The organism is Rhizobium sp. WW_1 (assembly GCF_003610155.1).
Lineage (GTDB): Bacteria > Pseudomonadota > Alphaproteobacteria > Rhizobiales > Rhizobiaceae > Rhizobium > Rhizobium tropici_A.
In genome coordinates, this window is the sequence record NZ_RAIN01000003.1 from 392,766 (window position 1) to 565,329 (window position 172,564).

Genomic DNA, 172,564 nt, shown 5'->3' on the forward strand with positions numbered 1-172,564 from the left:
CACTGCCGGTTCTCTTCGTGCCCGTCATGGCGTGGCTGTTGCCGGAGTCGCTCGATTTCCTCGTCGCCAAGGGACGAAACGAAGCGGCGAGGCAGCTGGCCGCCCGGCTTGGAGTACCCATTCCCGCAGGCAGCGCGCCGAAGGAAACCGGCCTTGGCTGGCGGGCCGTTCTGGGCGAGATCTTTTCGCCGAGAAACGCCTTTGCCACCGCCTGCTTCTGGATCGCCCTGTTCATGGGTCTGCTCCTGGTCTACGGCCTGGCTCAATGGCTGCCGCAGATCATGCGCAAGAGCGGCTACGATCTCGGTGACAGCCTGCTGTTCCTTGCCGTCTTCAGCTTCACCTCGGCGATCGGCGGCATCGTGCTCGGTCAGTGGGCCGATCGTTTCGGCGTGAGGTTGACCGTGACGCTGTCCTATCTGCTCGGCGCCATCGGTATCGCGCTTCTCGCCTTCAAGGGCTCGATCTGGCTGAACTATACGGTCGTCGCCATTGCCGGTTTCGGCACTGTCTCGGCCTCGCTGATCCTCACCGGCTATCTTGCCGCCTACCTGCAACCTTTCGTGCGGGCGGCCGGCACCGGCTGGGCGCTGAGCTTTTCGCGCATCGGGGCGCTCTCAGGCCCGCTGATGGGCGGATACATCGCCAGCCTGAATGTCGGCCCGGAATGGAATTTCTATGTTTTCGCGATCATAGCCGCGATCGCGGCATTGGCGACGGCACTCATTCCCAACCGGCGATGACCCGATCTGTAGCGGCGTCTGTCGGGCCGCTCAGATCTCGTGTTTGCGGATATTGTGCAGGACCTTGTGCAGGGTCGAGATGAAGCCGCGATATTCGGCTTCGTCGACGCCGTCGAACATCTGCAGGAACAGGTCGTACATGGTCGGCCACACCTTTTCGAAGGCGGCGCGGCCTTCCTCGGTAATGGAGACGTCGCGGATGCGCATGTCCTCGGCGCGAGGCTGGCGACGGATGTAGCCCTGCTGTTCGAGGGAATCCAGGGTGCGGCTCATTGTCGATTGCTCGGTCACGGCAAAGACGGAGAGCTCGTTGATCGTGACGCTGGAGGAAACGCTGAGAACGGCGAGCGCCCGCATCTTCGCCGTAGTCATGTCATATTCGCGCAGTTCTTCCGATAGATTGGCGTTCCAGCGCGCCATCAACCGGTTCATCAGATAGGGCGCGAAGTGATTGAGGCCGATTTCGCCCATGGTCGGGCGCTTTGCGTTCTCATCCCGCTTGCGCCTCAAAACGGTGCCTGAAAACCGTTCCTCCATCGACGATACTCCCTAGGAAACATGTTGCTTCAGCGACGATGCAAGCAGGAGGCAGAACCTCCGCCGGAGCCTGGACCGGGATGCGCCGAAACGCCTGGGTACAGGCCCTTTATGTGGATGCGGTGGTTAACAGATGACTTGAACGGATGCCAGACGAAAAGCTGGCCGAGGCTGCAATAGCTGCCGGTGATGTCATCATGATCGCCATTGCCGCGCCGTTCACTGGCAAGTGGATGAGGAGCCCGGCTTGACCGGACTCCAACCTTTTCAACCTGTCACGCAATCAATGCCAAGGCGCGCACCGGCGAGCCCGTGCCCTTGACGAACTTCAGCGGAGCGGCGATCAGCACGGCACCCTTGGCCGGAAGCTGATCGAGGTTCGAGAGGCTGGCGAGGCCGTAGCGATTGGCCTTGTGCATGAGGTTATGCGCCGGGAAGGGCGGGTTCATGCCGCCGGCGGAGCCGGCATCGGTGCCGATGGTTTCCTGACCCCAGCCGATAATGCCCTTGGTCAGCAGATATTCGATCGCTTCAGCCGTTGGGCCGGGAGAATGCGGGCCGTTTTCGTCGGCGTTCAGGAAAGTCTCGGTCGAGCCGTTGCGCTTGTACCAGTCGGTGCGCAGCAGCACCCAGCTGCCGGCCTCGATCGCGCCGTTCTGGGCTTCCCATTCCTTGATGCTGTCGACCGTCAGCAGATAGTCGGGATTGGCTGCGGATTCTTTCGAGCGGTCGATGACGTTGACCGGGGCGACGAAATTCTGCGGCGGGATGGTGTCGGTCGTGTTGTTCGGATGGTCCTTGCCGGTGATCCAGTGACAGGGCGCGTCGAAATGCGTGCCGGTATGTTCGCCGAGCTCCAGCCAGTTCCAGGCCCAGAATGGACCATCCTGATTGTATTCGGAGATCGTATGGACCTTGACGTTGGGCGTGTTCTTGCCGAACTGTGGCGGCAGATAGAGCACGGGAGTATCCGGGCCGAGCGGCGCGGTGAGATCGACGACCTTGACGGAGCCCGAAAGCAGGGCCGAGGCGAGGCTGGCAAGCGTGGTAGCGGTCATATTTTTGAGTTCCCCTTGTTGTCGCACGACCCCACGCGAAAAGCCGCGAGGCGGACCTTCCGTTCGGGATCAGGATTGAAGTCGGTATCGCCAGGCGCGGGGTGCCTTTCCTCCTGGCACCGTGTCCGCGCGGCGGCGGAATGAAGGGAGCCTATGTCACAATATATGATATTGCAAGCATTCCGAGACGCTTCCGCAGGTCAAAATTGATAGCCCTCTCAGGGGAGAAGGGTGTCTGTAACGTGATGAAGAAAAACAATAAATCTCGGCAATATGCGAGGATGCGCTACTTATGATTGCGCTATTTGCGAATAATTCGCGGCAATAAGTGCTTGAAGCTTAAAGCTCAAGATGTATGCATGTGACAACAATAATAGTCGGCGAAAGAGGGGCAAGCGATGAGCTATGATGCGATCATAGTGGGAGCCGGCCATAATGGCTTGGCGGCGGCGGTGCATCTGGCTTTCAAGGGCTGGAAGGTTGTCGTCATCGAGGGCAATGCCGAGCCAGGCGGCGCGGTCAAGACCCGCGAGGTGACGCTGTCCGGATTCCGGCACGATCTCTGCGCCATGAACCTCTCCATGTTCGCGGGTTCGGCCTTCTTTGCCCAATACAAGAACGAGCTGCAGGCCGAGGGGCTGGGCTTCGTTCCTGCCGCCGATTGCTTTGCCAGCGTCTTTCGCGACAACACCTATCTCGGCGTCAGCACCGATCTGGAAAAGACCGCGGGTGCCATCGCCGATATCTCGCCGCAGGATGCTGCCGCCTGGCGTCATATGCTCTCTGAGTTCGGTGCCGACGCCCCGCACATTTTCGGCCTGCTCGGCTCGCCGATGCCGTCCGTGGCGGCCGCCAAGGTGGTCTGGAAGGCCTGGCGGCAGAAAGGCACCGGCTGGCTTTACGATACGACACGCATGCTGCTTGCTTCGCCGCGCGACTTTCTCGATGCGCGTTTCCAGAATGCCAAGCTGAAGACGATGATGGCCGCCTGGGGGCTGCATCTCGATTTTGCCCCTGACGTCGCCGGTGGAGCGTTGTTCCCCTATCTCGAATCCATGGCCAATCAGGCCTTCGGCATGGTGATCGGCAAGGGCGGAGCCGACACGATCATCAAGGCCATGGCGGCCGTGCTGAAGAGCAAGGGCGGCGAGCTGATGCTGGGAACGCGCGTCGACAAGATCGTGACGTCAGACGGCAGGGCGACGGGTGTCGTTCTCGCCGATGGCCGCCGCTATGAAGCCGAGCGCGCCGTCATTGCCAATGTCCATCCGCAGATCCTGTTCGACAAGCTGCTGGATCAGGACCCGGCGCGCCAGGAGTTCGACAGCAAGGTCAAGCGCTTCCGCGCAGGACCGGGCACGATGATGATCCATCTGGCGCTGTCTGGCCTTCCGGACTGGACGGCGGGCAAGGCACTTCAGAATTTCGCTTATGTGCATATCGCGCCCGATCTCGAGATGATGTCGCGTGTCTATGCCGAGGCGATGGGCGGCGTGTTGCCGGCCGAGCCCGCCTTGGTGGTTGGGCAGCCTACTGCCATCGATCCGACGCGCGCGCCCTCCGGCCAGCATGTGCTCTGGATACAGGTGCGCGTCTTGCCGGCAGAATTCCATGGCGATGCCGTAGGCCAGATCACGGGTACGAGCTGGGACGAGATCAAAGACGTCTATGCGGAGCGTGTCCTCGATATCGTCGAGCGTTATGCGCCGGGCTTGCGTGGCAGGATACTGGGTCGTTCGGTCTTTTCACCCGTCGATCTCGAAAGGGAAAATCCGAATCTTGTCGGTGGCGACAATCTCTCCGGCAGCCATCACCTCGACCAGAATTTCCTGTTTCGCCCCGTGGCCGGCTATTCGCGATACAAAACGCCCGTGGCATCGCTCTACATGTGCGGGGCTTCGACGTGGCCGGGCGCGGGAACGGGTGCGGGCTCTGGCTTCATGCTGGGGAAAATGCTGGCCAGGTGACAGGCGCATGACTTGACGCTCAAACCTTTGACATTTCAAATATCGTTCCCTAGATCGCTTAGATTAGTGATGCGGAACGACAGGCCGAGGCGACGTCATGACAGAGTCCGAAAGTGCAAGCGTTGATCTGGAGATCATCGTCCAGGGAGCGCAGGAAGGCAAAAAGCTGGAATTACGGCTCTGGCTGCGGATGCTGTCGACCACGAAGCTGGTCTCGCAGGAGATCCGCCGCCGGCTTCGCAACGAGTTCGGCGCAACCCTGCCGCAATTCGACCTGATGGCGCAGCTCTATCGCGAACGCGAGGGCTTGCGGCTCGGTGAGCTGTCGAAGCGTACCATGGTCACCAACGGCAATGTGACCGGGCTTGTCGAGCGGCTGGAAGCGGATGGCCTCGTGCTGCGCGTCACGCCCGACGGCGACCGGCGCGTGACGGTCGCCAAGCTGACGACGAAGGGGGAGACCCAATTCAGCGCCATGGCTGCCGCTCATGAAGGCTGGCTGCGGGACATGATGGCCGATGTCGAGCCAGCCATCGTCAGCGAGCTGTGGCGGGATATCGGCGCGGTGAAGACGTCCGTAAGCAATCACCTTTCCGGCAGCGACTTCGACTGACGGGGTTTACCGGCCCCGCTCGCTCTTGAACTTCTTTTCGAGCACGCTTACCAGGCGCACCATCGGCCAAAGCAGGATGATATAGATCACCGCGGCCATGATGAGCGGCGAGGGGTTGGCGTAGAAGCCCTGGGCGTTCTGGCCCTCCTTCAGTAGTTCCGGCAGCGCCACCGTCGAGGCTAGCGACGTATCCTTGAACATCGACACGCAATTGCTCGTCGTCGGCGGGATGACAATGCGGACCGCCTGCGGCAGCACGACTTTGTAGAGCGTGATCAGGAACGGAATGCCGAGAGCGGCGGCAGCCTCGAACTGGCCGCGCGGCACGCTTTCGATGCCCGAGCGGAAGACTTCGGCCGAATAGGCGGCAAGCACGATCGAAAAGCCGAGAATCGCCGACCACCAGGCCGAAAAGCTGATCCCGACGAAAGGCAGCGCGTAATAGATCAGGATCAGCACGACCAGCATCGGCATGGCGCGCATGATGTCGATATACGCGATCATTAGCAGTTGCAGCGGCTTAGGGGCATAAAGGCGGATCAGGCTGACGATGAGACCGCCGGTCACGCCGATCAGGATGCTGACCACGCCGAGCGCGATGGTCATCCAAAGCCCGCGCAGCAGCTGCGGGAAAGCCGAGATCATGACGTCGGAATTGAGGAAGGTATCGACGAAAGACATTGGCGCTCCCGAGTGCAGGACGAAGATAGGGTTTGCTTACGTTTACGCCGGCCATGGTGGCCGGCGTAAAGTCAGATCGAAGATGATCTTTTGATCACGCCTTGGGGATAGGCAATTCGGTGACGGTGGAGGAACCGGCCGGCGCCTTACCGCCGAACCACTTCTCGTGGATCTTTTCGAGCGTGCCGTCCTTCTTCATCGCGGTGATCGCGTCGTTGATCTTGGCGACGAGCGGCGAATCCTTGGTCATCATCAGGCCGTATTGTTCGCCGGTCTTGATGCGGTCCTTGATGGCGAAGCCCTTGGTCTTGATGAAGAGGTATTGCATGCCCGGGATGTCGCTGACGACGGCATCGATGCGGCCAGCGCCGAGATCGAGGAACATGTCCTGCTGCGAGTTGTAGCCCTTGACATCGGCAAAGCCCTGAGCGGCCTTGTTGTCGTTGACCCACTTTTCGCCGGTCGAGCCGGAAAGTACGCCGACTACCGTGCCCTTGAGGTCGGCGAGCGTCTTGATCGAGCTGCCTTCCTTGGTGGCGACGCCCATGTCAGAGTCATAGTAAGGCTGTGTGAAGGACTGCGACTTCAGGCGCTCCGGCGTGATGGTGATGGACGAGATCGCCACGTCGATGCGCTTGGAGCTGGTGGCTGCAAACAGGGCCTGGAAGCCGTAGTCGGCGATGTTGGTCGTCATGCCGGCGCGCTTGGCCGCTTCATTGACGACATCGACCTCGAAGCCTTCGAAGCCGCCATTGGCGGTCTTGTATTCGAAGGGCGGGTTGTTCGGATAGGAGCCGACGTTCAGGACATCGGCCGCGTAGGCGAAGTGGCTTCCGCCGGCCAGGCCGACGGCGGTCGCTACGACCAGTAGACTGCGACGAGTTATATGCATTTTCTTGGTCTCCCTCTGGTTATGGCTGCGGGCTTTTCCTCTCACCCGCGGTATTCCCCGTCCGCCCAGGCGGGCAGCCGTTTCATGTCATCGCATCGACCATGCGATCGAGCGCGACGCGCATCTGTTCGGTTTCGCGGAAGGTGCACATGCGCAGGAAGGCACGCGATGACTCGCCGAAATGATATCCGGGCGCCAGACCGACGCGGGCCGTTTCGAGGATGCGCTCGCAGAGCGCGGTCGCATCGGGTTCGCCCTGCAGCGCGAAGAAGGCATACATGCCACCGCGCGGCTTTGCCGGCAGGATCATGCCCGGTATTTTCGGCAGCCTCTCATAGGCCAGATCGAGGCCGGCCTTGATGCGGCCGCGGATTTCGGCGACGAGCGGCTCGCCTTCGCGCAGAGCAGCGGCCGCGCCAGCCTGAACCATGGCCGAGGTGCCGCTGTTGATATATTGCGTCATGGCGCCGAGCTGGTCGGCGACCGCAGACGGATGCGTCAGCCAGCCGACGCGCCAACCGGTCATTGCCCAGGCCTTGGAGAAGCTGTTGATCGCGATCACGCGATCGCCATCCTCGGCAACCTGCAGGATCGAAGGGGCGATGTCGCCATCGAAATAGAGGCGGGCATACACTTCGTCGGAGATGATCCAGATGCCGGTACGGCGGCTGAAATCCAGCAGCGCCTGCATTTCCTCACGCGAGGCTGTCCAGCCTGTCGGGTTGGAGGGCGTCGACAGGAAGATGGCGCGGGTGCGGGCATCGCAGCGGGCAAAGAGCTTGTCGAGATCGAGGCGCCAGTCGGTATCGAAATCGAGCGATACGGCGCAGGGCTCGCCGCCAATGAGATGGATGGCGTTGTGGATGTTCGGCCATTGCGGCGCGACGTAGACGACGTTGGTGCCGACGTCGACGAGCAGTTCGAGCGCCATGTAGAGCGCCTGCATGCCGCCGGGCGCGACCGTCGTGCGCTCGATTGGGATCGGGCGCTGATGCCAATGCGTCTGATAGTCCGACAGGGCTTCGTTCAGGGTCGCGAGACCCCGCATATTCGGAACGTAGAAGGTTGCGCCGTCGTCGAGCGTCTTCTTGGCAGCCTCGCGGATGAACTCCGGCGTCACGATATCGCCTTCGCCGAACCAGAGCGGAATGACGCCGCCAAGTTCGCGGGCGCGCTTGGCCAGCACGGCGATATTGTCGGTGCGCATGTCGCGGATCTGGGCGCGGATGCCTTCGAGGGCATCGCGACCTGATATCGCGTTCGGCAGGTTATGCTGCGGTAGAAGAGACAAGGAATTTCCCCTGGGAATTCGGCGTTGGAGGGTTCAAACAGCTCCGGTAGCTTTCGCTTGAACAACCCCTCAAATTCGAATGGTTATCCAAAAACAACTGTATTTCAAGGACAAATTTTAAGCTTAAAAAGTCTACCTTCCTGCTCGATTTCATGTTGCCCTGCCATGTGGTAACTATCTGATAAAAATCAGTTTTATGTCTTCTCTCCGCCATGCAGGCCGGCTCTTGCGGCATTGACGCCGGCAGCCAGGCTTGCGCCCAGGAACATCGTGTCGCTTGCCAGCATGAAGAAACTGATACCGTCTTCAGACCATGCGCCCACGTCATCGGCCGAGGGGCGGAAGATGCCGACTGCGCGACCGGCGGACAAAGCCGCTCTTGTGATTGATTTGATCGCTGTATCGAGCCTGTCCTTGCCGGTCGGTCCCATCGCGTCGATCGAGACCGAGAGATCGCCGGGGCCGATGAAGATCAGATCGACGCCATCGACGGCCGCGATCTCGGCGATATTGGTAAGCCCTTCGGCGGTTTCGACCTGGATCGCCAGCACGAGTTCCGCATTGGCCTTGGCGAGATAATCCGGAATGCGATAGCCATAGGCGGCGGCGCGGCCCGGGCCGACGCCGCGCGCGCCGAGCGGGGGATAGCGAGTGGCCTTGACGGCAGCACGCGCTTGCTCCGCCGTCGAAACCCGCGGGACAAGCACGCCTGCCGCACCGGCATCAAGAACGGCCGCGATATCCTCAGCCGCATGGCCGGGGACGCGGACCATGGCGGGAACGCGATGGACATCGGCGGCGCGGATCAGATCCTCGATGCGCTCGCGGCTGATCTGTGAATGCTCCCAGTCGATGCACAGGAAATCGACGCCGGCGGCGGCCGTGACCTCGATGGCGACCGGATGCGGGATAGCCGCAAACGTGCCGACGAGCAGCTTCTGCTCGATACAGTTCCGGCGGAAATCGCTCATCGTCATCCTCCCATTTCAGCGGCCCTCCGACGAGGGATGGACCGAAAAGATACAGGACACCTTCCGTGCCGATCACGCGCCGGCACGGAGGCATTGCGGTGGCGGAGTTGTTCGGGCGCCGCCACCGCTCACAGGCACGACTTACTTGCGCCGCGCCATGATCTCAGTCAGGACCGCGTCAAACCGGGCGATCTCTTCGACCTTGTTATAATGCACCAGCGACACGCGGATGGCACCTGTTTCCATGGAAAGGCCAAGCCGCTTCATCAGGCGCGGGGCGAACATGTGGCCATCGCGCAGGCCGATGCGCTGCTTGCCCATCTCGTCGGCAAATTCCTGCGGCGTGATGCCGGGCATGTTGAAGCAGATTGTGGGAACACGCTGCTCCAGGCGGTTCTCGTCGGAGATGCCGTAGATGACCGCGCCATGGCGCTTGAGCACCGCGATCATCTCGCGCGACAGCATCAGCTCGTACTGGCGGATCGCGCCCATGGCGGCGGCAAGCGCCTCGCGACGGCTATGATTGCCATCAGGCAGGAAGCGGCGGCCGAGGCCTTCGAGGTATTTGACTGCGGCATTCATGCCGGCAACGTTCTCGTAGGTGAAGGTGCCGACTTCGATCTTGTAGGGCGGCACGTCGGGAATGAAGTCTTCCTTGAAGGTTGGCAGCTTGACCAGCGCGTCGTAGCGGCCCCAGAGGAAGCCCATGTGCGGCGAGAAATTCTTGTAGCCGGAGCAGACAAGGTAGTCGCAACCCCAGGCCTGAACGTCGATCAGGCCGTGCGGGCCGTAGTGGACGCAATCCAAGAAGGTTTCAGCGCCGGCGGCGGCCGCGAGTTTGCAGACGGCCGCGACATCGACGATCGTACCGATGGAATGTGCCGTAACCGTGCAGGCGACGAGCCGGGTCTTGTTGTTGAGCAGCGGCTTCAGATCTTCCACATGCAGCGTACCGTCCTCGCGCATGCGCCACCAGACGATCTTGGCGCCGTCGCCCTCCAGCGCCATCCAGGTCGCGATGTTGGCGTCGTGATCCATATCGGTGACGACGATTTCGTTGCGCTCGCCGAGCAGCTTGGCAATGCCGAGGCTGACAAGCCGAATGAACGAGGTGGCGTTCTGTCCGAAGGAGATTTCTTCCGGGCGATAGGCGTTGACGAGCATGGCAACGCTTTCGCGTGCTTCGTCCAGATTGCGGTCGACGCCCTGGCTGTGCTGGTATTTCGCCATGCGCTGAACGTTGAAATCGATCAGGTGGTTGGCAACCGCGTCGACGACCGTCTGCGGCACCTGCGCTCCGCCCGCGTTGTCGAGAAAGACGAAATCGCCGGCCTTCTGGATGGCCGGGAACATGGCGCGGACCTCGTCGACCGGGAAGCTGTTGTGACCGGCGAATTGCGATGCGGAAGCGGCGGAGCTCATGGGGATCTCGCTCTGGATGTTGGGATTGAAACCTCAATTTTGATCATTTGATCACAAAATACTTTAAGGTTCAACCAAATTCCTTTGCTGCTTTCGAGAGAGCCTAGCGGCGGGCGGAGCTCGAACCCTTGCGCGGCTCGTCCTGCGTGGCCGGGCAATAATCCTGAAGGATTTCATGGGTGCGTCTGATATCGGCGACGACGCCGTCGCGGGCGGCTGTGAAATCGCCGGCCTTCAGGGCCCTGACGATGGATACATGCTCGCCGGCCGGATCGAGCTGGCCGCTGCGCATCAAGGGCTCGACCGAGGCGGAGAGCATGCGCATGTAGGGGCCGAAGCGCAGCCACAACGTCTCGATGAGCTGTAGCAGCACCTCGGAGCCGGAGGCGCGGTAGATGGTGAAATGGAACTGTTGATTCTTGGCCATCAGGTCGTAGACATTGGCGCCGAGGCCGATCGCATGCTGTTCCCCGGCAATGCGTTCGAGCGTCTCAATGTCTGTCGGGGTCAAGTTCGGTATGCCGAGCTCAGCGGCCAGACCCTCGACGGCGATGCGGGCACGGCAGAGATCGTCGAGGCGGGCAAGCGTGACGATCGGAATGCGGGCCGAGCCGTTGGCTGCGACCTCGAGGGCATTTTCAGCGGCCAGCCGGCGCAGGGCCTCGCGCACCGGCATGTTGCTGGTTCCGAAGGTTTCGGCAAGCGAGGCGATGGTCAGCGTCTGGCCGGGATCGAAATTGCCGGCCATGAGCGCGTTTCTGAGCTGCTGATAGACGCTCTCCTGGATCGTCGTTCTGGAGGACACCGGTTCCAGGGCTATGCGCACGCTCTCTTCCTTTTCGCTTCGCAGGACTCGTTCATGGTAGAACGAAGGGCAGGCGAAAGGAAAGGGGCCTCGCGGAGCGGCGAGTCAGGCCTCCTCGACCTCCCAGCCTGCCTCGTCTATCACGGGAGCCGCCTGTTCACTCGTTACGGGAGCCTTTCGCAGGCCGAGGCCGACACCGATCAGGGTGAGGGCGCCGCCGATCGCGTGATAGGCATGCAGCTGCTCTCCGAGAAGCCCCCAGGCCAGCGCCGCAACGATGATCGGCAGAAGGTTGATGAGCAGCGAGGTGCGGCTCGCGCCGAGCTTATGGATGCCGATCATCCAGCAGAACGGCGCGATGAGCGACGTCGGGATCGCGGCATAGAGGATCAGCGGCAGGTTCACTGTTGTGACCGGCGAGATCTCGCCCATCAGGAAAACCGGGATCAACAGGAGCGTCGAAAAGCCGATCTGCCAGAACAATTGCTGCCACATCGGAAGCGGCATTGCCCAGCGCCTCAGCATCACACCATAGAGCGCATTCGAAACCACGGCGATGATCATCAGGCCGTCGCCAACGTGGACGCCGCCGTTGACGAGCCGCGTCGGGTCGCCTTGGAATGTCAGATAGATCAGGCCAAGCAGGGAGATTGCGCCGCCGGCAATGCTCGCCGTGCTCAGCTTCTCGCCGGCAAGCAGGCTGGCAAAGAAGGTCGACAGGAGAGGCATCAAGGCCAGCATCACCCCCATGTTGACGGCCGAGGTGGTCTTCGCCGCTTCATAGGCGAGGTTCTGATAGATCACCATGCCCAGGGCGCCGAGGATCGCGAGCTTCAGCCAATGCTCGCGCATTTGTGCCCGGTTGCGCCATGCGGCACGGCCGACGAAGGGCAGCAGCACGACGAAGGCGAGCAGCCAGCGATAGAAGGAAATCGAGCCCGGTGAAATCACGCCGGCGGATGCCTTGGTGACGATGGCATTGCCGGACCAGATCAATACGGTCAGCAGGGGCGCAAGGCCGGCCGCACTGACAATGGATGCGGAAGCGTTCGGCTGGGTGCTCATGGGCATGATCTCTCATCGATTTCTGGCTTGAGGCTGATGAAAAGGTGCAGACAGGGCCGCCCTTTCGAAACCCTTCTACCGTTTGTCCGAATTCTGGTATATAACGAGATTAAGACAATTGTAGCGAGATGAGGACATGACCACTAGGCTCCCGCGCATTCAGGGCGATCCGCCGAACCCGGTTTCCTTCCGCACCGAGAATTACGGGGCGGGAACGGTGTTTCCGGAAAGGAGCCAACCTTGGGGCGAGCTCAATTACGCGCTTATCGGCGTGTGCGAGTTCGATGTCCAAGGCGTGCGGTATCTGTCGCCGCCGCACTATGCCATCTGGCTGCCGCCGGATACGGTGCACAGTGCACACAACAAGCATGACCTGCGCTATGTCACTGTTTATGTGGAGCGCGCGCTCTGCGCAGACCTGCCCGACGCACTTTCGACGCTCAGCATCACTCCGCTTTTGAAAGCGATCCTGGCGGATTTCGCGGCGCGTGACGTGACGGTGCCGGAGACCACAGAGGATTTGCGGTTGGCGCAGGTTCTCGTTGATCAGATCCGCCTGGCACCGCGCTGCGAAAACTACCTGCCGCTGTCCGACGATCCGCTGCTCGGCCCTGTGCTGAGCGCTCTGCAAGTCGATCCCGGTAATCGGCATTCCCTCGCGGAATGGGCACGTCGGATGGGAACGACCGAGCGCACATTGTCGCGCCGCTGCCAGACCGATCTCGGCCTTTCCTTCAACGAATGGCGGCAGCGGTTGAAGCTCGTTGCCGCGTTGTCGATGGTCGAGGCCGGCGAGCCGGTGCAGCGGATCGCATCGGAACTGGGCTATAGCAATGCATCGGCATTCATAGCCATGTTCCGCCGGATGACCGGCACGAGCCCGACGCAGATGCGATAGGTCTTAGAGCGTTTTCGCGCTTCGGAGAAAAGCGGAAATGCTCTATGGCTCGATCAGCACAATCTCCAGCTTGCGCAGTTCCTCCGGATCAGCCATCGCATTGATGACTGTAATCATGCCGTCTGCATTGAGCGTGCAACGAAGGGCGATGCGCAGCTGTCCGCCGATGACAACGATGGCGCCGACCGCGCCGTTGATGACCGCGAGCCGGGCTCCCCGTGCGCGGCCTTGGAAGGTCTTGGCAACGTCGGCGCGTCCGCGGATTTCGCCGGCCGATCCCATGCGGGCCGCAACAGCATCCGGCCGGAAGACGGCTTCGGGATCGAGGACAGCGAGCAGCGCCTGCAGGTCGCCGTCACGCGAGGCGGTGAAGAAAGCGTCGATGACGTGACGCTGGCGAGTGAGGTCGGCCTCGGTCGTCGATGGCGTGTCCTGCACGCGGCGGCGGGCGCGGCTGGCGAGCTGACGGGTCGCGACCGTCGTACGTCCTAGAATCGGGGCAATATCGTCGAAGGACACGTCGAACATATCATGCAGAACAAAAGCAAGCCGTTCGGCCGGATTGAGCTTTTCCAGAACCACCAGTAGGGCGAGGCCGACGGAGTCTGCGAGCAGCGCATCCTGTTCCGGGTCGGTACCGTTACCGGCCTCATGCACCACCATCGGTTCGGGAACATGGATCGTCAGCGGTTCCTCGCGGCGGGATTTGCGCGAGCGCAGCAGGTCGAGACAAATGCGCGCCGTGACCGTCGTCAGCCAGCCGCTGAGGTTTTCGACGTCGGAGGTGTCGCTCCTCATCAGGCGCAGCCATGTCTCCTGCACGGCATCCTCGGCCTCCGTGCGCGAGCCGAGCATGCGATAGGCGACGGCGCGCAGATGCGGCCGGTTCGCCTCGAATTTCTCTGCCTGCCACTTTTTTTCGTTCATCGGTCACATCTCCTCATTCTGCTCCGTCAGACCCATGACGAGCTAAATCCGGCCGGTGTGACATCGGATCGGCAGGAAAGTGCATCGTCGGAAGGTGAGCCGCAACAGGCTCTCGCAACAAGAGGAAAGAAACATGCAAGCTCGTATGAAGAACCCCGTCCTCGTCCTGCCCGAAACCCTGCAGGCGCTCCTGGCTGTCAGCAATTCGCTCAGGGATCGCGGCCTCTCGGAAAATACCATGGATCTCGTGCATCTGCGCGTCAGCCAGATCAATGGCTGCAGCGTCTGCACCGACATGGGCTTTCGCAAGCTGCAGAAAGATGGGGAGACGATGGAGCGCATCGTCGCTGTCTCCGCCTGGCGGGAGACGCCCTATTTTTCCGATGCCGAGCGCGCCGCTCTGGCGCTCGGCGAAGCCGTCACACGGCTTGCCGACCGGCCGGATGCCGTCACCGACGAGATCTGGAACGAGGCCGCCAGGCATTATGACGAAAAGGCATTGTCCGCGCTGATTGTCGCGATCGCGCTCGACAATGTCTGGAACCGGGTGAATTCGACGGTTCGCCAGCAGGCCGGCGCCTCCTGGAACTGAACGTGGCCTGCCGGGGCAGATCCTTCTCCCTTCTGAAGGGAGAAGGCAGTCCCTCGATCTCAGGCTTCGCCGACCCGCGCTGTCGCCAGCAGTTTCGCCAGCCAGTCCACGAAAACGCGTACCTTGTTGCTGAGGTGCCGGTTGGGTGGGTAGACGATATGCATCGGCAGGGCGGGGCGCGTCCAACCGTCGAGGACGGGAACGAGATCGCCGTTTGCGAGCGAATCCCGGACCATGAAGCTTGGAACCTGTGCGACGCCAAGCCCCTGCAGCGTCGCCTGGACGTAGCTGCGGCTGTCGTTGACCGAAAGGATGTAGCGCGGCGTGATTTCCAGCGATTCATTCCCTCGCTCGAAAGTGAAAGGGATCGTGCGGCCGGTTTGCGCCCGGAAGTAGCTGACCGCATGGTGGTTGGTCTCGAGATCCTCCGGCCGTTCCGGGACGCCGTTCTTCTCGATGTAAAGTGGAGCGGCGCAAGTGACGAGATGGATCTCGCCGACGCGGCGGGCGATCAGCGACTGATCACTCGGCATGCCGGCGCGCAAGGCGCAGTCGACATTCTCGGCGAGATAGTCGACCAGCCGATCGCCGACGCCCAGGTCGATATGGATATCGGGATAGCGCTGATGGAAATCGCACAGCGCCGGCATGACGATCTTTTCGGCGAAGGCGCCGGCCATTTCGACGCGCAGGCGGCCGCTCGGCAGGCTCTGCGAATTGCTGATGCTGCCGTCCAGTTCCTCGATTTCCGAGAGGATCTGGATGGCGCGCTCGTAGTAAAGCGCACCATCGGTCGTCACCATGACGCGACGTGTCGTGCGGTTGAGGAGCTTGGCGTGCAGATGGGCCTCGAGCGACTGGATGAGCGTCGTCACCGTCGCTTTCGGCATGGAAAGGGCAGCTGCGGCGCGAGTAAAGTTACCCGTCTCCACCACACGCGCGAATGCCCGCATTGCTGATAATTGGTCCATTCCATGATGTCCCTCGACCGCAAAGGAAGGGGTCGATTGTTTGTTATTCTGAATAGTCTGATCGAATATAGGCTACTTATTCTCGAAGCGGAATAACAATATGTTTTTATCGTGATTGTTGCAATGCGGCACGGGGCACTCAAGCCCGCATTGTCGAGAATATGATTGAAAAGCGTGTTAGAGGGCTGCTTGATTGGATCATATTCACTCGAACGGATAGGAATTTGGGTCGATGAGTGCGCCGTGGAAAGATGTTGTGCTGGAAAACGTGCCTACGGGGCCGGTCGAAGCTCGGATCTACAATGGCGAAGGTTTGAAGAAGGCGGCACCCCTGGTGCTTTATCTGCATGGCGGCGCCTTTCTCGATACCTGTCACGCGACTGAGAGACCGGTAGCGGCAAGCCTCGCAGAGGCCGGCGCCATCGTGGTTGCGGCTGACTATACCAGCTGCAACAAGAATGCTTTTCCGAAGGTGCTGGAATGCGCCTATGGGATTTTTGCCTATCTCAGCAACAAGCGGAACATGCTTGCGCTGGGCGGGGCAAAGAAATCGCTGCTGTTCGTCGCCGGAGAGGAATCGGGTGGCAATGTTGCAGCGGGTGTCGCTTTAAAGGCGCGCGATCAGATACCCGGTTCGCTGGACGGACAGGTGTTGATTTCGCCTTTGCTTGATCCCTTCATGGGATCGAAATCTTTCCTCCAGGCGGAGGAAAGCGGCATGCGCGAGCGCTGGACGGAGGGTTGGAACCGATACCTGGGTTTCCTGGGCGGTGTCTGTCACCCCTATGCAGCGCCTCGATACTGTTCGCGGCTTTCGGGCCTCGCGCCGGCATTGGTGCTCACGGCCGAGGACGACCCGCTCCGCGACGAGAGCATGGAATACGGCAGTCGGCTGAAAGCGGCCGGCGTCCGTGTTCGCCAGCAAGTTCTCCCCGCCGGGACAGGCTGGCCCACTCTCTACGGCGGGCAGTCGAAGGACAGGCCTTCGTGGCAGCAGGATATCTGCTGTTGTTTCAAGGGCTTTGTCGAAGACGTGCAGGCTTGATCGACTAGGGTATCCCGTCCGTAAGGAACCGAGGCGGGCCGGACGACACGTCGAAGGCACAAGACCGGAGCGGTGGTCACGCGGATGCGCGGCGCTTCGGCCCCCGATTTATAGAGACGATAGGAATTTTGGGTCCCGTATCCCAAGACGGAGCCAAAGGAGAGACCAACATGAAGTCCAACGATAAGCGCTGGGCCCTATGGGGCGCCGGCATGGGTGTTGCTGCGGCTGTTGCAGGCGCGGCCTTCTATCTGGAGCTGCCGCGCGGCGCTCAGGCAAACGAGACGGCCAGCCAGGCGGCACCGCCGGCGATTCCGGTCACCGTGGCAGCCGTCGAACCGCGTGACGTCACATCATGGCAGGAATTTTCGGGGCGGCTCGAAGCTATCGATCGTGTCGAGATCCGACCGCGCGTCGCTGGAGCGATTCAATCAGTGCATTTCCGCGAGGGTGCTTTGATCAAGCAGGGCGACCTGCTCGTCACGATCGATCCAGCACCCTATGAGGCAGCTGTTGCCCAGGCTCAGGCCCAGGTCGGAGCAGCCAAGGCCAAGCTGGATCTTGCCAAGGTCGAGGTCGATCGCGGCCAGAAGCTTTCCGACAGCAGGACCATCTCGCAAAGCGACATGGATACGCGCGCCAGCAACTATGCCGAGGCAGGTGCCAATCTGAAGGCGGCGCAGGCCGCCCTCCAGACCGCGCAACTGAACCTCGACTATACACAGGTCCGCGCCCCGATCGCCGGCCGTGTCGGCAAGATCGCCGTTACCGTCGGCAACCTCGTGGCGGCCGGCTCTTCTTCGCCGGCGCTGACGACGCTCGTTTCGGTCGATCCGATCTATGCGAGCTTCAGCGCCAACGAGCAGACGGTCACGCAAGCTCTGGCGGAGTTGCCGGCCACCGGCGGCGCCATTCCGCCGGTCGAGCAGATTCCCGTCCAGATCGGCACGTCCAGCGATAACGGCACCCCGATCAAGGGCAAGCTGCAGCTGATCGACAACGAGGTCGATGCGGCGAGCGGCACCGTCAGCGTCCGCGCCGTATTCGACAATCCCGGCGGTCGTCTCATCCCCGGCCAGTTCGTGCGAGTTCGCATGGGTCAGCCGAAGGCCGAGACCAAGCTGCTGATCAGCGAGCGCGCGATCGGCACGGATCAGGACAAGAAGTTCGTCTTCGTGGTTGGTGCCGACAACAAGGTCGAGTATCGACCGATCAATCTCGGCGATACCTCCGACGGCCTTCGTATCGTTACGTCCGGCCTGAGTGCCGGCGACCGGGTCGTCGTCAACGGCCTGCAGCGGATTCGTCCGGGCGCCGTGGTCGATCCGAAGCCGGAAGAGAAGGTCGCTTCCAAATAATTCATCCGGCCGGAAGACCTAGCTTCCGGCCGTTCGTTCCAATGCTTCGATTTTGCAATGCTCGTGGCGCCTTCTGGGCCGCGGGCCCGGACTTCGTGTCCTTTGATTCACCCATGGAGAGGGTTCTGCCATGAACATCTCAAGATTTTTCGTCGACCGACCGGTGTTTGCCGGCGTGCTGTCGATCCTTATCGTGGTCGCCGGCCTGATCGGCCTGAAACTGCTGCCGATTTCCGAGTATCCGGAAGTCGTGCCGCCGTCGATCGTCGTGACAGCGCAATATCCGGGCGCCAACCCGAAGGTCATCGCCGAAACGGTGGCAACGCCGATCGAAGAGCAGATCAACGGCGTCGAAGGCATGCTCTACATGAGCAGCCAGGCGACATCGGACGGTCTGCTGACACTGACCGTCACCTTCAAGCTCGGCACCGATCCGGACAAGGCGCAGCAGCTCGTGCAGAACCGCGTCTCGCAGGCGGAACCCCGCTTGCCGCAGAACGTGCGCGATCTCGGTATCACCACGGTCAAAAGCTCGCCCGACCTGATGATGGTGGTCAACCTCATCTCACCGGACAATCGCTACGACATCACCTATCTGCGCAACTACGCCACCCTGAACGTCAAGGACCGGCTCGCCCGCATCGATGGCGTCGGCCAGGTCCGCGTGTTCGGCTCGGGCGATTATTCGATGCGCGTCTGGGTCGATCCGCAGAAAGCAGCCGAGCGCGGTCTCGCCGCGAGCGATATCGCCAACGCCATTCGTGCGCAGAACATCCAGGCAGCCGCCGGCATCATCGGCCAGTCGCCGAGCGTTCCCGGCATCGACGTGCAGCTGAACGTCAACGCCCAGGGCCGTCTGACGACGCCGGAGGAATTTGGCAACATCATCGTCAAGAGCGGCAGCAACGGCGAAATCACGCGCCTGCGCGACGTCGCCCGCATCGAGCTCGGCGCTGCCGACTATTCGCTGCGCTCGCTGCTCGACGGCAAGCCTGCGGTCGCCATTCCGGTCTTCCAGTCGCCGGGTTCCAACGCGATCACCATCTCGGACAATGTCGTGAAGACGATGAACGAGCTGCAGACCGCGATGCCTGACGGCGTGAAGTACGAGATCGTCTACGACACCACGCAGTTCGTGCGCGCATCAATCGACAAGGTCGTGCATACGCTGCTCGAAGCCATCGTGCTCGTCGTCATCGTCGTCATCCTGTTCCTGCAGACATGGCGTGCCTCGATCATCCCGCTGATCGCCGTTCCCGTCTCGATCATCGGTACGTTCGCGGTGATGTATATCTGCGGGTTCTCGATCAACGCGCTCAGCCTCTTCGGTCTGGTGCTGGCGATCGGTATCGTCGTGGACGACGCGATCGTTGTCGTCGAAAACGTCGAACGCAACATCGAGAACGGGCTCAGCCCGCGTGAAGCGACTTATCGCGCCATGAAGGAAGTGTCCGGCCCGATCATCGCGATCGCGCTGGTTCTGGTCGCCGTCTTCGTGCCGCTGGCCTTCATCTCGGGTCTGTCGGGCCAGTTCTATCGCCAGTTCGCCCTGACGATCGCGATCTCGACTGTCATCTCCGCCTTCAACTCGCTGACCCTGTCTCCGGCTCTGGCGGCAATGCTCCTGAAGGATCACCATGCGCCGAAGGATATGCTGACGCGCGCGATGGATTTTGTCTTCGGCTGGTTCTTCCGCGGTTTCAACAAGGTCTTCCATCGCGGCTCTTCCGCCTATGGCAAGGGCGTCGGCGGCATCCTGTCGGTGAAGAGCCTCGTCATGGTCGTCTATCTCGCCCTCATCGGCGCGACCTACTACCTGTTCCAGGCCGTCCCCGGCGGTTTCGTGCCGCAGCAGGACAAGCAGTACCTGATCGGCTTTGCACAGCTGCCAGACGGTGCGACCCTCGACCGCACGGATGACGTCATCCAGCGGATGAGCAAGATCGCTCTGGAACAGCCTGGCGTCGAGCACGCGATTGCCTTCCCGGGCCTGTCGATCAACGGCTTCACCAACTCCTCCAACGCCGGTATCGTCTTCGTGACGCTGAAGGCATTCGAGGAGCGCACGACGCCGAACCTGTCGGGCGGCGCCATCGCCATGCAGCTGAATCAGAAGTTCGCCGGCATTCAGGACGCCTTTATCGCCATGTTCCCGCCGCCGCCCGTTCAGGGTCTCGGCACGACCGGCGGCTTCAAGCTGCAGATCGAGGATCGTGCCGGTCTGGGTTATCTGGCGCTCGACGAGGCCAACAAGGCGTTCCTCGCCAAGGCCTACCAGACGCCGGAGCTTGCGGGCATCTTCTCGAGCTACCAGATCAACGTGCCGCAGCTCTATGCGGACCTCGATCGCGCCAAGGCCGAGCAGCTCGGCGTCTCGGTGACCGATGTCTTCGATACGCTTCAGATCTACCTCGGTTCGCTCTACGTCAACGACTTCAACGCATTCGGCCGCACCTACAGCGTGCGTGTGCAGGCGGACGCCCAGTTCCGTTCGCATGCAAGCGATATCGGCCAGCTGAAGGTTCGCTCGGCATCGGGCCAGATGATCCCGCTTTCGGCTCTGCTGAAGGTCGAGGCCAGCACCGGTCCGGAACGGACGACGCGTTACAACGGCTTCCTTGCCGCCGATATCAATGGCGGCCCGGCACAGGGGTACTCGTCCGGTCAGGCGCAGGCTGCCGTCGAACGGATCGCCAACGAAACGCTGCCTCCGGGCATCGGCTTCGAATGGACCGATCTGACCTATCAGCAGATCCTCGCCGGCAGCTCGGGCATCATCATCTTCCCGCTTGCCCTGCTGCTCGTCTATCTCGTGCTGGCTGCCCAGTATGAGAGTATCAGCCTGCCGCTCGCGATCGTCATGATCGTGCCTATGGGTGTGTTGGCCGCCTTGACCGGCGTCTGGCTGACGGGTGGCGACAACAACATCTTCACGCAGATCGGCTTGATGGTGTTGGTGGGCCTATCGGCGAAGAACGCGATCCTGATCGTGGAATTCGCCCGCGAGCTGGAATTCGACGGTCGCAAGCCGGTTCAAGCCGCGATCGAAGCCAGCCGCCTGCGTCTACGCCCGATCCTGATGACCTCCATGGCCTTCATCATGGGTGTCGTGCCGCTGGTCACGTCGACGGGTGCCGGTGCCGAAATGCGTGCCGCCATGGGTGTCGCGGTGTTTGCCGGCATGATCGGCGTCACCTTCTTCGGCATCTTCATGACGCCGGTGTTCTACGTGCTGATCCGTAGCGTCACGGGCAACCGTCCGCTGAAGCAGCACCCGCACAACGACAACGAACATTCGGCGGAGGTACTCCCGATCGCCGCCGAATAGAGGCCGTGCCGAACAGTACTCCAGTGCTCGACAGGCCATGGGCGGGACCGAAAGGTCCCGCCCTTTTTCTTATGTGGATTCAGTACGCTCCGGATTCGGCCGTCGAAGAATTTCTCCCAAGGCTGCCGATTTCCTTTGCATGCTGGCAGCATAGGTTTATCAACCTCTCGGACGAATTGATTGACGTACATCGGGCTTGAGGAGCGGCCCGTTGGCGCAAGGACCGAAAGAGCGCTAGCATGCGGTTGCTGGGTCCGTGCGTTCCATTCGGAGGATAGGCTATGAGCGGCAAGAAGATCGCTTTTCTCGGTACGGGATTGATGGGTGCGCCGATGGCGCGGCGGCTGCTGGCCGCCGGCCATGTCGTAGCCGTCTGGAATCGCGACCGGAGCAAGGCGGAGCCCTTGGCCGCCGATGGCGCGATCGTCGCGGATACGGCGGTGGAGGCGGCGCGGGGAGCATCGGTACTTTTCACCATGCTGACCAATGGCGGCGCCGTCGGCGAGGTCCTGTTCGGCAGCGGCGTGGCCGATGTGCTGGAGTCAGGGACAGTTGTCATCGACAACAGTTCGATACCGCCCGCGATTGCCCGCGAACATGCATTCAAGCTGGCGGAGCGGGGCATCAGGCATATCGACGCGCCGGTTTCCGGTGGCGTCGTCGGCGCTTCCGCCGGGACGCTTGCGATCATGGCTGGCGGCGATGCCGACGTCATAGACAGCGTGCGCGATATCATGGCGCCCTTGGGACGCGTCACCCGCGTCGGTCCGAGCGGTACAGGCCAGCTCGCAAAACTCGGCAATCAACAGATCGTTGCTGTAACGATCGGCGCTGTTGCGGAAGCCATGCTGCTTGTGGAAGCCGGCGGCGGTTCGCGCGAGGCATTCCGCGCCGCCATTCGCGGCGGTTTTGCCGAAAGCAGGATCTTGGAGCTGCACGGCCAACGCATGATCGAGCGCAACTTCGAGCCGGGGGGAACGGCACGCAACCAGTTGAAGGACCTCGATACGGTGCTGGCGGCAGCGCAGGGCTTGTCGCTTCAGCTCCCGCTGACCGAAGCCGTGAGGGCCGAGTTTGCCGAATTCGTGGAAAATGGCGGCGGCGAGCAGGATCACAGCGGCCTGCTGCAATATCTGGAAGACAAGAATGCCGAAGGAAAGGCTTGAGAAGAGATGAGCGATAAGGGTGCATCCAAGCGTCGTCTGCGTTCGCAGGACTGGTTCGACAATCCAGATCATATCGACATGACGGCGCTCTATCTCGAGCGCTTCATGAACTACGGCATCACGCCGGAGGAATTGCGCTCCGGCAAGCCCATCATCGGTATCGCCCAGAGCGGCAGCGATTTGACACCCTGCAACCGTCATCACCTCGATCTTGCCAAGCGCGTGCGCGATGGCATTCGCGATGCCGGTGGCATCCCGATCGAATTTCCGACCCACCCGATCTTCGAGAACTGCAAGCGCCCGACGGCGGCACTCGACCGCAACCTTGCCTATCTCGGCCTGGTGGAGGTGCTCTACGGTTATCCGATCGACGGGGTCGTTCTGACAACTGGCTGCGACAAGACCACACCATCGGCGCTGATGGCGGCCTCGACCGTCAATATCCCGGCGATCGTTCTCTCAGGCGGGCCGATGCTCGACGGCTGGCATGATGGCGAGCTTGCCGGCTCCGGCATGGCGATCTGGCGCTCGCGCCGCAAGCTGGCGGCCGGCGAGATCGACGAAGAGGGCTTTCTGGAGGCGGCGCTCGCCTCGGCGCCGTCGATCGGCCACTGCAACACAATGGGAACGGCATCGACCATGAATGCCATGGCCGAGGCGCTCGGCATGTCGCTGACCGGTTGTGCCGCCATTCCCGGCGCCTATCGCGAGCGCGGCCAGATGGCCTATCGCACCGGCCGGCGCGCGGTCGAGCTGGTGCTGGAGGATATCAAGCCTTCGGACGTGCTAACGCGTGCGGCCTTCCTCAATGCGATCAGGGTCAATTCCGCAATCGGCGGTTCGACCAACGCGCAACCGCATCTGGCCGCCATGGCCAAGCACGCCGGCGTCGAGCTTCATCCCGACGACTGGCAGGTACATGGCTTCGATATTCCGCTGCTCGCCAATGTGCAGCCGGCGGGTGCGTATCTCGGCGAACGCTTCCACCGCGCCGGCGGCGTTCCGGCCATCATGTGGGAGCTGCTGCAGGCCGGCAAGCTCGACGGAGACTGTCCGACGATCACGGGCCGGACGATGGCGGAGAATCTGAAGGGCCGCGAGGCGAGTGATCGCGAGGTCATCCGCCCCTTTGCGGAACCGCTGAAGGAGCGTGCCGGCTTCCTGGTGCTGAAGGGCAATCTGTTCGATTTCGCCATCATGAAGATGAGCGTCGTCTCGGAGGAGTTCCGCAGCCGCTACCTGCAGGAGCCCGGCCACGAAGGGGTGTTCGAGGGCAGGGCTGTCGTCTTCGACGGCTCCGAGGATTACCACAGGCGCATCAACGACCCGGAGCTCGGCATCGACGAGAGAACCATTCTTGCCATCCGCGGCGCGGGGCCGCTCGGCTGGCCTGGTTCCGCCGAAGTCGTCAACATGCAGCCGCCGGACGCGCTTCTGAAGCGCGGCATTCGCAGCCTGCCGACGATCGGCGACGGCCGCCAGTCGGGTACGGCCGACAGTCCATCGATCCTCAATGCCTCCCCGGAGAGTGCGGCGGGCGGCGGTCTTGCCTGGCTCAGGACGGGAGATATCATCCGCATCGATTTCAATCATGGCCGCTGCGACATGTTGGTGGACGCGGCGGAGATCGAGCGTCGAAAGGGCGATGGCATCCCGCCGATTCCGCCCGATGCGACGCCGTGGCAGCGCATCTACCGTCGTTCGGTCACGCAGCTTTCGGATGGCGCCGTGCTCGATGGCGCTGCCGATTTCCGTAACATTGCCGCCACGCCTCCGCGGCATAATCATTAGGACGATTCCGGGAATGGCGCGTGGCGGCTTTTCGTCTGGAATCGCGTGACAGCAGGAGAATAGAGCCCTTTAGTAATTCGAAGGAAGGTGGACGGCTCTATCCGATGTTTCCGAATATTGCTGACTGAAGGCAGATGCGCTGCCATTAAAGTTCGCGAAAGGGTGTAGTGCCTATATACTTCGCTGCGATTATGCAGTCTCTTCAGTTTCCGAAGGGGGGTGGAGCTCTTTGGCCGAGGCGACATCAGGGCGAAGCGAAGAAGAGTTCCAGGACCTTTTGAGAAGGCTGGAGCTGGCGCTGGAGGCGTCTCAAATCGGCGTCTGGCAGCATAATATCACCGAGCAGGAACTGCTTTGGGACCCGCAGATGCACAAGCTCTACGGGACTGGGCTTCAAGAGCGTAAGGTTCCCTCCGACGTCTGGGTGAACGCGCTGCATCCCGACGATATCGAAAGCGCGGTCCGCGACTTCGACATGGCCCTCGAACGAAAGGGCTTCTACAACTCGCAATTTCGCATCATTTTGCCGGGAGGCGAGGTGCGCCATCTGCGCTCACGCGGGCATTACTATGAGGATGCGGAGGGCGCGCCTTCCTTCATCGGCGCAGAATGGGATGTCACGGCAGATGTCTTGCTCAATCGCGAACTGACCAGTCAGAAGGCCATCGCCGAAGCGCGCGCCGTTGCGCTGGAGCAAAGCCGTGCGCGAATAGAGCATGCCGCCGATCACGACTATCTCACGGGCCTTCCCAACCGCCGCTATTTCGACCGGCGGCTGGCCGAACTGCGCAAGGATGCATCTGTCGAGACCCTGGCCGTGGTCCATATCGATCTCAACGGGTTCAAGGAGATCAACGACAAATGGGGTCATGCGGCGGGTGATGCTACGTTGCAAAGCGCTGCGGCGCGCATCTCCGGAGCAATTACCGCCAACGACCTCGTTGCCCGTATCGGGGGCGATGAATTCGTGGCGGTGCTGGTCAATGTCGGTGATATCGAAAGGCTTGAGGCGATCGCCTCCGATATTTTTTCACGATTGCGCCGAGACGTGCGTTTCGGCAACGAGATGTTGAAGATCGGTGCCTCCATCGGCGTGGCCACAGGCCAGACGAGCAGCGCCGGCAATCTGTTGGCAGAATCCGATGTTGCTCTGTTCCAGGCCAAGAAACTCGGCCGCAACCGCGTGGAATTCTTTACCACCCAGCTTCAGTCCGATCTGCAGGCGGAACGCCGCCTGGCCGATGAGTTACGGCTGGCGCCGGTGCTGCGGCAGATCGAGCCCTTCTATCAAATTCAGGTGGATGCGCGCAGCCGCCGCATCGTCGGACTGGAAGCGCTGGCACGCTGGCGGCATCCTGAAAGAGGATTGCTGAGCCCTGTCGCCTTCCTCAAGGTGGCTGACGAATACGGCTTTACCGCGGAGATCGATGCGGCGGTGTTGAAGCGCGCTCTCGCCGATCGGGCGGCCTGGGTGTCGCAGGGGCTTTCGCCGCCGCGCATCGCCGTCAATATTTCCGGGCGCCGGCTTGCTGATCCCGATCTGATCGTGGGATTACGGGCACTTCGAATCCCGCGCGACGCCATTGCCTTCGAACTGGTCGAGACTATTTTTCTGGATGAGCCCGATGAGGTCGTTCTCGCCAATATTGCCGGTATCAAGGAGATGGTAATCGAGATCGAGATCGACGATTTCGGTTCTGGTCACGCATCGCTGATCGGTCTCGTTAAGCTGAAGCCGAAACGGCTGAAGATAGACCGGCAACTGGTGACCGCGGTGACCGTGTCGGAAGAGCAGCGGCGCCTTGTCGGCTCGATCATTGAGATTGCGCGGACATTGAATGTCGAGGTGGTCGCCGAAGGGGTCGAGAGCGAAGATCATGCGCGCATTCTGGCCGAGATAGGCTGCGACGAGCTTCAGGGCTATGCCATCGGCAATCCTTCCTCCGAAAAAGAGACCGCCGCCTTGCTGAAATCAGCCCAGGCGGCGAGTCATAGCCGGTTTTCAGCCCATGTTGCTGCGCATGCTACTGGATCTGCAGGGCGAGGATCAGACCATAGCTGATGACGCCCAGCGTCAGCAGCGATAGCGTCGCTGCCGCGATCACCCGACCGCCGGCATGGGCGACCGAGCGGATGTTGACCGACAGGCCGAGGGCGGCCATGGCGATGACGGTCAAGATGCCGGACACCGTTTCCATCGGTGTCACCAGCGCATCCGGGATGAGCCCGAACGAGCGCAGCGCCATCAGCCCCAGGAAGCCGCAGATGAACCAGGGAACCAGCGAATGGTGGTGGCCGCTGCGTCCATCCGCACCTGCTGCCTCGGTCTTGGTGATGATGCCGAGCAGGAAGATGACCGGACCCAGCATCAGGACGCGGACGAGCTTGACGAGCGTGCCGGTCTGCACCGCCAGCAGGCCGGCGGGTGCGGTTGCGGCCAGCACTTGCGGCACGGCATAAACGGTCAATCCCGCCAGGGTGCCATATTGCGGCACACTCATGCCGAAGTGGAAATAGAAGAGCGGCAGCAGGAACACGGCGGCGATGCCGAGGACGGCGGTAAAGGCCAGCGCGGCGGCAATCTCCTGCGAGTCGGCCTCGATTACCGGTGCAACGGCGACGATCGCCGAATTGCCGCAGATCGAATTGCCGCAGGCGATCAGCGTTGCGAGCTTCGGCGGCAGGCCGAGCGCGCGTCCGATCATGTAGGTGGCGGCAATCGACAGCACGACGATGATGGCGATGCCGGCGATCAGCCAGACGCCGGCGCCGCGGATGGCCGAAAGACTGATGGAGGCTCCGAGCAGGACGATAGCGATTTCGAGCAGGAATTTGGCGCTGAAATCGATGCCCGGCTTCATGACCGGCTTCAGTGGCCTGATCGTGCAGACGGCAATGCCGAGCGCGATGGCGAGCACCAGGCTTTCGATCCACCGACCGCCGAGAAGGCTGGTTTCAACATGCTCCGCCGCATAGGCCAAGAGAGCGACGGCCGAGGTGAGTGCGAGGCCGGGAAGGATGGTGTTTGCGCGTTGAGCAAGGGACATGGCGTGCCGTCATTCGTTTGTTATGGTTTGGTGACGGTAGGAAAGTCTCACCTGTCGATGTCGACATCCATCGAATATTATCCTATGTTTCGTTCGATAAATTAGAATGATTTCCCATGACCTTCGAACAACTCGCCATTTTCGTCGCCGTTGCGGAGCGAGAGCATCTGACTCATGCCGCCGAGGCGATCCATCTGACGCCTTCCGCTGTCAGCTCGGCGATCAAGAACCTTGAAGCCTATTATGGCGTAGAGCTTTTTCATCGCGTCGGGCGACGGATCGAGCTAACGGAGACGGGTCGCTCCTTTCTGAGTGAAGCCAAGGCGACGCTTGCGCGCGTGCGTTCCGCCGAACTTATGCTCTCGGAGTTGGGGGGGCTGCAGCGCGGCCGTCTCAGCCTTTATGCCAGCCAGACCATCGCCAGCTACTGGCTGCCGCCCCTGCTGATGCGGTTCCGGCGCGACTATCCCGGCATCGAGCTGGATCTGACGATCGGCAATACCCGTACCGTCACCGAGGCCGTCATAGACGGCGCGGCAGAGCTGGGTTTCATCGAGGGTGAGGTGGATGCGCCGGCGCTGTCGATGCGGATCGTTGCGCAGGATGCGCTCGTCATCGTTGTGCCGCCGCACCACCCTTGGGCTGATGGTCGCCAGCTGACGGCGTCCGACCTTGCTGCCGGCACGTCCTGGGTAATGCGAGAGGAGGGGTCGGGCACGCGCTCGGAATTCGAGAATGCGGTCGCCAGGCTCGGCGCTTCGCCGCGCGACCTCGACGTAGCGCTCGTTTTGCCTTCGAACGAAGCTATTCTTTCCGCTGTCGGCGTCGGGCAAAGTGCCGCCGCCATATCGAGTGCTGCTGCAAGGGCCTATCTAGGGCAGGGATTGCTGGTTCAGGCGACATTCGACCTGCCCGCCCGCAGCTTTCGGCTGTTGCGGCACAAGGAGCGTCACGCAAGCAAGGCCGCCCAGACGCTCGAGGCGATGTGTAAGGGTTGATGACCAGGCTTGCGGATGACCCGCTTCAAGCTAGCAGATCATTCAGCTTCATCTGCTTGGACCCTGGCTCTGCTCAACGCCGCTCGCCCCGCTGCCGGTTGGCGATCACGAGCTCGATCTCGTTGCGTTCCAGCATGGCCCGGATGTCGGCCGGTGGGGTGTCGTCCGTAACTAGCACGTTGACACTTGCCGGTTCGCTGAGGACGATCGGCGCGCTGCGGCCGAACTTGGCGCTGTCGGCAACGACGATGCGGTTTTCGGCGCGGCCTGCGGCTTCCCGCGAGTATTCCGCTTCTTCCAGATCGTGGAGCATGAAGCCCGAAGCTGCGTTGATGGCGCCGACAGAGAGAATGGCGTGGCGCACGTTGAAACGGCGCAGGAAGTTGGCTGCCTCCATGCCGAAGGCGCCGCCGTCATGGCCCCGCAGCTCGCCGCCGGCAAAGAAGACGCGATTGCCGTTGCGGGTTGCGAGCGCATGGGCGACCGCGACGGCATTGGTGACGACGAAAAGGTTCTGATGCTTCTGTAGCGCGACGGCAATGAAGGCGGTGGTCGAACCGACGTCGAGGAAGAGCGCATCGCCATCCTCGATCATCGCGGCGACGGCGGCGGCGATCATCCGCTTGGCCTCGGCATTCTCGTTCATACGCAGATGCAGCGGCGGCTCGTTCATCGAGTCCTTGATATGGACCCCGCCATGCACCTTGGTCACGAGCCCGTTGGCTTCCAGGCTGCGGATGTTGCGGCGAATGGTCTCCTCGGAAACGCCCAGGCGTTCCGCCAGGAACTGGATGCGGCTGGCGCCGCCGGCCAGGCGCAGTTCCTCCAGAATCTCCCGCTCGCGATGATTGGAGTGCAGCGGCGGCTGGGATATGCCCGACATGTTTCCTGATCCTATTGAGGGTATTGATCCCGAATTTGTGTAGCTTCCAAAATGGCCGGCCCTGTTGCGGCCAGAGGCGTCAACGCACTCAAACCTGATCCGGTTGCGTCGCGCCTGAGTTTTTAAGACAAATCTCAGCTAGGGTGAAGCGCAGTCTTTAGGATATGCATAGCCGATCTCATGGGAGTTTTCCGCGAAAATCCAACAAAAAGCCAATAATTTGTTTCTTTTTGTGGGCGCCTCTTGACAGTCCTGCTTTTGTGGAGAACCTTCGCGTCCATAGGATGCTCAGCAGTAGGACCGGAGGGGGAATGACTGCGACGGCGGAAGACAGGATACATTCTCTCAGCATCTGGCGCGGGCCGATCGATATCGAACCGCTCGTAGGCGGCATCACCAATCGCAACTATCTGGTCGGCAATGACGGTCGGCGCTTCGTCGTGCGGCTGGGGTCCGACATTCCCGTCCACCACATCAGCCGCACCAACGAGGTGGCGGCCAGCCGGGCGGCCCATGCAGCCGGTCTTTCTCCTGCCGTGATCCATCATGAGCCCGGCATATTGGTGCTCGACTACATCGATGCTAGGCCGCTGTCGGCCGACGAGATCCGGGACCCGGCAATGATGAGCCGCGTCGTGCCGCTCGTCAGGGCCTGCCACCGCGATGTCGCGAGGCATTTTCGTGGACCAGCCGCAATCTTCTGGGTTTTCCACGTCGTCAGGGACTATGCGGCTCTCCTGGCGGCAGGCGATAGTCGGCACAAGTCGCTGCTGCCTGCCTTTCTGGACACTGCCGAGCGGCTGGAGCGCGCAGCCGGACCTTTCGAGGTCGCCTTCGGTCACAATGATCTGCTGGCGGCGAACTTCCTCGACGATGGCGAGCGGCTGTGGCTGATCGACTGGGATTATGCCGGCTTCAACACGCCACTCTTCGATCTTGGCGGCCTTGCCTCCAACAATGAATTCTCCGAGACGCAGGAAGAGGCGATGCTGGAAGCCTATTTCGAGGCTCCCGTCAGTGACGATCTGCGCCGGCGCTATCAGGCGATGAAATGCGCTTCGCTTCTGCGCGAGACGATGTGGAGCATGGTGTCCGAAATCCATTCCGACATCGATTTCGATTATTCTTCCTATACAGCTGAAAACCTGCGGCGCTTCGAGAGCGCCTGGCAGGATTTTCGCAATTCTTGAGGTGACGTGATGAAGGAACTGCCCGCTACCGCAAAGACCGTCGTCATCGGCGGCGGCATCATCGGCTGCTCGACCGCTTACCATCTCGGCAAGCTCGGCTTTACCGATACCGTGCTGCTGGAGCGCAAGAAGCTGACTTCGGGCACGACGTTCCATGCAGCCGGCCTTGTCGGTCAGCTGCGCACCAGCGCCAACATCACGCAGATGCTCGGCTATTCCGTCGACCTCTACAAGAAGCTCGAGGCGGAGACGGGCCTTGCCACCGGCTGGAAGATGAATGGCGGTCTGCGGCTTGCCTGCAACGAGGAGCGCTGGACGGAGGTGAAGCGGCAGGCGACGACGGCACAATCCTTCGGCCTGCAGATGCATCTGCTGACGCCCAAGGAGGCTTTTGATCTTTGGCCGCTGATGGATGTGGACGATCTCGTCGGCGCTGCCTTCCTGCCGACCGACGGGCAGGCCAACCCGTCCGATATCACCCAGGCGCTGGCCAAGGGCGCCCGCATGAGCGGTGTGTCGATTTTCGAGGATACGGAAGTTCTTGATCTGGAGATCGACAAGGGCCGCATCCGCGCCGTCATCACCGAGAAAGGCCGCATCGAATGCGAGCGCGTCGTCGTCTGCGCCGGGCAGTGGACGCGGACCTTTGCCGGCCGTTTCGGTGTCAATGTGCCGCTCGTTTCGGTCGAGCATCAATATCTCATCACCGAATCCTTCGGCGTGCCTTCCAACCTGCCGACGCTGCGCGATCCCGACCGGCTGACCTATTACAAGGAAGAGGTCGGCGGGCTGGTCATGGGCGGCTATGAGCCTAATCCGATTCCCTGGGCACTCGATGGAATCCCCAGGGATTTCCACTACACGCTGCTCGACAGCAATTTCGATCATTTCGAGCAGATCATGGAGCAGGCGCTGGTGCGCGTGCCGGCGCTGCAGACAGCCGGGGTCAAGCAGTTGCTGTGCGGCCCGGAGAGCTTTACGCCCGACGGCAACTTCATTCTCGGCGAGGCGCCGGAGCTGAAGAATTTCTTCGTCGGCGCCGGCTTCAATGCTTTCGGTATCGCTTCGGCCGGCGGCGCCGGCATGGCACTTGCCGAATGGGTCGCCAAGGGCGAGCCGCCCTATGATCTCTGGCCTGTTGATATCAGGCGTTTCGGCCGTCCGCATTTCGACACGGATTGGGTGCGCACCCGCACGCTGGAAGCCTATGGCAAGCATTACACCATGGCGTGGCCTTTCGAAGAGCATTCCAGTGGTCGGCCCTGCCGCAAGTCGCCGCTTTACGATCGCCTGAAGGCGCAGGGCGCCTGCTTCGGCGAAAAGCTCGGCTGGGAGCGGCCGAACTGGTTTGCCGATCTTTTTGCCGGCGAGGAACCGAAGGATATCTATACCTATGGCCGCCAGAACTGGTTCGATGCCGTCGGGCGGGAGCATAAAGCCGTTCGTGAGGCGGCCGTCATCTTCGACCAGACCTCCTTTGCCAAATTCGTGCTGAAAGGCAGGGATGCAGAGGCGGCGATCTCGTGGATTGCCGCCAATGACGTCGCCAAGCCCGTCGGTTCTTTGACCTATACGCAGATGCTGAACGATCGGGGCGGCATCGAATGCGACGTCACCGTTGCCCGCACCGCCGAGAATGAGTTCTACATCACCACTGGCACCGGCTTTGCCACTCACGACTTCGACTGGATTGCCCGCAATATTCCAGCGGAGATGCATGCGGAGCTGGTGGATGTGACATCGGCCTATTCGGTGCTGTCGCTGATGGGGCCGAAGTCGCGTGCGATCTTGCAGGCCGTGACCTCGGACGACGTTTCGAATGCCTCATTCCCGTTCGGCAAGGTTCGGACCGTTGGCATTGCCGGCTGCCCCGTCAGGGCGCTGCGCATCACCTATGTCGGCGAACTCGGCTACGAGCTGCATGTGCCCGTCGAATATGCCGCTACCGTCTACGATGTGCTGATGGCGGCGGGGCGCGAGCATGGTCTTATCAACGCTGGCTATCGTGCCATCGAGAGCTGCCGGCTGGAGAAGGGTTATCGCGCCTGGGGTTCCGATATCGGGCCGGATCACACGCCGGTCGAAGCCGGGCTTGCCTGGGCGGTGAAGATGAAGAAGGGCACGCCGTTTCGTGGCCGCGAGGCGATCGAGCGGCAACTGGCCTCGGGCGTGAAAAAGATGCTCGCCTGCTTCGTGCCCGATGATCCCGAGGTCGTGCTTCTCGGCCGCGAGACGATCTATCGCAACGGGCAGCGCGTCGGCTGGCTGTCGAGCGGCGGCTACGGCTACACGATCGGCAAGGCGATCGGCTACGGCTATGTCCGCGATCCCGGCGGCGTGACGGAGGATTTCGTGCTGTCCGGCCGCTACGAGCTCGATGTCGCACAGAGCCGCGCACCGTGCCAGGTGTCGCTGAAGCCGCTCTATGATCCGCAGATGGTGCGCATCAAGGGGTGATTGCCGAGAGGCGAACGAGTTGTTGCTTCACTGCTTTTCAGACGTGTTCCCGCCGTGGAACTTGCCGAAGTGACGTGCGGCAAACAAGGCGAGTGCAAATGCGCCGAGGCCAATGGCGAGCGCATCCAATCCATCATCCCAATGCAGTGAGCCGGGCGTGACAAGAAGCAGGTACGCAACCACGAGATTGGCGAAGCCCCAGACGACATTGACTGTCGACGACGAGAGCCCGACGCCGTGGGGCTTGGCGAAAGGGGATTGAAAGGATCTGCCGAGGACGCCGCTGACCAGGTGCGGGACCGCATTCATAAGAAAGACGCCGCCGAAGAACAGCAGCAGGTAATGGAGCAAATTCATCTTGACGGTTCCGCTTGGCCGATTTGTGGATGATATTCCGGTCCCTGTATGTTTCGAACAGATAGTCAGCGGAGCTTACGGTTTTTCCCGGTGCTCGCAATGACTTCAATTGGTAAATCTGTGCGGTCGGCAGGCGCGGGAGGCGTTTATCAGGGAACTGAAATCTTCGCGGGTGTCTTCATGAAGCGTTGGCGGACTATGCCTTCGTTTTCCCAAACTTCCGACGGCGCGAAACCGCAGCTTTGGTAAGCCCGCCGTGCTGCCAAACCGCCGGCGGTTTCCTCGGTGAAGGTATCCACGTAGATGACGCAATTCGGGCAAGCACATGCGATGGCTGCCTCGATCAACCTTCGACCAATGCCGCAACGACGATATGCCGGCGTAACCGCAAGCCAGCGTATCCAGAACGCGTCGGCTGATCCCCCGAGCAGGATGCCTCCGGCAAACGGCGGGCCATCGACAATTCTGGCGCAAAGAGCCTGCTTCCGATCGATCTTCGGAGCCAGGGTCGCCGAAAAATCGGGCATTGGGCCAAAGAGCCCAGCGACCGCTTCCGACAGTTCGATCCACGGCACGATGTCAGCATGTGTGGCCGGATGGATCTGGATCTGCATGTCGACCTCAAGCAAGATTTCCGATGTCGCCTACTGTCTCTTCGGCAGATCCCAGGCCCGGTAGAGGCTATTGAGTGCCTCCGCCGTGTGGCACTCCACCGTCGGTAACTCGGATTCCTCAAGGATTTTCGTGTATTTGACGCTGCTGTTGCGGGTCTTCACGAGTATCCAGTGGATCATCTCCCACTTGATGCTGTCCTTGGCGCCTTCGAGATGCCCGGCTCGGTCCGAGCGGTTGGAGAGCGTGCGCTTCAGATAACGGGTAAAACGCAGCCAGTGATTGGAGGTTATGAGGATAGCGCCGGTTGCGCGCACCAAACGCTGGGGCATCAGGCGCGTATAGTTACCCTCCATGATCCATTGTTCGCCAAGAATCGCCGCATCATGAAGCGCCGCGAACTCTGCTTCCGGACGCTGCTGCCAATCCGTATGGGGCAGATGGTGAAGCTGATCGAGATGAACCGTTGGAAAGCCAAGTTTTTTGGAAAGTGCAACCGCCAGGGTCGACTTGCCGGCATTGGAAGGGCCGAGCACGACAATGCGCTCGCCAAGGGAATGCAAGGGAAGCATGAGGAGGCACCGGTCGAAAAGATGGGATGGCTTCCATTGGCTGAAGCGAAGGGAGTTGTCAACGCTTGCTTGCCTGGCTGCTGCCGTCGAAAGCTCCTCAGAGAGGGGCAGAGCCAAGCGGCGGCGCTGGTCAAAAACTGTGATCTCCTCTTCATGGCCTCAGCCATTTCTTGACATGCCGTCGCTTTCATCCTCAATCGGACTGCTGACAACAGACGGAGACGAAGGACGATGGTGGAAGCGAACATCAAGCTTGAGGAAAGCTGGAAAGAGGCGCTGTCTCCGGAATTCGAGAGCGACTACATGCAGCAGCTCAAGGCTTTCCTCGTCGAGGAGAAGCAGCGCGGCAAGGTGATCTTCCCGCGCGGCAGCGAATATTTCCGCGCGCTCGATCTGACGCCGATCGACGAGGTGCAGGTGGTCATCCTCGGGCAGGACCCCTATCACGGCTTCGGTCAGGCGCATGGGCTTTGCTTCAGCGTGCGCCCCGGCGTTCGCATTCCGCCGTCGCTGGTCAATATCTACAAGGAACTGGAAACCGATCTCGGCATTCCGCCGGCTCGTCACGGCTTTCTGGAAAGCTGGGCGAAGCAGGGCGTGCTGCTGCTCAACAGCGTGCTGACGGTCGAGGAATCGCAGGCTGCGTCGCATCAGGGCAAGGGCTGGGAGCGCTTTACGGACGCCGTGATCCGCAGGGTGAACGACGAGTGTGATGGCGTCGTATTCATGCTCTGGGGTTCCTATGCGCAGAAGAAGGCCGCCTTCGTCGATACCGATCGCCATCTCGTGCTGAAATCCGTCCATCCTTCGCCGCTGTCGGCCCATAATGGTTTCTTCGGCTGCCGGCATTTCTCCAAGGCCAACGCCTATCTGGCCGAGCATGGCAGAGATCCCATCGACTGGTCCCTGCCGAGCAATCCGGAACAGCAGTGAGGTCACGCTTCTTCTCTGTCATAGTGAACGATCAGAATTTATTGTTCACTCACTGAAGACAATCCGTTTGGCTATTGGGGGCTATCGAAACAGGCCCGGGAAGACCATCTTCTGCCCATGAGAAACGCCTGCCGGTGCAGGCGAGCAAAGGGGTTTAAGATGCTTAACCAGATCAAAGGTCTTCACCACGTTACCTCGATGGCGGAAGACGCCCGCACCAACAACAAATTCTTCACGGACACGCTCGGCCTGCGCCGCGTCAAGAAGACGGTGAATTTCGACGCTCCCGATGTCTATCACCTTTACTATGGTGACGAGATCGGCACGCCCGGCACAATCATGACCTACTTCCCGTTCCCGAAGATGGCGCGCGGTCGCCCGGGTACCGGCGAAGTCGGCAATACCGTCTATTCCGTTCCGGAAGGTGCCATCGGCTACTGGACAGAACGCCTCGGCCAACATGGCGTCGAGGGCCTGAAGGCCGACGAATCCTTCGGCCAGAAGCGGCTGCATTTCGCCGGTCCGGATGGTGACGGCTTTGCGCTGGTCGAGGTCAAGGACGATGCTCGTCTGCCCTGGACGCATAACGGCGTCGATGCCGAACATGCCATCCGCGGCTTCCATTCCGTCGCCATGCGGTTGAGGGATGAGGGCGCAACCGCCGAACTGCTGAAATACATGGGCTACGAAGTCGTCGACACCCATGAAGGCGTCAAGCGGCTTGCCATTCCCGGCGGCAACGGTGCCGACTATGTCGACCTCGAAACCATGCCGAACATCAACCGGGCTCTTCCGGGCGCAGGCTCCGTCCACCATGTCGCCTTTGCCGTCGAGAACCGCGCAAAGCAGCTTGAAGTGCGCAAGGCGCTGATGGACACGGGCTATCAGGTTACGCCGGTCATCGACCGCGACTACTTCTGGGCGATCTACTTCCGTACGCCGGGCGGCGTGCTGTTCGAAGTCGCCACCAATGAACCCGGCTTCAACCGCGACGAGGATACCGCTCATCTCGGCGAAGCGCTGAAACTGCCCGAGCAGCATGCGCATCTGCGTGGGCTGATCGAGCAACATCTGGAGCCGCTGGAAGGCTAATCGGAGGAAGGACTATGACTGATACGAGTTATGTGCACCGGCTGAAGGCCGGTGCATCCGGAAAGCCGATTTTCTTCACTTTCCACGGCACCGGCGGCGACGAGAACCAGTTCTTCGATTTCGCCGCCCGGCTGCTGCCGGACGCGACCATCGTATCGCCTCGCGGCGATGTCTCGGAACATGGGGCAGCGCGCTTCTTCCGCCGGACGGGCGAGGGCGTCTACGACATGGCCGATCTCGCCCGGGCGACGGAAAAGATGGCGAACTATGTCTCGGGTCTGGCGGCGGAGTATGGCGCGTCGCAGGTGCTCGGACTCGGGTTTTCCAACGGCGCGAATATTCTTGCCAACGTGCTGATCGAGCATGGTAATCTCTTCGACGCGGCCGTGCTGATGCATCCGCTCATCCCGTTCCAGCCGAAGGATAATGCCCGGTTGCAGGGCCGGCGCGTGCTGATCACGGCAGGCGAACGTGATCCGATAGCGCCCGCGCCGGTGACCAAGGCGCTCGCCGACTACTTTGCGCGGCAGGATGCCGAGGTCACGCTCGACTGGCATGCTGGCGGCCACGATATCAGGCCCAACGAGATCGAAGCCATCCGCACTTTCCTTGCGCCTTATGCATGAAGCCGGCGACGCGTCAGAGCACTTCTGGCGCGTCGCCTCTATTTGCCGATCTGGCGCAACATCACCTTCGCTTCCGAGGCCGCGGCAAGCTTTCCCTTCTCGTCGACATAATCCGTTCCGCAGAAACGGGTGAGATTGGCAAAATCCATGCTGTCCGGTTGAGCGTGCTTCCTGTCGGCAATGACGATACGCCAGGCGCAGCCGAGCATTTTATCCGGTTGGATCGCCTCGTCGCAGCCGGTGCTCAGGCAGAGGGCGACATGTTTCTGCGCACGGTACCCGCCTGCGATGGCTTCATCATAATCGGCCTTCCAGCTTTTACGTGTATGTTCGCAGCGGGCGGGGTTGGTGCTTTGACTGCATTGCACTGTCACGTCGACATAGGTTTGCGCCGGCGGCCATAACGGACCGTCGACCAAGCTGACGCAGCCGCATGCAAACAAAGTGGCTGACAGCAAGCGCAACTGATTCTCCTTCGACGAAGTCGTCAGAACCCTAGAGCGATCGCCGATATGTTCAAGATCAATACGATCCTACCAATACCAATGGGTAGGGAAGTGTTTTCGATCGCCGACCGGAAAGAGGCGTGACCTTCCTGCAACCCCTGCCATCTTCCGGCATCAGCGACACCCAACGGCGCAAGCTTTGCTTGTAGGCGTCAAGACTGCCCGCTAATGCTCTGCCGCTACAGGGCGGGGGATTTTGTCGTGACGCTGGCGGAACAGCAGCAATACAGGTTGGGCGTGGCCTATGTCGCGGCTTCGGCGCTGGCATGGTCGACTTCCGGTCTCTTCGTGCGGGCGATCCATGCCGACCTGATGACCATTCTGTTCTGCCGCGGAATCGTGTCCGGCCTTGGCGTCTTCGCGCTGTTTTTCTATATCGAGCGGCGTAACGCCTTTCGTGTGTTGCGCTCCATGCGCGGCCCCTCGCTGGCGGCGACTATCTTTTCCACCGCCTCCATGATCAGCGGTATCGGCTCGATCTACTATACGTCGGTTGCCGATGCGATGGTCATCTACGCGACGGTGCCTTTCGTCACGGCGGGCGTCGCCTTCCTCTTCATCGGCGAGCGTCCCAACAGGAGGACGCTGATCGCCAGCGGTATCGCCTTCATCGGCGTGCTCGTCATGCTTTCCGGTCACGGAAGCGATGGCGGGAGCTGGCTCGGCAAGGGGCTTGCCGCCATCATGACGCTGACGGTCGCAGCCCTTGCCGTCGTCATGCGCCAGCATCGCAATGTGCCGATGCTGCCGGCCATGGCCTTGTCCGCCTGGCTTTGCTCCTTCGTGACCTTCTGGTTTGCCTCGCCGCTATCGATCTCCGGTCAGGATCTCGGCCTTATCATCGCCTTCGGCATCGTCCAGAATGCTATGGGCCTCAGTCTCTATACGTTCGGCTCGCGGCTGGTGCCGGCCTCGGATGCCGCCCTGCTGACCGCGCTCGAAGTGCCGCTGACGCCGCTCTGGGTCTGGATGCTTTTCGCCGAACGTCCCTCGACGGCGACGCTCATCGGCGGCCCGATCGTGCTTGCCGCGCTTTTCGGACATATCCTGTTGGAAATACGACGGAATCGGGCGGTAACATCGGTGCGGGCGCATTGAGCGTCTTGCTCCTTTCATCACAAAATGCTGATATCGCGCCGGTCATCAGGAGTCGGTATCGATGAAAAGAACGTTCAATCCCTCATCCGTCCGCCGCCCTTTCGGCAATTACAATCATGGTCTGCTGGTGCCGCCGGGCGCCAGCCTGCTGGTCACATCCGGCCAGCTCGGCGTCGGTCTCGACGATCGTATTCCGTCTGACGTTACCGCCCAGGCCGAGATGTGTTTCAAGGCAATCGGCGCCATTCTGGAAGAGGCGGGCATGAGCTTTGCCGATGTCATCCGCATCGGCGGCTTCGTCACCACGCGCGAGGATTTTCCCGCCTATATGGCCGTGCGCGATCGTTACGTCCAAGATCCCGCGCCGGTCTCCACACTGCTGATCGTTGGCGGATTTACCCGCGCCGAATTTCTGGTTGAAGTCGAAGTCACGGCGGCAAAGGTGCTGTGATGACCAATGGCCATCCGGAGCATGCGGCCGATCCGTCCATGCCCCGCATCCTGGGGCTTTACGAAACGCATCTGACGGTTGCCGATCTGCAGCGTTCGATAGGATTCTATCGCGACATCCTGAAATTGGAACTTGCGACCGTCATCGAAGACAGACGCGTCGCGTTCTTTTGGATCGACGACAAGCGGATGGGTATGCTCGGGCTATGGGAGACAGGCAGCGCGCCCTTGCGCATGCGGCTACACATTGCGTTCAGAACCTCTCTCGACGATCTCCTTCGTTCCGCCGCCGCTTTGAAGGCTCATGGCGTTCAACCGAAGGGCTTCAATGGCGAGCCGCTTGATGAGCCCGTCGTTCTCGGCTGGGTGCCGGCTGTTTCGCAGTACTTTTCCGATCCCGACGGGCATTCGATCGAATTCATCCATGTGCTTGAGGATGCGGCCGATCCCGGTTTCGGCGTAAAACCCTATTCGCAATGGCTGTCGCGGCCGAAACCGTCGGTTTGAGCGGCGCCGGCCGAAGCTACCGCGCAATTGGCTTTTCGTCGGGCTCCTTATGGTCTATGCCGAGGGGATGCCGCCAATTGCAGGCTGCAGAGACGCACGGAAGACGAGCATGACCCAGAATATCTACGACGATCCCGGTTTTTTCGATGGCTATAGCCGCCTGCAGCGTTCCATCGACGGGCTGGCGGGTGCGGCCGAATGGCCGGCTATCCAGGCCCTGATGCCTGACCTGAAGGGTCTCGACGTCGTCGATCTCGGTTGCGGTTTCGGCTGGTTCTGCCGCTGGGCGGCCGAGCAGGGGGCGGCCAGCGTGCTGGGGCTGGATGTCTCCGAGAAAATGCTGGAACGTGCCCGCGCGGAGACGGCGGATGCGCGTGTTCGTTACGATCTGGCCGATCTGGAAAGGCTCCAGCTTCCAAAGGCTGGCTTCGATCTCGTCTACAGTTCACTGGCCTTCCACTATGTCGAGGGCTTTGCCGGATTGCTGGCGACGATCCGTCAGGTACTGAAGCCCGGCGGCCGGCTGATCTTTTCGATCGAGCATCCGATATACATGGCGCCCCGGCAGCCCGATTGGGTTGATGATGCAGAAGGTGGCAAGATCTGGCCGCTTAGCGCCTACCAGATCGAGGGGCCGCGAGTGACGAACTGGCTCGCCGATGGCGTCGTCAAGCAGCACCGTACGATGGGTACGACGCTCAACCTCCTGATCAAGTCCGGCTTCACCATCGCCCATGTCGAGGAATGGTCGCCGAGCGATGACGACCTTGCCGCGCATCCGGATTGGGCGATCGAGCGCGAGCGGCCGATGTTCCTGCTGATTTCCACGCGGACCTGAGACCGGCTTCGGAGCATTCTTGCGTCTTCGGCTCGGCGCAGATGATTTTCCCTTTATTGATAGATTTTATAGGGAACTAATTGCTCGCGAAGGGCCGCTTCCGGAAAATGTCGTTTCTTGAGGCGCATTCATCCTATCTATAGTGTGGCCTGACTAGCGCGAGTTAGGGGATAGTGGGATGAACATGAAAACCTCCGTGGCAATCGAGAAGGCGATACCCGTCGCCGACCCCGACATTGCGCGCACCGAGTTTCGCAATGCCATGGCGCGGATGGCGGCTGCGGTGAACATTGTCACGACCAATGGTCCGGCAGGACTTGCGGGCTTTGCCGCGACCGCCGTCTGCAGCGTCACGGACAGCCCGCCGACCTTGCTCGTCTGTCTCAATCGTGGTGCTTCCGTTCACCCCGCCGTTACGCAGAATGGCGTGCTCTGTGTCAATGTCCTTTCGGAAGCTCATCAGGATCTGTCACGGCTTTTCGGCGGCAAGACCCCGGTTGCGGAGCGCTTTGGTGCTGCCGCATGGTCGGAATTGTCGACCGGTGCACCCGTGCTCGAAAATGCCCTCGTCTCGTTTGATTGCCGTATCGTCCGTCAGGTCGATGGCGGGACGCACGATATTCTTTTGTGCGAAGTCGCGGCCATTCGTCAACGTGACAACGGTCAGGGACTTATCTACTTCGATCGAGCCTATCACCCGGCAGGTCAGCCCGAATAGGCCGCTCGCGCATTCACGCCAGAAAGTCTTCGATCGTCTTTATGACGAGGGCTGGGTGCTCGCGATGCGGGACGTGCCCGGTGTCCGGCATGATATGGACCGGGCCGCGCCCAGCCGCGATGTGGCGCGGATGCGCTTCGGAGCCATATTCGTCGCGGTCTCCGTGGATGGCGAGTACCGGACAGCGCAGGTTCTCCAGCGCTGCATCGAGGGTCCATCCGGCCCTTGCCGGATCGAGCCAGGTGTCGATCCAGGCGTGCAACACCCATTCGGCCTTGCCGCCATGATATTTGGCAAGTCGTGCGAATGTGTCGGCCGACTTGAATTCCTGCTGCGCGACCCGGATGCCCTGCAGGGTCCTGTCCTCCACGAAGGCCTGGGCGGCGATGGTGATCACGGCGCGGCAGCGTTCGCCAAACCTTGCTCCCGTCTCCACCGCCATACCGCCACCGACGCTGTGCCCGCAGGCGACAAATTCCCGAATGGACAGCTGCTCGCAAAGCAGCGGTACGAAATGCTCGGCCTCCGACGCAATGAAATCCTGCGCTAGAAGATCGTTGCGGGCATCGGACCGACCAAAGCCCAGCCGATCATAGGCGATGACCCGACGACCGAGGGAATCGGCAAGTCGCTCCGGAAAATCGCGCCAGAGCGCGATGCACCCGAGCGAATCGTGAAACAGGATTATCGGTGGTTGGGATGTCTCGACATCCGGCATCCATGATTTGGCATAGAGCCGCCCGGCGGCGCTCTCGATCCAATGTTCCGTTTCGATGATGCCAGTCATTTCTTCAATAGTTTTCCTGATACCACTCGACGAAGCGCTTTACGCCTTCGTCGACTTCGATCTGCGGCTTGAAGCCGGTCAGCGCCACAAGCAAGTCCGGAACGGCATAGGTGTTGTGGACGTCGCCAGGCTGCATTGGCAGCATCTTGCGGATCGCCTTCTTGCCGAGCATCGTCTCGATGGTCTCGACGAAGGTCATCAGCCCCACAGGCTGGCCGCCGCCGATATTGACAACACGGAAGGGCGCATTCTTCGACAGGGTGTCGAGGACCGTCTCCGATACGATCCTGTTTTCCTCCGACGGCACGACGCCGATCAAGCGCACGATGCCTTCGACGAGATCGTCGATATAGGTGAAATCGCGGCTCATCTTGCCTTCGCCGTAGATTTCGATCGGCCGGTCATTGCGGATGGCGTCGACGAACTTGAAGAGCGCCATGTCTGGGCGGCCCCAGGGACCATAGACAGTGAAGAAGCGGAAGGCCGTCGTCGGCACGTTGAAGAGATGGGCGTAGCTATGCGCCATCAGCTCCATGCTCTTCTTTGTCGCCGCATAGATCGTCATCTGCTCGTCGGCCTTGTCGCTTTCGGCAAAGGGGATCTTTTCGTTGGCGCCGTAGACGGAAGAGGTCGATGCCAGCAGCAGGTGTTTCGGCTGCAGGTTTCTCGCCAGTTCCAGAATGTTGAACGAGCCGACGAGGTTGGAATCGACGTACGAACGCGGATTTTCGAGGCTGTAGCGCACGCCGGCCTGGGCGGCGAGATGGACGATCACGTCGGGCTCGGCGAGTTCGGCTGCATGATCGAGCGCCGTCTTGTCCTCCAGCATGCCCGTGACGAACTTGAAGCCGTTGGAGCGGGCGAGGATGGCGGTGCGCTTCTCCTTGAGCTTCACGTCGTAATAAGGCGTCATGCCGTCGAAGCCGACCACGAAATGACCTTCGTCAAGCAGGCGCTTGGCAAGGTGGAATCCGATGAAACCGGCAGTGCCGGTGATGAGATAACGCATTGATCGGCCTTTGCTTGAAGCATTTCCGGGAAAAGCGCGTAACGGTTTTCCGTTCGGAATGCGTAAACGCTCTAAAGTGTGTCGTCGCTGGAGGGTCTGCCGATGCTTGTATAGGCAAAGCCGTGCTTTGTGACCTCGTCGTGGCGATAGATGTTTCTGAGGTCGACCAGAACCGGCGCCTTCATCACGGATTTGAGCCGGGCAAAGTCCAGCGCGCGGAACTGGTTCCACTCCGTCACGATGACGAGCGCATCGGCATCACGCGCGGCGCCATAGGCATCCTCGGCATAGGCGATATTGTCGATCACCTGCCGGGCATTCCCCATGCCTTCAGGATCGTAGCCGGTCACGGTCGCGCCGGCATCCTGCAGCGTCTGGATGATCGAGATCGCCGGGCTGTCGCGCATGTCGTCGGTGTTCGGCTTGAAGGTGAGGCCGAGGACGGCGATCGTCTTGCCTCTGATATCGCCGCCCATGGCGGTGATCACCTTGCGGCCCATGGCGCGCTTGCGGTTGTCGTTGATCGAGACGGTGGTTTCGATCAGGCGCACGGGGCTGTCGTAATCCTGTGCGGTCTTGGCGAGCGCCAGCGTATCCTTCGGGAAGCAGGAGCCGCCGTAGCCGGGGCCGGCATGCAGGAATTTCGAGCCGATACGGCCGTCAAGGCCGATGCCGCGCGAGACTTCCTGCACGTTGGCGCCGACCTTTTCACACAGGTCGGCCATCTCGTTGATGAAGGTGATCTTCATGGCAAGGAAGGCGTTGGCGGCGTATTTAATCAGCTCGGACGTGCGGCGGGAGGTGAAGAGCAGCGGCGCCTGATTGAGATAGAGCGGCCGGTAGACTTCCGTCATGACGCCACGGGCACGCTCGTCGTTGAGGCCGATGACGATGCGGTCTGGCCGCTTGAAGTCTTCTATGGCGGCACCTTCGCGCAGGAATTCCGGATTGGAGACGACGGCGACATCGGCGTCGGGATTGGTTTCGCGTACGATGCGCTCGACCTCGTCGCCAGTGCCGACGGGCACGGTCGACTTGGTGACGATGACGGTGAAGCCTTTGACGTGCTCCGCAATTTCGCGCGTGGCGGCATAGACATAGGAGAGATCGGCATGGCCGTCGCCGCGCCGCGAAGGCGTGCCGACCGCGATGAAGACGACGTCGCTTGCGGCAACGCTTGTCTCCACATCCGTGGTGAAGGAGAGACGGCCGGCACGGACATTGTCCGCGACGAGCTGCTCGAGACCCGGTTCGAAGATCGGTATTTCGCCGCGCCGCAACGCATCGATCTTGCTCGCGTCCTTATCGACGCAGATGACGTCGTGGCCGAAATCGGCAAAGCAAACGCCCGAGACGAGGCCCACATAACCGGAGCCGATCATCGTGATGCGCATGTAATTTCAATCCTCTTGCTGGTGCCGGGCTTCGCGTCGTGGCGCAAAACCGGCATTGGCGATCGCCTGCGCTTATACACAGGATCGCCGATGACGCCTATATGCAATGCCGGGTTTAGGAGAATTGCGACGGAAGTGTCACAAACACTTGCCGGTTTTCTGTCGCTGCGTATGCGGGATCGCCTTGCTTTCCGAATGAAACGAAGCCTTTGTACTTTAAGCTTATCATCCCATTGCTTGTGATCGGCGGCATGTTGCCACATGATGGGTTGGGCGCGGTCGTCCCTGAGGGACGGCGGTGTGATGGGCGGTTCGGGACTTTTGCATGAAATCGACTTTTGCCGTGCGGACGATGCGGGCTGGCGAGCTGGAACTCGCTCTGGAATGGGCCCGGCAAGAGGGATGGAATCCCGGTGTTGACGACGCGCTCGCCTTCTGGGAGGCAGATCCGTCCGGCTTTCTGATCGGCGCCATAGGCGAGGTGCCCATCGGCTGCATTTCCGTCGTGCGTTATGGCGAGGCTTTCGCTTTCCTCGGTCTTTACATGCTTCATCCGGAGTTTCGTGGCCGCGGATACGGCAAGCAGCTTTGGAACAAGGGCATGATGCTTGCCGGCAATCGCATCGTCGGGTTGGACGGGGTTGTCGCGCAGCAGGAGCACTACCGGCGGCACGGTTTCGAAACGGCGTATCGGACGCTCCGTTATGGCGGCATCCCCAAAATGCCTGAGGTAGAGGAGCAGCAGGCGAGGCAGGTGGTGCCAGTCGTGGACGGCAAGCTCGATGGGCTGCTGCAATATGACGCGGAAATTTTCCCCGGCTTGCGACATTCCTTCATCCGGGCCTGGTGCGGTACTCCAGAGAGGCGCGCATCCTTCATCGTTGGTGGCGGCAGCCGGGTTCGCGGTTACGGCACGATCCGCCGCTGCTTCGAGGGCTACAAGATCGGCCCTTTGTTTGCCAACAAGCCGGAAGTCGCGCTTGCCTTGCTGAGCAAACTCGTTGCGAAGACCAAGGGCGCGCCGGTCTATCTGGATGTGCCTGTTGACAATGTTCAGGCGATCCGGCTCGCGGAAGATTGTGGTCTGTCGCCGGTCTTCGAGACCGCGCGCATGTATCGCGGCGCGGCGCCGGCGATTCCGCTCGATCGCGTATTCGGTGTAACCACGCTCGAACTCGGCTAGAGCAATTCCAGGAAAAGTGCGCAGCGGCTTTCCTGGAATTGCGTGAAAGCCAGAACCGCCCCAGCCCCACAGGCATTTGCGTCGGCACAGCTACTGCCTTTCGCAGATCTTAACGTTAACAGACGATTAAGAGCCGGATTGAAGGTTAATGCAACCTTAACGGCTGCATGTTCAGTATAACTGTTGTATAGATGATCCGGGGCGCCAAGGGGGAATTGAACATTTAGTGTTCATTTTCTGTATTGGAGTCCGAAAATGCATATCATGGAAAGTATTAACCGGCGGACCTGGAGTAATTCCTGGGCCTTGCGCGATTATCGCCGCAGCAGCGGCTATCTCAACGAAGGCGAGCGTGCCGCCTTTGCTATTGCCGCCCCACAAGTGGGTAAGGGGCGTATTCTCGATATCGGTGTCGGCGGGGGCCGCACCGCGCAGCTCTTGCGTGACTTCGCAAGCGATTATATCGGTGTCGATTACACGCCGGAGATGGTCGAGCTTTGCCGTAAGAACCATCCCGATCTTCGTTTCGAGCATATGGATGCGCGCGATCTCTCGCCATTCCGAGATGCCAGCTTCGACATGGTCGTCTTCAGCTACAACGGCATCGATTCCGTCGATGCATCGGGAAGACTCGCCATTCTACGCGAGGCCGCGCGCGTCCTTTCTTCCGGCGGCGCCTTCGTCTTTTCGACCTTCCACCGCGGGTGGCGCGGCTTCGATCATCACGTTGACTATCGCCGCCTGGAATGGACGTCGAATCCGGTGCGGCTCGGGCTGCGGACACTGCGCTATGTCGAGGGACGCATTTCCGGCACGCTGCGCCAGCGTCGGCTGAGGCCGCTCGAGGAGCGGGACGGCGAACATGCGATCCTGCTGCATGGCGCCCATGATTTCGGCGTCATGGTCTATGCGACAACGCCGCCACAGGTGCAGTCTCAATTGGCCGATGCCGGCTTTGCGACGCCGGCGCTGCTGCTTGATCTCGAGGGAAAGCCGATCGGTGCGACGGCATCGGCCGAACATGAATATTTCCATGTCGTCGCCCACAAGCCCGGCGTCTGACAAGCAGGGCTATCGGCCGGATCAGGGTAGTCCAAAGACCCTGTCCGGCCCGTAGCCGGGAAAATTCCTGTTGGAGGCGCTGATTCGTCATGCAAAAAGCCGAATCTCCTGAGACAACAGGGTCGCTTTCCCAAAAACAAAGCTTTATAGATGCGCGGGTTTGAGCAAGGCGCGCTGCTGCGCGCAGGAAGCGGGAATGGATAAATGACGAACGTTGTAGTGATCGGCTCGCAATGGGGTGACGAAGGCAAGGGCAAAATTGTCGACTGGCTTTCGGAACGCGCCGATGTGATTGTACGCTTTCAGGGCGGTCATAATGCCGGTCATACGCTCGTCGTCGATGGTGTGAGCTATAAGCTCGCGCTGCTGCCCTCTGGCCTCGTGCGCGGCAAGCTCAGCGTCATCGGCAACGGCGTCGTCGTCGATCCCCATCATTTCGTCGCCGAAGTCGACAAGCTGCGTGCCCAGGGCATTGCCGTTACGCCCGATGTGCTGCGTATCGCCGAGAACGCGCCGCTGATCCTGTCGCTGCACCGCGATCTTGACGCCATGCGCGAGGACGCCGCTTCCAACAGCGGCACGAAGATCGGCACGACGCGCCGCGGCATCGGCCCGGCCTACGAAGACAAGGTCGGCCGCCGCGCCATTCGCGTCATCGACCTGACCGAACCGGAAACGCTGCCGGCCAAGATCGACCGGCTTCTGACCCATCACAATGCACTGCGCCGCGGCATGGGCGTCGCCGAAATCTCCTTCGATTCCCTGCATCAGGAACTCACTTCGGTTGCCGAACACATCCTGCCCTATATCGACCAAGTCTGGCGGTTGCTCGAAGAGCAGCGCAAGGCGGGCGCCCGCATCCTCTTCGAAGGAGCGCAGGGCGCGCTGCTGGACAACGACCACGGCACCTATCCTTTCGTGACGTCCTCCAACACGGTCGCCGGTCAGGCAGCTGCCGGCTCAGGCCTCGGTCCGACGGCGCTCGGCTATGTGCTCGGGATCACCAAGGCCTATACGACCCGCGTCGGCGAGGGACCGTTCCCCTGCGAACTGCATGACGAGATCGGTAAGCATCTGTCGACCGTCGGCCGCGAGGTCGGCGTCAATACCGGCCGTCCGCGTCGCTGCGGCTGGTTCGATGCCGTGCTGGTTCGCCAGACCGTGAAGACCTCGGGCATCACGGGCATTGCGCTCACCAAGCTCGACGTGCTCGATGGCCTCGACGAGCTGAAGATCTGCGTCGGCTACACGCTCGACGGCAAGGAAATCGATTACCTGCCCGCAAGCCAGGCGGCACAGGCCCGCGTCGAGCCGATCTACATCACGCTCGAGGGCTGGAAGGAATCGACCGTCGGTGCCCGCAAATGGGCGGATTTGCCTGCCCAGGCGATCAAGTATGTGCGTCAGGTGGAAGAACTGATCGGTGCGCCGGTGGCGATGCTTTCGACCAGTCCGGAGCGCGAGGACACCATACTTGTGACTGACCCCTTTGAGGGCTAAAGTCGCGAACCTATGACGAATCCCGGCCTGGCTGCATGCCGGGCATCATGAGAAAGTGCTGATGGCGGATTTTGTAGCAGTTATTCGACGGGCCGTTGACGGCCTGACGGAAAATACTCCCGAGATGCGGGTTAAGGTTTACGATCGAGCTCGTGGTGCCGTGCAACGGCAGCTCGAGAGCATGAAGCCGCGCCCGCCCGAGGAAATGCTCCGCCGTCAGCTCGACAAGCTTGAAGCCGCGATCGTCGAGGTCGAGGCCGAACATGCAGAGGCACTGCCCGGAGGCGAGGAGGCCGCGGTTGCCGAAGAGCCCGTGGTGCATGAGGAGACGGCTCCCGAGCCTGTCGAGAGCCATCATGTGGACGAGCACGCTTATGCCGAGCCGCATGTGGAGGAGCCGGCACCAGCGCCTGCCGAGGTTCATGCCCACCATGAACAGAGTGCCGCGCAGGCTGACCACGAGCAATATGCCTATGAAGAGCCGGCTGGGCACGTAGAGCCGGATCATGCGCATGAGCACCAGCACCAGGCGGTAGACGAGTGGCGCGAGCCGCAGCACGAAGAGGAGCCTTATGCTCCTGCAGCGGCACACGTGGGCGCGGAGCACCATGCTGAGCTTCACGAAGAACCGACCGTAGAGCCGGTTTATCACGAAGAACCGCAGAGCCATTACGAAGAACCGCAGCACTATGCCGAAGAGCTGCCGGCGGCTGCTGCCGAGCCTGAGCCCGCACCGCGTGTGCCGCCGAAGCCGGCCGACGACGTCATAAGCCAGGTCGAACAGATTTGGGCTGAGGTCGATGCACCGGCGTCTCATGCTGCGCCGGCCGCGCCCGTTTCCTATCTCAACGAGCCGGTCATGCCGGCTGCCGCGTTTGCGGAAGCGCCGTTCGGGCGGCCCGTCGAAGGGCTTGTGAACACGAAGGCAGCCGCCAGCAACACGGGCTTTGCCTGGGATGCTGACGTTTTCGAGGAGATGCAGCCTGCGCCGGCCACTTCCAAGCCGGTCCAGCAGCCTGCGCGGCAGATGCCGGAAAATGCCTTCGACGACGTCGATCTCTTTGCGGATGTGCATCCGTCGCGCAAGCCGGCGGCCGAGGCGGATAGCGCCAATGACGGCTGGCGCGAGCTCAAGGAACTTGCCGGTTTCGACAAGCGCGCCGAAGACGACCGTGGCGGCGGCCCTGCCGTCCCGCCCGATCTCGATCAGGCGATGGCCGCGAAGCTGCAGGGCCGCAGCTTCCGCATGGAACCGAAACGCCGCCGCATCAATGTGACCGGCATCATCGTCACGCTTGTCGGTCTTGGCGTCGTCGGTGGCGGCGGCTATGCAGCCTGGGTAAACCGCGGCGAGCTCAACAACATGGTGACGAAGCTCGTCAGCTCCGCGCCGAAAAACGCGGCGGCTCCGGCAACGTCGAATACCGCAAGCAATAATGCCGCGACCAACGGCAATGCTGCTGCTCCCGCCCAGCAAGCGGCCGCGCCGCAGCAGAGCAGCACGGCGGCTCAGCAGCCGGCCGGCGCCGGCAACACGGATGTCGCGGCTTTGACGAGCGACCCGAATACGGTCAATACGAAGTTCACGCAGCGCCTTCTCGCCAACGGTACCGAAGAGGACGAGGGGCCGGCTCCGAACGGTCAGCCTGGAGTCGTCGAAGGCAAGTCCGTGGCGGAGCAGAACGTTGCCTCTGCTGCGCCGGCCGCCGCTACGACAACGCCGCCGGCCGCCAACAATGCCGGCGCTCCTGCTTCGCAGACCCCGACCCAGACACCGGCGACTGCAGCGCCGAACACGCCACCTGCTTCTGCAAGCCAGCAGCAGACGCCCGCCGCCAACCCGCCACAGCAGCAACAGGCCGCCGCCAATCAGCCGCCGCCGGTGACGCAGCAGACGGCGCCAGTAACCGACGGGCAGAAGGTTTTCCTCTATGAGGAGCGTCTCGGTCAGACGTCGCCGACGGCTTTTCAAGGCACGGTCACCTGGTCGCTGCAGGAAGGCAAGGGGGCTGACGGTCGGCCGGAGCCTTCGGTTCAGGGTCTCATTACCGTTCCGGATCGTGGTCTGACGGCGACGATCACCGTTTCGCGGAATTCGGACTCCTCGCTGCCCGCCAGCCATCTGATCGAGCTCGCCTTCCAGGTGCCGCCGAACTTCGAAGGCGGGGCGATCGACAATGTGCAGCGCGTTGCCTTGAAGGCGACCGAGCAGGATCGAGGCGATGCGTTGATCGCGGTGCCGGCCAAGGTCACCGATGATGTCTACATGGTCGCGCTCAATGATTTCCCGGATGCGCGCAAGACCAATCTCGATCTTCTGAAGAACCGCAACTGGATCGATATCCCGGTCGTCTATCGCAATGGCCGCCGCGCCTTGCTGACGATGGAGAAGGGCCCGACCGGCACGGATGCCTTCAACAAGGCGATTGCGGAGTGGCAGGCGCTTGGCGGCGTCGCTTCGAGCGGCCAGTAAGCGTTTCTAAAATCGATGGATGTGGAAAAGGCGGGCTTTTGGCCCGCCTTTCTTTTTATCGCCTCAACCTGCCGGGCAGGAAACGTTACGCCGTCGCTTCGACGACGCGGAGCGCCTTGGCGCGTTCCAGCGCATCCTTCTGCACGGCTTCCTGAACCTTCTCGAAGGCGCGAACCTCGATCTGGCGCACACGCTCACGGCTGATGTCGAATTCGGCCGAGAGATCTTCCAGTGTCACCGGCTCGTCGGAGAGGCGGCGTGCCTCGAAGATACGACGCTCGCGATCGTTCAGAACGCCCATGGCGCGGGCCAGCATGCGGCGGCGGGTGTCGAGCTCGTCCTGCTCGATCAGCACGTCTTCCTGGCTGTCGTGATCATCGACAAGCCAATCCTGCCACTGGCCGGAATCGCCTTCGGAAGCCTTGATCGGCGCATTCAGCGAAGCGTCGCCGGAAAGGCGGCGGTTCATCGAAATGACCTCCTCTTCCGAGACGTTCAGCTTGGTGGCGATCTCGGTGACATGCTCCGGCTTCAGATCGCCGTCATCGATGGCCTGGATACGGCCCTTCAGGCGGCGCAGGTTAAAGAACAGGCGCTTCTGGTTGGCAGTCGTACCCATCTTTACCAGCGACCACGAACGCAGGATGTATTCCTGGATCGAGGCCTTGATCCACCACATGGCGTATGTTGCTAAACGGAAACCGCGTTCCGGATCGAACTTCTTCACGGCCTGCATCAGGCCGACATTGCCTTCCGATACGACTTCGCCGATCGGCAGACCGTAGCCGCGATAGCCCATGGCGATCTTCGCCACGAGGCGCAGATGGCTGGTGACGAGCTTGTGCGCGGCCTGACGGTCGGCATGTTCCGCATAGCGCTTGGCGAGCATGTACTCTTCCTGCGGTTCCAACATCGGGAACTTGCGGATCTCGTCCAGATAACGATTGAGGCCGGCTTCTCCGGCTGCGATGGACGGTAAGGTATTACGGGCCATGATTGTGCACCCTCCTATTCGAGATTTGGTTCCTTCTGGGGGCGTATTCTGCGCGCCTTCTGCGAAGCGGACCAAGGCGTACGGGTCCTAGGACCCCGCACTTAACCAATGTAAAGATAAGTACGGCGAAATGGTGATTCAAGGAGGTGGTCACGCAAGTGTTATGGCAGCGTGACCGCAAGTCTCGCCGGGATCGCGCCCCTGGGATTACCCTCCCGAAAGGTCCAGCACCATATGATAAAATCATATCGGCCTCCCAAACGCGGTTGCGTTTTCGGTCAGCACTGGCGCTCGGACTTCGGTCCTTCATGGCTGGTATTATAGAGCGGTAGGCGACGGGCGTCCAGCGGTGGCACTGCGAGCCTTATCTGCGGTCTACCCGCGCAGCGCGTCCACCAGTTCTTCCATATCGTCGGGCAGCGGCGCCTCGAAGTGCATGACCTCGCCGGTGCGGGGATGCTCGAATTGCAGCATGTAGGCATGCAGGGCCTGGCGCGTAAAGCGGCCGACAGCCGCCTTGGCGGCATCGGGCAGGAGATTGGCCTTGGTTTTGAAGCCGCCGCCATAGACGGCGTCGCCCAGCAGCGGGTGGCCGATATGGGCCATATGCACGCGGATCTGATGGGTGCGGCCGGTTTCCAGGTGGCATTCGATCAGTGAGGCAAGCGCTATCGCGTCCTGTCCCTCGTGGAAGCGCTCCAGCACCTCGTAATGCGTGATCGCCTCATCGGCATCGTTTGAATCCGGGCGCTTGACGGCGCGGCGCGTGCGGTCGCTGCTCGAACGGCCGAGGGGTGCGTCGATCGTGCCGATAAGCTGGCGCGGGCGACCCCAGACGATCGCCTGGTAGGCGCGCTCGAGTGAGGTGGTGCGGCCGTGGTCGGCGAACTGCTGCGAGAGATGTCGATGAGCAATGTCGTTCTTGGCGACGACCATCACGCCGGTCGTATCCTTGTCCAGCCGGTGAACGATGCCGGGGCGGCGGACGCCGCCAATGCCGGAAAGGCTGTCGCCGCAATGATGGATCAGCGCATTGACCAAGGTCCCGGTCCAGTTGCCGGCGGCGGGGTGGACGACCAGCCCGGCGGGCTTGGATATGACGATGACGTCATCGTCCTCATAAAGCACGTCGAGCGGGATATCCTCGCCCTGCGGCGTCGGGTCTTCCGGCTCGGGTAGCGTGATCTCGTAGACGTCACCGGGGCGCACCTTCCGCTTGGCGTCCGTCACCGGTGCATTGTTGAGCAGAACCGCGCCTTCCTTGATGAGGCCTTGCACGCGGCTGCGGGAAAATTCCTCGCCAATCTCGGCCGTCAGCCATGAATCGAGCCGTCCTTCGGCATTTTCATCGGCGGTTAGGACTTTTCTATTGCTCGCGGCTTCTTTAAAGGGGTCGCTCAAACGTATTTTCTCCAGCGCGTGAAGCGCTCTTCAGGAAACAAGGACGCATCGATGACGAATCTCGAGCCAGACGATCAAGAGGAAAAGCCCCTCGATCCGGCCCTGGAGAAAGTCCGACGCAAGATGATCCGCCTACAGATCGTCTCTGCGGCCGTCATGGTGGTGAGCCTTATGGCCGTCTTCGGCGCCGTTGTCTATAAGACGATGAAACAACCGGCAAAGCCGGCGGGGCAGGCGGCATCAGGCATTCCGTCCGATGCTCCCGTTGCTGTGACAGCTTTGCTGCCGGCGGGCTTCACGGTTCAGTCCACGGCGCTGTCGGGCAATCAGGTGCTGTTTTACGGCACGCTTGCCAGCGGTCAGCGTCAGGCGATCGTTTTCGACTACAGCGTCGGCCGCATCGTGTCGACCATATCGCTGTCGAACTGACGGCGTGACGATGACGGGCGGGCGGCTGATCGAGATCACGCATCCCGACGATCCGCGCATCGCTGAGTTCCGCAATATCCGCGAGCGCGATCTTACCGGCCGTGACAGCCGTTTCATAGCGGAAGGGACGGTCGTGCTGCGGCTGCTGACGGGCGCGCACGCATCGGGCGGCGATTTTGCCGCCGAAAAGGTGCTGCTGCTCAAGAACCGCGTCGCGGGACTGGGCGATATCATCGAGAGCTTTCCCGCCGATATCCCGATCTATGTCGCCGATGCCGAGGTGCTTGATGGCATCGTCGGCTTCCATCTGCATCGGGGCGTCCTAGCGCTGGGGCGCAGAATGGCGGAAGACGGCGTCGGCGCCTTTCTGGATCGCCTCCCGAAGCAGGCGCTGGTGCTTGCCGGCTGCGGCATTTCCAATCACGACAATATGGGCTCGATGTTTCGCAATGCTGCGGCCTTCGGCGCGGCTGCGGTACTGCTGGACGAAAGCTGCTGCGATCCGCTCTATCGCAAGGCCTTGCGGGTTTCGGTCGGTTCCATCCTGACCGTGCCCTATCGTCGGCAATTGAGCGATGTCGAACTGCTTGCGGCGCTTGCCGAACGTGGCTTTGCGATCTGGAGCCTGTCGCCGCGCGGCAACGTCGACATTCGCGAGGTGCCGGCTTCGGAGCGCATGGCGCTTGTCGTCGGCACGGAAGGGGACGGCTTGCCGGCAAATATTCTTTCCGCCTTCGGTAGCGTGCGGATTCCGCAGGCGCCCGGATTGGACAGCCTCAATGTGGCGACCGCGAGCGGCATTGCCCTTTTCGAGATGGCTGCAAAGAATGGGCGCATCTAGGACATGCCGGCCCCGGTGTTCAGAGATGCTTCGGCAATATGGCGGCGACGCGGTCGGCGAGGCTGATGCGGGCGCCGGGTGTGGCGGGATCTCGATCCTTCGGCAGCAGATCGAAGATCGGCGAGCCGTCGCCTTCCTTGAGTGCCGTCAGGGCAACCATGTTGGCGGCGATCTTGGCGATTTCCTCGCGCACGGCGTCGTCATGCGCAGGCGTGCGAGCTTTCAGCAGGCGGTCCGATAGGGCGGCCGCCCGGTTGCGAACTTCTTCCGTCATCTGGGCGATTTCGTCTTCCACTGTTCGTTGCGGTTCCGTCACCTGCGGCGGCTCGGTGATGGTCCCTTGCTCGCCGCTGCCGCCGGCAATGATCGATGCGGCAGCGAGCTTTGGCGATCTTGCCGTCTTTTTCGGCGGTGTGATCCCGGCGGCTCGAAGCGCCTTACCGGCTTCCTTCGACTCCTTGACGGCGGCCTCCAGCCGCTCCCGCAGGCGAATGACGTCCTGAGTGTGACGCTCGATCGCCGTTTCCTTGTCGGCGCTGCCGGCGATTTCGCGATCGAGCCGCTCCTCGAGCCGCTTGTTCTTGTCGCTTTCCTGGCGCAGCGATTGTTCGGCATCCGCGGCGCGCAGGCCTGCCGCGTTTAGATCCTTGCGCAGCGTGTCGCGTTCGTCCCGCAATGTGCTGATGCGCAGCTTCAGGCTTTCGATTTCGGTTTCGCGCGTGGCGAGGTCGATCCGGAGATTGTCCGCGTCCGCGCCCATCTTCGTCATGCGCTTGCGCAGCCCGTCGATATCGGCTTCCTTTTCGGCGCTTGCCTGCTCGGCTGTATGGATGCTCGATTTGAGCTGGCTGATATAGCTTTCCTCGTGGCGCAGGCGCGATCGCAGTTCGCCTGCTTCCACCTCCAGATCGTCGATGCGCGTCTGCAGTTCCGCGCCTCCGGCCGATAGGCGGCTCGCCTCCTGCTGAAGCTTGCCGTTATGGATCTGCAGTGCGACGGTCTTGTCGCGTTCCTGCGTCAGGGCGTGCTCTGTCCGGGCGTTTTCGGCCGCGAAGAGGGCACGGGCCATGTCCTTTTGCGCGCGCACTTCCTGCGGGCTCAGCGGCATGGTCGCCTTCAGGCGCTTCTCGGTGAACCAGACGATGCGACGATGGATTGCCGGCGCGATGAGAAAGACCAGTAGAGCGGCCGTCAGAAAGCCCAATCCGAACAAGAGAGCAAATTGAATCACGACGCGGCCAGTATCCTGGAGTTATCTTCGATGTCGATAAAATGATTAATCATGGGTTAGCCATACGGGCAAGCGTTTAACGCGGATATGGTTTATCGGCGCGAACCGGACCTGCGGAAAGAAAAGGCCCGCAGTCGAGGCGGGCCGAAAGCTGCGCTGCTTGGGAGTTTGTATCGGAATAAGAGCTCAGAAGGGGTTCCAGGTCGGGTTCGGCGTAACCTTCAGATAACCCATGTTGACGCCGAGGCGCGCACCGAGGCCGGTGCGGATCGGAACGAGCACGATGTTATTGTTCTTGAGGACCGTCATGCCGAAGCCGGCAACGACGAAGGCCTGGCCGCTGACGCCGCCGAAGCGGGTGTAGACGCTGTTGATGCTCGGCAGGTCGTAGACCAGCATCATGACGCGGGTGCCCTGGCCGCCGTAGTCGAAGCCGAGCGACGGGCCCTGCCAATAGAGCGGATGCTCGCCGGCGTTCTTGGTGTTCAATTGACCTTCGCCGTAGGTCAGGCCAGCCAGGAACGCACCGGAGCCTTCCTGGCCGAGAATGTAGCCGTTCGGCAGGCCATATTGCTGGAAGGCCCGCTCGATCACCTTGGCAAGGCCGCCACTGGCGGAGCCGAAGAACGAGTGGCCGGCATCGACGATTTCCTGTGCCGAATACTGATTGCTGGGCGCGGCGGCGGCTTGACGGACCGGCAACGCGAAACTCACGAATGCGACGATCGCCAGGATCAGGCCGAGGCCGAGCGTTCTGGTGCCGGGGCTTGGCATTCTCTTCAGGAATTCATAGCGCATGGAAGTCTTCCGTTCATCATGGTCGGTGCGCGGGACGCAGGCGCTACGCATTCGGAAGAATGCGCCAGCACGGCACGTCCCTTATCTCAGACTTTCCGCCCCTCCATCGCAGGACGATTCGCGCGCGAACGAGTCTGATGGTGATGAATGCATTTTGCGTCGATGGTCTTAACAATCGGTTTACCAAATATGGTGTCATTATGGCGCGCGGTACACTGGCTGCGACAACCCTCGGGCAACCTTACCGTGGCAAGGTGGAACTCATCGCTTTGCCCTGTCAGCATTCAGGAGACAATGAATGTCGAAAAATCCCAATCTCACTCTGACCGGACCGGATCTGGCCGCGCTGCTGTGCAGCCGCGTTTGCCATGATGTGATCTCGCCGGTCGGGGCGATCAACAATGGCCTGGAGCTGCTCGACGAGGGTGGTGCCGACGCCGACGCGATGGATCTGATCCGCACGAGCGCGCTCAACGCTTCCGTCCGCCTGAAATTTGCTCGCCTTGCCTTCGGCGCCTCCGGCTCGGTCGGCGCTTCGATCGACACCGGCGAGGCTGAACGGGCCGCCAAGGATTTCGCTGCTGCCGAGAAGAAGACCGAGGTCAGCTGGGTCGGACCACGCGCCATTATCGCCAAGAACCGCGTCAAGCTGCTTCTTAACCTCTTCCTCGTTGCCTATGGCGCCATTCCGCGCGGGGGCAATATCGAAGTGACGCTCGAAAATCCGGAATTCGACGCGAAGTTCACCATCACCGCCAAGGGGCGGCTGATGCGCATACCGCCAAGATTTGCCGAGATCTGCTCGGGCACTCTGGAAGAGGCGGTCGACGCTCACTCGATCCAGCCCTACTACACGGTTCTTCTCGCCGACGAGAGCGGCATGGAGCTTTCCTATAATGCGTCACCGGAGGAACTGACCTTCGTAGCGACGATGGCTGCCCAATAACCGGGCTGCGATCCGCTCCGCATTTTCACCCGCAGCCGAGCCCCGGCTGCGGGTTTATTTTTTCGTACATCGAAATTTCTGTGCAATCTTGGGGTTGTCCGCGCATTTGATAATGTAGCGGTAACGAATCCTTAGCTTGCTGCTCCTATCGTTTCAATTTGACGTCGCCATTCTGACAATGGCGGCTGATGCTAGGGAGCTCACACATGCAGCGGTTCATGATTACGGATACATCGGATGTCGTACGCAAGGTCGGCAAACGAATCCTGTCCGAACTGGATTTTCTCGTGAGCGAAGCCGGGGATGCCAGCGAAGCGCTGATGCGCTGCCAGGCGGAAATCCCGGACTATCTGATCGTCGATGCCGGTATGGAAGGAGCGCTGGAACTTATCGCCAGCATTCGCGCCATGCCCAATGGCAAGGATGTGAAGATCTACTATTGCGTCGTTGAGGCCGATCTTCGCAAGCTGATGGCCGGAAAGCGCGCGGGTGCCACGGATTTCCTGCTGAAACCGTTCGACCGCAAGATCCTCACAGCCATATTCGGCAATCGCGCCGCTGCCGCCTGATTACAACGAGACAGATCGAAGCAGAAATAGCCGCCCTTGAGGCGGCTATTATTTTGGGCGTTCCGCAGCCGCAAACTCAAATAAAAATCCCGCCTTTTAGGCGGGATTTGAGCGTATTCGGCGGTGAAGGGGGAGGCGGCTGGCTCAGGCGCTTTCGGCAAAATCGTTGCTGTCGGGTTCGCGCAGCACATAGCCGCGGCCCCAGACGGTTTCGATGTAGTTGGCGCCGCCCGCGGCGTTGGCGAGCTTCTTGCGGAGCTTGCAGATGAAGACGTCGATGATCTTCAGTTCCGGCTCGTCCATGCCACCGTAGAGATGGTTAAGGAACATTTCCTTGGTGAGCGTCGTGCCCTTGCGCAGCGAGAGCAGCTCCAGCATCTGATATTCCTTGCCGGTCAGATGCACGCGCTGGCCGCCGACTTCGACGGTCTTGGCGTCGAGGTTGACGATCAGTTCGCCGGTCATGATGACGGACTGGGCATGGCCCTTGGAACGGCGGACGATGGCGTGAATGCGGGCGACCAGCTCGTCCTTGTGGAAAGGCTTGGTCATGTAGTCGTCAGCGCCGAAGCCGAGGCCGCGAACCTTGTCCTCGATGCCAGCCATGCCGGAGAGGATGAGGATCGGCGTCTTGACCTTCGAGAGGCGCAGCGTGCGCAGCACTTCGTAGCCGGACATATCGGGAAGGTTGAGATCGAGAAGGATGATGTCGTAGTCGTAGAGCTTTCCGAGATCGACGCCTTCTTCACCGAGGTCGGTGGTATAGACGTTGAAGCTTTCGGATTTGAGCATCAGCTCGATGCTCTGCGCTGTCGCGCTATCGTCTTCAATGAGTAGAACCCGCATAATTGTCCCCTTTACCGCCGCCGAAAGGTCGTCAGCCCCCTGAACGCGATACCGATCAAATCACTGCTTGATTTGGAAGCTGCCATGCAATGGTTAACAAATTCTGATTCACTCTGGCAAGTCGTATCGAATTTATTAAATAATTTTTCCATTACACTGTTTTCCAACGACAATCAGCGAAATCGACTCCTAAAGTATCGCATTAAGAACCAACGCCAAGTGATTCATCCGACTCATCAATGCCGACATGTCTAATTCCGACCACAACATTTACTGAGCCTTAAATCATTGCCCCTATCATTAACGATGCCCGTAAACGAAAGGTTACCAGCGGTAGGCTTTTATTAAGATCGCTGGAAATTTTTTTAACCAAGCCGTCTCAAAGCGGTTCGGCGGGCGGGAATATCGAGAGCCGGGGTCTCGCATCACGGGAGTAATGCGTATGAAGTCACGTGAGAGCCTTGTTCGCCTGAAAGAGTTTCAGGTGAACGAAAAACGTCGTCAGCTGCAGCAGTTGCAGATGATGATGGCGGAGTTTGACCGCATGACGAAGGAACTGGAAAGCCAGATCGTCGTCGAAGAGAAGAAGTCTGGTATCGCTGATCCAAACCACTTTGCCTATCCGACGTTTGCCAAGGCGGCCCGCCAGCGCGCGGACAACCTGCAGGTGTCGATCCGCGAACTGCAGGTTCAGGAAGAGGCACTGGAAAATTCGCTTGAGGAAATGCAAGCCGAATATGCCAAGGCTGCGGCGCTCGAAGAGCGCGATGGTTCGGGTCCGGCGCGGGCACGCGCCTGATTTCGCAATTCCGTCTTCTCCCTCGGACGCGTCATCGCATTCCGATACGGGGTCCATCTTCGGAATGCGAGGGTTACGAGTGAGGGCGCATGAAAGCTGCGCATGACTGGCCGTGACGGGGCCGGCCATGCGCAGCTTTTGCCTTTTTAAGATCAATCCGGCCATGCAGACGGATTTGCGTTTACGAAGCTGGTTAACGCCTCGATTAATTTAGAATGTGCTAAAGATTGACGACGTCGCGCCAGTCCTCGTGACGCAGCGCCTGCGCCTTGAAGAAGGGGCAGAGCGGAATGATCTTCCAGCCGCCGCGACGTGCATCCTCGACGGCATGAAGCGCCAGCGCTTGACCGACGCCCTTGCCGCGCAGCGCATCCGGCACCCCGGTATGATCGATGATGATCAGCTTCGCAGAGGTGCGGGAGAACGTCATTTCCGCCTCATGGCCTTCGACACTTGCGACGTAGCGTCCGCCGGATGCGTTGTTTTCGTTGCGGATATCCATGATTTTCTCCCTTGTGGCGTCTCGTTAGGCAAGGATTGCATGTGCTCCGTCATCTGCCAACCGTCGAGTTTGTTAACGGATTGTCTCTCTATCTAGCGATTTTGATATGCGATGGCTTTATGAGAAGCTTCGGGTTGGCGGTGTGGTCATCGATGTCTCAAGGCGAAAAATGGTCTTTTGTGTTCAACGGGAGAGTCCGCGGCAGGCGGAAATAGAAGCGCTTCTTCGGCAATCCGATCAGGTTGCCGCGCGGCTCTATCCGGGTGAATTCCGCCGGTCGCTTGATGCGGAAGCCTTGGATGCACCCCATATTTCCGTCCTCGTCGCGCGTCGCGATGATCTGGTAGCGGTTGGATGCTGCGCTCTTTTCGATAGCGGCGATGGCGCCGCCGAATTGAAACGCATGATCGTGGGTGAAAGGTTCAGAGGGCTCGGAGCGGGCGTGGCCCTCCTGGAAGCTGCCGAAACGAATGCCCGCTCCAACGGCATTCATTTGATCAGAATGGAGGTCGGGATCAGAAATACCGAAGGCCAGGCCCTTTACCGGAAAGCGGGTTACGGGGAGAGGGCGCCTTTCGGTTCCTATCGACCCTCGCCGATAAGCCTGTTCTTTGAAAAGATCATCGGGATAGACGCGTGAGCTTCTATGCGTGTGGCATCAAATAATTCGGGCCTCTTTTACAGGAAAAGAGGCCCGAACACACAATCAGATTAAGGTGGTACTGTCGCTGCTGTCAGTGGCGATACTGCTGTATGCGGGTCGTCCGGAGGCCAGCAAGGCCATGGGTATTAATGGACGACTGCCAGGAGAGGAACTCTTCGACGGTCAACGTATAACGTTCGCAGGCTTCTTCCAAGCTGAGCAGACCACCACGCACGGCGGCGACAACCTCTGCCTTACGACGAATGACCCAGCGGCGCGTATTCGGCGGCGGAAGATCTGCTATCGTCAGCGGGCTGCCATCGGGGCCGATGACATACTTCACTCGGGGACGTATCATTTCGGTCATTGGACTCTCTACACACACTCAAGACCACGTGTGGCACTGTAGCTTGCCACATTTAAAAATTGCCTAAGCTCATGGTAAGACTTTGCTAATAATTTTAATGAATGTGGCGCGCCGCTGATTTGCGGATGTCCTGCCTGAATAAAATGGCCGAAAGTCCCTGTTATTTCAGGGGAAATTGCACTTGCTCTATGATTTTTCGTCAGTAAGAACTTACGCTTTTAGCGCGAAATGCCATAGCTGCACCGGCTGTCTACGGGTGCAAGACCCGGCATCGGAATTGCTTTTTACTTAGGAAAATAGACTTACGCGGAAACGCTGTGCTTCTGTCCGCCCCAGCAGATGAAGTGGGGATTGGCAAAATCAGCATCGTCGTTCTGGTCCGTCTTGCCATAGGTCAGAAGGTCGCCTTCGACCGTGACCGTCTTGCCGCCCGCTGCCCGCAACACGGCGTCACCCGCGGCCGTGTCCCATTCCATCGTGCGGCCAAAGCGCGGATAGACATCGGCCTTGCCCTCGGCGAGCAGACAGAATTTCAGCGAGGAGCCGATCGATGTGCAGCCGGAAACCGCATTCTCGTGGAGAAAGCCTTCCGTTTTCGCATTGCTGTTGCAGCGGCTGGCAAGCGCCGTCAACTTTGCCGGAGGCTCACGCACGGCGATGTTCCGCCGTTCGGCGACGGAAAAGTGTTCGTCGACGATCAACTTGCGGGCCCTTCCGGGTTCGCCGGTAAACGCGACGCCGAGCGCCGGTGCATAGACGATGCCGATGAGGGGAACGCCGTCCTCGACATAGGCGATATTGACGGTGAATTCGTCGCGATGCTCGATGAACTCGCGCGTGCCGTCAAGCGGATCGACAAGAAAGAAGGCGTCGCCGTGGATATGCGGAACTTTGCCGGCGGACACCTGTTCCTCGGCAATCGCCGGGATATGAGGGAAATCGCGCTCGAGATGTCGGAGAATGATGTGCTCGGCGCGCTCATCGGCGAGCGTGACGGGGCTCATGTCTTGTTTCAAGGCAACAGCGTAGCCGGCACGATAGACCTCCAATATGGCCTTTCCTGCTTCGAGCGCCGCCTTTTCGAATGTTGCAAGCATTTGCGTCTTCGTCTTCCGCGCCCTACCGCGCCTCAACTTTCCGGACATTATATATAAGAAGCCGCGATTGCGAAGTTTAGACTTCTGATATCCGGATTTCCTTCGCCTTAACGCTTGAACGAGGCTTTAGCAACAGAAGCCGGCACGGCTTTTGTCGCAGCCGACGTTCTCAGAGGGCCGACTGCCCTTTCTCCTGAAGGCACGTAGAGCATTTCGCTGCGCATTTGGAAAAGATCATGTCCTGTTTGCGAAGCTTTTTCGCTCTTTCGGGACTTGTCGTTTTTATTGCATGTGCGAATGTGCGGCCGGGTAGCATCGGGATGAATGCATGCGTTATTCGGCATATCAGCTTTTAAAACAGGCGTTTTCGGGCAATCGTCATTGGCAGCCGGTATGGCGGACGCCGGAGCCAAAGCCACATTACGACGTGATTATCGTCGGCGGTGGCGGGCACGGGCTGGCGACGGCCTATTATCTCGCCAAGGAATTCGGCATCACCAACGTCGCAGTGCTCGAAAAGAGCTACATCGGCTCCGGCAATGTCGGGCGCAACACCACGATCATCCGCTCCAACTATCTGCTGCCCGGCAACGAGCCTTTCTACGAATTCTCGATGAAGCTCTGGGAAGGGCTGGAGCAGGATTTCAATTATAACGCCATGGTGTCCCAGCGCGGCATCGTCAACCTGTTCCATTCCGACGGCCAGCGCGATGCCTATGCCCGGCGCGGCAATGCCATGCGCATGCACGGCGTCGATGCGGAACTGCTCAACCGTGAGCAGGTTCGTCGGATGATGCCTTATCTGAATTTCGACCATGCGCGCTTTCCGATCCTCGGCGGCCTCTTGCAGCGGCGCGGCGGTACGGCGCGACACGATGCGGTCGCCTGGGGTTATGCCCGCGGCGCCGACAGCCGTGGCGTCGATCTCATCCAGCAATGCGAGGTGATCGGCATCCGCCGCGAGAACGGTGTCGTCACCGGCGTCGAGACCAATCGCGGCTTCATCGGCTGCAACAAGCTGGCGCTCGCGGCCGCCGGCCACACATCGATCCTTGGCAACATGGCTGATCTCGAGCTGCCGATCGAAACGCACGTCCTGCAGGCATTCGTTTCCGAAGGTCTGAAGCCTGTCATCGACAATGTCATCACCTACGGCGCGGGACACTTCTATATCTCGCAGTCGGACAAGGGCGGTTTGGTCTTCGGCGCGGATATCGACTATTACAGCTCCTATGCGCAGCGCGGCAATCTCGCCACCGTGGAACATACGATAGAGGAGGGGGTGGCGCTCATCCCCGGCCTATCGCGTGTGCGTGTGCTGCGCGCCTGGGGCGGCGTCATGGATATGAGCATGGACGGCTCGCCGATCATCGATCGCACCCCGATCGAGAACCTTTATCTGAACTGCGGCTGGAACTATGGCGGCTTCAAAGCGACGCCGGCCTCGGGCTTCTGCTTCGCGCATCTGATCGCCAAGGGCGAAAGCCACGACGTCAGCCGCCTCCTGCGTCTTGACCGTTTCGAGCGCGGCTTCGCGATTGACGAAGGCGGCAAGGGTCCGCAGCCGAACCTGCATTGAGGGCACAATACCAATGGCAAGCTTGATCAACTGCTCGCATTGCGGCGTGCGACCCAAGGAAGAATTCTCCATTCGCGGCGCATCCGTCGTTCGCCCCGCGCCATCCGCGCCGGATGAGGACTGGAACCGTTACGTCTTCATTCGCGACAACGAGCGCGGCCGCATCCAGGAATATTGGCATCATGGTGCGGGGTGTCGCCGCTGGCTGGTCGTCGAGCGCAGCAATGTCACGCATGAAGTCTTTTCCGTTGTCGATGCCGAGGACAAGGCGAAGGAGGCGGCACGATGACTGCTTATCGTCTGTCGACCGGCGGTCTCGTCAATCGCAGCCGCCCGCTTTCCTTCCAGTTTGACGGCAAGGAGATGAAGGGTCTGGAGGGTGATACGCTTGCCGCCGCTCTTCTCGCTAACGACCAGCTGCTGGTCGGGCGCAGCTTCAAATACCATCGGCCGCGCGGCATCCTGACCGCGGGTTCGGCCGAGCCCAACGCGCTCGTCACCATCGGCAAGGATGGCCGCACCGAGCCGAATACGCGTGCCACCGTCGCTGAGCTCTATCAGGGCATGGCGGCTGTGAGCCAGAACCGCTGGCCGTCGCTGAAGCACGATTTTGGCTCGGTCAACAGCTTGCTCTCGCCCTTCCTCGGCGCAGGCTTCTACTACAAGACCTTCATGTGGCCGGCTGCCTTCTGGGAGAAGGTCTACGAGCCGATCATCCGGCGCGCCGCAGGTCTCGGCAGGGCGGTCATGCAGGCCGATCCGGACCGCTATGAAAAGGCCTGGGCGCATTGCGATCTGCTCGTCATCGGCTCCGGTCCGACGGGCCTGATGGCGGCTCTGACGGCTGCTCGTGCGGGCTTGCGCGTCGTGCTGGCCGACGAAGGTTTTCGGTTCGGCGGCTCCCTGCTTTCTGAAAAGCTGACGATCGGCGGTGCTTCCTCCGATGTCTTCGTCCAGGCGACGCTTGAGGAGCTGCAGAGCTTCGAGAATGTGACCTTGATGCCGCGCACGACCGTGTTCGGCTGGTATGACGGCAATGTCTTCGGCGCGGTGGAGAAGGTGCAGAAGCACGTGGCGATGCCATCGCCCGATCTTCCAATCGAGCGCCTTTGGCGCATTGCCGCCAAGCGGGCCATTCTCGCTTCGGGAGCAGAAGAGCGGCCGCTGGTGTTCGGCGGCAACGATCGTCCAGGCGTGATGATTGCCGGCGCCATGCGCAGCTATCTCAACCGTTACGGCGTCGTTGCCGGGCAGAAAGTCGCGGTCTTCACCAATGGCGGCTCGGGCTATCGCACTGCGGCCGACCTCGCCGCCGCAGGCGTCGAAATTTCAGCGATCCTCGATGCGCGAGCCGCATCGGCGGATGCTGCTCCTCAAGGCGTCCGCGTGGTGCATGGAGCAAGCGTGCATGCGACCAAGGGCAAACATCGCATCAGCGGCGTCATCGCGGATCGCGGCGGGCTGGATGAGCTGATTGCCTGCGATGCGCTTGCCATGTCGGGCGGCTGGTCGCCGATCATCCACCTTGCCTGCCAGCGCGGCGCCAAGCCGGTGTGGTCGGACGAAAAGCAGGCCTTCATGGCGCCGATTGTCGGCGGCGAGCTGGAGATTGCTGGCTCTGCAGCGGGCATTGAGAGCGTTTCGGGCTGCCTCGCCGATGGCGCGGAAAAGGCACGGCTGGTTGTCGAGAGCCTGGGCCGTGTGGCTCATGCCAGCGATCTGCCTGAAGTCGAAGGCGAATACGACCCGTCCTTTGCGGCAATTTGGCATGTGCCTGGTGCCAAAGACAAGGCGTTCGTCGATTTCCAGAACGACGTCCACGCCAAGGATCTGGGCCTCGCGCTGCGCGAAGGCTTCGGCCATGTGGAACATGCCAAGCGCTACACGACGAGCGGCATGGCGACGGACCAGGGCAAGCTCGGCAATGTCAACGCTGCCGGCATCATCGCAGGCATGCGCGGCGTCAGCCCGGCTGCCGTCGGCACCACGACCTTCCGCCCATTCTATACGCCGGTTTCCTTCGGCGCGCTGGCGGGCACGGCGCGCGACAAGCACGCGCAGCCGGTCCGGGAATCGCCGCTGCATGGCTGGGCGAAGAAGAACGGCGCAAGCTTCGTCGAGGCCGGCCTCTGGTATCGTTCGTCGTGGTTCGCACGGCCGGGCGAAAAAGGCTGGCGCGACAGCGTCGACCGCGAAGTGCTGAACGTCCGCAACAATGTCGGCATTTGCGACGTGTCGACGCTCGGCAAGATCGAGATCTTCGGCAAGGATGCGGCGGAGTTTCTAAACCGTCTCTATTCCAACGCCTTCCTGAAACTGCCGATCGGCAAGGCGCGCTACGGCTTGATGCTGCGTGAGGACGGCATGGTCTTCGATGACGGCACGACGAGCCGGCTGACGCCGGATCATTTCTTCATGACGACCACGACGGCTATGGCCGGCGAGGTGATGACGCACATGGAATTCTCAGCCCAGACGCTATGGCCGCATCTCGACGTTCGTTTCGTCTCCTCGTCCGACCAATGGGCGCAGATGGCGATTGCCGGTCCGAAGGCGCGGCTGGTGCTGGAGCAGATCGTCGAGGATGATATTTCCGACGCGTTCTTCCCCTTCCTTGGTGCGGCCGAAGTAATGCTGAAGGGGGGCCTGAGGGCCCGTCTGTTCCGCATCTCCTTCTCGGGCGAGCTGGCCTACGAGTTGGCAGTTCCGGCCGGATATGGCGAGGCGGTGGCCGACGCGATCATGGACGCCGGCAAGGCGCATGGCATCTGCCCCTACGGCGTCGAAGCCCTCAACGTGCTGCGTATCGAGAAAGGGCATGTCACCCATAGCGAGCTGGATGGCCGCACGACGCCCGACGATGTCGGGCTCGGCCGCATGATGTCGACGCAGAAGCCGGATTTCATTGGCAAGAGGCTTTCGACCCGCTTTGGCCTGACGGCCGCGGACCGCGGCCAGCTCGTCGGCCTGAAGCCCATCGATACAGCCAAGGAAATTCATGCGGGTGCGCATATCTTGAAGGAAGGTGCCCGGCCTTCGACCGTGAACGATCAAGGGCATGTTTCCTCGGTCTGCTTCTCACCCACTCTCGGTCATTCCATCGCGCTGGCTTTCCTGAAGTCGGGTCGGGAGCGGATCGGCGAGCGGGTGACGGTCTGGGACGGATTGCGCGGCGAGGAAGTGGCGGCGGAAGTCTGCAGCCCGGTCTTCGTCGATCCGGACAACAAGAAGCTTCAAGGGTGAGGGCTCGATGAGCGTTGCGTTTCAGAACAGGCATGTGCTGGAAGATCATATTTCCGGCTTCGAGGCTGCCGCCAATCCGAATCATCTCGCCGTCGTGCGTCGTCCTGCAATCTTCTCCGTGCTTGGCAGGGCAGGGGATCAAGCCGGTGTTCTCAATAGCCTGAAGGCGATCAGCGACGTGTCGATTCGTGACGTCGGGCCGCGGGAATGGTTCGTTGTCTCGGACATTCTTGGTGCAGAGAGCGTGGCGCGGGATCTCTTCGCGCTCGATCCGGCTGTCGTTTCCTTCCTGGAACAGAGCGACGGGCGCGTGGTGCTTCGCATTTCCGGTCCCAGCGTGCGGCGCATCCTCGCCAAGTGCGTAGCCGTCGATCTGCATCCGGAGGTTTTTGCCGAGGGACAATCGGCCAATATGCTCTGCTGTCATGTCAGCGCCAATGTCGCCCGTACCGGTGCCGATCACTTCGAAATCATCGTGCCGCGCTCCTATGCCGGCCACGTGTTCGAGGAGATCATGGAGATGGGGCGGGAATTCGCCCTAACGGCCGGCTTCGCCGATTGAAAACCCCTATCATGGTTGAGTTCGGATGCCTTGCCGGCCGGCTTGCGCTGCGAATAGCCGATGGCGCGATCCGAACAATTGCGATGGCGCAAACAGACATATCGGTTTCGCAGTTCGGGCTATTTGGGCTCTCGGATAGTCTCTAGTTTTCCTCTCAAATACGGTCGGTCGCGCGGGAAGACACCCGGCGGCTTCGTGCCGAAAACAGGGGATTCCCAGATGAAAAGCCATGCCAAGGTCGTCGTCATCGGTGGCGGTGTCGTCGGATGTTCGGTGCTCTACCACCTCACCAAATTCGGCTGGACCGATGTGGTGCTGCTTGAGCGTTCCGAGCTGACATCCGGATCGACCTGGCATGCCGCCGGCGGCATGCATACGATCAACGGCGATCCGAACGTTGCCAAGCTGCAGAAATACACGGTCGAGCTCTACAAGGAGATCGAGGAATATTCCGGCCAGGACATCGGCCTGCACCTGACCTCCGGGCTGATGCTGGCGGCAACGCCGCAGCGCTTCGACTGGCTCAAGTCCATTCTCGCCAAGGGCCGCTATAATGGTCTCGAGGCGACGCTGCTGACGCCGAAGGAAGCGCATGACATGATGCCGCTCCTCGATCCGGACCAGTTTGTCGGCGCTCTCTACGATCCCGTCGAAGGCCATCTCGACCCCTACGGCACCACCCATGCCTATGCCCGCTCTGCCAAGAAGAACGGCGCCGACATTTATCTCCACACCAAGGTGGAAGAGCTGGTGCAGCGCGAGGACGGCTCCTGGCGCGTCATCACCAACCAGGGCGAAATCATCGCCGAGCATGTCGTCAATGCCGCCGGCCTCTGGGCGCGCGAAGTCGGCCGCATGGTGGGTCTGGAACTGCCGGTGCTCGCCATGGAGCATATGTACCTCATCACCGAGGACATGCCCGAGGTCATCGACTTCAATAAGACGACGGGCAAAGAGCTGATGCACTGCGTCGACTTCGACGGCGAGATCTATCTGCGCCAGGAGCGGCAGGGTATGCTGATGGGCACCTATGAAAAGGCATGTCGCCCATGGTCGCCGGTGACGACGCCGTGGGATTTCGGTCACGAGCTGCTGGCCGAGGACATCGAGCGCATTACCCCGGAGCTGGAAGTCGGCTTCCGCCATTTCCCGGCCTTCAACAATGCCGGCATCAAGCGGATCATCAACGGCCCCTTCACCTTCTCGCCTGATGGCAACCCACTCGTCGGCCCGGTGCGCGGCCTTCGCAATTACTGGTCCGCCTGCGCCGTCATGGCCGGCTTCAGCCAGGGCGGCGGCGTCGGGTTGGCGCTTGCCAACTGGATGATCTATGGCGATCCGGGCTTTGACGTCTTTGCCATGGACGTCTCCCGTTATGGCGACTATGCGACGCTCGCCTATACGAATGCCAAGGTGCGCGAGAATTATGCTCGTCGCTTCTCGATCCGTTATCCGAATGAAGAGCTGCCGGCCGCACGTCCGCTGCTGACGACGCCGATCTACGACAAGCTGAAGGATGCCGGTGGCGTCTTCGGGGCCTATTACGGCCTCGAGCAGGCACTCTGGTTCGCGCCAAAGGGCGAGGTCGATCAATTCTCCTGGCGGCGTTCCAACGATTTCGATGTCGTCGCCGCCGAAGCCAAGGCGGTGCGCGAGAGCGTCGGCCTGATGGAGACCTCCGGCTTCGCCAAATATTCGGTCAAAGGACCGGGCGCGGAAGCCTTCCTCGACACGCTTCTGACCTGCCGCATTCCGGCGATCGGTCGCATGACGCTGGCGCCGATGCTGAAGCATGACGGCAAGCTCATCGGCGACTTCACGCTGGCTAAGCTTGGACACGAAGATTTCCTTCTCATCGGCTCTGGTATCGCCGAAGCCTATCATATGCGCTGGTTCGAAGGCTTGTTGCCCAAGGACGGTTCGGTCGAACTACAGGCGCTCGGCCTTTCGCTTCTCGGCCTTTCGATCGCGGGCCCGAATTCACGCAAGCTGTTGCAGAAACTGACGCATCAGGATCTCTCCACCGCCGCTTTCCCCTTCATGTCGATTCGCCGCATGGATATCGGCATGGCACCCGCGATCGTCGGTCGTGTCTCCTATACGGGCGATCTCGGCTACGAGATCTGGATGAAGCCGGAGCATCAGCGCTACATCTTTGATCTGCTGATGCAGGAGGGTGCCGAATTCGACATCCGGCTCTTCGGTCTCAGGGCGCTGAACGCGCTGCGACTCGACAAATCCTATGGTAGCTGGTCGCGCGAATACCGGCCGCTCTACGGACCGTTGGAGGCTGGCCTCAACCGATTCGTGGCACTGTCCAAGCAGGCCGATTTCATCGGCAAGGCGGCTGCGGCGAAGGAGAAGGCGGAAGGCGGTACGCTGCGCCTGTGCACCTTCATACTTGCAGCCAAGGATGCCGATGTCATCGGCGACGAGCCGATCTATCACAACGGCGCCGTTTGCGGCTGGGTGACGTCAGGCGGCTATGCTCATGCCTCGGGCCTTTCCGTTGCGGTCGGTTACGTGCCGAAGGAAATTGCCGCCGAAACGCAGGGCTGGTCGATCGAGTTGCTCGGCGAGCTTCTGCCTGCAAGGTTGCAGGTCGAGCCGCTGTTCGATGCCGACGGCGCCCGCATGCGCGCCTGAGGGCGTCTCTCACACGCTGGCGGCGGACCCTGACTGGCCCGCCGCTGACGAAAGCTTTTCAGCGCGGGCGCGGTGGGCGGCGATTTTGGCTGTTTTTGAGCCAAAGGCTGCCGCTTTTCTGTCATTTTTGGTCGGATTCGCATCAGCGCACGGCGATTTGAAAAGAATTTGTCAATTTCTTGCCTTTTTGGCTTCACATTTGCTTCGAAACCAGTATGGAATCGCGGCCATAGGCCTCTCGAAGGAACCTAAAAAAGTAATAAGAGATGTGTCGTATGACGGCGCATCCAGGGGAAATGACATATGGATTATTTTATCCAGCAGCTCTTAAACGGGCTGACTCTCGGGTCGATCTACGGCCTGATCGCCATTGGCTACACCATGGTTTACGGCATCATCGGCATGATCAATTTTGCCCACGGTGATGTTTTCATGCTCGGCGGCTTTGCCGCTCTCATCACCTATCTGGTTCTCGTTTCGCTCTTCGCCGGCCTGCCGGTCGCGATCATGCTTTTGGTGATGCTGATCGTCGCCATGCTGATGACAAGCCTCTGGAACTGGGTGATCGAGCGCATCGCCTATCGTCCTCTGCGCGGCTCGTTCCGGTTGGCGCCGTTGATTACGGCCATCGGCATGTCGATCGTGCTGTCGAACTTCATCCAGGTTGCCCAGGGCCCGCGCAACAAGCCGATCCCGACGCTGGTGGGTGACGTCTACAATTTCGGCGGCGTCTCGCTGTCGCTGAAGCAGATCATCATCTTCATCGTGACCGTCGTGTTGCTGGCCGCCTTCTGGTACATCGTCAACAAGACGGCGCTGGGGCGTGCTCAGCGAGCAACCGAGCAGGATCGCAAGATGGCGGCGTTGCTCGGCATCAATGTCGATCGTACCATCTCCATCACCTTCATCATGGGTGCAGCCCTCGCGGCCGTCGCCGGCACGATGTATCTGATGTATTATGGCGTCGCCAACTTCACGGACGGTTTCGTGCCTGGCGTCAAGGCCTTCACGGCTGCGGTCCTCGGCGGCATCGGTTCGCTGCCGGGCGCCGTTCTCGGCGGCCTGATGATCGGCTTCATCGAGTCCTTCTGGTCTGGCAATTTCCCCATCGCGTATAAGGATGTCGCTACATACGGTATCCTGGCCTACGTGCTGATCTTCAAGCCGACGGGTATTCTCGGCCGGCCGGAAGTCGAAAAGGTATAACGCCATGGCAAATTCAAACTTCGTTGCAGGCAAGACCGCGCCCGGCCTTGTCCAGAAGGGGCTTATCGATGCCTTCTGGACCGCCATCATCGCCTTCGGCATGTTCGTTCTCTATATCGGCCTCAAAACCGATCAGAACATGGACAACAAGCTGATCATCGTGCAGCGCTGGGGTCTTCTGGCCACCATCGTCGCCATTGCCGCTGTCGGCCGTTTCATCATGACGGTATTAGTCCAGCCCTATCTGGCGGCCCGTAAGGCGGCCAAGGCCAAGGTGGTGCAGGTCGAGGGCGAACCCAGCTTCGCCGCCAGGCATTTTAACAAGATCGCGCTTGTACTCCTGCTGATCTACCCGCTGGCGGCAGTGGCGATTTTGGGGCCGCAGGGATCGCTGACCTATGTCGACAATTTCGGCATTCAGATCCTCATCTATGTGATGCTTGCCTGGGGCCTGAATATCGTCGTCGGCCTCGCCGGCCTGCTCGACCTCGGTTATGTCGCCTTCTATGCGGTCGGCGCCTATTCCTACGCGCTGCTGTCGATGCATTTCGGTCTGTCCTTCTGGGTACTGCTGCCGCTGTCGGGCATTTTTGCCGCGCTTTGGGGCATGATCCTCGGCTTCCCGGTGCTGCGCCTGCGCGGTGACTATCTGGCGATCGTCACGCTCGCCTTCGGAGAAATCATCCGCATCGTGCTGACCAACTGGACCGATGTGACGCAGGGAAGCTTCGGCATTTCCAACATCACCAAGGCGTCGCTCTTCGGCATCTATACCTTCGACATGAAAGATCCGCACAACTTCGTGCGTTCCTTCGGCCTGCCGATCTCGTCGGCCTGGTACAAGATTTTCTTGTTTTACGTCATCCTGGCGCTCTGCATGCTGACGGCCTATGTCACGATCCGCCTGCGCCGCATGCCGATCGGACGTGCGTGGGAAGCATTGCGCGAGGACGAAATCGCCTGCCGCTCGCTCGGCATCAATACTGTCACGACGAAGCTGACCGCTTTCGCAACCGGCGCGATGTTCGGCGGCTTTGCCGGCTCTTTCTTTGCGGCGCGTCAGGGCTTCGTTTCACCGGAATCCTTCGTCTTCCTCGAATCCGCCGTGATCCTGGCGATCGTCGTTCTCGGCGGCATGGGATCGCTGAAGGGTATCGCGATTGCCGCGATCGCCATGATCGGCGGCACCGAACTGCTTCGCGACATGGATTTCCTCAAGCTGTTCTTCGGTCAGGATTTTACGCCGGAGCTCTATCGCATGCTGATCTTCGGCCTCGCCATGGTGGTCGTGATGATCATCAAGCCGCGCGGTTTCGTCGGCACGCGTGAGCCGACCGCCTTCCTCAAGGAGCGAAAAGCGGTCTCCGGCAGCTTTACCAAGGAGGGCCACGGCTGATGAACGCTGTGACCGCAACCCCCGGCGACGTCCTGCTGAAGGTCGATCACCTCTCGATGAAGTTCGGCGGCCTGATGGCGATCAACGACTTCTCCTTCGAGGCGAAGCGCGGCGACATCACCGCCCTGATCGGCCCGAACGGTGCCGGCAAGACCACGGTGTTCAACTGCATCACCGGCTTCTACAAGCCGACGATGGGCATGATCACCCTCAGCCAGAAGGCCGGCAAGGAGTATCTCCTCGAGCGGCTCCCGGATTTCCGGATCACGCGCGAAGCCAAGGTGGCGCGCACCTTCCAGAATATCCGCCTGTTTTCGGGCCTCACCGTGCTCGAAAACCTGCTGGTGGCGCAACACAACAAGCTGATGCGCGCCTCCGGCTACACGATCCTCGGCCTGCTCGGCATCGGCCGTTACCGCAGCGAAGCGAAGAATGCGATCGAGCTGGCGCGCTTCTGGCTGGAAAAGGCCGATCTCGTCGATCGTGCCGATGATCCCGCCGGCGATCTTCCCTACGGCGCGCAGCGCCGCCTGGAAATCGCCCGCGCCATGTGCACCGGACCGGAACTGCTTTGCCTGGACGAGCCGGCTGCCGGTCTCAATCCTCGCGAATCTCTTGTTCTCAACGAGTTTCTGCGCAGCATCCGCAAGGATACCGGCACGTCGATCCTGCTGATCGAACACGACATGTCGGTGGTCATGGAAATTTCCGACCATGTCATCGTGCTCGAATACGGGCAGAAGATCGCCGACGGCACGCCGGATGAGGTCAAGAACGACCCTCGAGTGATCGCCGCCTATCTGGGCGTCGAGGATGAGGAAGTGGAAGAGGTGATTGCCGAAGTCGAACACCTCCAAGAGGGTGAACATTGATGGCGGGGCAACCACTTCTCAAAGTCGCGGGTGTCGAAACCTATTACGGCAATATCCGCGCGCTCGCCGGCGTCGACATCGAAGTCAACAGCGGCGAGATCGTCAGCTTGATCGGTGCCAACGGCGCCGGCAAGTCGACGTTGATGATGACGATCTGCGGCAGCCCGCAGGCCCGCACCGGTTCCGTCACCTTCGATGGCCGCGATATCACGCGCATGCCGACGCACGAGATTGCCCGGCTTCGCATCGCCCAGTCGCCCGAAGGCCGGCGCATCTTCCCGCGCATGACCGTCTATGAAAACCTGCAGATGGGCGCGAGCCTCGACAAGCTCAAATATTTCAACGAGGACGTCGAGAAGATCTTCGCGCTCTTCCCGCGCCTGAAGGAGCGCCAGTCGCAGCGCGGCGGCACGCTTTCGGGCGGCGAACAGCAGATGCTGTCGATCGGCCGCGCGCTGATGGCGCGTCCGAAGCTGCTGCTTCTGGACGAGCCATCGCTTGGTCTAGCGCCGCTGATCGTCAAGGGCATCTTCGAGGCGATCAAGGTCCTGAACCAGACCCAGGGGCTGACGGTGTTCCTCGTCGAGCAGAATGCCTTTGCGGCGCTGAAGCTTTCCGACCGCGCCTATGTGATGGTCAACGGCCGGGTAACGATGAGCGGTTCGGGCAAGGAGCTGCTTGCCAATCCGGAAGTGCGCGCCGCCTATCTCGAAGGTGGACACCATTGAGTTTCGTTTCGCGGAGAATTTGAGATGCAGGGACTTCTCTTCGACACCGATACCGGCGGCCGCATGGTCATCCGCGTTGTTATCGTCATCCTCGGCTTCTGGACCGCGTGGCGTGCCGGCCGCGCCGTTGCGTCCAACTGGGAAACCTACCCGCTTGTCGTCATCTACAGCTTTCTGATCGGCCTTGGCCTGCAGTTCCTGCACCATGCGCTGTTCAATGGCCCCGTATTTGACGTCACCATCTACATCATCGATGTCGTGCTGCTGCTGATCTTTTCGACGGCGGGATACCGGTATCGACGTACCGATCAGATGGTCAACAATTATTACTGGCTCTATGAAAAGACCTCGGCCTTTTCATGGAAGAAGAAGAATTGACAGTGCGCCTAAACTAGGCACAGTCTGCGAATAATAAGAGCGTCGTCCTGCCCATAAAAATAAACGGGAACGGGCAGGGTTATGCTTCCAGAGTTCGAAATGCAAGCGTTACCGGCGTGATGATTGGTGGGTATCGCGCAGGGCAGATCAAACGGAACCCGCTCAAAAATTGGGAGTAATAATATGAAGAAGTATCTTCTGTCGGCGGTGGCTTTGTCGGCGATGATCGCTTTCGGCGGCGTTGCGAAGGCCGACATCATTGTTGGCGTTGGCGGTCCCTTGACGGGTGCGAATGCTGCGTTTGGCGCGCAGCTCCAGAAGGGCGCCGAGCAGGCCGCAGCCGACATCAATGCGGCAGGCGGCATCAACGGCGAAAAGATCAAGATCGAACTCGGTGACGACGTTTCCGACGCCAAGCAGGGCGTTTCGGTCGCCAACAAGTTCGTTGCTGACGGCGTCAAGTTCGTCGTCGGTCACTTCAACTCGGGCGTTTCCATTCCGGCTTCGGAAGTCTACGCCGAAAACGGCATTCTCGAAGTCACCCCGGCTTCCACCAACCCGCAATATACCGAGCGCGGCCTCTGGAACACCTTCCGTACCTGCGGCCGTGACGACCAGCAGGGCGCAGTCGCCGGCAAGTATATCGCCGACAACTTCAAGGGTGCCAAGGTTGCCGTGGTGCATGACAAGACCCCCTATGGTCAGGGCCTTGCCGATGAAACCAAGAAGAACCTCAATGCTGCCGGCGTGACGGAAGTCCTCTACGAAGGCATCACCCCCGGCGACAAGGACTACTCGGCCCTGATCGCCAAGATGAAGCAGGCTGGCGTCGACTTCGTCTATTACGGCGGTCTGCACACCGAAGCCGGCCTGATCATGCGTCAGATGGCCGACCAGGGCGTGAAGGCTCACTTCATGTCGGGCGATGGTATCGTCTCGAATGAACTGGCCTCGATCGCCGGCGACGCCGTCGACGGCACGCTGATGACCTTCTCGCCGGACCCGCGCAAGAACCCGGCTGCTGCCGATCTCGTCGCCAAGTTCCGCGCTGCCGGCTATGAGCCGGAAGGCTATACGCTGTACTCCTACTCAGCCCTGCAGGTTATCGCTGAGGCTGCCAAGGCTGCCGGCTCCAACGACCCGATGGCCGTTGCCGACGCAATCAAGGCAAAGGGACCGTTCAAGACCGCCATCGGCGATCTCGGCTTCAACTCCAAGGGCGACATCACCCGTCCGGACTATGTCATGTACAAGTGGTCCAAGGGTTCCGACGGCAAGTACAACTACGCCGAAATCGAGAAGTAAGTTCTGCTCTGCCGGCTTTCGGCATTGTCATCATCCGAGGAGCCCGGCCATTGGCCGGGCTTTTTCATCACGGCAATATAGGTTCGCCATTTCCTTCATGCCGAAGCTGCTTTAAGTCTGCCCCTCTATCGGCAGGAGGATGGCAGCATGAGCAAACCCCGTATTCTCGTGACCCGGCGCTGGCCGGTGGCGGTCGAAACCGTGCTTTCCGAGCGTTTCGATACGACGCTGAACAAGGATGATGTTGCGCTCGAGGCGGGACAGCTGCGCGAGGCGCTGCTCACATACGACGCGGTTCTGCCTACTGTCTCCGACAAGCTTCCGTCCCAGCTTTTCGAGGGAGAGGCAATCCGAACCAAGATCCTCGGCAATTTCGGCGTCGGCTTCAATCACATCGATGTCGCGGCCGCCAAGGAAAGGGGCGTTGTCGTTACCAATACGCCCGGCGTGCTGACCGACTGCACGGCCGATATCGCCATGCTGCTGCTTCTGTCCGTTGCGCGCCGCGGCGGCGAGGGTGAGCGAGAAGTGCGGGCCGGCGCCTGGACCGGTTGGCGGCCGACGCATCTGGTTGGTACCAAAGTGACCGGCAAGACTGTCGGCATCATCGGCTTCGGCCGTATCGGCCGCGCCTTTGCTCAACGCTGCCATTTCGGCTTCGGCATGGATGTCGTTTTCTACAATCGCTCGGCCATTGATCCGATGGAGGCTTCGCGCTACGGCGCCATGCAATTGCAGACTGTCGAGGATGTTCTCGAAGTTTCCGATTTCGTCTCCCTGCATTGCCCCGGCGGCGCGGAAAACCGCCATCTGATGAATGCGGATCGCTTCACTGCCATGAAGCCGGGCGCATTCCTGATCAATACTGCAAGGGGCGATGTGGTCGACGAAGCCGCGCTTGTTACGGCGCTGGAACGGGGCACGATCCGCGGCGCCGGCCTCGATGTCTATGAGGCGGAGCCGCATGTTCCCGAACGGTTGCGGGAAATGGACAATGTCGTGCTGCTGCCGCATCTTGGAAGTGCCACAGAGGAGACGCGCACGGCCATGGGCATGAAGGTGGTCGACAATATCACCGCCTTCTTTGCCGGACATCAGCCGCCGGATCGGGTGGTCTAATCGCACGGCGGGCTGCTCGCGGCCGGAAATCACTGCCGTGTCGCGGAAATTGCGGATCAATGGATTAGTTTCGTCAACCAGACGAGATTGTCGACCATGCCGTTCATCGGCGAGGGGGTGACGTTGTCCGAGAATGACTATGATGCGTTTGCCGCCGCCTATCAGGCCGACAACGAGAACAATGCCTGGAATGCCTATTACGAGCGGCCCGCCATTCTCTCTCTGGCGGGAAACGTGGCCGGACTTCGCTTGCTCGATGCGGGTTGCGGCGGCGGGGCTCATGCCGCCGCTCTCGTTGATCGAGGCGCTATCCTGACCGGTATCGATGCAAGCGCTGGCTTGCTGGATATCGCTCGACGTCGCCTGGAGGGGCGGGCGAAGCTGTTACTGGCGGATCTGAACGAACCGCTGCCTTTCGAGGACGGCGCCTTCGATTTGGTCATGGCCTCACTGGTCATGCATTATCTGCACGATTGGACGCGGCCTCTTTCGGAGTTCAGGCGGGTATTATCCGATAACGGCCGGCTGATTTTTTCGACGCATCACCCGTTCATGGATCATGATCCGGCTGGCGGAGAAAGCTATTTCGCGACCTATAATTTCAGCGAGACATGGCACCGCGGCGGCAAGGACATCACCATGCGGTTCTGGCACCGGCCGCTCCACGCCATGTTCGATGCGCTGAAATCGGCGGGATTTAGGATCGACGTCGTCAGCGAACCGCCGCCGGACCCGAGGGTCAGCACGCTTTTTCCGGATGCCTATAAGAGCCTGACGACCAAGGCGCGCTTCCTCTTCTTCTCGGTGGTGAAGGTGTAGATGCGGTTCTCAGGCAGAGTTACCGGTGTCCCTTCGGCCCGCGGTGATCATTGCCTTTCTTTTCGGCGTTTGGCGAAAAATGCGGCTGATGTCATCGGCATCGGGACGATGTTGCGGAGGATCGCATAAGGCACAGGAATTGCTTGCATTTATTCCTTGCCGGGCTTCAATGGCCGGGCTTCGGCGTGAAGTGATGTGTGGAGAGGGCTGATGGCATTGATGGCGGCAGGCACGAGACCGCAGAGGGCGCGAGGACGCGGTCATCTTGCGGCCAAGTCGCTCGGCGGCCGGACCCGCCTGGCCGAACTTTTCCAGGAGGGAGCGGCCAAGATCAGGCTGCCGGAAACTTTCGATCATTCCATGGAGGCCGTTATCATCAACACCGCCGGCGGCCTCACGGGCGGCGACCGGATGGATTGGAGCTTCGTTGCCGCGCCGGGTACGCGGATCGATGTGACGACGCAGGCCTGCGAAAAAATCTACAAAGCTTCGGTGGGTACGGCAGAAGTGGAAACCTCGATCAAGGTCGGTAGCGGCGCGCGGGTCGATTGGCTGCCGCAGGAGACCATCCTGTTCGACCGCGCCTCGCTCTCGCGTGCGTTGAATGTCGAGCTTGAAGACACAGCCGAATTCCTCTCCGTCGAGGCGATCCTTCTCGGGCGGAAGGCCATGGGGGAGGCGATGGAGCGAGGCCTGTTCCGGGACCGCTGGCGTATTCGTCGTGGCGGAAGGCTCGTCCACGTCGAGGATCTGCGGTTTGATGGCGATGTCGCCGCATTGACGGCAAAGATGGCCGTCCTCGACGGTCAGGTTGCTTTTGCGACCGTGCTCTATGTCGGGCCGCTTGCCGAAACCTACCTCGGCCGGGTCAGGCCGCTGCTCGAAAGCCATATGGGCGGGGCCAGCCATTGGGGCGGGAAGCTTGTCGTGCGGCTTGCGGCCGCGGATGGTTTCGCCCTCAGAAAAATCCTCATTCCGATCATTTCTGCCTTGCGCAATGGAGCGCCCGTGCCGAAAGTCTGGAACCTGTAGTGCCCGGAGCCGGATGATTTCAGGCCTGCTTGACCTAAAATCATCCGGCGCCAAAACCAAAGAAGCAGAGCATGATGCCGTCCGAAAGCAGCTCATATTTTTCGGCATCATGCTCTGAAAACCAGCGATCACATAGGTAGGCGATGAACCTCACTCCAAGAGAAAAAGACAAGCTGCTGATCTCGATGGCAGCGATGGTGGCACGGCGGCGGCTGGAGCGCGGCGTCAGGCTCAATCATCCCGAAGCCATTGCGCTGATCACGGATTTCGTGGTCGAAGGGGCGCGGGACGGCCGCCCGGTTGCCGAACTCATGGAGGCTGGCGCCCATGTCATCACCCGCGATCAGGTGATGGAAGGCATTGCCGAGATGATCCATGATATCCAGGTTGAAGCGACATTCCCCGACGGCACCAAGCTGGTCACCGTCCACGAGCCGATCAGGTAAGCTTATCATGCTGGAACTGAGACCCAACTGCGAATGCTGCGACAGGAATTTGCCGCCGGAGAGCGAGCAGGCGATGATCTGTACTTTCGAGTGTACCTTCTGCACGGATTGCGTCGACAACATCCTGCGCGGTGTCTGCCCGAACTGCGGTGGCGATTTCGCCCGGCGTCCTATCCGTCCGGCGCGGTTGCTTGTCAAATATCCTGCTTCGACCAAGCGTGTTCTGAAAGCAGAGGGATGTGCGCCCGTTCGGGCCGCATGAGGAGAGAACCATGATTCCAGGTGAAATCATCGCTGCGGGCGGCGATATCGAACTCAATGCCGGAGCGCCGACAGTGACGCTCGAAGTTTCCAATACCGGCGACAGGCCGGTGCAGGTCGGCAGTCACTATCATTTTGCCGAGACCAATGCCGGGCTTTCCTTCGACCGCGACCAGGCAAGGGGCATGCGGCTCGACATTCCCGCCGGAACCGCCGTGCGCTTCGAGCCGGGGCAGACGCGTTTGGTAACGCTGATCCCGCTATCGGGAAAACGCGAGGTCTATGGCTTCCGTCAGCAGGTCATGGGCAAGCTATAGATTTTTTAGGAGATTTTGATGTCGATGAAATTGCCTGCCGCCGCCGCGGCCCTTGCCGCGATCCTGATCTGCGCCCCTGCCTATGCACAGAACAATCCGGATGAACCGAAGATCGATTGTGCCAAGGCGGAGGCGCAGACGGACCTGAACATTTGCGCCGCACTCGATTTCGATACGGCCGACAAAGCGCTGAATGCCCAATACAAGAAGACACGGGCTGCGATGGTCGCTATCGACTCGGATCTGGATGATGACCTGAAGGGTGCCGAAAAGGCGCTTATCAAGGCGCAGCGCGCCTGGGTGGACTATCGCGACGGGGAATGCGAAGCACAGGGCTTTCAGGCGCGCGGTGGCTCGATGGAGCCGATGCTCGTTTCCGGCTGCAAGGCGGACCTGACCAAGAAGCGGACCAAGGAGCTGAAAGATCTTGCCGATGGACCGGAGGGCGATCAGTGAGCTCTCGACGCAGCGTGATCATCGTCGGCAATGGTGAGATTGCGGCGGGTGCCGCAACCGTCATCGATGCCGCCGATCTCGTAATCCGCTTCAACGATTGCCGCTCGATGGGGGCCGGCGGCAGTCGCACCGATGTCGTTGCGGTCTGCAACACAGGGCGGCCGGCGCGCGCCATGCTTGGCTCCGCCGAGTGGCGCAAGAGCCCCGCTGTCGCCGCGGCATCAGAAATCTGGAGCGTGCGCGATCCGGGCAAATTTGCCGCATTGCGTGCGCCGCTGGCGATTTCGCATCCGGAACTCGACGACTTCTGCGACGATTACACCGACCAGTTCACCGCCTTCTGCCAGGCGACCGGCAAGCGTCATGTTGTCATCGGCCAGTCCATTCACGAAGGCGTCGATGCGGCGCTGGCGGACCATGATCCCGGCTCCTACGTGGTGCCGAGCAGCGGCCTGATCGTAATTGCCGAGGTGATGGCGCGCCATCCCGACGACGATATCGCCATTACCGGCTTCAGCCACACGGGCTGGGAAGAGCATCCCTTTGCCGCCGAGAAGCGGCTGGTGGACGCCTATGTTTCCCGCGGCCGTCTGCGTCGTCTTGCCGACACGAACCTCCTCTCTGCCTCCCAAGGAGATTGATCGATGCCCTACAGGATTTCCCGCGCCGCCTATGCCAGCATGTTCGGACCGACGGTCGGCGACAAGGTTCGTCTGGCCGATACCGAATTGTTCATCGAGGTGGAGAAGGATTTCACCACCTATGGCGAAGAGGTGAAGTTCGGCGGTGGCAAGGTCATCCGCGACGGCATGGGGCAGAGCCAGGTGACGCGGGCGAACGGTGCCGTCGATACCGTCATCACCAATGTTTTGATCCTCGACCATTGGGGGATCGTCAAGGCGGATATCGGCCTGAAGGACGGTCGCATCGTCGCGATCGGCAAGGCTGGAAATCCGGATACGCAACCGGGTATAAATATAATCGTCGGGCCGGGCACGGAAGTGATCGCGGGCGAAGGCAAGATCGTCACTGCCGGCGGCATGGATAGCCATATTCATTTCATCTGCCCGCAGCAGATCGAGGAAGCGCTCGTGTCGGGTATCACCACGATGCTCGGCGGCGGCACCGGGCCGGCGCACGGCACGCTGGCAACGACCTGCACGCCGGGGCCTTGGCATCTGGCGCGCATGATCGAATCCTTCGATGCGTTTCCGATGAATATCGGCCTATCGGCCAAGGGCAATGCGTCCATGCCCGCCGCGCTGGAGGAAATGGTCCTCGGTGGCGCCTGCGCGCTGAAACTGCATGAGGATTGGGGCACCACGCCGGCAGCGATCGATTGCTGCCTCAGCGTGGCCGACGAATACGATGTCCAGGTGATGATCCACACGGATACGTTGAATGAAAGCGGTTTCGTGGAGGATACGATCGGTGCCATCAAGGGGCGCACGATCCATGCCTTCCACACGGAGGGTGCAGGCGGCGGCCATGCGCCCGATATCATCAAGATCTGCGGCCAGTCGAACGTCATTCCCTCATCGACCAATCCGACGCGACCCTACACGGTCAATACGATCGCCGAGCATTTGGACATGCTGATGGTCTGCCATCACCTGTCGCCGTCTATTCCTGAAGATATCGCCTTTGCCGAAAGCCGCATCCGCAAGGAAACGATCGCGGCGGAAGATATTCTGCACGATATCGGCGCCTTCTCGATCATCTCGTCCGACAGCCAGGCCATGGGCCGCGTCGGCGAAGTGGCGATCCGCACCTGGCAGACCGCCGACAAGATGAAGCGCCAGCGCGGCCGTCTGGCGCAGGAAACCGGCGACAACGATAATTATCGCGCCAAGCGCTATATTGCCAAATATACGATCAACCCGGCGATTGCGCACGGCGTCAGCCATGAGGTCGGTTCGATCGAAGTCGGCAAGCGCGCCGATCTGGTCCTCTGGAATCCGGCCTTCTTCGGCGTGAAGCCGGAGATGGTTCTGATTGGCGGTTCCATTGCCGCAGCGCCGATGGGCGATCCGAATGCCTCCATTCCAACGCCGCAGCCGATGCACTACCGCCCAATGTTCGGCGCATACGGCAAGAACCGGACGAATTCCTCCGTGACCTTCGTTTCGCAGGCGGCGTTCGATGCCGGGCTTGCCGGCAAACTCGGTATCGCCAAGGCGCTGCTGCCTGTCAAAAACACGCGCGGCGGCATCTCCAAGGCATCGATGATCCATAACAGCCTGACACCGCATATCGAAGTCGATCCTGAAACCTATGAAGTGCGCGCCGACGGCGAGCTTCTGACCTGCGAGCCGGCGACCGTGCTGCCGATGGCGCAGCGCTATTTCCTTTTCTGAGGGCATTTCCAGGCCTGATATCGGTCCAATGATCGCTATGCGCGAACCCCCGGTCTTGCGAGGGTTTCATGCTGCTGTGTGCTGAATACAGAATTATTGCAGTCCTATGCGGCGGGGCTGATGCCTCCGATTTCTATCGACGAACCAGCTTTTTGAGATGGGCGTCGCTGGCTGTTCACAAGTTGGGAAATGCCTCGCATTTTAACTGTTGCATTAAAGACCTGGAAGCGCCTTGACCCCTATCTCACATGATCGAAATGGTGGCTGAGGAAGGTGAATCGCATGAAGCAATGGATTTCGCTGCAGGCCGAGCTCGGTAATTTTCAGCAGCGACGTGCGATTTTTATTTTCGCGCTTAAGATGAGTTTTGTTGCCGTTATCATGTCGTTGGCAATCATTGTCGCGATGGTGTTCGGGCTCTCGTGGTTCGATCTTTTGCCGTTGCCGGTCCTGGAAGCGATGCGCTTCGGCGTTCTGCTGGCCTGGATTATCGGGGGCACCGTTTCCGGCGCTTTGGCTGTTTGGGCCGGCTTTTCAATTCACAAGCTTGCCGTCTCCCGCGCCGAGTTCGAGCTTCTGAGCCGCACCGACATGCTGTCCGGCCTGCTGAACCGGCGCGCTTTCACCGAAGCGCTCAATCAGGCGGGCGAGGGAGCATCGCTGGTGATCTTCGACGTCGATCGGTTCAAGACGATCAACGACCGCTTTGGGCACGCGTCGGGCGATGCCGTGATCGTTACGGTATCGCGGATTTTTTCCGATGCCTTTATCGGAGAGGATGTCATTGCGCGGCTCGGCGGCGAAGAATTCGGCGCCATCGTCCATGGCGGCGATACGGCCGAACGCATCGCGCGGGTCGAGGAGATCAAGGAGCGGATCGCCGAATATCCGATCGCCATCGATGGCGGTTCGGTGAAAATCACCATTTCCGCCGGGATTGCCGACATCGGTAGGGATCGCAAGACGGAAGCCGTCTATGCCGCTGCCGACAAGGCGCTTTATCTTGCCAAGACGCTCGGCCGTAACCGCGTCATGCACGAGCGCGAGCGATTGTCGCAGGTCTGGCATCGTTGCGCGACGGAGCAGGAGCAGGAGGCGACAACGGATGTTCGCGAACTGCAACGCTATGTGCAGCGGATGTAGTATGTTCCCGCGTCATTGATGCTTGCGCGCGAGGCGACTATTTTGCATGGTCTGACAAAGTCTTAATCTGGAACAGCCATGCTACGCGTCACCTCCTATCTGCCGGCCGGCACGCCTTCCTCCAATCCGATCGATCGTGTCGTCCTGCCGCATGATCTCCGGCATCTGCGCCGCAAGCTGCTGCATCTCGAAAATGGCGAGATGGTCATGCTCGACCTCAAGGAGCCGGTCTTGTTTGCGAGCGGCGATCTGCTGGTGCGCGAGGATGGCGAGCTGATCGAGGTCGTTGCGGCGGATGAAAAGCTTTTCGAAATCCGCCCGCGCGACCGCCGGCATCTCATCGAACTCGCCTGGCATCTGGGCAACCGGCATCTCTCCGCGCAGATCGAGGAGGAGCGCATCCTGATCCTGCGCGACCACGTGATCCGCGCCATGCTCGAAGGGCTGGGCGCTGTTGTCACCGAGGTCAGCGAGCCTTTCCAGCCGGCGCGGGGCGCCTATAACTCCCATGGCGGCCATTCGCATGGGCACGACCATCATCATGGTCACGATCATCACAACCACTCGCATGATTGAACCGTGATGACCGGCACAGCGGTTTCGGATGATGGCGATCTGCAGGCCATCCTGCGACTGATGGCCTGGCTGTCGCCGGCATTTCCGGTGGGATCGTTTGCCTATTCCGGCGGTCTCGAGCGGGCCGTGCATGATGGTTTGGTGCGTGACAGCGGCGGTCTTGGAGATTGGACCGCAACACTTATCCGGAACGGTGCGGTGTGGAACGATGCGGTGCTGCTGGTCGAGGCGCATCGGGCGGATGCAGATATGCGGCGGCTCGCAGCCGTTGCGGAACTCGCCGAGGCGCTGGCTGGCTCGAAGGAGCGGCACAATGAGACGATGCTGCTCGGAGATGCCTTTCTCTCAGCTGCGGCTGCCTGGCCGCACGAGATCTTTTCGATGCTTCCGGCAAGAACGGCCTATCCGGTTGCGGTCGGTGCCGTCGCAGGCGCTCATGGTATCGTTGCCGAAAGGGCGGCTGCCGCTTTCCTGCATGCGCTCGCCTCGCAGATGGTATCGGCCGGTATTCGTCTTGGCGTCAGCGGACAGAAAGATGGCGTTGCCATCCTCGCGCGGCTGGAGGAGTTCCTTGCTGCTACCGCGCGCCGGGCGGCGCAATCGAGCCTCGACGATCTCGGTTCGGCAAGCGTGCAGGCGGATATCGCAAGCTTGCGCCATGAAACTCAGGGCACACGGCTCTTCCGCTCATGATGCGCGCCATCGGAAAAATACTGAAATCGAAGCATTGCCTACGTCATTCGCCGCTGTGCGGCCACGCGGCGCTTCGCTATGCTGACGCTTTATCGGAGTTGCAAGCATGAAATCGAGACATGGACCCTTGCGCGTCGGCATCGGTGGCCCGGTCGGTTCCGGCAAGACGGCGTTGACGGAGAAGCTGTGCAAGGCGATGCGTGACGACTATTCCGTCGCCGTCGTCACCAATGACATCTACACGACCGAGGATGCGGAAGCGCTGGTGCGGATGCAGGCCCTGACCTCCGACCGCATCGTCGGCGTCGAGACCGGCGGCTGCCCGCACACCGCCATCCGTGAGGATGCGACGATCAACCTGCAGGCCATTGCTGGTCTCAACGAGCGGCTGCCCGACCTCGACGTCGTCTTCATCGAATCCGGCGGCGACAATCTGGCGGCGACTTTCTCGCCCGATCTCGCCGATATCACCATCTACGTGATCTCGGTGTGCCAGGGCGAGGAAATCCCGCGCAAGGGCGGCCCCGGTATCACCAAATCCGACCTTCTCGTCATCAACAAGAAGGATCTGGCGCCCTTCGTTGAAGTCGATCTCGAGGTGATGGACCGCGATGCCACCCGGATGCGTCAAGCTCGCCCCTTCGTCTTTTCCGACATGAAGCGGGGCGAGGGCGTCAGCAGGATCGTCGATTTCCTGAAGGAACAGGGCGGCCTCTGAGCCGCCCCGTCACTCTCTGCATATCCATCGAGATTGTTCTATTCCGCCGCGAGGGGCGGCAGCCTTAGCACGTTCGTAGCTGTCGGCTTGGAGCCGCGCGCATCCCCGTTTTCCATGGCCTCCAGCCGCTCTTCCAGCGTGGCGAGCGACTGGCGGTTCTCATTGACGGCAACGGCCAGGCCTTCCTTGGTTACAACGACATCATCCGCATCCTTCTTGCCGACGAGCCTGCCGAAGAGATAGCCGAGCAGGCGGGACAGGTCGTCCATGATCAGGAAGAAGGACGGCACGACCACCAGGCTGAGCACCGTCGAGACGATGATGCCGCCGATCACGGCAATGGCCATAGGCGCGCGGAACGAGCCGCCTTCGCCGACGCCGAGAGCGGATGGCAACATGCCCGCCGACATGGCGATCGAGGTCATGATGATCGGGCGGGCACGCTTGCGACCGGCTTCGACGACCGCTTCTAGCCGTGGCATGCCCTGATGCATCATCTCGATGGCGAAATCGACGAGCAGGATGGCGTTTTTCGTCACGATGCCCATCAGCATCAGAATGCCGATCATGACGGGCATGGAGAGCGCGTTGCCGGTCACGATCAGGGCCAGCGCCACGCCGCCGATCGCCAGGGGCAGCGACAGCAGAATGGTGAAGGGCTGGATCACGTCCTTGAACAGCAGGATGAGCACGGTCAGGACGAGCAGCAGGCCGAGCAGCATGGCATTGCCGAAGCTCTGCTCCATTTCCTTCTGGACCTTGGTATCGCCGCTTTCGGCCAGATGCACGGTTGCCGGGATCTTGGCGTTGTTGACGATATCGAGGAAGTGTTCCGATGCTGTATCCAGCGCCACGCCCTGCGGCAGGTCGGCGCCGATGGCGACGACTCGGAAGCGGTTGTTGCGCTTGATGGAGGACAGGCCCTCCGAATAGTCGATGTCGGCCACGCTCGACAACGGCACGGTGGCGTTTGTAGACGCCTGTCCGGTGGTGCCCATGGACGTCTTGATGCGCAACGCACGGATCGCCGCCAGATCTTGGCGCATGCCAAGCGAGGCCTGGACGCGGATCGGGATCTGGCGATCGTCAAGCGAGATCTTCGCAAGCGAAGCGTCGATGTCGCCGATGGTCGCCACGCGGATCGTGTCGGAAATCATCTGCGGCGTGATGCCGAGGCGGGCCGCCTCGTCCTTGCGCGGATAGATCTGCAGTTCGGGTCGCGGCAGGGCGCCGTCGGCGCTGACATTGGCGAGCGCCGGGTCGGTGCGCAGCTTGGCTTCGAGAATGCCGACCGCCTGGTTCAGATCCTTCTCGCTGCGCGAGAGGAAGTTATAGGTCAGGTCGCGGTCGCCGCGGTCGTTCAGCTTGGTGATGCGGACGTCGGGGATCGAACGCAGCTTGGCAAAGACTTCCTTTTCGATTTCCCACTGCGGGCGCACGCGGCCATTCACGGCGACCTTCGGCAGGTAGGGCCCGATGACGGGCAGCGAGCCGAGGACGTCGTTCACCAGCTTTTTCGTCAGAGACTGGTCGAGCTTGCCGAGCGTCAGCGTCACCGTTGCGCGGCGCAGTTCCAGGTCGCCCTTCGGCGAAGCGCCGCCGAGCACGAAGACGCTGTCAACGCCGTCTATGCCCTTCACGCGGCGATAGATCTCGTTCGTCGCCTGCTCCGTGTCGTCGAGCCGGGCGTTCGGCGGCAGTTCGGCCGACAGCACGATGCGCGAGGAGTCTTCCGGCGGGATGAAGCTGCCGGGGACGAACATGATGAGGGCGAAGACGGAAGCAACCGAGAAAGCGAAGGCGGCAACCAGCGTCGGATAGCGCGTATACCACTTCTTCGTTGTCACCCGCACCAGCCAGCTATAGCCGCGCATGAAGCGGCCGTCATTGTCGTGATGGTCGTCTACGCCATCTTCGGCGCGCATCAGGTAAGCGGCCATCATCGGTGTGATCAGACGCGCCACCAGCAGCGAGAAGAACACCGAGAAGGCGACGGTCAGGCCGAACTGGATGAAATATTGGCCCGGAATGCCCGGCATGAAGGACACCGGCACGAAGACCGCGATGATGGTGAAGGTCGTCGCGATGACGGCCAGGCCGATTTCGTCTGCGGCATCGATGGCGGCGCGATAGGGCGTCTTGCCCATCTTGATGTGGCGGGCGATGTTCTCGATCTCGACGATGGCGTCGTCGACGAGAATGCCTGTTGCCAGCGTCAATGCCAGGAAGCTGACGAGGTTCAGCGAGAAGCCGATCTGGTTCATGACCCAGAACGTCGGGATCGCGGAGAGCGGCAGAGCGACCGCCGATATCAGCGTCGCACGCCAGTTCCGCAGGAACAGGAAAACGACGATGACGGCCAGTATGGCGCCTTCGATCAGCGTATGCATCGCGGATTCGTAGTTGCCATAGGTGTAGTAGACGGAGTCGTCGATCTTCTCGATCGAGACGTTCGGGTTCTCCGCGCGCACCTTGTCGAGCGTGTCGGCAACCGTCTGGGCGACCGTTACCTCGCTCGCGCCCTTGGCGCGGAATACGCCGAAGGTGACGACCGGTGCACTGTTGAACCGCGAGAAGGACTTCGGCTCCTGATAGGTGTCCTTGATCGCGCCGAGGGCGGAGAGCTTAACGAAGCGGCCGTTGGTGAGCGCGATCGTGGTGTCGGCAAGCTGGGCGACATTGCGGGCGTCGCCGAGCACGCGGATGGCCTGTTCGCTGCCGGCAACCTGGCCGCGGCCGGAGCCGAGGTCGATGTTGGTGCTGCGCAACTGCTGGCTCACCGAAAGCGCCGTGATGCCGTAGGCGTTCAGCTTGTTCGGGTCGAGCTCGATGCGCACCTCGCGGTCAGCGCCGCCGTAGCGGTCGACGCGGCCGATGCCTGCCTTGCCCTGCAGGGCGCGCTTGACCGTGTCGTCCACGAACCAGGACAGCTCCTCAAGCGTCATGTTCGGCGAGGAAACGGCGAAGCTTTGGATCGCCTGGCCGACGACATCGACCTTGGAAACGATCGGCGCATCAATCGTCGATGGCAGGTTGCCGCGGATGCGGTCAATGGCGTCCTTGGTGTCCTGAACCGCCTGCTGCGTCGGCACTTCCAGGCGGAAGATGACGACGGTCTGCGATTGGCCGTCGGTGACGGTCGACTGGATCTCGTCGATGCCGTTGATGCTGGCGACAGCGTCTTCGATCTCTTTCGTCACCTGCATTTCGAGTTCGGCCGGCGAGGCGCCGCTCTGCGTCACGGTGACGTTGACGACGGGCACGTCGATGTTGGGGAAGCGGGTGATCGGCAGGTTGAAGAAAGCGTGCGCGCCCACCACCATCAGCAGGAAGAAGCCGAGGAGCGGGGCGACGGGATTTCGGATGGACCAGGCGGAGAAATTCATCTTGCCGTTCTCGCTCAGTTGGAGGCTTGCGACGCGTCGCGTACCGGCGTGATGTGGTCGCCGTCACGCACATAGGCGCCGGCCTTGGCGACGACCTCGTCACCTGCCTGCAGCCCCTTGAGGATCTCGACATAGCCGCCGTCCTGAATGCCGGTCTCGACAGTCACGAACTTGACGACGCCGTTTTCGACCTTGCGGGCCGATGAGCCGTTTTCCTCACTGTTGACCGCCGTCAGGGGCAGCGCGATCCCATCTCCCTGGCGAATGATGATCTCGGCGCTGCCATACATACCGGCACGCGCCTTCTCGCCATCATCGATGGAAATATGCACAGCGCCGAGGCGGGTGACGGGATCGACGATCGGCGCGACGAGGCGGACGGTTCCAGCAAGCTTTTCGCGATTGCCGGAGAGGGCGATGAAAGCCTTCTGCCCGGTCGAGATCTTGGTGATGTCGCTCTCGGACACATCGACCACCAGCTCGAGCTGGCTATCCCGGATGATGGTGAAAAGCGGATCGCCATTGCCGTTGGCGATGGCGCCGATGCGGGCATCGCGCGAGGCGACGGTGCCTGCGACCGGGGTCTTGATGCCGGTACGGGCAAGTTTCAGGTCGGTGTCGGCGATCTGGCTGTCGGTGACCTTGAGATCGGCCTCGGCAACCGCGATCGCCTGCTCGGCGGAGACCACGCGCGCCTTGTTGGCGGCAGCGGCGGCATTCGCCTGCTCCACGGCGGAGGTTGACATCGTGCCCTTGGCGCCCATGGTCACGGCGCGCACGCGCTGCAATTCGGCCTCTTCCGCATTGGCGTGCGCTTCGGTGAGCTGCGCGCGCAACTGCGCCAGGCTTGCCTCGCCCTTCGCCCGTGTCGCCTGCATCTGGCTCTTTTGCAGGATCAGCGCATCGTCGTTCAGCGTGGCGAGCGTGCTGTTCGCCTCGACCTTGTCGCCGACATCGGCGTTGAGCGAACGGATCGACAGGCCATCCACCTGCGGCTGGATGTAGACCTCCTCGACGGCCTTCACCGTCCCGGTCGCGACGACCTTGTCGGTCAAATGACGCACCGCGGCTGTGGTGATGACGATTGCGGGCAGGTTCTGCTTCGGCGTGGTGACGGCGGGCTGCTCTGCCAGGGCGGCGGGCGCGGCCAGCAGGGAAAGCAGTATGGCAGTCGTGCTCAGAAGTCTAAACGGCGTGAGGGCCATGCGTCCGGTTCCAGTTCGGCGTTTGGTCAAAGGAATTTCGCTGTTTTCCGTCGCGAACACGGGGGATCACTGCATGCGGGCCGGATTCCCCGGCGGATCAATATCCGTCTGTCATGCCTTGCAGGTCCCTCATCCTAAAATCGCTGCTGTAGATGGGAGCGGTTTTCAATTCTCGCAAGATCACGAGAAAATGATTTCGCGGGCATTTCTACTGGTCACAACCGTGCGAAGCAATCACGGCATTGTGATGTCGGCATTCGAATAATTGATAGCCGAGGGCTTTTCAGCCAGATGCAGCAAGAAAGCCAGCCTTTTGTTGCTGCTGTTACAAAATGAAAAAAAACGCGCGGGACCGGAAGCCTCGCGCGTTTCCATGATTTGACGTGCCTTGAGACTACTTCAGAGCGGCGTCCGTGATCTCGTGCGTATAGGCGCCGGACGGCTTCTTGTTGATGATCTTCTGGTCGAGCAAGGCTTCGGCCGTACGGTCATAGGTCTTCATGTCGAGCTTGCCGTTGCCGATGAGCTTGGCGACTTCGGCCGCCATGCGCTTCTGGTGGTTTTCATCCTGACCGCCATTGTCCATGACGATTTCGGCGGCTTCATCCGGATGCTCGACGGCATATTTCCAGCCCTTCATGGAAGCGCGGACAAACTTCACCATGTCGGCCTTGAACTTCGCATCCTTCAGCTTGTCTTCCTTGACGTAGAGGCCGTCTTCCAGAAGGTCGTTGCCGAGCTTGGTGTAGTTGAAGACGGTCAGGTCTTCGGGCTTGAAGCCGGCATCGATCGCCTGCCAGTATTCGTTATAGGTCATGACGGAGATGCAGTCGGCCTGCTTCTGAACCAGCGGCTGCACGTCGAAGCTCTGCTTGAGAACGTTGACGCCATCCTTGCCGCCGTCGGTCTTCAGGCCAAGCTTGTGCATCCAGGCAAAGAACGGATATTCGTTGCCGTAGAACCAGACGCCGAGGGTGTGGCCCTTGAAATCCTTCTCCGTCTTGACCGGGCCGTCCTTCGGGCAGATCAGCTCCAGGCCGGATTTTTCGTAGGGCTGGGCGATGTTGATCAGCGGCACGCCCTTTTCGCGGGCAACGAGCGCACCACCCATCCAGTCGACGATGACGTCGGCGCCGCCGCCGGCGATCACCTGCTCCGGAGCGATATCGGGGCCGCCGGGCTTGATGTCGACGTCGAGGCCTTCCTCCTTGTAGAAGCCCTTGTCCTTGGCGACGAAGTAACCGCCGAACTGGGCCTGAGCCACCCATTTCAGCTGCAGCGTCACCTTGTCTGCCGCCATTGCAGCCTGGGTGGCGGCGAGCGTCATGGCGCTTGCCATCAATGCAAACATTATTTTTTTCATGTCTTCACCCTTTTCCCTCTGGAGTTATGCCTCGATCCCTTGGAAGAGATCCTGGATTACGTCTGCCCACCACGGATAGACGGATGCCAGAACGTCACCATTCGTTCGATGATGGCGACGATACCGTAGAAGACGGAGCCGGCGATCGCGGCAACCGCGATCTCGGCCCAGACCATGTCGAGGTTCAACCGGCCATTCTCGGTTGAAATGCGAAAGCCCATGCCCGACATGGGGGTGCCGAAGAACTCCGCCACGATGGCACCAATCATGGCCAGGGTCGAGTTGATCTTCAGCGCATTGAAAATAAACGGAGCGGCTGCGGGCAGGCGCAGCTTGAACAGCGTCTGCCAGTAGCTCGATGCATAGGTGCGCATCAGGTCGCGCTCCATGTTGCCGGCGGCGGCAAGGCCTGTCACCGTATTCACCAGCATCGGGAAGAAGGTCATGATGACGACGACGGCCGCTTTGGACTGCCAGTCGAAGCCGAACCACATGACCATGATCGGCGCGACGCCGATGATCGGCAGGGCCGAGACGAAATTGCTGATCGGCAGCAGGCCGCGGCGCAGGAAGGCGAAGCGGTCGGCAAGAATGGCGACGGCAAAGCCGCTGGCGCAGCCGATGATGTAGCCGATCAGGACAGAGGTCAGGATCGTCTGGCGCACATCGATCCAGAGCGTCGGCAGCGAGTTGGCGATGCGGGTGCCTATAGCGCTCGGCGGTGGCAGCAGTACAAGCGAAACGCCGGCGCCGCGGGTGATTGCTTCCCAGATGATCAATATCCACACGCCGAAGATTGCAGGGATCAGCAGCCGTAGCGAATAGCTGCCGGCGGTCGAATGCGCGCGCATCGACGACAGGACGGAAACGCAGCGCCAGGCCAACAGCCAGGCAGCGGCGATCAGGATGAAGAAGGATGCCTGCGCCTTGCCCTCGTTGCCGGAAACTCCCGCCAACAGCAGCCATGCGGCGGCATGCGCGCCGAAGAAGAGGATCGCTGCGTTCAGCTCCTCGGAGAGGCGCATGAAGGAGAGTGCTGCGGCTGCGGCGATGAGAATGAAGATGACGAAGGTCGTTCCGCTACTGATCGGTGCTGCGGCATCCGCCGCGAGCAGCGGCAATGCGGGAATCGCCAGAAGACAGAGAAGAATGGCAAGTACGCCCTGCCAAGGGAAATGAAAGGATCTCATGCCGTTCTGCCTCCCATCGAGCGCTCGACGATGCGGGCGGCGATGTTGACGATGCCGACGAGAATTGCCGCGAGGATGGAGCCCGCAACCAACGCGGCCCATATGTCGATCGTCTGGCTGTAATAGGAGCCCGCGAGCAGTTTTGCGCCGATGCCGGCGACCGCGCCTGTGGGAAGTTCGCCGACAATGGTGCCGACGAGGCTTGCGGCGATCGCCACCTTCATCGAGGTGAAGAGGAAGGGGATCGATGCCGGCACGCGCAGCTTCCAGAAGGTCTGCCAGCTGCTGGCATTATAGGTGCGCATCAGGTCGAGATGCATGATCTCAGGCGAGCGCAGGCCCTTCGTCATGCCGACCGTGACCGGGAAGAATGACAAATAGGTGGAAATCAGCGCCTTGGGGATCAGCCCGTCTATGCCGAGCGCGCTGAAGACGACGATGATCGTCGGTGCGATGGCAAGGATCGGGATCGTCTGCGACGCGATGATCCACGGCATGAGGCTGCGATCAAGCGCGACGAGGTGGACGATGCCGACGGCGAAGAGGACGCCGAGGATCGTGCCGAAGGCAAAGCCGACCGCCGTCGGAGCCAGCGTCACCCAGGCATTATAGACAAGGCTGCGGTTGTTCGTGGGCACCCGCAGGAAGGTGTTTTCGAAGACGTTTTGCGCGACCTGATGCGGTGCGGGCAGGGTTGGTTTCGGCTGCGACAGGGTCTTGCCAATGAATTCCACCGTCGTCGGCGTGACATTGCCGCGCCGGTCCATATCGCGCTGGAACGGCGCATTGAGGATAACGGCGCAGACGTACCAGAGCAGAACGATCGCCAGTACGATCGTCGTGACCGGCAGGAACTTGTGCTTGAAGAACTGTTCCTTCTCCATGCTCACGCCCTTCCTTCTTCACACCGGCAAATGAGATTGGCTGTTGTGCCGAGGTCGCTCCCTCTCCCCTTGCACGGGGAGAGAGCTAGGGTGAGGGGTCGCCATGCGACGGAACTATCCTTCATCCTATTCCTCATAGCTGTGCCCCGCTCTCAGTCCTTCCCGGACGCGGTGGGCGATTTCGAGGAATTCAGGCGTCTCGCGAATGCCGAGCGGCCGCTCGGCCGGAAGCGTCGATTCGATGACATCGGTGACGCGGCCCGGGCGCGGCGACATGACCACGATCTTCGTCGAGAGATAGACCGCTTCCGGGATGGAGTGCGTGACGAAGCAGATCGTCTTGTTCGTCTGTTTCCAGAGCTTCAGAAGCTGTTCGTTCAGATGGTCGCGGACGATTTCGTCAAGTGCGCCGAAAGGCTCGTCCATCAGCAGCAGATCGGCATCGAAGGCCAGGGCGCGGGCGATCGAGGCGCGCTGCTGCATGCCGCCCGAAAGCTGCCAGGGAAATTTATGCTCGAAGCCGTTGAGATTGACGAGCTCCAGCGTCCGGGCGATGCGCTTGGCTTGTTCTTCCCGGTCATAGCCCATGATCTCGAGCGGCAGGGCGATGTTCTTCTCGATCGTGCGCCAGGGATAGAGGGCGGCCGCCTGGAAGACATAGCCGTAGGCACGGGCCTTGCGGGCATCCTCCGGCGACATGCCGTTGACACTGATGTCGCCCGACGTCTTGCGCTCGAGATCGGCGATGACGCGCAGGAAGGTGGTCTTGCCGCAGCCGGAAGGGCCGATGAAGGAAACGAAATCGCCCTTGCGAACATCGAGATCGACATTGCTCAGCGCATGCACCGGCCCGTCATTCGTATTGTAGGTGAGACAGAGGTTCCGCGCGGAGACGACGGAGGAAGCGGATGACGTCATTAACACCTACCAGTCCTGTTTTCGCCGCATGGATGGGGCGGATTGCGTGTTATCCTGTCTGGCATTGCCGCAGTCCGGAGAGGCGAGAGTGCCTTGCGGCTGCCGGACCGGGGGGAGCAATGCCATGAGTGTCTCATCGAAGCCCACCTGCCGTATTGTGCGGCCCGGCAGCACCTATGCCGGAAAACAAGGCCTCAGCTATTTCGAAGGGATTGCCGCCGAGACCGTAGGCTCGACGGGGATCTGCATGCATCTCTTGACCATCCCGCCCGGCGCGCGCGCCAAGGCGCATCTTCACGCCTCGCATGAGACTGCGATCTATGCGATCTCCGGCGAGACGCATTGCTGGTTCGGAGACAGGCTGGAGGAGCACGTTATCGTGCGCGAAGGTGAGATGTTCTATATTCCGGCCGGCGTTCCGCATCTTCCCGCCAACCTCAGCGACCGGCCGGCGACAGCTGTCATCGCGCGCACCGACCCGAACGAGCAGGAAAGCGTGGTCCTGCTGCCGGATCTGGAGCGGTATGTGCCGCGCTAGGCGGCCGATGAGCCGAAGCGCTGGAGCCAAGCCCTATACCCCGCTGGCGGGGATGCCGCTGCGCTGAACCTTGCGCGGCGCGGTGACTTCTTTCCAGGTCGAAAGCGCCCGGTTGACGGCGGTGAACGGGTCGCGCTTGACGAACTCGCCGTGGCCTTCGCGGGTCTTGACCGTGCCTTCCTCGATGGCGACGCCGCCGCGCGTCAGCGTATAGCGCGGCAGGCCCGTCACTTCCTTGCCTTCGAAGACGTTGTAGTCGATCGCCGATTGCTGGGTCTTTGCGGCGATGGTCTTCGAGCGCTTCGGGTCCCAGATGACGATATCGGCGTCGGCGCCGACGAGGATCGCGCCCTTCTTCGGATAGATGTTGAGGATCTTGGCGATGTTGGTCGAGGTGGCGGCGACGAATTCGTTCATCGTCAGCCGGCCGGTGTTGACGCCATAGGTCCAGAGCATCGGCATGCGATCCTCGAGGCCGCCGGTGCCGTTCGGGATCTTGGTGAAGTCGTTGAGGCCGAAACGCTTCTGCTCGGTCGTAAAGGCGCAATGGTCGGTCGCGACCACCTGCAGCGAGCCGGAGGCAAGACCGGCCCAGAGACTGTCCTGATGCTGCTTGTTGCGGAAGGGCGGCGACATGACGCGGCGCGCGGCATGATCCCAATCCGGGTTGGCATATTCACTTTCGTCCAGCGTCAGATGCTGGATCAGCGGCTCACCATAGACCCGCATGCCCTTCTGACGGGCGCGGCGGATGGCTTCATGGGCCTGCTCGCAGGAGGTATGGACGATGTAGACCGGCGAGCCTGCCATGTCGGCAATCATGATGGCGCGGTTCGTTGCCTCGCCTTCGACCTCAGCAGGCCGTGAGTAAGCATGCGCTTCCGGGCCGTTATTGCCTTCTGCCAGCAGCTTTGCCTGCATCTGCGCGACTACATCGCCGTTTTCGGCGTGAACGAGCGGCAAGGCGCCGAGTTCTGCGCAGCGCTGGAAGGAGGAGAACATCTCGTCGTCATCCACCATCAGCGCGCCCTTGTAGGCCATGAAGTGCTTGAAGGTGTTGATGCCCTTGTCGCGGACGATGGCTTCCATCTCGTTGAAGACCTGTTCACCCCACCAGGTAATCGCCATGTGGAAGGAATAATCACAGGTCGCGCGGGTGGACTTGTTGTCCCACATGGTGAGTGCTTCAAGCAGCGACTGGCCGGGTGAGGGGAGGGCGAAATCCACCACCATCGTCGTGCCGCCGGCAAGGGCCGCGCGCGTGCCGCTTTCGAAATCGTCGGAGGAATAGGTTCCCATGAACGGCATTTCGAGATGCGTATGCGGATCGATGCCGCCGGGCATGACGTAGCAGCCGGAAGCGTCAAGCACCTCGTTGCCCGACAGGTTCTGCCCGATTTCGACGATCTTGCCGCCTTCGACCTTGACGTCTGCCTTATAGGTCAGGTCGGCCGTGACGATAGTTCCACCCTTGATGACTGTGCTCATGGCGCATGCTCCAGATGTGTGAAGTTCCGATGTTGGGAATCGTGGCCGTCAGGCCACGATCTCCGCCGTCTCGACGACTGCGTGGAACAGCACATCCGCACCGGCGGCTGCCCATTCCTTGGAGATTTCCTCGGCCTCGTTGTGCGAGAGGCCGCCGACGCAGGGGCACATGACCATCGTGGCGGGGGCGACCTTGGCTGCCCAGCAGGCATCGTGACCGGCACCGGAGATGATGTTCATGTGGCTGTAGCCGAGCCTCTCCGCGGCATTGCGCACCGACGTGACGAGCTTCGGGTCGAAGGTGACCGGTTCAAAATGGCCGATGGCTTCCACGGAGCAGCCCACACCGAGAGCTTCTGCGATCTTCTTGCCTTCGGCTTCGATCTTGGTACGCATCCGATCGAGCTTTTCCTTGTCGGACGTGCGCAGGTCGACGGTGAAGACCACCTTGCCGGGCAGGACGTTGCGCGAGTTCGGCGAGAAGAAGACCTGGCCGACGCCGGCAACGGCGCCCGGCTGGTTTTCCATCGCCACGCTCTGCACCATCTCGACGATCCTAGACATGGCGAGGCCGGCATTGACGCGGAGATTCATCGGTGTCGAGCCGGTATGCGCTTCCTTGCCAGTCAGGGTGAATTCCAGCCACCACAGGCCCTGACAGTGGGTGACGACGCCGATGGTCTTGTTTTCGGCCTCTAGGATCGGACCTTGTTCGATATGATATTCAAAATAGGCGTGCATCTTGCGCGCGCCGACTTCTTCGTCGCCGAGCCAGCCGATGCGCTTCAGCTCGTCGCCATAGGTCTTGCCTTCCGGGTCCTTGCGGCCATAGGCGAATTCCAGCGAATGCACACCGGCAAAGACGCCGGAGGCGAGCATGGCAGGTGCAAAGCGCGCGCCTTCCTCGTTGGCCCAGTTGGTGACGACGATCGGATGCTTCGTCTTGATGCCGAGGTCGTTCATCGTGCGGACGACTTCGAGCGCAGCGAGCACGCCGAGAACGCCGTCATACTTGCCGCCGGTCGGCTGGGTATCGAGATGCGAGCCGACATAGATCGGCAGCGCATCCGGATCGGTTCCGGCGCGGGTTGCGAACATCGTGCCCATCTTGTCGACGCCGACGGTCATGCCGGCCTTGTCGCACCAGGTCTTGAAAAGGCTGCGTCCCTCGGCGTCGGCATCGGTCAGCGTTTGACGATTGTTACCGCCGGCAATGCCGGGGCCGATTTTCGCCATGTCCATCAGCGTATCCCAAAGGCGATCGCCATTGATACGCATGTTTTCTCCTGGCGCTGCCACCATGATGCAATCCTCACCTGTTTGTCCTGGGGCATGCAAGGCGCATGCCCGAAATTGTTCCCGTTGGTCTTATTCCAAATTCCCGAGCGCCGTCTTGTTTTTCTTGCCCGGAAAATCGCCAGTTGCCTTTAAGAAACATCTGACGGATAATTTGACCGATTGGTAAACATTACAACTTCCGTGGCGCGGCTCAAGACGAAAAGCACGAAAATTTGCGATAAAATTTCAGGCGATTGCCTAAATTCGATGCATCGGCAAGGTGAATGAGGGACCGGCCGAAAGGCTTGGATTTCAAGGAGAAACAGAGCACACATGGCCATCCCCAGAGCCGCCAAGACGCAGCGCCGCACGCGAATCCAGGAAGAGAAAGAGGAAATCATACTGGAAGCTGCGCTGGACGTGTTTTCCGTCAGCGGCTTCCGCGGTTCTACCATCGACCAGATCGCCGAAGTGGCCGGCATGTCGAAGCCGAATCTGCTCTATTATTTCCGCACCAAGGAGGCGATGCATCGGGCTCTGATCGACCGGGTGTTGTTTACCTGGCTGGAGCCGCTGCGCGCGTTCGATGCCAACGGCAATCCCGAAAGCGAGATCCGCTCCTATATCCGGCGAAAGCTTGAAATGGCCCGCGATTTTCCCCGCGAGAGCCGGCTCTTCGCCAATGAAATGCTGCAGGGCGCGCCGCATGTGGAAGACGAGCTGCGCGGGCCGCTGAAGAGCCTCGTCGACGAGAAGGCCGAAGTCATCCGCGCCTGGGCGGCGGCCGGCAAGATCGCCAAATGCGACCCGTACCACCTGATCTTCTCGATCTGGTCCACGACGCAGCATTATGCCGATTTCGACGTGCAGGTGCGAGCCGTGCTGGGACAGGAGCATTCCGGCGATGGGCGCTTCGAGGATGCCGCGCGCTATCTGGAACAGCTCTTCGTCGACGGACTTCGCATTCGCCACAACTGAGTAGCGACGTGATCCTTGAGGATATGCTGCATATCGTGCTTGATCGAGTTCAGCTTCGCTTGTTTGTGGATCGTGCAGACATTGGTTACGAAAAAGGCGGTCGCTGCTTGCTGCGACCGCCTTTTGAATAGGATCTTGTCGGCTTATTCCGCCGCCTGGCGGGCCATCGGATTGTTCGGATGGGTCGTCCAGTTGGCGTAGTTCGGGTCGACGATCTTGCCGGTGCGCTTGTCGAGGTTGCCCGCCGGCAGCTCTTCCATGGTGATGCAGTTCTCGACCGGACAGACGCTGACGCAGAGGTTGCAGCCGACGCATTCCTCGTCCATCACCTCGAAATGCCTGGCGCCGTCGACCATGTTGGTGATTGCCTGATGCGAGGTGTCCTCGCAGGCAATGTAGCAACGGCCGCACTTGATGCAGGCGTCCTGATCGATCTTCGCCTTGGCGATGTAGTTGAGGTTGAGATACTGCCAGTCCGAGACGTTCGGCACGGCGCGGGCGATGATGTCGTCCAGGCTGCGGTGACCCTTCTCGTCCATCCAGTCGGAAAGGCCCGATATCATCTCTTCGACGATCTTGAAGCCGTAGGTCATCGCTGCCGTGCAGACCTGCACGTTGCCGGCGCCAAGCGCGAGGAATTCCGCCGCATCGCGCCAGGTTGTGATGCCGCCGATGCCAGAGATCGGCAGGCCGTAAGTGTCTGGATCGCGGGCGATCTCAGCCACCATGTTGAGCGCGATCGGCTTGACGGCTGGACCGCAATAGCCGCCATGGCTGCCCTTGCCGCCGACCGTCGGGTTCGGGGCGAAGCTGTCGAGGTCGACAGAGACGATCGAGTTGATGGTGTTGATCAGCGACACGGCGTCGGTACCGCCGGCCTTGGCGGCGCGAGCGGGCTTGCGGATATCGGTGATGTTGGGCGTCAGCTTGGTGATGACGGGCATACGGGTGTACTGCTTGCACCAGCGCACGACCATTTCGATATATTCCGGCACCTGTCCGACCGCGGCACCCATGCCGCGCTCAGACATGCCGTGGGGACAGCCGAAGTTGAGTTCGATACCGTCAGCTCCGGTCTCTTCGACCAGCGGCAGGATGGCTTTCCAGGACTCTTCCTCGCACGGCACCATGATCGAGGCGATGAGCGCGCGATCCGGCCAGTTCATCTTCACCTGCTTCATTTCGCGCAGGTTGGTGTAGAGGTCGCGGTCGGTGATCAACTCGATATTGTTCAAGCCGAGCAGGCGGCGGTCGGCACCCCAGATCGCGCCGTAGCGCGGGCCGTTGACGTTGACAACAGGCGGGCCTTCCTCGCCGAGCGTCTTCCAGACGACGCCGCCCCAGCCCGCCTTGAAGGCGCGCTCGACGTTGTAGGCCTTGTCGGTCGGCGGCGCTGACGCCAGCCAGAACGGGTTCGGGGATTTGATGCCGATGAAATTATTGCGGAGATCAGCCATGTCGATTCTCCTTTCAGGCGACTGCAGCGGCCGACTTGGCGGCAGCGAGCGCATTGTTGATGGATTCAGCCGCGTCGCGACCCTGTGCCACGGCCGAGACCGTCAGGTCATCGCCGCCGAGCACGCAGTCGCCGCCGGCCCAGACGCCGTCGATCGAAGTCCGGCCTTCGCCATCGATGGCGATACGGCCGGATTCCATGCGCAGGGCACCCAGGCCCGAGGCTTCGAATGTCTGGCCGATGGCCTTGAAGATCTGATCGGCGGCAATGACGCCGACATCGCCGGTGGCGGTGAGCTTGCCGTCGCGCAGTTCGGTATATTCGACCTCGATGCCGGCGACCTTGCCGTCCTTGTCGACGATGCGCTTCGGAGCCAGCCAATGGCGGATGATGACGCCCTTGGAGGCGGCGAGATCTTGCTCGAATTCCGAGGCGTTCATGTGCTCCTTGCCGCGGCGATAGCAGATCGTCACTTCTTCGGCGCCAAGCAGCTTGGCCTGCACGGCCGCGTCGATTGCGGTCATGCCGCCGCCGAGAACGACGACGCGACGGCCGATGGCGATGTCGCCCTTGCTGCTGGCCTGGCGAAGCTCGGCGATGTAGGCAACGGCGTCGGCGACGCCATCGAGATCCTCGCCTTCGGCGCGCAGCGCATTGACGCCGGCAAGGCCGAGGCCGAGGAAGACAGCGTCATATTGCTGGGAAAGATCGGAAAGGCTGAAGTCGCGGCCGAGCGCCTGACCGTTCTTTACCTCGATACCGCCGATGGCGAGGACGTAGTCGACTTCCTTTTGGGCGAAATCGTCGACTGCCTTGTAGGTGGCGATGCCGTATTCGTTCAGGCCGCCGGCCTTTTCGCGGGCGTCGAAGATGGTGACGTCATGGCCTTTGACAGCCAAGCGGTGAGCGCAGGCAAGACCGGCCGGGCCGGCGCCGATGACGGCGATCTTCTTGCCGGTGGATGCGGCGCGCGAATAGAACTGCTTGTTTTCCGCCATCGCCGCGTCGGTCGCATAGCGCTGCAGCCGGCCGATCTCGACCGGGCGCTCTTCGGCAGTGTTGCGCACGCAAGCCTGCTCGCAGAGCTGTTCGGTGGGACAGACGCGGGCGCACATGCCGCCAAGGATGTTCTGATCGAAGATCGTCTTGGCCGAGCCGATGGGATTACCCGTCGAGATCTGGCGGATAAACATCGGAATGTCGATGGAGGTGGGACAGGCCGTCATGCACGGCGCGTCGTAACAGAAATAACAGCGGTCGGATGCAACCAGCGCCTCGTGCTTGTTCAGGCGCGGGTGAAGATCGGAAAAGTTTGCATCATATTCAGCGGGCGTGAGCCTGCCTTTATGAATCCCAGTTTCCAGTCGTCCCATTGAAGTTCCCTCTTATAGTAAACGGCCAGTAGTGGAACGGTAACTCAGCTTAAAAAATTTATCAAACGGTAAAATTTTGGCCCTGAAATCCGCTGCGAAGCACTTTGCAGCGGCGGCAGCGATTGCTCTCAAACCGTTGGTCACCAAGGCCAAGCCTATGCTTCGGCTATATTTTTTCGCAACGACCTAGGGAGCGGATTGACAAGGCTCGAAGGTCCGTCATGGGCAGAGGCGAGCATCAAACGTCGCCGGCATCATGTCCGCCGCCGCAAGGGAATGTGAAAAATAGACGAATTTTTTTATGAGCGGATGGAACCAAGCTTCCGCAGCCTCGTTATCCGGATGTCCTGACGATGATCGCATCTCCTGATGCACGCCCAATACGTCTCAGGACTTCTACTCACGGTCCCCTCCCGATGAGTGCAAAGCAGCCAGTGCGCCGCCCTCGCACTGGCTGTTTTATTTTGTCTCCGCGACGCGCGTCTCAGCGGCGTCTCAGGATCTCATATTCAGTTTCGGGAATGGTGAGCCGATAGCCGATGCTGCCGTCCTCAATGGCGAAGTCGGCGCGGCCGTTCATGGAGGTCGGCACGACGCGTTCAAGCACCGTGCGGCTGAAGCTGTTGTCCTCGAATTCGTGATCGTTGGGCGCGTAGAAACGCTCCGACCAGGCGACCTCGATCGCCTTCTTGCCGTCGAGTTCGGCTTCCTTGCAATTCAGCGTGATGCTGGTGGCACCCGTCGAGATGGCCCCATGCGAGGCGGAGTTGACGATCAGCTCGTGCAAGGCAAGTCCCAGATGTACGGCGGCATTGGGCGTCAGATGCGCATTGATGCCGTAGATCGGCATCGGCACGCCGGCATCGGGCCAATAGGGGGCGAACTGCTTTTCCGCGAGTTCGAACAGATATGCGCCGCGCCAGCTGGAATCGGTGATGAGATCCTGCGAATTCGACAGGGATTGCAGGCGACCGCGGAACTTGATGAGGAAATTGTCGACGGAAAGCGTGTGGCGGGCGGTCTGCGTGGCGATGCCCTGGATGATCGCCAGAAGATTCTTCGAGCGATGCGACAGCTCGCGCAGCAGCGATTTCAGCACCTTTTCGCGGTGGCGGCTTTCGGTGATTTCGGAGATGACGGACAGCACACCCTGCGGCTTGCGCCCGCCGATGCGTTCCATCTTCAGCTCGTACACGCGTACACCGTCGCCGCTGGCGATCTCAACCTCGGCGGTGGCGGGCTTGCCGCTCTCGAGCACGCCGCGCTTCAATCGCGACAGATGCTCGCCATCCTTTTCACCGAAGAGATCGATATCGTTGCCGCCTATGACGACGGACGACCGCAGGTGCTCCGGCAGGTTGTCGGCATAACGGATCGAAAGATCTACATCCTGGAACAGGACGGACACACTGGCGCTCGCAAGCGCCCGCTCCATCAGAGCGGCTTTGCCTTCCAAACTCAAAGGCGCGCCGGCTAATGGTTCAGACGTATTCACCGGCTTGCCTTTCACACGCATTTCGAGAATCCCGCCGACTGGGCATTCTCACTCGTAACACCTTGAGCCGACCTATAGAATCACCCCGGATAACAGTCGGTAAACCGGGCGTTTCGAATGCAAACGCCCGGTTCTGGTCTTTGTTCCGCCATGAGATTGTCACTTGGATCAGGCGGCCACCTTTGTGCTTTCGTTAAAGAAGAGGGCCTGGCTGATGAGGGCCTTCACCATGTCAGGATTGAAGGGCTTGGTCACGAGGAAGGTCGGCTCCGGCCGTTCGCCTGTCAACAGCCGCTCTGGGAAGGCGGTGATGAAGATGACCGGGATGCTGGCAGTCTTGAGGATGTCGTTGACGGCGTCGATGCCCGAGCTGCCATCGGCGAGCTGAATGTCGGCAAGCACCATGCTCGGCTTCGTCGCATTGTAGAGCGCCACCGCTTCGGCATGGGTGCGTGCGATGCCGGTGACGCGATGGCCGAGGCTTTCCACCATCTGTTCGATGTCCATCGCGATCAGCGGCTCGTCTTCGATGATCATGATATCCGTTGCCACCTGCCGTGAGATTTCCTGGGATGCGGTATCGAGCAGGTGCATGGCTTCACTTTCCGAAACGTCGAGAATATCGGCGATCTCGCCGAGGCGGAAACTTTCGACCGATGCGAGCAGGAAGGCCTGGCGGGCAAGCGGCGAGACCTTGGAGAGGTTTACCGACGCGCGCTGTTCCCAGGCGTATGGAGAAGCCGGTTCAGGAATCTGAAGTGTCACGGAACCGAACAGCTTCGTGAACAGTTTATAGAGTGCGACACGGTCGCTGTCCGTGTCCGGAAAGATGGAGATGTCAGCGATGATGGCTTCCAAAACCGCTGCAACATAGGCGTCCCCCGACGTCTGCGTTCCGGTCAAAGCACGGGAATAGCGCCGCAAATACGGAAGATGCGGCGCAATGCGTGTGGAAAGTGTCATCAATGGCTCCCGCCTTTTATCAAATTCTAATTAAATACAGCCTAGAGGCCGCAATGACTAACAAACGTCAGTTGAGTAAAAAAGTTCCTCTTTGTCGGAACTTTTTTTAGGCAGTCGCATTACAATGCTTACAATCGATGGACCTCAACCTTTACGATTCGTTAGCTAACTGGTTTGAATGAGGTCAATCGGTCTCCCGGACGGGGAGGCAAGGGCGCGCCTTATCCATGAACGCGAGATAATTGAGAAGCGAGCAGGCTAAATGACGATCCAAAATCAAGAGGACGCAGATAACAAGAAGACATCGGATCTGCGCGCGATGGACATCCTCGATCCCAACAATCAGATCGGCAACCGATTGCGTTCGTTCTATGCCGCCATGCAGGACGAGACCATCCCCGATCGCTTTCTCGACCTTCTCGAGAAGCTCGATCAGGCTGAGCGGCTGGCTTCCGCAAAGGTCTCCGAATAGGGGGTGGGCGCGATGGAAACGCAAACGAGCTTCAAGCGCGAACTTCTCGCCGCCCTTCCGAGCCTCCGTGCTTTCGCCATTTCGCTGACCGGCCGTCACGACCGGGCAGACGACCTTGTCCAGGATACGATCATGAAAGCCTGGGCCAAGCAGGACCATTTCGAGATGGGCACCAACATGAAGGCCTGGCTCTTCACCATCCTGCGCAACGAACTCTATAGCCAGATGCGCAAGAGCGGCCGTGAAGTCCAGGACAGCGATGGCGTGTTCACCGAATCGATGGCGACGCATCCTTCGCAGTATGGCGCCGTCGACCTGCAGGATTTCCGCAAGGCGTTGGACCAGCTGCCGCCGGATCAGCGCGAAGCCATCATCCTGGTCGGGGCTTCCGGATTTTCCTATGAGGAGGCGGCCGAAATCTGCGGCTGCGCTGTCGGCACCATCAAGAGCCGCGTCAATCGCGCGCGCCAGCGACTGCAGGAGCTGCTGGATATTTCTGGCGAGGCCGATTTCGGCCCCGACGCGACCTCCGCGCCGCTGACATCAAAGGCATTCGCCTTCTGATAAAAGGGCCCGGTCTTTTGACCGGGCCTTTTCTCTTCCGACTTGTTCAAGAGGTTTTGCGGGCAGTCCGACAAAATGCCGGGACTGCGGATGGTTTGATATCCGCGGCGTCAGCCGTTTCGAGTTTTGGGAAGGCCGATCAATCGTCTTCTTCTCGGGTGCCGAACAGGTTTCCGAAGACGAGGGCGGCAGCGATGGCCGCAGTCATCAGCGGCTGCTTGCGTACGAGGCCGAGGACCGCCGCCGCCATCGATTCGATCGCCAACCGGCGTTCGCGAGCCCGGCGTTGCTCCTGCTTGTCGATGATGGCCATGATGACGAGGACGATCAGCCCGAGCAAAAGGGCGCCGGCCGCGATCAGCAGGGCGGAAACCGCGGCGCCATAAATCGTCGCGAGCCAGATGGCCGCGGCCACGAGCGCGAAGACATAGGCCGTAAACAGCAGAAGAGCCGCGATGGCAATGAAAATACCGTTGCGCTTGGTGCGCGCAACGGTACGATTGAATGTGCCCGACAAAAGCAGGCCGAGTATCGGAGCGATCATCCCGCCACCCTAGCGGCGAGATAGAAGCAGAGCAACGGCAAGGCCGAATGCAGCCGCCGCGCCGATGGTGGCGACGGGATGCTGGCGCACGGTCCTGCGCACTTCGCGCGAGCCTTTAGTGTAGCCGCGCTGCAACTCGCGCAGCAGTTCCTCGCCGCGCACGGTCAGATCGTCAAAGCCGGATTCGGCGCTCGCACGCAATTTCTTGCCCTTTTTGGCGCCGTTCTCGCCGATCAGCTTGGCGAAGGCTGCAACTTCCTCGCGCAGCGATTCGATCTGATCCTCGATGCTTGTCTCGACATCGTGCAGGCTGCTGCCGTTGCGCTTGCCGCGTGCAGAATGGAGAATCGATGTAGCCATGTTCAGCTCCCTTTCGCTTTGCTTGAGCGCCCGAAGGCGCCTGTTATTCGCGATGATCGGAGGTCATCAGACACACCGAACGACACTGCGTTCGGAACGTCTATTCCGCTCGCTGCATCTCAACGCGCGGATGCAACAAAAGGTTCCGGACGCTGCGGGATGAGGCTCGTCAGTCGATCAGCGCGCTATGGGCGAGGACGAACGGAGCGCCGTCGGCAGGAACGCGGTTGACACGCAGATTGCAGCCAAAAACATCCTGAAGATGTCGATCGGTCAGCACGTCCTTGACGGCTCCCTTGGCCTGCAATCGGCCGTTCTTGAGCAGCACCATCCGATCCGCAAATAGTGCGGTCAGGTTGAGATCGTGCATGACGGCGATGACGCCACCGCCGCGCCGGCAGAATTGCCGTGCAAGCGTCATGATGGTGAGCTGGTGGCTGATATCGAGGCTTGAGACCGGTTCGTCGAGAAGCAGCCAGCACGGCTTGCCGTCGATAACGGGCTCGGAAATTTGGCACAGCACGCGGGCGAGCTGTACGCGTTGCTGCTCGCCGCCGGACAATTCCTGATAGAAGCGGCCTTCGAAGCCGGAGAGATCGACAGCGGCGAGCGCCTCCGTCGCGATGCGATCCGCCTGCTCGGGATGGCGGTTGCGGCCGCTTGTCAGGCCCATGCGGACGATTTCGCGGACGGTAAAGGGGAAGGATATCGAGCTTGCCTGTGGCAGGACGCCACGCATTTCGGCAAGCTGCCAGGCTTGCAGGCCGCCGATCTCGGCGCCGTTCATGTGGACCGTGCCGTGATAGGCGAGTTCGCCCGAGACGGCTTTCATCGTGGTGGTCTTGCCGGAACCGTTCGGTCCGCAGATCGCCGTCAGCGTTCCGGCCTCGGCCGTAAAGGAGACATCCTGCACAACCGGCTTGCCGGCAAGCCGGACGCTCAGATTGGAAACATCGATCATTGCAGGCTCACAGGCTGAGGCGCGAGCGCTGCCGCAGCAGCATCCACAGGAAGAACGGACCGCCGACGCCGGCCGTCAAAATGCCGATCGGCAGTTCGGCTGGAGAAACGATAGTGCGGGCAACGACATCAGCGATAACAAGCAGGGAGCCGCCGAGCAACGCCGAAGCGGGCAGCAGGAAGCGGTGATCAGGCCCGATCACCATGCGCAGGATGTGCGGCACGACGATGCCGACGAAGCCGATGCCGCCGCTGACGGCTACGGAGGCACCGACTGCCGCGGCCACGCTGACGATGGCGATATTCTTCAGCCGCTGCACTGATATCCCCATGTGGAAGGCCGTCGCCTCACCGAGTGTCAGCGCATTCAGCCCGCGCGCCATGAAAGGCAGAGGCAGAAGGGAAAGGACGATGATCGGGCCGGCACCGGCAACCTTGCTCCAGGTCGAGCCGGCCAGCGAGCCCATGCTCCAGAAGGTGAGGTCGCGCAATTGCCGGTCGTCGGCCATGTAGATGAGGATGCCTGTTGCCGCCAGCGCGAGCGAGCCGAGCGCTATGCCGGCAAGCAGCATGGTGGCGATGGATGTCTGCCCGTAGCGGGTCGCGATCTTGTAGAGCAGGATTGTCGTTGCCAGACCGCCGATGAAAGCAGCAATCGGCAGGGCGAAGATGCCGAAGAGATGCGCGACCGGTGCAAGCACGCCACCGCCGAGGACGATCATGGCCACCGCGCCGAGGCTCGAGCCGGCGGAGACGCCGATCAGACCGGGATCGGCGAGCGGATTGCGGAAGAGTCCCTGCATGACCGCACCCGAAACCGCCAGCCCGCCGCCGATCAGGAAACCGAGGACGGCGCGGGGCAGGCGGATATCGAAAATGACGATGCGGTCGCGGATGCTGAGTGTGCTTTCTGCGCTGCCGCTCACCATGCCCGTTACGACGTCGACGACCGACGCATTCGAGGCGCCTGTCGTGATGGAGAACAGAAAGGCGGCCGCCGAGACCAGAACGAGACCGGCGATCACGAGGACCGCAAGTGCGGTGCGATCCCCCTCGCGTCGGCGTGCCGTGGTTTGCGACATCTGCTTCAGCCCTGCCATGGCATCGTTGAATGCCACGTCAGCCTCCGTAGATCGCCGCGTTCAGCTCGCGTATGGCGCTGGCCGTGCGCGGCCCGAAGCCGAGCAGATGCAGGCCGTCCATGCGCACGATCGCCTTGTGGCTGGCGGCCGGCGTCAGCGAGATGGCCGGCTGCTTCAGCAGGTCCTCGTTCGACATCGACAGCGGCCCCTCGCGATCCATGATCAGGATCACGTCCGGCTTGGCTTCGATGATTGCTTCGTCGGTCACCGATTTATAACCGGAGAAGCCGCTGATCGCATTGATCGCGCCTGTCAGCTTGATGATGCCATCGGCAGCCGTGTCGCTGCCGGAAGCCATGATCTTGCCGTTCTGATTGCTGAGGATGAACAGGACGCGCTTGCGCTCGGCCTCCGGGCGCTTGGCGGAATCGTTGATCGCCGCGTCAAGATCGGCAGCGACCTTGCCTTCCAGCGCCTTGGCCTTTTCCGGCACGCCGAGAAGGGTGCCGACGACTTCGATCTTCCTTAGAATCCCGTCGCGATCGTAGTGCTGCGGCACGGTTTCGAAAGGCAGGCTGGCATTGCGCAGCACGGCCAGCGCTTCCGGCGGGCCGGAGCCTTCGACGGCGATGATGGCCGTCGGATTGACGGCCAGGATGCCTTCCGGCGAGAGGGCGCGCATATAGCCGACATCGGGAAGCTTGGCCGCTTCCTTCGGGTAAAGGCTGGTGGAATCGCGCGCGATGAGCCGCTTTTCCTCACCGAGCGCATAGACGATCTCGGTGACGTCGCCGCCGATGGAGACGAGGCGCGAGGTATCGAGCTTCTTCGTTTCGGCGGCATGTGCGTGGCGCACGAGGCTGCCTAAACCGGCGATCGGATTGGCCGGTACGAGCGGCAGCGCCATTACCACCATGGTGAGCGCGATTTCCCATGGCCTGATGCGCTTGAGGTTCCTAAACATCGTCATCTAGCCCTCTTATGCGGCGACGCTGGCGCCGGCTCTCGTCAGGCTTTCCATGATGGCGCGCCAATCAGGGCGCTCATCGAAGCCTTCCTTCCGCTTGCCGAAGAACTGGATGATCATTTCGCCTTGCGCGTTATAGGCTTCGAGCGAAGTGACGTGGCCGTCCTTCGTCGGCTTGCGCACGACCCATGCCTCGGCGATGTGATCCTGCCGCAGGTGCAGGTGGAAGGTCGGGTCCATGACGTTGATCCAGGGACCCATGGTCTGCACGTTGAAGATCGGGCCGGAATGAATCTGCACGGTGCCCTCGTTGGCAACGAAGCACATGATCGGCAGGCCTTCGCGCACGCAGGCGTGCATCATGTCGGCCACGGCGCCGTCATCCAGCTTCCATGCGTAATCGTCGCCGACGGTGCGGATCGCGTCCTGGCGGCCGATCTTCAGCTTCTTCAGCATGCCGAAGAATTCGTGCGTGTCGGTCATGCGGCTCCAGTGGTCGCGCAGCTCGTCACGGCTGACGTCGCCATCGGTGGCGCCGTTGTCATAGCCGGAGCGGTCTTCGACGAATTCCTGCGACTGATCTTCGATGCGCAGTTCGGCGACCATGGCGTGATAGGCGTCGACATTCGAGGCGGGGCGCAGATGTACCTTGTGAACCGCGTCGCCAGCTTTGTCGAAGAACTGCAGGCTCAGCTTCGTCTGGTCACCATCTGTCTTGGTAACGGCAAAGCCATAGGCCCAGCGCTTCGGGAAGATGCGCAGATCGATATTGTCGCCAAGCACGATCGCGGCCTGAGCGCCGAATTTCATGTTTTCATAGACGCCGATCTTTTCGTGCACGGCGCTTTCGTTGCGCGACAGGGCCATGATTTCGCCGAGCGAGGCGATCCGGTCGAGAAAACGCTCGACGCTGGCATCGATGCGAATGGCCGAAATGCCGACTTCGGCGGCAACGAGGGCTGCCTCGGAAATGTTGAGGCGGGCAGCGATGTCGCGCTCGCGCATCTTTGGGTTCTCGGCGCGGAAGGCGCGGATTTCGGCGGGGGTCGGGCGGATAGTCTCAGTCATCTGTCATGCCTATTTGTTGAGTATCAGCTTGCCTTGGCGCGTAATCTTCATGCGGTAGATGACGCCTTCGTGCTTGATCATGATTTCGGTCTGGCCCCGGAAAATATCCGTGCTCTCGACAATTCTTACCTGCGGTGCGGCCGTGCATTGCACCGGCGGCGTTGGGGTCTTCTCAGCAATCATCCTGTTTAGTTTTGCCTGAAAATTCATCGGTGGCCGAACCCTCGTCCGGCCAAATTTATCTTGACTCTCATACTCATGGTTCCATAAAGACGCAATAGGAGACCGATAAAGTCAAGTTTAAAATTTCGACGGCACACGCCAGGGCAGCCAGCCGGGCAAATGGACGTCAAAACACATTCAGGAGACATGCCGATGTTGACGAAAACGATCTTGGCGCTCGCTGCCTCGGGGCTGTTTGCTGCGGCATCTTCTGTTCCTGCCTTCGCCCAGGATGCGAACGCGACAGCGGCGCCCGCGTCTGCCGTTCCCGCGGCTGTGCGCAAGCTCAATGTCGAACTGAACGCGCTCGTTCCTTCCCAGAAGGGATGCATGATGACCTTCGTTGCCGAAAACGACATGGCGACGCCGATCAACAAGATTTCCTTCGAACTCGCTTTCTTCAACGACAAGAACGCCGTTGACCGCGTCACCGTGCTCGATTTCCGCGACCTGCCGCTCGGCAAGAAACGCGTGCGGCAATTCGATATGCCCGGCGTGAAGTGCGAGACCGTCTCCCGCATCATCATCAACGATACGCCGGTTTGCGACGGTCCTGCGGCTGGCGAATGCAAGGCCGCCCTGACGACCCGCTCGCAGACATCTGTTCCTTTCGAAGGCTGAAGCCATGGCGATGCGCTCGGCGAAAGTTTCCATGGAGCGCCGTGCAGATGGCGGCATGAATGACAACTATCCGAGCGTGCTGCCCGGCCATGAGCTGACGGGCCTCGAGGGTGTGCCGCGACCGCCAGTGGGCGAGACGGTGGCGCATTACAGCCGCGTTACCGAGATAAGTTCTTTTCCAGACCATCCGAGCGAGCCTGCGCGGGATGCATCCGAGCCGCCCGCTGTGGACGTGTTGGCTGAAAAGTCGAGTGGTAATTTCTCTCTGAAAAGGAAAAATATTACCTTTGCTTGCCTCGGCTCCTGCTTTTTTCACATGGCTTTGGTTATTGCTGCACTAGCGTTGGCAATTCCGTCTTCCGACGATGCGCAGCAGGAAGAAGGAGACACACTTAGCGTCGTCATGCTCGGTAACAATTCCGATGTCGACGCAAGGGCGGCCGGAGAGGAGACCCAACAACCTCCCGAACCGGAACAGGTGACTGCCGAGGCCGTGCAGCCGCAGACCGTGCAACCGACCGAAGTGACGCCCGAGGAGGTACAGCCGCCTCAGCCCGATGTCGTCCAGCCGCAGGCGGTGGAAACACAGCAGGTGCAAACAGCGGAACCTGTCCAGCCTGTCGAGCAGACGCAGCCCACGGCTGTGGCTCCTGAGCAGCCGCAGATTTTGGCGACGCAAGCGCCAGCCGAGACGACCGTCATCCAGCCGACCGAACCGGTGCAGCCTGTCGACACTCAGGTCGCCGAAGCTCAACCGACAGAGCCTCCGGCGGAGGTGGTGACGCCGGTCGAGAAGCCGAAGCCGGTCGAGCGGCCGAAGGAAGTGAAGAAGCCAGTCGCAAAGGTCGCGAAGGTGAAGTCGGGTTCCGGCGGTGAGGCTCTCAAGGATTCAATCAGAGGTTCTTCAGAAGGCACAGAATCGGCGCAGTCCGATAAGACCGCGCAAGCCGACGCTCGTCGCACCGGCGCGGGAAGTGCCGCCAGATCTAACTATGTGGGCAGAATACAGACCTGCATCAGGCGTGCAGTCCGAGGGATCTCTGCCAGAGGGAACAACGCGACCGTGGTAATGCGCTTTAAGGTTGACGCATCCGGTCGCGTGTTGTCTCCTGCGATTGCGAGCGGTTCGGGTAGCCCGGACATTGATCAGGCAGTGCTCGCCGCGTTGCGGGGGGTGGGTTCGTGCGATCCCATTCCTAGCGAGCTGGGTCTTTCGAGCATGCCGTTTACCATTCCGTTTGTGATACGCCGCTAGTCAGCTTTAAAATATGATGAAAACTCTCAACTTTATACTTTACTCCAAAACTCATGTTTACTAAGGTCGCCTCGCGCTCGATGGAATCGAGCGCGCAAGAGCAACCAGCAAACGGGTGATGTATGGCGCGTAAGGGGAAGAAGGCTTCTGGTCGCGAGAGCCGCGAAACGCAGGCGGCGGCGCAGCCTTCCGGGAAAACCGGTCTCGACGGGCGCAGCTTCCTCTATGTCGGCGGCCGTGACTGCCAGGTGGCGCATCTGCGGCAGATCGCCAGCAATTTCGGCGCCGAACTGATCCATCATGACGGCGGCCTGCGCGAGGCGGTGTCCCGCATCGACACCGTGCTGCCGTCGGTCGACTGTGTCTTCTGCCCGATCGACTGCATCAGCCATGACGCCTGCCTGCGTGTGAAGACGGGCTGCAAGAAGTTTGGCAAGGCATTCATTCCCTTGCGCAATGGCAGCAAGTCCAGCCTTGAGCGGGCGCTGCAGACCATGAACGAACGAGACGCTTCCAGATGATCGATAATGGCCCCGAGGGGTTTATGCTGATCGGCCTGCACAAGCTGGCCGCACAGAATGGCGATGGGCTTGTGCCCGAACTCTATGAATTGTTGATGCGCCGCGCCGAGGAACAACGGCGGGCGGCGAATGTCGCGACATTTCCCGCCTGGAAGACGCGGCGACCGGGAGAGGCGCTGGATCAACCTCTGGATGAAGCGAGCCGCGAAGGCGCGAATGTCATTGCCTTTGCACCGGACGTGGATAAGACTGTCGCCCGTCGCAAGAAGGTCTGATCGTCGAACGAGGTTGCCATGTACATCGCCATGAACCGCTTCAAGGTCGTCATCGGTCTGGAGGGCGAATTCGAAGAGGTGTGGAGAGGGCGCGATTCGCGGCTATCGGAAGTGCCGGGCTTTCTCGAGTTTCGCCTGTTGCGTGGCAAGGCGAGCGTGGAGGAGGGCTATACGCTGTTTTCCTCGCACACGATTTGGCACAGCGAAGAAGCTTTCATCAACTGGACGAAATCCGAGCATTTTCGCGCGGCCCATCGCAATGCCGGCGATAACAAGCGGCTCTATTGGGGGCCGCCGCAGTTCGAGGGCTTTGCGGTCGTTCCCGGCATTTGAACCGGGATTACTGCCAATATAAGTGCTCCGAGCCTGGCGTCACGCCTTTGCCGGGCTCGTCCCGAAGAAAGCGCCGAGCGCTATCACGACCCAGCCGGCGATCATGCCCATTCCACCCGTCGGTGCGGCCATCGGAAAGAGCGAACCTCCGCCGAAATGGCGGTTGATCAGGTCGCCGGCGAAGATCAGCGTTCCCAATCCCAATAAGACAGCGGCGATCGGCGCCGTGCGGATGCGGTCGTAGCCGGCATAGAGGGCCAGAAGCGCAGGGGCGTGGGCGAGGCTCATGGTGGAGGCTGCGCCGAGGAAATGCGTGTCGCCGCCATGGGTTGCGGCTGCGGCAAGGGCCACACCGCCGCCGCCGAGAATGCCGGCGATGAACAGGGTGGCCGGACGGATTGCTGCGCCGATACTCATATTTTCCTCATTCCCTGTTCTGCATGTGGAAGGCCAGACGCTCGACCGGCTCCCAGATGATGGCTCGCAGTTTTTCATTCTCGATGGTTTCATCCATGGCGCGGCGGAAGCATAGCAGCCACTCGTCGCGCTCCTTCGGGCCTATGGCGGCGACGAAATGCCGGCTGCGCAGACGCGGGTGGCCGCGCTTCTCGATGTAGAGCTGCGGGCCGCCGAGATAGCCGGTCAGATATTCATAGAATTTCTCCTGGGAGCCTTCGAGGCTCGGCGGGTGCACAGCGCGGCAGTTCGCAGCTTCGGGCAGCGTGTCCATCAATTCATAGAAACGCGAAGTCAGCGCACGCACTGTGCGGTCGCCGCCGATCGCTTCGTAAAGAGTGATGGTTTCTTCGCTCAATCTCCGGGCCCCTGTTTGCGATGTCCTACATGGCAATTGACGGACGATGCCGCAACCGTCGGAATGGCCGGTGCGGCGTTTCGGCGCTGCCTATTTTGTCGTCGTCAGCTGGAAAGCGTCGCTTTCACCGGGAATGAGTTCGAGCGGCCACACGCTCTGGCGCGACGTCCTCGGGTATTCCTCGCTGTAGGCCGGCATGCTGGAGAGCAGAATTTCGGCCAGTTCGACGCCAAGGTCGTGGAGCGACGTGCGAAAGCAGGTCAGCGCCGGCTGCAGGAATTTGGCGCGTGGCGCCTCGCGGAAACTGACGACGGCAATGTCGCGTCCGGGAATGATCCCGGATTCCATGACGCGCCGATAAAAACCGATCGCCATCAATTCATAGATCAGGATCACGGCTGTCGGTTGATCTTCGAGGCGCAGCAGCTCATCGGCAACCTGATAGCCGCCCTGTTCGCTCGACTTGGCGCGGATGACCAGCGCGGGGTCATAGGCGATGCCGTGCCGCTCCAGCGCGCGGCGATAGCCCTCAACGAAGATGAAGCCGAGATTGATGTCGCTGGAAGGGGTGCTCACGGCAATGCGGCGATGCCCATGCGCCACGAGCCGGTCAACGGCGCAATTGACGACGCCATCGAAATCGAGGTCGGCCCAAGGATGCTGCGTGCCTGAAAGGCTGCGGCCGAGCGCCGCAAAGGGGATCTTGGCCTTGGCAAGCAGATCGAAACGCTTGTCGACGCGCTGCGTCTCGGAAATGATCATCGCATCGGCGATGCGCCTTGCCACCATGCGCTTCAGATACTCGTAGGGGTCTTCGTCATGCGGGCAGGGGAGCATGATGAGGTCGAGCTTGTGGCGCGAGAACACGCTCTGCAGCCCTCCTGTTACCGTCAGGAAGAAATTGTCGCTGTTTTCAACCGTTTCCCGGCTGGACTGGATCATCAGGCCGATGACGTTCGTCGTGCCCTGTCTGAGGCTGCGCCCGGATTGATTGGCGACGTAGCCCAATTGTTCGGCGGCGGCGAGAACGCGCTTGCGGGTCTCCTCGTTGACATCAGGCTTGCCGTTCAATGCGCGTGATACTGTGCCGATCGAGATATCGAGATGCTCGGCAAGCTGACGAATTCCCTTCATCGGCCGCGGTGTTCCTCCATGCGCCATTTTCCGTAGTCCTCCTCTATTGACACAGGAAAATCTTTTCGCATAGTATCGTAAACGTTTACGGAGCGCGTGTCATGAGGGGTTACGCACCGCCCGCTGGAGGACATCGTGAAATTTAATGCCATTTTGTGCGGGTGCGGAGCTATGTCCAAAGGCTGGCTCAGGGCCGTCGCCTCGACGCCGGCGCTTGCCGAATCCATTCAGATCGTCGGCCTGGTCGACCTCAATCGGGCGACCGCCGAAAATCTTGCGAAAGAGTTTTCTCTGGAAGGTGCCGTCATCGGCTCCGATCTCGCAGAGGTCATCGCCGCGACCAGGGCGGATCTGGTATTCGATATCGTCATTCCGGCCGCGCGCTTCGGCGTGGTGTCGACGGCGTTGAAGGCGGGCTGCCATGTGCTCAGCGAAAAGCCGATGGCAACTTCGCTTGCCGAGGGCGCGGCGCTCATCGACCTCTCGGCCAAGGCCAGGAAGGTCCATGCCATCATCCAGAACCGTCGCTACATCTCCGGCATCCGTCGCCTGCGGCGCTTGGTGGAGGAGGGCGCGATCGGTGAACTTACGGGCATCCATTGTGATTTCTTCCTCGGTCCGCATTTCGGCGGTTTCCGCGAGGAGATGGACAATGTGCTGCTGCTCGACATGGCCATCCATACCTTCGATGCCGCTCGCTTCGTGTCTGGCAAGGTGCCGCTTTCGGTCTATTGCGTCGAAAAGAACCCCGTCGGTTCCTGGTACAAGCATGGTGCATCGGCCCACGCGCTCTTCGATTTTTCCGACGATGTCGTCTTCAGCTATCGCGGTTCCTGGTGCGCCGAGGGCCGGCGCACCAGCTGGGAAAGTGAGTGGCGGCTCACCGGCAGCAAGGGCATGCTGACCTGGGATGGCGACGAGACTTTCGAAGCCAGTGTCGCCGGCAATGAGCCGGGCCTGCTGCACGGCTTCACCCCGATCGAAGTCCCCGGACCAAGGCATGAGGAAGAGACGCACGGCCACGCCAGCGTCATCGCTTCCTTCATCGAAGCGATCAGGACCGGCAAGCTGCCCGAGACCGCAAGTCAGGACAACATTCGCAGCCTTGCCATGGTTTTAGGCGCCATCGAAAGCGCCAAGACCGGCCGCCGCGTCGATATTTCAGCACAAGGACAGTGACATCATGACAAATCCGGCTAAGGCCATCCGTATCGGCACGATGATCAGGGCGACGAACGAGGATGCCGCCAAGAATATCGCCAAGATCGCCGATCTCGGCTTCGAAAGCTTCGAGCCCTTCTTCTGGCAGACCACCAACGGTCAGAACCTGGCTGATCTCGGCAAGCGCTGCCGCGACGCCATCGGCGATCGCGACATCACCATCTCGACCGTCGGCATGTTCGGCAATCCGCTGGAAGAACGCGAGCTAGACTTGCAGACGCTGCAGGGCTGGAAGGATTGCATCGACAACGCCCATCATTTCGGCGCGACCTGCGTTGCCGGCTTCACCGGCCGCATCCGTAACAAGCCGCTCACCGACAGCCTGCCGCGCTACAAGCAGGTCTGGAGCGAGCTTGCCAAGCGCGCCGCCGACAAGGGCATCAAGATCGCCTTTGAAAATTGCGCCATGGACGGCAACTGGGCGACCGGCGACTGGAACATCGCCCACAACCCGGATGCCTGGGAGCTGATGTTCAACGAGACTCCGGACGACAATCTTGGCCTGGAATGGGAGCCATGTCATCAGATGGTCTATCTGATCGAGCCGCTGCCGCAGATCCGCAAATGGGCGAAAAAGATTTTCCACGTCCATGGCAAGGACGCGACGATCCGCTGGGACGTCATCAAGGAACACGGCATCTTCGGCAAGGAGAAGTTCGTGTTCATGCGCACGCCGGGCTTCGGCGACAGCAACTGGACGGACATCATCTCCGAGCTGCGTCTCGCCGGCTGGTCCGGTTCTATAGATATCGAAGGCTGGCACGACCCGGTCTATCGCGATGCGCTCGAAATGACTGGCCAGGTCCATGGCCTGAACTATCTGAAGAGAAGCCGGGGTGGGGAGTTTGTCGAGTAATGCACGGATTTGCGAATCTGCATCGATTTAGGAGGCAAGTTGTGCGTTAATAAAGTGCCCGGAGCAGCGACGCTTCGGGCAAGACGGGTACCCAAACGGAGGAACCATCGAGCGCCCGCTCCTTGTCTCATGTGACAGGCGGGCGCTTGGTGCAAATGAGAGGAAAACGCCGATGGCAGCGCGGGCCATGTCGTCGGACAGATACCGTCACGGTTCGCAGGTGGAGGAGAATATATGAATATTTTTTCGAAGCTGGCGCTGACCGCCGGCATGTCGCTCCTGCTGGCTGCCGGCGTGGCGCAAGCCCAGAGCAAGACATTTAACGTCTGGTGGTACGAATTGCCTGACACGCCCCAGGCCGTGGCCTGGACGAAGGCGCTTGAGGTGTTCAAGACCAAGCATCCTGACGTAACCGTAAATTTTGAACAGAAGACCTTCGATCAATTGCAGAAGGCTGGCAGTCTCATTCTCAACTCCGATCAGGCGCCTGATGTGCTCGAGTACAACAAGGGTAACGCCACGGCCGGCCTCGTCGCTTCGCAGGGTCTGCTGACGCCGCTCGACGATGAATTTAAAAAACGCGGCTGGGACAAAGTCCTGAACGAAACTAACACGCAGCTGAGCAAGTATGATGCAAACGGCGTCTATGGCTCGGGTCCGATCATCGGCATCCCGGCGCTCGGCGAGTTCGTCTCGGTGTTCTACAACATCGACATGTTCCAGGCCGACGGCCTGAAGGTGCCGACGACGCTGGCTGAGTTTGAGGCGACCCTCGACCATTTCAAGCAGAAGGGCATCACGCCGCTTGCCTATGGCACGGTGGATTCGAATGCGCAGCATCTGCTCTATACGCTGGCACTGACGCAGGCTGACGATACCTGGGTCAAGAATTACCAGGGCCTCAAGGCGCCGCTCGACACCAAGCCTTTCCTGTTTGCCGCTCAGAAGATCGCCGATTGGGTAAGCAAGGGCTACATCTCCAAGGATTCGACCGGCCTGAAGGGCACCGACGCTGCCAACGTCTTCTCTTCGGGCAAGGCGCCGATGTTCGTCAGCGGCACCTGGAACAACGGCAACTTTGCCAACACCATCAAGACGTTCAAATGGAGCCAGTTCATTTTCCCGACGCCGAAGTACACTGTCGGCTCGACTGGCAGCATGTTCGTGGTGCCGAAGAGCGCCAAGAACAAGGATCTTGCCTATGATTTCATCGATCTCGTCCTGAGCAAGGACAACCAGAACGAACAGGCAAATCTCGGCGGCGTCGCAATCGGTGCTGATCCGGCAGCGATCACCGACGAAGTCGGCAAGCGTAACGTCGAGCTCTTCAAGCAGATCTCGGACAAGGGTGGTCTCGGTTTCTATCCGGACTGGCCGGTGCCCGGCTATTACGAACTGCTGATCCAGGCGACCACCGGCCTGGTCAATGGCTCGACCACGCCTGACCAATTCGTCGTGCGCCTGAAGAAGGCTTACGACGACGCACAGGCGGCCCAATAACACCATCGGCTACAATCACAACGGCGGGACGGCCTTAAAACCGCCTCGCCGTATCGGACTGGAGGAATTCGATGGAGAAGTCGAACAGCGCCGGCAAGGCGGGGTACTATCTCTACATGATCCCCGGCATGCTGGGATTTGTTCTCATCGTGCTTGTGCCGCTGCTCGCCAATTTCGCGATCAGCTTCACGACATGGAAGGGCGGCGTCATTCCGCCGCGCTATGTTGGATTTGAGAATTATCAGAGGCTGCTTCAGGATGCAGCCTTCTGGGGTTCTATCCAGCATACGCTTCTGTTCATCATTTCGATGACGATCGTGCCCATTATCTTGGGACTGGTGCTGGCGGCAGTGCTATTTGACTATATCAGCGCGCAATTCAGCGAGACATGGTCGAGCTTCTTTCGCGCCGGCTTCTATCTGCCGCAGATTCTGCCACTCACCGCTGCCGGTGTCCTCTGGGGCTGGATTCTCAACCCGATCGGCATCATCAACGCAGTGCTGAAGGCGATTGGCCTCGATTTCATGGCGAAGAACTGGCTGGGGGATGCAACCTATGCACTCTGGGCGGTTTCGGCTGTCATCGTCTGGGTACAGGTTGGCTACTGCCTCGTCGTCTTCATGTCCGGATTGGCGCGCGTCGACCCTTCGCTCTATGAGGCTGCCGAGCTCGACAACGCGAGCTGGTTCGGACGCTTCCGCTCCATCACCATCCCGATGCTCATGCCGGAAATCTTCGTCGTTGCGCTGACGACGCTGATTGCGGCCCTCAAGGTTTTCGCACCGATTTACGTCCTGACCTCGGGCGGGCCAGACAATGCGACGACCGTGCCGTCCTATCTCTCCTATTATCATTTCTTCACGACGAACCGCGTCGGCTATGCGGCTGCCATAGCGACCCTGCAGACGATCATGACCATTATTCTCGGCGTCGTGTTCCTGCGCATGCAATCGAAGCAAACCGAGGGAGGGCACTGACATGACGGCCACGTCTTCGATTTCCGTCCCGGTCGTATCGGCCGATCTTCGTCAGAAAAAGGGTTTTGGCCGCTGGATCGTTCTGGCCATCCTGCTCGTCTTTCTGGCCGGCACGCTGTTTCCGTTCTTTCTGGCCGCCTTCAACGCCATCAAGACGCCTTCCGATTATGCCGCCAACGGTCCGCTTGCCTTCCCGCAGACTTTTGACCTGACGGCGCTCAAGAATTTCTGGGTGACGGTCAATTTTCCGCTCAAGCTCTTCAACAGCATTCTCATCAGTGGATGCACGGCCATTCTTGCTGTCGTTCTCAGCCTGCTCAATGCCTATGCCATCGGCATCGGCCGGGTGCGCGGTGGCCAGGCATTGCTGGTCATCCTCTTGATTTCGATCATGGCGCCGCAGGAAGCACTGGTCTATCCGCTCTATTACATGGCCAAGCAGGTCGGCCTGTTCGACTCGATGTTTTCCGTGATCCTGATCATCGGCGTGCTGCACACCGCTTTCGGCACCTATCTGCTGTCCTCTGTCATGTCGACCTTCCCGCGCGAGATCATCGAAGCCGCGCAGATCGACAATGCCAGCCGCTGGCAGATCCTCTGGATGGTAATCGTCCCTGTGCTCAGGCCGACGCTTGCGGTGCTTGCGACCTTCTTTTTCATCTGGACGTGGAACGAGTTTCTGATTCCCCTGGTTTTTCTGGTCTCCAACAACAACCAGACGGTCTCCGTCGCCATGGGCGTTCTATCAGGCTCCAACACGCAGGAGCCGACGGCGATTGCGGCAGCCTCGTTGCTCGGTATCCTGCCGACGGTCATCTTCTTCCTTATCTTCCAAAGGACCCTGACGCGCGGTGTCGCGGTAGGTGCCGTCAAATAACCAATGCGGAAGCCCCGTTCCGGCGATGAGCCGAGCGGGGCGCGATGAATGGCAAGTCCAACGAAGTTCGATTTTTCCGCAGGAGGCGTAAAGTGGCAGGTATCAACATCAAGTCCCTCACCAAGCATTTCGGTGCCGTGCAGGTTCTGAACGACATCGATCTGACGATCGAGCGCGGCGAATTCGTCGTTTTTCTCGGTGGCTCGGGCTGCGGCAAGTCGACCTTGCTGCGCATGATCGCGGGTCTGGAATCGATCACCAGCGGCGAGATCTGGATCGGAGGGAAGCGGGTCGATCAGTTGCCGCCCGGCGCGCGTGGCGTATCGATGGTCTTCCAATCCTATGCGCTCTATCCGCACATGACCGTTCGCGACAACATGTCCTTCGGCCTGCGCAACATCAAGACACCCAAACATGAGATCGCAAGACGCATCGAGGAGGCTGCGAAGATTCTTGAAATGCCGCATCTTCTCGATCGCAAGCCGTCGGCATTGTCGGGCGGCCAGCGCCAGCGTGTCGCGATCGGCCGCGCCATCGTGCGCGAGCCCGATGTCTTCCTCTTCGATGAGCCGCTTTCCAACCTCGACGCCGGCCTGCGCACGCGCACGCGCGTCGAACTGGCGCAGCTGCATGAGCGGCTGGGTGCGACGATGGTGTTCGTCACCCACGACCAGGTGGAGGCGATGACGCTTGCCGATCGCATTGTGCTGCTCAACAACAAGAAGATCGAACAGGTGGCGTCGCCGGTCGAGATCTATACGCGACCGGCGACGCGTTATGTCGCCCAGTTCGTCGGATCGCCGGGCATGAATTTCATCAATATAGCCGGCCTCGGCGAGGCGGGGGGCCTGGCTACGGCGACGTTGCCGGATGGTTCCGTCATCAAGACGGCTGTCGCGCTCAACGGCCTTGCGAATTCCGGGCTGACGCTTGGAATTCGCCCGGAGCATCTGGTCGTTACGACGGCGGAGACGGGGGATATCGGCGGGCACGTCGAGACCGTGGAGCGGCTGGGAGATCGTTCGCTCGTTCACGTACGGCTCAAGGACGGCTCGAAGATCATCGGCACCGATCCAGGAATGACGACGATTACGACCGGCTCGCCGATCGCCTTCGTCGTCGATGCGACCAAGGTCAGCATCTTCGATGAGAACGATGCCGCCCATCACTCCGTAAACTGAGGAGGGAGCAATACGAGGTCATCCGTAATCAAATAGGCTTAAAGCCATCGATAAGAGCGTTGACGAAACCGTCCAACTGGTATGTTATATCGCCATGTCCACTGCGCACCATAGGAAGAAGCAGCCCTTGTTCGTCCGCCAGCAATTGCTGGAGGTGGCGGCACGGCTTGCTTCCGAAAAAGGGGTGACGGCGGTGACGCTGGACGCCGTTTCCGGCGCCTCCGGCGTCAGCAAGGGCGGCTTGCTGCATCATTTCCCGAGCAAGAACATGCTGCTGGAAGCCTTGTTCGATAGCCTGCTCGTGCTGTTGGATGCTGCGATCGAGGAGGCGATGCGCGCCGATCCGATGCCGCATGGCCGCTTTACCCGCGGTTATCTGCATGCCTGCCTGGCCTTGCGCGATCAGCCGCAGGGCAACAAGGACTGGGCACAGGTAACGATGGTGCTGCTCAGCGAGCCGCAATTGCGGCAGCGCTGGCGCGAATGGGTGCGCGAGCGCAGCGAGCAATATGTCGGCACGGACTCGTCGGTAGATGCGGCAATCGTCCGATTGGCGACCGACGGGATCTGGCTTGCGGACTTGCTCGGCAGCCACGACATGGACCAAGGCGCCCGTCAAAGGCTGATCGACCGGCTGATCGAGCTGACGCAGCTCTAACCCTATCGGAGACAATGGAATGGCGAATGCATCGGTCTATGCAATGCTGCTGGTCGCGATCGTGCTCGAAGTGATTGGCACGACGGCATTGCAGATGTCGCAGCAGTTCACTCGGCTCGGCCCGACGATCGTTGTGATGATCTGCTATGCAGCTGCTTTCTATTGCCTTTCGGTAACGTTGCGAGTCATTCCGGTGGGCATCGCCTATGCCATCTGGAGCGCACTCGGCATCGTGCTGATCTCGGTGGTGGGCGTGGTGCTTTTCCGCCAGAAGCTCGATCTCGCCGCCATCATCGGCCTTGCCTTGATCATTGCCGGCGTGCTCGTCGTCAACCTCTTTTCAAAATCCGTGACGCACTGAAAACAGAGGTGTTGTTCTCGGCTATTTTTGCCTTTGTCAAATCGCTTTGGAAGCATTATGTCATTCGAGAGCGGGCTGATAAAGGCTTGAAGTACGGCGCTTTCCCAAAGCGCTTTGGACTGCATAACCTATTCAATCCTAATGGTATTAGAGGAGTGCCGTAATGACTATTCGTGCCGTCGTTTGGGGCGAGAACATTCATGAGCAGACAAACAAGGTCGTCGCCGAGATCTATCCGGAAGGCATGCACAACACTATTGCCAAGGCGCTGAACGCCGATGCCGGTATTGAGGCAACCACTGCAACGTTGCAGGAACCGGAGCACGGTCTCAGCGAAGCCCGGCTGAAGGACACGGACGTCGTTCTGTGGTGGGGCCACAAGGACCACGGCGCCGTCAAGGACGAAATCGTCGAGCGCGTTGCCAAGCGCGTGTGGGAAGGCATGGGCCTCATCGTCCTGCACTCCGGCCATTTCTCCAAGGTCTTCAAGCGCCTGATGGGCACGCCTTGCGCGCTGAAGTGGCGCGAAGCCGGAGAGCGCGAGCGTCTCTGGGTCATCAACCCCCGTCATCCGATCGCAGCCGGCCTCGGCGAGCATTTCGAGCTTGAGAACGAGGAAATGTACGGTGAGCAGTTCTCCGTTCCGGAGCCGCTGGAGACCGTGTTCATCTCCTGGTTCCAGGGCGGTGAAGTCTTCCGCTCGGGCATGACCTGGCGCCGCGGTGCCGGCAACATCTTCTATTTCCGCCCCGGCCACGAGACCTATCCGACCTATCACAACGCCACCGTTCACAAGGTTCTGATCAATTCCGTGAAATGGGCTCATAACCCGCTCGGTACGCAGACCAGCATCCATGATGCGCCGAACGTGCCGGTCGAAAAGGCATTGGAGCCGATCGTCGAACGTGGTCCGAGACTGCACCAGGCCGGCGAAGCCGGTTATCGCTGAGGTCCATCATGCGTCTAATAGTAGTTGGCACGGGCGGCATGGCGAAGAACCATGTGGAGCATTTCGCTCGCATTCCTGGCGTCGAGATCGTCGGCGCCGTCGACACGGATGCGACGAGGCTCACGGCCTTTTGCGATACGTTCGATATCAAGAAGCGCTTCTCGTCGCTGGACGAGGCGCTGGCCTGGGGCGAGTTCGATTCGGTGACGAATGTCACGCCGGACAAGGCTCACAATCCGACGACCCTGCCGTTGCTTGCCGCCGGCAAGCACGTTCTTTGCGAGAAGCCGCTCGCGGAGAATTATGACAAGGCGCTCGAGATGACGGAAGCTGCCGAAAGGGCAGGGGTCGTCAACATGGTCAACCTGACCTATCGCAATGTCGCGCAATTGCAGAAGGCGCGCGAGATGGTGATCTCGGGCGAGATCGGCACGGTCAAGCACGTGGAGGCGTCCTACCTGCAGAGCTGGCTCGTCTCCAAGGCCTGGGGTGACTGGCGCAGCGAGTCCAAGTGGCTTTGGCGCCTGTCGACCGGGCACGGCTCGAACGGCGTGCTCGGCGACATCGGCATCCATATCCTCGACTTCGCCGCCTATGGCGCAGCGACGGATATCGATCACGTCTTCGCCCGGCTGAAGACTTTCGCCAAGGCGCCCGGCGAGCGCATCGGCGAGTACACACTCGATGCGAACGACAGCTTCTCCATGTCCGTCGATTTCGCCAACGGCGCGCTCGGCGTCGTGCATGCGAGCCGCTGGGCAACGGGGCATCTGAACGAGCTGAAGCTTCGCATCTACGGCGAGCGCGGCGGCCTGGAAGTGACCCATAGTCCGAACGGCTCGGAATTGCGGGGTTGCCTTGGCGATGATACCGAAACGGCAACGTGGAAGGTTATCGAGGTGCCGCCGGTGCTGACCAATTATCAGCGTTTCGCCGAGGCGGTCATGACCGGCAGCAGCCAGGACCCGAGCTTCCGCCACGCTGCGAACTTGCAGCGCGTGCTGGATCTTGCCATGGTGACGGAAGTCGAACGGCGCGAACTGAAGGTCTGACCCCGCAGACTATCTTCAGGCAAAGCCTTGGGAGTGCACGCATGTCTACCGAGGAAAAAGTTGCCAGCCACTACACGCACGGATCGCTGGAAACGGCGATCCTGCAAAACCTGTCGGCTGACGGCAAGGATATCGACAACCTGCGCATCCGCGACCTGGCGGGCGTGGATGAATTCCATCTGGGGCGACATGCGGCCACGGTGGATTTCGCGAGGGATCTCGATCTTGCCGCCGGCCTTCGGCTCGCCGATATCGGTTCGGGGCTCGGCGGGCCTGCCCGCCACTTTGCCGATTCCTACGGGTGTATCGTATCGGGCATCGATCTCACCGAGGAATTCGTTCAGGTCGCCAATTCGCTGACCGCTCGCTGCGGTCTCGCGGACCAGGTCTCCTTCCAGCAGGGAAGCGCCTTGGCCTTGCCCTTCGAAAACGCCGGCTTCGACCGCGTGACGCTCATTCATGTCGGCATGAACATCGAGGACAAGGCGCGGCTTTTTGCGGAGATCAGGCGCATTCTGAAGCCCGGTGGCCGTTTTGGTCTCTACGAAGTCATGCAGATGCGCGATGGCACATTGCCCTTTCCGATGCCCTGGGCGATGGAGCTGGAGACGAGCTTCGTCCGCAGCCCCGATGTCTATCGCGGTCTGCTTGAGGAAGCGGGCTTCGTGGTGGAGCTGGAACAGGACCGCAGCGCCCTGGCGATCCGGCTGGCGCATGAGGCGCGCGCCAAGGCTGCGGCTGGCGGAGCGCGAGATCAGAATTTGCGCACGCTGATGGGGCCGCGGGCAGGGGAGCGAAGCGGCAACGTCAACATGTCGGTCGAAGCCGGTCTGCTTGCGCCGATCGAGATGATCGCGCGGGCGGTGTGACAGAATGCGCCCGGCGTCTACCGCTGCGGCGCATTGACAGCCGCAGGGCTGTTTCTATATTGAAAATACAACGGTAATGGATTTCTGCCGGGCCATGGTGGCCGAACCGCTGCTCTGATTTTTCCAGGGAAGCTGATGACTCCTACTCAACGCGCCTGACAGGCGAAGGAGTAGAGTCGTGCCCGTTTTCTTGCCGTTATCCCACTTATGTTTCCCGTTCACTGTCCCCGGACGTCCGCTCATCGGCGTCGCGGGAGGGGCAAACTGATGTCCGCATCCGCCTATTTTCATCATCGCTTTCAGCAGTTCCGCAGCCTGTTCAAATGGATAGCTCTCGTCGTGCCCATGGCCGTCGTCGTCGGTTCACTCTGCGCATTGTTCCTGTGGAGCCTGGACAAGGCGACAGCGACGCGCTTCGACCATCCCTGGCTGATCTTCCTGATGCCGGCTGCCGGCTTCCTGATGGTGCTGGTCTATCAGCGCTTTGGTCGTGGCTCGGAGGGGGGCAACAATCTGATCGTCGACCAGATCCACGAACCCGGCGGCGGTGTACCGCTGCGCATGGCGCCGTTCATCCTGGTCTCGACGGTCCTGACGCATCTGGTCGGCGGTTCGGCGGGGCGCGAGGGGACGGCGGTGCAGCTCGGCGGCAGTATCGCCAGCGCCTTTGCAAAGGTGTTCCGGCTGAGCCATGCCGAGATCCGCATTCTCCTGATGGCGGGGATTGCCGCCGGTTTCGGCGCGGTCTTCGGCACGCCGATCGCGGGTGCGGTCTTTGCGCTCGAAGTCCTGACGATCGGGCGGATGCAATATGAAGCTCTGATCCCGAGCCTTGCGGCGGCGATCGCGGCCGACTGGACCTGCCATGCCTGGGGCATCGAGCATATCCAGTATCAGATCGGCTATCTCGCCGGCACGCCGGCCAGTACCTTCCATCTCGACGCGCTGCTGCTCGTAAAAGTCGGCATCGCTGGTGTCATCTTCGGCCTCATGGCGCGCTCTTTCAGCGAGGTCTCGCATCGGGCGTCTGCGGCGTTCAAGCGGGTCTGCGCCTATGCGCCGCTGAGGCCTGTCATCGCCAGCGCGATCCTGATCGGCCTCGTCTATCTGCTCGGCACGCGGCAATATCTCGGGCTTGGCGTCTGGTCGCCCAACCCCGGCGATGCGACGATCCTCGGTTTCTTCGATCCGGCCCATGTCGACTATTGGAGCTGGTTCTGGAAGGCGGTCTTTACGATCGTGACGCTGAGCGCCGGCTTCAAGGGCGGAGAAGTGACGCCGTTGTTCTTCATCGGCGCGGCGTTCGGCAATGCGCTTGCCGCCATTCTCGGTGCACCGGCCGATCTCTTCGCCGGACTAGGTTTCGTCGCCGTCTTTGCCGGCGCCACCAATACGCCGCTCGCCTGCATGATCATGGGTATCGAGCTCTTCGGCGCGACGCATACGGTCTATCTCGCCGTCGCCTGCTTCCTTGCCTATATCTGCAGCGGCCATACCAGCATCTATCTGTCGCAGCGGCTCGGTATCGCCAAGAGCGCGGCTTCAGGACAGATTCCTGCTGATCTACCGCTTCGCCATATTCGCGAACGCGGCGTGGAGACGCGGCGGAAAAATATCCATAAGATCGAAAAGGTTTGATGCAAGGACGGCTGGAGGTTGTCGTGCTCTATCTTGTCGTGTTTCTCGGAGCCGGGTTGGGCGGTGCATTCCGCCTTGGTGTCAACGAGCTCGCCGCTCGCCTGCTTGGGATAGAGTTTCCGTTCGGCACCCTCATCATCAATGTGCTCGGCGCCTTCATCATGGGGTTGCTGACGGAGTATTTCGCCTTTCGCGGCGGTATGTCGCAGGAGGTCAGATTGTTTCTGACGACCGGTGTTCTCGGTGGCTTCACGACATTCTCCACTTTCGCGCTGGAAAGCGTGATGCTCTGGGAGCGCGGTCAATGGGGGCCGTCCATCGCCTATGTCGCCCTCTCGGTTTTTCTGTCGATCGGCGCTTTGATAGCGGGGCTTGCAATTGTCCGGCTAATAATTCAGGCTCAAACCGTATAGTGATGGAGGCTCGGCAGATTTCGCCGCATTTTTGCCGATTCTGAGGTGAATCCCTCTCGATAAACGCCGGAGAATCCTTGCACGACAAACCACCGCTCGTTGCGAACGGACTCTCTTGCGAAATTCGACTAATCAACTCATATAATCGGCTATTGTGATCACCGCATAACAAAGGAGTCGGGTGTCAATCGGGAAGGGACAGGCTGATATCCCAAGCTTCGACCCTGTTGCCCGGCCGGGATTTCCATGCAGATTTCCTCGGCCAAGACTTCCTCCCTGGACAGCCCTTAAAAATAGACATGACGGAGAGTCCCTTGAGCGCACCTGCTCCCACTTCCAACCAATCTCCTGCTCCGGAACAGACTTTCGGCACGGCCGGCATTGCGCCTATGGAACGCGCGAGCGCCATGACGCGCTTCTTCATGGGCATTGTTGCCTGGGCGGAAGGTCTCAATCTGAAATATGCCAAGCTTGGCAATCCACCGGTTTACGATACCAAGACTTTCCCCTGGGCCGCCGAGATCGAGAAAGATTACCCGGCGATCCGCGCCGAGCTTGAGAAGGTGTTGCTGCGCCAGAGCGAGCTGCCGACCTTCCAGGACATTTCCACCGACGTTAAGACCATCTCGACCGACACCCGCTGGAAGACTTTCTTCCTTCTCGGCTTCGGCGTGAAATCGGAGCAGAACATCAAGGCTTGCCCGAATACCTGGGCAGCTGTGCAGAAGATCCCCGGCCTGACGACGGCGATGTTTTCGATCTTCGAGCCCGGCAAGCATCTCCCTGCCCATCGTGGCCCCTATAACGGCGTGCTTCGCTTGCATCTCGGCCTGATCGTGCCGGAGCCGAACGAAAAGCTTGCGATCCGTGTCGACAAGCAGGTTTGCCATTGGCAGGAAGGCAAGGCGCTGATCTTCGACGACGCCTATGAGCATGAGGCTTGGAACCATTCGGACAAGACCCGCGTCGTGCTCTTCGTCGATTTCGTCAAGCCGCTGAAATTCCCGGCCCGCATTGTCAACTGGGCTCTGATGAACCTGGCGATCTTCACGCCCTTCATCAAGGAAGGTCTCGACAATCACAAGGAATGGGAAAAGAAGTTCTACGCTGAAGCTGAAGCGTTCAGGAATCGTCCGAGGCCCTGACCCCATCGGTAGGCGGAGTTAACGAAAACCCCGGAATCCGCAAGGGTTCCGGGGTTTTATTTTGCCGATCAGAGGCTGCCGTCAGGCAGGCTTATTTGTATCGCCTGCATCTTCCTCTTCGTCGTAGTACTCTTCCTCCGGCTCGGTTGCCGCGGATTTGCCGTCGAGCTTGCCGAGCAGCGCCGAGATGGCATTGTCGCCATCGAAGCCGGCTTCCTTCAGCAGGCGGTCGAGGATCGGCTTGTTGGCCTGGTAGGAGAGAAGCTGGCCGGCCAGACCTTCGCCAAGGCCGACGCCGCTGCCGCCAGTCGCGCCGTTGCCGTTGCGCCCGAGCATACCACCGGTGTCGAAGATACGGATATCCGAGATCTTCTCGATCGGCTTGACCGCTTCGGCAAGAGCGGCGGGGACGATGCGGATGCGCTCGCGGGTGATCTCGAACTCAATGATGGCGGGGCTGAGCTTGTTGCGGGCTTCGTTGAGCAGCGCCTCGCTCTCAGCCGTTGCCTTACCCGTTTCGAGAATGCCCTTGGCCTTGATGATCGCAGCATCGGCTTCGGCAGTTGCCAGCGTCTTGATGGCATCTGCCTGGTCGATGGCGGCCTGCTTTTCGGCTTCTGCGGCAATCGTGACGGCGGTCGCCTGGGTCTGGGCGCGCTTCTGCGCGTCGATCACGGCGATCTGCTTTTCACGGTCGGCGATTTCGACGGCTCGGGCAGTGCCGACCTTTTCTTCCGCCGCAATGGCGAGTGCGCGGGCGGCTTCCGCCTTGGCTTTGGCTTCCGACTCCTCACGGCTCTTGTTAGAGACCGCGATAGCGCTTTCCTGGGCGACGATCTGAATGTCGCGGCGGGCTTCGGTGTCGCGCTGCTGCACGGCGCGGGTCGAGTCGATGTTGGCGGATTCGCGGGCCTGCTTTGCGGCAGCCTCGCGTTCGGCGATCGCCTGCTCGGCGGCGATGCGGGCTTCTTCTTCGGCGCGCTTGGCTGCCTGTTCCTGCTGTGCGGTTTCAGCGCGAGTTGCTGCCGACTTGTTGGCGATGTCGCGCTGCTGGTTCAGTTCGGCCTCGCGCTTTGTCCGCTCGATGGTGAGGGACTGCTGGCGAGCCTCGAGGTCTTTCTGGGCGATTGCGACTTCGGTATCGCGGACGACCTCGTTGCGCTCCTTCTTGCGGGCTTCCGTGACGCGGGTGAGCGCGGCAAGGCCGTGGGCGTCGAAGAAGTTATTGGCATTGAAGTGCTTGATATCGGTCTGGTCGAGGCGTGTCAGCGACACCGATTCCAGTTCGAGACCGTTCGATTGCAGGTCGGAACCGACTGCATCCTGCACCGCCTTGACGAAGTCCATGCGTTGTTCCTGCAGCGCATCGAGGTTCATCGTCGCCGCGACCGAGCGCAAGCTGTCGACGAACTTTGCTTCGATCAGCTGGCGCAGCTGCTCGCTGTCGTTGGTGCGGCTGCCGAGCGTCTGGGCGGCAAGGGCGATGGAAGAGCTGTCCGGCTTGACGCGGACGTAGAACTCGGCGCCGATGTCGACGCGCATGCGGTCCTTGGTGATCAGTGCATCGTTCTCGCCGCGCTGAACTTCCAGGCGCAGGGTCTTGAGATTGACGCGGGCGATCGAGTGGAAGATCGGCAGGACGACGGAACCGCCGTCGAGCACGACTTTCTGGCCGCCGAGACCGGTGCGGACATAGGCTTCATCCCGGCTTGAGCGGACATAGAGGGAGGCAAGGACGAAGCCGATCCCGAGGATCAGGACGAGACCTATGCCTGCTGGAAGAATGAGGTCGTAAAGGCCGTTCATGAAGGTTGCTCCGTAGAGGATTTGTCATCGGATCCCACAAGATCCGAAGGGGCGGAAACTGCGATGAAGATGTCGGCCTTGCGGTCGACAAGCAGAACTTGGGCGCCGATCGGCAAGGGGCTTTCACCCTTGGCGGCGCAGGCGCGCAGCTGATGCCAGTTGCCATGCGCATCCTTGACGCTGACACGGCCGGGCAATCCCTGATCCAGAGGGCCTATGGATACCGTGCCGGTGCGACCGACGAGATCGCTGGCGTCGACGGCATAGGTTTCGTCGCGCGGCACGATCCTGGCGATCGTCCGGGTAGAGGTCCGGACGAGAGGGATCGTGACGAGCAGGGCCGGGGGTGCGGCGACGATCGCAGGCAGCGGCGTCCAGATCATGTCGGCCACCGTCTGGATGGCGAAACCGGCCACCGCGAAGATACCGAGCACCAGCATGATCAGGATCAGCAGCGGCACGCCGCCGAGATTGATCCAGGACAGCAGGCCGGCCATCATGCCGTCATGACCCTCGAAATGCGGTTTGCCGATGAGTTCGCTCAGCGAGAAACCGAGCAGCATCGACAGGATTTCGATGACGGTCAGTCCGATCAGGATCATTGCCGCGATGGCAAAGGGCGCACATTCGGGTGCGAGAAACAGGTGCATCGTTTACTGGCCATTGGCCTTGAAGCGGGCAAGGCGTGCTTCGATGGCCTGCTCCCGGTGCAGGCGGTCGAGCTCATCGAGCTCGGCACTGGTGGCAGGCGCGCCCGAGGGCACGCCCGTCAGGCGCGAGACGGCCGCGGCCGCCCTTGCCGCGCCGGCTGCCGGCGCTGGCCGCGGATTACCACCCGCTGCTTCCTCGGGGGCGTGGCGGGCAACGCTACGCTTGAAATCGACGAGGCGTGCCTCCGCCTCGCGGCGGGTGGCAAGGACGGCCTGAAGCGCCTTCTGGCCCTCGTCGATCTGGGCGTTGACGTCCGCCAGCGCCTTGTCGAGCGCGGCGATCTGGGCTTCGAGGTCGATCTGGCGCGCGACGCCGGCCTTGGCGAGATCCTCGCGATCGGCGGTGATGGCAAGCCGGATCTTTGCCTCGAGCGCGTCGAGATCCTCGACGATCTCGCTGCGGCGGCTCTGGATGCGGTATTCCTCGGCGCGCGCCTTGCCGAGATCGGCGCGTGCTTCGTCGGCGGCTGCATCGATTTCGCGCAGCGCCTGTTCGATGACGGCAACCTTGTTGGCGCCTTCTACTGTGTCGACCGCGGCATTGGCGAGGCCTGCGATCAGTCGTCCCATGCGGGAAAGAATGCCTTCATGCATCGTCATGTCATCCTCCGTTCGGGGGGAGTTTGGTGTTACCCCGATGTGAATCGTGTAGTGGCCGCCATCGGCGATCAGATAGGCGGGGATATTGCTGTCCCAGCCTTTGAAATAGCCGGCCACGTCGAAGGGCACGGCAACGCGGCCGCGCACCGTCGAGATTGTCAGGTCTGACGGACCCTTGATGGCAAAGAGCTTCTCATCGAGCGGCAGCCGGTTCAAATCGGCCTGACCGCCTCGATTGGCCGCAAAATCACGCAGACCGAGCGTTACGAGGCGCGCGGGCAGAGCGGTGCGTTCGCGGATGGTCTCATAGGCAAGATCGTGAAGCGTGACGAGGTTCGCGCCGGCTCTATCCGGAACGATTTCCGCCAGCAGCTTCATCATCTGCCCGTATGCGGCAAAGGTCTCGTCCAGTGCCTGCCGTGCTGCGTCGTCGGGTGAAAGATCGTATCGAAGACGAGAGCGGTGCGTCGGTGCTTGTGCCTTAGCCATGCACTTCAAGTAAAGTACCGCTCAGGTGCTTTTCAAGGGAGTAGTGTGCCAAACATGAATGAATTGTAATGAATGATCGGCCGCATAGGTTGCAAAAACTTGATGCTTCACGCTTCCTATCGGCGATTGATGCTGCGAAAGTTTCGCGCATATGTGGTGATTATGGAAAAAAGCCAATAGACAAGCGAGCCGGGCGGCCGATCGGCCGCGCCAGCGTCTAATTCCAGATAGGGGCTAATAGGCCCGGCGGGCGGCTATTTCACCGTCCGCACGATCGCGGCGCCCGCCGTCATGCCGCCGCCAAAGGCCACGAGGCCGAGGTTGAGCGGTTCGGAGCGTTCGTTGGCGACATGCAGCATGGCAAGCGGAATGCTGGACGAGCTGGTGTTGCCATAGGTTTCGATGACGCTCAGCGCCGGGCGGCCACTGCGTTTGGCGATGGTGTCGATGATGCGCTGGTTGGCCTGATGCGGCACCAGCAGATCGAGATTGGCAAGCTCAATGCCTGCGTCGACACAAGCGTTTTCGATCGAGCGGGTCATCGAATGCACGGCTTCGGTGAACACCAGGCGGCCGTTCATCGCGATGACGCCATCATCAGGCAGCGGGACATAGAGCAGGTCGCCCGGTTCCGGCCGGCCGCTGACGATCGGGCGGCTCGCGGTAAAGAGCGGATTGCGCGCCATGTCGCGGCTGGTCACGAGGCTGGCGGTGGCAGCGTCTCCGAAGAGGATCGCCGTGGAGAAATCGGTCATGTCGAGCAGCGGCGACAAGACTTCCGAGGTGATGATGAGCACCTTGGCGTCGTTCTGCTGTGCAATGAAATCATAGGCTTGCTGGAGCGCATAGAGATAGCCGGAGCAGGCGGCGCCCATATCATAGGCGGCAAGAGACGGACGCACGCCGTCTTCGGCGACGGCAACCGCGACGCGGCTTGCGAGCGACGGCGTGGCGATATCAGGCGTTCCCGTAGCGGCGATCACCAGATCGATATCGTGGATTGAGATCTGGTTCTGCTTGAGGAGATCGCGTGTCGCCTTCGTGGCAAGGCTCAGCGTGCCTTCATCGGGGCCTACCCAGAAGCGGCTCTTGATCCCGGTCAGCGCCAGGATTTCGTCGGCGCGACGGTTCGGCCAGTGATGGATGATCTCTTCATTGGTGACGCGGCGGGCGCCGGTCGCGAAACCGATGCCGTTAATGGCGATTTCCGAGAAGTTGCCGGAATAACGACGCAGCGTCGGGATGACATGCGACTTCAGACGGCGCAACACGAACTTGTTCTGGATTTCGGAGGCGAGCGCGAAATTCTGCTCGCTCAGATCGCGATTGGCGTCGACGGTCAGAAGCGGGCTGTCGGTCGCGATCTGGTCGCCGATCTTGGCGAAGACCTCCTGCACGACGCCGCCGATATTGGCGCAGATTTCGACGGAGGCCTTCGTCGCCTCGACGACGGCAACGAGCTGGCCGACCTCGATCTTGTCGCCGGGCTTGACCAGCAGGTCCGTGACCAGGACATTTTCGTCGGCCGGACCGGAGCCGATCGCCTTGATGGCGGCAGTCGGACCGCTGTCATCCTCTTCGTGCCACGTCACCTCGCATTCGAGGATTTCGGCCATCAGATCGACGAGCTTGCGATAGGAGGGCAGGGTGTCGAGCTGATTGCGGAAATTGAAGGGGATATGGGCATCCGAGCGGGCAAGTCGGCGCACCACGACAGGCACATCGGTCTTTTCGGTGACGGTCGCGATGATTTCCGCGCCCATGCCGACGGTGCGATTATCCTCGTGGACGACGATCAGGCGGCGGGTGCGCCGTGCGCTCGCCAGCACTTCCTTCTCGTCCCAGGGCGAGATCGAGCGCAGATCGATAACCTCGACGGAGAAGCCCTGGGCCTCGAAGGCGCTTGCGGCATTGGCGCAGAGCGAAACGGTATTGCCGTAGCTTACCAGAGTGATGTCACGGCCGCGGGCGACATGGCGCGACAGGCCGGGACGGACGAAATGCTTGTCGAGATCCTCGGAGGTGCGGCCGTCGGAATTGTTGAGGACGGCCTTGGGATAGAGGAAAACCGTCGGGCGCCGCGATTCAAAGGCGGCGTTGAGCAAGCCGGCGGCATCGCCCGCGCTGGAGGGCATGACCACATCGATGCCAGGCGTATGCGCCAGCATGCCTTCGAAGCTCTGCGCGTGGAACGGGCCGAGGCCAGGCTTGTAGCCGCCGCAGCTGACCATCAGGATGACGGGCGCTTCCCAGGCGCCATTGGTGCGCCAGAACATGCTGCCCATTTCCGAGACGATCTGGTTATAGGCAAGCGGCAGGAAATCGGCGAACTGCAGGAAAGCGACGGGGCGCTGGCCGGCCAGCGCACGGCCAACCGCCGTGCCGACGATTGTCGACTCTGTGAGGGCGGCGTTGCGCACCCGATCGGGATATTTCGTGCTGAGGCCGCGGGTTACGCCGAACACGTCGCCCTTAGGATCTTCGATATCCTGCCCGAAGAGAACGACCTCGGGATTGGCGGCCAGCTGCTTGTCGAGAACGACATTCAGCGCCTCGCGCATCGTCAGCGTCGATGCGCTCTCGTTGCCGCGATATTCCGCTTTGCCGTCGAACGAGGCGGGGTAGGGAGCCTTTGCATCCGGCTCGACCTTGGGGGCGTCTTCCTTGCGCGCGAGGGCGGCTTCCGCCTGCACTTCCGCAATCAGTTCTTGCTCGATCTTCTGCAGCGCATCGGCATCGACGCCGGCCTTCTGCAGCATCGCCCTCAGGCTCGGCAGCGGGTCGCGCGAGGAGCCTGCCTCGATTTCGAGGAGGGTGCGGTAGGTCTTCTGATCGTCGGCATTGGTATGGTCGGAGAGCCGCTCGGTGTTCAGAAGCACGATGCTCGGCGTACGGTTGTTGCGGCTGTGGCGGACGGCCTTGCGGAAGGCCTCGCGCGATGCCGCCAGATCGTCCCCATCGGTGCGGATGATATCGATGCCGTAAAAGGAGGAGGCCGGGCCGCTCGGCAGGTCGAAGAAGGTCTGCTTGCTCGTGCGCGTCGAAATGGAGAAGCTGTTGTCCTCGATGATGAAGACGACGGGATACTGGCTGCGCACGGCTTCCGCGACAGCTTCGAGGAACTCGCCCTGCTGCGTGGTGCCGTCACCGACGCAACAGATGGCGATCGGCAGGCCCGACTTGTGTTTGAGGGACGCGCCGACGCCGACGGCATGGAGCGCGTTATTGCCGACGGGGCCGACGATGGATGTGATATTGAGAGCGCGGGAAGAGAGATGCGCGCTCATCTGCCGGCCGGCGGAATGGGAATTGGCTGTCGCAAGCAGGCTGGAGAAGAACTCTCGAATGGGCATGCCGCGCGCCAGCATCAGGGCCTTGTCGCGATAATGCAAATGCAGCCAGTCGTCGTCCTGCAGGAATTCGTTGAGAAGCGCCGTTGACTCATGGCCGGCGCCGGAAACATGAAAATGTGCTATGCCTTGCTTGATGAATTCTCGCTCAAGCCGATCTATTTCTCTGGAAATGAAAAATATTCTGTGAAGTTGCTTAAGGTATTCTGTGGCAAACCTCCCTTCCATCTCAATGATTTTCCTGATCTTTCGTCTGAATTAAATGCTGGGGAGTTAGGTAAACCCCCGGCTTGCCTTTTTCAATACACGTTAAATGACAAGTTCTTCTCAGATTGAAACGGAAATACGCATATTGCGGGGCCGCAATTTTTCGCGATGTTTCTATCCACAAGGCATACGCGACAAGCCGCCCCCGCAAACGCAAAACGGGTGCGTCTTCCGTGGGTCTCGTCAGCTCGACTTGCGCATCGAGGTGTCGTCGCGCTGCCTTTCGGCGGTGGCCTTCGCCGCCTGTTCTTCCTTGAGAATCAATTCCTTCGGCTTCTTGCCGATGATCTCCTTGCGGCCTTTCTTCGAGAAGGGCTGCGCGAGCTGCGCGAGGAAACCCTTGGCCACCTTGCCAGTGATGCCGATGTCTGTCGAAGAGGCGCGTGGCGGATTGTAGAAGGTGCCGAGAAGCTGATCCCAGATCACGAGGTTTTCCCCATAATTCGTATTTCCTTCGGCGAGAATCTTGGAATGATGCCAGCGATGCAGGCGCGGTGTCGAGAATATGAGGTCGAGCGGGCCGGTGCGCATGTCGACGTTACAATGCGTGAGCAGGCCGATGAAGGCCGTGACCGCGCCGATCCAGAGGAAGACCGGCAAGGGCGCACCGAGTAGATAGAGCGGAATCTGGCCGAGCGCGATCTTGAACAGTGTGTCGATGACGTGGAAACGGCCCGTGTTGATGACCCAGAGGCGCTCGACGCTGTGATGCAGCGCATGGAAGCGCCACAGCGACAGGTGCTCATGCGCCAGGCGATGCGCCATGTAGAGGCCGAACTCGGCGACGATGAGACCAAGCACCACCTGGAAGGCCATGGGCCATTGATCCGGCCAGAAATGCGAATGGTAGCTCAAGGCCGGCTGCGCCACGGTCGCCACGGCCATCGGGAAGGACGTGCCGATCGCGGCGGCGATCTGCACGCCACCCTTGTTCAGCAACGTGTGAGCGATATCGTTGAAGGTTTCGCCATCGCGCTTCTGCCAGGTCTTCTCATAGGGCATCAATCGCTCGAAAAGGGCGATCACCGCCACCGTCGACAGATAGACGACGTTGAACCAGAGCAGATGCATATCCGACTCGAAGGCGAAATATGCACCGGTCAATCCGGCGCAGAAGATGGCGGGCCACAACAGGGAGGAAACAGCAGCGTAAAGACGCGAACTGCTTTGAAATGTCATTCCATCATCCTCAGATTCTAATCAGCGAAAAATCAGCGCGTGAGTATGCGCGATATGTAGCGCGATGATTGTGGAGTCGAAAGCGAAATTTTTCCGGTCGGCGGCGGCAGGTAGTTGGATGGGAGATCAAGACATGCGGATAGAGCGGGCGGCGGACGACCATCTGGAGGCGTTGGTGCGATTGCGCGCCGAGCTTTGGCCAGATCATTCCTATGAACATCATCGGGCGGAACTGGCGCAATTTCGCGCGGATGACAATACTGTTGCTTTTCTTGCGATCGATTCTGCCGGTCATGTCGTCGGTTTTGCTGAAGCGACATTACGGCACGATTACGTCAATGGCTGCGAGACTTCGCCGGTCCTGTTCCTGGAAGGCATCTATGTGCGGGCGGAAAATCGACGGGCAGGGGTAGCGCAGGCGCTTTGCCAGGCTGTCGCCGCCTGGGGGCGGGAGGCCGGCTGCACGGAGTTCGCATCGGATGCGCTGATCGACAATCTTGCGAGCCACGCCTTCCATGCGGCGCTCGGCTTCGTCGAAACCGAGCGGGTGGTTTATTTCCGCAAGCTGTTATAGACCGCAGCCAAAAGGGCTGTGCCTAGGCCAATGCCAGTTTCGTCTTCTGGTGGCCGGCTTCGTGGAAGTTCTCTGGGTGCAGCCAGCGCTCGTAACGGGCCTTCAGTTGGGGCCAATCGGCATCGATCATGGCGAACCAGGCGGTGTCGCGGTTCTTGCCCTTGGCGACCATGTGTTGGCGGAAAATGCCCTCGTAAACGAAGCCGAAGCGTTCGGCCGCCTGCTTCGACGGTTCGTTGAGGTTGTTGCATTTCCATTCGAAGCGGCGATAGCCGAGCGTGTCGAAGACGTAGGATGCGAACAGAAAAAGCGTTTCGGTCGTTACGCGGCTGCGGGCGATTGCCGGTCCCCACAGGATGCTGCCGATCTCGATGACGCCATGCGTGTTGTCGATGCGCATCAGAGCCTGCCGGCCCTCGGCGCGTCCTGTCCGCTTGTCGATCGTTGCGAAGAAGAGCGGATCAGAGCTGGATGCGGCCTTCTCGAGCCAGGGCGAGAATGCGGCGTAATCGGCGGGTGCATCCTCGAAAAGGTAGCGGAAGCGATCTTCCGCGCCGGGTGCCTGAGCAGAGGCAAAAAGGTCGTCGCCATGGCGAGCCGCGTCAAGCGGTTCGATCCTCGTATAGTAACCTTCAAGGGTTATGCGCTCGGGGCGAGCCACGCCCTTCCAGTTCGTGAGATCCATGTCAAAATCCTTTGGTCATTAAATGCAGCTTAGAGCAATTTCAGCAAAAGTGCGAAGCGGTTTGTGTCCGGAATTGCGCGGAAACAATGCTTTAGCGGAGCCGGCCTGATTGTATCAGCTCTGCAAGGGATTGTGGCAGTTCTATTCCGTCCGGCAAGCCGGGCGCTGCCAGCGGCGATACCAGACGGCTTTCGACCGGCAGGACCCCGGCCCAGACCGGATGGCTGGCTTCGTCCAAATCGCCCGGCGGGCCGTTGCGGATCTTGGCTGAGGCTTCTTCGATTTTCATGTGCATCACCGAGGTCGCTTTGACCTCCTGTTTGGTCATCGGTCTCAGGCTATCCCAGCGTCCGGGAAACAGGTCTTCGATGAAGCGGCGGAGCGCATCGGCCTTTTCGTCGAGATCATCCACCAGGCGGGCCGTGCCGAAGACCATGGCCGAGCGATAGTTGACCGAATGATTGAAGGCGGAGCGAGCCATCACATAGCCGTCCATGATGCTGCAGGTCAGGCAAACAGGCATATCTTCGGCGGCACGCAGGAAGCGGCTGGCGGATGAGCCATGCCAATAGACATGATCGCCCTCTCGCCAATGCAGGGTCGGCGTCACATAGGGCGCGCCATTGATGACATAGCCGACGTGACAGAGCGGGGCTGCGTCCAGAATGGCGTGAACATCGGCATGGGCGTGGCTGCCACGCTTCGGGCTGCGTCTTACGCGGGTGCGCTCGGTGGTCGGGTAATTCTTGGTGTCGGGCGGATAGAGATCGGCCATGTCGTCCTCGTCGGTTGAGCGTTGATCTCTGCCAGCAAAGAGGTAGGCTATAAACGGCCAGTTTTTTAATTTCTAGCAGACCAGTTGAGGTTTCATGGTAGCGGTGGCGCAGTGGCAGGCACTCGATCGGACTTCGGGTGACCTGGAGGGGCAGGTCTATCGCCTGATGCGCGACCGCATCCTGCACGGACAGATGCCGGCAGGGCAGCGCGTGCCGTCGACAAGGATGATGGCGCTCTCGCTTGGCGTTGCACGATCGACCGTCGTCAATGCCTATGATCGTTTGAAGGCTGAAGGCTACCTGCAATCGACGACCGGCGCGGCGACGCGCGTCGCGGCTTTCCCGACGACGTCATTGTCCGGACAGGCCGCACCACCGCCGCCAAATCTGCCGCGCGTCACGGAATTCAAGACCGGGGGGCTGTACGAACCCGGAGTGCCTGACGTTTCGACCTTTCCCCATGCGGCCTGGGCACGCTGTCTCGGCGCCCGGGGCCGCTCTTTGCGGGTGCATGATCTCGGTTATCGCGACCACGGCGGTGTCCAGGAGTTGCGCGAAGCCATCCTCGATCACATCGCCGCGACGCGCGGTGTGATCGCTCGTCCCGAACAGATCCTGATCATGCCGTCGACGGGAGCAGCGATCGGGTTGCTTGCGAGCGCCCTGATCCGTGCCGGCGATCCGGGTGGCGATGTGGTCTGGATGGAGGAGCCGGGTTATGCCAGCGCGCAAGCGATCCTGCGCATGGCGGGGGCCAGCCTCGTGCCGGTGCCTTGCGATACCGAGGGCATCGATATCACGCGGGGTACCGGGCCATCGCCGCGGTTGATCTACGTCACCCCGTCGCATCAATATCCGACCGGCGTGACCATGAGCCTGTCCCGCCGTCTCGCCTTGCTCGAATTTGCCCGGGCGACCGGCGCGATCGTGCTGGAAGACGATTACGACAGCGAGTTCCAGTATGCGTCGCGCCCGATCGCGGCCCTGCAAGGCATCGACCGCGGCGAGGTGGTCGCTTATGTCGGGACGTTCTCGAAAACGCTCGCGCCCGGCCTGCGCGTCGCCTATGCCGTCGTGCCCTCCCGGCTCTTGGCAGCGACGGAGGCGGCACAACGGCTCAGGGGTGCAATCGTGCCCGTTCATATCCAGGCGGCTCTTGCCGATTTCATGCGCGAGGGTCGGTTTCGCGCGCATTTGAGACACATGAACGCGATTTATGCCGAACGCATGGCGGCGACCGTCGAGGCACTCAATCGACATTGCGGCTCCTGGCTGGATGTCGGAGCGGGCAGCGGCGGGCTGCAATTGGCAAACTGGTTCCGCGACGTAAAGACCGATGACGTTGCCACGGTGCGGACCATCAATTCCAATGGTTTCGCTGTGAGGCCGATATCGGCGCTGTATCTCGGTCCGGCGCGACCCGGGCTGTTGCTCGGCATCGCCAGCATGGAAGCCAAGGCCGCGGATGCGGCGGCTGCCAGAATTGCCAGGCTGCTTGCGATGGTGCCCGTCAACGCCTGAGAAACATGGCCCGGTAGTCGCGTGGGGTCATTCCTTTCAGCGCCTTGAACTGCCTGTTGAAATTGGCGAGCGAGCTATAGCCGACGGCATCGCTGATATGGTGGACTGCCTGATCGGTGGAGGAGAGGCGGGCGCAGGCGTCGCCGATGCGCATGCGCATGAGATAGTCCGAGATGGTCCCGCCGGTATGCCTGCGAAACATGCGGTGCAGGCCGGAGACGCTGAGCGCCGCAATATCGGAAAGTTCATCGAGGCTGATCGCACGGGCATAGTGAAGGTGCATGTGGGTCAGCACGCGGTCGATGCGCTCACGGCTTTCCTTGATATCCGGAGCTTGCGCCGGCGCGCTTGCGAGCGGCGTCGCCTGCCGATCTCTAGCGACCCTCACCAGAATGCCGAGCAAAGCCAGAAGTCGCTCCACGGGCGGCTTTTCGAAAATGGTCTCGAAGGCGGGGCGGACGGCGGCGGCGGTCGTCTCCGAAAAGCGCAGGCCGTTGTCCCCACGCTGCAGCATCGCCTCGATCGAGCGGAATTCTATCGCGCCGCCCGTCATCTGCAGCAACCATTCGCGATTGAACCAGAGCACCAGCGCGATATGCGGCTTGTCCTCGTCGATCTTGGCGCGCGAGACCCAGCTATGCGGCAGGTTGGGTCCGACAAGCACGAGATCGCCGTCGTCATAATCGCCGCTGTGATCGCCAATGAAGCGCTGCCCGATGGAGTTCAGGGTGAGCGTCAGCTCGAATTCCGGATGATGATGCCACTGGAAGGGGATGCAGTCGTCGAGCCTACGGTTCAGCATGCTCCAGGATGCTTCGGGCGAACGGGGCAGGACTTCGAGATAGGGCCTCATGGGGCGTCCATAGTATTAGCGAGGCCAGAATAGTATCAGAATTGGCCAGAGCCGGGCAACATCGACACGAACTTTGGCGCTACAAGTTTTTCGTCACCCGAAACCAAAGGGGTCAGCGAGATGGAGGAAACCGATGCAGCCTGCCTTGAAACGAGACGCTCACCCGACCGCAGCTTCGGTCACGACGCAACTGAAGGATATCCAGAAGACGTTGCCGCTCAGGGTGCTGTCGAAGGACGATTGGCAGCATTGGATCACGAAGGGTTATGTGATCGTGCGCCAGGCGGTGCCGGCAGCGAATGTCGAGCGGCTTGTCGACGTTTTGTGGCGTTTTGACGAGAAAGACCCGAGCGATCCCTCCACTTGGTATGCGCCGCAGCGGCGCGAGCACAAGATGAAGGAACTCAACAATACCGGCATGCTGGAGATCTACAATCACCAGTATCTCTGGGATAACCGCATGGAAAAGCGCATCTACGATGTCTTCGTCGACATCTGGGATCGGGAGGATCTCTGGGTCACGATCGATCGCGCCAACCTCAACCCGCCGAAGAAGGTGAAGGGCAATCCGAACGGCTTCATCCACTGGGATGTTGATACTTCGATCCGTCCTCTGCCGATCGGCGTTCAGGGTGTTCTGAGCCTGAAGAAGCAGGATGGCGACGTCGGCGGCTTCCAGTGCGTGCCTGAGCTCTTCGAGCATTTCTTCGAGTGGGAAAAGACCCAGCCGGCCGATCGCGATCCGATGCACCCGGACATGACGGGTCTTTCGGTCGTCAATATCGACATGGAGCCCGGCGATCTGATGATCTTCAACTCGCTGCTGGCGCATGGCGTCCGTCCGAACCATTCGGACAACCGCGTTCGCATGGCGCAATATATCTCCATGCACCCGGCGGAATACGACAATGTCGCCGAGCGCGAGGAACGCATCCGCCTGTGGCGGGAACTGGACTCGCCGAAGCGCGACGCCTTTCCGGGCGATCCCCGCGAATGGGAAAAGCACAATGCGACCACGGCCGAACTGACGCCGCTCGGCGAAAAGCTGCTGGGCCTCAAGGCCTGGTAGGCGCCGTAATCCTAGTTCTTGAAAGACATCGAGCGGCTCGTGGCCGCTCGAATTCGTTATGACTATGCCAGGATGGATGCGTGGCGTCAGATCTCGTTCCAGCGGCGGATGACCGGTTCGGTTAGGTCGTGCTCGTAGCCGAGAACGCTGATGCTCGTGGTGTCGAGGACCAGATGAGCGCCGCCTTCCGGCGGCAGGCCGACCCAGCGGGCGGCGAAGACGCGCAGGAAATGGGCACTGGAGAAGATCAGGACCGGGCCGTTAATGGCACGCAGTTCGCCGATGATCCGGTCGGCACGCGCGCCGACATCGGCAGCCATTTCGCCGTTCGGGCAGCCGTCGCGAAAGACCTGCCAGCCGGGGCGTTCGGCAAGGATCGCCTTGGTGGTGATGCCTTCATAGGCGCCATAGTCCCATTCCGCCAGATCGTCCTTGACCACGCGGCGATCGCCGAAGCCGGCCAACGCGCAGGTGTTTTGCGCGCGCTGCGACGGGCTCGACCAGACGGCGGCGAAGTCGATTGACGGCAGGCGGCTCGCGACCTTGCGGGCGGCTTCCTCGCCAGCTGATGTCAGGGGAATGTCGGTACGGCCGGTGTGCCTACCGGAAAGGCTCCATTCCGTCTGTCCGTGGCGTACGAGATAGACTTCGGGATAGGCGCTGCTCATGCCGTTTCTCCTTTTCGGAAAGCCTGATGCGTAGATTCAAACATTGAGAGCGTCCTTTTTGCGTCCGTAGGGACGCACGGCGCTCTAGCGTGCGAAATTCTTCGCATCTGCGAAGGGTTCTGTCGAGAGTTAAGGCTATTCTGTAAGTGGCGTGACAACCCTCTGCAAATCCAAGCTCTTGCAGAGGGTTGTGAATCTCATCGTTTCACGGCGCGCCGGACGCTGTAGAGGAGGATGGCGAGGCAGCCGACCAGCAGGAGAAGGCCGCCCGCGAGCGGCGGCATGGCGAGAAATTCCACTGCGCCGGCAATGATAAGAATGAGGATGAGGCAGAGCGTTGCGAGGCTGCCGTCGTCGATGAACATGCCGATGAGCTCGGACAGGGCGATACGCAGGACGTTCATTGGGCTGCCTTTGCTGTTGGGTTGCCGCGCAGGCCGCGGATGGTGGCGTAGGAGAAAAGCGAGACGACCGCGAAAATGCCGATCAATGCAAGATCCGCTCCCGGCCATTGCGCGCCGATGCCTTCGCCGGTCCAGAAGATGCCGAAGCTGGTCAGCATCAGGCCGACAACGAATTTGAGGGTATTTTCCGGCACGGTGGCGAGCGGGCGATGGACCAGCAGCCCGATCAGCATGACGATCACGAAGGCGGCAAGCGCGCCGAGGCTGGCATAAAGCGTCAGGCCATGTGCGCCACCGACGGCGATGACGATGAAGACCACTTCGACGCCCTCCAGCAGCACCGCCTTGAAGGCGGCGAGGCCCGCGAGGTAATCGGCGCGGCGATCGTTGGACTGCGCCTGCAGCGCGGCCGTCTCCTTCGAGAAGGCTGCTTCCTCGTCATGCAGGGCGATGACGCCGAGCGAGCGGAGGATCGCCTTGCGCAGCCAGCGCATGCCGAAGAGGATGAGGAGTACGCCGACGACGAATTGCAGCGTTTCGATCGGTATCAGTGCCAGAAGTGGCCCGAAGACAAGAACGAGTGCCGCCAGCACGGCAAGGGCGAGCGCGGCGCCGGTCAGCGCCGGACGCCAGCTTCTCGTGACGCCGACGGCAAGGACGATGGTGAAGGCTTCCACAACCTCGACGAAGGAGCCGAGGAAGGATGCCGTCACGGTGGATAGAATGGGTGTGAGGCTGTTCATGAAATGAATCCCGAATGACGGTTAGGGCTTTGAATTCGTGCGATGTTTCGCAAAGAGTTCCTGCTCATGCGCTGCATGAACTCGTGAGTTTGGCATTCCGGTCTGGTCGTCGCGATGCAGTTCATTTGCGTTTTCTCGTGCCGCGCTTGGTCCATGCCTTGTCTATGGCGCCGCGCAACTGGCTGAGCTGGTCCAGGCTGTCGATGGCGACGTCCTTGCCCTTTGCCGCAAGCGCTACGATCAGGGCCTCGATCAGCACCAGCGTGCCGGCATGCATGGCGAGGTGCCCCGCATTGCCGCGCGGGACGGGCAGGACTTCCGCCACCTTGTCGGCAACCAAGAGGCCGAGGTCGTCGCTGATCAATATGACCGGCACATCATGCCTGCCGGCCTGCTCGAGCAGTACCTCAACCTCGCGGTAAAGCGGCGCATAGGCGATCACCAGCACCACATCGCCCTTGCCGATCCAGAGCAGGCGATCGGCAAGCGCGATGCCGGAGGCCGAGAGCGCGTTGGTCGGCAGGCCGATGCGGTTGAACTGCAGGCTGGCATAGTCCGCCATGGCGCCGGAAGGGCCGATGCCGAAGACATGACGTCGAGCCGCGTTGGCGAGAATATCGACGCAGCGCTCGAAACTTGCGGCAAATTCCTCGCGCCGCAGGACATCCAGAGCCCTCTCATGCATGCCGATGACGTGGTGCAGCACGTCGCTGGCCTGGCCGCCGGTTTCGGCCAGCGTGCGCTCCATCCGGGCTCCGGGCGACGGGGTTCCGGTCAGCTCGGCAAGCAGGGCGGCGCGCAGCGTCGACAGGCTTTCAAAGCCAAGGGCGCGGGCAGTGCGTACGACCGTTGCATCGCTGGTGCCGGCAAGCTGCGCGATCTGGGCGGCCGAATTCAGCAAAGCGGCCTGCTTTTGGTCGACGAAGAAGCGGGCGATGCGTTGTTCCGCCGGCGCCAGCGTCTCGATCAGGCCGAGAATACGGTCGTCGAAAGCAGCGGGTTTTTGTGTCTTCTCTTTCATCGGATGTTTTCGATTTGTAGTGTATGCTACCAATTTAATTATCTGTAGCATTTGCTGCAGGAAGATGACAGCAAAAAAGGCAATGGGCGCTTCGCTGTGTTGCGAAGCGCCCATTGCTTTGATCGAAAGGCGAGTGTGGACAGCCGACCGCGGTTATGCCGCCAGCGCTGCGCGCACCGCGGGAATCACTTTCTGCCCATAGAGCTCGATGCAGCGCATCATCTTGTCATGCCCGAGAGCGCCGGCGCTGTACTTCAGCTGGAAGCGGCTTATGCCGAGCGTCTTGACGACCGGGGCAAGCTTGGCCGCGACCGTTTCCGGCGAGCCGACATAGAGCGAACCCTTTTCGATCTCGTTGTCGAATTCCGCGCGCGTCATCGGCGGCCAGCCGCGCTCGCGGCCGATGCGATCGCGCATCGCCTTGAAGCAGGGCCACAACTCCTCGCGCGCCTGCTCGTCTGTTTCGGCGATATAGCCCGGCGAATGGATGCCGATCGGCTTAACGGGCTTGCCCATCTGCTCGAAAGCGCGGTGATAGAGATCGACATAGGGCTGGAAGCGATAGGGGCTGCCGCCGATGATCGCCAGCATCAGTGGCAGGTCGTAATGCGCCGCGCGAACGACGGATTCCGGGCTGCCGCCGACACCGATCCAGGTCTTCAGCCGGTCGCTCTCGATGGTCGGGAAGACTTTCTGGTTGCGCAGCGGCGGCCGGATGCTGCCCTCCCAGTTCACAGGCTCGTTCTTGAGCAAGGCAGCGAACAGATCGAGCTTTTCTTCGAAAAGCTGCTCGTACTGCGACAGCTCGAAGCCGAACAGCGGAAAGGATTCCGTAAACGAGCCACGGCCGAGGATGACTTCGGCGCGGCCGTTCGAAACCGCGTTCAGGCTGGAGAAGCGCTGGAACACGCGGATCGGATCGTCCGAGCTCAGCACGGTGACAGCCGATCCCAGATGGATTTTCGATGTGCGGCTGGCGATGGCGGCGAGGATCGTTTCCGGGGAGGAGACGGCGAAGTCCTCGCGGTGGTGCTCGCCGATGCCGAAGAAATCTATTCCGAGCTGATCGGCAAGCACGCCTTCCTCGACGACATTGCGGAGGACTTGCGCATGTGGCAGCGGCGTACCCTTGTCGTCAAAGGTGACGTCGCCGAAAGTATCGAGTCCGAATTCGACATTGTTTGTGGTCATGATTGTTCCTGTCATGTGTCGGAATGATAATGTTGGCACAGCATGTAGTGTCGCGCTCGATCATCCACTACCCGGAAAGTTTCGGCGGAAATCTTCGAGGAATTCGATATGCAAGGGCGGGCGGCGGCGTTGCCTTCCGCCAGACGGCCGCCAATATTAGCCGCAGCGACATCTGGCCGTTTGGGCCCAAATGGAGGAAGCATATGGTCGTGTTGAAGAAGATCAATCTTACCAAAGCTTTTGCGGCATTCGATGAGACCTGGACCCCGCATATCGGCGGCGACATCAACGATTTCCAGGTGAAGCTCACCAAGCTGGAAGGCGCCTTCCATTGGCACCATCACGAGGAGGAGGACGAGCTGTTTCTCGTGGTCAAAGGCACGCTGCGCATGAAGCTGCGCGATGAGAATGGTGGCGATATCGTGCTTGGACCCGGCGAATACATCATCGTTCCGCATGGGGTGGAACATTGCCCGGTCGCCGAGCCGAGCTGCGAGGTCGTGCTTTTCGAGCGTAATACGACGCTCAATACCGGCAATGTGGAAAACGAGCGGACGATCCGCGAGCCCAAGCGGCTTTAAGCGATCCCGATATCCGGCGACCTCGTTACAGCGGGGGCGCCGGATATCGTACAGGGCCGATCAGTTCTGCGCCAGTGTGTTCGACGGCGTGCGGCAGGCGGCGAACACGTCCAGCGCGGGATCGTAGACTTTCGTTGCTACGTCCATCATGCCGAGAACGCTGTGGAAGATGTTGTCGTGGGAATAGGTGCCATCGGCGGCACGCTTGGCGAGGCACGCCATGTCGAAACCGGCAGCCTTGGCGAGATCATCGGCCATCCATACCAGCATCGGCACATGCGTCTGCTGCGACGGGGCGATGATATAGGGTGTGCCGTGCAGATAGATGCCGTTCTCGCCGAGCGACTCGCCGTGATCGGAGAAATAGAGTACGGCGCCGGACACTGTGTTCGAACGCTGCTTCAACTTGTCGATGACCATCGAGACAATGTGATCCGTATAAAGGATCGTATTGTCGTAGGCATTGACGATCTCCTCCTGCGAGCAGGAGCTGAAGTCGTTGGAGCGGCAATCCGGCCTGAACCGGCGGAACTCCTCCGGATAGCGCTGATAGTAGGCAGGCCCATGGCTGCCGAGCTGGTGCAGCACCAGCACGCTGTCGCCTTTCACCTTGTCGAGCCAGCCGTCGACCTTGTCGACGAGGATCTCGTCCTTGCATTCGCCATCCTTGCAGAAGCGCGGGTCGGCGGACGGTGGCAGATAGGTGTAGGAGACACGATCGGTGACGCCGTAGCTGCCGGTGTCGTTGTCGAGCCAGGTGACATCGACCTTCGCATGGGTCAGCACGTCGAGCAGGTTTTCCGTCTGAAGCCCTTTGCGGTGGGTGTACTGTCCGCGTGTGTAGACCGAAAACAGGCATGGGATGGAGGTCGCGGTCGCCGTTCCGCAGCTGCTCGTATTCGGGAAATAGACGACATTGCGCTTCGCCAGTTCCGGGTTGGTCATCTTGGCGTAGCCGCCGAGCGAGAAGTTCTGCGCGCGGGCCGTCTCTCCGGCAACGATGATCGTTACGCGCGGCTTGCCGTTGTCGACCGCGCCGACCCTGCGGGCATCCGTTCCCAAAGGCTGCGCGACGACGTTGGCGTCCCGTTGGGTGTCGATCGCATAGCGAACGGCGCTGGCGATCGGGATTACCGGATTAAGTGTGCTCACCAGGTCGCGATGCGCACGGCCGACACCGGCATAGGTCTTGTAAAAGCTGGTGCCGGCGGCAACGAAGATGGCGACACAGGCAAGGATAACGGCGGTATTGTAGGCGAGCTTCTTCAGGATCGGGCGGTGAACGATCCGGACCCATGCGAGGAGAAGCGACGGCAAGACGCCAGTCAGCAGGACATAGGTGACGAAGCGCGCCGTGATCAGATGGCCGCTTTCCGCACCGGTGGAAACCGCTGCATTGCGGATCATCTCCCTGTCGATGATGACGCCGAACTGGTCGTTGAACCAGGACGATACGGATGCCACCAGTATGAAGAAGATCAGTACCGGCTTCGTGACGTATTTCGCGGAGAAGAGAGTGAAAAGCGCCATCACACCGGCTGAAATGCCGGCCACGAAGGCGATGAAGGCGGCAGGCTCGGCGATGAGATAGCCGTAGGCCTTAGTCCAAAACATCCGATTTGTCACAAGAAGTACATAAAGGGCGGCTATGAAACAAAGCGTGACACTACCGATGGCTGGCCTGAAACTCTGTCGGCCAGATTCTTTTTTTTCATTGGTCAATAGTCATCTCCGAGGTGTGGGCTATAGGCGGCGTGTCCGCAACCCACTACTGCAGCGTGTGTTCCCGCTGCTAAAGCCGGCCACCATGGTTACCAATCCTGACATTTACCTGAACGACGAGTCCTTGCGCAGGGCTATTTCGGTCCGGATTCCGATTATCCTTCCTTTTTCCCAGCTTCACATCCAAGGTTCAGGTCGCCGTCAGAAATAGGCATCATAGCTGTGTGATTGCAACTGGGGATGCAATCGTGCGACTTCTACTGGTCGAAGATAATATACTTATAGGCAATGCCGTGCAGGACCACCTGAGCGCGGACGGCTGGTCGGTCGAGTGGTCCATGGACTTGGAATCCGCCAAGCGCGCGGTTGCAGCCGGAGCTCACGACGTGCTGCTTCTCGATCTTCGATTGCCCGACGGCAGCGGTCTCGACCTGCTCAAGCTCATGGAAGCGCGCGGGGATACTACGCCGGTCATCGTTATGTCGGCTTATGATCAGCTGTCGGACCAGATGAGGGCCATGAACATCGGCGCCATCGATTATCTGGTGAAGCCTTTTGCGTTGAGCGAGATGGCGGTTCGAGTACGCAAGGCTGCGAGGCGCAGCCGTTTGATCCGTATGCGCAATGCCGGCTGAGCTGGACAGGCTTCAGGATCGAGCTGGCGTTCCCGATCGCAGGAGATCGATCACCGCAATAGCCGCGGCAAAGACCACCAGAGATAATAGCCAGCCGAGGACCGCATCAGACAGATAATGGGCTCCGGTCATCACGCGCAAGACCGGCATCGTGATCGAGATGATCGCAAGGGGGATGCCGAGCGGGAAGCGCAGGCGCGGCGGCAGCAGCACGACGAGGCAAAGCAGCCAGCCGCCGGACGATGCTTCGCCGGAGACGAAGGAGCAGTTTCCAAGACACCGGCCGGCAAACGAGCCAGCCTGGACGAAATCCAGCGAACCGCCGAAGAGATCGGTGGCGCGCGGCCTCGGCCTGCCGCCATAGCTCTTCAGCAGCGTGTTCACGATGAGACCGCAGCCGATGGCGAGCGATATCAGTGCGGCGATGTAGCGATCGGTTTGCAGCGTCCGCCAGCGCGCGCCGTATTTACGCCAGGACGAAACCAAGGTCGCGATCAGGACGACGATGGCGATGTAGGGCAAGGCGAGCGTAACGTCCCGCACGATCTCAAAAGGACGATTCTTGGCGAGGGCAAAGGTGCCGCAGATGTCGCCAAGCGGAGCGGCCGACGTGCAGGGCGCTGTCGTGAAGACGCTCTTGGCGACGGCGAGATCGATGTCGGGGAAGCGATAGAAGACAAACAGCAGCACCCACCAAAGCGCAAACAACGCAAGAAACACAAAGAAGGATCTGCTGACAGGCGCGGTCCTTTTTGTGAAAGCAACGGAGTTGTCGTACATGCGAAGCGCTGGCCACCGTTTGAACAGGTTCAAAACGAGTGCCCGTCCGCGTTGTGCAGACGTCAGGACGGCCACCATCGGGCGTCCATTAGGACAGAAGCCTGACAATAGCCTTAAAGATCAGAGGATTGCTAAAATCGATCAGGGTCAGCCGTCCCGCCGAAACAATTTCTGCGGGTTCAGAGGACTCTTACTTTATCTCGAGCAGAGGTCTATTCGCCGGTCTTGAAATAGGCTTCCAGCCGGTAGCCGTCGGGATCGATGACGAAGGCGGCATAATAGAACTGGCTGTAGTCGGGTCGAATGCCCGGCTTGCCGTTATCTTCGCCGCCGTTGGCGATGCCTGCGGCGTAGAAGGCGTCAACGGCGGCCTGGCTCGGCGCCACGAAACAGAAATGCAGACCGGAGCCACGATCGGCGGGGACCGGGTGTTCCACCTCGCTGACCCAGAACTGGGCCCGCTCCGCGCCATATCCGACCGTGCCGTCGAAATTGGTCACCCGCTCGTAGCCGAGGGGCGAGAGGGCTGCATCATAGAACGTCTGCGCCCGCGTCAGGTCTTTGACGCCGATCGAAATATGGTCGAACATGAAAACAAGCTCCCGCCATGTTGCCGCCGGAGCTTGCTGGAGGCCGTACCCCTGGGGAGGCGGCGGCTTCCGGAAGTCCGATTTCGCCTCACCATCTTGCAATGGTTATACGAAGTCAACAAAGGGATAAAATGACTTGCGGGGTCGTGCGGTTTGGGCTTTTCGGCTGCGGCGCGGATTTTTTCGGGCGGGCTGTCGATTTCCCGAGGTCTGCTTCGTCGTCGATATGAGCGGGCTTGTTGAGCGGCAATGGTGCCGACGTCTCGCTTCCGGAGGATTTTTCCATGCGTTTCATGTCTATCGTCATGGCCAAGGATTTCATGCAGCCGTCGCCGGCGCTGATGGAGGCCATTCACAAGCTTGCCGATCGGGAAATCAAGGCCGGTCGCATGATCGATACGGCGGGGCTGATGCCGCTTGAGACCGGCGCCCGCGTTACGATCAAGGATCGCAAGCTGAGCGTTATCGACGGCCCCTTCGTGGAGGCCAAGGAGGTCGTCGGCGGCTATGCGATCTTCGAGCTGCAGAGCAAGGAAGAGGCCGTGGCGCTGGCGGTCGAATTCATGCAGCTACACAAGGATCTCATGCCAGGCTGGGAAGGAACGTGCGAGGTGCGTCCCTATTTCGATCCGAATGCCGAGGGCGTATGCGATCCGCTCGCCGAAGCCAGGGCATGATGCCTTCGATCCCTCATCGGGGCAGGCGACCTTGACGGTCGCCGGCACCCATCGGGCGATCCTTGCCGTCTGGCGGGTCGAGCAGCCGCGGCTGATCACCAGCCTGGCGCGATTGTTGCGCGATGTGCCGCTGGCCGAGGATCTCACTCAGGAAGCATTGATTGCGGCGTTGGAGCGATGGCCGGAAACGGGCATCCCCGAGCGCCCCGGCGCGTGGCTGATGACAACGGCTAAACGTCGGGCGCTCGATTACCTGCGCCGCCGCCGGATGCTTGACCACAAACACGAGATGATCGTTCGCGAGATGGAGGAGGACGAGCAGATCATGCCTGATCTCGACACCCCTCTCGATGACGATATCGGCGACGAAATGTTGCGCCTGGTCTTCACGGCCTGTCATCCGCTGATTTCGCGCGAGGCGCGCGTAGCGCTGGCCTTGCGGATGATCTGCGGCCTGACGACGGAAGAGATCGCCAGGGCGTTTCTGGTGTCGGAGGCGACGATCGCTCAGCGCATCGTCCGCGCCAAGAAGACATTGTCGGAATCGGGGCTCACCTATGAGACGCCGCACGGCGAGGAGCTGTCACAACGGCTGGCCTCGGTTCTGGAGGTGATCTACCTGATCTTCAACGAGGGTTATACGGCGGCGCGCGGCGAAAACTGGATGCGACTGCAATTGTGTCAAGAGGCGCTGCGGCTGGGCCGCGTGTTGATATCCGTGGCGCCGATGGAGCCGGAGGCGCATGCGCTGCTGGCCCTGATGGAACTGAATGCGTCGCGTGCTGCGGCACGGACAGACGCCGATGGCAATCCCGTCCTTCTGCTCGAACAGGATCGCGCGCGCTGGGACCGGCTGCAGATTCAGCGCGGGCTGCAGGCCCTGAAGCGCGTGCAAGAGCTTGACGGTGCTGGCGGGGTCTATGCCTTGCAGGCCGCGATCATTGCCTGTCATGCGAGGGCAGATACGGCAGCTGAAACCGATTGGCGAGGGATCGCGGATCTCTACGCCGAGCTTGCCGATCTCATTCCGTCTCCGGTCGTCGAACTCAATCGCGCGGTCGCGGTCGGCATGGCGGAGGGGCCCGAAGCGGCATTGGCAATCGTCGAGCGTCTGCATGATGAGCCTGCGCTGAAGTACTACCATCTTCTGCCGAGCGTCCGCGGCGATCTCCTCCACAAGCTCGGCCGGCATGCAGACGCGCGGCGCGCCTTTGAAGCGGCTGCCGCGCTCGCCGAGAATCAGAGGGAGCGTGATTTCCTATTGCGCCGCGCCGCCGAGGCGGCCGGTACGGAGAAGGAATGACCCGCCTTTCGCGGCGGGTCATCTTGCGTTGAGCTATTCCGCAGCCTGGTAGTTCGCGGCTCTCGCAGTGGATGAGCGCGGTCCGACAGCGGCAAGCAGCGTGATGGCGACGGCAAGGATCGTCACGAAGCCGATGCCTGCGATGTAAGGATTCCAGCCGAAGCTTGGAGCCGCGCTGAAGACCGCCGATGCTGCCGCCAGGATGATGCCGCCGCCGATTTGGAAGGAGGCAAATAGCATACCCGACGCCAGGCCGGATTCGTCATCGCTGACTTCCGAGAGCGCCGCGACCTGGATCGAGGGATAGGTCATGGCATAGCCGACGCCGAGCAGGATCTGCGAGATGGCGACCAGCACCATCGTATCGATGTGTCCGGCCGACAGTACCCAGAAGAGATAGCTAATGGCCTGCAATCCCACGCCGAAGGTCATGAGCAGGGTGGTGCCCCGGTTCTGGCCTATCGTGGCGAAGCGTGGGGCCAGGAACATGACGCAGGTGCCGCCGATGGCGAAGGCGAAGCCGGTCGCAAAGGCTGACCAGCCGACGACGGTCTGGTAATAAAGCGTCGCGATGAACTGGAAGCCGACATAGGCACCCTGGTATAGCGCGGCGATGGCATTGGCGTGGCTGAGCTTGGTGCGGCGGAACATGGCAAGCGGCACCATCGGATCACGATGGCGCGATTCCACAATCAGGAACAGCACGATCAGGATCAGCGCGGCAAGGAGCGAGCCCCAGGTCGCGAAGGCCTGCCAGCCGTCGGCGGCGGCATTGGTGACGCCGAAGACGAAGAGCAGCAGGCCGGGAGTGATGGTCAGGGCGCCGGCCCAGTCGAAACGGGCACGCGGGCCGCTTCTCTTGTGATCGGCCGGCAGGACGAGCGGGGCGACGATCAGCGCGAGGATGGCAACGGGAGCGCCCATGACAAGGGTCGCGCGCCAGCTGATGAGGGTCGCTGCTCCACCCAGCACCATGCCGAGCACGAAGCCCGCGGCGCCGGTGGAGGAGAAGACGCCGAGCGCCTTGGCGCGGGCGTTGCCTTCACCGAAGACGGAGAGCAGCAAGGCGAGGGCGGCCGGCGCGGTGAAGGCGGCGGCAATGCCCTTGATCAAGCGCGCGGCGATGAGCGTCGGGGCGCTGTCGACGAAACCGCCGGCAATGCTGGCGAGGGCAAAGACGGCGAGCGACCAGAGGAAGACGCGACGGTGGCCGAAGAGATCGGCGACGCGGCCGCCGAGCAGCAGGAAGCCGCCATAGCCGAGTACATAGGCACTGACTGCCCATTGCAGGGACGTCGCCTGCATGCCCAGCTCTTTCTGAATTGCGGGCAGGGCCACGCCGATGGTGGAGACATCCATGGCGTCGAGGAAATTGGCGGCGCAGAGCAGCAGCAACGCCAATCCCGCCCCGCTTCGGGTTTGGGAAGAAGTCATCGGGATCGTTCCTTTCTATGCTGCCGCGTCTTGGGAGGATGAAAACGGCAGGGAACGAGAAAATGTACATCTTCAAACCCTATTGCAAATTGATAGTAACCATGTCAGGTATTACTGGCGATGATGAATGATGCGACACTTCGAAAAATCGATCTCAATCTGCTGCTCGCCTTCTCCGTGCTGATGCAGGAGCGGAATGTGAGCCGCGCGGCCGAGCGTCTGCTGCTTGGCCAGCCGGGTCTTTCCGCTGCTCTTCGCCGGTTGCGCGAGACGCTGGATGACGAATTGTTCGTGCGCGTCGGCCGCGGCCTGCAGCCGACGCCGCGGGCGCTGTCGATCGCGCCGGCGATCGAGGATGCGCTATCCGGCATCGAACGCGCCATTCGCCCGCCCGCCGCTTTCGATCCGGGGAGTTGGCAGGGCGAGTTCCGCATCGGGCTTTGCGACAATCTCGAATCATCTTTCTTCGGGCTGTTGGCGGCGCGGTTGCGGCAGCAAGCACCTGGCGCCCGGCTGACCAGCGTGGCGTTCGATCGGCGCGACGCCGTGCGCTTGCTGGACGAGGGCGCCTTCGACTTCAGCATTTCGGTGCATGACGACCCAGCCTCTTGGCATGTTCGCGCGCCGCTTTTCGAGCAGGCCTCCTTGTGCATCTACGATGCGCGACATTTGAAATGTGCCGCGCCATTGAGCCTGAAGCAGTTCGCAAGTGCGCCGCATGTGACCGTCTCGCTCGAAGGCGCCACATCCAGTGGCGTCGACGTCGCTCTTGCACGCCTCGGTTACCGTCGTCAGGTGGTGGCGACGGTTCCTCGCTTTTCCGCCTTGCCGACGACGCTGCAGGCTATTCCGGCCATTGCGACGGTTCCGGAAGCCATCGCTCGCTGCATGGCGCAGCTGCACGAACTGACGGTGTCCGAGCCGCCGTTCGAACTGCCGGCCGATCCGGTGACGATGCTCTATCGACGCGTCGATCAGGCCGACAGCCGTTCGGTGTGGTTCCGTCGTGTGTTTGTCGAGGTGGTGAAGGAGGCGCTCGAGGCGAGCGGCTGCAACATGGGCGTATCGACCGATGCCTGCTGTTACGACCGGCTGCCTCTGGCTGAGGCCGTCTGATCTCTTGCGAAAGGGTGATCGCGATGATCCGGCAAACCCAGCGTCTGGTCCTGCGCATGCCGGAGGAGCGGGACCTGGATTTCGTGACGGCGCTCTTTGCGCTGCCGGAACTTGTCGCCCATCGGCCCGACCCGACGCCGGATTCTCCGGCTGAAAGTGTCCGACGGCTCGCGCGTGATCGGGCGCACTGGCGCTTGCACGGGTTCGGGCGTTGGGCGGTTGAAACCGAAGGCCGGCTGATCGGGTTTGGCGGCGTTACCGTCTCGACGGAATTCGAGGGGCTCAATCTTTCCTATCATCTGCACCCCGATCACTGGGGAAGCGGCTATGCGACCGAACTGGTGACGGAGGCTCTGGCCTTCGCCTGCCGCGATCTCCGCGCCGAACGTGTCGTCGGGCTTGTGCGTCCCGTTAATGCCGCCTCGCGGCGCGTGCTGGAAAAATGCGGCTTCCGTTTTGAGCGTGAAATCATGCTGCACGGAGCGCCGACGCATCTCCTATCCTTCCGGATGGTCGCGACGGGCGTCGACGAGCCGGCTTAGCCGTCGAGGTAGGGCATGCCGTCCTTGTGCACGAAGCGTCCGTCCGTGCTCGAACTCATCATGTCGATGTCAGAGCAGGTGATGAGGTCCGTCGGCGAACGGGTGCCTGCCTCGAGATAGATCGCGGTGGTATTGGACTTATTGATCATGTGATGGCCATTGCCTGAGCCCTTCGGAAAGGCGGCACAGTCGCCGGCGCGCAGCACCGTCTCGCCGTCATCCTCGATCAGCGTAAGCTCGCCCTCCAGCACATAGATGAATTCGTCCTCCTCCGAGTGCCAGTGCCGCTGGCTCGACCAGTTGCCCGGCGGCAGCCGCATGAGGTTGACGCCGAAATCGGTGAGGCCGCCTGCATTGCCCAGCCGCTGACGGATGCGCTCGGCACAGGGGTCGTTGAAGGGGCTTGGGTAACGCGTACCTTTGATTTCCGGCACGGCTGCAACATCGATCTTCGGCATGATGACCCTGCCTGCGAATTGCCATGGGTGGATATGATGTCTGCGTTTGCGCAAATCTATCAGGATTCATCTCAGCCAGTCCAGCAACGTATTCCATCGTGGAGCGCACGATAAACGATTGCTATTCCACATCTTTTGTCATGTAACTGTCATCATTCGTACACATATGCGTCGTTTGAGCAACACAGCATATGTACATGCTGTCACATATGTTTCCGTCGTGTTTCGGTCCTTGTAAAAGCGATGTCGCAAATGCAACTTGCGGCCGGAAGCGAAGCGTTGTGCTTCGGGCTAGCCACTGAAACTTGACGGCGAACGGCCCCCCAGGTTCGTCTGTCGCGCAAGTTCATTTGAAGAATGGAGTTACCATGAACATCAAGAGCTTGCTTATCGGCTCCGCGGCTGCACTCTGCGCCGTATCCGGCGCGCACGCAGCTGACGCGATCGTCGCTGCCGAGCCGGAGCCGCTGGAATATGTCCGCATCTGCGACGCATTCGGCGCTGGCTACTTCTTCATCCCCGGCACGGAGACCTGCTTGCGGGTTGGCGGCAAGGTCCGCACGGAAGGTCAGTGGGAAGACCCTTACAATCGTGAAAGCCAGATCGGCACCAAGTGGCACACCCGCGCTGAACTGAACCTCAACACCGCAACCGACACCGAATATGGTCCGCTGAAGACTGAAACCATCATTCGTTGGGACTGGAACGACGGCGGTTCGACGGGCACCAACCTGCTGTGGGCTTATATCAACCTCGCAGGCTTTACCGTCGGTAAGACGGACTCTCAGTATAACCAGTTTGTTGGCTACGCCGGCGACGTAATCCAGGACGACGTCATCTATGACGGTCCGTATGAATTGAACCAGCTGACCTACAACTACGACAGCGGCACTGGCTTCACGGGAGTCATCTCGCTCGAAGACAGCAACTCCGGCACGACGACCAGTGCCTACGGCGGCAGCTGGCAGCTTTCGAAGGCCGATCACTACGCTCCGAACGTTGTCGCTGGTCTCGGCTACAAGGCCGGTATGTTCGGCTTCAAGGTTGTTGGCGGCTACGACTCGATCGTCGAAGAAGGCGCCATCAAGGCTCGTATCGACGCTGACTTCGGCTTCCTCACGGCCTTCTTGATGGGCGGCTGGAACACCGATGGCGACAAACTGAACCAATATGCCGGCTCGAACCAGAACGTTTCCGCCTGCACGACCTCCGATGGTGTCGTTCACGGTGCGAAGTGCGGCTGGGGCGACTGGGCAGTATGGGGCGGCGTTGGCGTTCCGATCAACGAAAAGCTGAAGTGGAACCTGCAGCTCGCCTACACCGACTCGAAGATCTTCGAGGCGACCACGAACGTCAAGTTCAATCCGGTCAAGAACCTGCTGATCGAGCCGGAACTGACCTACGTTCATTACGATCTGCCGGGCGACGATACCTTCTCGGGTATCCTGCGCTTCGAACGGACTTTCTAAGGTCCGGTTGGTCTGATTTGACCTGCATCTGAAATGAGGCCCGGTATTCGCATCGGGCTTCGTTGTCTCACTCCGAGGCGATTGAGAACTCTACTCGGCTTGCATCCGTTGGCGGATATAATGCGGGCACGAGACGGCCTTAAGCCCGCTCCTATCCGGACCGCGCGCTTGCCGATCGATCGTTTACGGTCGTGATCCACGCAGCTGACAAAGGGAAGTCGGCTTACTTTCGAAAATGTGACGCTAGTGAAGGAATATTTCATCCTCTCCAGCGCCGCTTGCTGCCACCAAAGGAAGCTCCATGAAGACGATCATCATACTCGCGGCAATCGTACTGACATCCACGAACGCAATGGCTATTTCGGCCTACAATTCGCAATCGCTGACCTGCGCAACCGTGCATGAGAAGATGGCGCAGGAAGGTTCAATCGTGCTGCGGTACCCGTCGCATAGCGGGAACGTGACGCTGTTCAACCGGACGGTTTCGAACTCGATGTCCTGCCTTGGTCAAGGCACGATGACGAGCGCCACGGTTCCGACGAGCGACGACCCGAAGTGCAAGATCAAGACCTGCAGCTTCGGCACCGGCAAAGGTCCGAACAAGAACCACTAAGCCGACGCTGAACGGCTTATTTTTTGAAATGCATTACCGGCGCGGCGGGAGAATTCCCGTCATGCCGGTAATTTGATGGACCTCAGTGCGAGAGGCGTGCAACGAGTTCCTGCTGCTTCTTGAATGCTATCGTTCGCAAGCGAAGCATTGTATTAATCCAGCGCTGCCCAATCGGGGGTCGCGTGCCATGTCGAAGAATGCACGCGTCGCGCCTTGCAACAAGCTTACGTTGTTTCAAGGGGCCGATTGGTACAAGAGCGGCACATAGCTGCCGCCGCAACGGTTCCATTGCCGGCGAGCGGCAATCTCCGGCGCATCGCTAAAGTCCGCGTTTTCCGTTGCTGAATGCGAAGCGGGAAAAGGCGAGCCGGGGATCGGCCCGCCATGTTCCGCCGATGCATCCAATCGGCTTCAATCCGAAATCAGGCTGCCGCCGCGAGCCGGTCAGTCGCAGACGCGGGTGCGATACATATCGCCCCATGCGTTCTGGCGCCAGACCACATGGCAATGAGGATAATAGGGCGGAGGCGGCAGGTAGCCGGGTTCGTAGGCGGGGCCTGCATACATGGGGGCGGCATAGGCCGGGGGAGCGGTCGCGCCAGCGATCAAAGCGCCGCCGATCACGGCTCCTGCGATGCCGGCGGCAAGGCCGCGGCCAAAATTGTTGTGAGCTTCGGCCTGGGAAGCGGTGGCAATTGTCGTGCCTGCAATTGTCAAGGCGACCAGACCGGTGACGACAAGCTTGCGCATGGTGGTCCACATAGTCCTGATCCTTATTTCTATCGATCACAGCCTCTCGGCCGTTCAGTACGATCAGACAATAGCCCGCCCAGGATTACCGCAAGGCATCCATCCGGTTAAACCTTGGTAAGGTGAAGTGGCTCGCATTTACCGCCATTCGGCAATACCGGCAAATTCCTTGTCTTTCGGGCTCATCGTTCCGCTCCGGCATAGAAACACACTTGGAACCTGTAAATCGGCTTGCGACTGCACTCTACAGTCGACCTCCTTTCAGGAGCGGCGTCTATCCGAAGGGTGTCGTGCTAAGGCCCATTTTGGGCCTATGGAAATCCTGCGATGAAAGCCATCTGGTGTGATCGGTGCGGACCAGTTTCCCTCAACTGCGGATTTGATAAATGTAGATCGGGCAATCGTGCTATCTATCGCAAGGCGGCCGTCCATCGAGCCACGCTTTCGGCAACGGTCGCGACATGTGCGGCAAGCGTCAGGCCGGAGACGGCCTTTCGTGGGCGGAAGTCATGATCTCCGTCTTCCAGCCAGAGAATTTCAATCATTTCGGAGAGCTTGTAAGAGGAAACTTCCTCCCGCGATCCGAATAGATCGCGTGTCCCCTGACAGATCAGGGTGGGCGTCTTCATCTCCTCAAGATGCGCCGTCCGCAGGCTTTCCGGTCTTCCGATCGGATGGAACGGGTATCCGAGACATAGCAGCCCGGAGATCTTTCCCCTATCGCGGAGATTGTCCGCGATCATGCTCGCCACGCGGCCGCCCATGGATTTCCCCGCGATCACGACCGTTCCTTGCAGGCCGAGCTCATCGATCACGGCTTCGAACTCCTGATTGAGGAGCTCCGTGCGAGGCGGCGGCGCGCGTTTCCCGGAGACCCGCCGTGTCGACATATAATCGAACTCGAACCGGACGACCCGCAGGCCTTTCCCGGCAAGTGCCTCAGATATGGTTTCCATCCAGGTCGTGTCCATCGCGCCGCCGGCCCCATGAGCGAGGACGATGGTGATCCCGGCGTCTTCGCGGCCGGTGATGAGGAAATCGTGAGGCATTCCAAATTCTCCTGGTTCGCGGCACAGATAGCATGAAAGAGGAGGGAGGAGGCCACCAATAGTCTTGGCTGTCAGCAAGAGCGTCCGTTCCGGATAGCGAAGCCTGAGTGGCATCATCATTGAATCCGCCCGAGATCCGGGCCGATGCTCCCTTTTCCACCCGTCAGGTGCGCCAACGGGCCGGCATTGACAGTCATCCCTTCGAAGGGGATACAGCATCATGCCAAAACACATCCATTGCGAAACATTTCTGACGGCATGACTGATCTCTTTGCCTATTTCGGATTGTTCATGGCGGCCTTCGGTGCCGCAACGATCCTTCCGATGCAATCCGAGGCGGCTCTCGCGGGGCTCCTTCTGACCGGGAGATATTCCGTGCTTTGGCTTGTTGTCATCGCCAGCGCCGGCAATATCCTGGGGTCCGTTGTCAATTGGGTGCTGGGGAGGGGGATCGAACGGTTTCGCAAGCGAAGCTGGTTTCCTGTCGGCGATCATGCGCTCGAGCGGGCTCAGTCTTGGTATCGGAAGTATGGGAAATGGTCGCTGCTCGGAAGCTGGCTGCCAATTGTCGGCGACCCGATAACGGTCGTCGCCGGCATCCTGCGCGAGCCGTTGCCGACCTTCCTGCTGCTGGTGACGATTGCCAAGGTTGGGCGCTATGTCGCTTTGGCCGTGGTAACCGTGAACGTTGCCTGAGGCCTCAGCCCGCGCGGATTGGTCAACCGTTCCCTATGGATTTGGTATGGGTAATGAAAAGGTTGGCGCACCCGACAGGATTCGAACCTGTGACCTTTGGAATCGGAATTGGGAGACAAGCGTTATAGTGCCTTGTTTTAATTAAGTCGCACTGCTGACTGCGCTGCAACTGCGCTACATCCTATGCGTCATCCGAACCACCAGATTGGCTTAGCACCGAGAGCAAAACGGGCCGAAAATTGAACGCACAGCTACCATGTCCCTCTGCGCTAACGAAACTCATCACGCCGAGACAACGCGGTTTCCCTGAAAGTTGTGGATAGTTCGGGGCGTGTAGTGAGAATCATTTTCCCGCAAATATTGTGACTGTACTATTGTGCATTTGGAGGTGCCAATATGCTGAATCCAAAGCTTACAGATCTTCGCAATGCTCTTGAAGCTGTGATGACCTCCATTGGAAAGTCTCAAGAGGGGAGCGTCAGCAATATTGATGCAATTGCCTCCCTTCGCGCGACCAACAGCGAACTCATCGACGGATTGTCTTCCCAACTAATCGATATCGCCCTGATCAAGCTCGCCAACGAGGTTGGCAACCGCAAAGGACCACGCGTCGCAATTCAGCCGGGCAGAGATCTCTTTGGAAACTACCCCGGGGTACCAAAAATGCTAGCCATGGGCCGAGGCATAAAGAAAAGCACCTTAAAGGCAACGTTTAAGGAGGCCGAGCAATGGCTTGAGGAGCATCAGACAAAAACAGTAGTAAACACAGAAAAAAACGAAGGATTTCGCAATCTTGTTAATGAGTTTCGTGAGTACGCACTCACTTCCGACGACACTATTGAACAGGCCATGCGTAGAAAGTTTGATCAGGCTCACGACTAATCTTACGGAATCCAGGACGGGCTTGCTTCAGGCTCAAAAATCGGCATTTCAAAAAAGCTCTTCCTTCAAGATACTGGCGTTGGCCCTTTCAGAAGGCTCGTGGTGAATGACGTGTAACGGACATAACCATGCTCCCGGCTGTCAATGTAACTTCCGAGGTGGCAAGCGGCGTAACTCCAGTGTGTTCATGTGGAAACCATGGCGGAAATCGTCCTCCGTTAGGCTTAGTCAGGGACCAAATGCCAAATGTCCGCTCTGCCATAAGCCTGTTTATTTCGTGCCAGGCCCTCTTGGAGGAGGTGCATACTTTGAGTCTTTCGGCCCACCGTGGCCAAAACACCCATGTATGATTAGCAAAGCGCCTTACTCTCCTTATAGCGCGAGTGGCAGACCGAAACTAAGAAATCACCTAACCGTTTTCGAGAAAGGTTCATGGTTTCCCTTCTTTGCGCGACATGTTGAACAACTTGCAATGGGCACGATTGTTCATGGCGTGGCGTTGAACAATCCTACGGTACTTCACCTTGGTGTGTTAGCGGACATTCATGTTGATTGCGAACGTCCAATCTACGCCCGCATGGCGACTGCCCGAGCCGGCGAATTGAACTATTTTCCATTTGGCTTCGCTGAGCCCGTTTCAATTGACTTTTACTCAGACTGCTTGAACGAACTCGACTTACTGTTGCTGCGTCCTGGTTCTATTCCCGATCAAAATCCATAGTACTGATGGCTTGATCACCTCATCGAGACACTGTGCATGGGGTTCTTTGGGCGCTTGGCCTGTTGCGTGAAATGCAACTTTATGGAAGCTTTGATCTGAAGCTGCACAATCTTCGTGAGTCGAAATTTGATTCGGCCAGAAATTAGTTTCGTGCAGCAACTAAGCACCGGGGCAAAAATGGCATTTCTAGAAGAGCACGAACAAAGCACTCTCTCCATTAAGAGAATGATATTCCACGTCGTTGGCAAGTCTCTTGATGAACCAATCCTGCTTGAAGAAATATCGCCACCTCAACATACTGATTTTTTTCTGGAAAGAGTTAAGTCTTCACTTCGTGGCAATCTTTTTGAATTTCGGGACCTTTCTAGCACTGAGCGCGCCATCCGAAGCATTGTAGCTGATCCAGCAAATTTTGCGCAGATAACGCGAGAACTCGCGGCCGACTTTCAAAGTCGCCATTCAAATTCAACGAGTGTCGGCGTTTTTTTCGTCTTCGAGCTGTCGATCGGAGCTGATCAATCAATTTTTGCCCTTATTAAATACGATAACGAGGACGTTGTTCGATACATGTTGAACAACAACGAGGGTCTACAGGTTCCAAAACTTGAACGCTTTCAAGAGAGCTTTGTCCGGAAAGCTGAAGCGATGCAGAAGATAGCCCTTGTACGGCTGAATGGACAAAAAGGCGGGCTAATTGCCGTTCGAGATCGAAGTAATGCAGCCCACATTTCGGACTATTTCGAGGGCTTTCTACAGGCTCGGCGTGTGAATTCACCCGACGATCTTAGTGAGAAGCTTGTCAGTGCGTTAAAGGATACATTCAAGGAGCATAAAGACTTACTGCCGGAGGAAGTTGCCAAAAGCGGCGTAAATCGGATTTATGAGGTGCTGCGGCAAGGTGGGCACACATTTGATCCGGATGATTGCGAGCCTTTGCTAACCGCAGTATTCGGGAAAATGCCTGAGAATTCAAAATTGCGTCGAACTTTCAGTAGAAAATTGAAATCATACGGCGTTTCTGAGGAAACCTTTGAAATAAACCCTGAAAAGATTCAGACACCCAGACGACGGCTTATTGAAACTCAGGAAGGCGTTGAAATTCGTTATGATGATGGTAAACGACCGCAGATTAAAGAAAGGGAGGATGGCCGCAGAGAAATCGTAATTGTCACAGCGGGCATTAGGAGAGACGATGTCGCTATCGACAATGGTTCACGCAGCCGTTGAGGCAAGTCGTTCCGGCGACGGCGTATTGATAAGCGAAGATCCTGGCAATCTGCATGTCTCCGGAAAGCTGTCTCCGGCGGCGCTTGCGGCGTGGCAAGCAGTATGGGAGGCGCCTGCGCCATGGCTGAGCAAGACATGCATTGATTCATTTGGCGATCACGTCATCCCCAACTCGGTTCAAGACGATGAGGTGAGGATCAATCTAACTTTTGCCTCGTCGATCGGTGCTCCGCATCTTTTCACTGAAGAAGGCTGGCGGAGCCTCTTATACAATGATGGCTTTCTAGGCTCTGCCGTTTCGGTATTCCTCGCTTTCGACAATGTTTCGTTCGAAACGCTTGCTTTCACTATAACTCATTGGACTGATGATCCAATTGATCTTGAAAGCCGTTCGCGTACGGCGGATATCAATCCAAGGAGATATGTCCGTTGCCAATCTCCGGAGTTTATGGCGCCGCGTAGCATCGAGCCTTGGATTTGCAAGGCGCCAGAGGTTAATGCCGGAGTAGCATGGCATCGATGGCAATCCGTCATGGCGGTGATGATTGCGCGCTCATTGCCGAATGAGCTCTATAAAGATGGAGAGAACGCCCGTGTTACTTTGGCGGGTCAACCGCCAAGGAACTTGGAATTCGGCATATTTGAGGATGCCACCACAAATTATGATTCCCTTCAAGAGTTGGCAAGATGGGTATATTTGGAGGGGGCCGACATAGAAGTGCGCCACACCTTCCTTTCCACCGAGTTAGCTCGTGAATGGCCAGCTCAATTGGCGTTCTGTGAGGGGCTGACGAAGAAAGCGGCTCAAGCGTTGGAATCGGCGAAGCTTCTTTACAAGGCTCATCTTCGTACCGGTAGTAAAGACACTCTTAAGTCGCTTGCGGACCTGCGAAAAACCCTCGCGGACGAAGTGCAAAAACTAATGCAGCAGGCGAGGGATTTATCCAACAGCGTTTGGAAAGACGTATCGATTGCTATAGGCGTGGTGGCCGTTAGGCTCGCCCTCGATGCGACGAAAGTTGCCGCTTCGGCCACGGCGTTCTCGATGGTTTATATTATCGTCGCGCTGTACATTGGCGTATCATACTGGTTTTCGCTGGCCACGAATGCTCGATTTCTTGCCGTCATCAATACTGACCGGCCTGTCTGGCGCAATAAACTTTATGGTTTCTTGGATGAGGCGGACTATAAGGCTCTGGCTGAAGAACCGTTGGCTCGGGCAGTGGACGCATACAAGACCATCAGAAAGCTCACCACGGTTGTCGTTTTCTTAGTCGTATTCGCGCTGGTCCTCGCGTCGCTCGTGGAGCTTGACATAATTTCGGTTAGTGCTTTGCTGCCCGCAGTGAAGGCTCACGTACTGACGCTTTGCAACTGGTCATTGGGTTTTCTTACGTCGCTACTCCCCCGTGAGATGTTGAACGGCTAGGAGCGATCTCTTGAAACTGGCTTTACTGTGAGCAACTCGTCGGTAGCTCAGATCGTGCGTGACCAAACATTGATCACGACTGAGTTAATGGGAGGTCTACCTATCGAGACTATTCAGATTTGCAGGGTCTCATTTTGAGGGGGATCGGTAGATTTCATGCATAATTCCCCAAAGCTGTTTGGGATGTGATCGAAAAAGTCGGGGTTTTGAGTGACTGACAAGCTGATATCCATTGTCGAGAATTACTTTGCTGCGGTGCGGGATGTTCATCGCTTGGGTTCTGGCACGAAGGAACGTTCCTACTATCCGGCAGTGGCCGAGCTATTGAACGCCCTTGGGCAGGATTTGAAACCAAGAGTCATTTGCCTATCCGACCTCGGCAACACGGGCGCGGGACATCCCGATTTCGGTTTGTTCGCAGCCAATCAGATTCAGAAGGGCGAGCCACGCAAAGGCCAAATGCCAGAGCGTGGTGTGATCGAAATGAAGGGTGTGGCCGATGAAACTTGGCTTACCGCTGCAACCGATCAGATCAGCAAATATTTCGGTGCTTACCGCCTAGTCATCGTCTCGAACATCCGCGACTTCCTGATCATCGGAGAAGGACCGGACGGCAAAGCTACGAAGCTCGAAGGTTTTCGCCTTGCGCCAGATGCGGCAACATTCTGGAACATGGTCGCCACACCCCGAAAATCAGCCGAACATCTAGGCAGGGCGTTCGGCGAATACCTCAAGCGCGCTCTGACTCAATCGGTCGCGTTGCGCGAACCAAAGGATGTGGCGTGGTTCCTCGCCTCCTACGCCCGCGACGCCTTACAGCGCGTGCAAGAAACTGGAGATCTGCCCGCGCTCGCTAACGTTCGTGCGTCGCTGGAAGAAGCGTTGGGCGTTAGATTCGAAGCCGCCAAGGGCGATCATTTCTTCCGCTCCACACTTGTACAGACGCTCTTCTATGGTGTGTTCTCGGCATGGGTACTATGGGCACGGGAGACGCCGCGATCGTCTCCTAAGTTCGATTGGCGAACCGCTATCTGGCATCTCACTGTACCGTTCATCCGAGAACTTTTCCAGCAGCTTGCTAGCCCGCGTCACCTTCAACCACTCGGGCTTGTCCAGGTGTTGGATTGGACCGCCGACACGCTCAACCGGGTAGATACCATCGAGTTTTTCCGGCGCATCAACGATCAGCTCTCATCGAAAGGCTTAGGCGCGCTGCAGGGTCAGAAATTGAAGGAAGCTGCGTTAAGGCGCGTATTCGGCTTCGAGATCATGCCCGCTCCTTTTGTGATCGCCCATCTGCAATTGGGCTTGGCATTGAAGGACATGGGCGCAATGTTAGACACGACCACGGAGCGCGCGGGGATTTATCTCACCAATGCGCTGACGGGTTGGGAACCCCATGTCTCGAAGCCACTGCCCTTTCCGGAACTTGCGCAGGAACGTGAGGCCGCTGACAAGCTGAAACAGGAAGCGCCCATCCTTGTGGTCATCGGCAACCCTCCGTACAATGGCTTTGCGGGCGTCACACCTAGCTCAGAAGAACGTGCGCTAACCAACGCTTACAAGCAACCGAATAAGGTGCGCAAGCCTGAGGGACAAGGGCTCAATGACCTCTACATCCGGTTCTTCCGAATGGCCGAGCGGCGCATCGTGCAGAAGCGAACCGTGACGAAGAAGGACATGTTCTCTGAAGACGTGACTTGGGATGATGCCGGTGAGGGTGTCGTCTGCTTTATCACAAATTCGGAATGGTTAGATGGCCTGTCGCATTCTGCGATGCGCGAGCGCTATTTAGAAGCTTTCGATTGCATTCGTATCGACAACCTGAACGGTGACAGCCGCGAAACGGGCAAGCAAACGCCTGAGGGCTTGCCCGATCCGTCTATCTTTTCAACCGAGTACAATCGGGAGGGTATTCGCAAAGGAACGGCGGTTGCAACCCTCGTTCGTAGAATGGCTCATATTGCCAATGAAACCGTGGAATATCGTGATCTGTGGGGCGTGAATAAACGCCAACACCTCGCCGACACCGCGGATGTGGAGCCAGGAGCGATCTACGGAAAGGTCACTCCGGTTTTTGAGCTTGGACTGCCATTTGTTCACGTGGTGGTAGGTGAGGGTTATTTTGATTGGATAGCGTTGCCGGATCTATTCCCCGCATCGTTCCCTGGCGTGAAGACAAGCCGGGATGAATTCTTGGTTGATATCGACCGGGACGCACTCGCTGCACGCATTGTAGACTACTTCAATCCCGAAATCGCCAATGATGAGCTTCGCGCCCGATACCCCCATGTAATGACGAAATCTGATAGGTTCGATCCGATCATCACACGCTCGCAGTTGTTAAAGCGTGGCGCGATATTGGAGAACATTGTCCGCTACGCCTATCGCCCGTTCGATGTGCGTTGGCTGTATTGGGAGCCAGAAACTAAGCTGCTAGATGAGAAGCGATCCGACTATTGGTTGCACTCAGCGGGAGGGAACGTTGCGTTATCGGCTCAGCAAAAATCGCGTAGCGATTGGCAGTCGTCTCAGATCGTCCAGTCAATCGCGTGCCTTGATCTGCTTGATCGGGGCTCAACGAATTTTCCGCTGAATCTGAAGATATCCGGCTCAGAGGAAGTTCCGAACGCCTCTGCTCCAATATTGAAATTCATGGCGGATCGCGGTCAACCCCCACACAGTGTTTTCTATAATGTAGTCGCAAACCTACACTCCCCAGAATTTCGCGCCGAAAACGAAGGCGCCCTACGGATGGATTGGCCTCGCGTGCCAATTCCAGGCCAAGCCGATTTGCTCAAGGCGTCCGCTGAACTGGGAGAGCGCTTGAGCCTTTATCTCAATCCGGACATACCCGCACCGGGCATATCGAGCGGCTCCATGCGGCCCTGCCTGCTGACCTTAGGCACGCCAGCGAAGCATTGTGGTAAGCTAATCGAGGCCGCCGATCTTGCGCTGACCGTCGGTTGGGGCTCGGCGCAAAGCAGCGCGAGCGGCACCATCGTCATGCCTGGTCGCGGAATGACAAAAGTTCGTGACTACTCGCCAGAAGAACGCGCCGCGCTGGATAAGGAAGCCGCTGACCAAGGCATGACACTTAATGCGCTGCTTCAACTGGTCGGTGGGAAGACTTATGATGTGTATCTTAACAACGAAACCTACTGGGCGAACATTCCCGAGAAGGTATGGGACTATTCACTTGGTGGCTATAAAGTCATCAAGAAGTGGCTCAGCTATCGTGAACAATCCGTCCTTGGCCGACCTCTGAAGCTGGACGAAGCGCTCTACGTCTCCGAGATTGTTCGCCGCATCGCCGCAATCCTGATAATGGGGCCAACGCTTGACGCAAATTATCGTGCCTGCGTCGCCGATGCCCAGACATACGAACAGCTCGGTCTATCCCGGGATGCCGCCCGAGAGCGAAAGGCTGCGAAGGTGAAGAAGGTCGGCCGGGCGGACCCACGTCACAAGGCAGTGAAACAGTTTGATCGGAAGGCAAAAGGTGGACGTCAGTAGTAGTCCGAAACAGGTGTTACGGGTGAGCAAAGGCTTGCTTGGCAGACCTGCGGGCGTGAACAGATGCACTTAGTTCGACTGCACGAAGCAGGATCAGCTTATCAGACCGGATTGCAGGAGTAGGCGTTTCGAATTTCCGCATTGAAGAACTGTCCGATAGAGGCGGCTTCCAGCAGCCGATCGTACATGAACTGAGGGACATTGTAGTATTCATAGACCCTGCCGGTGGCGGCGAACTCCACCTCAAGGGTCTCTGAACCGGGGTCGTAGCCGATTGATGCCAAACTTGACGAGCTTACTAGGTGCCGTTCCATTCAATCCTCCGTCCATCGTGGGTTTTGGGATCGCCACGCGGCCGTGACATTTGCGTAATTTTCGTTGCCGCGTTCCTTACTCCACTGGTGAGCAACACGCGGATCCTCGCTGGCGGGCCTTTTGCCTTCTTCGGGAAGGGTAATCCTACATCGCACAGGCAGCTTTGCAGCCTCGCCTGTAATCACTGCCTCGCCTGTACGAAGCACAGGTAAACTGTCTACGATGCCGCTAAGACTATCAGGCAAAGCAGCCTGTACCTTGCTGCGGTCTGAGGAGTTGGAGAGACGAAGTGAGAAGAACGTGCCACACTGAGAGAGAATAGTCTCGTCGATCTCGGATGGGCGCTGACTCACAATCATAGCACCGAGGCCGAACTTACGGCCTTCCTTAACAATGCGCTGGACGGCATCGCGCGCGAGATTGGAGTCGTCCCGGCCCAGGTACCGATGTGCCTCTTCCATAACCACGAGCAAAGGCCGCGCCCGCCCGCCCTCAGGCATTTCGCGGCTCCAGAAGAGGGCCTCGTAAATAATGTTGAGGATGCCTCCAATTAGTCGCATTAGGATCGAGCTTGGCACGCCGGACAGATCCAGCACGGTGATCGGCCGATCGTGCCCAAGCCAGCTTTCGAGCAATTGTGGCAGGTCGTTCTGCGGAACGCCGATCAAGTTCGGTTCCCAAGGTCCAGGGTGAAGCATGAAGTCATACTGTCGATCCAGTAGCTTCGACCTAAGTTGTTCGAGCTGTCGCCGAATCGACAGGACGTTCGTTTTGTTAGCGAACGGTGAAGAGCTGCCTTGACCAGGCAGCGGATAGGAAGGTGCCGTAAGTGTTTCAGCATCGCCCGGAACAGTTTGAGCCGACGTTTGCTGAGTGTTCTCTATCCATGTCTTTATTTCGGGATCAATTAGATCGAACCAAAGCGATTTCAGGCTGAAGGGTAGAGGACTACTGGCGATCAGCGAGTTGGCATCGACACCAGGATAGTTCGCTTGGGCTAAGATTGCAGTTTTCGCTCTGAGAATACGGTCCTGTATCGCCGTTAACGCCTTCTCCTCGGTTTTACCGAGCAGGAAGGTCAGCAGGTCGTCCAGATCGAGTGCCCAATAAGGAACGTAGAGGCGTTCCTCATTCTCGAGAGGATTCACCCGGAAAACTTTGGCGACCTCTCCGAGCGCGCGACCGTACTCGCCGTGGATGTCCATCAGCAGCACCCTGGCGTTTGGAAAGCTGGAGTGGTCACCCTGCCCGACCGAAAGGGAGCGCAGCAGGCTCGTGACCGTCGTCGACTTGCCAGAACCTGTTGATCCCAACACGGCGGAGTGGCGTGTCACAAGCTTGTCCAGATCGACTCGGACTGGGATGCTCTCGGCTCCCGACAGTCTGCCAATAGTGACCTGACCCGTGTCAGCGGTCCCGTAGATGCGGGCAAGATCTTCCTCCACGACGAGATGCACTTGATCGTTGATCGCCGGATACTGACTGATCCCTCTCTCGAATGTCGCTTCTAAGACCTCGCCAACGAGTTGCACCTTGATCCAGCGGTCACCTCTGGCCCCGCTGTCAACCAGTGTCTCAGGCGTGGCCGTAGCACCCACGTCGGAGATGATCCCGTACAGGTCGTGATAGCCCTGTGGGATACGGACGAAGCTGCCGACTTGGCCGATGCGATAACTGCGGCCGCCTATAATAGCGATGCCCGACGCGGTTCCTTCGAACTGTCGAACGTTGATGGTTGCGCCAGCCACAGCTCCGACGTGACCAAGGAGGGTCGGTACGTTCATCACGCCACCGCAGAGGTGGGTGTGGTAGGTGCCGCCGCTGCAGGTGCGGCCGGTGTCACAAAAACCTGAGTGGAGCGTGAAGCAGAGAAGAAGCGAGCAAATGGCTCAATTGCCCCAAGCGTGAACTCGTGCTGGCCGCCCCCAGACGGTTCAGACCAATACGAGGACCGAATTGGTCCCCAGTCCTTTGAAGGAAGCTCTGTAGGCACACGCCACGGGCCTTCTGAACCATTCACCAGCGCCCCATCGCGCGCGTAGACGCTGAAGTTAGGCAGCCGACGACCGAGCTCGGTGGCACAAATTTCGTTAACAAGCTTCTGGAACTGGAATGCGAACACGCTAGCGGACGGGTTCGCGGCGAGTCCCTCGTCGATACGCGCCGAGATATGAGCGTCGGCGAACGAGAATCCGATCGAGATAAGCAGCGTGTCCGGAGTGGCGAGAAAGGCGCGCAACCGGTCAAGGAGCGCCGCGTAAGGTGCCTTTTGTGTCTGCTCGTATTTGAGGTGCTCAGGGAATACAAGGTGCCGTGCGTTGTCCTTGCCGGAGCGGATCACCTCGTCCTTGCTGTTAGAGCACCACCCCAGCGATCCGTGCAGTTTCCAGAGACGCGTCCATCTTGCAGGCAGGTCGTTGTTGGAGACCGTGACTGGGTCAAAGAAAGGCTCACGACCACCCGTGAAGCCATCAAAGTACGGCGCACGCACACGCTCCAGCGCTTCCTCGAGCAGCAGATCGTAGTTCGTGGTGAAGATCTCAATTGGATGATCACGACCGGCGCCCGTTATCCAGGTCACAATGTCGCCATAGGCCGATCCGGTCGCAGGCAGTGTCACCGTCACTACCTTCCCGATTTCCTCGCACACGCGCTCACCAAGCTGCGCATATCCCGGACCATCCAAGTCATGGATCTTAGCCGGTCCTATCACTTTCGCGAGCGACCTAATTCTGGACAAGAGCGTCTCAATGTCGTCTTTAGGCGCAAGCTCCTTCTTCAACTCTGCGATCTGTACCCCATATTCGGCATGGAGTTTATCGAGGACTATTTTCGTTAAACCGGCAACCGCTGGAATCAGAGGGTATGTTCCGTCTTCCTTCTTCATTCCTGCTGAAGCGCCAGCACCCAGAAGTAGTCCGATTCTTGTCCGACATCAGCGCCCTTGAGACAGAATTGGTTTAATTGAGAAGAGAGGATTTTCGGCTCATCGTAGCTCTATCAAAGGAAGCGAAGATGAGA

At 60.3% G+C, this 172,564-nt stretch carries 170 protein-coding genes and 1 riboswitch (1 of these 171 running past the window's edge); of the genes, 96 read left to right on the forward strand and 74 right to left on the reverse strand.

Annotation, left to right across the window (positions count from 1 at the left end; genetic code table 11):
- Nucleotides 1–743, forward strand: the 3' portion of a protein-coding gene (locus tag BJ928_RS12115; protein WP_082011780.1) for an MFS transporter. The gene continues 568 nt to the left of window position 1, outside the view; 743 of the gene's 1,311 nt are visible here — the last part of the coding sequence; the start codon falls outside the window, past its left edge; the stop codon is at nt 741–743.
- Nucleotides 744–773: 30 nt separating this feature from the next.
- Here BJ928_RS12115 and BJ928_RS12120 read toward each other — a convergent pair whose 3' ends face one another.
- Both BJ928_RS12120 and BJ928_RS12130 read right to left on the reverse strand, forming a co-directional pair.
- Nucleotides 774–1,280 carry a MarR family transcriptional regulator gene (locus BJ928_RS12120; protein WP_047629197.1) on the reverse strand — a complete coding sequence of 169 codons (507 nt, stop codon included), beginning with the start codon at nt 1,278–1,280 and terminating at the stop codon, nt 774–776.
- Between the two features lie 275 nt (nt 1,281–1,555).
- Nucleotides 1,556–2,338 (reverse strand): cyclase family protein, encoded by a 783-nt coding sequence (locus BJ928_RS12130; RefSeq protein ID WP_047629198.1) that lies wholly within the window; start codon nt 2,336–2,338, stop codon nt 1,556–1,558.
- 398 nt (nt 2,339–2,736) lie between these two features.
- Between BJ928_RS12130 and BJ928_RS12135 the strand changes: the two genes are divergently transcribed.
- Both BJ928_RS12135 and BJ928_RS12140 read left to right on the forward strand, forming a co-directional pair.
- On the forward strand, nt 2,737–4,305 hold the full coding sequence (locus BJ928_RS12135; protein ID WP_047629199.1) for an NAD(P)/FAD-dependent oxidoreductase: 1,569 nt from the start codon (nt 2,737–2,739) through the stop codon (nt 4,303–4,305).
- A 97-nt stretch (nt 4,306–4,402) separates the two neighbouring features.
- Nucleotides 4,403–4,918 carry a MarR family transcriptional regulator gene (locus BJ928_RS12140; RefSeq protein ID WP_047629200.1) on the forward strand — a complete coding sequence of 172 codons (516 nt, stop codon included), beginning with the start codon at nt 4,403–4,405 and terminating at the stop codon, nt 4,916–4,918.
- A gap of 6 nt (nt 4,919–4,924) precedes the next feature.
- On the opposite strand, the gene BJ928_RS12145 is transcribed toward BJ928_RS12140, so the two are convergent.
- From BJ928_RS12145 to BJ928_RS12175, 7 genes are all read right to left on the reverse strand, one after another.
- Complete coding sequence (locus BJ928_RS12145) at nt 4,925–5,599, reverse strand: amino acid ABC transporter permease (protein WP_047629201.1); 675 nt, start codon at nt 5,597–5,599, stop codon at nt 4,925–4,927.
- 94 nt (nt 5,600–5,693) lie between these two features.
- Entirely contained in the window at nt 5,694–6,491 is a 798-nt protein-coding gene (locus BJ928_RS12150) for an ABC transporter substrate-binding protein (RefSeq protein ID WP_047629202.1), read from the reverse strand.
- An 82-nt stretch (nt 6,492–6,573) separates the two neighbouring features.
- Nucleotides 6,574–7,782, reverse strand: a complete 1,209-nt coding sequence (locus tag BJ928_RS12155) for a pyridoxal phosphate-dependent aminotransferase (protein WP_052227512.1) — start codon at nt 7,780–7,782, stop codon at nt 6,574–6,576.
- Nucleotides 7,783–7,976: 194 nt separating this feature from the next.
- Nucleotides 7,977–8,753 carry an aldolase/citrate lyase family protein gene (locus BJ928_RS12160; RefSeq protein ID WP_047629203.1) on the reverse strand — a complete coding sequence of 259 codons (777 nt, stop codon included), beginning with the start codon at nt 8,751–8,753 and terminating at the stop codon, nt 7,977–7,979.
- 141 nt (nt 8,754–8,894) lie between these two features.
- Nucleotides 8,895–10,175 carry a cysteine desulfurase-like protein gene (locus BJ928_RS12165; RefSeq protein WP_047629204.1) on the reverse strand — a complete coding sequence of 427 codons (1,281 nt, stop codon included), beginning with the start codon at nt 10,173–10,175 and terminating at the stop codon, nt 8,895–8,897.
- Between the two features lie 103 nt (nt 10,176–10,278).
- Nucleotides 10,279–11,001, reverse strand: coding sequence for a GntR family transcriptional regulator (locus BJ928_RS12170; protein ID WP_047629206.1), 723 nt, complete (start codon nt 10,999–11,001; stop codon nt 10,279–10,281).
- An 84-nt stretch (nt 11,002–11,085) separates the two neighbouring features.
- Nucleotides 11,086–12,051: a DMT family transporter gene (locus tag BJ928_RS12175; protein ID WP_245432287.1), complete on the reverse strand. Its 966-nt coding sequence runs from the start codon at nt 12,049–12,051 to the stop codon at nt 11,086–11,088.
- Between the two features lie 130 nt (nt 12,052–12,181).
- On the opposite strand from BJ928_RS12175, the gene BJ928_RS12180 reads away from it, so the two are divergent.
- Nucleotides 12,182–12,943 (forward strand): helix-turn-helix transcriptional regulator, encoded by a 762-nt coding sequence (locus BJ928_RS12180; RefSeq protein ID WP_047629209.1) that lies wholly within the window; start codon nt 12,182–12,184, stop codon nt 12,941–12,943.
- 42 nt (nt 12,944–12,985) lie between these two features.
- On the opposite strand, the gene BJ928_RS12185 is transcribed toward BJ928_RS12180, so the two are convergent.
- Nucleotides 12,986–13,870, reverse strand: coding sequence for a sigma-70 family RNA polymerase sigma factor (locus BJ928_RS12185; RefSeq protein WP_047629210.1), 885 nt, complete (start codon nt 13,868–13,870; stop codon nt 12,986–12,988).
- Between the two features lie 133 nt (nt 13,871–14,003).
- Between BJ928_RS12185 and BJ928_RS12190 the strand changes: the two genes are divergently transcribed.
- A complete protein-coding gene (locus tag BJ928_RS12190) occupies nt 14,004–14,462 on the forward strand; it encodes a carboxymuconolactone decarboxylase family protein (RefSeq protein WP_047629212.1) in 459 nt (152 codons plus the stop codon).
- 59 nt (nt 14,463–14,521) lie between these two features.
- Here the strand turns inward: BJ928_RS12190 and BJ928_RS12195 are convergent, their stop codons facing one another.
- Nucleotides 14,522–15,433 (reverse strand): LysR family transcriptional regulator, encoded by a 912-nt coding sequence (locus tag BJ928_RS12195; RefSeq protein WP_047629214.1) that lies wholly within the window; start codon nt 15,431–15,433, stop codon nt 14,522–14,524.
- A gap of 232 nt (nt 15,434–15,665) precedes the next feature.
- Between BJ928_RS12195 and BJ928_RS12200 the strand changes: the two genes are divergently transcribed.
- From BJ928_RS12200 to BJ928_RS12225, 6 genes are all read left to right on the forward strand, one after another.
- Nucleotides 15,666–16,478, forward strand: a complete 813-nt coding sequence (locus BJ928_RS12200; protein WP_047629215.1) for an alpha/beta hydrolase — start codon at nt 15,666–15,668, stop codon at nt 16,476–16,478.
- A gap of 170 nt (nt 16,479–16,648) precedes the next feature.
- Entirely contained in the window at nt 16,649–17,836 is a 1,188-nt protein-coding gene (locus BJ928_RS12205; RefSeq protein ID WP_047629216.1) for an efflux RND transporter periplasmic adaptor subunit, read from the forward strand.
- A 130-nt stretch (nt 17,837–17,966) separates the two neighbouring features.
- On the forward strand, nt 17,967–21,164 hold the full coding sequence (locus tag BJ928_RS12210; protein WP_047629217.1) for an efflux RND transporter permease subunit: 3,198 nt from the start codon (nt 17,967–17,969) through the stop codon (nt 21,162–21,164).
- Nucleotides 21,165–21,445: 281 nt separating this feature from the next.
- Entirely contained in the window at nt 21,446–22,330 is an 885-nt protein-coding gene (locus tag BJ928_RS12215) for an NAD(P)-dependent oxidoreductase (RefSeq protein WP_047629219.1), read from the forward strand.
- A 6-nt stretch (nt 22,331–22,336) separates the two neighbouring features.
- Nucleotides 22,337–24,121: an IlvD/Edd family dehydratase gene (locus tag BJ928_RS12220; RefSeq protein WP_047629220.1), complete on the forward strand. Its 1,785-nt coding sequence runs from the start codon at nt 22,337–22,339 to the stop codon at nt 24,119–24,121.
- Nucleotides 24,122–24,350: 229 nt separating this feature from the next.
- Nucleotides 24,351–26,183 carry a GGDEF domain-containing phosphodiesterase gene (locus BJ928_RS12225; RefSeq protein ID WP_047629222.1) on the forward strand — a complete coding sequence of 611 codons (1,833 nt, stop codon included), beginning with the start codon at nt 24,351–24,353 and terminating at the stop codon, nt 26,181–26,183.
- Here BJ928_RS12225 and BJ928_RS12230 read toward each other — a convergent pair.
- Nucleotides 26,146–27,168, reverse strand: coding sequence for a YeiH family protein (locus BJ928_RS12230; protein WP_047629225.1), 1,023 nt, complete (start codon nt 27,166–27,168; stop codon nt 26,146–26,148). The two genes, BJ928_RS12225 and BJ928_RS12230, sit on opposite strands and share 38 nt — an antisense overlap.
- A 116-nt stretch (nt 27,169–27,284) precedes the next feature.
- Between BJ928_RS12230 and BJ928_RS12235 the strand changes: the two genes are divergently transcribed.
- Nucleotides 27,285–28,166: a LysR substrate-binding domain-containing protein gene (locus BJ928_RS12235; protein ID WP_047629228.1), complete on the forward strand. Its 882-nt coding sequence runs from the start codon at nt 27,285–27,287 to the stop codon at nt 28,164–28,166.
- Between the two features lie 73 nt (nt 28,167–28,239).
- Here BJ928_RS12235 and BJ928_RS12240 read toward each other — a convergent pair whose 3' ends face one another.
- The gene (locus BJ928_RS12240; RefSeq protein ID WP_047629230.1) at nt 28,240–29,049 is read right to left on the reverse strand and encodes a DeoR/GlpR family DNA-binding transcription regulator; all 810 of its coding nucleotides are present in this window, start codon (nt 29,047–29,049) and stop codon (nt 28,240–28,242) included.
- Between the two features lie 311 nt (nt 29,050–29,360).
- Here BJ928_RS12240 and BJ928_RS12245 point away from each other — a divergent pair, with 311 nt between their 5' ends.
- Both BJ928_RS12245 and BJ928_RS12250 read left to right on the forward strand, forming a co-directional pair.
- On the forward strand, nt 29,361–30,239 hold the full coding sequence (locus BJ928_RS12245; protein ID WP_047629233.1) for a choline/ethanolamine kinase family protein: 879 nt from the start codon (nt 29,361–29,363) through the stop codon (nt 30,237–30,239).
- A gap of 6 nt (nt 30,240–30,245) precedes the next feature.
- The gene (locus BJ928_RS12250) at nt 30,246–32,696 is read left to right on the forward strand and encodes an FAD-dependent oxidoreductase (RefSeq protein ID WP_183079398.1); all 2,451 of its coding nucleotides are present in this window, start codon (nt 30,246–30,248) and stop codon (nt 32,694–32,696) included.
- 27 nt (nt 32,697–32,723) lie between these two features.
- On the opposite strand, the gene BJ928_RS12255 is transcribed toward BJ928_RS12250, so the two are convergent.
- From BJ928_RS12255 to BJ928_RS12265, 3 genes are all read right to left on the reverse strand, one after another.
- Entirely contained in the window at nt 32,724–33,053 is a 330-nt protein-coding gene (locus BJ928_RS12255) for a hypothetical protein (RefSeq protein ID WP_047629239.1), read from the reverse strand.
- Between the two features lie 149 nt (nt 33,054–33,202).
- A complete protein-coding gene (locus tag BJ928_RS12260; protein ID WP_147413901.1) occupies nt 33,203–33,667 on the reverse strand; it encodes a GNAT family N-acetyltransferase in 465 nt (154 codons plus the stop codon).
- A gap of 30 nt (nt 33,668–33,697) precedes the next feature.
- Nucleotides 33,698–34,237, reverse strand: a complete 540-nt coding sequence (locus BJ928_RS12265; protein WP_047629242.1) for an ATPase AAA — start codon at nt 34,235–34,237, stop codon at nt 33,698–33,700.
- A 231-nt stretch (nt 34,238–34,468) separates the two neighbouring features.
- Here BJ928_RS12265 and ung point away from each other — a divergent pair, with 231 nt between their 5' ends.
- The 3 genes from ung (at nt 34,469) to BJ928_RS12280 (ending at nt 36,888) form a co-directional block, all read left to right on the forward strand.
- Nucleotides 34,469–35,170, forward strand: coding sequence for a uracil-DNA glycosylase (ung, locus tag BJ928_RS12270; RefSeq protein WP_047629246.1), 702 nt, complete (start codon nt 34,469–34,471; stop codon nt 35,168–35,170).
- Between the two features lie 159 nt (nt 35,171–35,329).
- Nucleotides 35,330–36,262: a VOC family protein gene (locus BJ928_RS12275; protein WP_047629249.1), complete on the forward strand. Its 933-nt coding sequence runs from the start codon at nt 35,330–35,332 to the stop codon at nt 36,260–36,262.
- Nucleotides 36,263–36,276: 14 nt separating this feature from the next.
- On the forward strand, nt 36,277–36,888 hold the full coding sequence (locus BJ928_RS12280; RefSeq protein ID WP_047629252.1) for an alpha/beta hydrolase: 612 nt from the start codon (nt 36,277–36,279) through the stop codon (nt 36,886–36,888).
- 38 nt (nt 36,889–36,926) lie between these two features.
- On the opposite strand, the gene BJ928_RS12285 is transcribed toward BJ928_RS12280, so the two are convergent.
- On the reverse strand, nt 36,927–37,352 hold the full coding sequence (locus tag BJ928_RS12285) for a hypothetical protein (RefSeq protein ID WP_047629254.1): 426 nt from the start codon (nt 37,350–37,352) through the stop codon (nt 36,927–36,929).
- Between the two features lie 243 nt (nt 37,353–37,595).
- Between BJ928_RS12285 and BJ928_RS12290 the strand changes: the two genes are divergently transcribed.
- The 5 genes from BJ928_RS12290 (at nt 37,596) to BJ928_RS12310 (ending at nt 41,005) form a co-directional block, all read left to right on the forward strand.
- Nucleotides 37,596–38,492, forward strand: a complete 897-nt coding sequence (locus tag BJ928_RS12290) for a DMT family transporter (RefSeq protein ID WP_047629551.1) — start codon at nt 37,596–37,598, stop codon at nt 38,490–38,492.
- Between the two features lie 61 nt (nt 38,493–38,553).
- The gene (locus tag BJ928_RS12295) at nt 38,554–38,943 is read left to right on the forward strand and encodes a RidA family protein (RefSeq protein ID WP_047629257.1); all 390 of its coding nucleotides are present in this window, start codon (nt 38,554–38,556) and stop codon (nt 38,941–38,943) included.
- Nucleotides 38,943–39,449, forward strand: coding sequence for a VOC family protein (locus tag BJ928_RS12300; RefSeq protein WP_052227514.1), 507 nt, complete (start codon nt 38,943–38,945; stop codon nt 39,447–39,449). The genes BJ928_RS12295 and BJ928_RS12300 overlap by 1 nt, the downstream gene beginning before the upstream one ends.
- A 109-nt stretch (nt 39,450–39,558) precedes the next feature.
- Nucleotides 39,559–40,287, forward strand: a complete 729-nt coding sequence (locus BJ928_RS12305) for a class I SAM-dependent methyltransferase (RefSeq protein WP_047629259.1) — start codon at nt 39,559–39,561, stop codon at nt 40,285–40,287.
- A gap of 178 nt (nt 40,288–40,465) precedes the next feature.
- Nucleotides 40,466–41,005 (forward strand): flavin reductase, encoded by a 540-nt coding sequence (locus BJ928_RS12310; protein WP_052227515.1) that lies wholly within the window; start codon nt 40,466–40,468, stop codon nt 41,003–41,005.
- Between the two features lie 13 nt (nt 41,006–41,018).
- Here the strand turns inward: BJ928_RS12310 and BJ928_RS12315 are convergent, their stop codons facing one another.
- The 3 genes from BJ928_RS12315 to BJ928_RS12325 form a co-directional block, all read right to left on the reverse strand.
- Nucleotides 41,019–41,792 (reverse strand): alpha/beta hydrolase, encoded by a 774-nt coding sequence (locus BJ928_RS12315; protein ID WP_047629260.1) that lies wholly within the window; start codon nt 41,790–41,792, stop codon nt 41,019–41,021.
- Between the two features lie 4 nt (nt 41,793–41,796).
- The gene (locus BJ928_RS12320) at nt 41,797–42,801 is read right to left on the reverse strand and encodes an NAD-dependent epimerase (RefSeq protein WP_047629261.1); all 1,005 of its coding nucleotides are present in this window, start codon (nt 42,799–42,801) and stop codon (nt 41,797–41,799) included.
- Between the two features lie 71 nt (nt 42,802–42,872).
- Nucleotides 42,873–44,195: a UDP-glucose/GDP-mannose dehydrogenase family protein gene (locus BJ928_RS12325; protein ID WP_047629262.1), complete on the reverse strand. Its 1,323-nt coding sequence runs from the start codon at nt 44,193–44,195 to the stop codon at nt 42,873–42,875.
- A 325-nt stretch (nt 44,196–44,520) separates the two neighbouring features.
- Here BJ928_RS12325 and BJ928_RS12330 point away from each other — a divergent pair, with 325 nt between their 5' ends.
- From BJ928_RS12330 to BJ928_RS12345, 4 genes are all read left to right on the forward strand, one after another.
- On the forward strand, nt 44,521–45,378 hold the full coding sequence (locus BJ928_RS12330) for a GNAT family N-acetyltransferase (protein WP_047629264.1): 858 nt from the start codon (nt 44,521–44,523) through the stop codon (nt 45,376–45,378).
- A gap of 264 nt (nt 45,379–45,642) precedes the next feature.
- Complete coding sequence (locus tag BJ928_RS12335) at nt 45,643–46,440, forward strand: class I SAM-dependent methyltransferase (RefSeq protein ID WP_245432288.1); 798 nt, start codon at nt 45,643–45,645, stop codon at nt 46,438–46,440.
- Nucleotides 46,441–46,644: 204 nt separating this feature from the next.
- A complete protein-coding gene (locus tag BJ928_RS12340) occupies nt 46,645–47,940 on the forward strand; it encodes an adenylosuccinate synthase (protein ID WP_047629269.1) in 1,296 nt (431 codons plus the stop codon).
- 61 nt (nt 47,941–48,001) lie between these two features.
- Nucleotides 48,002–50,413, forward strand: coding sequence for a hypothetical protein (locus tag BJ928_RS12345; RefSeq protein ID WP_047629271.1), 2,412 nt, complete (start codon nt 48,002–48,004; stop codon nt 50,411–50,413).
- A gap of 85 nt (nt 50,414–50,498) precedes the next feature.
- Here BJ928_RS12345 and rpoH read toward each other — a convergent pair whose 3' ends face one another.
- Together rpoH and BJ928_RS12355 are read right to left on the reverse strand one after the other, a co-directional pair.
- Entirely contained in the window at nt 50,499–51,407 is a 909-nt protein-coding gene (gene rpoH, locus BJ928_RS12350) for an RNA polymerase sigma factor RpoH (RefSeq protein ID WP_047629272.1), read from the reverse strand.
- A 375-nt stretch (nt 51,408–51,782) separates the two neighbouring features.
- Nucleotides 51,783–52,808 (reverse strand): RluA family pseudouridine synthase, encoded by a 1,026-nt coding sequence (locus BJ928_RS12355; protein ID WP_047629273.1) that lies wholly within the window; start codon nt 52,806–52,808, stop codon nt 51,783–51,785.
- A 51-nt stretch (nt 52,809–52,859) separates the two neighbouring features.
- Here BJ928_RS12355 and BJ928_RS12360 point away from each other — a divergent pair, with 51 nt between their 5' ends.
- A complete protein-coding gene (locus BJ928_RS12360; RefSeq protein ID WP_047629276.1) occupies nt 52,860–53,237 on the forward strand; it encodes a hypothetical protein in 378 nt (125 codons plus the stop codon).
- A gap of 10 nt (nt 53,238–53,247) precedes the next feature.
- Nucleotides 53,248–54,078 carry an RNA methyltransferase gene (locus BJ928_RS12365; protein WP_047629556.1) on the forward strand — a complete coding sequence of 277 codons (831 nt, stop codon included), beginning with the start codon at nt 53,248–53,250 and terminating at the stop codon, nt 54,076–54,078.
- Between the two features lie 19 nt (nt 54,079–54,097).
- Here BJ928_RS12365 and BJ928_RS12370 read toward each other — a convergent pair whose 3' ends face one another.
- Nucleotides 54,098–55,309, reverse strand: coding sequence for a hypothetical protein (locus tag BJ928_RS12370; RefSeq protein WP_047629277.1), 1,212 nt, complete (start codon nt 55,307–55,309; stop codon nt 54,098–54,100).
- A gap of 186 nt (nt 55,310–55,495) precedes the next feature.
- Nucleotides 55,496–56,107: an EipA family protein gene (locus BJ928_RS12375; RefSeq protein ID WP_047629278.1), complete on the reverse strand. Its 612-nt coding sequence runs from the start codon at nt 56,105–56,107 to the stop codon at nt 55,496–55,498.
- A gap of 298 nt (nt 56,108–56,405) precedes the next feature.
- On the opposite strand from BJ928_RS12375, the gene BJ928_RS12380 reads away from it, so the two are divergent.
- Nucleotides 56,406–57,053: a histidine phosphotransferase family protein gene (locus BJ928_RS12380; RefSeq protein WP_047629279.1), complete on the forward strand. Its 648-nt coding sequence runs from the start codon at nt 56,406–56,408 to the stop codon at nt 57,051–57,053.
- A gap of 206 nt (nt 57,054–57,259) precedes the next feature.
- Complete coding sequence (locus BJ928_RS12385) at nt 57,260–57,622, forward strand: response regulator (protein ID WP_047629281.1); 363 nt, start codon at nt 57,260–57,262, stop codon at nt 57,620–57,622.
- A gap of 144 nt (nt 57,623–57,766) precedes the next feature.
- Here the strand turns inward: BJ928_RS12385 and ctrA are convergent, their stop codons facing one another.
- The gene (gene ctrA, locus BJ928_RS12390) at nt 57,767–58,468 is read right to left on the reverse strand and encodes a cell cycle two-component system response regulator CtrA (protein ID WP_004116994.1); all 702 of its coding nucleotides are present in this window, start codon (nt 58,466–58,468) and stop codon (nt 57,767–57,769) included.
- Nucleotides 58,469–58,910: 442 nt separating this feature from the next.
- Between ctrA and BJ928_RS12395 the strand changes: the two genes are divergently transcribed.
- Nucleotides 58,911–59,267, forward strand: a complete 357-nt coding sequence (locus tag BJ928_RS12395; protein ID WP_047629284.1) for a hypothetical protein — start codon at nt 58,911–58,913, stop codon at nt 59,265–59,267.
- Between the two features lie 220 nt (nt 59,268–59,487).
- Here BJ928_RS12395 and BJ928_RS12400 read toward each other — a convergent pair whose 3' ends face one another.
- Nucleotides 59,488–59,769, reverse strand: coding sequence for a GNAT family N-acetyltransferase (locus tag BJ928_RS12400; RefSeq protein WP_047629286.1), 282 nt, complete (start codon nt 59,767–59,769; stop codon nt 59,488–59,490).
- 169 nt (nt 59,770–59,938) lie between these two features.
- Between BJ928_RS12400 and BJ928_RS12405 the strand changes: the two genes are divergently transcribed.
- Nucleotides 59,939–60,409 (forward strand): GNAT family N-acetyltransferase, encoded by a 471-nt coding sequence (locus BJ928_RS12405; RefSeq protein WP_047629557.1) that lies wholly within the window; start codon nt 59,939–59,941, stop codon nt 60,407–60,409.
- Between the two features lie 94 nt (nt 60,410–60,503).
- On the opposite strand, the gene BJ928_RS12410 is transcribed toward BJ928_RS12405, so the two are convergent.
- Together BJ928_RS12410 and cysQ are read right to left on the reverse strand one after the other, a co-directional pair.
- Nucleotides 60,504–60,779, reverse strand: a complete 276-nt coding sequence (locus BJ928_RS12410; RefSeq protein WP_004107124.1) for a DUF1153 domain-containing protein — start codon at nt 60,777–60,779, stop codon at nt 60,504–60,506.
- Nucleotides 60,780–61,081: 302 nt separating this feature from the next.
- On the reverse strand, nt 61,082–61,876 hold the full coding sequence (cysQ, locus tag BJ928_RS12415) for a 3'(2'),5'-bisphosphate nucleotidase CysQ (RefSeq protein ID WP_047629288.1): 795 nt from the start codon (nt 61,874–61,876) through the stop codon (nt 61,082–61,084).
- A 328-nt stretch (nt 61,877–62,204) separates the two neighbouring features.
- Between cysQ and BJ928_RS12420 the strand changes: the two genes are divergently transcribed.
- The 24 genes from BJ928_RS12420 to ureG all read left to right on the forward strand — a co-directional run bounded on the left by BJ928_RS12420 (nt 62,205) and on the right by ureG (nt 85,728).
- Complete coding sequence (locus tag BJ928_RS12420) at nt 62,205–63,455, forward strand: sarcosine oxidase subunit beta family protein (RefSeq protein WP_047629290.1); 1,251 nt, start codon at nt 62,205–62,207, stop codon at nt 63,453–63,455.
- A 13-nt stretch (nt 63,456–63,468) separates the two neighbouring features.
- On the forward strand, nt 63,469–63,744 hold the full coding sequence (locus tag BJ928_RS12425; RefSeq protein ID WP_047629292.1) for a sarcosine oxidase subunit delta: 276 nt from the start codon (nt 63,469–63,471) through the stop codon (nt 63,742–63,744).
- A complete protein-coding gene (locus tag BJ928_RS12430) occupies nt 63,741–66,698 on the forward strand; it encodes a sarcosine oxidase subunit alpha family protein (protein ID WP_047629293.1) in 2,958 nt (985 codons plus the stop codon). Before BJ928_RS12425 ends, BJ928_RS12430 begins: the two co-directional genes overlap by 4 nt.
- 7 nt (nt 66,699–66,705) lie before the next feature.
- Nucleotides 66,706–67,260 (forward strand): sarcosine oxidase subunit gamma family protein, encoded by a 555-nt coding sequence (locus BJ928_RS12435; protein ID WP_047629296.1) that lies wholly within the window; start codon nt 66,706–66,708, stop codon nt 67,258–67,260.
- A gap of 219 nt (nt 67,261–67,479) precedes the next feature.
- Entirely contained in the window at nt 67,480–69,906 is a 2,427-nt protein-coding gene (locus BJ928_RS12440; RefSeq protein WP_047629297.1) for an FAD-dependent oxidoreductase, read from the forward strand.
- A gap of 303 nt (nt 69,907–70,209) precedes the next feature.
- A complete protein-coding gene (locus BJ928_RS12445) occupies nt 70,210–71,112 on the forward strand; it encodes a branched-chain amino acid ABC transporter permease (RefSeq protein ID WP_047629299.1) in 903 nt (300 codons plus the stop codon).
- Between the two features lie 4 nt (nt 71,113–71,116).
- Nucleotides 71,117–72,508: a high-affinity branched-chain amino acid ABC transporter permease LivM gene (livM, locus tag BJ928_RS12450; RefSeq protein ID WP_047629300.1), complete on the forward strand. Its 1,392-nt coding sequence runs from the start codon at nt 71,117–71,119 to the stop codon at nt 72,506–72,508.
- A complete protein-coding gene (locus BJ928_RS12455) occupies nt 72,508–73,380 on the forward strand; it encodes an ABC transporter ATP-binding protein (RefSeq protein WP_047629301.1) in 873 nt (290 codons plus the stop codon). The genes livM and BJ928_RS12455 overlap by 1 nt, the downstream gene beginning before the upstream one ends.
- Nucleotides 73,380–74,108, forward strand: coding sequence for an ABC transporter ATP-binding protein (locus tag BJ928_RS12460; RefSeq protein ID WP_047629303.1), 729 nt, complete (start codon nt 73,380–73,382; stop codon nt 74,106–74,108). The genes BJ928_RS12455 and BJ928_RS12460 overlap by 1 nt, the downstream gene beginning before the upstream one ends.
- A 24-nt stretch (nt 74,109–74,132) precedes the next feature.
- Entirely contained in the window at nt 74,133–74,486 is a 354-nt protein-coding gene (locus BJ928_RS12465) for a DUF6867 family protein (protein WP_047629304.1), read from the forward strand.
- Between the two features lie 183 nt (nt 74,487–74,669).
- Entirely contained in the window at nt 74,670–75,791 is a 1,122-nt protein-coding gene (locus BJ928_RS12470; RefSeq protein WP_047629306.1) for a branched-chain amino acid ABC transporter substrate-binding protein, read from the forward strand.
- Between the two features lie 147 nt (nt 75,792–75,938).
- Nucleotides 75,939–76,910, forward strand: a complete 972-nt coding sequence (locus BJ928_RS12475; protein WP_047629308.1) for a D-glycerate dehydrogenase — start codon at nt 75,939–75,941, stop codon at nt 76,908–76,910.
- A gap of 123 nt (nt 76,911–77,033) precedes the next feature.
- Nucleotides 77,034–77,729, forward strand: a complete 696-nt coding sequence (locus BJ928_RS12480) for a class I SAM-dependent methyltransferase (RefSeq protein WP_047629559.1) — start codon at nt 77,034–77,036, stop codon at nt 77,727–77,729.
- Nucleotides 77,730–77,939: 210 nt separating this feature from the next.
- Nucleotides 77,940–78,761 carry an urease accessory protein UreD gene (locus tag BJ928_RS12485; RefSeq protein WP_047629309.1) on the forward strand — a complete coding sequence of 274 codons (822 nt, stop codon included), beginning with the start codon at nt 77,940–77,942 and terminating at the stop codon, nt 78,759–78,761.
- A 143-nt stretch (nt 78,762–78,904) separates the two neighbouring features.
- Nucleotides 78,905–79,207 carry an urease subunit gamma gene (locus tag BJ928_RS12490; RefSeq protein WP_047629310.1) on the forward strand — a complete coding sequence of 101 codons (303 nt, stop codon included), beginning with the start codon at nt 78,905–78,907 and terminating at the stop codon, nt 79,205–79,207.
- 7 nt (nt 79,208–79,214) lie between these two features.
- The gene (locus BJ928_RS12495) at nt 79,215–79,469 is read left to right on the forward strand and encodes a DUF1272 domain-containing protein (protein ID WP_082011781.1); all 255 of its coding nucleotides are present in this window, start codon (nt 79,215–79,217) and stop codon (nt 79,467–79,469) included.
- Nucleotides 79,470–79,479: 10 nt separating this feature from the next.
- A complete protein-coding gene (locus BJ928_RS12500; protein WP_047629312.1) occupies nt 79,480–79,785 on the forward strand; it encodes an urease subunit beta in 306 nt (101 codons plus the stop codon).
- Between the two features lie 18 nt (nt 79,786–79,803).
- Nucleotides 79,804–80,241 (forward strand): lysozyme inhibitor LprI family protein, encoded by a 438-nt coding sequence (locus BJ928_RS12505; RefSeq protein WP_183079399.1) that lies wholly within the window; start codon nt 79,804–79,806, stop codon nt 80,239–80,241.
- A gap of 17 nt (nt 80,242–80,258) precedes the next feature.
- A complete protein-coding gene (locus BJ928_RS12510) occupies nt 80,259–80,882 on the forward strand; it encodes a Urease operon accessory protein (RefSeq protein WP_047629563.1) in 624 nt (207 codons plus the stop codon).
- Between the two features lie 3 nt (nt 80,883–80,885).
- Nucleotides 80,886–82,598 carry an urease subunit alpha gene (gene ureC / locus BJ928_RS12515; protein ID WP_047629313.1) on the forward strand — a complete coding sequence of 571 codons (1,713 nt, stop codon included), beginning with the start codon at nt 80,886–80,888 and terminating at the stop codon, nt 82,596–82,598.
- 282 nt (nt 82,599–82,880) lie between these two features.
- Nucleotides 82,881–83,741, forward strand: coding sequence for a GGDEF domain-containing protein (locus BJ928_RS12520; RefSeq protein WP_047629314.1), 861 nt, complete (start codon nt 82,881–82,883; stop codon nt 83,739–83,741).
- Between the two features lie 78 nt (nt 83,742–83,819).
- A complete protein-coding gene (gene ureE, locus BJ928_RS12525; RefSeq protein WP_047629316.1) occupies nt 83,820–84,317 on the forward strand; it encodes an urease accessory protein UreE in 498 nt (165 codons plus the stop codon).
- 6 nt (nt 84,318–84,323) lie between these two features.
- Nucleotides 84,324–85,010 carry an urease accessory protein UreF gene (locus tag BJ928_RS12530; RefSeq protein WP_047629317.1) on the forward strand — a complete coding sequence of 229 codons (687 nt, stop codon included), beginning with the start codon at nt 84,324–84,326 and terminating at the stop codon, nt 85,008–85,010.
- Between the two features lie 106 nt (nt 85,011–85,116).
- Nucleotides 85,117–85,728 (forward strand): urease accessory protein UreG, encoded by a 612-nt coding sequence (gene ureG / locus BJ928_RS12535; RefSeq protein ID WP_047629320.1) that lies wholly within the window; start codon nt 85,117–85,119, stop codon nt 85,726–85,728.
- A gap of 38 nt (nt 85,729–85,766) precedes the next feature.
- Here ureG and BJ928_RS12540 read toward each other — a convergent pair whose 3' ends face one another.
- The 6 genes from BJ928_RS12540 to BJ928_RS12565 form a co-directional block, all read right to left on the reverse strand.
- A complete protein-coding gene (locus BJ928_RS12540; RefSeq protein WP_047629322.1) occupies nt 85,767–89,114 on the reverse strand; it encodes an efflux RND transporter permease subunit in 3,348 nt (1,115 codons plus the stop codon).
- A 14-nt stretch (nt 89,115–89,128) separates the two neighbouring features.
- Entirely contained in the window at nt 89,129–90,319 is a 1,191-nt protein-coding gene (locus BJ928_RS12545; protein WP_047629323.1) for an efflux RND transporter periplasmic adaptor subunit, read from the reverse strand.
- Between the two features lie 394 nt (nt 90,320–90,713).
- A complete protein-coding gene (locus BJ928_RS12550; protein ID WP_047629325.1) occupies nt 90,714–91,682 on the reverse strand; it encodes an ABC transporter substrate-binding protein in 969 nt (322 codons plus the stop codon).
- 56 nt (nt 91,683–91,738) lie between these two features.
- Nucleotides 91,739–92,872 (reverse strand): ABC transporter permease, encoded by a 1,134-nt coding sequence (locus BJ928_RS12555; protein ID WP_047629327.1) that lies wholly within the window; start codon nt 92,870–92,872, stop codon nt 91,739–91,741.
- Nucleotides 92,869–93,756: an ABC transporter permease gene (locus BJ928_RS12560; protein ID WP_047629329.1), complete on the reverse strand. Its 888-nt coding sequence runs from the start codon at nt 93,754–93,756 to the stop codon at nt 92,869–92,871. The genes BJ928_RS12555 and BJ928_RS12560 overlap by 4 nt, the downstream gene beginning before the upstream one ends.
- 126 nt (nt 93,757–93,882) lie before the next feature.
- Nucleotides 93,883–94,674: an ABC transporter ATP-binding protein gene (locus BJ928_RS12565; protein WP_047629331.1), complete on the reverse strand. Its 792-nt coding sequence runs from the start codon at nt 94,672–94,674 to the stop codon at nt 93,883–93,885.
- 124 nt (nt 94,675–94,798) lie between these two features.
- Between BJ928_RS12565 and BJ928_RS12570 the strand changes: the two genes are divergently transcribed.
- A complete protein-coding gene (locus tag BJ928_RS12570) occupies nt 94,799–95,212 on the forward strand; it encodes a cupin domain-containing protein (RefSeq protein ID WP_047629332.1) in 414 nt (137 codons plus the stop codon).
- 33 nt (nt 95,213–95,245) lie between these two features.
- On the opposite strand, the gene hydA is transcribed toward BJ928_RS12570, so the two are convergent.
- Both hydA and BJ928_RS12580 read right to left on the reverse strand, forming a co-directional pair.
- The gene (hydA, locus tag BJ928_RS12575; RefSeq protein WP_047629333.1) at nt 95,246–96,700 is read right to left on the reverse strand and encodes a dihydropyrimidinase; all 1,455 of its coding nucleotides are present in this window, start codon (nt 96,698–96,700) and stop codon (nt 95,246–95,248) included.
- 48 nt (nt 96,701–96,748) lie between these two features.
- On the reverse strand, nt 96,749–98,002 hold the full coding sequence (locus tag BJ928_RS12580; protein ID WP_047629336.1) for a Zn-dependent hydrolase: 1,254 nt from the start codon (nt 98,000–98,002) through the stop codon (nt 96,749–96,751).
- Between the two features lie 309 nt (nt 98,003–98,311).
- Between BJ928_RS12580 and BJ928_RS12585 the strand changes: the two genes are divergently transcribed.
- Nucleotides 98,312–98,956, forward strand: a complete 645-nt coding sequence (locus BJ928_RS12585; protein WP_047629337.1) for a TetR family transcriptional regulator C-terminal domain-containing protein — start codon at nt 98,312–98,314, stop codon at nt 98,954–98,956.
- 143 nt (nt 98,957–99,099) lie between these two features.
- On the opposite strand, the gene preA is transcribed toward BJ928_RS12585, so the two are convergent.
- From preA to BJ928_RS12605, 4 genes are all read right to left on the reverse strand, one after another.
- The gene (gene preA, locus BJ928_RS12590; RefSeq protein WP_047629339.1) at nt 99,100–100,413 is read right to left on the reverse strand and encodes an NAD-dependent dihydropyrimidine dehydrogenase subunit PreA; all 1,314 of its coding nucleotides are present in this window, start codon (nt 100,411–100,413) and stop codon (nt 99,100–99,102) included.
- Between the two features lie 13 nt (nt 100,414–100,426).
- On the reverse strand, nt 100,427–101,785 hold the full coding sequence (locus BJ928_RS12595; protein ID WP_047629342.1) for an NAD(P)-dependent oxidoreductase: 1,359 nt from the start codon (nt 101,783–101,785) through the stop codon (nt 100,427–100,429).
- Between the two features lie 484 nt (nt 101,786–102,269).
- On the reverse strand, nt 102,270–103,301 hold the full coding sequence (locus tag BJ928_RS12600; RefSeq protein WP_047629343.1) for a sensor histidine kinase: 1,032 nt from the start codon (nt 103,299–103,301) through the stop codon (nt 102,270–102,272).
- A 147-nt stretch (nt 103,302–103,448) separates the two neighbouring features.
- Nucleotides 103,449–104,243: a response regulator gene (locus tag BJ928_RS12605; protein ID WP_047629345.1), complete on the reverse strand. Its 795-nt coding sequence runs from the start codon at nt 104,241–104,243 to the stop codon at nt 103,449–103,451.
- A 262-nt stretch (nt 104,244–104,505) separates the two neighbouring features.
- Between BJ928_RS12605 and BJ928_RS12610 the strand changes: the two genes are divergently transcribed.
- Complete coding sequence (locus BJ928_RS12610; RefSeq protein WP_047629347.1) at nt 104,506–104,715, forward strand: NepR family anti-sigma factor; 210 nt, start codon at nt 104,506–104,508, stop codon at nt 104,713–104,715.
- A gap of 12 nt (nt 104,716–104,727) precedes the next feature.
- Nucleotides 104,728–105,279: an RNA polymerase sigma factor gene (locus BJ928_RS12615; protein ID WP_004107036.1), complete on the forward strand. Its 552-nt coding sequence runs from the start codon at nt 104,728–104,730 to the stop codon at nt 105,277–105,279.
- 139 nt (nt 105,280–105,418) lie between these two features.
- On the opposite strand, the gene BJ928_RS12620 is transcribed toward BJ928_RS12615, so the two are convergent.
- From BJ928_RS12620 to BJ928_RS12650, 7 genes are all read right to left on the reverse strand, one after another.
- The gene (locus BJ928_RS12620; protein ID WP_047629350.1) at nt 105,419–105,823 is read right to left on the reverse strand and encodes a hypothetical protein; all 405 of its coding nucleotides are present in this window, start codon (nt 105,821–105,823) and stop codon (nt 105,419–105,421) included.
- A 9-nt stretch (nt 105,824–105,832) separates the two neighbouring features.
- Nucleotides 105,833–106,183 carry a DUF883 family protein gene (locus BJ928_RS12625; RefSeq protein WP_047629351.1) on the reverse strand — a complete coding sequence of 117 codons (351 nt, stop codon included), beginning with the start codon at nt 106,181–106,183 and terminating at the stop codon, nt 105,833–105,835.
- Between the two features lie 169 nt (nt 106,184–106,352).
- Nucleotides 106,353–107,144, reverse strand: a complete 792-nt coding sequence (locus BJ928_RS12630) for a heme ABC transporter ATP-binding protein (RefSeq protein WP_047629353.1) — start codon at nt 107,142–107,144, stop codon at nt 106,353–106,355.
- A 7-nt stretch (nt 107,145–107,151) separates the two neighbouring features.
- Complete coding sequence (locus BJ928_RS12635; protein WP_052227524.1) at nt 107,152–108,225, reverse strand: iron ABC transporter permease; 1,074 nt, start codon at nt 108,223–108,225, stop codon at nt 107,152–107,154.
- A 37-nt stretch (nt 108,226–108,262) separates the two neighbouring features.
- On the reverse strand, nt 108,263–109,195 hold the full coding sequence (locus BJ928_RS12640; protein WP_047629357.1) for a hemin ABC transporter substrate-binding protein: 933 nt from the start codon (nt 109,193–109,195) through the stop codon (nt 108,263–108,265).
- 9 nt (nt 109,196–109,204) lie between these two features.
- On the reverse strand, nt 109,205–110,260 hold the full coding sequence (locus BJ928_RS12645) for a hemin-degrading factor (RefSeq protein WP_047629360.1): 1,056 nt from the start codon (nt 110,258–110,260) through the stop codon (nt 109,205–109,207).
- A gap of 9 nt (nt 110,261–110,269) precedes the next feature.
- Complete coding sequence (locus tag BJ928_RS12650) at nt 110,270–110,443, reverse strand: hemin uptake protein HemP (protein WP_047629363.1); 174 nt, start codon at nt 110,441–110,443, stop codon at nt 110,270–110,272.
- Between the two features lie 192 nt (nt 110,444–110,635).
- Here BJ928_RS12650 and BJ928_RS12655 point away from each other — a divergent pair, with 192 nt between their 5' ends.
- The 5 genes from BJ928_RS12655 (at nt 110,636) to BJ928_RS12675 (ending at nt 113,487) form a co-directional block, all read left to right on the forward strand.
- The gene (locus tag BJ928_RS12655; protein WP_047629365.1) at nt 110,636–111,103 is read left to right on the forward strand and encodes a hypothetical protein; all 468 of its coding nucleotides are present in this window, start codon (nt 110,636–110,638) and stop codon (nt 111,101–111,103) included.
- Nucleotides 111,104–111,107: 4 nt separating this feature from the next.
- A complete protein-coding gene (locus BJ928_RS12660) occupies nt 111,108–112,358 on the forward strand; it encodes a TonB family protein (RefSeq protein ID WP_047629368.1) in 1,251 nt (416 codons plus the stop codon).
- A 122-nt stretch (nt 112,359–112,480) separates the two neighbouring features.
- Nucleotides 112,481–112,879, forward strand: coding sequence for a DUF2325 domain-containing protein (locus BJ928_RS12665; protein WP_047629372.1), 399 nt, complete (start codon nt 112,481–112,483; stop codon nt 112,877–112,879).
- A complete protein-coding gene (locus tag BJ928_RS12670) occupies nt 112,876–113,154 on the forward strand; it encodes a hypothetical protein (protein WP_047629374.1) in 279 nt (92 codons plus the stop codon). Before BJ928_RS12665 ends, BJ928_RS12670 begins: the two co-directional genes overlap by 4 nt.
- An 18-nt stretch (nt 113,155–113,172) precedes the next feature.
- Complete coding sequence (locus BJ928_RS12675) at nt 113,173–113,487, forward strand: antibiotic biosynthesis monooxygenase (protein ID WP_047629376.1); 315 nt, start codon at nt 113,173–113,175, stop codon at nt 113,485–113,487.
- Nucleotides 113,488–113,526: 39 nt separating this feature from the next.
- Here BJ928_RS12675 and BJ928_RS12680 read toward each other — a convergent pair whose 3' ends face one another.
- From BJ928_RS12680 to BJ928_RS12690, 3 genes are all read right to left on the reverse strand, one after another.
- A complete protein-coding gene (locus BJ928_RS12680) occupies nt 113,527–113,904 on the reverse strand; it encodes a DUF423 domain-containing protein (protein WP_047629378.1) in 378 nt (125 codons plus the stop codon).
- A 7-nt stretch (nt 113,905–113,911) separates the two neighbouring features.
- Entirely contained in the window at nt 113,912–114,301 is a 390-nt protein-coding gene (locus tag BJ928_RS12685; RefSeq protein WP_047629379.1) for a group II truncated hemoglobin, read from the reverse strand.
- Between the two features lie 90 nt (nt 114,302–114,391).
- A complete protein-coding gene (locus BJ928_RS12690) occupies nt 114,392–115,435 on the reverse strand; it encodes a substrate-binding domain-containing protein (RefSeq protein WP_047629381.1) in 1,044 nt (347 codons plus the stop codon).
- Nucleotides 115,436–115,570: 135 nt separating this feature from the next.
- Between BJ928_RS12690 and BJ928_RS12695 the strand changes: the two genes are divergently transcribed.
- From BJ928_RS12695 to BJ928_RS12760, 14 genes are all read left to right on the forward strand, one after another.
- The gene (locus BJ928_RS12695) at nt 115,571–116,614 is read left to right on the forward strand and encodes a Gfo/Idh/MocA family oxidoreductase (protein ID WP_047629384.1); all 1,044 of its coding nucleotides are present in this window, start codon (nt 115,571–115,573) and stop codon (nt 116,612–116,614) included.
- A gap of 4 nt (nt 116,615–116,618) precedes the next feature.
- On the forward strand, nt 116,619–117,512 hold the full coding sequence (locus BJ928_RS12700) for a sugar phosphate isomerase/epimerase (protein ID WP_047629386.1): 894 nt from the start codon (nt 116,619–116,621) through the stop codon (nt 117,510–117,512).
- A gap of 234 nt (nt 117,513–117,746) precedes the next feature.
- A complete protein-coding gene (locus BJ928_RS12705; RefSeq protein ID WP_047629387.1) occupies nt 117,747–119,012 on the forward strand; it encodes an extracellular solute-binding protein in 1,266 nt (421 codons plus the stop codon).
- 71 nt (nt 119,013–119,083) lie between these two features.
- Nucleotides 119,084–119,989, forward strand: a complete 906-nt coding sequence (locus BJ928_RS12710; RefSeq protein WP_047629388.1) for a sugar ABC transporter permease — start codon at nt 119,084–119,086, stop codon at nt 119,987–119,989.
- 1 nt (nt 119,990) lies between these two features.
- On the forward strand, nt 119,991–120,866 hold the full coding sequence (locus BJ928_RS12715; protein WP_047629390.1) for a carbohydrate ABC transporter permease: 876 nt from the start codon (nt 119,991–119,993) through the stop codon (nt 120,864–120,866).
- A 92-nt stretch (nt 120,867–120,958) separates the two neighbouring features.
- On the forward strand, nt 120,959–122,047 hold the full coding sequence (gene ugpC / locus BJ928_RS12720; protein ID WP_047629392.1) for a sn-glycerol-3-phosphate ABC transporter ATP-binding protein UgpC: 1,089 nt from the start codon (nt 120,959–120,961) through the stop codon (nt 122,045–122,047).
- Between the two features lie 94 nt (nt 122,048–122,141).
- A complete protein-coding gene (locus BJ928_RS12725; protein ID WP_047629395.1) occupies nt 122,142–122,705 on the forward strand; it encodes a TetR/AcrR family transcriptional regulator in 564 nt (187 codons plus the stop codon).
- A 19-nt stretch (nt 122,706–122,724) separates the two neighbouring features.
- Entirely contained in the window at nt 122,725–123,066 is a 342-nt protein-coding gene (locus tag BJ928_RS12730) for an SMR family transporter (protein ID WP_047629396.1), read from the forward strand.
- 163 nt (nt 123,067–123,229) lie between these two features.
- Nucleotides 123,230–124,015, forward strand: a complete 786-nt coding sequence (locus tag BJ928_RS12735; RefSeq protein ID WP_047629398.1) for a ThuA domain-containing protein — start codon at nt 123,230–123,232, stop codon at nt 124,013–124,015.
- A gap of 8 nt (nt 124,016–124,023) precedes the next feature.
- On the forward strand, nt 124,024–125,067 hold the full coding sequence (locus BJ928_RS12740; RefSeq protein WP_047629400.1) for a Gfo/Idh/MocA family oxidoreductase: 1,044 nt from the start codon (nt 124,024–124,026) through the stop codon (nt 125,065–125,067).
- A gap of 41 nt (nt 125,068–125,108) precedes the next feature.
- Nucleotides 125,109–125,936, forward strand: coding sequence for a methyltransferase domain-containing protein (locus BJ928_RS12745; protein ID WP_047629402.1), 828 nt, complete (start codon nt 125,109–125,111; stop codon nt 125,934–125,936).
- Nucleotides 125,937–125,999: 63 nt separating this feature from the next.
- Nucleotides 126,000–126,088, forward strand: a riboswitch (Fluoride riboswitch).
- A 115-nt stretch (nt 126,089–126,203) separates the two neighbouring features.
- Complete coding sequence (locus BJ928_RS12750; protein WP_047629403.1) at nt 126,204–127,574, forward strand: voltage-gated chloride channel family protein; 1,371 nt, start codon at nt 126,204–126,206, stop codon at nt 127,572–127,574.
- Nucleotides 127,574–127,987 (forward strand): fluoride efflux transporter CrcB, encoded by a 414-nt coding sequence (gene crcB, locus BJ928_RS12755; RefSeq protein ID WP_047629405.1) that lies wholly within the window; start codon nt 127,574–127,576, stop codon nt 127,985–127,987. Before BJ928_RS12750 ends, crcB begins: the two co-directional genes overlap by 1 nt.
- A 299-nt stretch (nt 127,988–128,286) precedes the next feature.
- Complete coding sequence (locus BJ928_RS12760; RefSeq protein WP_082011782.1) at nt 128,287–129,132, forward strand: aspartyl/asparaginyl beta-hydroxylase domain-containing protein; 846 nt, start codon at nt 128,287–128,289, stop codon at nt 129,130–129,132.
- Nucleotides 129,133–129,213: 81 nt separating this feature from the next.
- Here BJ928_RS12760 and BJ928_RS12765 read toward each other — a convergent pair whose 3' ends face one another.
- The 5 genes from BJ928_RS12765 to BJ928_RS12785 form a co-directional block, all read right to left on the reverse strand.
- Nucleotides 129,214–130,938 (reverse strand): flotillin domain-containing protein, encoded by a 1,725-nt coding sequence (locus BJ928_RS12765; protein WP_047629406.1) that lies wholly within the window; start codon nt 130,936–130,938, stop codon nt 129,214–129,216.
- Nucleotides 130,935–131,588: an OB-fold-containig protein gene (locus BJ928_RS12770; RefSeq protein WP_047629408.1), complete on the reverse strand. Its 654-nt coding sequence runs from the start codon at nt 131,586–131,588 to the stop codon at nt 130,935–130,937. The genes BJ928_RS12765 and BJ928_RS12770 overlap by 4 nt, the downstream gene beginning before the upstream one ends.
- Before the next feature lie 3 nt (nt 131,589–131,591).
- Complete coding sequence (locus BJ928_RS12775; protein WP_047629410.1) at nt 131,592–132,737, reverse strand: PspA/IM30 family protein; 1,146 nt, start codon at nt 132,735–132,737, stop codon at nt 131,592–131,594.
- 254 nt (nt 132,738–132,991) lie between these two features.
- Nucleotides 132,992–136,315 carry a thiamine pyrophosphate-dependent enzyme gene (locus tag BJ928_RS12780; protein ID WP_047629412.1) on the reverse strand — a complete coding sequence of 1,108 codons (3,324 nt, stop codon included), beginning with the start codon at nt 136,313–136,315 and terminating at the stop codon, nt 132,992–132,994.
- Between the two features lie 222 nt (nt 136,316–136,537).
- Nucleotides 136,538–137,533 (reverse strand): sterol desaturase family protein, encoded by a 996-nt coding sequence (locus BJ928_RS12785; RefSeq protein WP_047629413.1) that lies wholly within the window; start codon nt 137,531–137,533, stop codon nt 136,538–136,540.
- A gap of 133 nt (nt 137,534–137,666) precedes the next feature.
- Here BJ928_RS12785 and aac(6') point away from each other — a divergent pair, with 133 nt between their 5' ends.
- Nucleotides 137,667–138,107, forward strand: coding sequence for an aminoglycoside 6'-N-acetyltransferase (aac(6'), locus tag BJ928_RS12790; RefSeq protein ID WP_047629414.1), 441 nt, complete (start codon nt 137,667–137,669; stop codon nt 138,105–138,107).
- A gap of 22 nt (nt 138,108–138,129) precedes the next feature.
- Here the strand turns inward: aac(6') and BJ928_RS12795 are convergent, their stop codons facing one another.
- Both BJ928_RS12795 and BJ928_RS12800 read right to left on the reverse strand, forming a co-directional pair.
- Nucleotides 138,130–138,792: a GNAT family protein gene (locus BJ928_RS12795; RefSeq protein ID WP_047629416.1), complete on the reverse strand. Its 663-nt coding sequence runs from the start codon at nt 138,790–138,792 to the stop codon at nt 138,130–138,132.
- A 91-nt stretch (nt 138,793–138,883) separates the two neighbouring features.
- Entirely contained in the window at nt 138,884–139,567 is a 684-nt protein-coding gene (locus BJ928_RS12800; RefSeq protein WP_047629418.1) for a pyridoxamine 5'-phosphate oxidase family protein, read from the reverse strand.
- Between the two features lie 94 nt (nt 139,568–139,661).
- On the opposite strand from BJ928_RS12800, the gene BJ928_RS12805 reads away from it, so the two are divergent.
- The gene (locus BJ928_RS12805; RefSeq protein WP_047629420.1) at nt 139,662–141,089 is read left to right on the forward strand and encodes a PLP-dependent aminotransferase family protein; all 1,428 of its coding nucleotides are present in this window, start codon (nt 139,662–139,664) and stop codon (nt 141,087–141,089) included.
- Here BJ928_RS12805 and BJ928_RS12810 read toward each other — a convergent pair.
- Nucleotides 141,079–141,942: an AraC family transcriptional regulator gene (locus tag BJ928_RS12810; RefSeq protein ID WP_047629422.1), complete on the reverse strand. Its 864-nt coding sequence runs from the start codon at nt 141,940–141,942 to the stop codon at nt 141,079–141,081. The genes BJ928_RS12805 and BJ928_RS12810 overlap by 11 nt on opposite strands.
- A gap of 133 nt (nt 141,943–142,075) precedes the next feature.
- Between BJ928_RS12810 and BJ928_RS12815 the strand changes: the two genes are divergently transcribed.
- Entirely contained in the window at nt 142,076–143,011 is a 936-nt protein-coding gene (locus BJ928_RS12815; RefSeq protein ID WP_047629423.1) for a phytanoyl-CoA dioxygenase family protein, read from the forward strand.
- Nucleotides 143,012–143,097: 86 nt separating this feature from the next.
- On the opposite strand, the gene BJ928_RS12820 is transcribed toward BJ928_RS12815, so the two are convergent.
- From BJ928_RS12820 to BJ928_RS12840, 5 genes are all read right to left on the reverse strand, one after another.
- Complete coding sequence (locus tag BJ928_RS12820) at nt 143,098–143,679, reverse strand: histidine phosphatase family protein (protein WP_047629424.1); 582 nt, start codon at nt 143,677–143,679, stop codon at nt 143,098–143,100.
- A 197-nt stretch (nt 143,680–143,876) separates the two neighbouring features.
- A complete protein-coding gene (locus tag BJ928_RS12825; protein WP_047629427.1) occupies nt 143,877–144,083 on the reverse strand; it encodes a hypothetical protein in 207 nt (68 codons plus the stop codon).
- Nucleotides 144,080–144,826 carry a COG4280 domain-containing protein gene (locus BJ928_RS12830; RefSeq protein WP_047629428.1) on the reverse strand — a complete coding sequence of 249 codons (747 nt, stop codon included), beginning with the start codon at nt 144,824–144,826 and terminating at the stop codon, nt 144,080–144,082. The genes BJ928_RS12825 and BJ928_RS12830 overlap by 4 nt, the downstream gene beginning before the upstream one ends.
- 121 nt (nt 144,827–144,947) lie before the next feature.
- Nucleotides 144,948–145,847: a MurR/RpiR family transcriptional regulator gene (locus tag BJ928_RS12835; protein WP_047629429.1), complete on the reverse strand. Its 900-nt coding sequence runs from the start codon at nt 145,845–145,847 to the stop codon at nt 144,948–144,950.
- 153 nt (nt 145,848–146,000) lie between these two features.
- Nucleotides 146,001–147,038, reverse strand: a complete 1,038-nt coding sequence (locus BJ928_RS12840) for an LLM class flavin-dependent oxidoreductase (RefSeq protein WP_047629432.1) — start codon at nt 147,036–147,038, stop codon at nt 146,001–146,003.
- A gap of 203 nt (nt 147,039–147,241) precedes the next feature.
- Here BJ928_RS12840 and BJ928_RS12845 point away from each other — a divergent pair, with 203 nt between their 5' ends.
- Nucleotides 147,242–147,619, forward strand: coding sequence for a cupin domain-containing protein (locus tag BJ928_RS12845; protein WP_047629566.1), 378 nt, complete (start codon nt 147,242–147,244; stop codon nt 147,617–147,619).
- A 60-nt stretch (nt 147,620–147,679) separates the two neighbouring features.
- Here BJ928_RS12845 and BJ928_RS12850 read toward each other — a convergent pair whose 3' ends face one another.
- The gene (locus BJ928_RS12850; RefSeq protein ID WP_047629433.1) at nt 147,680–149,341 is read right to left on the reverse strand and encodes a phosphoethanolamine--lipid A transferase; all 1,662 of its coding nucleotides are present in this window, start codon (nt 149,339–149,341) and stop codon (nt 147,680–147,682) included.
- Between the two features lie 248 nt (nt 149,342–149,589).
- On the opposite strand from BJ928_RS12850, the gene BJ928_RS12855 reads away from it, so the two are divergent.
- Nucleotides 149,590–149,976, forward strand: coding sequence for a response regulator (locus tag BJ928_RS12855; protein ID WP_047629567.1), 387 nt, complete (start codon nt 149,590–149,592; stop codon nt 149,974–149,976).
- 12 nt (nt 149,977–149,988) lie between these two features.
- Here the strand turns inward: BJ928_RS12855 and BJ928_RS12860 are convergent, their stop codons facing one another.
- The 3 genes from BJ928_RS12860 to BJ928_RS38530 all read right to left on the reverse strand — a co-directional run bounded on the left by BJ928_RS12860 (nt 149,989) and on the right by BJ928_RS38530 (nt 151,641).
- Nucleotides 149,989–150,696 (reverse strand): phosphatase PAP2 family protein, encoded by a 708-nt coding sequence (locus BJ928_RS12860; protein WP_245432290.1) that lies wholly within the window; start codon nt 150,694–150,696, stop codon nt 149,989–149,991.
- A gap of 272 nt (nt 150,697–150,968) precedes the next feature.
- Nucleotides 150,969–151,346 (reverse strand): VOC family protein, encoded by a 378-nt coding sequence (locus tag BJ928_RS12865; protein WP_047629439.1) that lies wholly within the window; start codon nt 151,344–151,346, stop codon nt 150,969–150,971.
- Between the two features lie 115 nt (nt 151,347–151,461).
- Nucleotides 151,462–151,641, reverse strand: a complete 180-nt coding sequence (locus tag BJ928_RS38530; protein ID WP_147413902.1) for a hypothetical protein — start codon at nt 151,639–151,641, stop codon at nt 151,462–151,464.
- Between BJ928_RS38530 and BJ928_RS12870 the strand changes: the two genes are divergently transcribed.
- Together BJ928_RS12870 and BJ928_RS12875 are read left to right on the forward strand one after the other, a co-directional pair.
- On the forward strand, nt 151,631–152,023 hold the full coding sequence (locus tag BJ928_RS12870) for a YciI family protein (protein WP_047629568.1): 393 nt from the start codon (nt 151,631–151,633) through the stop codon (nt 152,021–152,023). The genes BJ928_RS38530 and BJ928_RS12870 overlap by 11 nt on opposite strands.
- Nucleotides 152,024–152,054: 31 nt before the next feature.
- A complete protein-coding gene (locus BJ928_RS12875; protein ID WP_047629570.1) occupies nt 152,055–153,326 on the forward strand; it encodes an RNA polymerase sigma factor in 1,272 nt (423 codons plus the stop codon).
- Between the two features lie 33 nt (nt 153,327–153,359).
- Here the strand turns inward: BJ928_RS12875 and BJ928_RS12880 are convergent, their stop codons facing one another.
- Nucleotides 153,360–154,760 carry an MFS transporter gene (locus BJ928_RS12880; RefSeq protein WP_047629441.1) on the reverse strand — a complete coding sequence of 467 codons (1,401 nt, stop codon included), beginning with the start codon at nt 154,758–154,760 and terminating at the stop codon, nt 153,360–153,362.
- A 120-nt stretch (nt 154,761–154,880) separates the two neighbouring features.
- Here BJ928_RS12880 and BJ928_RS12885 point away from each other — a divergent pair, with 120 nt between their 5' ends.
- Nucleotides 154,881–155,876, forward strand: a complete 996-nt coding sequence (locus BJ928_RS12885; RefSeq protein WP_047629443.1) for a LysR family transcriptional regulator — start codon at nt 154,881–154,883, stop codon at nt 155,874–155,876.
- A gap of 23 nt (nt 155,877–155,899) precedes the next feature.
- Nucleotides 155,900–156,418: a GNAT family N-acetyltransferase gene (locus tag BJ928_RS12890; RefSeq protein ID WP_047629445.1), complete on the forward strand. Its 519-nt coding sequence runs from the start codon at nt 155,900–155,902 to the stop codon at nt 156,416–156,418.
- Here BJ928_RS12890 and BJ928_RS12895 read toward each other — a convergent pair.
- A complete protein-coding gene (locus BJ928_RS12895) occupies nt 156,415–156,876 on the reverse strand; it encodes a cupin domain-containing protein (protein WP_047629447.1) in 462 nt (153 codons plus the stop codon). The two genes, BJ928_RS12890 and BJ928_RS12895, sit on opposite strands and share 4 nt — an antisense overlap.
- A 368-nt stretch (nt 156,877–157,244) precedes the next feature.
- Between BJ928_RS12895 and BJ928_RS12900 the strand changes: the two genes are divergently transcribed.
- On the forward strand, nt 157,245–158,345 hold the full coding sequence (locus BJ928_RS12900) for a porin (protein WP_047629449.1): 1,101 nt from the start codon (nt 157,245–157,247) through the stop codon (nt 158,343–158,345).
- A 301-nt stretch (nt 158,346–158,646) separates the two neighbouring features.
- Nucleotides 158,647–158,958: a hypothetical protein gene (locus BJ928_RS12905; protein WP_047629451.1), complete on the forward strand. Its 312-nt coding sequence runs from the start codon at nt 158,647–158,649 to the stop codon at nt 158,956–158,958.
- A gap of 444 nt (nt 158,959–159,402) precedes the next feature.
- On the opposite strand, the gene BJ928_RS12910 is transcribed toward BJ928_RS12905, so the two are convergent.
- A complete protein-coding gene (locus tag BJ928_RS12910; RefSeq protein WP_047629454.1) occupies nt 159,403–159,720 on the reverse strand; it encodes a hypothetical protein in 318 nt (105 codons plus the stop codon).
- A gap of 398 nt (nt 159,721–160,118) precedes the next feature.
- Nucleotides 160,119–160,757: an alpha/beta fold hydrolase gene (locus BJ928_RS12915; RefSeq protein WP_047629456.1), complete on the reverse strand. Its 639-nt coding sequence runs from the start codon at nt 160,755–160,757 to the stop codon at nt 160,119–160,121.
- Nucleotides 160,758–161,015: 258 nt separating this feature from the next.
- Between BJ928_RS12915 and BJ928_RS12920 the strand changes: the two genes are divergently transcribed.
- From BJ928_RS12920 to BJ928_RS12940, 6 genes are all read left to right on the forward strand, one after another.
- A complete protein-coding gene (locus BJ928_RS12920; protein WP_047629458.1) occupies nt 161,016–161,453 on the forward strand; it encodes a YqaA family protein in 438 nt (145 codons plus the stop codon).
- A 396-nt stretch (nt 161,454–161,849) separates the two neighbouring features.
- Nucleotides 161,850–162,335: a hypothetical protein gene (locus BJ928_RS12925; protein ID WP_047629461.1), complete on the forward strand. Its 486-nt coding sequence runs from the start codon at nt 161,850–161,852 to the stop codon at nt 162,333–162,335.
- Nucleotides 162,336–162,807: 472 nt separating this feature from the next.
- A complete protein-coding gene (locus BJ928_RS38535; protein WP_147413903.1) occupies nt 162,808–163,056 on the forward strand; it encodes a hypothetical protein in 249 nt (82 codons plus the stop codon).
- 177 nt (nt 163,057–163,233) lie between these two features.
- Nucleotides 163,234–164,283, forward strand: a complete 1,050-nt coding sequence (locus tag BJ928_RS12930; RefSeq protein ID WP_047629463.1) for a nucleoid-associated protein — start codon at nt 163,234–163,236, stop codon at nt 164,281–164,283.
- A complete protein-coding gene (locus tag BJ928_RS12935) occupies nt 164,249–165,712 on the forward strand; it encodes a hypothetical protein (RefSeq protein WP_147413904.1) in 1,464 nt (487 codons plus the stop codon). The genes BJ928_RS12930 and BJ928_RS12935 overlap by 35 nt, the downstream gene beginning before the upstream one ends.
- 210 nt (nt 165,713–165,922) lie before the next feature.
- A complete protein-coding gene (locus BJ928_RS12940) occupies nt 165,923–169,228 on the forward strand; it encodes a type ISP restriction/modification enzyme (protein WP_052227517.1) in 3,306 nt (1,101 codons plus the stop codon).
- Nucleotides 169,229–169,329: 101 nt separating this feature from the next.
- Here the strand turns inward: BJ928_RS12940 and BJ928_RS12945 are convergent, their stop codons facing one another.
- The 3 genes from BJ928_RS12945 to BJ928_RS12955 are packed head-to-tail and all read right to left on the reverse strand — an operon-like array spanning nt 169,330 to nt 172,430.
- On the reverse strand, nt 169,330–169,542 hold the full coding sequence (locus BJ928_RS12945) for a KTSC domain-containing protein (protein WP_047629467.1): 213 nt from the start codon (nt 169,540–169,542) through the stop codon (nt 169,330–169,332).
- Nucleotides 169,543–171,327, reverse strand: coding sequence for an ATP-binding protein (locus BJ928_RS12950; protein WP_052227518.1), 1,785 nt, complete (start codon nt 171,325–171,327; stop codon nt 169,543–169,545).
- Nucleotides 171,327–172,430: an SIR2 family protein gene (locus BJ928_RS12955; RefSeq protein ID WP_063769440.1), complete on the reverse strand. Its 1,104-nt coding sequence runs from the start codon at nt 172,428–172,430 to the stop codon at nt 171,327–171,329. Before BJ928_RS12955 ends, BJ928_RS12950 begins: the two co-directional genes overlap by 1 nt.
- Nucleotides 172,431–172,564 lie beyond the last annotated feature (134 nt).

Coding starts and splice junctions, on each gene's coding strand:
- BJ928_RS12885 (WP_047629443.1), top strand. CDS start 154,881: ATGATGAATGATGCGACACTTCGAAAAATCGATCTCAATCTGCTGCTC.
- hydA (WP_047629333.1), bottom strand. CDS start 96,700: ATGAGCACAGTCATCAAGGGTGGAACTATCGTCACGGCCGACCTGACC.
- BJ928_RS12345 (WP_047629271.1), top strand. CDS start 48,002: ATGGCGGATTTTGTAGCAGTTATTCGACGGGCCGTTGACGGCCTGACG.
- BJ928_RS12140 (WP_047629200.1), top strand. CDS start 4,403: ATGACAGAGTCCGAAAGTGCAAGCGTTGATCTGGAGATCATCGTCCAG.
- BJ928_RS12175 (WP_245432287.1), bottom strand. CDS start 12,051: ATGCCCATGAGCACCCAGCCGAACGCTTCCGCATCCATTGTCAGTGCG.
- BJ928_RS12840 (WP_047629432.1), bottom strand. CDS start 147,038: ATGACCACAAACAATGTCGAATTCGGACTCGATACTTTCGGCGACGTC.
- ctrA (WP_004116994.1), bottom strand. CDS start 58,468: ATGCGGGTTCTACTCATTGAAGACGATAGCGCGACAGCGCAGAGCATC.
- BJ928_RS12770 (WP_047629408.1), bottom strand. CDS start 131,588: ATGCACCTGTTTCTCGCACCCGAATGTGCGCCCTTTGCCATCGCGGCA.
- cysQ (WP_047629288.1), bottom strand. CDS start 61,876: ATGCTTGCAACATTCGAAAAGGCGGCGCTCGAAGCAGGAAAGGCCATA.
- BJ928_RS12165 (WP_047629204.1), bottom strand. CDS start 10,175: ATGAGCTCCGCCGCTTCCGCATCGCAATTCGCCGGTCACAACAGCTTC.
- rpoH (WP_047629272.1), bottom strand. CDS start 51,407: ATGGCCCGTAATACCTTACCGTCCATCGCAGCCGGAGAAGCCGGCCTC.
- BJ928_RS12555 (WP_047629327.1), bottom strand. CDS start 92,872: ATGAGATCCTTTCATTTCCCTTGGCAGGGCGTACTTGCCATTCTTCTC.
- ureG (WP_047629320.1), top strand. CDS start 85,117: ATGAAATCGAGACATGGACCCTTGCGCGTCGGCATCGGTGGCCCGGTC.
- BJ928_RS12795 (WP_047629416.1), bottom strand. CDS start 138,792: ATGGATCTCACGAACTGGAAGGGCGTGGCTCGCCCCGAGCGCATAACC.
- BJ928_RS12810 (WP_047629422.1), bottom strand. CDS start 141,942: ATGAGGCCCTATCTCGAAGTCCTGCCCCGTTCGCCCGAAGCATCCTGG.
- BJ928_RS12775 (WP_047629410.1), bottom strand. CDS start 132,737: ATGGCTAAGGCACAAGCACCGACGCACCGCTCTCGTCTTCGATACGAT.
- BJ928_RS12470 (WP_047629306.1), top strand. CDS start 74,670: ATGAAGAAGTATCTTCTGTCGGCGGTGGCTTTGTCGGCGATGATCGCT.
- BJ928_RS12295 (WP_047629257.1), top strand. CDS start 38,554: ATGAAAAGAACGTTCAATCCCTCATCCGTCCGCCGCCCTTTCGGCAAT.
- BJ928_RS12710 (WP_047629388.1), top strand. CDS start 119,084: ATGGAGAAGTCGAACAGCGCCGGCAAGGCGGGGTACTATCTCTACATG.
- BJ928_RS12210 (WP_047629217.1), top strand. CDS start 17,967: ATGAACATCTCAAGATTTTTCGTCGACCGACCGGTGTTTGCCGGCGTG.
- BJ928_RS12315 (WP_047629260.1), bottom strand. CDS start 41,792: ATGACTGGCATCATCGAAACGGAACATTGGATCGAGAGCGCCGCCGGG.
- BJ928_RS12460 (WP_047629303.1), top strand. CDS start 73,380: ATGGCGGGGCAACCACTTCTCAAAGTCGCGGGTGTCGAAACCTATTAC.
- BJ928_RS12635 (WP_052227524.1), bottom strand. CDS start 108,225: ATGTCGCAAACCACGGCACGCCGACGCGAGGGGGATCGCACCGCACTT.
- BJ928_RS12430 (WP_047629293.1), top strand. CDS start 63,741: ATGACTGCTTATCGTCTGTCGACCGGCGGTCTCGTCAATCGCAGCCGC.
- BJ928_RS12665 (WP_047629372.1), top strand. CDS start 112,481: ATGGCGCGTAAGGGGAAGAAGGCTTCTGGTCGCGAGAGCCGCGAAACG.
- BJ928_RS12780 (WP_047629412.1), bottom strand. CDS start 136,315: ATGGAAGGGAGGTTTGCCACAGAATACCTTAAGCAACTTCACAGAATA.
- BJ928_RS12455 (WP_047629301.1), top strand. CDS start 72,508: ATGAACGCTGTGACCGCAACCCCCGGCGACGTCCTGCTGAAGGTCGAT.
- BJ928_RS12260 (WP_147413901.1), bottom strand. CDS start 33,667: ATGCAGATCCAGATCCATCCGGCCACACATGCTGACATCGTGCCGTGG.
- BJ928_RS12905 (WP_047629451.1), top strand. CDS start 158,647: ATGAAGACGATCATCATACTCGCGGCAATCGTACTGACATCCACGAAC.
- BJ928_RS12190 (WP_047629212.1), top strand. CDS start 14,004: ATGCAAGCTCGTATGAAGAACCCCGTCCTCGTCCTGCCCGAAACCCTG.
- BJ928_RS12180 (WP_047629209.1), top strand. CDS start 12,182: ATGACCACTAGGCTCCCGCGCATTCAGGGCGATCCGCCGAACCCGGTT.
- BJ928_RS12595 (WP_047629342.1), bottom strand. CDS start 101,785: ATGGGACGACTGGAAACTGGGATTCATAAAGGCAGGCTCACGCCCGCT.
- BJ928_RS12405 (WP_047629557.1), top strand. CDS start 59,939: ATGGTCTTTTGTGTTCAACGGGAGAGTCCGCGGCAGGCGGAAATAGAA.
- BJ928_RS12925 (WP_047629461.1), top strand. CDS start 161,850: ATGCTGAATCCAAAGCTTACAGATCTTCGCAATGCTCTTGAAGCTGTG.
- BJ928_RS12735 (WP_047629398.1), top strand. CDS start 123,230: ATGACTATTCGTGCCGTCGTTTGGGGCGAGAACATTCATGAGCAGACA.
- BJ928_RS12645 (WP_047629360.1), bottom strand. CDS start 110,260: ATGACTGAGACTATCCGCCCGACCCCCGCCGAAATCCGCGCCTTCCGC.
- BJ928_RS12245 (WP_047629233.1), top strand. CDS start 29,361: ATGACTGCGACGGCGGAAGACAGGATACATTCTCTCAGCATCTGGCGC.
- BJ928_RS12580 (WP_047629336.1), bottom strand. CDS start 98,002: ATGGTGGCAGCGCCAGGAGAAAACATGCGTATCAATGGCGATCGCCTT.
- BJ928_RS12705 (WP_047629387.1), top strand. CDS start 117,747: ATGAATATTTTTTCGAAGCTGGCGCTGACCGCCGGCATGTCGCTCCTG.
- BJ928_RS12700 (WP_047629386.1), top strand. CDS start 116,619: ATGACAAATCCGGCTAAGGCCATCCGTATCGGCACGATGATCAGGGCG.
- BJ928_RS12130 (WP_047629198.1), bottom strand. CDS start 2,338: ATGACCGCTACCACGCTTGCCAGCCTCGCCTCGGCCCTGCTTTCGGGC.
- BJ928_RS12540 (WP_047629322.1), bottom strand. CDS start 89,114: ATGAATTTCTCCGCCTGGTCCATCCGAAATCCCGTCGCCCCGCTCCTC.
- BJ928_RS12900 (WP_047629449.1), top strand. CDS start 157,245: ATGAACATCAAGAGCTTGCTTATCGGCTCCGCGGCTGCACTCTGCGCC.
- BJ928_RS12520 (WP_047629314.1), top strand. CDS start 82,881: ATGAAGCAATGGATTTCGCTGCAGGCCGAGCTCGGTAATTTTCAGCAG.
- BJ928_RS12435 (WP_047629296.1), top strand. CDS start 66,706: ATGAGCGTTGCGTTTCAGAACAGGCATGTGCTGGAAGATCATATTTCC.
- BJ928_RS12820 (WP_047629424.1), bottom strand. CDS start 143,679: ATGAGCAGCGCCTATCCCGAAGTCTATCTCGTACGCCACGGACAGACG.
- BJ928_RS12585 (WP_047629337.1), top strand. CDS start 98,312: ATGGCCATCCCCAGAGCCGCCAAGACGCAGCGCCGCACGCGAATCCAG.
- BJ928_RS12255 (WP_047629239.1), bottom strand. CDS start 33,053: ATGAATTTGCTCCATTACCTGCTGCTGTTCTTCGGCGGCGTCTTTCTT.
- BJ928_RS12230 (WP_047629225.1), bottom strand. CDS start 27,168: ATGTCCCTTGCTCAACGCGCAAACACCATCCTTCCCGGCCTCGCACTC.
- BJ928_RS12955 (WP_063769440.1), bottom strand. CDS start 172,430: ATGAAGAAGGAAGACGGAACATACCCTCTGATTCCAGCGGTTGCCGGT.
- BJ928_RS12220 (WP_047629220.1), top strand. CDS start 22,337: ATGAGCGATAAGGGTGCATCCAAGCGTCGTCTGCGTTCGCAGGACTGG.
- BJ928_RS12395 (WP_047629284.1), top strand. CDS start 58,911: ATGAAGTCACGTGAGAGCCTTGTTCGCCTGAAAGAGTTTCAGGTGAAC.
- BJ928_RS12445 (WP_047629299.1), top strand. CDS start 70,210: ATGGATTATTTTATCCAGCAGCTCTTAAACGGGCTGACTCTCGGGTCG.
- BJ928_RS12215 (WP_047629219.1), top strand. CDS start 21,446: ATGAGCGGCAAGAAGATCGCTTTTCTCGGTACGGGATTGATGGGTGCG.
- BJ928_RS38535 (WP_147413903.1), top strand. CDS start 162,808: ATGGGCACGATTGTTCATGGCGTGGCGTTGAACAATCCTACGGTACTT.
- BJ928_RS12465 (WP_047629304.1), top strand. CDS start 74,133: ATGCAGGGACTTCTCTTCGACACCGATACCGGCGGCCGCATGGTCATC.
- BJ928_RS12235 (WP_047629228.1), top strand. CDS start 27,285: ATGACCTTCGAACAACTCGCCATTTTCGTCGCCGTTGCGGAGCGAGAG.
- BJ928_RS12880 (WP_047629441.1), bottom strand. CDS start 154,760: ATGACTTCTTCCCAAACCCGAAGCGGGGCGGGATTGGCGTTGCTGCTG.
- BJ928_RS12145 (WP_047629201.1), bottom strand. CDS start 5,599: ATGTCTTTCGTCGATACCTTCCTCAATTCCGACGTCATGATCTCGGCT.
- BJ928_RS12765 (WP_047629406.1), bottom strand. CDS start 130,938: ATGAACGGCCTTTACGACCTCATTCTTCCAGCAGGCATAGGTCTCGTC.
- BJ928_RS12305 (WP_047629259.1), top strand. CDS start 39,559: ATGACCCAGAATATCTACGACGATCCCGGTTTTTTCGATGGCTATAGC.
- BJ928_RS12870 (WP_047629568.1), top strand. CDS start 151,631: ATGCGTTTCATGTCTATCGTCATGGCCAAGGATTTCATGCAGCCGTCG.
- BJ928_RS12365 (WP_047629556.1), top strand. CDS start 53,248: ATGACGGGCGGGCGGCTGATCGAGATCACGCATCCCGACGATCCGCGC.
- BJ928_RS12275 (WP_047629249.1), top strand. CDS start 35,330: ATGCTTAACCAGATCAAAGGTCTTCACCACGTTACCTCGATGGCGGAA.
- BJ928_RS12800 (WP_047629418.1), bottom strand. CDS start 139,567: ATGGCCGATCTCTATCCGCCCGACACCAAGAATTACCCGACCACCGAG.
- BJ928_RS12335 (WP_245432288.1), top strand. CDS start 45,643: ATGGAAAGTATTAACCGGCGGACCTGGAGTAATTCCTGGGCCTTGCGC.
- BJ928_RS12915 (WP_047629456.1), bottom strand. CDS start 160,757: ATGCCTCACGATTTCCTCATCACCGGCCGCGAAGACGCCGGGATCACC.
- BJ928_RS12920 (WP_047629458.1), top strand. CDS start 161,016: ATGACTGATCTCTTTGCCTATTTCGGATTGTTCATGGCGGCCTTCGGT.
- BJ928_RS12745 (WP_047629402.1), top strand. CDS start 125,109: ATGTCTACCGAGGAAAAAGTTGCCAGCCACTACACGCACGGATCGCTG.
- BJ928_RS12950 (WP_052227518.1), bottom strand. CDS start 171,327: ATGAACGTACCGACCCTCCTTGGTCACGTCGGAGCTGTGGCTGGCGCA.
- BJ928_RS12440 (WP_047629297.1), top strand. CDS start 67,480: ATGAAAAGCCATGCCAAGGTCGTCGTCATCGGTGGCGGTGTCGTCGGA.
- BJ928_RS12625 (WP_047629351.1), bottom strand. CDS start 106,183: ATGGCTACATCGATTCTCCATTCTGCACGCGGCAAGCGCAACGGCAGC.
- BJ928_RS12565 (WP_047629331.1), bottom strand. CDS start 94,674: ATGACGTCATCCGCTTCCTCCGTCGTCTCCGCGCGGAACCTCTGTCTC.
- BJ928_RS12845 (WP_047629566.1), top strand. CDS start 147,242: ATGGTCGTGTTGAAGAAGATCAATCTTACCAAAGCTTTTGCGGCATTC.
- BJ928_RS38530 (WP_147413902.1), bottom strand. CDS start 151,641: ATGAAACGCATGGAAAAATCCTCCGGAAGCGAGACGTCGGCACCATTG.
- BJ928_RS12410 (WP_004107124.1), bottom strand. CDS start 60,779: ATGACCGAAATGATACGTCCCCGAGTGAAGTATGTCATCGGCCCCGAT.
- BJ928_RS12150 (WP_047629202.1), bottom strand. CDS start 6,491: ATGCATATAACTCGTCGCAGTCTACTGGTCGTAGCGACCGCCGTCGGC.
- BJ928_RS12865 (WP_047629439.1), bottom strand. CDS start 151,346: ATGTTCGACCATATTTCGATCGGCGTCAAAGACCTGACGCGGGCGCAG.
- BJ928_RS12375 (WP_047629278.1), bottom strand. CDS start 56,107: ATGCGCTATGAATTCCTGAAGAGAATGCCAAGCCCCGGCACCAGAACG.
- BJ928_RS12475 (WP_047629308.1), top strand. CDS start 75,939: ATGAGCAAACCCCGTATTCTCGTGACCCGGCGCTGGCCGGTGGCGGTC.
- BJ928_RS12320 (WP_047629261.1), bottom strand. CDS start 42,801: ATGCGTTATCTCATCACCGGCACTGCCGGTTTCATCGGATTCCACCTT.
- BJ928_RS12570 (WP_047629332.1), top strand. CDS start 94,799: ATGAGTGTCTCATCGAAGCCCACCTGCCGTATTGTGCGGCCCGGCAGC.
- BJ928_RS12825 (WP_047629427.1), bottom strand. CDS start 144,083: ATGAACGTCCTGCGTATCGCCCTGTCCGAGCTCATCGGCATGTTCATC.
- BJ928_RS12670 (WP_047629374.1), top strand. CDS start 112,876: ATGATCGATAATGGCCCCGAGGGGTTTATGCTGATCGGCCTGCACAAG.
- BJ928_RS12195 (WP_047629214.1), bottom strand. CDS start 15,433: ATGGACCAATTATCAGCAATGCGGGCATTCGCGCGTGTGGTGGAGACG.
- BJ928_RS12740 (WP_047629400.1), top strand. CDS start 124,024: ATGCGTCTAATAGTAGTTGGCACGGGCGGCATGGCGAAGAACCATGTG.
- BJ928_RS12550 (WP_047629325.1), bottom strand. CDS start 91,682: ATGAAAAAAATAATGTTTGCATTGATGGCAAGCGCCATGACGCTCGCC.
- BJ928_RS12730 (WP_047629396.1), top strand. CDS start 122,725: ATGGCGAATGCATCGGTCTATGCAATGCTGCTGGTCGCGATCGTGCTC.
- BJ928_RS12200 (WP_047629215.1), top strand. CDS start 15,666: ATGAGTGCGCCGTGGAAAGATGTTGTGCTGGAAAACGTGCCTACGGGG.
- BJ928_RS12160 (WP_047629203.1), bottom strand. CDS start 8,753: ATGAGCGATTTCCGCCGGAACTGTATCGAGCAGAAGCTGCTCGTCGGC.
- BJ928_RS12910 (WP_047629454.1), bottom strand. CDS start 159,720: ATGTGGACCACCATGCGCAAGCTTGTCGTCACCGGTCTGGTCGCCTTG.
- BJ928_RS12205 (WP_047629216.1), top strand. CDS start 16,649: ATGAAGTCCAACGATAAGCGCTGGGCCCTATGGGGCGCCGGCATGGGT.
- BJ928_RS12945 (WP_047629467.1), bottom strand. CDS start 169,542: ATGGAACGGCACCTAGTAAGCTCGTCAAGTTTGGCATCAATCGGCTAC.
- BJ928_RS12675 (WP_047629376.1), top strand. CDS start 113,173: ATGTACATCGCCATGAACCGCTTCAAGGTCGTCATCGGTCTGGAGGGC.
- BJ928_RS12380 (WP_047629279.1), top strand. CDS start 56,406: ATGTCGAAAAATCCCAATCTCACTCTGACCGGACCGGATCTGGCCGCG.
- BJ928_RS12890 (WP_047629445.1), top strand. CDS start 155,900: ATGATCCGGCAAACCCAGCGTCTGGTCCTGCGCATGCCGGAGGAGCGG.
- livM (WP_047629300.1), top strand. CDS start 71,117: ATGGCAAATTCAAACTTCGTTGCAGGCAAGACCGCGCCCGGCCTTGTC.
- BJ928_RS12895 (WP_047629447.1), bottom strand. CDS start 156,876: ATGCCGAAGATCGATGTTGCAGCCGTGCCGGAAATCAAAGGTACGCGT.
- BJ928_RS12310 (WP_052227515.1), top strand. CDS start 40,466: ATGAACATGAAAACCTCCGTGGCAATCGAGAAGGCGATACCCGTCGCC.
- preA (WP_047629339.1), bottom strand. CDS start 100,413: ATGGCTGATCTCCGCAATAATTTCATCGGCATCAAATCCCCGAACCCG.
- BJ928_RS12605 (WP_047629345.1), bottom strand. CDS start 104,243: ATGACACTTTCCACACGCATTGCGCCGCATCTTCCGTATTTGCGGCGC.
- BJ928_RS12835 (WP_047629429.1), bottom strand. CDS start 145,847: ATGAAAGAGAAGACACAAAAACCCGCTGCTTTCGACGACCGTATTCTC.
- BJ928_RS12485 (WP_047629309.1), top strand. CDS start 77,940: ATGGCATTGATGGCGGCAGGCACGAGACCGCAGAGGGCGCGAGGACGC.
- BJ928_RS12265 (WP_047629242.1), bottom strand. CDS start 34,237: ATGCTTCCCTTGCATTCCCTTGGCGAGCGCATTGTCGTGCTCGGCCCT.
- BJ928_RS12505 (WP_183079399.1), top strand. CDS start 79,804: ATGTCGATGAAATTGCCTGCCGCCGCCGCGGCCCTTGCCGCGATCCTG.
- BJ928_RS12500 (WP_047629312.1), top strand. CDS start 79,480: ATGATTCCAGGTGAAATCATCGCTGCGGGCGGCGATATCGAACTCAAT.
- ureE (WP_047629316.1), top strand. CDS start 83,820: ATGCTACGCGTCACCTCCTATCTGCCGGCCGGCACGCCTTCCTCCAAT.
- BJ928_RS12560 (WP_047629329.1), bottom strand. CDS start 93,756: ATGGAGAAGGAACAGTTCTTCAAGCACAAGTTCCTGCCGGTCACGACG.
- BJ928_RS12750 (WP_047629403.1), top strand. CDS start 126,204: ATGTCCGCATCCGCCTATTTTCATCATCGCTTTCAGCAGTTCCGCAGC.
- BJ928_RS12185 (WP_047629210.1), bottom strand. CDS start 13,870: ATGAACGAAAAAAAGTGGCAGGCAGAGAAATTCGAGGCGAACCGGCCG.
- BJ928_RS12610 (WP_047629347.1), top strand. CDS start 104,506: ATGACGATCCAAAATCAAGAGGACGCAGATAACAAGAAGACATCGGAT.
- BJ928_RS12760 (WP_082011782.1), top strand. CDS start 128,287: ATGACGGAGAGTCCCTTGAGCGCACCTGCTCCCACTTCCAACCAATCT.
- BJ928_RS12385 (WP_047629281.1), top strand. CDS start 57,260: ATGCAGCGGTTCATGATTACGGATACATCGGATGTCGTACGCAAGGTC.
- ung (WP_047629246.1), top strand. CDS start 34,469: ATGGTGGAAGCGAACATCAAGCTTGAGGAAAGCTGGAAAGAGGCGCTG.
- BJ928_RS12930 (WP_047629463.1), top strand. CDS start 163,234: ATGGCATTTCTAGAAGAGCACGAACAAAGCACTCTCTCCATTAAGAGA.
- BJ928_RS12240 (WP_047629230.1), bottom strand. CDS start 29,049: ATGTCGGGCATATCCCAGCCGCCGCTGCACTCCAATCATCGCGAGCGG.
- crcB (WP_047629405.1), top strand. CDS start 127,574: ATGCAAGGACGGCTGGAGGTTGTCGTGCTCTATCTTGTCGTGTTTCTC.
- BJ928_RS12135 (WP_047629199.1), top strand. CDS start 2,737: ATGAGCTATGATGCGATCATAGTGGGAGCCGGCCATAATGGCTTGGCG.
- BJ928_RS12660 (WP_047629368.1), top strand. CDS start 111,108: ATGGCGATGCGCTCGGCGAAAGTTTCCATGGAGCGCCGTGCAGATGGC.
- BJ928_RS12530 (WP_047629317.1), top strand. CDS start 84,324: ATGACCGGCACAGCGGTTTCGGATGATGGCGATCTGCAGGCCATCCTG.
- BJ928_RS12360 (WP_047629276.1), top strand. CDS start 52,860: ATGACGAATCTCGAGCCAGACGATCAAGAGGAAAAGCCCCTCGATCCG.
- BJ928_RS12830 (WP_047629428.1), bottom strand. CDS start 144,826: ATGAACAGCCTCACACCCATTCTATCCACCGTGACGGCATCCTTCCTC.
- BJ928_RS12690 (WP_047629381.1), bottom strand. CDS start 115,435: ATGAAGGGAATTCGTCAGCTTGCCGAGCATCTCGATATCTCGATCGGC.
- BJ928_RS12815 (WP_047629423.1), top strand. CDS start 142,076: ATGCAGCCTGCCTTGAAACGAGACGCTCACCCGACCGCAGCTTCGGTC.
- BJ928_RS12785 (WP_047629413.1), bottom strand. CDS start 137,533: ATGACATTTCAAAGCAGTTCGCGTCTTTACGCTGCTGTTTCCTCCCTG.
- BJ928_RS12420 (WP_047629290.1), top strand. CDS start 62,205: ATGCGTTATTCGGCATATCAGCTTTTAAAACAGGCGTTTTCGGGCAAT.
- BJ928_RS12630 (WP_047629353.1), bottom strand. CDS start 107,144: ATGATCGATGTTTCCAATCTGAGCGTCCGGCTTGCCGGCAAGCCGGTT.
- BJ928_RS12600 (WP_047629343.1), bottom strand. CDS start 103,301: ATGCGTGTGAAAGGCAAGCCGGTGAATACGTCTGAACCATTAGCCGGC.
- BJ928_RS12300 (WP_052227514.1), top strand. CDS start 38,943: ATGACCAATGGCCATCCGGAGCATGCGGCCGATCCGTCCATGCCCCGC.
- BJ928_RS12495 (WP_082011781.1), top strand. CDS start 79,215: ATGCTGGAACTGAGACCCAACTGCGAATGCTGCGACAGGAATTTGCCG.
- BJ928_RS12620 (WP_047629350.1), bottom strand. CDS start 105,823: ATGATCGCTCCGATACTCGGCCTGCTTTTGTCGGGCACATTCAATCGT.
- BJ928_RS12640 (WP_047629357.1), bottom strand. CDS start 109,195: ATGACGATGTTTAGGAACCTCAAGCGCATCAGGCCATGGGAAATCGCG.
- BJ928_RS12545 (WP_047629323.1), bottom strand. CDS start 90,319: ATGGCCCTCACGCCGTTTAGACTTCTGAGCACGACTGCCATACTGCTT.
- BJ928_RS12715 (WP_047629390.1), top strand. CDS start 119,991: ATGACGGCCACGTCTTCGATTTCCGTCCCGGTCGTATCGGCCGATCTT.
- BJ928_RS12805 (WP_047629420.1), top strand. CDS start 139,662: ATGGTAGCGGTGGCGCAGTGGCAGGCACTCGATCGGACTTCGGGTGAC.
- BJ928_RS12330 (WP_047629264.1), top strand. CDS start 44,521: ATGAAATCGACTTTTGCCGTGCGGACGATGCGGGCTGGCGAGCTGGAA.
- BJ928_RS12400 (WP_047629286.1), bottom strand. CDS start 59,769: ATGGATATCCGCAACGAAAACAACGCATCCGGCGGACGCTACGTCGCA.
- BJ928_RS12425 (WP_047629292.1), top strand. CDS start 63,469: ATGGCAAGCTTGATCAACTGCTCGCATTGCGGCGTGCGACCCAAGGAA.
- BJ928_RS12650 (WP_047629363.1), bottom strand. CDS start 110,443: ATGATTGCTGAGAAGACCCCAACGCCGCCGGTGCAATGCACGGCCGCA.
- ureC (WP_047629313.1), top strand. CDS start 80,886: ATGCCCTACAGGATTTCCCGCGCCGCCTATGCCAGCATGTTCGGACCG.
- BJ928_RS12725 (WP_047629395.1), top strand. CDS start 122,142: ATGTCCACTGCGCACCATAGGAAGAAGCAGCCCTTGTTCGTCCGCCAG.
- BJ928_RS12490 (WP_047629310.1), top strand. CDS start 78,905: ATGAACCTCACTCCAAGAGAAAAAGACAAGCTGCTGATCTCGATGGCA.
- BJ928_RS12280 (WP_047629252.1), top strand. CDS start 36,277: ATGACTGATACGAGTTATGTGCACCGGCTGAAGGCCGGTGCATCCGGA.
- BJ928_RS12935 (WP_147413904.1), top strand. CDS start 164,249: ATGTCGCTATCGACAATGGTTCACGCAGCCGTTGAGGCAAGTCGTTCC.
- BJ928_RS12120 (WP_047629197.1), bottom strand. CDS start 1,280: ATGGAGGAACGGTTTTCAGGCACCGTTTTGAGGCGCAAGCGGGATGAG.
- BJ928_RS12325 (WP_047629262.1), bottom strand. CDS start 44,195: ATGCGCATCACGATGATCGGCTCCGGTTATGTGGGCCTCGTCTCGGGC.
- BJ928_RS12340 (WP_047629269.1), top strand. CDS start 46,645: ATGACGAACGTTGTAGTGATCGGCTCGCAATGGGGTGACGAAGGCAAG.
- BJ928_RS12655 (WP_047629365.1), top strand. CDS start 110,636: ATGTTGACGAAAACGATCTTGGCGCTCGCTGCCTCGGGGCTGTTTGCT.
- BJ928_RS12615 (WP_004107036.1), top strand. CDS start 104,728: ATGGAAACGCAAACGAGCTTCAAGCGCGAACTTCTCGCCGCCCTTCCG.
- BJ928_RS12680 (WP_047629378.1), bottom strand. CDS start 113,904: ATGAGTATCGGCGCAGCAATCCGTCCGGCCACCCTGTTCATCGCCGGC.